The organism is Microbacterium sp. NPDC080220, from assembly GCF_040686395.1.
GTDB classification, from domain to species: domain Bacteria; phylum Actinomycetota; class Actinomycetes; order Actinomycetales; family Microbacteriaceae; genus Microbacterium; species Microbacterium gawkjiense.
The window spans coordinates 1-218,901 of sequence record NZ_JBFBOP010000006.1 but is presented as its reverse complement, the minus strand read 5'-3'; the positions used below and the strand labels follow the sequence as shown (position 1 = coordinate 218,901).

Genomic DNA, 218,901 nt, shown 5'->3' with positions numbered 1-218,901 from the left:
GCGCGACCAGCGGGAGCCCGTTGCCGTCGACGAGCTGGTGGATCTTCGTCGACAGGCCGCCTCGGGAGCGGCCGACCGCGTGATCAGGCGGCTCGCGCGTCGTTCCATCCGACTTGCCGGGATGCATCGGCGATCGGCAGGTCGGTTTCCTCGATCAGTCGCGTGAACTCCGTCAGGCGGGTCTCGATGAGGAACCGCATGGGGGCGACACCGACCTGCTGGGTGAAAACGCGTGTGAGATGGGCGCGGGAGACGGCCACCTCCGCGGCGAGCCTGCCGACCGTCCACGGCTCGGTCATGCGCGAGCGCAGCAGGACGACCGAGCGGCGCACGGGACGGGGCGAGCGATTGGCGGCTGCGCGAGCCGGCCGCGCACCGGGAGGACGAACCTCTCGGGCACGGCGCCGTCGTCGGCGAGCAGCGTCGGTAGGGCAATCTCGACGGCGCGGGAGAACAGAGAGATCAGTCGGGTGGTCGCGACCTCCGGTGGCGCGGTCTCGTTCACGAGGCTGATCTGGCGCCACAGCGGTTCGATGCGGTGCAGGATGTCCACGCCAGGCTGCAGCACGAGTGCCGAGCCGTCCCAGGCGTCAGGATGCACGCCCGGACGGACGCGCGTGGTGTCGGCGAGCACCCATCGCATGTGGGAGCGGAGGAAGGACTCGTCGAAGTAGAGCGTCCATAGCCGCACAGTCGGGTCTAAGCGCACTGAGCACCACATGCCGGCCCCGAGAGCCATCGCGTAGCCCGGTGTCAACTCGTGAATGCCTGTGGCTGTCTCAATGTGTGCGGCGCCCTCGAGGACGTGGACGATCTTGGCGTGCCCAAACACGGCGCGGTGGATGCGTTCGGCGCGCACGCTCTCCACCGCCGACGACGGCGGACCGGCCGGCCAATAACGTAGCCGCGGCCGGTATCGTCACGATCCCGCAGGGGTGGGACCGCATCCCGTCCGATCAATGGCGCCGTCACGCGTTCATCGACACGACCAGTTCCGTGGCCTCCGGAAGGTTGCGCCGTGGTCACGCCCGATAGCCGATGACAGTGGTCATGCCGGTTTCGGCGTGGTAGATGTTGTGGCAGTGGGCGACCCAGAGACCTGGGTTGTCAGCGTCGAAGTCGACGGTGAGGGTCTGCTTGGGCAGGATGATCGACGTGTCTTTCCGCGGGCCGCCACCTTCATGCTGGTAGGTGTGACCATGTAGATGGAATGGGTGCCACATCTCGGTGTCATTAGTGATCGTGAACCGGACTCGTTCGCCTTCGCGGATCTCGTGCGCGCCGTCGAGGGGCTGATTCATATCGAACCGTCGCCCGTCGATGCCCCAGTCGTATTCGGCCATACCTCCGGTGAGAGTGATCGCCACGGTCCGATCAGGCTGCCGTGAGGACAGCGCAACGCTGCTATCTGACGTCAGCAGCTGCGCGGTCCCGATCCGGCTGCTAGTGAGCTCCGGGATGCTCACATCGGCCGTCGGTGCTGCCGCGGCGCTGCCGGTGCGGATGACGGCGAAACCGCGATCGCGTTTGCCCTCGGCCTGAGCGATGAGGGGGAACGCGCCGTCATCCAGGGTAATGATCGCGTCGTAGCGTTCGCCCATGCCGATGAGGATGCTGTCGACTTCGACCGGTTCCACGGGGAATCCGTCGGTATGGGTGATGGTGAGCGTGTGACCGCCGATGGCGAGGCGGAACGCGGTGTCGCTGCCGACGTTGATGATCCGCAGCCGCACCTTCTCGCCGGCCCGCCCGGTGAACTGGGTCGGGTCGGCGGGGGGCTTCCCGTTGACGAGGTAGAGGGGATAGTAGACGTCGCCGGCGTCGCCGCCGAGCAGGTCGGAGGTGGCGCCCATGAGGGTGTTGCCCATCCGCATGAACATGTCGCCCATCCCGCCCATGTCGCCCATCCCGGCGGACAGCTCGTCAAGGACGTCGTCGGGGGTGGCGGTGACGCCGTCGAGCCAGTCGTCGAGGATGATGACCCACTCGTCCTCGTACCCGCCGGGCTCGGCGGGGTCCTCGACGATCAGCGCCCCGTACAGGCCACGGTCCAGCTGCACCCCGACGTGGGGGTGGAACCAGTAGGTGCCGGGATCGGGCGCGATGAACTCGTAGTCGAAACTGGCCCCGGCCTTGATGGGCTGCTGGGTGACCGGCGGGACGCCGTCCATGTCGTTGCGCAGCGCGAGCCCGTGCCAGTGCACGGAGGTGTCCGCCTCGAGCTGGTTCCGGACGGTGGCCTTCAGAGTGTCTCCGGCGCCGAGACGGATCACGGGCGCCGGAACAGACCCGAACGCCCAGGTCGGCGCGGTCGCCCCGGCTAGGTCCAGCACGGTCGGGGCGGCGGTGAGGGTCGCGGTGGTGACCTTCCCGGTGCCGCCGCGGCGCCGCTCGGCGCCTTGGACCTGGGCGCCGTCGGGCTGCACCCAGTTCGCCGCCGGCGCGCAGGATGCCAGCGCGACCGTCGCGACGGCGCCAATGCTGACGCCGAGGAACCCTCGCCGAGTTAGGAGGAAGCGGGGGCGTGGGGCGGGCGACGGGTTCATCGTTGTTTCCTTTCCGGCCGGGAGCGCGGGCCGTGGTTTTCGTCAGGGAGGCCGTCCGGGTCGGACGTCGCATGATCGGCGGAGGCTGGTGGGGCACGATTGCCGGTTGCCGTGACGGCCGAGGGCTCTGAGCGCCTGGATCCGATGGCGAGCAACGCCATTGCGTTCAGCACGATCACGGTCCCGATCCAGCCCCACAGGCCCGGGTCCTCGCGCAGGATCAGCAGCGACAGCAGGATCCCGAAGACCGGCACGAGCAGCGTCCACGCGGCGAGGAGGTCGAGCCGGGCACGTCCGATCTCGGTGAACCAGGCGACCGTGGTGGCGGCGGTGCCGACCAGTGATAGGAACAGCAGGGTGAGGATGAACCGGATGTTCCAGCCGATCGTGGGCGGCCCTTCTGTGACGGCTGCGGTGCCGGCGAGGATCGCACCTCCGATGAGCAGCTGAGCTGCCGCCACGACTCGGACGTCTGCGTGCACGATCCGGCCGATAAGGGTGCCGGCGGTGATCGCGGCGGCGGAGGTCAGTGAGAGCCACGCTCCGGTGCCGAGCCCGGAGGGAAGGACGATGATGAGTAGGCCGGTGAAGCCCAGGCCGATCGCGGCGATCGCGGCGGGGGTGGGACGCTCGCGGTAGAGCCACCACGCGGGCAGCAGGATCAGGATTGGCTGCGCGTTGGCGAGCACCGAGGCGATCCCGGTCGACAGTCCGGTCGCGGCGACGAACATCGTCGCGAATGCCAGGGCGATGTTCACCAGTCCGAGGCAGCCGATCAGTGCCCATGTCTTCGGGTCGCGGGGAAGAGGTGCCCGCTGGATGGCGGCGACGGTTGCGAGCGCGACCCCGGCGATGAGGGCTCTCAGTGCCGCGAGCCACAGCGGCGGGGCGTCTTGCAGGCCGACGGTGATCGCGACGAAGCACGACCCCCAGGCGAGCGTGACCCACAGCATCCGCAGCGGTCGGGGGTGCCCGTGCCGGCTGGCGTCCGCGAGGGGGCGGACGACGGTGTTCACGACGACTCTCGCGTGTCGGTCCCGCTGTCGCCCCCGTGGCGTCGATGATTCGAGTCGTGGGCGCCGGTGTGGTGGCGGTGGCCGAACAGGTGCATGGCGGCCATGCCGATGATCGCGACGTAGGGCAGCACTGCGACGACGTGGGGAAGGTGGTCGATGAACAGGTAGATCGCGATCCCGAGCACGGAGATCCCGATGATCAGCCACGCCGTCACAGGCATCCGTCGCCGCGGGTCGCCTTCGCCGGGATGGTCGGCGGGCGGTTGGTGGTCACCGGTCATGGTCGGGCTCCTCCGCCGGTGTGAGGAAGTCCTGGCGCATGCCGAGGCTCTCGTCGGTGAGGCGGATCGAGGTCGCGGCGTCGGGGACGGTGCCCGTCAGCGCGCGGATCGCGTCGATCGTCTCGGGCACGACGATGGCCTCGTTGTAGACCTGGTAGGCGAGGTAGGCCTCGCTGCCGTTCACGGTGACCAGGTCCTCCCACACGGCGACCTCCCACATGTCTCCCCGGGGGCGGCCGAGATCGCGCATCAGCTCGACGGTGGAGTTGAGGGCGACCAGGCCGTCGGACATCCGGATGAACGCGATGCGGGGCGCGGCGCGCAGGGCGTCCAGCACCTCGTCGCGGGTCGCCTCCCGGGTGAGTTGCAGCGTCCAGTAGTGGCTGTGGGTCTGCGTGTGGGCGCCTTTGGCGGCGATGGTGACGACATCGAGTCCGGGGAGCACGGTCTGTGCGTCGGGGCCCTGATGAGAGGGGATGGTCGGTTCTGGGACCATCGTGTTCATGATCCCGCCGAGGTGCGATTCCCACGGGTCGGTGGCGCGGCGGATGAGCACCCCGCGGGCGCGCAGCAGGAGTCCGGCCGCATCCAGCGCGCCGAGGATCCGCACGATGCTGGTGGTGTTGCAGGAGACCACCCGGGTGCTGTCCCTGCCGATGGCGCTGGCGTAGTTGGCTTGGGCGACGAAGGAGTGGCCGGTGGTGGAGTGGGACTCGCCGCCTTGGAGCACTGCCTTGACGCCGAGGGTGCGGTAGCGCTCCAGGTTTCCCGCTGCCACATGCTTGGGGGTGGTGTCGACGACGACGTCGCACTGCGCGAGAAGGTCGTCGAGCACTCCCTGTGCGGGCACGTCGGCGCCCCGCATGGCCTGCTGCGCCTCGATGGTGGAGGCGAACACGGGCAGGCGGTTCGCTGCGGACTTGATCCGCCAGTCGGTGGCGATGTCCGCGACGCCGACCAGGTCCATGTCCGACTGCAGCAGGACCGCGTCGGCGACGCGCTTGCCGATGACGCCGTAGCCGTTGACGCCGACTCGAATGGTGTTCATGTGCGTGCCTTTCTGATGAGGGATGGGAGCCGCGGCGGTCATCGCCGTCGCCGCGTGGTCCAGAGCAGGTAGCCGCCGAGTGCGGTGACCACGCTCGCGCCGGCGCCGATCATGACGCCTTCCCGCGAGCGCCATCTCGTGTTCCCGCTGACGAGTTCGCCGATGCCGTTGATCAGGGCGGCGGTGATCATGCCGGCGATCAGGCGATTGCCGATCCGTTCAGCCCGTCCCACGAGCGGTTCCAGTTCGGCCGCGCGCAGGTGCACCTCGAGGCCGCCGTTCTCCAGCACCCGCCGGAGCTGCTTGAGTGTTCCGGGCAGCTCGAGCAGCAGTGCTCCGGCATCCGCGGATGCCTGTGCCCAGCGTTTCGCCAGGGCGGGGAGGGAGAACTGTCGCTGCACGATCCGCTCCGAGAAGGGGGTGAGCGCCTGCAGCATCTCGAACTCGGGGTCGAGCCGTGCCGCCAGTGCCTCGCCCATCATCAGGACCTTGAACAGCAGAGCGGTCTGCTGCGGCAGCTGGAGGTGGTGGTGTCGCAGCAGGGCGAGCAGGTCTCCGAGCAGGTGGCTGAGGTTAATGTCGGACAGGGGGCGTCCGAGATACCGCGACACGAAGACGTCCAGGGAGCGGCCGAGCTCGCCGCGGTCGGAGGTGTTCTTGGTGATCGAGAGCGCGAGCAGGGCGGTGGCGAGCGCGCTGGAGTCTCCGCGGGTGAAGGCGAGCAGCACGTCGGAGAGCTGCTCGGTGACCTCTTCGTCGAGTTGGCCGACCATGCCGAAGTCGATGAGGGCGATGGATCCGTCGGTTTGGATGAACAGGTTGCCCGGGTGCGGGTCGGCGTGGAAGAAGCGGTTCTCGAACACCATGGTGAGGATGAGGTCCGCGCCTCGCCTGGCCAGCTGGTTCCGGTCGATGCCGGCCGCGTCCAGGGCGGGCAGGTCGTCGACTCGGATGCCGTGCATCCGTTCCAGGGTCAGCACGCGTGACGTGGTCGTCTCCCAGAACACCTGAGGGACGGCGACGTCGGGTGAGTCGGCGAAGTCGGCGGCGAACCGCTCCGCGTTCCGGCCCTCCTGCAGATAGTCGAGCTCGGCGCGCAGCGTGCGGGAGAACTCCTCGACGATGCCCGGCAGGTTGTACTGGCGGGCGGCATCCCACCGCTTGTCGGCGCGCTCGGCGAGATTCTGCAGGATCTCCAGGTCTTCGTGGATCTGGGCGACCGCGCCGGGTCGGCGGACCTTCACGACGACCTGGGTGCCGTCGTGAAGGGTCGCGGCGTATGCCTGCCCGATCGACGCGGCGGCCAGCGGTTGCGGGTCGAACTGTGCGAAGAGCTGTTCGGGGTCCGCGCCGAGCTCCTCGCGGATCACCGCCTTCATCGGCTCCCAGGCCTCGGGCGGCGCGGCGTCCTGAAGCTTGACCAACTCGGCGAGGTAAGCGGCGGGCAGCAGGTCGTTGCGGGTGGACAGCAGCTGGCCGAGTTTGATGAAGGTCGGTCCGAGCTCCTCGAGGGCGAGTCGGAGGTGTTCCGGACTGGTGTAGGGCTCGTCCCGGCGCGCATGCCCGAGAACGCCTTTGTTGAAGGGAATCCACTTCTCCAGCCCGAGCAGCCCGAGGCCGAGCCCGAGTCCGTGGTGCTCGAGGATGGTGGCGATGCGCCGATACCGGCTCCGATGCGTGCTCATCAGTCGAGGCCTCCTTCGCGGTTGGTCGCGTCGCGGGCCGAGGTGCCCGGGCCGATCGCGAACGTCTTGGTCTGTCCGGCCGAGAGCGGCACGGCGACCGCGCCGACGCGCACGTGGATCGCGGGTGCTGAGCCGGCGTGCACGCGAAGCTCCAGGCTGCGGTCACGGAGCATCACGTCGACGAGGTGGCCGCGGTATCGGATCTGGAACCCGACCCGGGTGAGGTTCGGCGGCAGTCGGGGGGCGAAGACGAGCTCGTCGTCACCGAGGGCCATGCCGGCGAAGGAGCGGACGGGCAGGTCGATGGTGCCGGCCATCGCGCCGAGGTGGATCCCTTCGCGGGTGGTGCCGCCCTGGGAGTCGTCGAGATCGGCGATCAGCGCCTCGCGGAACGCGATCCAGGAGCGGGACGGGTCGATGCCGGCCAGGACGGAGGCGTTCACGACTCGGCTGAGCGTCGACCCGTTGGCGGTGCGGGCGAGGTAGTACTCGACCGTGCGGGTCAGGTCCTGCTCGGAGAACGGGTAGCCGAGCGTGGCGAGTTGCGCCCGGAGCCCGTCGTGACCGAGCAGGTAGACCAGCATGACGACGTCGGGCTGCTTGGCGAGCTTGTACCGGTTGGTGCTGTCGTTCTCGGACTCGAGGATGAGATCGAGCCGGCCGATGTTCCCGTACTCCTCGCGGTAGTGGTCCCAGTCCAGCTCCTGCAGGCTCTCGTAGCCGTCGAACTGGGTGAGGATGCCGTCGCGGTGGAACCCCACCGCCAGTCGTGTGCTGAGCCGGGCCCATCCCGCGATCTCCTCGTCGGTGACGCGGAGCCGGTCGCGGAGGCCCTCGCCGCGGTGCCCGTGGAGCAGGGCGAGTGTCCGGGCCGCTCGCGTGGCGACCCACGAGGCGAGGACGTTGGTGTACGTGTTGTCGCGCAGGCCGCTGCCGGGAGCGTCCGGGGCGCCGTCGTGGAACTCGTCGGGTCCCATCACCCCGGCGATGTGGAAGCGGTCGGTGGCAGTGTCGTGCTCGGCGAGCGAGGCGAACAGGCGGGTGACCTCGATGATGAGCTCGCCGCCGCGTTCGGCGAGCCAGTCGAGGTCGCCGGTGGCCTGGTAGTGCTGCCAGGCGTTGTAGGCGATGGCGAGGCCGACGTGGCGTTGACGGTGGGAGTTGTCCGGCATCCACCGACCGGAGCGCGGGTTGTAGAGCGCCTCGGGCGTCTCCTCGCGACCGTCGCTGCCGCTCTGCCAGGGGAAGAGGGCTCCGCGGAGTCCGGCGGCGGTCGCCGCGGCGCGGGCGGCGTCCAGTCGCCGCCAGCGGTAGTCGATCAGCGCCCGGCTGATCTCGGGCGTGCGCAGAGCGATCACGGGCAGGACGAACACCTCGTCCCAGAAGACGTGCCCCCGATACCCCTCGCCGTGCAGGCCGCGGGCGGGCACCCCGGCGTCGAGCTCGACGGTGTGCGGCGAGAGGGTCTGGAGCAGGTGGAAGACGTGCAGGTTCAGGATGAGTCGGCTGTGCGTGTCGGCGTCCAGGGTGACCGCGAAGCGTTCCCAGAGTCGCCGCCACGCACCCGCGTGGCGTTCCCGCAGCGCCTCGACGTCGCCACCGCGTTCGGTGAGCAGGGTCAGGGCGGCACCACCCGGCTCGCTGATGGCCCGATCGTGGGAGGTGTAGATCGCGGCCGTCTTGGTGAGGGTGACCGGTCGACCCTGCTCCAGAGGGATGCGCAGCTCTCGGGTGGGCTGCAATGGCGTGTCGATGCGGTGATCGGTCGCGCTGTCGGTTCCGGTGAGGGTCGTGCGGACGGCGGTGGCGATGTGGACCCGGCTCTGTCGGGTCCGCACCTCGCAGAGGGTGGTGTCGCCGACGTGGCGGAACGTCGGCTGCGTGAGGTGGGTGGCGTCCGATCCGAGGTACGCGGCCACGTTGCTGTTGCGCACGCCGGCGTCGATCCCGGCGCGAAGGGTGACCGTGCCGCTCCAGTCGGGGGCGGTGAGCGTGGTTTCCAGCACGGCAAGGTGAGGTTCGTCCAGGGAGGTGAACGTCGTCTGCACGAAGTCGAGTCGATCCCCGTTCGGAGCGGTGAGGACCGCGCGGCGGACGACCAGGCCGCGGCGCAGGTCGAGCTCGCGTCGTTCGCTGTGCGTCACGACCTGGCCGGTGGACAGCCACGGCCCGTCTCCGATGCGGAGGTCCACCGGAAGCCAGTTGGGCGTGTTGACGAGATGCTCCTCCTCGAGCTCGCGCCCGTGGATGGTGCTCGCCAGTCGGTTGTACACGCCGGCGAGGTAGGTGCCGGGATAGTGGATGCCGTCGTCGTGGTGCTCGGGCCGGGCGCCACGGGTGGCCAGGTAGCCGTTCCCCAGCGCGGTGAGCGCCTCCCGGTGCCCTTCGTGCGCGGGGTCGAAGCCGTCGTAGACCAGCTGCCACGGATCCGTGGTGGAGACGCCCAGGTCGAGCTCGGCGACATCGGCCAGGACGAGGTCGGCGCCCACGGCCTCGAGCTGCTCCCGCGCTCCGGCGCGGTCGATGCCGACGACGAAGCCGAAGCCTCCGCGCCTCGCGGCCGCTACGCCGGCGACCGAGTCCTCGACGACCGCGGTGCGGGCCGCGGCGACACCCAGTCGCCGGGCCGCCTCGACGAACATGGCGGGATCCGGCTTGCCTTTCAGGTGATGCGTGAGCGCGATCCGGCCGTCCACCACGGTGTCGAAGCAGCCGGCCAGTCCTGCGGCGGCGAGCATCTGCTGCGCGTTCCGGCTCGCGGTGACCAGCCCGACCGGCACGGCCGCGTCCCGCAGGCGATGCAGCAGCGCCGCGGTGCCCGGATAGACGCGCAGCCCACGGGTGCCCAGCTCCGCCAGGAACAGCTCGTTCTTGCGCGCCGCGAGCCCCGCGATCGTCCACGCCGTTGGTGGGTCGTCGGGATCTCCGGCGTCCAGGGCGATCCCACGGGTCGTCAGGTACGCCGATACCCCGTCCTCGCGGGTTCGCCCGTCCACATAGCGGCGGTAGTCGGCGGCCGGGTCGAAGGTCGTCTCGGGGTCGTCCACCTGCACACGCGGGTCTCGCAGCACCTCGTCGAACAGCTGCTTCCACGCGGCGGCATGGATCGCGGCGGTGTTCGTGACCACGCCGTCCATGTCGAACAGCACCGCGTCGTAGACGGCATCGAGGTGGTGAGTCCCGTGCTCTGCCGACCGCGGAGTCATCGCGGCGCCTCGCGTCCGGTCATGAGGCGCCGCCGGGCGTCGACGCCGGGGCGAGGCTGCTCGCCTCTGCCGGGGCCGCGGGGGCCTGCTGGGCGGGCAGCCGGAGCCGCTTGAGCAGGAGCGCGTTGACGGCGACGATCACGCTGGAGCCAGACATGCTGATGGCGGCGATCTCGGGGGTGAGCATGATCCCGAACGCGGGGTAGAACACGCCGGCGGCGATGGGGAGGGCGGCGGCGTTGTAGCCGATGGCCCAGCCGAGGTTCTGCCGCATCTTCCGCAGCGTGCCCTTCCCGATCTTCAGCGCGATCGCGACATCGAGCGGGTCGGAGCGCATCAGGACGACGTCTGCGGTCTCGATGGCGACGTCGGTGCCGGCGCCGATCGCGATGCCGAGGTCCGCCTGGGCGAGGGCGGGGGCGTCGTTGACGCCGTCGCCGACCATCGCGACCTTCTTGCCGGATGCCTGGAGCTCGGCGATCTTGGCGGACTTGTCCTCGGGGAGCACGTCGGCGATCACGGTGTCGATGCCCAGCAGCGAGGCGATGCGCTCGGCGGTGGGCTTGTTGTCGCCGGTGAGCATCGCCACCTCGATGCCCTGCTCGTGGAGTGCGTCGATCGCGGCTTTCGCGGTGTCGCGGGGGGCGTCGGCGAGGGCGATCACGCCGGCGATCTGCCCGTCGACGGCGAACATGATCGCGGTGCGGCCGCCGTCTGCGAGGGCCTGCTGCTGCGAGACGACCGGGCCGGTGTCGATGCCCTGCGCTGCCATCAGCCGGGCGTTGCCGAGCACCACCTGCCTTCCGTCGACGGTGGCGATTGCGCCCTGCCCGGTGACGTTGCGGAACGCGGACGCGGTGCGACGCGGGATGTTCCGACTCTCGGCGTAGGTGACGATCGCCTTGGCCAGCGGGTGCTCCGACTCCCGCTCGAGCGCCGCGGCGAGGGCGAGTAGCTCGAGGTCGTCCATGCCGATGGGGATGTAGTCGGTGACCTCGGGCTCGCCCTTGGTGAGAGTGCCGGTCTTGTCCAGCACGACGGTGTCGATGTGCGCGGCGGTCTCGATGCCGGTGGCGTTCTTGAACAGGACACCACGCTTGGCGCCCAGGCCGGTGCCGACCATGATCGCGGTCGGGGTGGCGAGCCCGAGGGCGTCGGGGCAGGTGATGACGACGACGGTGATCGCGAACAGGATCGCCATCGGCACATCCGCCCCGGCGAGGAACCACACCAGGAAGGTCAGAGTGCCTCCGACGAGGGCGAGCAGGACGAGCCAGAACGCGGCCCGGTCGGCGAGACGCTGCCCAGGGGCCTTGGAGTTCTGCGCCTCCTGCACCAGCTTCACGATCTGCGCCAGCGCCGTGTCGGCGCCAACCTTCGTGGCGCGCACCCGGAGGGTGCCGACGGTATTCACGGTCGCGCCGATCACCTCCGAGCCGGGCGCCTTCTCGACCGGCATGGACTCGCCAGTGACCATCGACTCGTCGATCTCGGACTCGCCGTCCTCGACGACGCCGTCGGTGGGGACCTTCGCGCCGGGGCGGATGAGCATGAGGTCCCCGGGTACCACCTCGGAGGTGGGGATTTCGACCTCCTCGCCGTCGCGGAGGACGACCGCGCGGGCGGGAGCGAGCTCCAGCAGCCGTCGGATGGCGTCGTTCGCACCTCCCCGGGCGCGCATCTCGACCCAGTGGCCGAGGAGCACGAAGGTGGCCAGCACGGTCGCCGCCTCGTAGAAGACCTCGCCGCCGCCGGTGAGGGTGATGATCAGGCTGTAGATCCAGCCGGCGCCGACGCCGACCGCGACCAGCACCATCATGTCGAGGGTGCGGGCCCGCAGGGCTCGGTAGGCGCCGTCGAAGAAGATCCAGGCCGAGTAGAAGATCACCGGCAGCGACACGATCAGCATGAACACGTCGTCGCGCAGCCCGAACGGGGCCGGCACCTCGAAGCCGAGCACCTCCCGGCCGATCGGGGACCACAAGGTGATCGGGATCGACAGGATCAACGCGACCAGGAACCGGTTGCGCATGTCCCGGATCATCGCGTCCATCGACATGCCGCCGTGATGCCCGCCGTGGCCCATCACATCCTGCGCGCTGCGGCCGGCCGGCTGAGCCCCGTGATCGTGCCCACCCTCGGTGGCCGGAGCGTGACCGGCATGCTCACCGGCGTCCACTGCGGAGTGGTCAGCGTGGTCCGCTGCCGGGTGCGGGTGTTCGTGCCCCGCCGGGGTGTCATGACCGGTGGAGACCGCGCGTCCCTCGTGCTCGGCGTGCTCCTGATAGCCGTCGTGCGCGTCATGCTCGGCGTGGGCATCGTGCTCGGCGTGGTCGTGGTGGTCGGCGTGCTCGTGGGGTTCGTGGGCGGGGTCGCAGATGTGGTCCGGGACGGACTGCCCGGCGCAGTGGTAGCCGCATTCGATCACCCACTGCTGCAGGTGCGCGACCGAGGTGGTCTGCGGGTCGTAGGTGACGGTCGCGGTCTGGGAGACCGGGTTCGCGTCGACGGACAGGACGCCCGGCTGGCGGGCGAGGTGGGCTTCGGTGACGTTCTTGGAGGTCGCGCGGATCATGCCGCTGACCTGCAGGGTCACGGTCTTGGTGTCGGTCATCGGATTTCCTTCGCGGTGGAGGGGCGGTTCGGGTCGGTGTCGGGGTGGGGCCAGCGCCAGTCGGCGACGGCGGGGATGTCGGTGCCGTGCTCGCGGGTGTGGGCGCGGGCGCGCAGGCGGGCGTCGACGAGTTCCTGCCGCAGCTGCGCGTGGGTCGCGGCAAGGCCCGGGACGTGGTCGAGGACGTCGATCGCGAGCCGGTATCGGTCGAGGTCGTTGAGCATGACCATGTCGAACGGGGTCGTGGTGGTGCCCTTCTCCACGAACCCGTGGACGTGCAGGTTCTGGTGCCCGGCGCGCTTGTAGGTGAGACGGTGGATCAGCCACGGGTAGCCGTGGTAGGCGAAGATCACCGGCTTGTCGGGGGTGAAGATCGCGTCGAACTCCCGGTCCGGCAGGCCGTGCGGGTGCTGGTCCTCGGATTGCAGACGGGTCAGGTCGACCACGTTCACGACCCGCACGGACAGGTCAGGGATGTGCTCGCGCAGCAACGCGGCCGCGGCGAGCACCTCGAGGGTGGGCACGTCGCCGGCGGCGGCGAGCACCACGTCCGGCTCGGCGCCCTCGGTCTCGGTGCCGGCCCAGGGCAGGATGCCCAGGCCCCGGGTGCAGTGCTCGATCGCCTCGTCCATGGTGAGCCACTGCGGGGCGGGCTGCTTTCCGGCGACGACGACGTTGATGTAGCCGGTGGAGCGCAGGCAGTGGTCGTAGGTGGACAGCAGCGTGTTCGCGTCGAACGGGAGGTAGACGCGGACGATGTCGGGGCTCTTGTTCAGGGCGAGGTCGATGAACCCGGGGTCCTGGTGGCTGAACCCGTTGTGGTCCTGCCGCCAGACGTGGCTGGAGAGCAGGTAGTTGAAGCTCGGCACCGGTTCCCGCCAGGGCACCTCGCTGGCGGCTTCGAGCCATTTGGCGTGCTGGTTGAACATCGAGTCGACGATGTGCGTGAACGCCTCGTAGCAGTTGAACAGGCCGTGCCGGCCGGTGAGGACGTACCCTTCGAGCCAGCCCTGGCACTGGTGCTCGCTGAGCACCTCCATCACCCGCCCGGTCGGCGCCAGATGCTCGTCCACCGGCAGCACGGTCGCGTTCCACTGCTTGCCGGTGGCCTCGAACACGGGCGGGGCGAGCCGGTTGGAGGCGGTCTCGTCGGGGCCGAAGATGCGGAAGTTGTCCGGGTTGCGCCGGATCACGTCGGCGAGCCATTCGCCGAGCATCCGGGTCGCCTCCGCCGTTCCCGTGCCTCGCGCCTCGGGGTCGACCGGGTGGGCGTGGTCGCGGAAGTCGCCCAGGCGCAGCGGGACGGTCAGCTGCCCGCCGTTCGCGACCGGGTTAGCGCTCATCCGCCGCGCTCCGGCCGGGGCGGCGGCGACCGTGGCGGGGAACGGGGCGCCGTCGGCGTCGAAGAGCTCGTCGGGCCGGTAGGAGGCCAGCCAGTCCTGGAGGAGCTGCAGGTGCTCGGGGGTGTCGCGGACCTCGGCGAGCGGCACCTGGTGGGACCGCCAGGTGCCCTCCACGGGGAGCCCGTCGATCACCGGCGGGCAGGTCCAGCCTTTCGGGCTGCGCAGCACGATCGCTGGCCACGCCGGCCGGCCTTCCAGCGTGCCGGCCGCCGCGGCGGTCTTGATGTCCGCGATCCGGTCCAGCACCTCGTCCAGCACGCCGGCGAACCGGGCGTGGGACTCCCGCGGGTCCTCGCCGTCGAAGCCGACGGTGACCACGAACGGCTCGTGGCCGTAGCCGCGCAGCAGCGCGACCAGCTCGTCCTCGGGGATGCGGGACAGCACCGTCGGGTTGGCGATCTTGTACCCGTTCAGGTGCAGGATCGGTAGCACCACCCCGTCCGCGGCTGGGTTGAGGAACTTGTTGCCGTGCCACGCGGTCGCCAGCGGCCCGGTCTCGGCCTCCCCGTCGCCGATCACGCACGCGACCAGCAGGTCCGGGTTGTCGAACGCGGCGCCATAGGCGTGGACGAGGGAATAGCCGAGCTCGCCGCCCTCGTTGATCGACCCGGGCGTGTCCGGGGACGCGTGCGAGGGGATGCCGCCGGGGAAGGAGAACTGCCGGAACAGCGCCTTGAGCCCCTCCTCGGTGCGGTCGATCCGCGGGTACAGCTCCGTGTAGGTGCCGTCCAGGTAGGCGTTGGCCACCATGCCCGGCCCGCCGTGCCCCGGCCCGGTCACGTACAGGGTGTTCAGATCCCGGTCGGTGATCGCCCGGTTGAGGTGGGCGTACAGGAAGTTCAGGCCCGGGGTGGTGCCCCAGTGCCCCAGTAGTCGAGGCTTGATGTGCTCCGCGGTGAGCGGGTCGCGCAGCAGCGGGTTGTCGAGCAGGTAGATCTGCCCGATGCTCAGGTAGTTCGCCGCCCGCCACCACGCATCCACCTCCTCCAGTCGTTCCGGGGTGACGGCGGTGGTGCGGTATGCCCAGCGGGCCGGTGCGGTGCTCATGGTCGGTCTCCTCGAGGTTCGCGGCCGAGACCGCCGAATGTGGTCATGACGATAGTGGTCATTGTGCGGTCCCCGCCGGGAGGACGACGGTGGTCTCGGTGCCGTGGATCCAGACGATGCCGCGGTCGTCGACGAGCACGACCGCCCCATCTGCGTTCCCGAGCGCCTGGACGGTGCCCGTGGCGGCACCGACGCTGTCCCAGGATCCGGTGCCGGTGAGTCGCCAGAGGGTGCCGTCGGTGTCGACGCCGACCAGCCCGCCCGTGGAGTCCGCCTCCACCAGGTAGAGCGGCGGCGCATCCGCGACGAGGTCGAAGGTGGCGCCCGCATCCCGGCTCTCCTGCAGGCCCTGCCGCGTCGCGGCGTAGAGGGTGCCGTCGGTGGTGACGGTCAGGTCGGCGGCGGGGAGCTCGGCGCCGTCGATCCAGGTGGTCCCGCCGTCAGTGCTGGTGCGGATGGTGATCGAGCTGGACCCGATCCCGTGGATCGCACCGTCTCCGGCGGTGAGGACGTGGAAGTCCTCCTGCCCGGTGAACGCGACCGGCTCCCAGGTGGTCCCGGCGTCGGTGCTTCGGATGAGTCCCAGGTTGTGCTCGCCGAGCTCCGCCGGGGTGTTCGGTCCCGGGTGCCCGGAGGCGTAGAGGACGTCGCCGTCGGCGGTCAGGCCCATCGCGTCGAAGTCCGCGCCTCCCAGGGGGCCGGAGAGGTCGCCGGTGTCGGTGAGGGTGTAGAGGCCTGCGTGGGCGCCCAGCAGCACGGTGCTCCCGCCGAGGTCGACGATGCCGTGCACATGACCGAGACCGGTATCCGGGGCGGGTGCCGAGGTGGCGGTCGGCGTGGAGGCGCAGCCGGTCAGCAGCAGGCCCGCAGCAGCGGCGACGGCAGCGGCCGTGATCGTGGTGGCGTTGCTGCTCATGCGATCGCCTGGATGAAGAGAATGGTCGCCGCGGACAGGATGATCAGGGCGAGGATGATGCCCACGAAGCACGCGGCCAGAGTCCGGGAAGTCATGACGGGCCTTTCGACGGGTCGACGCTGTCGGTCAGGACGGATGCGCCGGGCGGATCGCCGGGCCTCGGGCGGGGCCAGGTCCGGGGTGGTCGGCCCCGCCCGAGGGGTTCGGGTCAGAGGGTGGCGAGGATGTCCTGCATGGTGGTGATCTCGGCGGTCTGTCCGTCGATGATCTGCTGGGCGAGCGCGGCCACGTCCGGGTTCTCCCCGTTGTCCAGCACCATCTGGGCCATCGTGACGGCGCCCTGGTGGTGGCCGATCATGCCCTCGAGGAACAGCCGGGTCGCCTCGACCCCGGTGGCGGCGTCCAGGGCGGCCATGTCGTCGTCGGACATCATCCCGTCGCCGTGGTCCATGCCGCCCATCCCGCCCATGTCGGACATGGAGTCGTCGTAGGCGATTCCCCAGTCCTCGAGCCAGCCCTTCATGGTCTGGATCTCGGGGCCTTGGGCGGCTTTGATCTGCTCGGCGAGGGTCACGACCCGCTCGTCGATGCCGTCCTCGGCCAGAATCTGATCGGCCATCTCGATGGCCTGTTCGTGGTGCGGGATCATCATCGTGACGAACATCTCGTCAGCGGAGTTGAACGATGCCTGCCCGGAGGGGGCGGGGGTGCTGCTGGTCATGCCGCCGGGGCCGTGGTCCATCCCGGGCATGGATCCGTCGGTGGGGGCGCAGCCGGCGAGCACGAGCGCAGCGGCGAGCGCGCCGGTGCTCAGCGCGAGAATGCGGATGCGCACGGGTGGGTGTCCTTGTCTAGTCGGTCGAATGGTGAGTCGATTCCCGTGCCGCATGCGGGCACGGCGCAGCATCTCCCGGCACAGCGGTGACGGGAGGGCGGGGAATCAGGTTCGACTGATCGACAGGACGATGAGGGAAGGTGGTCGGGGGTGCGGTAACGCGGTGAGCACATTCCGCCCGTGCAGGCGCAGCAGGGCGAGGGCGGTGCGCAGGCGGGCCAGCAGCGCCGGGGCGAGCAGCACGATGGTGGCGGCCAACAGCGCCAGCACGCACGCCATCATCAGCATCGAATGGTCCGGCATTCCGCCCGAGCCGTCGCAGTCGCCCTCACAGTGCCCGCCCGAAGCCTCGGGGCCTGTCCCGATGGTGTCCTCGAGCATGCTCCCGGTCGCGACGGTGCCGCCCAGGTCAGAGGCAGGCGCGGCATGGGCGGCTTCGGAGGCCGCTGCGGGGGTGTCGGCGCGCCCGCTGGTGAGCCTGCCGGTGAGGGTGTGCATGGCCAGCAGGCCGGCGATCAGCAGGAGCGCGGTCGCGAAGGTCAGCAGCAGCCGGTGCAGCCCGGATGGGGCGTGCACCAGGGTTCGGATGTGGTTCACCGCCGACCTCCTTCCCGCGTCCAGCGTACCCTGGTGTGCCTGGATCCCCACCGGCGCCGATCGGGCGCACGGCGGTCCTGCCCAGGCTGGTCGCCCGACCGATGCCTGGCCAGGGGCGATGGTCCCGGATGGGGACCGGTGCGCGGCAGCCGGCTCATCGGCGGCCCGTTCCGGCGCGGTGGGCCTTCTCCATCAGAGCCAGCAGCCCGAGGGTGTCGTCCTTGATCTGGGTGCGACCGACGACGGCCCAGTTGCGGGCGAGGTGATCGCGGAGGTAGTCGAGGATGTGCTCGAGGGGGACGGTGTGCCAGGAGCGGGACAGATTGGGGCGGGCGGTGTTGCCGAACGCGACCGTGCGGATCAGGTGGCCCTCCGGGGCGAGGACCTGCCCGGCCGTCAGCAGCTCCTGGACGAGCGCGGGCGCGTCGGCGGGGGTGCAGCAGCCGAACCGGGCGAACGCGGCCTCCAGCACCGCGGGGTCGCGCATCGCGGGGTTCAGCTTCGGGGCGCCCTCCTTGACCTCGCCGACGATCATGTCCGGCGCCCCGGGGCGGGCGCCGAGGGCCGGGTCGGGGTCGTCGCCGCGGATGTGGTGCAGTCGGATCGCGAGGATGTCCAGGTCGGTGACGGTGCGCGGCCCGTCCGGACCGGTCGCGTCCAGCACCGGGTACTCGGCGACGGTGAAGTACCCGTTCACCCGCAGGTAGGCCTGCACCAGCCCGACCGCTGTATCCATCCCGCGCCCCCTTTCCCTGCCGTCGTGGGTCAGGCGGCGTTGGCGTAGCGGGCGGGGTCGGCGTCAAACAGCGGCCCGCACTCGGGGCAGCAGAACCAGTACCGGGTGCCTTCGTAGTCGCGGAACAGGCCGCGCTTCTCGGCCCATGCCGGGTCGACCTGGTTGCCGGGCATGACCGGGCAGGTGACGAGGTTGGTGGCTCCGGCCGGGGGCTCGTGGTGATGATGCTCGTGGGACCCGTGATCGTGCGCGGCGGCGTCGTGGCCGGTGTGGTCGCGGTCGTGCGTCATGGCGGTCTCCTTGCGTGGGTGTCAGGCGTGGACGGGGGTGGTGTCGCGGCGGGGCGTCGGGACGGTGGGCGTCGGGGCGGGCAGGTGGCGGAAGCGGCGCAGTCGGAGGCTGTTGGTGACCACGAACACGCTGCTGAACGCCATCGCGGCGGCGGCAAGGATGGGGTTGAGCAGGGCGAGCATCGCGACCGGGATCGCGGCGACGTTGTACGCGAACGCCCAGAACAGGTTGCCCTTGATGGTGCCCAGGGTGCGGCGGGCGAGCCGGATCGCGTCCGGGACCAGGAGCAGGTCGCCGGAGACGATGGTCAGGTCCGCGGCGGTGATGGCCGCGTCGGTGCCGGTGCCCATCGCGATGCCGAGGTCCGCTTGGGCGAGGGCGGCGGCGTCGTTCACGCCGTCGCCCACCATCGCGACCACCCGGCCGGATGCCTGCAGCTCCCGGATGGTGTCGAGCTTGCCCTGCGGGGTGACTCCGGCGCGGACGTCGTCGATGCCGGCGTCGTCGGCGATGGTGCGGGCGGCGCCGGGGTTGTCGCCGGTGAGCAGGATCGGGGTCAGCCCGAGTTGCCGCAGCCGGGCGATCGCCTCACTGCTGGTGGGCTTGATGGTGTCGGCGACGCTGATCGCGCCGCGCGCCTGCCCGTCCCACGCCACCACGGTCACGGTCGCGCCCGCGGCCTCGTCGGCCGCGATCGTCCCGGCGAGATCGTCGGGGATCGCGATCGCCCATTGCCCGGTGATCCAGGTGGCGCGGCCGGCGGCGACCATGCGGCCGTCGACGATGCCCTGCACGCCCTGCCCTGACTCGGCGGCGAACGACTCCACCGCATCCACCGGGCCATCCGCGGCGGCGGTGATCGCGCGGCCGATGGGGTGCTCAGAGCCGTGCTCGAGCGCCGCGGCGACCCGGATCAGCTCGGCTCGGTCGGCGCCGGGTGCGGGGTGGACGCCGGTGACGGTCATGGTGCCGGCCGTGATGGTGCCGGTCTTGTCGAGGACGACGGTGTCGATGCGGCGGGTCTGCTCCAGCACCTGGGGTCCGCGGATGAGGATGCCCAGCTGGGCGCCGCGGCCGGTGCCGACCAGCAGAGCGGTCGGCGTCGCCAGCCCCAGCGCGCACGGGCAGGCGATGATCAGGGTGGTCACCGCGGCGGTGAAGGCGACCTCCAAGGGCGCCCCCGCGATCAGCCACCCGGCGAACGCGGCCAGGGCGAGGACAATGACGATGGGGACGAAGACGGCCGACACCCGGTCGGCGAGGCGCTGCACCTGGGCCTTGCCGGTCTGCGCCTCCTCGACCAGCCGCGCCATCCGGGCCAGCTCGGTGTCGGCGCCGACGCGGGTGATCTGCACGAGCAGGCGCCCGCCGGTGTTCACAGTCGCGCCGATCACGCGGGAGCCGGGGGCGACTTCGACCGGCACGGACTCGCCGGTCAGCATCGACTCGTCCACCGCGGACATTCCCTCGGTGACGAGGCCGTCGGCGGGGATCTTCTCACCCGGCCGCACGACCACGACGTCACCCGGAACGAGCTGTGCGACGGGGACGCGCTGCTCAGTGCCTTCGCGGAGGATCACTGCGTCCTTGGCGCCGAGCTCCAGCAGGGCGCGCAGGGCCTCGCCGGACTGCCGCTTGGCACGAACCTCGAGGTAGCGGCCGAGGAGGATGAACACGGTCACCAGCGCGGCGACCTCCAGGTACACCTCGTGGCCACCGGCCTGCGGGGTGCCGACGAAGGTGACGCTCATCCGCATTCCCGGCATCCCCGCACCGCCGAAGAACAGCGCGTACAGCGACCAGCCGAACGCGGCCAGCACCCCGACGCTGATCAGAGTGTCCATCGTCGCCGCCCCGTGCCGGGCATTGATCGCCGCGGCGCGGTGGAACGGCCACGCCCCCCACACCACCACCGGCGCGGCCAGGGTGAGCGTGAGCCACTGCCAGTAGGTGAACTGCAGGGCGGGGATCATCGACAGCACCGCGACCGGCACCGCCAGCACCGCCGAGACGATCAGCCGCTGCCGCAGCGACGCCAGCTCATCGTCCCGCGGGATGGTCTGCTCAGCCGTGTCGGGCACAGGCGGGGCTGGGAGGCTCGCTCCGTACCCCGCCTGCTCGACCGCCGCGATCAGCTCCTCCACCGGCACCGGGGCCTCCGAGTGCACGCGGGCCTTCTCGGTGGCGAAGTTGACCGTCGCCTTCACCCCGGGCAGCTTGTTCAGCTTCCGCTCGACCCGCGTCGCGCACGACGCGCAGGTCATCCCGGTGATGTCGAGATCGACGTCCAGCGTGCTCATGAGGCTGCGGCGAGGCTGTACCCGGCCTCCTCGACCGCCTCCCGCACTCGCTCCGCGTCCACCGGGGCGGTGCTGGACACGGTCACCGTGGACACGCCGCCGGCGTGCAGGTCGACCTCGACGCCGGAGACCCCGTCGATCGCGGAGACCTCCTCGGTGACACTGCGCACGCAGTGCGAGCACGTCATCCCCTCCACCAGGAATTGCGCCGACACCTCGCCCGATGCCGGTTGCGCCGTCGCGGAGGCGGTGGTGTTGGCCGTGGCGGCGTGGGAGGTGGGGGCGCAACAGGCGCAGCCACCGCCGTTCGTCGCCTGCAGGCCGAGGTCCTGGAATCCTTGTCCGGTCATGTTGTGCTCCTTTCGTGAGCGTGTCGATGCGTGTGGTGTGAACGTTCTAGGAGCGGACCAGCCGCGCGATCGCGGCGTTCGCCTCGCGGAGCTTCTCCTCCGCGACCGGGCCGCCCTGCGCGGTCGCCTGCGCGACGCAATGCCCGAGATGGTCCTCCAGCAGCGTCAGCGCGACCGACTCCAGCGCCTTCGTCGCCGCCGAGACCTGGGTCAGGATGTCGATGCAGTACACGTCCTCGTCGACCATCCGCGCGATCCCGCGCACCTGCCCCTCCGCCCGACGCAACCGCGCCAGCAGCGCCTGCTTGTCATCCACGTATCCGTGTGCCATCTCAGCCACCTCCGACGTCGATCGTATACCCTCTAGCGGTATAAGGTACTTCGTGAAGAGGATATTCCCGGAGCGGGCAGAGCGAAAGGGCGAACGTGACCAACTGGTACGTCATCACCGGCGGGCCCAGCTCGGGCAAGACCACCACCGTGAACCTGCTGCGGGACCGCGGCTACACCACCACCATCGAGCATGCCCGGCACTATCTCGACCTGCAGCGCATCGCCGGCCGCACCGTCGAGGAGGTCCGGGCGAAGCAGCGGCAGTTCCAGCGCGGCGTCCTGGACATGCAGCTCGCGGAGGAAGCTGCCCTCGACCCGGACGCCACCGTGTTCCTCGACCGGGCCGTCCCCGACTCCCTCGCCTACTACCGCTTCCTCGATCTCGAGCCCGACCCCGCCCTGCTCACCGCGCTCGAGCACGTCGACTACCGCACGACGTTCATCCTCGACCTGCTGCCCCTGGCCGCGGACTACGCCCGCACCGAGGACACCGCCGCCCAGCAGCGCATCCACGAACTGCTGACCCAGGTGTACGAAGCGCTGCCCTTGCCGGTCGTGCGGGTTCCGGTCCTCAGCGCCGAGGAGCGGGTGCAGTTCATCCTGGACCGGCTCTGACCGCTCTCGCCCGATCGGGATGTCCTGTGCAACGCTTGGGGCCCAGGGCACATCTCACCGGCACAGGTCCAGGCGAGAACGGACTACAGCATGCGCTCTCACCTCGACGAGGCGTCTCTCGCGCTGGATGAGGCCGGCTACTCGCTCGTCACCACGACGCCGCGCCCGGGCGGGCAGGCCCGGCCGCTGTGGGAGACCCTCCGTCCGGACGTTGTGATGGGCATGGCGCCGTTCACTCGAGAACAGCTCGCCGAGATCCGTGGCAGCGGTGTGCAGCAGATCATTCCGCCAGTACCCGCAGGCGAGGATGGCGCTGTCGGGGATCTCGGATTCGCGGACGGGCCACGCCTGCAGGTCAACCACCTCCTCGAGCGAGGATGTCGACAGCTCGCCTTCGCAGCGTCCCCTGATCCCCGCGTCGCGGACCTCGTCGCACAGCGGCGCGAACTCGCGCGGAAGATACTGTCGAACCAGGCCGGCTCCGGGTTCGTTGCTGATGCCACCTTCAGCGAGATGAACGCGCTGGAACTGCTGCGCGAATGGATAGACCAAGGCGTCGACGGCGTGGTGGCCTACAACGACGACATCGCCGCACTCCTCCTGGGCGCCGCGCTCCGGTCAGACATCGCCGTTCCCGAACAGCTGGCGATCGTCGTCCACGACGACACCCCGCTCGCGCGTCTCCTCGTCCCCGCACTATCGACAGTGCGCGTCGACAATGCGGGCCTCGGCCGATTCCTCGCCGAACTTGCTCTGAGCGCCGCGACCGGATCCGCTCCGCCGCACGCCGGCCCAGAGACCGACGCGCACCTCGTCGTACGCGAGACCACCTAGAGATACTCAAGAGGGATAGCAGGACTATCGGCCTCGCCCCCGCGCGGCGTTCGACTGTGCATCCCGTTCCGGGTACTGCCCGGCAGCGGTGCCTCGTCGTGAACCTGGATCCCTAGACGCGCAGTGCCGGCAAGTGGGGGCCGTGGGTGCGGGCCGAAGCGGCCGTAGCGGATACTACGTTGCTCTCACGAGGTCTCGAGCCAACCTCCGCGCCTCGTGCAGAGTCCAGGTGGCGTCCTCACGCGAAACTCGTTCGAACCACCCGTGCGCCGCATCGTTGCGATAGGTCAGGATTCTCTCGATCGTGCGAAGTTACCCCACCGCGATGAGGTAATAGTGCCGCGTGGCGTGGCGTGGCGCGGCGTGGCGTGGCGTGGCGTGGCCGGCTCGTCGTTCGCGACGTAGGCGCGGTCACCGTGTGATCCTTCGAGAAGTCTCCTACCTCCACTCGAAAGGCATCATCACGATGACCGCTCCTCATATTGTCGACCCTGCGAGCGTGCTCGCTGAAGCCTTGACCGACGCGTCGCCTGATCTGATGCGCTCCCTGTTGCAGACGATGATCAACGCGTTGCTGTCCGCGGATGCGGACGCGGTCGTCGGTGCGGAATGGGGCAAACCCTCACCCGACCGGCTCGCGCAGTGCACGGGTACCGCCACGGAGGTGACGACATCGACCGGAGTCTGACCCGGTGTGCCGGACACCAAGGGTGAGGTGATGGGTCGGGCTCCGACGTCCTCTCGTGGAGTGCTCGTTCTGCTGCGGCTGGGGGGTCAGTTGTAGGTATAGAAGCCCTCGCCGGTGGCGACGCCGAGCTTGCCGTGGTCGATGTACTCGCTCTTGAGCCAGGCCGCGAGCGTCTGATCCTTCTCTCCGCCGTGGGCGAGGATGTTGTACGGCGTAGTCAGGCCGATGATGTCGGTGATCTGGAAGGGGCCCATCGGCGCTCCCGTGCCGATCCGCCACACGTTGTCGATGTCCTTTGGTTCGGCGTATCCGCCCGCGGCGAGTGTGAACCCGGCGTTGAGGAACGGCACCAGCAGCGAGTTGAGCACATAGCCGGACTTCTCCTTGTGCACGGGAATCGGAACCATGCCGATGTCGCCTGCGAAGGCCACGACCTCGTCGAAGACGGCCGGATCGGTGTCGGCGGTGCCCATCACCTCGGCGGTATTGAACTTCCAGATCCGGTTCGCGAAGTGCAGCGCGAGGAACTTGGCGGGGCGTCCGGTGGAGTCTTTGAGGTCGCTGGGCAGGAGTGTCGACGAGTTGGTCGCGAAGATGGTCTTCTCAGGTGCGAGCTGGCCGAGCTTGCGGTAGGTGTCCTGCTTGATGGACAGCACCTCGGGGATCGCCTCGATGACCAGATCCGCGTCCGCGACCGCCTCGGCGAGGTCGGAGGAGAAGCGGACGCGGCTCAGCGCCTCGTCGGCCTTTCCCTCGGACGCTCCTGCGACTCCGTCCTCCTTGTAGGCGGTGACGAGAGCATCGAAACGCGCCTTGGCTGCCGCGATCACGTCGTCGCTGATGTCATACGCGACGACCTGGAAGCCGCTGAAGGCGGTCTGAAATGCGATCTGGCTACCGAGGACCCCTGTCCCCAGGACGGTCACATGTGTGATGTTGCTCATTGTTCTGTCTCCTTCATTTCTTCTCGCGCGGCCGATTGGGCCGCCGGGGTGTGTTGCAGCGCGCCGGTCACGATGTGGGTGACCTGACGTCTGAGGTCGTCGATCGCGTCAGCCTCGGGGATGCCGGAAGCCGTCATCCGGGCGATCGCGAGGTGAGTGACGGCGAACAGCGCCGACCCTGCGACCCGTGCCTCCCCGTCGCTGAGGGTCGGCGCGGCACGGCGCAACGTGTCAGACAGCGATGCCTCGAGCGCGAGGATCAAAGCCATGCCCTCGGCCCGGAACTTCGCCTCATGAGGGCCGAACAGCAGCTCGCGCTGGTACGCAGCACTGTTCTCCGGCTCTCGGGCAGCGGCGGCGACGAGCGGGCGCAGGCGAGTGAATACCGCATCGGCAGGATCCGCCATCAACGCCGCACGCGCGGCGCCGTCAGCTATCGACGACCGGAGTGCCTCGTTGTAGACCATGAGCAGCAACTCACTCTTCGTCGCGGCGTAGCGGAAGAGTGTGCCCGCCGCGACTCCGGCCGCCGCGGACACCTCCTGCGTCGTCACCGCGGAGAATCCCCGCGCGCGCAAGAAATCAGACGCGACGCGAAAGATCCGCTCCCGCTTGAGTCGCATGTTCTGCTCGCGGCGGGGTTCCATCTCCCCGACGCCCGAAGCTCGTCCAAGCTCTGAAGGCTGGCACAACCCGTTCACATGAATGAGCGTACTCAGTTTTTTTCAGACGGCAAGGAGGCCCCGCGCAGATGGTCGGCGAGACGTTTCGTCGTTAACGTGCACAGAGCTGTGCAAATTGCGTATGCTTGCGAGGTGCGGATGAGCTGGCGGATTTTCAGGAGGGACGTCACCCGACTGATCCGTGTCCGGAAGACATGGATCATCGTGATCGGCGTGCTGATCACTCCGGCGTTGTACGCGTGGTTCAACATCAACGCGTTCTGGGACCCGTACGCGAACACCGAGAACATCGACGTCGCGGTGGCCAATCTCGATGAGGGTGCATCCTCGGACCTCACCGGCTCGCTGAACGTGGGTGATCAGGTCCGCAAGCAGCTTGAGGAGAATGATCAGCTCGGCTGGGTCTTCATGGGCGAGCAGGAGGCCATGGAGGAGGTCAAGCGCGGCGACGTGTACGCGGCCATCGTCATCCCTGCAGACTTCAGTGAGGATCTCCTCAGCATCACCAGCGGAGAGTTCACCCAGCCGGCGCTGCAGTACTACGTCAACGAGAAGGCCAGCGCGATCGCGCCGAAGATCACTGACGTCGGCGCGTCCCAGCTCGATCGGCAGATCACGGCTGCCTTCACCGAACAAGTCGCCGAGGCCGCGACAGACGCGGTGCGGGACGCGGGGGACGACGCAGAGTCGCAGTTGCTGACGACGAAAGACAACGCGCTGAACGCCTTCGACAGCACTTCGCAGTCGCTGGCATCGGCGCGGGACAGCATCACTGACCTCCAGAATCGGATCGCCGCTTCCCGAGTGACGCTGTCCGATGCCCGCGACACGCTCACGGATGTCGATTCGACGCTGGCGGACGTTCAGAAGGCCGCCGGGGAAGCACAGTCGATCATCGCCGAAGCACAGGACCAGGTGATCGAGTTCGCCGATGCCGCGACGGCCGCGTACCTCACAGGCACGTCGCTGTTCGCGGAGGCCTCTGCCTCCGCGAACTCCTCGGTCAGTCAGGTGACGGAAGCTCTGACTTCTGCACGGCAACGGGTGGACACGGCGATCGGCGACGTCGAGACCGTCCTCGAGGCGAACGAGGCCGCGATCGCACAGGTGCAGGCTTTGCTCGATGACGCCGACCTGGATCCTGACACGGCGCAGCGTCTGTCCGGGGTGATCGAGGCACTGCAGGAGCGGAACGCTGCAGATCAGCAACTCGTCGCGGACCTGTCGCAGTTGAGCAACGGCACTTCAGACGCCGTCGAGGGGCTGCAGGCGGCTTCGGATGCCCTCGACGAGGCGGCCCAGGGTACACAGACTGCGGCATCTGATCTGCGGACGGTGCTGACCGAGAACCTTTCGGCGCTGAACAGTGCGATGGCGCGGCTGTCCTCGAGTGCGGGAGAATTTTCGGCCGCGGTTGCCTCGCAGAGACAGGTCCTCACTCAGGTCGGGGATGTGCTGCGCAGCGCGGATTCGCAGCTGGCATCCACCTCGACGGCGCTCGACAGTTTCGATGCCGACATCACGAGCATCGAGTCGAATCTGCAGGCGGCTCGTACCGATATCGAAGCGGTCGCCGCGGCGGCGGAGTGGGGTGCCCTCGGCACGATCACCGGACTGAACCCGGACGACATCGCCCGTTTCATCGCATCGCCGGTCGCTGTCGAGGAGCAGACGATGTTCCCGGTGTCCTCCTACGGGTCTGCGATGGCGGCGCTGTTCACGAACCTGTCCCTCTGGATCGGCGCGTTCGTGCTGATGGTGATCTTCAAGATCGAGGTCGATACGGAAGGCGTCGAGGGAGTCACGGTCCGAGAGGCCTACCTGGGACGCTTCGGCCTGTTCGCGCTGCTCGCCGTCGGGCAGGCGCTGGTGGTGTCGATCGGCAACCTCATCATCGGCGTGCAGACCGTGAGCGCCGTCGCCTTCGTGGGGACCGCTGTGCTGATCGCCTTGGCGTACGTGAGCATCATCTACGCGCTCTGTGTCGGTTTCGGGCACGTCGGGAGAGGTCTGTGCATCCTGCTCGTAGTCATGCAGATCCCGGGCGCGTCGGGGTTGTACCCGATCGAGCTGATGCCCGACTTCTTCCGCGCGATCTATCCGCTGCTGCCGTTCTCTTACGGCATCGACGCAATGCGGGAGACGATCGCGGGGTTCTACGGCGGCCACTACTGGCGGTTCCTCGGGACACTCGCCGTCTTCGTCGCCATCGCATTCCTCTTCGGACTGGTCCTGCGGCGCAGGCTCGCCAGCTTCCACATTCTGTTCAACCGCGAGGTGGCCGCGACCGACCTGCTGATCGGTGAGAACGTCCAGGTCGCCGGTTCGGGCTACCGGCTGAGAGAGATCATCCGCGCGCTCTCGAATCGCCGTGCATACCGGGTCGAGCTCACCCGCCGAGCGCACCCGTTCACTCACCGTTACCCCGTGCTGCTGCGGGCGACGCTGATCGTCGGACTGGCGGGACTTGCACTGGTCTCCGCGGTAGCTCTGACATTCGCGGACGCCAAGGCGCTGCTGCTGGGTATCGGAACCCTCTGGTGCCTTCTGATCATCGGATTCCTTGTCGCCATCGAGTACATCAGATGGAGCTTCGCGCAAGCCGGAGAGATCGCCGGGCTTGATGACGCCGACCTGCGTCAGGCGGTCCTCGCCGGGGGCGCGGATTCGCACGCCGCCGTCGCCTCCACGGAGTCGCGCACGGCACGCCAGTCCGTTCCCGGCGCACAGCATTTGCTCGCGGAGGACCTCAGCTCCGGTGATTCTCTCGACGAGAGTCACTCCGCTGACGTCGCTGCCACTGGTGATGCGGATGAGCACATCAGTGACGACGCGGATGATGTCGTGGCGAAGTGGTTCCAGGATGCGCCCGAAGCCGACGCGTCGCTCGAGGCTGACGACTCCGCCCAGCGGGACGTCGACACGCCCGAGACGACGAAGAAGGCGGCGAGCCGGGTCGAGCCCGCCGAAGCGGAGGAGAGCGAAGGCGTAGTTCAGCAGGAGGACGACCGCGCTGCGGGGAAGGGGGAGCAGTCGTGAGGGTCATCCTGCGGCTGGTCGCGCGAGACGTGCGTCACGCGACACGGAATGTGATGGCGTGCATCGTCATCTTCGGCCTCGTCGTCATCCCGTCACTGTTCACCTGGTTCAACGTGATCGCCAGCTGGGATCCTTTCGCGAACACCAGGAACTTGAAGGTCGCCGTCGCCAGCACCGACACCGGCTACGAAAGCGATCTGGTTCCCCTCCGGATCGACGTCGGCGAACAGGTCTTGTCCGCGCTGCGCGCCAACGATGACCTCGACTGGGTCGTCACGACGGAAGACGACGCAATCGACGGCACCAAGTCGGGTGCCTACTACGCCGCGATCGTGCTTCCGCCGTCCTTCAGTAGCGACATGATGACCTTCTACGTCGACGGTGCGGAGCACACCGACATCGCGCTCTATACCAACGAGAAGAAGAACGCCCTCGCTCCGAAGATCACCGGCCAGGGCGCCGACGGCGTGTCTGCGCAGATCTCCGAGACGTTCACCCAAACCCTCAGCGAGATCGCGCTCGGGCTGCTCTCCTCCCTCTCCGACTACCTCACCGACGACGACACCCAGGCTGCGCTCGCCCGGCTCCAGGCGCGTGTGTCCGGTCTGTCGACGCAACTGCGTGCCGGTGCGCAGACCGCCGACATGTTCTCCGCCCTCTTCGACTCCAGCATCCCCCTGGTGAACAGCGCCTCCCAACTCGTCGACGCCGCAGGAGGTGCGTTCAACGACGCCGCCGGCGCTGCCGGCAGCGGGCGCGATGCGGTCGACTCCGTCGCCTCCGCCCTGCGTAACGCCACGGGGGGAGTCTCCGACGCACTGTCTGCGACCACCAAGAGCTACAACGCGGTGGGCGATCGCATCGACGACCTCTACGCGGACATCGATCGTCTCAATGGCGACCGCGTGACGGTGCTCACCGACATCGCGGCACGAGTCCAAGATCAGATCGACCGATACAACACCATCCGCGACACCCTCGACACTGAGGTCCGGCCCACGCTCCCCGCAGCCGCGGAAGGCGCCCTCGACACCGTCATCGCCGTTCTCGATGACGCGATCGCCCGACAGCAGGCCGTCCACGATCGCCTCGCGGAAGCTGCAACGGACGTTCAGGGGGACAACGCTTCCGCTCAGGACTCCCACCAGGAGATCCTCGTCGCGATCGCCGAAGCGAAGACTGCTGTACAGAAAGCGCAGAGCGCGTACACCGACGATCTGAAGCCGCAACTGGATCTCCTGTCGTCGACGCTCTCGCGCCTCGACTCGGACGTCTCAGTCGTGCGTAGTGACCTCGCCGGCGTATCCGCCAGCTTGTCCGGTTCAGCGGACTCCGTGCTGACGGCCATCGATCGCGGCAAGACCGTCGCCAGCGGGATATCCACCTCACTGGACGAACTGGCCGACCGATTCGGCGACCTCGATCGGGCGCTCGGAACCGCAGCTGACACCGGTGATCTCAGCGAGCTCCGCGACATCATCGGAGGCGACCCCGGCGTTCTCGCCGCCTCACTGGCAGAACCCGTCCGGGTCGACCGCACGGCGGTATTCCCCGTCGCCGGCTTCGGCGCTGCCATGGCGCCCCTCTACACCATCCTCGCGCTCTGGGTCGGAGCGTTGCTGATGACAGTCACCATCCGGGTCGACGTCAACCACAACACGCTTCCTGGCGCCCCAGCACTCACGACGACCCAGAAGTACCTCGGACGATATGGCATCTTCGGACTCGTCGGCCTCGCCCAGAGCACACTCCTCACCCTCGGGCTCATCCTGTTCGTCCGCATCGAGCCAGCACACCCACTGCTCATGGTCCTCGCCGGATGGCTGACTTCCCTCGTCTTCACCCTCATCGTCTACACCGCGGTCGTCACGTTCGGCAATGCCGGAAAGGCGCTGTGCGTGCTCCTCCTCGTCATCCAGATCTCCGGATCCGGCGGCGCGTACCCTCTCCAGCTGCTGCCGGATTGGTTCCAGAGCATCAGCCCGTTCTTGCCAGCCACCTATGCGATCCAGGCCATGCGGTCGGCGATTGCCGGCGTCTACGCGGCGGACTTCTGGATCTCGCTTCTCCTCCTCGCCCTCTTCATCGTCCCGGCCTTGCTGCTCGGCCTGGTGCTGCGGCGGCCCCTGATCGCATACAACCGGGGCATGTCGGAGGCGCTTGAATCAACCAAGCTCATGTGAGTGTCCGCGAGAGGTGATCATGTCCACGCAAGAGTCTCCCGCCCGGCCGGACTCGGTTCCTACCCGCGAGCGCAGAAGTGACGCCACAACCAACCACAACGCACTTCTGCACGCTGCGCAGGCCGTGCTCGCAGAGAATCCACAGGCATCCCTCGACACCATCGCGCAAGCAGCCGGCCTGTCGCGACGGGCTCTCTACGGCCACTTCCCCGACCGGGAGACCCTGCTGAAAGAGGTCATCGCGCTCGGCGCTGAGCGGTTCAATGCGATCGCCGACGTCATCGACGACACCGACCCGCGCGTCGCTCTGGCCCGCCTCGCCGTGCGCCTTTGGCGCGAAGCTTCAGCAGTGCGCGCCGCCGCCAATATCGCCCTTAGTGAAGCCCATGTCGCAGAGACAGTCCGTTCGCTCGCGCCCCTTCGACGACGTATCCGCGAGCTCACAGATACCGGCACGGCAGCGGGGGCCTTCCGAAGAGACGTCTCGCCCGAAGTCCTCGCCATGCTCATCGAAGAGACAGCCCGAGCCACTCTGCGCCAGACTCGCCTGGACGCGGAGAGTGGTCCGTCAGCCATCGCGCGAGTCGTGCTCAGCATCGTGGGCCTGTCGTGGACCGAGCAGGCCGAGCTCATCGAGTCGAACCCCGACATCGTGGCCCAAGCATGATCGGAACCGACCGACGTGATCGTTGTGAAGGCGAGCCGGACAGCCGACGGCCTCGAGAAGTGTCAAGCGCGCGATGACTCTGCCATGGTCATCGGGTCGGTCCGCTCCATCGAGGAGATGTCGCATCATCCGCCGCGCGTCGCCCCCCGTAAGCTCTTTCGGTGGGAATCGGAGAGTGGGTCGCGCCCCGGCGCCTGGGACGTGACTTCCGCTGGCTCCTGGCGTCGTCGTGGACGAGCAACATCGGCGATGGGATCGCGCTCGCGGCATCCCCTCTGCTGATCGCCTCGATGACGGATTCGCCGGTGCTCGTGGCATCCGGCGCCGTCATGCAGTTCCTTCCGTGGCTGCTCTTCGGCCTCCACGCGGGAGCGATCGCCGACCGGGTCGACCGTCGCGTGCTGATCATGTGCGCCAACGGCGTCCGGGCTCTCGTCCTCGTGGCGCTGTGTGCGTTCTTGATCACGGGCACGGCGAGCATCTGGATTGTGCTCGCGGTGGCCTTCGTCTACGGGTGCGCCGAGGTGTTCGTCGACACCACGAGCAGCACGCTCCTGCCGATGATGATCACGAAGAAGGACCTGGGCATCGGCAACGCACGGCTCCAGGCCGGCTTCCTGGTCGCGAACCAGTTCGGCGGACCGCCGCTGGGCGCCTTCCTCTTCGCGCTCGGCTCGTTCTGGCCGTTCGCCGTGCAGGCGATCTGCGTTGCGCTCGCCGTCGTGCTCATCTCGCGCATCGCCCGCACCCGAGTCCCCGCCCGTGAGAGCGACGGAGGGCGCCCCGCCGTCCACACCGACATCGTCGAGGGGATCCGGTGGCTGTGGCGGAACCCTCCGGTGCGCACCCTCGTCATCATCATCCTCACGTTCAACATCACGTGGGCAGCCCCCTGGGGCGTGCTCGTGCTGTACGCGACCGAGCATCTTCAGATGGGGCCGGTCGGATACGGTGCGCTCACGACCGCGTCGGCCATCGGGGGCCTGCTGTCCACCGTCAGCTTCGGCTGGCTCGAGCGCCGGTTCTCGTTCGCGACCCTCATGCGCGTCTGTCTCAGCGCCGAGGTCGCGATGCACCTCGCCTTCGCCCTGACGACGTCGGGCGCCGTCGCCTTCGTCATCATGATCGCCTTCGGCGCGTACGCCTTCGTCTGGGGGACGATCTCCACGACGGTCCGCCAACGACTCGTCCCGCACGAGCTCCAGGGCCGGATCGCGTCGGTCAACATTGTGGGCGTCTTCGGCGGGCTCGTCATCGGTCAGGCGATCGGCGGGGTGATCGCCCAGTTCTGGGGGCTGACGGCGCCGTGGTGGTTCGCCTTCGCGGGTGCGGCGGTGACCCTGGTGCTCGTCTGGCGCCCCATCAGCCACATCGCTGCGGCGCGTGTCGATGACGGGACGGATGCCGCGGGCTGAGGCGCTGGGCGACCCGCGGCATCCGGTCGATCACAGGTCGGCGACCCGGATGAGCACCTTGCCGACGGTCGCGGCCTCGACCGCGTCGTGGGCGGCTGCGGTCTCCGTGAGCGGGAACCACGTCAGCGGCAGGCCCGCCTCCTCGCCGACGGGCAGGGCGCCGTCCTCGAGGGCGCGCGTGATGTCGGCGACGGCGGCATCGAGCGCGGGTTCGCCGACCGTGTAGAGCAGGACGCCCTGGACCCGGATGTTTTTCGCGAAGGTGGGCCGGATCGGCATGCTGAACGTGTCGCCGTTGTCGTCGGCGTAGAACGCGATGACGGCGTGCCCGGCGGCGATCTCGGCGTCGAGAGCGGCGTTGGTCGCCAGCGACACCTCGACGATCTGGTCGACGCCCTCGGGGGCGATGTCCCGCACCCGCGCCGCCACGTCCTCCCGCGTGTAGTCGATGACGTGGTGCGCGCCGGCCGCGCGCGCGAGCTGCGCCTTCGCATCGGAGCTCACCGTGGTGAGGACGGTCGCACCCGCCCAGCGGGCGAGCTGGATCGCGGCGTGGGCGACGGCGCCGGCGCCGCCCTGCACGAGAACGGTGCGTCCGGCGAGCGCGCCGGGCGACAGCCGAGCGGGTCCGTCCTCGTGCACCGTCAGTGCGCGGTGCGCGGTCACGGCCGGCACGCCGAGACTGGCCGCGGTGGCGAAGTCGACGCCCTCCGGAAGGCGGACGGCGCGGGATGCCGGGACGACCGTGTACTCCTGCGCGGTGCCCGTGGGGCGCTGGTGCTGCGCGAGGTGCACCCACACGCGGTCGCCGACCGCGAGGTCGTCGACTCCCTCGCCGAGGGCGTCGACGACGCCGGCACCGTCCTGATTCGGGACGGTCTCGGCGAAGGTCGCTCGCTGGGTGCCTCCGGAGCGGGACTTCCAGTCGGTCGGGTTCACCCCCGAGACAGCGACGCGGACCCGCACCTCACCGGGCCCGGGGTCGGCAACCTCGCGGTCGACGAGGGACAGGACGTCGGATGCGCCCGGGGAGCTGTAGACGATCGCCTTCATACCGGGCGCAACCCCTCGTGACCCCCGCGCATTCCGACACCGGCCGTTTGCCAGGCGCCGTGTGCGAGGCTCGAGGGGCGGCACGAGTTTCGTGTCGCCTGCAGGAAGGGGGCCTCGTGCCCACCTGGCTCGAACACCTCTGTCACGCTCTCATCGGCCGGACGCGATCGCACGACGATCTCCCGGATCTCCGCGTGCTCCCCACGTCCCGCGTGGACCTCGCCCGCACCCACTACCTCGTCGACGACCCCGAGCGGCGCACCCGCGACGACCGCCTGTACATCCTCCGCATCGGGCAGCGCGGCCGTCGCGGCGTCGACGTCGCCGTCCACTCGAACGGGCGCGTCGTCGGCTTCCTCCCCGACGCCTCCGCGGCGAAGCTCGCCGAGCCGCTCCTGCGCCTCGGCGGTGCCGCGATCGTGAACGGCGCCGGCCCCCGTCCGGGGACGACGAGGCTGCGGGTCGACCTCCCGACGCCGGAAGCGATGCGCTCCTTCGCTCCGGTGGGCGGACCCACGGCGTACTGATCACCGTTCGCTGAGGTCCTCTGACAGGCTTTCCCTGTGATCGAGACTCTTCTCGGCCTGGTGGTCGCGCTCCTGGTCGTCGCGTCGACGACGGTGATCGGCCGGTGGGCGGGTATCGCCGCGCCGATCCTGATGGTCGCCGTGGGCGTCGGCGGCAGCTTCCTCCCGATGTTCGACGACTTCGTCCTCGACCCGGAGTGGATCCTGCTCGGCATCCTGCCCCCGCTGCTGTACTCGGCAGCGGTCTCGATGCCGGCGATGCACTTCCGGCGCGAGTTCGGCGCCATCGCCGGGCTGTCGGTCTTCCTCGTCATCGGCACCGCCCTCGCCCTGGGCCTCTTCTTCATGATCGCGATCCCCGATCTCGGTTTCGCGTGGGGAGTCGCCCTCGGCGCCATTGTGAGCCCCACCGACGCCGTCGCGACCTCGATCATCAAACGCACGCCCGTGTCCAAGCGGGTCGTCGCGATCCTCGAGGGAGAGAGCCTGCTCAACGACGCGACGGCGCTCGTGCTGCTGCGCACCGCGGTCGCCGCGGCCGCGGCATCCTTCTCCTTCTGGGGTGCCGTCGGCACGTTCGCCTACGCCGTCGTCGTCGCGGTCCTGATCGGCGCGGTGCTCGGCTGGCTCAACCTGACGGTGCGCAAGCGCGCGACCGATCCGACCGTCAACACGGTCCTCTCATTCACCGTGCCGTTCCTCGCTGCCGTCCCGGCGGAACTCCTCGGCGCCTCGGGCCTCGTCGCCGCCGTCGTCGCCGGCATCATCACCGGAGTGGGCGGTCCGCGCGTCTTCTCGGCGCGTAATCGGCTGTCCGACGCGCAGAACTGGCGCACAGTCGAGCTGATCCTCGAGGGGTTCGTGTTCCTCTTCATGGGTCTGCAGCTGACCTCGATCCTCACCGACGTCGAGGAGGCGCACGAGGGCATCGCGCCCGCTCTCCTCATCGCGGCCGGCGCGTGGCTCCTGACGGTGATCGTGCGGGCCGCGTACGTGGCACCGTTGCTCGCGCTGCTGTCGATGAGCGCGCGTCGCGTCCGCCGCCTCCAGCCCCGCCTCGAGACGATCGCGCAGCGCCTCGAGACCGAGGAGGGCGAGGCGCAGCTCGTCGATGCGTTCGCCCGCCGCGGCCGGCGCGTCTCGCGGGGAACCGTGCGCCGCTTCGGTCCGCGCGTGACGCGCGGACTCGCCGACATCCGCTACTTCCAGAAGGCGCCGCTCGGATGGCGCGAGGGCACCCTCGTCGTCTGGGCGGGGATGCGGGGCGCCATCACGCTCGCTGCGGCGCAGACGCTCCCCGAGGACACCCCGCTGCGCTCCGTGCTCGTCCTCATCGCCTTCGCCGTCGCCGTCGTCTCCCTCGTCGGGCAGGGCGCCTCGGTCGCGCCGCTCGTCGACGCGCTCACCCCCGCTGGTTCGGCCGACGAGTCGCGCGAGCGCGAGAAGGAGGAGCGGCGGCACATCCTCGAGCTCCTCCGCGAGCGCGCGGCCGACGTCCCCGCTCCGGACCGCTCGGCCGACCTCGACCGTTCCCGGGCGTTCCAGGTCGAGAGCGACTACCGCCTCGCCGTGATCGACGTCCAGCGCCGCGCGCTGCTCGACGCCCGCGACACCGGCACCTTCGATGCCGACGTGCTCGCGCACGAACTCGCGGTGATCGACGCCGCCCAGATCGCGATCGAGTTGCGCACCGGCCGCGAGTGAGGTCCGTCAGCGACCCAGCGCGCGGGCGATGTCCTCGACGTCGCGCTCGTCGTTGAAGACGTGCAGCGCGACGCGCGCGTTGCCGGCGCGGCTCGACGCGACGATCCCCGCGGCGCGCAGCCGGCCGATGTCCGCACCGCTCTCGTCCCGCCAGGTCACGATCGGCGTCGCCCGCGCCGGAGTCGGCAGGTCGAGCCGCTCCCGCAGCGCGGCCGCGAGGCCCGTCACCTCCTCGCTCAGCGCCCGCGGGTCCGCTCCTGCGAAGAGGGCGAGTGCCGGCTCGGCCCCCGTGAACGCCTGCCACGCGGGCGAGACGTCGAACCGTCGAGCGGATGCCGCCAGGGTCGCGTCCGTGCCGTAGCACGACGCCCACGGGTCCGCGCCCGCGTACCAGCCCGCCTGGCGCGGACCGATCGTCGCGGCGAAGTCCTCGCGGAGCGCGAGGAACGCGACGCCGCGGGGCGCGCACAGCCACTTGTAGGCGTGGCAGACCAGCGCATCGAAGGCGCCGGCGGCCACCGGCATCCAGCCGACGGCCTGCGTCGCGTCGCAGTGCGTGCGCGCCCCGTGGCGCCGCGCCGCCGCGACGATCGCGTCGGCGTCGGCGACGGCACCCGTCGCGGACTGCACGATCGAGAACGCCACGAGGGTCGTCGCCGCGTCGACCGCGTCGGCGAGCGCGTCGAGCGGCGCCGTCCGCACGGTGATGCCCCGACCGGCGTGGACGAAGGGGAGGACGAGCGACGAGAACTCGCCCTGGGGGCACAGGACGACGGCGCCGTCGGGCAGGGAGGCCGCGAGGAGGCTCACCATCGCCGAGGTCTGCGCGCCGAGCGCGACGGCGGCCGGGTCCACCCCGACCAGTCGCGCGAACGATGCGCGGCACCGCTCGGCGCTCGCGGCGTACCGGATCGGGTCGGGCCACGCGTCGAGGTCGGCGCGCACCGCGTCGCGGCTGGCGAGGGGCGGGATGCCGGCGGTGCAGGCCGCGACGTATCCTCGCGCGTCGGGGAACGCGTCGCGGACGTCGGCGGGGGAGAGGGCCATGACTCCATCGTCGCGATCCGCGATCGAGTGCACCATGGCAGGTATTGCATCGAGTGCATGACATGGCGTTATATGTCTGGATGCCGCAACCCGTTCCCGACCTCTCCGTCGCCGAGCTCCGCATCGTCAAGGCGGTGGGCGACACGGGATCCGTGACCGCCGCCGCGACGGCGCTCGGGTACAGCCAGCCCGCCGTGAGTCAGCAGATCCGCCGCCTCGAGACGCGGCTGGGGATGGCGGTCGTGGAGCGGGTGGGACGGCGGATGCGGCTCACCGAGGCCGGGCGCATCCTCGCCCGCCACGCCACGTCGATCACGACGGCGCTCGGCGCGGTGGCCGGGGAGCTCGCCGACCTCGGCGGCGGCCGGATCGGCACGGTGCGGCTCGTCGGGTTCCCCTCCGCTTCGCCGACGATCCTCCCGCGCCTCATGCGCCGGCTCGCCGCATCCGACCCGGGTCTCTCGCTGACGTACGTCGAGGCGGAACCGCCCGAGGCGGTCGCCGCCGTCCGCGCCGACCGGGCCGACATCGCGTTGACCTTCAGCCACCCGGGCGACGGCACCGACGCGCACGGCGACAGCATCCGGGGGCTCGACGCCCGCCGCATCGGCGCCGAGGACCTCCTCCTCGTGCTGCCCGACGGGCACGCCCGCAGCACCGAGGACGTCGTCGACCTCAGGGCGCTCGCCGACGACGATTGGATCGCGGGATGCCCGCGGTGCCGCAGCCACCTGCTGGACTCCTGCGAACGCGCGGGATTCGCGCCCCGCATCCGTTTCGAGACCGACAACGTCGCCGCCGTCGAGCAGCTGGTCGCGCAGGGTGTGGGCGTCGCGACGCTGCCGCGGCTCGCGGTGGCGTCCTTCCCCCTCGTCGCCGGCGTGATCACCCGCCCGCTGGCGTCGAGGGACCGGCGCGAGCTCCACGCCGTCTCGGCGCGCGGGGCGGCGGGCGTCCCGGCCGTCGCGACCGTGCTGTCGCACCTCGCCGCCGCGGTCGGCGACATGACGGCACCCGGTCCGGAGGTCCCCGCGGCGAAGTAGGGTGAGCCCCATGCAGCAGCGACCTCTCGCCTCCACCGGCAGTTCCGTCTCCGCCATCGGCCTCGGCACGTGGCAGCTCGGTGCCGACTGGGGGGACGTCTCCGAAGCCGATGCGCTCGACGTCCTCGCCGTCTCCGTCGAGGCCGGCGTCACCCTGTTCGACACCGCCGACGTCTACGGCGACGGTCGCAGCGAGACCCTCATCGGCCGCTTCCTGGCGTCGCACCCGGGCCACGGCGTGACCGTGGCGACCAAGATGGGGCGGCGCCTCGCGCAGGAACCCGAGAACTACACCCCCGAGAACTTCCGCGCGTGGACCGACCGGTCACGGCGCAACCTCGGCGTCGACACGCTCGATCTCGTGCAGCTGCACTGCCCGCCGTCGGCGGTGATAGACGCCGACGAGACGTACGACGCCCTCGACGCCCTCGTCGACAGCGGTGCGATCGCCGCGTACGGCGTCTCGGTCGAGACCTGCGCACAGGCCCTCTCCGCGATCTCGCGGCCCGGGGTGACCAACGTGCAGATCATCTTCAACCCGTTCCGGCTGAAGCCGCTCGACGAAGTGCTGCCGGCCGCCGAGGCCGCCGGCGTCGCGATCTTCGCCCGGGTGCCGCTCGCCTCCGGCCTCCTCAGCGGGCGCTACACCGCATCGACCTCGTTCGCGGCGAACGACCACCGCACCTTCAACCGGCACGGCGAGGCGTTCGACCGCGGTGAGACGTTCTCGGGCGTCGACTTCGAGACGGGTCTCGTCGCGGTGGACGAGCTCAGCGCGGCGCTGCCCGACGGCGTGTCGCTGCCGGCGGCATCCCTCGCCTGGATCGCGTCCCGTCCAGGCGTCACCTCCGTCATCCCGGGCGCGCGCACGACGGCGCAGGCGAGAAGCAACGCCGACGCCGGCGCGATCGACCCCGCCGTCCTCGACACGTTCGCGGCCGCCGTCGTCGACGTGTACGACCGCCGGCTTCGCGCGGACATCCACCCGCAGTGGTGATCGGGGTGGGGATGCCGCGCGCCGCCGTGCGCGCGACATCGCTACCGTGAGGGCATGATCGTCGAGGCCTCCGGGGTGCTGTTCCGCTGGGAGTCGCGGAGGGACGACTGGTACTTCGTCCCCCTCCCGGCGGAGGTGAGTGCGGACATCCGCGAGGTACCGCGACCCGGGCGGGGATTCGGATCCGTCCCGGTGGGCGCGACGGTCGGGTCGTCGTCCTGGCGCACCTCGATCTTCCCCGACGCGGCGCGCGGGGTGTACGTCCTGCCGCTCAAGCGCTCGGTCCGCGAGCGCGAGGGGATCTCCGAGGGGGACACGGTCTCCGTCCGTCTCGACGTCCAGGACGGCTGAGCCGTGTCCGTGCCCTGGGCCGCACTCACGGATCCCGTCGCGATCGCCGCGGTCGTCCTCGCCTACGTCTGGCTGGCCGTCGCCTCGGTCGTCCTCGCGGTCATCGACGTCCGCACGCACCGGTTGCCCAACGCGTGGGTGCTCCCCGGCTACCCCGTGCTCGGCGGGCTGCTGCTCGTCGCGTGCCTCGCGGGAGCCCCGTGGTCGTCCCTCCTGCGCGCCGCCGTCGGAGGCGCCGCGCTGTTCGTCTTCTACCTCCTGCTGCGCGCGGCAGGAGGCGGGATGGGCGGGGGAGACGTGAAACTCGCCGGCGTCCTCGGTATGGCGCTCGGGTGGGTGGGGTGGTCCGCGCTCGCCGTCGGCGCTGTGGCCGGGTTCGTCTTCGGCGGCGTGTACGGCGCGCTGCTGCTCGCGACCCGACGCGCCTCCCGGCGCACCGCGGTCGCCTTCGGACCGTGGATGCTGCTGGGCGCCTGGACCGGGATCCTCCTCGGCGGCGACGTGGCGGACCGTCTCAGCCTGTGACGTCGCGGGCGGTGCGTGCCAGATCCGCCTCGACGACGCAAGGGGAGCGGGGTCGGCTCGCCCGCCTCGCTACCGTGAGGACATGGCCCATCGCACGAAGACCCCGCTCGTCCCGCGCCTGATCGCCCGCGCGCTGTCATGGCGGCTCGTGCGGGCCTACCTCCGCTACAGCGAGCGGCGCGGCCCCCTCCTGGCCGACAGCGTGACCTATCGCACGCTCTTCAGCGTGTTCGCCGGCGTTCTGCTCGGCTTCTCCGTCGCCGCGCTCTGGCTGTCGGGCAACCCGCAGGCCTGGCAGAGTCTCATCGACGCGGTCGACGGCGTGATCCCCGGTCTCGTGGGCGAGGGCGGCGTCATCGACACGAAGGACCTCGGTCAACCGATCGCGTTCTCGCTCACCGGCGTGTTCTCCCTCGTGGGTCTCGTCCTCGCGGCGATCGGTGCGATCGGGTCGCTGCGCACCTCGCTGCGGGTGATCGCCGACAAGGTCCACGACGACACCCTGTTCATCATCGTCCTCGGTCGCAACCTCGTCCTGGCCGTCGTCATCGGGGTCGGGCTCGCCGCCGCGGCGGTCGCGACCGTCCTCGGGACGGCGGGCGTCGGTCTGGTTGCCGACGTCGTCGGGGTCTCCGCCGACAGCCCGGTGACGGTCGGCCTGAGTGCCGCGGTCGGCATCCTCGTCACCTTCGTCCTCGACACGGCGGTCGTCGCGCTCCTGTTCCGCACGCTCTCGGGCGTCCGCGCCCCGGCGCGGGCGCTGTGGACCGGGGCTCTGCTGGGCGGCTTCGGCCTGACCGTGCTGCAGCAACTGTCGAGCCTGTTCGTCGGGGGCGCCGGCTCCAACCCGCTGCTCGCCACCTTCGCCTCGCTCATCGCGCTGCTGCTGTGGATCAACCTGTCGTGCCAGGTCATCCTCATCGCCTCGGCGTACATCGTGGCGGCCACGCTCGAGAGCGGGGACCGCGTCCGCCGCGTGCACGGCGCCACGACGCTGATCGAGCGCCGCGTGCAGACCGCCGAGGACCAGGTGAAGGCGGCCGCTGACGAGCTGCAGGCGGCCCGGGACGCCCTCGCGGCCGAACGGGCGAAGGACTGACACCCCCGCTCCTTCGTCACCGGTGTGTGAACTCTGGCGCATCCACTCGATGCGCACCGTCCGGGTGTGTACCGTCGTACCGTGAAGAACCCGCGACTTCAGCCGACCCACCCGATCGCCCTCGCGCCCGTGCAGTCGCCCGAGCCCACCGTCGACGGGTTCGTGACGCAGTACCTGCGCAATCTCAACAACGGCCGCGGCGTGGCCCTGTCGACCTCGACGGCCAACGATCGCTACTTCGCGCTCGCCGCCACCGTGCGCGACTACCTCATGGCGCGGTGGCTCGAGGACGTGCGTCGGCAGCGGTCGACCCAGGCCAAGGGCGTCGCCTACCTCTCGGCGGAATACCTGCTCGGTCGGCAGCTCGACAACAACCTCCTGGCGACGGGACTCACCGACATCGCGGCCGAGGCCCTCGTCGCCTGCGGCCTCGACCTGGAGGACGTCCGCGCGCTCGAGGTCGAGCCGGGTCTCGGCAACGGCGGCCTCGGCCGCCTCGCGGCCTGCTTCATCGACTCGCTCGCGACGCTCGGCGTGCCGAGCATCGGTTACGGCATCCGGTACGAGTACGGCATCTTCCGTCAGACCTTCGTCGACGGACAGCAGGTTGAGCAGGCCGACTCGTGGCTCGCGCTCGGCTCGCCGTGGGAGTTCCCCCACCCCGAAGCGGCGCAGACCATCTCGTTCGGCGGCCACACCGAGCAGTACGACGACGAGGGCGTCACGCGCACGCGTTGGGTGCCGTCGTGGAACGTCCTCGCCGTGCCGTACAACTACATGGTCCCGGGCTACCACAACGGCCGCGTCAACACGCTGCGCCTGTGGAGCGCACAGGCCACCCAGGGTTTCGACCTGCGCGTCTTCAACGCCGGCGACTACCAGGAGGCCGTGCGCGCGCAGACCTACGCCGAGAACATCTCGAAGGTGCTCTACCCCGAGGACTCCACCCCGCAGGGCAAGGAGCTGCGCCTGCAGCAGCAGTACTTCTTCGTCGCGGCATCCATCAGCGATTTCGTGAACCTCATCCTGCCGAGCGACTTCGATCTCGCGAAGCTGCCGGACCGGGTCATCTTCCAGCTCAACGACACCCACCCCGTCATCGGTGTCCCCGAGTTGATGCGCGTCCTCGTTGACGAGAAGAAGCTCGAATGGGATGCCGCCTGGCAGATCACCCGGCAGTGCTTCGCCTACACCTGCCACACCCTGCTGCCCGAGGCGCTCGAGGTGTGGCCCGCAGACCTGCTCGGCAGGCTCCTGCCGCGCCACCTCGAGATCATCTACCGGATCAACGACGAGTTCCTCGACGAGGTCCGCGAGCGCTTCGGCGACGACGAGGAACGGATCCGGCGGATGTCGATCATCTCGCCCGACGGTGCGGTGCGGATGGCCTACCTCGCCACTGTCGCCGGCTCCAAGGTCAACGGTGTCGCCGAGCTGCACTCGCAGCTGCTGCGCGAGAAGGTGCTGCCGGACTTCGACGAGTTCTTCCCCGGCAAGTTCACGAACGTCACGAACGGGGTCACGCCGCGCCGGTTCATCCGTCTCGCCAACCCCGGACTGTCGCGCCTCATCACCGACACGATCGGACCGGGCTGGCTCACCGACCTCGACCGGCTGCGCGAGCTCGAGGACTACGCCGACGACACCGCCTTCCACGCCGCGTTCCGCGCGGTGAAGGCGTCCAACAAGCGCGCGCTCGCCCGCACCCTCGCCGACCGCGACGGGTTCGCCGTGGCCGACGACCATCTGCTCGACGTCATGGTGAAGCGCCTGCACGAGTACAAGCGCCAGACGCTCAAGCTCCTCCACATCATCACGGAGTACGACGCCATCGCCTCGGGCCGCGTCACACCCGACCAGGTCACCCCCCGCACCTTCGTGTTCGGCGCCAAGGCCGCTCCCGGCTACGCGATGGCCAAGCGCATCATCCACCTCATCAACGCCGTCGGCAGCGTCGTCAACTCCGACCCGCGGGTCGAGGGGCGCCTCGCGGTCCTGTTCCCGCCCAACTACAACGTCACCCTCGCCGAGCGGGTCGTCCCGGCGGCGGACCTCTCCGAGCAGATCTCGCTCGCCGGCAAGGAGGCCTCCGGCACGGGCAACATGAAGTTCGCCCTCAACGGTGCGCTGACCATCGGCACCGACGACGGCGCGAACGTCGAGATCCGCGAGCTCGTGGGCGACGAGAACTTCTTCCTGTTCGGGATGTCCGAGCCCGAGGTCGCCGACCTGCAGACGCGCGGGTACCACCCCATCGACTTCGTGCGCGCCGACGAGAACCTCTCGCGGGCGCTGGACCTCGTCTCCTCGGGCGCGTTCTCGGGCGGAGACGGATCGGTGTTCGAGCCGGTGGTGTCGAACCTGATCCACCACGACCCGTTCATGGCGCTCGCGGACTACACGGACTACATCGCGGCGCAGAAGCGCGTCGATGCGCTCTACGCCGATCAGGATGCCTGGACCCGCGCCGCGATCCTCAACGTGGCGCGCTGCGGGTTCTTCTCCTCCGACCGGTCGATGCGCGACTACATCGACCGCATCTGGCACACGCCGCCCCTCGTCTGACGGCCGCGGATAGCACCGCGGTGACCGGCTGACAAGTCGCGGCGGAGCCGTCGGGGCGCCGGGTTAGAGTCGGTGTCGGAGGTACATCATGGCAATCGCACGACTTCACGGCGGCCCGCTCGACGGCCAGGTCATCCCGCTCGAGGAGGACACGGATCGGCTGATCCTGCCCTACAGCGAAACGCAGATCACCTACGAGCGCGCGGGTGCCGACGAGAACACCGGGGAGGGAGACGGACCCACGTCCGCCGACTTCCGCTTCGTCGCCGCGCAGGACGACATCGATCCGTCCGCCGACGAGCGCGACGACCGTTCGACCCTTGACGACTGAGCCGGAGCACTCGCTCGAGATCGAGCGCACGTACGACGTCGACGCCGGGACGCCGCTGCCCGATTGGGCTCGGCTTCCCGGCGTCGCCGGTGTCGGCGCACCCGAACCGCGAGAGCTCGACGCGCACTACCTCGACACGGCCGACGGCGCGCTGGGACGGGCGCGCGTCGCGCTCCGGCGCCGCAGCGGCGGACCCGACGAGGGCTGGCACATCAAGCGCGTGACGCCGGAAGGCAAGGCGGAGTCGCGCTGGCCGCTGGATGCCGCGGGCTCCGATGCCATCGTGGTGCCCGCGGCGATCGAGGATGTCCTCGCCCCTGTCGCATCGCCCCCGTTCGCGCCGCTCGCGCGCATCCGCAACGCCCGCACCGCGTATGCGCTCCTCGATGCGGAGGGGAATCTCCTCGCGGAGTTCGTCGACGACAGGGTCACGGCCACCGACGTCCGCCGGGGTGTCGAGACGTCCTGGCGCGAGTGGGAGCTCGAGCTCGGTCCGGCCGCGCCGACGGATGCCGCGGCCCGCGATGCGCTCTTCGCCGCGGCGGACGAGCTCGTCCGCGCCGTCGGGGGAGAGGTGTCGGGGTCGGGCTCCAAGCTCGAGCGCGCCCTCGGTCTCTGACCCCCAGGCCACAACGCGCTGACGCCGCCCCCGGCTTCGTTCGGGGCGGCGTCAGTCGTGATCGTCAGGTTACTGAAGACCCATTCGTTCCGATAGGTCTTCCCTGCCTGATCAGAGGTTGATCATGTGGCCGGCGAGGCCGTGGAAGGCCTCCTGCAGGCCCTCCGACAGCGTCGGGTGCGTGTGCACGTTCCGCGCGGCCTCGAGGGCGGTGAGGTCCCACTTCTGCGCGAGCGTCAGCTCGGGCAGGAGCTCCGACACGTCGGGGCCGATGAGGTGGCCGCCGAGCAGTTCGAGGTGCTCGGCATCCGCGATCAGCTTCACGAACCCGACCGGCTCGCCCAGGCCGTTGGCCTTGCCGTTGGCCGAGAAGGGGAACTTCGCGACCTTGACGTCGTAGCCGGCGTCGCGCGCCTGCTGCTCCGTGAGGCCGAATGAGGCCACCTGCGGCGAGCAGAACGTCGCACGCGGCATGTTGCGGTAGTCCCCGAGCGTCTGCGTCTCCGCCTTGCCGATCGTCTCGGCGGCGACGACGCCCTGCGCCTCGGCGACGTGCGCGAGCTGCAGCTTGGCGGTCACGTCGCCGATGGCGTAGACGCCGTCGACGTTCGTGCGCATGTAGTCGTCGATCTCGATGGCACCGCGGTCGGTGAGCTTGACACCGGTGTTCTCGAGTCCGAAGCCCTCGACGCGCGGGGCGAACCCGATCGACATGAGGACCTTGTCCGCCTCGATCTGCCCCTTCGCGCCGTCGGAGTTCGCGGAGTACGACACGGTGACCTTGTCGCCCGAGTCGACGACGGACTCGACCTTGGTCGAGGTGAGGATCTCGATGCCGTACTTCTTGTACTGCCGCTGGATCTCCTTCGAGACCTCGACGTCCTCGTTGGGGAGAGCGCGGTCGAGGAACTCGATGATGGTGACCTTGACGCCGTAGTTGCTCATCACGAAGGCGAACTCCATGCCAATCGCGCCGGCACCGACGATGACGATCGAGTTCGGCAGGTCGCGCGTGAGGATCTGCTCCTCGTAGGTGACGACGTTCTCGCTGAGGGTGACACCCGGCAGCAGACGCACGGTCGAGCCGGTCGAGATGATCACGTTGTCGGCCGTGACGGTCTCCTTCGAGCCGTCCTCCTTCGTGACCTCGATGGACTTCGCGTCGATGAACGAGCCGCGACCCTGGTACTCGGTCACCTTGTTCTTCTTCATGAGGAAGTGGATGCCCTTGACGTGGGTCTCGGCGACCTTGCGGCTGCGGTCCCATGCGGTGCCGAAGTCGAAGTTCACGTCACCGCTGATGCCGAAGAGGTCGGCCTTGTGGGTGAAGGTGTGCGCGAGGTCCGCGTTCTTCAGGAGCGCCTTGGAGGGGATGCACCCGACGTTGAGGCAGACACCGCCCCAGTACTTCTCTTCGATGATGGCGGTGGACAGTCCGAGCTGTGCGGAGCGGACGGCCGCGACATAGCCGCCGGGGCCGGCACCGAGGATGACGACGTCGTAGTGAGGCATGCGTCCAGCCTAGTCCGCTGCCGGTGGCCTCACTCCTTCGTCTCGCCCCGTCGACCGCGGACGATCGCGACCGCGATCACGACGCCGACGGCGAGGAAGATGATGCCTCCGCCCACCGCGTAGGGGACCGCGTTGAACCCTTCCGACGACCCTTCCGCCTGCTCGCCGGCCGATTCGCCGCACTCCTCGACCGCCGCGACCTTCCCGTCCTCACCCACCGAGAACGTGAACTGATCCGAGAGAGGATGCCCGTCGCTCGAGACGATCCGCCACTGGACGAGGACCGCCCCCTCGACCGGTCCGTCGACCGCCTGGGTGACGACGTTGTCCGCGACCTCGGGATCCCCGGCGGCCAGCGAACGGCACGATTCGTCGTAGACCGCCACGACCGTCGCACCCGACTCCGTCGAGGGCGTCGCACTGAACGTCAGCGAGATCTCCTCCGGGGTGGTTCCGAGGACGGCGTCGGCGGCCGGATCGGAGCTGAGCAACTCGTCGTGGGCCGCGGCGGGGGAGGCGGGAGCGAGCAGCAGCGCGGCGGCGACCGCTGCGGCGATCGCGCCACCGCGACGGCGCATGCGGGGGTTCGTGGACGTCGACATGGTGGCGACGCTAATCGAACGCATGCCGCCGCTCCCCGGCCCTGTCGTCTGCGCCACGGGCCCGCTACCATGTCGCCTCGGCGTGGACCCGGCCACCGTGAGCGGGAGCGATCGGTTACTGTGGGAGAAGGAGGACATCGTGGACGAGAATCAGCGACCGGGCGGCGACATCCATCGGGGTGCCGAGACGTCGGCGCACCCGCGTCTTGTGGATTCGACGCAGACGTTCGGGCACGACTCGGACCTCTCCTTCGTGCCCTTCGGCACCGAGTTGACGGCCGCCGAGGTCGAGGCGATCAACGCCCTCCCGGCGCGTGCCGCGCTCCTCATCGTCCGGTCTGGGCCGACGGCGGGCGCGCGGTACCTGCTCGACACCGACGTGACGACCGTGGGCCGCCACCCCGAGGCCGACATCTTCTTCGACGATGTGACCGTCTCCCGGCGTCACGCGGAAATCACCCGCACGGGCGCCACGTTCGAGTTGATCGACCAGCGCTCGCTCAACGGCACCTACGTCAACGGCGAGCGTGTCGACCGCGCGACCCTCACCGACGGGGCCGAGGTGCGCGTCGGCAAGTTCCGCCTCAACTTCTTCGTCGCTCCGGCAGAGCGGGCGATCGGCGCGTGAGCCCGGCCGCCGCCACCCGGGGACGAGCTGCGTCCTCGGGGTCCTTGAGCATCGGCCAGGTCCTCGCCCGTTTGAGCCCGGAGTTCCCCGCCCTCACCGCGAGCAAGCTCCGCTTCCTCGAGGTGCAGGGGATCGTCACGCCCGTCCGCACCGAGTCCGGGTACCGCAAGTTCTCCGCCGCCGACGTGGAGCGGCTGCGCACGGCCCTCAGCATGCAGCGTGATTTCGGCATCCCGTTGGCGCGGATCCGCGAGTACCTCGAGGAACACGGCGACGACGTGGCGCCCGTCCCGCCGGCATCCATCGTCCAGACCTCGCGTCGCTACCGTCGTGACGAGCTCCTCAGCACCGCCGGCGCCTCGGCGACGCTGCTGAACGAAGCGGTGTCCGCCGGTCTCATCGCGCCCTCCGACTCGTTCGACGAGCGTGCGCTCGGCGTGCTCCGTTCCCTCGTCGCGCTCGACGCGCACGGGATCCAGCCCCGCCACATCCGCACCATCCGGCAGAGCGCCGAGCGCGAGGTGTCGCTCATCGAGAGCGCCATCGCCCCGCTGCTGCGCCGCGCGGATGCCGGTTCCCGAGCGAAGGCCAACGAGATCGCGCCCGAACTGGCCCGTCGACTCGAAGAGATCCGACAGGTGTTCGTCGCCGCAGCGCTCGATCGTCTGACCCCGTGACCGTCCGCGACACGCCGGACGCGGCGAGTCGGATGTCGTTGCCGGAGGCACCTCGGTCCTCTAGCGTGGAATCACCGATCACCCGCAGGAGGCCCCGATGACCGCGCACGATGCGCTGGGCGAGCAGAAGTTCTCGACCGAACTCCTGTTCACCGACGGCCTCCCCGAGATGGACGACGAAGTCGGTTACCGCGGAGCCCAGGCGGCACGGGCTGCCGGCATCACCTACCGGCAGCTCGACTACTGGGCCCGTACCGAGCTCGTCGAGCCCACGGTCCGCGGCGCGAGCGGTTCGGGGTCGCAGCGGCTCTACGGGTTCCGCGACATCCTCGTTCTGAAGCTCGTGAAGCGGCTCCTCGACACGGGGATCTCGCTCCAGCAGATCCGCATCGCCGTCGATCAGCTGCGCGCGGCGGGTATCCGCGATCTTGCGGGGACGACTCTCATGAGCGACGGTGCGTCGGTGTACCTCTGCACCTCCAACGACGAGGTCATCGACCTCGTCAGCCGCGGGCAGGGCGTCTTCGGCATCGCCGTCGGCAAGGTCCTCCGCGAGGTCGAGACCACCCTGGTCGACTTCGAGGCCCAGCAGCCGGAACAGGTCGACGAGCTGGCTGCTCGTCGGGCCGCGCGCTCCGCCTGACGCACGCCGCATTCCCGCACGCGCGGAGGATGCTCTCGCGCGCCCGGGTGCCGGACGGTCAGGCGGGGGAGGCGGCGCCCGAGACGGGGATGCGACCCGTGCGGACGATCCGGTCGAGCAGCGAATCGAAGTCGGCGGCGAGTTCCTGCGCGGAGTCGCCGGGCCAGATGTGCAGCGGCTTCGCCGCACCCTGCGCCTGCTGCAGGGAGGTGCGCTCGGGGAGCTGGGGGGTCAGCACGAGCGGCCCGAACATGTCGCGCAGTTCCTTGATGCGGAACTGGTGCTCGATGGACTGCGGACGGACGCGGTTGACGACGATGCCGAGGGGCTGCAGGCGGGGGGACAGGCCGCGGCGGATCTCCTCGATTGCGCGGAGCGCACGGTCCGCTGCCGCGACGGAGAAGAGACCCGGCTCGGTCACGACGACGACGCGGTCGGATGCCGCCCACGCGGTGCGCGTGAGGGCGTTCAGCGATGGCGCGCAGTCGATGAGCACCAGGTCGTAGTCGGCCTCGATGGTCGCGAGGGCCTCCTCGAGCTTCCACACGTCGCGGACGCTCGGGTGCGGACCGTCGAAGTTGATCGCGGAGGGGCTGCCGATCATGACGTCGATCGTGCCGGGGTGCACCTTCGCCCAGCCGCTCGAGGTGATGGCCTGACGGACCACCTTCTCCTTGGGGTTGGCGAGGACGTCGGCGACGTTGAGCCGACCCGCCACCTGGATGTCCATGCCCGTCGACACGTCGGACTGCGGGTCCAGGTCGACGACAAGGGTCCGCACCCCGCGCGCGAACGCCGCGGAGGCGAGGCCCAGGGTCACGGTCGTCTTGCCGACGCCACCTTTGAGGGAGCTGACGGAGAGTACGTGCACAAGCGACCACGTTACCGTCCCCTAGGCTGTGAGGGTACTCAGCCCGTACCTCGGCGGCCCCGACGGAGTGGCCCCGCACCCAGTGAGGTGAAGAGCATGTTTCGCAAGATTCTGGTCGCCAATCGCGGAGAGATCGCCATCCGCGCATTCCGCGCCGCGTATGAGCTCGGGGCGCGGACGGTCGCCGTCTTCCCGTATGAAGACCGCTACTCGCTGCACCGGCTGAAAGCCGACGAGGCGTACCAGATCGGCGAGGTGGGCCACCCCGTCCGCGCGTACCTCGACGTCGACGAGATCATCCGCGTCGCGCTCGAGAGCGGCGCCGATGCGATCTACCCGGGCTACGGATTCCTGTCGGAGAATCCCGAGCTGTCCGCGAAGGCCGCCGACCATGGGATCGCCTTCATCGGTCCGTCCTCGACGGTGCTCGAGATGGCCGGCAACAAGGTCACCGCCAAGCAGCACGCGATCGCCGCGGGTGTGCCGGTGCTGCGTTCGACGGAGGCGTCGGACGACATCGACGCGCTGGTCGCGCAGGCATCCGATATCGGCTTCCCGATCTTCGTGAAGGCCGTCGCCGGCGGCGGCGGTCGCGGGATGCGGCGGGTCGAGCACCCCGACGCCCTCCCGCCCGCGCTGTCGGAGGCGATGCGCGAGGCGGGCAGCGCATTCGGGGATCCGCGTGTCTTCCTCGAGCAGGCCGTGCAGCGGCCGCGTCACGTCGAGGTGCAGATCCTCGCAGATGCGGCGGGGAACACGGTCCACCTGTTCGAGCGCGACTGCTCGGTGCAGCGTCGCCACCAGAAGGTGGTCGAGATCGCACCCGCGCCGGGCCTCTCGGACGAGATCCGCCGCGACCTCTACGCGTACGCCGTCGCGTTCGCGAAGTCCATCTCGTACGTGAACGCGGGAACCGTCGAGTTCCTCCTCGAGACCGCCGGTCCCCGCGCGGGCGAGGTCGTCTTCATCGAGATGAACCCCCGCATCCAGGTCGAGCACACCGTCACCGAAGAGGTCACCGACGTCGACCTCGTGCAGTCGCAGATGCGCATCGCCGCGGGCGCGACCCTCGAGGACCTGGGCCTGCGCCAGGAGCAGATCCACCTGCGCGGCGCCGCCCTGCAGTGCCGCATCACGACGGAGGATCCCGCGCACGGCTTCCGCCCCGACACCGGCAAGATCACGACCTACCGCTCGCCGGGCGGTGCCGGCATCCGTCTGGACGGCGGGACGACCGCGGCCGGCTCGCAGATCAGCCCGCACTTCGACTCCATGCTGGCCAAGCTGACGTGCCGGGGGCGCGACTTCGAGGCCGCGGTCGTCCGCTCCCGTCGCGCGCTGGCGGAGTTCCGCATCCGCGGTGTGTCGACGAACATCCCGTTCCTGCAGCGGGTGCTCGACGACCCGGCCTTCGCCGCCGGCGACCTGAGCACGGCGTTCATCGACGAGCGGCCCGAGCTCGTGCAGGGTCGTGAGTCGAAGGACCGTGGCTCCAAGATCGTGTCCTGGCTCGCGGACGTGACGGTCAACCGTCCGAACGGTGACAGCCCCGTCCACACGGACCCCGCCGCGAAGCTGCCGGTCGTCGACCTGAATGCAGCCCCTGCCCCCGGGTCGCGGCAGCGTCTGCTCGAGCTCGGCCCGAAGGGCTTCGCCGAGGCGCTCCGCGCGCAGGACGGACTCGCCGTCACGGAGACGACTTTCCGCGACGCGCACCAGTCCCTGCTCGCGACCCGCGTGCGCACGAAGGACCTCGTCCGCGTCGCCCCGCACGTCGCCCGGCTCACTCCGCAGCTGCTGTCGGTCGAGGCGTGGGGAGGTGCGACCTACGACGTCGCCCTCCGCTTCCTCGGCGAGGACCCGTGGGAGCGTCTCGACGCCCTCCGCTCCGCCCTGCCGAACGTCGCGATCCAGATGCTCCTGCGCGGTCGCAACACGGTCGGCTACACGCCGTACCCGACGAAGGTCACGGATGCGTTCGTCGCGGAGGCCGCGGCATCCGGTGTCGACATCTTCCGCATCTTCGACGCGCTCAACGACGTCAGCCAGATGCGGCCCGCGATCGAGGCGGTCCTCGCCACCGACACCGCCGTCGCCGAGGCGGCGATCTGCTACACCGGCAACCTGCTCGACCCCGCCGAGGACCTGTACACGCTCGACTACTACCTGCGCCTCGCGGAGCAGGTCGTGGACGCCGGCGCCCACATCCTCGCGATCAAGGACATGGCGGGGCTGCTGCGTCCGGCTGCCGCGGCGCGGCTCGTGTCGGCCCTGCGGGAGCGCTTCGACCTGCCGGTCCACGTGCACACCCACGACACGGCCGGCGGTCAGCTGGCGACACTCCTCGCGGCCAGTGCGGCCGGAGCGGATGCCGTCGACGCGGCCGCCGCGCCGATGTCGGGCACGACGAGCCAGCCCTCGCTGTCGGCGCTGGTCGCCGCGCTGGCGGACACGGAGCGCGACACCGGACTCGACCTGCAGGCGGTCTCGGACCTCGAGCCGTACTGGGAGGCGGTCCGCAACCTCTACGCACCGTTCGAGTCGGGTCTGCCCGGCCCCACCGGGCGCGTCTACCACCACGAGATCCCCGGCGGCCAGCTCTCGAACCTGCGTCAGCAGGCGATCGCCCTCGGGCTGTCGGAGGACTTCGAGCTCATCGAGGACATGTACGCCGCGGCCAACCGGATCCTCGGCCGGGTCCCGAAGGTCACGCCCTCGTCGAAGGTCGTGGGCGACCTCGCCCTGCACCTCGCGGCCGTGAAGGCCGACCCGGCTGACTTCGAAGCGAACCCGGAGAAGTACGACGTGCCGGACTCGGTCGTCGGCTTCATGGCCGGCGAGCTCGGCGACCTGCCCGGCGGCTGGCCGGAGCCCTTCCGGTCGAAGGTGCTCGCGGGACGCTCCGTGAAGGTGGGCGTGACCGACATCTCCGCAGAGGATGCCGCGGCTCTCGACGCGGACTCGGCGACGCGACGCGAGAAGCTCAACCGGCTGCTCTTCCCCGCTCCGACGAAGGCGTTCCATGAGGTCCGTGACACGTTCGGCGACCTCAGCGTCCTCGACACCATCGATTACCTGTACGGGATGAAGCCGGGCCAGGAGCATGTGGTCGAGATCGAGCGGGGCGTGCAGCTCTACGTCGGTCTTGAGGCGATCGGCGAGGTCGATGACAAGGGGATGCGGACGGTCATGGCGACCCTGAACGGTCAGCTGCGCCCGGTCACCGTCCGCGATCGCTCGGTCGCCGTCGAGGCCCGCCAGGCCGAGAAGGCCGACACGTCGAAGCCGGGTCAGGTCGCCGCACCGTTCTCGGGTGTCGTCACCGTGAAGGCCGACGAGGGCGCGAAGGTGCGCGCGGGGGAGCCCGTGGCATCCATCGAGGCGATGAAGATGGAGGCGGCCATCACCGCCCCCATCGACGGCGTCGTCGAGCGCATCGTCATCGCCCCCACCGCGCAGGTGGAGGCGGGTGACCTTTTGCTCGTCGTCCGTCCCGCGGACTAACCTGGTGCGTCGGGCTTTGCGAGGCCCCAGATCCACCAGGAGTGACCCCCGTGATGCGTGAGCGCGACAACGAGATGTCCGAGGGCGTCGACAACGGTGTGCTGGAGCGCACCGACAACCTCGAGACGACCGGCATCGGCATCGTCGACGGGACGACGGCCCAGATCGACCTGACGCTCCCGGCGCTCGCGGACGATGACGACGACTACGTCGACGACGACGACATCGCCCCGGTCGGGAATGACGAGGCCGAGCGGACCTCGGACGACGGCCACGACGAGGCATCCGTCGTCTCCGCATCGCGGCCCGAGGACGAGTCTCCTGCCCCGACAGCCGACACCCAGGACGACATCGTCGACGCGGAGGTCGTCCCGGCGACGGTCCCGCCGGCGACGGGGGTGACTCGGCGTGCGATCCACCATTCCGCGGGAGCCGACAAGCACGCCCTCGAGCGTGTGCGCGGGGTCCGCGTCGACGAGGAACCCCTGCAGTCCCGCCGTCTCGACCAGCTCTCGGCCGACCGCGAGAGCCCGGACCTGCTCACCGCCGATCGGCTCATCGACCGGTCCCGCGTCGCCGCGCCCGAGCCCGAAGGCGCCTGGCAGCGTCTCGTCTACGCCGCGAGCTTCCGTCGGGTCCTCCTCGCGGAGAGCCCGAAGGTCCGCGCACGCAAGGAGCTCGACCGCCGCATCGCCGCGCCGCTCACCGGCGGAGCGAAGTTCGTACCCGTGCTCTCGCGCAAGGGCGGCGTCGGGAAGACGAGTGTGACCACCCTGCTCGGGATGGCCCTCGCCGACGCGCGCGAGGACCGCATCATCGCCGTCGACGCGAACCCCGACCGCGGCACCCTCGCCGAGCGGATCGAGCGCACGAGCGGCAAGACCGTGCGCGACCTCGTCCGTGCGCGCGCCGACGTGAACGGGTTCAACGACCTCTCCGGGATCGTCGCGCGGGACGAGACGCGCCTCGACATCCTGGCCTCCGATGCCGACCCGCACCTGTCCGAGGCGTTCAGCGACCGCGATTACCACGACGTCGCCGCCATCGCCGCCCACTACTACTCGATCGTCCTCACCGACAGCGGCACCGGCATCGTGCACTCCGTCATGGACGCGACCCTCGAGCTCGCCGACCAGATCCTCATCGTCGCCGGACGCAGCGTCGACGAGGCCAAGCTGGCCTCCGAGACGCTGTCGTGGCTCGAGACGAACGGGTACGGCGAGCTCGCCCGCAACGCGGTGGTCGTGCTCAACACCTCCCGGCCGGGGGCGAGCCTCATCAAGCCGAGCGAGCTCGAATCCCACTTCCGCAGCCGCGTGCGCGCGGTCGTGACCATTCCGTACGACGCGCACATCGCGACCGGCGGTCCGATCTCGTTCCGCGAGCTGGCCGGCGCGACGCGCCTCGCCGCCCGCGAGCTGGCGGCCGTCGTCGTCGAGGGGCTGCGCGCGGCGGGAACGGTGCGCTGATGGCGGTCCGTCCCATCCGCCTGTTCGGCGACCCCGTCCTGCGGTCGGTCTGCGCACCCATCGACGACATCGACGAGGGCATCGTCAGTCTGGTGTCGGACTTGGTCGACTCCGTGGCCGAGCCGGGTCGTGCCGGCGTCGCGGCGCCGCAGATCGGTGTCGGCGTCCGCGCGTTCAGCTACAACGTCGACGGTGTCATCGGGTACATCCTGAACCCCACCCTCGAGGTCGCGGGCGATCCGGTGCCGACGGGGGAGGGATGCCTCTCGGTCCCCGGTCTCTGGCACGACGCCCTCCGTCACCCCTGGGCGCGCGTAACCGGCATCGACCTGCACGGTGACGAGCTCGTCATCGAGGGGGAGGGGCTGCTCGCACAGGCGCTGCAGCACGAATGCGACCACCTCGACGGGATGCTGTACCTCGACCGCCTGCCGAAGGACGTCCGGCGCCACGCGATGCGAGAAGTGCGCGAGTCCGACTGGTTCTGACCAGTGCATGTCGAAGGGCCCCGGATCGCCGGGGCCCTTCGACATGTGAGGGGGTGCGGGTCAGTTCCCGAGGGAGATGTTCGTGGTGGACACGTTCGCCTGGTACAGCTCCTCGATGTCGCCGGCGAAGTCCGAGAGGATCACGTTCCGCTTGATGCTCATCTTCGGCGTCAGGTGACCGGATGCCTCGGTCCACTCGGTGTCGAGGATCACGAACTTGCGGATCGACTCCGCGCGCGAGACCGCCTTGTTGGCCCGGTCTACCGCGGACTGCACCTCGGCGAGCACCTTCGGATGCGCGATCACCTGCGACATGGGCATGTCGGCGGCGAGTCCGTTGTTGGACATCCAGGTCGGCAGCATCTCGCGGTCGAGCGTGACGAGGGCGCCGATGAACGGCTTCTGGTCGCCCACGACGACCACCTGCCCGACGATGGGGTTCGCGCGGATGGGGTCCTCGAGGACGGCGGGGGCGACGTTCTTACCGCCGGCCGTCACGATGATCTCCTTCTTGCGCCCCGTGATGGTGAGGTAGCCCTCGGAGTCGAAGGTCCCGATGTCGCCCGTGCGGAACCAGCCGTCGTGGAAGGCCTCCGCGGTCGCCTCGGGGTTGCGCCAGTACTCCTTGAAGACGTTGATGCCGCGGACCTCGATCTCGCCGTCCTCGCCCAGCCGGACGCCGACGCCGGGGAGCGCGGGGCCCACCGTGCCGATCTTGGACTTCGTGGCGAGGTTCACGGTCGCCGGCGCGGTGGTCTCGGTGAGCCCGTAGCCTTCGAGGATCTGCACGCCGAGGCTGTGGAAGAAGTGACCGAGGCGCGGCCCGAGCGGCGCCGATCCCGAGACGGCGTGCGTCACACGCCCGCCCATCGCGGTGCGCAGCTTGCTGTAGACGAGGCGGTCGAAGAGCGCGAACTTGATCTTCATCCCGAGCGGGATCTTCTCGCCGTCCTGCAGGCGGCGGGAGTGCTCGACGGCGACGGCGGCCGCGGCCCGGAAGATCTTGCCCTTGCCGCCGGCCTCCGCCTTCTGCTCGGCCGAGTTGTAGACCTTCTCGAACACGCGTGGCACCGCGAGCAGGTACGTCGGCTTGAACGAGCCGAGTCCGGCGAGCAGCTTCGTCGTGTCGGGCTCGTGGCCCGTCTTCACCCCGGCGTGGATGTTGAGGATCGAGATGAACCGTGCGAACACGTGCGCGAGGGGGAGGAAGAGGAGGGTCGCGGCCCCGGGCTGCTCGACGACCTCGTGGAGCGCCTTGGCGGAGTTGCGGGAGAGCTCGACGAAGTTCTTGTGGGTGAGGACGCAGCCCTTGGGCCGGCCGGTCGACCCCGACGTGTAGATGAGGGTCGCGATGTCGTCGGCGTTGGCCAGCGAACGGCGGCGCTCGATCTCGTCGTCGGTGATCTCGGTGCCCCGTGCGCGCAGGCTGTCGAGGTCCCCGGTGCCCATCGTCCACACCTCGCGCACGAGCGGGACCTCCGAGCGGATCTCGGCGACACGCTCGGCGTGGGTCGCGTTCTCGACCACCATCGCGACGGCGCCCGAGTCGGCGAGGATCCAGTTGATCTGCGACGCGGAGCTGGTCTCGTAGACCGGCACCATGACGGCTCCTGCGAAGAAGAGCGCGAAGTCGACGAGGGTCCAGTCGTAGGTCGTCCGTGCAAGGAAGGCGACCTTGTCGCCGGGCTGGATGCCGCTGGCCGCGAATCCCTTCGCGAGCGCGATCACCTCGCGGTGGAACTCCGCTGCGGTGACGTCTCGCCATCCGTCCCCGTCCGGGACGGCGAACAGGGCCAGCGACGGCGTCGCCCTCACCCGTTGGACGAGGATGTCCGAGGTGTTCGAGGTCGGGTCGGCGGGCACGACGGCGGGGACGTCGAATTGTACGGCGCTCATGGGGCGGCAACTCCTTCGGTACCGGGTGGCGTCAGGTGCGACCGAGTCTAGGCCATCGTGAGCCTCGATCCCACGGCCGCGGCGGCCCGTCGCACCCCGTTAGACTCACGGATGCCGTGCGCCCGCACGCGCGGAGGGGAGTGGTGTGCTCAACGTCGGCATCGACATCGGTGGGACCAAGATCGCTGGAGGCATCGTCGACCCGGACGGCACGATCGTCGACCGGCGCCGTGTCCCCACCCCCGCCGATCCCCACGCGCTGGCGGACGCCGTCGCCGCCATGGTGGACGACCTCGTCACCGACCGGGTGGTGCACGCCGTGGGCGTGGCCGCGGCCGGCTTCATCGATGCGAGCCGGTCCGTCATCCTGCACGCCCCGAACATCGACTGGACCGACGAGCCGCTCCGCGACGAGCTGGAGCGACGCATCGGACGTCCCGTCACCCTCGAGAACGATGCCAACGCCGCCGGGTGGGGTGAGTTCCGCTTCGGTGCCGGTCGGGACGTCCGCGACATGGTGATGGTCACCCTGGGCACGGGCGTGGGCGGCGCGGCGATCATCGACGGCGAGCTGCTCGTCGGCGGCAACGGCATCGGCGGCGAGCTCGGCCACATCCGCTTCGAGCGCGGCGGCCGCCCCTGCGGCTGCGGTCAGAACGGATGCCTCGAGCAGTACGCGTCGGGGCGTGCCCTGCAGCGCGAAGCGGCGGACATCGCCGCATCCGGCGCCCTCGGCGCGGGCCTCGCCGCCGCGCGGACCGCCGACGGGATCGTGCCGGCAGCGGCCATGGCGCGACTCATCGCGGACGGCGACGCCGGCGCCCTCGAGGCGGTCCACCGCGTCGCGACGGCCCTCGGTGAGGCGTGCGGCGGCTTCCAGGCCGTCCTCGACCCGGCCCTGTTCGTCATCGGCGGCGGTGTCGCCGACCTGGGGGAGCGGCTCCTCCACCCGGTGCGCGAGGCCTACGCGACGGCGCTGCCGGGCTACGGCGAGCGGCCGGTCGCATCCTTCGCTATCGCCACCCTCGGCAACGACGCCGGCCTGATCGGCGTCGCCGACCTCGCAGGAGGCCGGGTCTGAGATGGTCTACTGGGTCCTGAAGTACCTCATCATCGGACCGATCGTGAAGGCGATCTTCCGTCCGTGGATCGTGGGTCGGAGCAACATCCCGGCGACCGGGGCCGCCATCATCGCCAGCAACCACCTGTCGGTCAGCGACTCGATCTTCCTGCCGCTGATGATCGACAGGCCGATGTCCTTCCTCGCCAAGAGCGACTACTTCACGGGCAAGGGGCTGAAGGGCTGGGCCACCCGCGTCTTCATGCAGGGCACCGGCCAGATCCCGATCGACCGCACGGGCGGCAAGGCCTCCGAGGCATCCCTGAACACCGGACTCCAGGTGCTCGGTCGCGGCGACCTGCTCGGGATCTACCCCGAGGGCACCCGCAGCCCCGACGGCAAGCTGTACCGCGGTCGGACGGGCCTCGCGCGGATGGCGCTGACGGCGCGCGTCCCGGTGATCCCGGTCGTCATGATCGGCACCGACGACGTCATGCCGATCGGCCGGTCGATCCCGCGGGTCGGGCGGGTCGGCATGGTCATCGGCGAGCCCCTCGACTTCAGCCGCTTCCACGGCATGGAGTCCGACCGCTTCGTCCTGCGCTCGGTGACCGACGAGATCATGGTGGCCCTTCAGCGCATGGGGGAGCAGGAGTACGAGGACGTCTACGCCTCCACCGTGAAGCACCGGCGCCCGGCATCCGCTTCCTGAGCTCTCGCTGCGCCGTCGCGGCCCCCGTCATACGGCCGGGGGCGCCGTCCGCCGCCGCTAGAATTGGCGGATGCCCACTCCTCTCGACCACTGGCGCTCGCTCCCGATCAAGCAGCAGCCGTTGTGGCCCGACGCGGATGCGGTCGCCGCCGTCTCCGCCGAGATCGCGACCCTTCCGCCCCTCGTCTTCGCCGGCGAGGTCGACAACCTCCGCGCCCGCCTGGCGAACGCCGCCGCGGGCCAGGCTTTCCTGCTGCAGGGCGGCGACTGCGCCGAGACCTTCGCGGGTGCCACGGCGCAGCAGATCCGCAACCGCATCAAGACGGTCCTGCAGATGGCGGTCGTCCTCACCTACGGCGCATCGATGCCGGTCGTGAAGATGGGGCGCATGGCGGGTCAGTTCGCCAAGCCGCGCTCGAGCGACACCGAGACGCGCGGCGACGTCACCCTGCCCGCGTACCGCGGCGACATCGTCAACGGCTACGACTTCACCGAGGCCTCGCGCACCGCCGACCCGCACCGGCTCCTGAAGGGGTACCACACCGCGGCGTCGACTCTGAATCTCATCCGCGCCTTCACGCAGGGCGGGTTCGCGGACCTCCGCGAGGTGCACAGCTGGAATCAGGGCTTCGCGAAGAACCCCGCGAATCAGCGTTACGAGCGTCTCGCGGGCGAGATCGACCGGGCCATCAAGTTCATGGAGGCCGCGGGGGCGAACTTCGACGAGCTGCGCGGCGTGGAGTTCTACACCGGTCACGAGGGTCTGCTCATGGACTACGAGCACCCGATGACGCGCATCGACTCGCGCACGGACACGCCGTACAACACGTCGGCGCACTTCCTGTGGATCGGGGAGCGTACCCGCGACCTCGACGGCGCCCACGTCGACTACTTCTCGAAGATCCGCAACCCCATCGGCGTCAAGCTCGGACCGAGCACGTCGCCCGAGACCGCCTTGGCCCTCATCGACAAGCTCGACCCCGAGCGCGAGCCGGGGCGGCTCACCTTCATCACGCGGATGGGCGCCGGCAAGATCCGCGACGCCCTCCCGCCGCTGCTGGAGGCGGTGAAGGATGCCGGTGCCACGCCGCTCTGGGTGACCGACCCGATGCACGGCAACGGGATCACGACGCCGACCGGCTACAAGACGCGTCGCTTCGACGACGTCGTCGACGAGGTCCGCGGCTTCTTCGAGGCGCATCGCGCGGTCGGTACGTTCCCGGGCGGCATCCACGTCGAGCTCACGGGCGATGACGTGACCGAGTGCCTGGGCGGTTCCGAGATGATCGACGAGGCGACCCTCGCGACGCGTTACGAGTCGCTGTGCGACCCGCGCCTGAACCACATGCAGTCGCTCGAGCTCGCCTTCCTCGTCGCCGAGGAGCTCGGCAACCGCTGACGAGGCGACACGAGGGCCCGGCCGTGATCGACCGCCGGGCCCTCGTCGTTGGCGAAGAACGGGTGCCGGGGATCAGCCGAAGGGCTGGAATTGCGGTGTGAGGCTGACGGTCGTCCCGGGGCGCTGCAGCGTCCCGCCGTCCGGCGTCATGGCCTGCACCCGGTAGACGTCCCAGTAGCGTCCGCCGAGCGGGAGTTCGAGGTCCTCGATGTTCGGGTTGACCTTGAAGCCGGCCGACTGCAACCGGTCGACGGCGGTGCGCACCGTCTCGCCGACGACGTTGGGCACCTCGACGGGGCGCGGGCCGTCGGAGACGACCAGCGTCAGCTTCTCGCCCTGCTGCCAGGAGCCGCCGCCGGGTCGATCGGCGACGCGGATGACGAGGTCGTCGGCGACGTCGTTGCTGTACTCGCGGGTCTCCTCGACCTCCATCCCCACGTCCCGGAGGGTCTTCGCGGCCTCGTCCGCCGGCGTTCCGGCGACGTCGGGGAGCGGGCCGAGCGAGACGCGGAGTTCCGCCGTCGAGCCCTGAAGGACCGAGCAGCCCTCGGTGCATTCGACCGGATCCGGCGTTCCCGCCTGAGTGACGTAGACGCGAACGACCCGGTCGGCGGCGAAGCTCGTGAAGTAGTTCTTGGTCTCGGCGACCGTGATGTTGTTCTCCGCCAGGAGCGACTCGGCCTCGGCGCGCGCCCGATCCTGCAGGGCCGGCAACTCGGCGGTGGCGGGACCGGCGGAGATCTGCACCGTCACCGGGGAGTCGCGGTCGACGAACTCGCCGGTGCCGGGGTCCGTCCCGATCGCCTTCCCGGCGGGGACCTCCAGGCTGTGGACGTCACTGCGGCGGGCGACGAGGGTGTTCTCGGCCAGCAGGTCCTCGGCGTCGTCGAAACTCATCCCGACCACCGTCGGGACGGCGACGAGTGAACCGGGACCGCTGCCGAACCACCATCCGGCCAGGCCGGCACCGGCGGCCAGCACGAGGACCACGGCGAGCAGCCAACCGCCCTTGACCGCGTTGCGGTGCGTGCGTCGCCGCAGGCGGGTGGCGTTGTCGACCTCCGTCGTGACGCTCGGTGCCGTGAACGTGCCGGGCATGACGCGGGTCACCTCGTCGGAGTCGAGCGAGTCGTCGACGACGACCTTCGTCCCGGTGGGGGTGGAGCGCACCACCTGCGGGAACACGCCCAGCTGCTTCTCGATCTCGCGCAGGCGGTCGAGCATCTCGCGCGCGTCGTTCGGACGGTCCTCGGGCGAGCGCTCGGTGGCCCACAGCACGAGCTCATCGAGCTGCTCCGGCACGGCGGGGTTCTTCACGCTCGGGCGCGGAACCGAGTGGGTCGCGTGCTGGTAGGCGATCTGCATCGGCTGCTCGCCCTTGTAGGGCTGTTCGCCCGCGAGCATCTCGTAAAGCATGATGCCGAGCGCGTAGATGTCGCTGCGGGCGTCCGCCGTCCCCCGCGTCACCAGCTCGGGCGCCAAGTAGGCGATCGTCCCGAGCAGCATCTGTCCGGTGGCGGTATTCGCACTCGACGCGCGGGCAAGGCCGAAATCGCCGATCTTGATCCGGCCGTCCTCGGCGAGCAGGACGTTCTCGGGTTTCACGTCGCGGTGCACGATCCCCGCGCGGTGCGCCGCCGAGAGACCCGACAGGATCGCATCCATGATCGTGATCGTCTGAGGAAGCGTGAGGCGCCCCTGCTCGCGCAGCAGCTCGCGCAGCGTGATCCCGGGGAGGTACTCCATGACGAGATAGGCCATCTCGCCGTCCTGGCCCTGATCGAAGACGTTGACGACGTGGGGGTCGGCGAGCCGCGCGGCCGACCGTGCTTCCTGGATGAAGCGGTTTTGGAAGACGGTGTCGTCGGAGAGGTGGCCGTGCATCACCTTGAGCGCGACGCGCCGCTCGAGCCTCAGGTCCGTCGCGACGTACACGGTGGCCATGCCGCCTCGGGCGATGCGCCCGCGGACCCGGTACCGGCTGTCGACCAGGCGGCCGATCAGCGGGTCGGTCTGCGGGGTGGCGTTCACGTCAGAAGTCTACGGAGCGGACCCTGCGAGCCCGGGTAACGCCTCACCCCCGGAGCCGGTCGGCCGACGAAATCACCCGTACGTCTCGAGCCAGCGGTACGCCTGCGCCTCCCAGGGTCCGTACCGTTCGGGGTAGGCGGAGATCTGCACGGCCTGGGCCGCGTCGCCGAAGGCCATGTCCTCCCACCCCTCGATGTCGAGCAGGCCGCGGGTCCGGTCGCCGTTGGGGTCCGCGGAGCCGCCGTAGAACGCCGCCGCGGACCGTCGCGGGTCGCGGATCTCGGCCACCGAGCCCCAGCCCGCGCTCGGGCGCTGCTGGAAGAGGCCGACCGAATCGCGGTCGCCGCCGTCGAGGTTGCGGATCCAGGACTCCACCATCGCCGTGGCCAGGGCGATCGCGATGCCGTCGCGCGAGACGCCGCGCTCGCGTCCGACCGCGATGATCGTCTTGACGTTGGCGATCTGCTCGGCGTCCAGGGCGACGGAAGCCGCGCCACTCGAGGCGGGGGAGGGCGCCGCGGCGGTCGGGATGCGGAGCTTCTGTCCCGGATAGATGATCGAGCCCTCGTCCAGGCCGTTGGCGGCGAGCAGGCGCCCGAGGCTGACACCGCTGCGCTGCGCGATCGCCCAGAGCGTCTCGCCCGCGGACACCTCGTGCACGGGGCCGGCCTTCTCGGGTCGGGGTGCGCTGGGGCGGGAGGCGGCGGCAGGAGTGGCGGCCACCGACCTGATCGTCAGCTTCTGCCCCGGGTGGATCATCGTCGACGATCCCAGTCCGTTGGCCCGAGCGAGGGCGGCGACGCCCATGCCGTGGCGGGTGGCGATGGACCAGAGGGTGTCGCCCCGCTTCACCGTGTAGGTGGATGCCGGAGCCGCCGCTGCCGGTGTGCGCCCGGCACCCCGCCCCGAGCTCTTCGGACCGAGACGGAGGACGTCACCGGGTCGGATGATCGACCGCCAGCCCAGGCCGTTCCAGGCCAGGACGTCGGCGGTGCGCACGCCGTTCGCCGCGGCGATGGCGCTGACCGTGTCGCCCCGGGCGACGACGTGGGTCTTCACGGCCTTCCGCGCCGCCGGGCTGCCGACGACGGTGGCCGCGGTGGCGGACTCGGTCGCGGATCTGGCCGTGACGGGTTCCGGGGTGTTCCGCCGGGGCTCCTCGGCCTGTGCCGCGTCCATCGGCAGGAGCGACATCGCGAGTGCTATCGAGCCGATGACGGCAGGGGTGCGCTTGTCGCGCAGGGCGGTGGACAGGAGGTCGTTACGGCGCACAGGTGTTCCTTCGTTCGGTCCCAGCTCGTCGATCCCCCCGCAGAACCGTGTCACGGCCGTGTTGCTGGTGTCAATGGATGAGGCGCATGTGACTGGTGTGATGAACGCCGCGTCGGCGCGGATGCGATAGTGGAGGGGTGAGTTCTGACGCGACCGTGTCCACTGATTGGCTGAGTCTTCCCGAGCTGGTCGAGCTGACCGGCGAACCCCTCGGACGCGTGCGCCGGATGCTCGACGAGCACCAGCTGATCGCGTCGCGGCGATTCGGGGCGCCCCGGGTCCCCTCCGTCTTCCTCGTGGACGGAGCGCCGATCTCCGCCCTCCGGGGGACGATCATCGTCCTGCAGGACGCGGGGTTCTCGGACGACGAGGCGATCGACTGGCTGCTGGCGCCCGAGGACTCGATCGGCGTCGCACCGATCGATGCCCTCCGGCAGGGGCGCAAGAGCGAGGTCCGTCGCGTCGCGCAGTCCTTGGCCTGACCCCTCGCGGGGTCTGACGCCGGGGCGGTCGTCGCTCAGGCGGTGCGAACGGTCGCCGCGCGCGCCAGGTCGCGGAGTTCGCTGACGGCTGCGTGACCCAGGCGTGCGCCGCGGAAGGCACGGTCGGCCTCGGCTGCCCATCCCGCGATCCGATCCTCGACGCGCGCGAGCGCACCGGTGTCGACGATCGTCTGCTGCAGGTGCGACACCTGTTCGGGCGTCAGGTCCCGGTCGCCGATCAGCTCGTCGAAGACGGCGAGGGCCCCCGGTGCCAGGGCGGCCCGGGTGTAGGCGACGAGGAGCGTCCGTTTGCCTTCGCGCAGGTCGTCTCCCACGGGCTTACCCGTGACGGTCGTGTCGCCGAAGACGCCGAGCACGTCGTCCCGCAACTGGAAGGCGAGGCCGACGGGGTGACCGAACGCGGCGAGGGCGGCGTACTGGTCGTCGTCCGCGCCTGCGAGCACCGCGCCGAGCTGGAGAGGATGCTGCACGCTGTAGCGCGCGGACTTCAGCGACGCCACGCGCAGGGCGCGGTCGGGGTGCGTGTCGACGGGCGCGACGACGTGGACCGACTCCTCGGCGATGTCGAGGAACTGACCGACGGTGACCTCCCGGCGCATGCGGGCGAACTCGGCGCGCGCGCGGGCGGCGGCGCTCGGTTCGGCGGCCAGCAGGCCCTCTTCGAGGAGGTCGTCGCTCCACGCCACCAGGAGGTCGCCCAGGAGGATGGCCGCCGACGTGCCGAAGCCCGCCGCGTCGCCCGCCCAGCGGCCTGCGCGGTGCGCCGCCTCCCACGCGCGGTGGGCGGCGGGGCGCCCTCGGCGGGTGTCGGAACGGTCGATGACGTCGTCGTGCACGAGGGCGGCGGCGTGGAAGACCTCCAATGCCGCGGATGCCGCGGTCACGACCTCCGGCACGTGGCCGGGCGCGGGCGCCTCGGCCGTGGCCACCGCGCGCCATCCGGCGAGGCAGAAGCGGGCGCGGAAGCCCTTCCCGCCGGTGGCGGCGGCGGCGCCGGAATCCACGAACGACCGGGCCTCCTCGCCGAAATCCGCGACCGCATCGCGCTGCGCCTGCAGGAACCTCTCGACTCGCTGGGAAACGGCCACGATCGGGTCGGGGGAAGAGGACACGGGCCTAGCCTAGTGATCGCGCGCACGCGTACACTTGATGGACCGACCCGAGGGGGATGCATGCCACTGTCAGAGCAGGAGCAGCGTCTGCTGGACGAGATGGAACGCCATCTCATGCGCAACGACGCCGATGTTGTCAGCGCGGACCGGGGCGCGGCCCCCCTCAGCTATCGCAACATCGTCTACGGGTCCGTCATCGTCCTCCTCGGCATCGCCGGGCTCGTCGTCGGCGTGGCCACATCCCTCGTCGTCATCGGCGTCATCGCCTTTGTCGTGATGGTGGGCGGTGTCGTCCTCGCCTTCACCCCGGCTAAGGGTGCCGCTGCAGCCCGGGCCGCGACGGGGTCGCGCAAGCCGCGCGCCGCGAAGGCGCCGGCATCCGCCTCCTTCATGGATCGCATGAACGACCGGTGGGATCGACGCAACGACGATCGATGATCTGAGTTCCTCCACACCCCTCCACTTCTGAAGCACCGACCTCCGGGTCGGTGCTTTTTTTGTGCCCTCGCAGGGAGCGCGGGCGGGGCCCGCCCGGCGTGGCCGACCCCGATGAGCGCAGACGAGAGCGCATCGGGGCGGGAATCTGTCGCGGAGTGGAGGAAAGTGGAGTAAAGTGGCGTCATCCTGGAGCGGGCCGGACGAAGGGGGTGACCGAGCGATGTTGTTGGGCACCCACACCCCGAAGCTGGACGACAAAGGTCGGGTCATCCTGCCGGCGAAGTTTCGCGACGACCTCGGCCCCGGCGTCGTGATCACCCGCGGCCAGGAGCGCTGCCTTTACGTCTTCAGCTCGGCGGAGTTCGAGCGGGTGTACGAGCGCATCCGCGAAGCCCCCTTGACCAACAAGCAGGCGCGCGACTTCCAGCGCATGTTCCTCTCCGGCGCGAGTGCGGAGAAGCCCGATTCGCAGAACCGGATCACGATCCCGCCGCACCTTCGGACCTACGCGGCTCTGGAGCGCGAACTGGTCGTGACGGGTGTCGGCGCGCACGCCGAGATCTGGAACGCCGATGCCTGGAACGCCTACGCGGACAGCAACGAAGACACGTACTCGGACATGGAGCAGGAGGTGATCCCGGGACTCTTCTGATCCTCGACCGCGACTCCCAGCCGCTCGCCCTGACGCACTTCCCCGGCGCCAGGTCGGAGCGGATGGGGATCGGGGCCGAGGGCCTCTGCAGAACCGAACGCACCATGGCCTACGACGACATCCACACCCCCGTCCTCCTCGACCGCTGCGTCGAGCTGCTCGCACCCGCGCTCCAGCGCGACGGCGCCGTCGTCGTCGACGCCACCGAGGGCATGGGCGGCCACTCCGAAGCGCTCCTCGAGCGCTTCCCCCAGGTGCGGCTGATCGGCCTCGACCGCGACACCGACGCCCTTCGGATCGCGGGGGAGCGGCTCGCCCGGTTCGGGGACCGCGTGACCCTCGTCCACACCGTGTACGACGACATCGCCGACGCGGTGCGCAGCGCCGGAGCGACGAAGGTCGACGGCATCCTGTTCGACCTGGGGGTGTCCTCCCTCCAGCTCGACGAGGCGGACCGCGGGTTCGCGTACGCGAAGGATGCCCCGCTCGACATGCGGATGGACCAGACCGCCTCGACCACGGCGGCCGACATCGTCGCCACCTACGGTGAGGGCGACCTCCGCCGGATCTTCGAGCGGTACGGCGAGGAGAAGCTCGCCGGCCGGTACGCCCGAGCCATCATCGCCGCGCGCGAGGAGGCGCCCATCGACCGGTCCGCCCGCCTCGTCGAGATCCTCATCGCCGCGACGCCGGTGGCCGTGCAGCGCGAGCGCAGCGGTCACCCCGCCAAGCGTGTGTTCCAGGCGCTGCGCATCGAGGTCAACGGCGAGCTCGCGGTGCTCGAACGCGCCCTGCCCGAGGCCCTCGGCATCCTGCCCGTCGGCGGTCGCATCGTCGTCATGTCGTACCAGTCCCTCGAGGACCGCCTCGTCAAGCGGGTGTTCGCCGAGGCGACGCGGTCCACGGCGCCGGCGGGCCTCCCGATCGAACCACCCGAGCACGCCCCCCGCTTCCGCCTCCTCACCAAGGGCGCCGAAGTGGCATCAGACGAAGAGAAGTCCCGCAACCCGCGCGCCACACCGGTGCGTCTGCGTGCGGCAGAGCGAGTGAGGGAGGCGTCATGACCGTTCCGGCCCTGGCCACCACTGCCATCGACAGCGCAGGCGATGAGGTCGTCCTCGGTTCGGCGGCACCGGTCCTCCGTCCGCTGGGTCGCCCCGGCGTCGGCATCGCGCCGCAGCCGCGACGCCGTCCGCGGCTCGTGTTCGGCCTCGTCGCGGTCGCCGGCGCCCTCGCCATCGCCGGTGTGCAGATGGGGCTGTCGATCGTCACGACGCAGGGCGCCTACGAGGTCAAGGACCTCACGGCGCAGCAGCGGGACGCGAACTACCAGAAGCAGATCCTCGAGGAGGAGATCGCGGGGCTCAGCTCGCCGCAGTTCCTCGCCGCCAACGCCGCCGCCCTCGGCCTCGTCGCCGGCGGCGAGCCCAACTACCTGCGCCTGAGCGACGGCGCGACCCTCGGTCCGCAGAAGGGCGCGTCGGATGCCTCCTCGATCGAGGCGCTGTCGCGGGCGGCGGTCTCCAACGCCCTCGTTGCGGATGTCCCGCTCGTGACGGACCCCGAGGCGAGCCTGGACTCGGGTGTGTCCATCGACGAGGACCTGCTGGCCAATACGCCGACACCCCCCTCGATCACCGACGGACTGCCGACCCCCAGCACACACTGAGAACATGACGACACGAGCAACCCGAGGCCCGCGCCGTCGCACCGTCGTCGCCCTCGCCGTCGTCCTGGTGGTCCTGGTCTCCTTCGTCGTCCGCCTGGTCGACATCCAGATCGTCAACGCGAGCCAGCACGTCGGCGACGCCTTCAGCAAGGGGATGCGGGTCACCTCGAAGCTCGAGGGAGCGCGGGGAACGATCGTCGACACGAACGGCACCCCGCTCGCGACGAGCCTGCTGCGCTATCACGTCGTCGTGAACCCGAAGCTCGCCGAGAAGGGGATGTCCCTCCGGGACGAGAACGGCTCGCTCGTCAAGGACGAGAACGACAAGACGGTGCTGGTGACGTGGCCCGAGATCGCCGCGCAGATCGCCGAGGTGACGGGTCAGGATGCCGCCGAGGTCCAGGCGATCGCCGACGACGCGTTCGCGAAGGACCCGGCCGACCAGTTCGAGTACGTGAAGAAGTTCGTCTCGACGGCGGAGTTCCGCAAGCTCGCCGATCTGCAGATCCCCTTCATCTCGTTCGAACCGATCGCCTCCCGCTCGTACCCGAACGGCGCGGTCGCGGGCAACATCCTCGGTTTCGTCGGTTCCGACGGCAAGCCCCTCGAAGGCGTCGAGTCGCTGCAGAACTCCTGCCTCGCACCCACCGACGGCAGCATCCGCTATCAGAAGGGCGCCGACGGGGTGGTCATCCCCGGAACGGCGGTCGAGCAGCCCGCGAAGAACGGCGGCACCCTCGCCCTCACGATCGACGCCGACCTGCAGTGGTACATGCAGCAGCTCATCGCCGAGGAGACCTCGCGCTACCAGGCGGACTGGGGCGGGATCATCGTGATGGAGGTCGCGACGGGCAAGATCCGCGCGCTCGCGGAGACCCCCACGGTCGACCCGAACGATCCCGGCGCCAGCGAGCCTGAGGACCGCGGATCGCGGCTGCTCCGGTTCTCCTTCGAGCCGGGTTCCACCTTCAAGCCGGTCACTGCGGCGACGGCGATCGAGCAGGCCGGCGTGACGCCGGAATCGACGGTCAGGGTGCCCGACCGGATGGTGTTCGACAACGGCGCGGTCGTCAACGACTCCGAGAACCACGCGACCGAGAACCTGACGCTCAACGGCGGTCTGGTCACCTCGTCGAACGTCGCGATGTCGCAGTTCGGCGGCATGGTCGACCCGCAGACGCGGTACGAGTACCTGACCAAGTTCGGCGCCGGTCAGCCGACCGGTCTGGACTGGTCGGGTGAGCCGAAGACGACGATCGCCCCCGCGGACACGTGGGACAACCAGACGAATTACGCGACCACCTTCGGGCAGGCCTTCACCGTCACCGCCGTCCAGGTCGCCAGCGCGTACCAGACGTTCGCCAACCACGGTCTGCGGATGCCGGCATCGCTCGTCGAGTCCTGCACGAAGCCCGACGGCACCGTCGTCGAGCCGAAGCTCGCCGCCCCTGAGCAGGTCATCAAGAAGGAGACCGCCGACGAGGTCTCGCTCATGCTCGAGAACGTCTTCGCGCAGGGGACGCTCGCCGACGACATCGCCCTCCCCGGCTACCGGATGGGCGGCAAGACCGGCACGGCGCAGATCTCCGACGGCAAGGGCGGATACAAGCCGAACCTGTACTTCACGTCCCTCGTCGGCTTCGCTCCCGCCGAGGATCCGAAGTATGTTGTCCTGACGGTCTTCGACGAGCCCAAGAAGCAGCGGATGTCGTCGGCCAACCGCTCGGTGTTCAAGAAGGCGATGGCGCAGGTGCTCACGCACTACCGCGTCATGCCGTCGGGCTCGGAGACCCCCCTCCTGCCCGTCACAGGCTGAACCCGAGCGCACGAGGAGACACCCCAGCATGATCCGGATGACGCTCGCCGAGGTGACGCACGCCGTCGGCGGCACCCTTCAGCTCCACGGCACCGACACCCCGGAGACCGTCGTCTCGGGCACGGTCGACACCGATTCCCGCGAGATGGGGCCCGGCTCCGTCTTCGTCGCCAAGCCCGGCGACGCGACCGACGGCCACCTGTTCGTCGACGCCGCCGTCACGGCGGGGGCGTCCCTCGCGATCGTGCAGCGCCCCGTCGGCGCGCCGGTCTCGCAGATCGTGGTGCCCGACGCCGTCGCCGCCCTCGGCGCCCTCGCCCGTGAGGTGGTCGCCCGCGTCCGCGCGCACGGAGGCCTGCAGGTGGTGGGGATCACCGGGTCGAACGGCAAGACGACGACGAAGAACCTGCTCGCCCGCATCCTGCAGGACGAAGCCCCCACCGTCGCCCCCCGGGCGTCGTTCAACAACGAGGTCGGCGCTCCGGTGACGATGCTGCGCGTCACGGAAGACACCCGCTTCCTGGTGAGCGAGCTCGGGGCGTCCCGTCCCGGCCGCATCGCCGAACTGGCCGGCCTCATCACGCCCGACATCGGTGCCGTCCTCATGGTGGGCCTCGCCCACGCCGGCGGGTTCGGCGGTGTCGAGGCGACGCAGAAGGCGAAGACCGAACTCGTCCAGGCGCTCCGTCCCGGCGGCACGGCCGTCCTCAACGCCGACGACGCCCGCGTCGCGGCGATGGCCGCCGTCGCCGAGGAGCGCGCCGTCGCCGTCCGCTGGTTCGGGCGGGGCCCGTCGGCCGACGTGCGCGCCGAGGACGTCGACGTCACGGCATCCGGCACGACCGCGACGATCCTCGTCGACGGTCGGCGCCTGCCGCTGCACCTGCGGGTGCTGGGTGAGCACCACGTCATGAACGCGCTGGCCGCCATCACCGTCGCCCAACTGCTGGGGGTGGATCCCGCCGATGCCATCGAACGGATCGGCACGGTCGAGATCGCCGAGCGCTGGCGGATGCAGCCGCTCGGGAGCGAGCGCGTGCGTGTCATCAACGACGCCTACAACGCCAGCCCGGACTCCATGGCCGCAGCCCTCCGTACCGTCGCGCAGATCACCGCACCCGGGCAGCGCAAGGTCGCCGTCCTCGGGGCAATGACCGAACTCGGTGAGCAGGCGGGGGAGGAGCACGACCGCATCGGACTCCAGGCCGTCCGCCTCCGCTACGAGCGCATCGTCGTGGTCGGTTCCGCCGCCCGGCGCCTGTACCTCGCCGCCATCAGCGAAGGCTCCTGGGACGGTGAGGCCGTGTTCTTCGAGACCGCCGATGAGGCCTACGACTACCTGATGACCGAGCTCCGCGACGGCGACCGGGTTCTCGTGAAGTCCTCGAACGCGGCGGGGCTCAGGTTCCTGGGCGATCGTCTGGGAGAATCGTTCTCGTGAGATCCCTGCTGGCCGCTGCGACGATCTCGCTGGCATTCACCCTGTTCCTCACGCCCTTGTTCATCCGGGTCTTCCGGAAGATCGGGTGGGGCCAGGTCATCCGCACGCCGGAGGACATCAACAACCCGAGCCACCACACCAAGCGCGGGACGCCCACGATGGGCGGCATCGTCTTCATCGTGGGGACGATGGTGGGCTTCTTCGTCGGCAGCTACACGGGGGGCACGGAACCCACCGTGTCCGGCCTGCTCGTCCTCTGGATGATGGTGGGTCTCGGCATCATCGGCTTCATCGACGACTACATGAAGGTCCGGTCGCAGCGCAGCCTCGGGCTCTCGGGCTGGCGCAAGATCGTCGGACAGGTGGCCGTCGCCGTCCCGTTCGGCGTGATGGCATTGAACTTCCCGAACCAGTACGGCGAGACCCCGGGCTCCGCCTACATCTCCTTCTTCCGCGACATCCCGACGCTCTCCTTCATGGCGCTCGGGGCGGTCGCCGGATGGATCCTCTACCTCCTGTGGATCTCGTTCATGTCGGTGGCCTGGTCCAACGCGTCGAACCTCACCGACGGCCTCGACGGTCTGGCGACCGGTGCGGGGATCTTCACCGTCTCGGCGTACAGCTTGGTCACGTTCTGGCAGCTGCAGCAGCGCTGCCACTCCGCCGCGCTCGCCACCGAGTACACCGCCGCCTGCTACGACACCCGCGACCCGATGGGCCTGACGATCGTCGCGGCATCCTTCGTCGGAGCCCTTGTCGGCTTCCTCTGGTGGAACGCGCCCAAGGCGAAGCTGTTCATGGGTGACACGGGCTCGATGGCGATCGGCGGCGTGATCGTCGCGATGGCCGTCCTCAGCCGCACCGAGATCCTCTCGGTCATCCTCGCGGGCGTCTTCATCATCGCCCCGGCCTCGGTGATCCTGCAGCGGTATTACTTCAAGGCGACCGGTGGCAAACGCCTCTTCCTCATGAGCCCGTTCCACCACCATCTCGAGATGCGCGGGTGGCCCGAGATCACGATCGTCGTCCGGATGTGGGTCATCGCCGGCATTTTCGCGATCTTCGGTGTCGCCCTCTTCTACGTCGGCTGGCTGGCCGCCGTATGACCGCCGACCTCCGCCGGCTGACGAGCTGGCACGCCGACTGGTCGGGGCTCCGGGTCGTCGTCCTCGGGTTGTCGATGACGGGATTCTCCGTCGCCGACACGCTCGCCGAGCTCGGCGCCGACGTCCTGGTGGTGACCGAGGACGCCGCCGAGGAGTACGCCCGACTGGTTCCCGTCATCGGGGCGCGGATGTGGGAGGGCCCGCTCGACACCGTCCCCGAGGAGCTCACGGCGCACCGTCCCGACGTCGTCGTGGCCTCGCCCGGATTCCCGCCGCACCACCCCGTCGTCACGTGGGCCCGTGAGGCGGGTGTCGCCGTCTGGGGCGACATCGAGCTCGCCTGGCGCGTCCGCGACAAGGTGCTGCGCGCCGACGGGTCGCCCGCGGACTGGGTGCTCATCACGGGGACGAACGGCAAGACCACCACGACGCAACTGACGGCCACGATGCTGGTCGCCGGCGGCCTGCGGGCAGCGCCGTGCGGCAACATCGGAGTCCCGGTGCTCGACGCGGTGCGCGACCCGGCCGGGTTCGACGTGCTCGTCATCGAGGTCTCGAGCCACCAGCTCTGGTACCTCGGCCTCCAGGACGGCGACGACCGCGTCTCGCCGTACGCCAGCGTCTGCCTGAACCTCGCCGCCGACCATCTCGAATGGCACGGTTCCTTCGACGCGTACCGCGACGCGAAGGCCGTCGTCTACCAGCTCACCCGGGTCGCCTGCGTTTACAACAAGAGCGACGTTGCGACCCGCGAGATGGTCGAGGACGCGGAGGTGATCGAAGGATGCCGCGCCATCGGCTTCGATCTCGGCGTCCCGGGGCCGAGCGATCTCGGCGTCGTGGACGGCATCCTCGTCGACCGTGCGTTCCTCGAGGAGCGGCGCACCAACGCGCTCGAGCTCACGACCGTGGCCGAGCTGGCCGACGCAGGGCTCGCCGCTCCGCACGTCGTTGCGAACATCCTCGCTGCCGCCGCGCTCGCCCGGTCCCTCGACGTCCCGCCCGCGGCGATCCGCGACGCGCTCCGTGGTTTCCGCCTCGATCCGCACCGCATCGAGGTCGTGGGTGTCGTCGACGGCGTCACCTGGATCGACGACTCCAAGGCCACCAACCCGCACGCCGCGGCATCCTCCCTCCAGGCGTACCCCGGCGCGGTCTGGGTCCTCGGCGGACTGCTGAAGGGCGTCGACATCGACGACCTCGTCGCCGCGCGCGGTCCCGGGGTGAAGGCCGCGATCGTCATCGGCGTCGAACGGTCCACGATCGTCGCGGCATTCGCGCGACACGCGCCGGCGGTGCCGCTGTTCGAGGTCGACCACGCTCAGACTGAGGACGTCATGACCGAGGTCGTCGCGTTGGCGTCGGACGTCGCGCAGGACGGAGACGTGGTCCTCCTCGCTCCGGCTGCGGCATCGTTCGACCAGTTCGCCTCGTACTCGGATCGCGGCCGGCGCTTCGCCGACGCGGTGAACGCACGGATGGGAAAGGACGCCGGTGACGACCACGACCGACCGTCCGGCCCCGTCGGATCCGGCTGACCGCGGCTCCTCCGCCTTCACGGCGCGCGTCGCGCTGGGCCGCGTCTTCACACCGGTCCCGAGCGAGTTCCTGCTCATCGCCTCGACGGCGTTGATCCTCACGATCTTCGGCCTCGTCATGGTGCTGTCGGCAACGATGGCCACGTCCGACGCCGGCGGCCCGTTCCAGACCGTCATGCGACAGGCGCTGTTCGCGATCCTCGGCGTTCCGCTGATGTTCGTCTTCAGCCGGTTGCCGGTGACCTTCTGGAAGCGGATCTCATGGATCGCGCTGGGTGCTGCCCTGGCCTTCCAGCTCCTCGTCTTCACACCCCTCGGCTACGAGTTCGACGGCAACCGCAACTGGATCTCCATCGCGGGTGTCCAGGCGCAGCCGTCGGAGTTCCTGAAGCTCGCCTTCGCGCTGTGGCTCGGTTACGTCCTGTACCGCAAGCACACGCTGCTCGGACTCTGGCGCCACGTGTTCATCCCCGTGGTGCCTGTCGGTGCCATCGTCATCGGGTCGGTCGTCGCCGGTAAAGACCTCGGTACCGCGATGATCCTCGTACTCATCCTGCTCGGTGCCTTGTTCTTCTCGGGGGTGAAGCTCCGGGTGTTCATCATCCCCGTGGTCATCGCCGTCGCGGCGGTCGCCGTGCTGGCGCTCACGAGTGCGAACCGCATGGCGCGCATCACGAGCTTCCTCGACCCGAACTGCATCGACGACTACTACGGCGGCTGTTACCAGCCTCTCCACGGGATCTGGGGTCTCGCCAGCGGCGGTGTCTTCGGTCTCGGCCTCGGCAACTCGCGGGAGAAGTACGCGTGGCTGCCCGCGGCATCCCACGACTACATCTTCGCGATCGTGGGCGAGGAACTCGGCCTCATCGGGTGCATCGTGGTGCTCGCGCTGTTCACGCTGTTCGCGGTCGGCGCCTTCCACGTCATCCGCAAGACCCACGACCCCTTCATCCGCATCGCGGCGGGCGGCATCACCGTCTGGATCGTCGGTCAGGCGCTCATCAACATCGGCGTCGTGCTGCGGGTGTTCCCGGTGCTGGGTGTGCCGCTGCCGTTCATGTCGCAGGGCGGCACGTCGCTCGTCTCGGTGCTGATGGCGTGCGGGGTGCTCCTCGCCTTCGCGCGGACGCTGCCCACCTCGGCGCCGGGCACCGCTCCGTCCCGCCGGTAGGCTCGATCCGGTGACCACGTACCTCCTGGCCGGTGGTGGCACCGCGGGCCACGTCAATCCGCTGCTCGCCGTCGCCGACACCCTGATGGCTCGTGACCCGGGCGCGACCGTCCTCGTCCTCGGCACCCGTGAGGGCCTCGAAGCCCGACTGGTGCCGCAGCGGGGATACGAGCTGCTGTTCGTCGACAAGGTCCCCTTCCCGCGTCGACCGGATGCCGCGGCGCTCCGCTTCCCGGCACGGTTCGCCCGCGCCGTGCGCCAGGTCCGGCACCACATCCGCGATCGCGCCGTCGACGTCGTCGTCGGCTTCGGCGGGTACGCCTCGGCGCCCGCCTACGTCGCCGCCCGCCGCACCCACGTCCCCGTGGTCGTCCACGAGGCGAACGCCAAGCCGGGGCTCGCCAACGTGCTCGGCGCGCGGGGGGCCGCGGCATCCGGTGTCGCCTTCGAGGGAACGCCGCTGCGCGGTGCCGAGGTCGTCGGGATGCCGCTGCGCCCCGAGATCGTGAACCTCGACCGCGCCGCGCTGCGCGAGGAGGCGGCTGCGGCCTTCGGGATGGATGCCGACCGGCCCGTCCTCCTCGTCTTCGGCGGATCGCTCGGGGCGGTGCGGCTGAATCGCGCCTTCGCCGATGCGTGGCAGGACGTCGTCGCGGCGGGGTGGCAGATCCTGCACGCCGCGGGGGAGCGCAACGACATCGCCGACCCCGACGACCCGTCCTACCGGATCGTGCCCTACATCGATCGCATGGACCTCGCGTTCGCCCTCGCCGACGCCGTCGTCTCGCGGTCGGGGGCGGCGACCGTGAGCGAGCTCAGCGCGCTCGGGATCCCGGCCGTCTACGTCCCCTACGCGGTCGGCAACGGCGAGCAGGCCCTCAACGCCGCTTCCGCGGTCGCGGCGGGGGCAGCGGTGCTGATCCCCGATGCCGAGCTGACCGGGGAGCGCATCCGTTCGACCGTCGTGCCGCTCCTGTCCGATGCGGCGTCGCTCGAGCGCATGCGCGCCGCCGCGGCGCAGGTCGGCACCCGTTCGGGGAGTGAGAACGTCGTCGGACTGATCGACCGCGCGCTCGCCCGCTGAGCAGCCCGGCACAGCGCGCCGCGGCGTCCCCGCCGCCCACCCCGACCTAGACTTGTCGGGCCATGATTCGCCCCGATCTCACGCTCCCCATCCCCGCGGACATCACCGCCGCCCACTTCATCGGGATCGGCGGTTCCGGGATGTCGGGGCTCGCCGGCATGTTCCTCGATCGCGGCATCCGCGTGTCGGGTTCCGACCGCTCCGACAGCGCGGCCATGCAGGCGCTCGCGGCGCGCGGCGCGGAGGTGCACGTCGGCCACGACGCGGCGAATCTCCCCGACGACGTGGATGCGGTCGTGTTCACGGGCGCCATCTGGCCCGAGAACCCGGAGTACCTGCGTGCGCAGGAGCGGGGCGTGCCCGTGCTGCACCGCTCGCAGGCGCTGCACTGGCTGGTCGGCGGTCGTCGACTGGTGAGCGTCGCCGGCGCGCACGGCAAGACCACCTCGACCGGGATGATCGTCACGGGCCTCCGCGCGATCGGCGCCGATCCGACGTTCGTCAACGGCGGCGTCATCGCCTCCCTCGGCGTCTCGAGCGGCACCGGGTCCGACGACCTGTTCGTCATCGAGGCCGACGAGTCCGACGGCTCGTTCCTCCTCTACGACACCGCGGTCGCCCTCATCACGAACGTCGATCCCGACCACCTCGACCACTGGGGGTCGCGCGAGGCCTTCTACGAGGGTTTCGTCCGATTCGCGGATGCCGCATCCCAGGCCGTCGTCATCTCCTCCGACGACCCCGGCGCCCGCGAGGTCGCCGCGTCGCTGTCGCACCGCACCGTGGTCACCTTCGGCACGGCCGCCGAGGCGGACGTCCGCGTGAGCGACATCGTCACCGAGGGCCCGGTCTCCTTCACCCTCCACCACGACGGACGCTCGGCGTCGGGCGCCCTGAGTGTCCCCGGGGCGCACAACGCGGTCAACGCGGCCGGCGCGGTCGCCGTCCTCCTCACCCTCGGATACGAGCTCGAGCCGGCGCTGCGCGCGGTCGAGCAGTTCGGCGGCACCATCCGCCGGTTCGAGCTGCACGGCGTCCGCGCGGGCGTGTCGGTCTACGACGACTACGCGCACCACCCGACCGAGGTCGACGCCGCCCTCGCGGCGGCGCGCACCGTCGTCGGGGAGGGACGCATCATCGCCGTCCACCAGCCTCACACCTACTCCCGCACGCAGGCCATGTACCGCGAGTTCGCGGAGGTCCTCGAGTCCCGCGCCGACCACACGGTCGTCCTTGACGTCTACGGCGCCCGCGAGGATCCCGTCCCCGGGGTGACCGGCGCGCTTGTCAGCGGTGCCTTCGCCGACCAGGACCGGGTGCGCTTCGTGGCGGACTGGCAGCAGGCGGCCGAGTACACGGCATCCATCGCCCGTCCCGGCGACTACGTCATCACCCTCGGCTGCGGTGACGTGTACCGCATCATCCCGCAGGTCCTCGACGCCCTCGGGCAGGACTGACCGTGCGGCGGCCGTCCCCCCTGCCGACGACGCCGCCGGCACGTCGATCCGCCCCGACGGCGGCTCCGCAGTCGGAGCCCGTCCCGCGGCCTCGGGCGGAACAGCCCGTGCACGATCCCGAACCGGCGCCGGAGCAGGTCACCGAGGTCATCGAGCCCTCGCGGCCGGGCCGCCTCGTCCCGTTCGCTCAGCCGGTGGCCGAGGTCGACGACGTGGAGCCCGGCGAACGGACTCCGGATGCCGAGGGCGACCGCCCGCTCGGTCTGCGCGACGTCTGGGCGGCGGCCCGCGCCCGCCGGCGTGCCCTCCGCCGCGAGGTCCGACGGTTCACCGTCCGTCAGCGGCGGCGTCGCTACGCGTGGCTGGCGTCGCTCGCCGCCGTCGTGCTCGTCGGGCTCGGGGCCGTGGCGACCGCCTACAGCCCGTTGTTCGCCGTCTCGAAGATCACCGTCCTGGGCACCGATCGGCTCGATCGCGGCGCCGTCGAGCAGGCGCTCGCGGGGGAGAAGGGCACCCCTCTCGCGCTCGTCGACTCCAGCGCGGTCAAGGCCGCGCTGGTCGGGTTCCCGCTCGTCGAGAGCTACTCGATCGAAGCGCGTCCGCCGCAGGAGCTCGTCGTGCGGATCATCGAACGCACCCCCGTGGGGGTGGTGTCGACGCGCGGCGCATTCTCGCTCGTCGATGCGGCCGGCGTCGTCCTCTCCACCAGCGAGAACGCGCCCGAGGGGTACCCGGTGATCGAGGCGACCGGCGGGGCCGGGTCGCGCGCGTTCCGCGCCGTGGGGGCCGTCTACCGCTCGCTCCCGGCCGACCTGCGCACGCAGGTGACGGCGATGGCGGCGACGACGCCCGACGATGTCACCCTCACGATCGAGGGGGCGGAGGTCGTGTGGGGGAGCTCTGACGACCCCGTCGAGAAGGCTCGCGTCCTGCAGGCCGCGATGACCGCGAAGCCGCCGTCCGAGGTCGACGAGTACGACATCTCGTCGCCGGACGCGGTCGTCATCCGCTGACGCGGAATCAGATCGCGCGACACGCCCACGACGCTGCGGCTGAGCGCCGCTGCGCCGCCTACCTTCGGAATCGGGAATTGCATACTCGGCAATTCTTTAAACCTCTGGTTGAGGTTGAAGGTTTGCACTCGAGGTTCAGGACGATACGGAGGCCGGCGTGAGCCAGAACCAGAACTACCTTGCTGTGATCAAGGTCGTTGGCGTGGGTGGTGGCGGTGTCAACGCCGTCAACCGCATGATCGAGCTCGGCCTTCGCGGCGTCGAGTTCATCGCCGTCAACACGGACGCCCAGGCGCTGCTGATGAGCGACGCCGACATCAAGCTCGACGTGGGCCGCGAGCTCACGCGCGGTCTCGGCGCGGGCGCCGACCCCGAGGTCGGCCGTCGTGCCGCCGAGGACCACGCCGAGGAGATCGAGGAGGCCCTCGCGGGCGCCGACATGGTCTTCGTCACGGCCGGCGAGGGCGGCGGTACGGGTACCGGTGGCGCCCCGGTCGTCGCGCGGATCGCGAAGTCGATCGGCGCCCTCACCATCGGTGTCGTGACCAAGCCCTTCTCCTTCGAGGGCCGTCGTCGCCAGACGCAGGCCGAGGCGGGCGTCTCGAAGCTCAAGGAAGAGGTCGACACCCTCATCGTGGTGCCGAACGACCGCCTGCTCGAGATCAGCGACCGCGGCATCTCGATGATCGAGGCCTTCGCCACGGCCGACCAGGTGCTGCTCGCCGGTGTGCAGGGCATCACCGACCTCATCACGACGCCCGGTCTCATCAACCTCGACTTCGCCGACGTCAAGTCGGTCATGCAGGGCGCGGGCTCCGCGCTCATGGGCATCGGCTCGGCCCGCGGCGCCGACCGTGCGATCAAGGCCGCCGAACTGGCCGTCGAGTCGCCGCTGCTCGAGGCGTCGATCGAGGGCGCGCACGGCGTGCTGCTGTCGATCCAGGGTGGTTCGAACCTCGGCATCTTCGAGATCAACGACGCCGCGCAGCTCGTCAAGGAGGCCGCGCACCCCGAGGCCAACATCATCTTCGGTACCGTCATCGACGACACCCTGGGCGACGAGGTCCGGGTCACGGTCATCGCGGCCGGCTTCGACGGCGGCGAGCCCCAGGTGAAGGTCGAGCCGATCACGGCCAGCCGCCCGGCATCCGCTCCCGTGCTGCCGCCGCTGCCCGCCGACACGGTCGCGCGCGACCTCGCCGCGGCGGAGAACAGCGGACGCGAGTCGGTGTCGGTGTCGGCGCCCGCGTCGTCGTCGAGCGACTACGACTCGGCCTTCGGCGATGACGACCTCGACATCCCCGACTTCCTGAAGTAACGCCGTCGTGGATCTTCGTTCGCGGCTCGCCGACATCGACGCGCGCATCTCGGATGCCGCTCGGTCGGCGGGCCGCGATCCCGCGACGATCACGCGGATCGTCGTCACGAAGTTCCACCCCGTCGAGCTCGTGCAGGGTCTCGCCGCCCTCGGCGTCATCGACGTCGGCGAGAACCGGCAGCAGGAACTCAGCGCCAAACGCGCCGACTACGACGGCCCGGCGCTGCGCTGGCACTTCATCGGCCAGGCGCAGACGAACAAGGCGAAAGCGGTGCGTCGGGATGCCGACGCGGTGCACTCCCTCGACCGCGCGCGGCTCGCCGACGCGCTCCACGGCGCCCGCGCCGAAGGCGACGAGAGCGTGCTCGACGTCCTCATCCAGGTCAACCTCACCGACGACCCCGGTCGCGGGGGCGTCCAGCCGTCGGGTGTCGAGGAGCTCGCCGAGCACGTCGCCGCATTCTGCCCCTCGCTGCGGTTGCGGGGCGTGATGGCCGTCGCCCCGCTCGACGAGGACCCCGCCGCGGCCTTCGCCCGGCTCGCGGATCACGCCGCACGGCTGCGCCGTGTGGTGCCGGATGCCGACTGGATCTCCGCCGGAATGACCGGCGACTTCGCCGAGGCGATCGCCGCGGGTGCGACACACCTGCGCATCGGTTCGGCAATCACAGGCCCGAGGCCCCTGCACGGTTAGCCTCATCACAGACGAGCAATACGGAGGATGCGATGTCGAACCCGCTCAAGAAGACCATGGTGTACCTGGGCCTCGCCGACGAGGAAGAGGTCTACGAGGAGCCGGCTCCCCGCCGCGAGAGCCGGGAGAAGCAGGTCGAGAACAAGACCGCCCCGGTGACGCCCATCCACCGTCCAGCCGTCGTGCGCCAGCCCGCTCCGGCCACCGTGAGCGAGATCGTCACGGTGCACCCGAAGCAGTACCGCGACGCGCAGATGATCGCCGAGAACTTCCGCGACGGCATCCCCATCATCATCAACCTCTCGCAGATGAGCGATGCGGACGCCCGCCGCCTCATCGACTTCGCGAGCGGACTCTCGCTGGGTCTGTACGGCCGTATCGAGCGCGTGACGAGCAAGGTCTTCCTGCTCTCGCCCGAGAACGTCGCGGTATCTGGCGAGGGGGCGATCGCCCAGGGCGACGCCGACTCCGCCCCCTTCACGCACTGACGTCGTGTCGGCCATCGGCCTCATCGCCGGGATCCTCAACGCGCTCCTGCTCATCTACGTGCTGTTCCTCCTGGCACGTCTGGTGTTGGAGTACATCCCGATGTTCAACCGGGAGTGGCGTCCGCGCGGCGGCTGGCTCGTCTTCGCTGAGGTCGTGTTCACCGTGACCGACCCGCCGCTGAAGTTCTTCCGCCGCTTCATCCCGCCGCTGCGCATCGGTCCCATCGCGCTCGATCTCGCCTTCCCGATCACGATGCTGTGCTGCTTCGTGCTCCTGTCCGTCACGCAGGTGCTGAGCCGCGTGTGAGGTCGTCGCCGTCGCACCCACGACAGCCGCGGACTATGCTGTCGGGGTACGGCTCGCGCCTCGCGGGTCTTCTTTGACCGGCCCGCTTCCTGAGCCCCGAAAGAGGAAAGACACATGCCTTTGACTCCCGAAGACGTCGTCACCAAGCAGTTCCAGCATGTTCGTTTCAAGGAGGGTTTCGACCCGGACGAGGTCGATGACTTCCTCGACGAGATCGTCGTCGAGTGGCGCAAGACGATCGCCGAGAACGAGGAGCTGAAGGCGAAGCTCGCCGCGTACGAGTCCGGCGAGACCCCCGCTCCGGAGGCCGCCGCCCCCGCCGCCGAGGAAGAGGTCGTCGAGGAGGCCCCGGCTCCGGCCGAGCCCGTCGCCGAGACCCCCGCGGCCGGAGCGACCGCTCCTGCGGCCGCGTCCGCCGGCATCATCGAGTTGGCGCAGCGCCTGCACGACGAGCACGTCGCCGAGGGCAAGGCGCAGAAGGAGAAGCTCATCTCCGAGGCGCAGGCCGAGGCCGACGCCATCCTCAACGAGGCCCGCACCAAGGCCAAGGACGAGCTCACCCGCCTCGAGAGCGAGCGCGGCACCCTCGAGGGTCGCATCAGCGAGCTGCGTCAGTTCGAGCGCGACTACCGCGTCCAGCTGCGCGGCTTCATCGAGGAGAAGCTGCGCGATCTCGACGTCGCCGGCACCTCGGGCTCGACGCCCATCCCCGCCTCCTGACCGCTCGCACGTTGTCGAGCCGAACATCCGCGTCGCGGACGACACTGCGCGCCGCAGCGGCCGGCACCACCATCGCGATCCTCGCGGTGCTGGTGCTGGCCGCTGACCAGTTCACGAAGTTCCTCGCTCTCGAGAACCTGCCCGAGCGGCAGGCCGTCCCGGTGCTCGGGGACTTCCTCCAGCTCTATCTGACCTTCAACCCCGGCGCGGCGTTCTCGCTCGGGGAGGGCGTCACCTGGGTCTTCACCCTCGTGCTCGCCGCCGCTGCCGTCACGATCATCGTCCTCGCCGTGACCCGCGTGCGGTCGCGGGCGTGGGCCATCGTCCTCGGGCTGCTGCTCGGCGGCATCCTCGGCAACCTGGGTGACCGACTGTTCCGCGCACCCGGGTTCCTCGTCGGGCACGTCGTCGACTTCATCCACACGCCGTGGCTCTGGTTGGGCTTCCCGTCGGCCATCTACAACGTCGCCGACTCTTTCATCGTCACGATGATGCTCGCCGTCGCGATCCTGGTCCTGCTCGGCGTCCGTTTCGACGGGTCGCGGGAGAAGGATGCCGCGGCGACGGCGGACGACGAGGCGCAGCCGGCATCCGCCGATCCCCATGCCCAGCCGTAGCCTCCCCGTCCCGGACGGCCTCGACGGCACCCGGGTCGACGCCGCGCTGGCCAAGCTGCTCGGCTTCTCACGCACGTTCGCGGCCGAGGTCGCCGAGGGTGGGGGAGTCGAACTCGACGGGCGCACCGTCGGCAAGTCCGAGAAGCTCGTCGCCGGGGGCTGGTTGCAGGTCGACTGGGAGGACAAGCGGGGTCCCGAGATCGTCCCCATCGCGGTACCCGACCTCGGCATCGTCCACGACGACGACGAGATCGTCGTCGTCGACAAGCCCGCCGGTGTCGCCGCGCACCCCTCGCTGGGATGGGAGGGTCCGACGGTCGTCGGCGCCCTCGCCGCCGCGGGGTTCCGCATTGCCACCTCCGGCGCTCCCGAGCGTCAGGGCGTCGTGCACCGCCTCGACGTGGGCACGAGCGGCCTGATGGTGGTCGCGAAGACCGAGCGCTCCTACACCGCGCTGAAGCGGGCGTTCAAGGAACGCGAGGTCGACAAGATCTACCACACGGTCGTGCAGGGCCACCCCGACCCGCTGGTGGGGACCATCGACGCGCCCATCGGCCGTCACCCCAGCCACTCGTGGAAGTTCGCGGTCACGCCCGACGGCAAGGACTCGGTGACGCACTACGAGACGCTCGAGGCATTCCCCCGTGCCTCGCTGCTCGAGGTGCACCTCGAGACCGGGCGCACGCACCAGATCCGCGTCCACATGGCCGCCCACCGGCATCCGTGCGTCGGCGATCCCCTCTACGGAGGCGACCCGACGCTCGCCCAGCGCCTGGGGCTGACGCGGCAGTGGCTCCACGCCCACGAACTGTCATTCGCGCACCCCGCGACGGGGGAGTGGTCGACCTTCCGCTCGGAGTACCCGGCGGACCTCGCTCACGCCCTGGAAATGCTGCGCGACCACGCGTGAGCCGACTCGGCGGAAGGGGGTGCGAACGTCGGCGGCCCGCGGCATCCTGCTGTCATGACCGTCGACGTCCGCCCCGCCACCTCTTTCGACGACGTCGCGACGATGGTGGGACCGAAGCGTCCCGACGCCAACGTCTGCTGGTGCCTCACCTACCGGCTTCCGGGTCCCGAGCATCGGCCGCTCTCCGGTCCGGCACGCGGCGCGCGGGTGCGGGACCTCGAGGCGGAGGGGCCGCCCCGGGGCGTCGCGGGAAGGGTATCTCCCACGCCCTGCTGGCGGGCGTGGTGGAGTTCGCGAGGTCGCAGGGTGCGCCGGCGATCGGGGGGTACCCCGTCGACGACAGGGGCGAGAAGGTCGACCTCACGATGGCCTACGTCGGCACCCGAAGCCTGTTCGAACGGGCTGACGGTCAGCGGCCGCCGGCGAAGCTCGCGGGGTCGTCCTCGGCGATCGCGAGCGCGATCTTCCGGACGTGGGTCTGATCGACGTCGACCAGCTCGCCGAGCCCGAACCACCCGACGTCGGTGAGTTCTCCGTCGGCGGGATGCGGCTCGCCCGAGACCCAGTCGCAGCGGAAGACGAGGTCGAGGTAGTCGACCTGATCGCCGTTGGCGTACTCGATGCGGGGGATCTGCTGCACGGCGGCCAGGCGCGTCGCGCGGACGACGATCCCCGCCTCCTCGCGACACTCCCGGACCGCCGCATCGGCGGGCTCCTCGCCGGGGTCGACGATGCCGGAGACGGGCTGCCACGAGCCGTTGTCCGCCCGCCGTCCGATGAGCACCTTCTCGTCGCGGAAGACGATCGCGGTGACGCCGACGAGGGGGAGGGGAGCGGTGCCGATCTTCTCGCGGAGGGCGAGGACGAACTCGGGAGTGGCCATGCCGACCAGCCTAGGTCCCGTGTCGGACCCGGAACGTAGACTCGATCCGTGGCATCCGATTCCTTCGTCCATCTGCACGTGCACAGCGAATACTCGATGCTCGACGGGGCCGCCAAGATCGGCGCGATGACGCAGGCGGCAGCCGAGTACGGGATGCCGGCGATCGCCGTCACCGACCACGGCAACACGTTCGCGGCCTTCGAGTTCTACCGTGCCGCCCAGTCCGCCGGCGTCAAGCCGATCATCGGTCTCGAGGCCTACGTCACCCCGGGCACCCACCGCAGCGACAAGTCCCGCGTCGCCTGGGGCTCGCCCGACCAGAAGAGCGACGACGTCTCGGGTTCCGGTGCCTACACCCACATGACGATGTGGAGCCAGAGCACGGAGGGGATGCACAACCTCTTCCGGCTCAGTTCGCTCTCGAGCATCGAGGGCTACTACTTCAAGCCGCGCATGGACCGCGAGCTGCTGCAGACCTACGGCAAGGGACTGATCGCCACGACCGGCTGCCCGTCGGGGGAGGTGCAGACCCGCCTGCGTCTCGGGCAGTACGAGGCGGCGCGCGCCGCGGCCGCAGAGTTCCAGGACATCTTCGGCAAGGAGAACTACTTCGCCGAGATCATGGACCACGGGCTGTCGATCGAGCGTCGTGTCATGACCGACCTCATCCGGCTCTCGAAGGACCTCGGCATCCCGCTCGTCGCGACCAACGACTCGCACTACACGCATCAGCACGAGGCCGACGCGCACGCCGCCCTCCTCTGCGTGCAGTCCGGCTCGACCCTCGACGACCCGAACCGTTTCAAGTTCGACGGCGACGGGTACTACATCAAGACGGCCCAGGAGATGCGGCAGCTCTTCCGCGACCACCCCGAGGCCTGCGACAACACGCTCCTCATCGCCGAGCGCTGCGAGGTCGAGTTCAACACCTCCGCCAACTACATGCCGCGCTTCCCGGTGCCCGAGGGCGAGACCGAGGACAGCTGGCTGATCAAGGAGGTCGAGGCCGGCCTCCACTACCGGTACCCCGACGGCATCCCCGACCGGGTGCGCAAGCAGGCGGAGTACGAGACCGGCATCATCCTCCAGATGGGTTTCCCGGGGTACTTCCTCGTCGTCGCCGACTTCATCAACTGGGCCAAGGACAACGGCATCCGCGTCGGTCCCGGCCGCGGTTCCGGTGCCGGTTCGATGGTCGCGTACGCCATGCGCATCACCGACCTCGACCCGCTCGAGCACGGTCTGATCTTCGAGCGGTTCCTCAACCCCGACCGCGTCTCGATGCCCGACTTCGACGTCGACTTCGACGACCGTCGCCGTGGCGAGGTCATCGACTACGTGACCGAGAAGTACGGCTCTGAGCGCGTCGCACAGATCGTCACGTACGGCACGATCAAGTCGAAGCAGGCGCTGAAGGATGCCGGTCGTGTCCTCGGCTTCCCCTTCTCCATGGGGGAGCGGCTCACCAAGGCCATGCCGCCGCCCGTCATGGGCAAGGACATGGAGCTCGGCGGCATGTTCGACCCGCAGCATCCGCGGTACAAGGAGGCGAGCGAGTTCCGCTCGCTCATCGACACCGATCCCGAGGCGAAGACCGTCTTCGACCGCGCGATCGGCCTCGAGGGTCTCAAGCGGCAGTGGGGTGTCCACGCCGCCGGTGTCATCATGTCGAGCGAACCGCTGATCGACATCATCCCGATCATGCGCCGCGAGCAGGACGGCCAGATCGTCACGCAGTTCGACTACCCGTCGTGCGAGACCCTCGGGCTCATCAAGATGGACTTCCTGGGGCTCCGCAACCTCACGATCATCTCGGACGCCCTCGACAACATCCGCAGCAACCGCGGCGAGGAACTCGACCTCGAGCACCTCGAACTCGACGACCGCGCCGCGTACGACCTGCTCAGCCGCGGCGACACGCTCGGCGTCTTCCAGCTCGACGGCGGCCCGATGCGCTCGCTCCTGCGCCTCATGAAGCCCGACAACTTCGAGGACATCTCGGCCGTCATCGCGCTGTACCGACCGGGTCCGATGGGCGCGAACTCGCACACCAACTACGCACTCCGCAAGAACGGCGTGCAGCCGATCACGCCGATCCATCCCGAGCTCGAAGAGCCGCTGCGCGAGATCCTCGACACGACCTACGGCCTGATCATCTATCAGGAGCAGGTCATGGCGATCGCGCAGAAGGTGGCCGGCTTCTCGCTCGGTCAGGCGGACATCCTGCGCCGCGCGATGGGCAAGAAGAAGAAGTCCGAGCTCGACAAGCAGTACGAGGGCTTCTCGGGCGGCATGAAGGAACGCGGCTTCGGTGAGGCAGCGATCAAGGCCCTCTGGGACATCCTGCTGCCGTTCTCCGACTACGCCTTCAACAAAGCCCACTCCGCGGCGTACGGCCTCGTCTCCTACTGGACCGCGTACCTGAAGGCCCACTATCCCGCCGAGTACATGGCCGCGCTCCTCACGAGCGTCGGCGACTCGAAGGACAAGATGGCGGTGTACCTCAACGAGTGCCGCCGCATGGGCATCCGCGTCCTCCCGCCCGACGTGGGGGAGTCGATCCGCTACTTCGCGGCCGTCGGTGAGGACATCCGCTTCGGTCTGGGCGCCGTCCGCAACGTCGGCAGCAACGTCGTCGACGGCATCGTCGCGGCGCGGGCCGACGGTCCCTACACGAGCTTCCACGACTTCCTCGCAAAGGTCCCCGCCCACGTCGCCAACAAACGCACGGTGGAGTCTCTCATCAAGGCCGGCGCGTTCGACTCGCTCGGCTCGACCCGGCGCGCGCTCATGGAGATCCACGAGGACGCCACCGAGCAGGCCGTGCTCGACAAACGGCGCGAGGCCAATGGCGAGGTCGGCTTCGACTTCGACAGCCTGTGGGGCGACGACGAGCCGCAGCAGGTCGCCCGCGTCCCGGAGCGTCCCGAGTGGACCAAAAAGGACAAGCTCGCCTTCGAACGCGAGATGCTCGGGCTCTACGTGTCGGACCACCCGCTCGCCGGGCTCGAGATCCCGCTCGCCAAACACGCGTCGACCGCGATCCACGACCTGCTCGTCTCCGAGGACATCTCCGACGGCGACATCGTCACGATCGCGGGCCTGGTCACCAGCGTGCAGCACCGCGTCGCGAAGCAGAGCGGCAATCCGTACGGCATGATCACCGTCGAGGACTTCGACGGCGAGGTGACCGTCATGTTCATGGGCAAGACGTACACCGAGTTCCAGTCGATGCTGCAGGCCGACTCGATCCTCGTCGTGCGCGGACGCGTCTCGCAGCGCGACGACGGGCGCAACCTCCACGGGCAGTCCGCGTTCGTCCCCGACCTCGGATCGGTGGATGCCGCCGGCCCGCTCGTCCTCCTGCTCCCCGAGCACCGGGCGACCGAGACGACGATCGGTCAGCTCGCCGCCGTCCTCGACCGGCATCCGGGCAGCACCGAGGTGACCCTGAAGCTCCACCGCGGCGGCGTCGCGAAGGTCTTCGAGGTGCCCGCGCAGGTGGGCGTGACGGTCGACCTCTACGGCGAGTTGAAGGGTCTGCTGGGACCCCAGTGTCTGGGCTGAGTCGTCCACAGCCCGCGGGGTAGGATCGCAGGCGGCGCCCCCCCGGCGCTGTGCGGAAGGAGCATCGTGACCGACCAGAAGCCGACCCCCGAAACGCCCGACGAGACGGGGGGCACCGTCGAGGACCTCGACATCACCGTCGTCCGGGAGCCCGAGACCGCGGTGTACGACGCGTCCCGCGTCGACAGTGAGACCGAGGCGTACGACTTCGAGAGGGATGCGGCGTCCTCCGCGCCGGCCGCAGCCGACGCGCCGGCAGCCGAGGCATCCGCCCCCGTGGACGACGCCCCGGCGGCCGCCGAGGCCCCTGCGTCCCACGTCGAGGCCGCCCCTGCCGCTGTCGACCACGCTCCCGAGGCGGGCCACGTCCCGCCGCAGTACGGGATCGGCCCGTTCTCGCTGCGCGAGGTGTCGCTGCTGGGCGTCTGGGCGCTCGCCTTCCTCTTCTCGTTCTTCCCGCTCTACAGCGACGGCCCGTACACGCAGCTCCTCGGCAGCGGGAACGTCTGGGGCTCGGGCATCGACTGGATCCTCGCCATCGGCGTGCCGACGGTCGCGGTGTTCCTCATCGTCCTGCGTCGCTTCTCGCCCACCGGCATCCGCCGGGTCGGTTCCCTGGGTATCGACCAGTTCGCCTCCGTCGCTTTCTCGGTCTCGGCGGTGCTCTGGCTCAGCTGGCTCTGGATCAACATCGCCCGCGGCGCCGCGACGGGTGTCTGGCTGAGCAGCTGGGTCGTCTGGGTCGAGGTCATCCTGATGGCGGCGGGTGTCGCCCTCACGGTCATCGCCCCCTTCATCCCGCCGTTCCACGAGGACTTCCTGCACCGCAGCGAGACGGTCTCGCACCGCGTCGCCCGCGGTGCCCGCCCGGTCGTCGCCCGTCCGATCTCGGATGCCCGCTTCACGATGGCGGCGCCGTCGGTCGACCCCGACCCGGCACCGCTCGGCGACCCGATCGATGACGACGAGCCGGCACCGGCTCCGGCCTCGGCGCAGCAGGCGTTCTGGGCGCTCGCACCCGTCGAACGGGACGTCGTCGACGAGAACGGCGCGCCCCTGTTCCGCATCGGCCCGACCGCCTGGGCCCTCGTCATCGAGGACCGCGGCGACTCGTTCGTCGTGCGCCACGAGGACGGTCGGATCGGCTACCTCACCGACGTCTCGGGCGTCACCCGGGGCTGACGCGCCGGTACCCTGGAGGGATGCTTCGCACGATCGACCTCCGGGGTCGCGCCGTCACTCCGGCTGACCTCCTCGCTGCCGTCCCCCGGGCCACCGCTGCCCGCGACGAGGCGCTGGCGACGGCGGCCGCCGTCGTCGCGGACGTCGCGGAGCGGGGGGAGGCGTCGCTGCGCGAACAGGCCGCCCGCTTCGACGGCGTGGAAGGTCACGACGTCCGCGTCCCGGCCGCGCACCTCGAGGAGGCGCTCGACGCCCTCGACCCGGCGATCCGTCGGGCGCTCGAGAACGCGATCGACCGGGTCCGGCGCGCCTCAGCCGCGCAGGTCCCGGCATCCGTCGTGACGGACATTGGCCCCGGTGCCCGCGTGGAGCAGCACTGGCGACCCGTGCGGCGGGCCGGTGTCTACGTCCCCGGCGGCAAGGCGGTCTACCCGTCGAGCGTCGTGATGAACGTCGTCCCCGCGCAGGTGGCCGGCGTCGCACAGGTCGCCCTCGCCTCGCCGCCGCAGCGCGACCACGGCGGCCGGGTCCACCCCGTCATCCTCGCCGCGGCTCGCCTCCTCGGCATCACCGAGGTGTACGCGATGGGCGGCGCGGGGGCGATCGGCGCCTACGCCCACGGTGTCCCGGCCCTCGGTCTCGACCCGGTCGACGTCATCTCGGGCCCCGGCAACAACTTCGTCGCGCTGGCGAAGCGCGTCGTGGCCGGCATGGTCGGCACCGATTCCGAAGCGGGCGCGACCGAGATCCTCATCGTCGCGGACGAGTCAGCGGACGCCCGGCTGGTGGCCGCCGACCTCGTGAGCCAGGCCGAGCACGACGAGCAGGCGGCGGCCGTCCTCGTCACCGACTCTGCGGCGCTCGCGGAGGCGGTCGTGGTCCAGGTCGAGAAGCGCGCAGCCGCGACGCACCACGCCGCCCGCGTCGCGCAGGCGTTGTCGGGGCCGCAGTCCGCCGTCGTGCTCGTCGACGACATCGCCACGGCGACGGCGTTCAGCAACGCCTACGCTCCCGAGCACCTCGAGCTGCACCTGCGCGACCCGCGCCCTGAGGAGTACGTCAACGCCGGTGCCGTGTTCGTCGGCGCGTGGACCCCGGTGAGCCTCGGCGACTACCTCGCCGGCAGCAATCACGTGCTGCCCACGGGAGGTCAGGCGCGCTATGCGTCGGGACTGTCGGCATCCACCTTCCTGCGTCCGCAGCAGGTGATCGTGTACGACCGTGACGCACTGAAGGCGGTCCACGACGACATCGTCACGCTCGCGAACGCCGAGGTGCTGCCCGCGCACGGTGAAGCCGTCACGGCGCGCTTCGACGCGTAGGCTGGATGCCGCCATGCACTGCCCGTTCTGCCGTCACTCCGATTCCCGCGTCATCGACTCCCGCACGAGCGACGACGGGCTCAGCATCCGTCGCCGTCGTCAGTGCCCCGAGTGCGGCGGTCGGTTCTCGACGATCGAGACGGCGAGCCTGAACGTCATCAAGCGGTCCGGCGTGATCGAGTCGTTCAGTCGCGAGAAGGTCATGTCGGGCGTCCGCAAGGCGTGTCAGGGCCGTCCCGTCACCGAGGCGGATCTCGCGATGCTGGCCCAGGCCGTCGAGGAGGCGGTCCGTCAGACCGGTGTCTCGCAGATCGACACGAACGAGATCGGACTCGCGATCCTCGGACCCCTGCGCGAGCTCGACGAGATCGCCTACCTGCGGTTCGCGAGCGTCTACCAGGCGTTCGAGACCCTCGACGACTTCGATGAGGCGATCGCGCTGCTGCGGGCGGATCACGCGCAGCGGGCCCAGCGCGAAGAGGTCTGATCACGGGGGTGCGCCCCTCGCCCTAGGCTGGGAGCCGATGTACCGACTCCTCTTCGACCTCGTCCTCCGCCGCCTGGACCCCGAGACGGCCCACCATTTCGGGATGGTCGTCATCCGTGTCGCCGCGGTGCCGCCGTTCTCGTGGATCGCCCGCGCCCTCACCCGCCCGGCCCCGCAGCTGCGCACCGAGGCCCTCGGTCTCGTCTTCGACTCGCCCTTCGGCGTCGCCGCCGGCTTCGACAAGAACGCCGTCGGAGCGCTCGGCCTGCACGCGCTGGGATTCGGCCACATCGAGGTGGGCACGGTCACCGCGATCCCGCAGGACGGCAACCCGAAGCCGCGGCTGTTCCGGCTGCCCGCCGATCGTGCGCTGATCAACCGCATGGGGTTCAACAACGAGGGCGCGGCCGTCGTGGCGGGCCGCCTCGCGCGCATGCGCCGTCGCACGAACCGTCCGGTGCTCGGCGCGAACATCGGCAAGTCGCGCGTCGTGGACGTCGCCGACGCGACGGCCGATTACGTCGCCAGCACGCGCCTCGTCGCCCCGGTCGCCGACTACCTCGTCGTGAACGTGTCGTCCCCGAACACGCCCGGGCTCCGCGGCCTGCAGGCCGTCGAGACGCTCCGTCCGCTGCTGTCGGCGGTGAAGGATGCCGCCGGCGGTACCCCGCTCCTCGTGAAGATCGCCCCCGACCTCACCGACGACGAGATCGACGGCATCTCGGCCCTCGCCGTCGACACGGGGCTGGCGGGGATCGTCGCGACCAACACGACGATCGCCCGGACGGGCCTCACGACGGATGCCGGACGTGTCGAGGCCATGGGCGCCGGCGGGCTCTCCGGCGCGCCGTTGCGCGAGCGTTCGCTCGAGGTGCTCCGCCGGGTCCGTGCCGCCGTCCCCGCCGACTTCTGCGTCATCGCCGCCGGGGGAGTGGAGACCGCGGCCGACGTCCGCGAGCGGCTCGCGGCCGGTGCCGACCTGGTGCAGGGCTACAGCGCGTTCGTGTACCGCGGCCCCCTCTGGGCGCGCGAGATCAACCGCGGCCTGGTGCGCTGAGCTTCGGCATCCGCCCCGCACGAGAACGGGCCCGCACCTCTCGGTGCGGGCCCGTTGCGGATCTCGGACTCAGCTCGGGTACTCGCCGCGCTTGACCTGGGGCTTGGGCAGACGCATGAACCGCATCTGCACCGAGCGCATCGCCGCGTACCAGCCGAGGCCCTTCTCGCGGCGGTCGCCCCACTTCGCGGCGGCGAGCTTCTTGACCTTGCGCGAGAGCATGATCATGTCGGCGACGACGAAGAGGAGGTAGGCCCAGAGGCCGATGTAGGCGTAGAAGACGACGGCGGTGTTCGGGACCAGGGCGAAGAGGATGACGATCACCAGCAGCGGCATGACGAGCTCGCCGAAGTGCCAGCCGGCATCCGTGTAGTCGCGGGCGAACCGCCGCTGCGGCCCGCGGTCGCGGGGCGTGAGGTAACGCTCGTCGCCGTTGGCCATGCCGATCCGGGCCTTTTCGCGCTGGGCGGCGAGCTCGGCCTTGGCGCGGGCGCGCGCCTCCTTCGTGTTCGCGACGAGGGGCCGCTTGCGCGCCGCTTCCTGCTCGGCGCGCGTGGGCGTCGGGCGGTTCTTCCCCGCGCCGGTGGGGGCGTCGGGGGCGGTGTCGGCGGGGGGCGGTGTCTTTGCCACGGGGCGGTTCCTCGGAATCGGCGAAAAAGGCGTGCGACATAAGATTACCCGCATGACTTCCGACACCACCCGGTCCGCTGCGGTGCGCGAAGCGGCCCTCACCCAGGTGCCCGCCGCCCTCGCCGACCTGGGCTCGCTCGTCCGCATCCCCTCGATCGCGTTCCCCGGGTTCGACCGGGCCGAGGTGCAGCGCAGCGCCGAGGCCGTGAAGACGCTCGTCGAGGGCCTCGGCATCTTCGAACGCGTCGAGATCGCGACCGCCGTCGTCCCCGAGACGGGGGAGGAGGGGATGCCGGCGGTGCTGGCGACGCGCCCCGCCCGCAACGATCGCCCGACGATCCTCCTCTACGCCCACCACGACGTGCAGCCCGTCGGGGACGAGTCCCTGTGGGAGTCGCCGCCCTTCGAGCCGACTCTGCGCGACGGCCGGATCTACGGTCGCGGCGCGGCCGACGACAAGGCCGGCATCATGGCCCACATCGGGGCGTTGCGCGCGCTCGTCGACGCCGTGGGCACGGACTTCGACCTCGGCGTCAACCTCTTCTTCGAGGGGGAGGAGGAGGCCGGGTCGGCATCCTTCTCCCAGTTCCTCAGCGACAACGCGGATGCGCTCCGCGCCGACGTGATCGTCGTCGCCGATTCCGGCAACTGGGATTCCGAGACGCCCGCCCTGACGGTGTCGCTGCGCGGCAATGCCCGCTTCACCCTCGACATCGAGACGCTCGAGCACGCTTCCCACTCGGGCATGTTCGGTGGCGCCGTGCCTGACGCGATGCTCGCGGCGGTCACCCTTCTCGCGACCCTCTGGGACGAGGACGGTGCCGTCGCCGTCGCCGGACTGGAATCCCGGGTTGCCGCCACCCCGCCGTACTCGGAGGAGACCCTCCGCAGCGAGGCGGGCCTTCCCGAGGGGGTGTCGCCGATCGGGCGCGACGAGATCCTCAGCCGCATCTGGAACAAGCCGTCGATCACGATCACCGGCATCGACGCCCCGAGCGTCCGGAACGCGTCCAACACGCTGACACCGAAGGTCTCGGTCGTGATCAGCACCCGGGTCGCCCCGGGGCAGGCCGCCGCCGACGCGTTCGCCGCGATCGAGGCGCACCTCCGCAGCCATGCGCCGTTCGGGGCGCGGCTGACCTTCCGCGACGTCGATTTCGGCGACCCGTTCCTCGTCGACACGTCCGGCCCCGCCGTCGAAGCGGCGCGCGCCGCCCTCGAGAGCGGGTACGGCCGCACTCCGGTCGACATCGGCGTGGGAGGGTCGATCCCCTTCATCGCCGACCTCGTGCGGGAGTTCCCGGGGGCCGAGATCCTCGTGACCGGTGTCGAGGACCCGCACGCCCGGGCCCACAGCCCCAACGAGTCGCTGCACGTCGAGACGTTCCGCAACGCCCTGGTGACCGAGGCGCTGCTGCTCGCCTCGCTCGACGCCTCCGACTGAACGGCGGCACGATCACCCGCGTCGCCGGGCCGAGAGGCGCACCGGGACGTAGAATCGAGAGAACACGCCGCCCCCGTTCCTCAAGAGCACTGGCGGCCCGACCATGGGGAGAGTCATGACCGACATCGCCACGCAGTCCACCGAGACCGTTCCCGCCCACGGCGTCGCCCTCACCGAGGCCGCTGCCGAGAAGGTGAAGAGCCTGCTGTCGCAGGAGAACCGTGACGACCTCCGGCTCCGCGTCGCCGTCCAGCCGGGCGGTTGCTCGGGTCTGATCTATCAGCTGTACTTCGACGAGCGCTATCTCGACGGCGACAAGACGGTCGACTTCGACGGCGTCGAGGTCATCGTCGACGACATGTCGGTGCCCTACCTCGACGGCGCGAAGATCGATTTCAAGGACACGATCTCAGAGCAGGGCTTCACGATCGACAACCCCAACGCCGCCGGCAGCTGCGCCTGCGGCGACAGCTTCCACTGATCCATCCCGGGTCGCCTCCATCGGTCCCGGCATCCTGAGCGGATGGCCGGAACTTTGTAAGAGGTTGCCCTAGACTGGCATGAGTCTGACCTTCATGTCCCCGAAAGGTGCACCGTGCGCGTCAACCGCCGACTCCGTTGGGTAGCTCTCCCGCTCACGATCGCCTCCGCGGTCGCGCTGGCGGGCTGCAGCCCCACGACAGCGAACGGCTTCCTCCCCGGCTTCGATGAGGAGGGCGGCCAGGCGACGAACCGCACGTCGATGATCGCCGGCCTCTGGACCACGTCGTGGATCGTCGTCCTCGCCGTCGGCGTCATCACCTGGGCCCTCATGGGCTGGGCCGCGATCGCCTACCGGCGCCGCAAGGGCCAGTCAGGGCTGCCGGTGCAGCTGCGCTACAACATGCCGATCGAGATGTTCTTCACGATCGCGCCGGTCATCCTGGTGCTCGGCTTCTTCGCGTTCACCGCCCGCGACCAGACGATCATCGAGAAACAGCACGAGACCCCCGATGTCTGCATCACCGCGATCGGCAAGCAATGGGCCTGGGACTTCCAGTACAACGGCTCCGACTGCAACGACACCGAAGAGTCCGTCTGGACCATGGGTGTCCAGGCGCAGACCGACGCCCAGGGCAACATCACCAACGAGCTCCCCGAGCTGGTGCTGCCGGTCGACAAGAAGGTGACGCTGCAGCTCGAGTCGCGCGACGTCATCCACTCGTTCTGGATCGTGGACTTCCTCTACAAGAAGGACATGATCCCGGGCCGTGACAACTACTGGTCGTTCGTCCCCACCAAGGAGGGCGAGTACGTCGGCAAGTGCGCCGAGCTCTGCGGCCAGTACCACTCGATGATGCTCTTCAACGTGAAGGTCGTCTCCGAGTCCGAATACCAGTCGTACATCGCGTCGCTCGAGGCCAAGGGCCAGACCGGCGACATCGATGACGTCCTTGACCGTCAGCAGAACGCACCGGGCACCGGCGCACCTGCCGCCGAGGGAGAGAACAACTGATGGCCACCATCACGCCTCCGGCACAGACCCTTCCCCCTCGCCAGGCGGCGCTGCTGAGCCGCTCGCGCGTCGAGCACAAGGGCAACATCGTGGTGAAGTGGATCACCTCCACCGACCACAAGACCATCGGGTACATGTACCTGATCGCGTCGGTCCTGTTCTTCATGCTCGGCGGCGTGATGGCGCTGATCATCCGCGCCGAGCTCTTCGAGCCGGGCATGCAGGTGGTGCCGACGAAGGAGCAGTACAACCAGCTGTTCACGATGCACGGCACGATTATGCTGCTCATGTTCGCGACGCCGCTGTTCGCCGGTTTCGCCAACGTGCTGCTGCCGCTGCAGATCGGAGCGCCCGACGTCGCGTTCCCGCGTCTGAACGCCTTCGCCTTCTGGCTCTTCACGTTCGGGTCGACCATCGCCGTCGCCGGCTTCCTCACCCCGCAGGGTGCCGCCGCGTTCGGGTGGTTCGCTTACCAGCCGCTGGCGAGCGAGAGCTTCAGCCCGGGTGCCGGTGGTGACCTCTGGATGCTGGGCCTCGGCATGAGCGGTTTCGGCACGATCCTCGGTGGTGTCAACTTCATCACCACGATCATGACGATGCGTGCGCCCGGTATGACGATGTGGCGCATGTCGATCTTCAGCTGGAACACGCTGGTCACCAGCATCCTGATCCTGATGGCCTTCCCGGTTCTGGCGGCGGCGATCTTCGCTGCGGCGGCCGACCGCATCCTCGGCGCCCACATCTACGACCCGGCCAACGGTGGCGTCCTCCTCTGGCAGCACCTGTTCTGGTTCTTCGGGCACCCCGAGGTGTACATCATCGCGCTGCCGTTCTTCGGCATCGTGTCGGAGATCTTCCCGGTCTTCAGTCGCAAGCCGATCTTCGGCTACAAGACGCTCGTCTACGCGACGATCGCGATCGCCGCGCTGTCGGTCTCGGTCTGGGCTCACCACATGTACGTCACGGGTGCCGTCCTGCTGCCGTTCTTCGCGCTCATGACGATGCTCATCGCGGTCCCGACGGGTGTGAAGATCTTCAACTGGATCGGCACGATGTGGCGTGGATCCATCACCTTCGAAACGCCGATGGTGTTCGCCCTGGGCTTCCTCGTATCGTTCGTCTTCGGTGGTCTGACCGGCGTCATCCTGTCCTCGCCGCCGCTGGACTTCGCCGTCTCCGACTCGTACTTCGTCGTGGCGCACTTCCACTACGTCGTCTTCGGAACCGTCGTCTTCGCGATGTTCGCGGGCTTCTACTTCTGGTGGCCCAAATGGACGGGCAAGATGCTGAACGAGCGTCTGGGTCTCGTGCACTTCTGGCTGCTGTTCATCGGCTTCCACATGACGTTCCTCATCCAGCACTGGCTGGGCGCGGACGGCATGCCGCGACGCTACGCCGACTACGCCATGCAGGACGGCTGGACCTGGCAGAACCAGGTGTCGACGATCGGCTCCATGATCCTCGCCGCCTCGATGGTGCCGTTCCTCCTGAACGTCTGGATCACGGCTCGCACCGCGCCGCGCGTCACGGTCAACGACCCGTGGGGCTACGGCGGTTCGCTCGAGTGGGCGACCAGCTGCCCGCCGCCGCGCCACAACTTCACGTCGATCCCGCGTATCCGCAGCGAGCGGCCCGCATTCGACCTGAACCACCCCGAAGCCGGCATCCCCGTCGGTGTGGGTCCTGCCAAGGACGCGCCCGACGCCCCGGTGGTCGATCTGACGAACGGTGAGGTCAAGTAAGTGAAGACGAACGTCAACCTCTGGTGGATCCTGACCGCGTTCTTCGGCCTCGTCGCCGTCGTCTACGTGGTGTGGAACATCATCGCCCACCCGCAGCTTCCGGTCTTCAACCGGATCGAGTGGGTCGGGTCCGTGGCACTCGTCTTCGTGATGGCCATGGCTGCGATGATCGCGTTCTACACGAGCCGCGTCGAGAAGGCCCAGGGCGGCGTCCTCCCCGAGGACTCCCTCACGGCCGACATCGACGACGGCGACCCCGAGATGGGCGAGTTCTCGCCGTGGTCGTGGTGGCCGCTCGTGCTCGCCGGCTCGGCGGCCGTGGCCTTCATCGGTCTCGCCGTCGGTGAGTTCATGATCCCGATCGGTTTCGCCATCTTCGTCGTCGCCATCGTCGGCTGGGTCTACGAGTACTACCGGGGCTACTTCGCCCGCTGAGTCTCCATGCGCATCCATGCGGGCGTCTTCTCCGACGTCGGAGGCTACCGGGACGTCAACCAGGACGCCGCTTTCGCCTCGCCGTTTGCCGCAGCTGTGGCGGACGGCGTCGGCGGTGGTCCCTCCGGTGATCTCGCGTCGGCCGCGATCATCCACAAGCTGATCACGCTGCGCGGCGCTCTTCCCAGCGCCGAAGACCTCATCGGCCGGGTCAAGGCCGCCAACTGGGACATCGGTGCTCACATCCGCCGCGACGCCGCCCTCGCGGGTATGGCGAGCACACTGACCGGCGTCTGGCTCACGGGGGACGGCGGACTCGTCGTCGCCCACACGGGGGACTCCCGCGCCTATCTCCTGCGGGACCGTGAGCTGGCACGGCAGACGCGTGACGACTCTTTCGTGCAGGCGTTGGTCGACCGCGGACTCATCCGTCCCGAGGATGCCTGGACGCATCCGCGCCGCAACATCATCACGGCCTCGCTGGGCGGCAACGAGGAGGACGTGATCAGGGTCGAGACGCGCGACGTGCGCATCGGCGACCGCTGGTTCCTCTGCAGCGACGGCGTCACCGACTACGTCCCCGAGGATGCCCTCGCCGAGATCGTGGGTGGCGTCGCCGATCCCGTCGCGGCGTCGCGGATGATCGTCGAGCTCGCGCTGCAGGCGGCCTCACGCGACAACGTCACCGCGGTCGTGTGCGACGTGATCGACGGCGTGCCCGACATCGCCGCCGTCCCCGTCATCGCTGGCGCGGCAGCTTCCCGGTGGACCGAGGTCATCGAGGCCGGTCTGGCGAGCGCCTGAACGCTCCCACAGGGGCGCTCAGGAGTCGGATCGGACCGGCATGACGAGCGGATCGAAGATACGGGGGAGTGAGCCGGATGCGGCGTCCACCGGCATCCCTTCCCGTGCCCAGTACTCGTAGCCGCCGATCATCTCGCGGACGCTGTAGCCGAGCTGCGCGAACTCCACGGCGCCACGGGCGCCGCCGTTGCAGCCGGGACTCCAGCAGTACACGACGACGGGGGTGTCCGCGGGAATCTCTTGCGGCGCGCGGGCCGCGATCTCGCGGTGGGGCATGTGCAGCGCGCCTCGTGCGTGTCCCTGGTCCCAGGCCTCCTGGTTGCGCACATCGACGAGGACGAAGTGCTCGCCGGCCTTCTGCGCCGCGTAGACGTCGCTGGGGTCCGTTTCGTGGTGGAGCTTCGTCCGGAAGTAGGTGAGTGCGTCGACGGGGGAGGTGGTCATGTCTCGACGCTACGGGAACAGAGAAGCGGCGGGGCCTGACCTTTCGGTCAGACCCCGCCGCAATCCTGCCAGAGAGGATCAGCTCTTCGCGCCGTCGTCCTTCTTCCGCGGAGCGTCGTCGACCACGATGATGTTCGACGGGCGGTTCGCGGTCTCCGGGTTGTGACCGTCGTCGATCGGGTGCAGCGGCGCGTCGGGGACACCGGCGCGCTCGTGGGCACCGCGGATCTCCTCCTGCTCCTCGTGCTCGATGTGCTCGAGTGCGTGGTGCTGGTGGGCGATCGCGGCATCCAGCTCGGTCTGCGTGACCGGCGACAGACGGTCCTCGAAGAACCAGCGCGACAGCGAGGCGCGGACGTTCTGGTGCCACGGGATCCGGCCGTTGTCGTTCGGACGGACGACCAGGGGCTCGTGCACCTCGAAGTCGATCAGCTTCACGCGCTCGTACGCGTCGACGGGCTGGTGGACCTCGATGTACTCGCCGCCGGGAAGGCGGACGATGCGACCCGACTCGTACCCGTGCAGGGCGATCTCGCGGTCCTTCTTCTGGAGCGCGATCGCGATCCGCTTCGTCACGAAGTAGCCGACGATCGGGCCGATGAACAGCAGCGCCTGGAGGGAGTGGATGACCCCCTCCATCGTCAGCGAGAAGTGCGTGGCGATGATGTCCGAGGAGGCGGCGGCCCACAGAACGGCGTAGAAGATGACGCCGGCGACGCCGATGGCCGTGCGGGTCGGCGCGTGACGGGGACGCTGCGCGATGTGGTGCTCGCGCTTGTCACCCGTGACCCACGCCTCGATGAAGGGGTACACCGCGACGAGCACGATGAACAGGCCCAGCACCGCGACCGGCAGCAGGATGCCGAACGAGAAGGTGCGGTCGAACAGGACGAGGTCCAGGTTCGAGGGCGCGAGACGGAGCGCGCCGTCCGCGAAGCCGATGTACCAGTCGGGCTGGGTGCCGGCCGAGACGGGGGACGGGTCGTACGGGCCGTAGTTCCAGATCGGGTTGATCGTGAACATCGAGGCGATGAGGACGAGCACACCGAACGTGATGAACAGGAAGCCGCCCATCTTCGACATGTAGATCGGGACCATCGGGTAGCCCACGACGTTGTCGTTCGTGCGGCCGGGGCCGGCGAACTGCGTGTGCTTGTTGATGATCATCAGCATGAGGTGCGCGGCGATGAGCGCGATGAGGATCAGCGGCAGCAGCAGGATGTGCAGCGTGTACAGACGACCGACGATCGCCATGCCCGGGAACTCGCCGCCGAAGAGCAGATACGAGGTCCAGGTGCCGATCAGCGGCAGACCCTTGATCATGCCGTCGATGATGCGGAGGCCGTTGCCCGAGAGCAGGTCGTCGGGGAGCGAGTAACCGGTGAAGCCGAGTGCCATGGCGAGGATGAACAGGACGAACCCGATCACCCAGTTGAGCTCACGCGGCTTGCGGAACGCGCCGGTGAAGAACACGCGCAGCATGTGCACGCCGATCGCGGCGATGAACAGCAGCGCCGCCCAGTGGTGAAGCTGCCGCACGAGGAGACCGCCACGGAGGTCGAACGAAATGTTCAGCGTCGACTCGAGGGCAGCCGACATCTCGATGCCACGCAGCGGTACGTATGCGCCGTTGTAGTGCGTGGGCGCCATCGACGCCTCGAAGAAGAACGTCAGGAACGAGCCCGACAGGAAGACGACGACGAAGCTCCAGAGGGCGATCTCACCGAGCATGAACGACCAGTGGTCGGGGAAGATCTTGCGCCCGATCTCCTTGACGAGACCGGAGATGCTCGTTCGCTCGTCGAGGTAGTTGGCCGTGGCGCCGATGAAGCGGCCGCCGAGCGGCTTCTCCGCCGGCTTGGCCACCGCTGTGGTAGACGAGGATTCAGTCACGGTGCTCAACGACGCTCCCAGAAACTCGGCCCGACGGGCTCTTCGAAGTCGCTCTTGGCGATGAGATATCCGTCTGCGTCGACCGTGATGGGCAGCTGGGGGAGCGGGCGGGCGGCGGGTCCGAAGATGACCTCGGCGCCGCGCGACACGTCGAACTGCGACTGGTGGCAGGGGCAGAGCAGATGGTGGGTCTGCTGCTCGTACAGCGCGACGGGGCATCCGACGTGCGTGCAGACCTTCGAGTACGCCACGATCCCGTCGTAGGACCAGTCGAGGCGGTTGTACTCGGCGGGCAGCTGCTCGGGGAGCAGCCGCATGAGGAGGACGATGGCCTTGGCCTTCTCCTCGAGGTATCCATCCAGGTGGTCGACGTCCTTGAGGGACTCCGGGATGACGTGCACGGCGGAGCCGAGCGCGACGTCGGCGGCGCGGATGGGGAGGCCGGACGGGTCGTGCGCCAGGCGCTCACCCTCCTTCCACATCGTGTGCTTCAGCAGCGCGACGGGGTCACCGGCGAGCGGGTTCTCCTCGGATGCGTGGGGAGCGAGGCCGCGGAACAGCGTCACACCCGGGACGATCGAGGCGACCAGGGCGGCGATGAGACCACCGCGGATGGCGGTGCGACGGCCGAAGCCGGATTCCTCGTTGGCCTCGCGGAAGACGTCGACGGCCGCTTCGCGGGTGGACTCTTTGCCGCGGGTCGGGTGGCGCTGCTCGATGTGCTCCTTGTCGGGCATGATCGCCTTCGACCAGTGGATCGCAGCGATGCCGATGGTGAGGAGGGCGAACCCGATCCCGAGTCCGATGAACAGGTTGTTCGCGCGGATGTCGCCGAAGGCGCCGCTCTCGATCGGGAACAGCATGTACGCGGCCACCGCCCAGAGGCTGGCGGCGAGCGAGATGTAGAACAGCGTGTAGACGGTGCGGACCGCGCGGGCCATCGCCGCCGGGTCCTTATCGGTCATCCGCTCGCGGTGCGGCGGCAGACCCGGATTCTGCACGGGGTCGGCGACCGCGACGACGAGACCCGACGAAGGCTGAGGAGCCTTCTCGAGCGCCTGCGGCTCTTCCTCGTGTGACATTGTGCTCCTCGTCCGTGAAATTCTGTGCGTCAGTGGTGGGTCAGTTGGACTTCGCGGTGATCCACACCGAGATGCCGATCAGCGTGCCGATGCCGAAGATCCAGATGAACAGGCCTTCGGAGACCGGTCCGAGCGAACCGAGCGTGAACCCACCGACGGGTTCGCTCTTCTGCAGGTACATCAGGGACGAGATGATGTCGCGCTTCTCGTCGGGCGTGATGGTCATGTCGTTGAAGACGGGCATGTTCTGCGGGCCCGTGACCATCGCCGCGTAGATGTGCAGCGGGCTGGTCTCGGTGAGCGCGGGAGCGTACTTGCCCTCGGTCAGAGCACCACCGGCGGCGGCGACGTTGTGGCACATCGCGCAGTTGATGCGGAAGAGCTCGGCGCCCTGGGTCAGGTTGCCCTCGCCGTCGAGGGTGCGCTCGTCGGGGTAGGTGGGTCCGGGGGCGACGGACTGCACCCAGGCGGCCATCGCCTTGATCTGGTCCTCGGTGAACTGCGGCGACTTCTTCGGTGCCTGCGGACCCTGGTTCTGCAGGGGCATACGGCCGGTCGCGACCTGGAACTCGACGGACAGCTCCCCGACGCCGTAGAGCGAGGGGCCGTCGGGCGTGCCTTGGAGGTTGAGGCCGTGGCAGGTCGCGCAGTTCGCCTGGAACAGCTTCTTGCCGTCCTCGACGGTGAGCGTGGACGTCTCGGTCGACGTCGTCGACGCCATGGCGGCGGACGCACCGGCGTAGATGCCACCCGTGAGCAGCAGGCCGACGCCGATCAGAGCGGCGGCCGCCCACTTGCTGCGACGGCCCGTCTGCCGACGCGGGGTCTTGGATGCCATTGAGGAACTCAGCTCCGCTCTGTGTTACCGGATGAAGTAGATGACGGCGAAGAGGATGATCCACACGACGTCGACGAAGTGCCAGTAGTACGACACGACGATCGCGGAGGTCATCTCCTTGCGGCCGAAGTTCTTGACGGCGAAGGCGCGCCCGATGATAAGCAGGAAGGCGATGAGGCCACCCGTCACGTGCAGGGCGTGGAAGCCGGTCGTCAGGTAGAAGGCCGACGCGTAGGAGTCGGCGCTGATGGGCATGCCCTCGGCGATCAGGGTGGCGTACTCCCACACCTGACCCGAGACGAAGACCGCACCCATGATGAAGGTCACGTAGAACCACTCGACCATGCCCCACTGGCGGAAGTTCCAGAGGGATCCGCGACGGTAGGGCTGGAAGCGCTCGGCCGCGAAGACACCGGCCTGCGCCGTGAACGACGACAGCACCAGGATGAGGGTGTTCACCGCGGCGAACGGGATGTTCAGCAGGTCGGTGCGGGCAGCCCACAGCTCCGGCGAGGTGTTGCGGATCGTGAAGTAGATGGCGAAGAGGCCGGCGAAGAACATGACCTCGCTGCCGAGCCACACGATCGTGCCGACGGCCACCGGGTCCGGTCGTTTCACCGAACGCAGTGCCTGGTTGTATTTCGCGGGAGTGGTCGTCACGCTCCCCATTATGGCCGATGTTGGGGGAGGGTTTCGCATTCCTGAAGGTACTCGTCCCTTTCTCCGGCATCGGATCGCGTGATGCACGGGCCGCGAGTCGGCTGACAGAGTGCTGAGTAGGATCGGGAGGCATGGCGGACATGTACTCCTGGCCCGAAATCCTCACCTCGGTGCTCTCCGGTCAGGACCTCAGCGTGTCCGAGTCGACCTGGGCGATGCGCCAGGTGATGCAGGGTGCGGCGACCCCGTCGCAGCTCGCGGCGTTCCTCGTCGCGCTGCGCGCCAAGGGTGAGACCGTCGACGAGGTCGTCGGCTTCCGCGACGCCATCCTCGAAGCGGCCGTTCCCCTCCCGGTGCCGGCCGGGGTGCTCGACATCGTCGGCACGGGCGGCGATCGTTACGGGACCGTGAACGTCTCGACGACCGCATCGGTGGTCGTGGCGGCCACCGGCATCCCCGTCGTCAAGCACGGCAACCGCGCCGCGAGCTCGAAGTCGGGATCGTCCGACGTGCTGGCGGCCCTCGGCGTCGACTTGACGAGTTCGCCCGAACGGGTCGCCGCGGTGCTCGACGAGGTGGGGATCACGTTCGCGTTCGCGTCCGCGTTCCACCCCGGGTTCCGCCACGCCGGTCCCACGCGCGCCGAGCTCGGCATCCCGACCGTCTTCAACTTCCTCGGACCGCTCTGCAATCCGGCGCGTGCCGAGGCCAACGCGGTGGGGGTCGCGCACCTGGACCGTGTGCCGCTCATCACCGGCGTCTTCCGGACGCGCGGTGCGACGGCGCTCGTCTTCCGCGGCGACGACGGCATGGACGAACTCACCACCACCGGGCACAGCCGGGTGTGGGAGATCAGCCGGGGCGACGTCCGCGAGCACGACCTCGATCCGCGTGACCTCGGGATCCCGCGGGCGGAGATCTCCGACCTCGTCGGGGGCGACGCCCCGCACAACGCCGAGGTGGTCCGTCGCGTGCTGCAGGGCGAGTCCGGTCCGGTGCGCGACATCGTGCTGCTCAACGCCGCCGCCGGGATCGTCTCGTACCGGCTGTTCCGGGATGCGGGTGAGCTCCAACGGCCCTTCGTGGAGCGCCTCGCCGAGGCCCACGCCGAGGCGGCGGCGGCGGTCGACTCGGGTGCGGCCGCAGCCAAGCTCGACGCGTGGGTCGCGGCATCCGGGCGCTGAGGCCGACATGGACCCGGTCGAGGCGCTGACGGAGATCGCGGAGCTCCTCGAGCGCGATCGCGCCTCGCGGTACAAGTCGAAGGCGTTCCGCGCCGCCGCGAAGACCCTGGCGGAGTTGAGCGCGGACGAGCGGACCGACCTCCGTGGGATCCGTGCTCGGAAGGGCATCGGCGACTCCACCTTCGCCGTGATCAGCGAGGCGGTCTCGGGCCGCGTCCCCACGTATCTGGCGGATCTCCGGGAGCGCGTGGCGCCGCCACAGGCATCCGCTCTGCGGTCGCAGCTGCGCGGAGACCTGCACGCGCACTCCGAATGGTCGGACGGGCTGACGTCCATCGACCTCATGGTGGAGGCGGCCAGGGCGCTCGGCCACGAGTACCTCGCGCTCACGGACCACTCGCCGCGGCTGCGCGTCGCGCGGGGCCTGTCCGCGGAGCGGCTCCGCGAGCAACTGGCGCTCCTCCCGGGGTTCTGCGACGACGACTTCACCCTCCTCAGCGGCATCGAGGTCGACATCCTCGACGACGGCTCGCTCGACCAGGAGGACGGGCTGCTCCGATCCCTCGACATCGTCGTCGCGTCGGCGCATTCGGCGCTGCGAATGGAGCGCGGTCCGATGACGCGGCGGCTGGTGGCCGCGGCATCCGATCCGCGTGTCGACGTGCTGGGTCACGTGACGGGGCGGCTCGTCTCGGGATCACGCGGCACGCGTCCGCCGTCCGTGTTCGACCCAAGGGCGGTCTTCGAGGCCTGCGCCGCGCACGGGACCGCCGTGGAGATCAATTCCCGGCCCGAGCGCGAGGACCCGCCGGACGATCTGCTCGCCCTCGCGATCGAGGTGGGATGCCTGTTCTCGATCGACTCGGATGCGCACGCGCCCGGTCAGCTGTCGCTGCTCGATCACGGCGCGGTCCGCGCCGAACGCGCCGGTGTGCCCCCGGAGCGCATCATCACGACGTGGCCGCTGGCGCGGCTGCGGGAGTGGAAGGCGTCGCGCTGAGTCAGGCCCGCGCGGACAGCGCCGCCGCGGCGCGCGTGGCGGAGGATCCGAGCGACCACGCCCCCGCGAGCTGTGCGACGGCCGCCTCGTCGGGCGCGGTGATGCGGGTGTCGACCGCGGGGAGGTCGAGGGTGCGGACGACCTCGACGACGCGGGTTGCGACGTCGAGGTAGTCGGCTGCGGCGAGGATCTTGTTCCGCACGCCGGCGCTCATCCCCTCGCCGGCTTCGGCTGCCCGTCGGATGCCGGCGAGGTCGCCGTGGGCGGCGAGGAGCGTCGCGGCCGTCTTCTCGCCGACCCCCGCGACTCCGGGGAGGCCGTCGGACGCATCGCCGCGCATCGCGGCGAAGTCGGCGTACTGCGTCGGGAGGATGCCGTACTTGCTGACGATGACGGCATCCGTCAGTTCTTCGAGCTTGCTCATGCCGCGCCCGGTGTAGATGACACGGACGCCGCGGGCGTCGTCGACGAGTTGGAACAGGTCGCGGTCGCCCGTGATGACGTCGACGGGGATATCGCTGGTCGAGGCGAGCGTGCCGATGACGTCGTCGGCCTCGTGCTCGGGTGCGCCGATGATCGGGATGCCGAGGGTGCCGAGCGCCTCACGGATCACCGGCACCTGGATCTCGAGGGGATCGGGGACCTCCTCGACGTCCGGCGCGGACTGCATCTCCTGCGCGACGCGGTGGGCCTTGTACGACGGGATCAGGTCGACGCGCCACTGCGGACGCCAGTCGTCGTCCCAGCAGGCGACGAGGTGCGTCGGCTCGTAGGTGCTGACGAGCTTGGCGATCATGTCGAGGAATCCGCGCGCGGCGTTGACGGGGCGACCATCAGGCGCCTTCACCGTGTCGGGCACGCCGTAGAAGGCGCGGAAGTAGAGGCTGGCGGAGTCGAGCAGCATGAGGCGTCCGGTCACGCGCTCATCCTCGCATTCAGCAGCCGGGATCGCCGGGGTCTTCGTCGCAGGTCTGCGCGACGAGGGCCGTGTCGACGTCCACGACGCGGATGACGGTCGCGGGTGTGTCGATCTCGAGAATCCCGGGGACGGCGAACCAGCCGCCGCCGGCGTCGGCTTCGGCGACGTAGCGGATCGTCGCGCGGGCCTCGTATTCACCGGGATCGGCGTAGCTGTGGCTGGTGTCGGTGGCGGTGAACTGCGGAACGTCGAGGTCTTGCCAGGACGTCCCGGGGGTCGTCGTCTCGCGGGTGGCGCCGTCGCCGTAGTCGAAGAGGAAGGACACCGGTGTGAATCGGACGGTCACGGGGACGTCGAAGATCTCGCCGTCGACGGTGTGCTCCGTAGCGCCGACGACGAAGTTCGTGGGCATGCCGACCACCCCGAACCCGTCCGGCTCGCCCACGACGCCCGGCGGCGCCGGTGCGAACTGCGCCACGTCGTCGATCGTGGCGGTCGTCGGGTCGGGCGCGGCGGGCGCCGGCGCCGGGTCGGCGGGCTCCTGATCGGCCTGCTCGGCGCCCGGAAGGGGCGCGCTGCCCGGCGCCGTGATCGGAGCCGAGCAGGCGAGATCGAAGGCGCAGTCCTGCAGCCACTGTTCGCGTGTGCGGCCCCCGGGGTAGAACGCGTTCGGGTCGCGCGGCGCGGGCGGGGCGAGGATCGGGGCGCTGCCCCTGCCGCCGTTGTTGTTGGTGTTGCGCGAGGGGGCGCGGGGTGTGTTGGCTTCCGTGCGGGTGGCTTCGATCGATACCGAGGAGCCCCGATTGGTTGCCGAACAGCTTCCGCCGGACCAGCGATCGGAACTGCCACACCCGCCAGCCGCGGAAGCGGGGGAGGTCGCGCCGAAGATAGCGGCGACGACCAACATGAGGCAGATTGCTACTCGCCGCATTTACTGCCGTCCACACCATCGCCGATCGATGCCAGCTTGGACTCTCCGTCGGGAGTCCGCTCGACGGTTGCTGTCTCAGCTCGGAGATCTGGTCGATCCTCCTGGACGAGGCTGTTGCCGTCGGCGTCTTTGAGTTCAACCGCCGACACATCTAGGCAAATCGCCAAGCGCGTCTCAGTGGACTCATGGTCGAGCGGGGTGATGCTGACGATCTTGGTCGCGCCGGAAACCACGGCTCCGTCCGCATGAAGCTGGGAGAAGGACTTCCGGTCGATGTCGTTCAATTCCCCAGTTGTTATAGCGAAGAGCGGCTCGAAGGTCGCGGGGTCGCTGAGGTCGACCTGGTTCAGGGCGTCGACGTACGCGCGGTAGGTCGCTTCGGCGGCGGCGAACGCCTCTTCTTCCGACGCGAACCCGGTCGGCGTGGGGGAGGGCGTCGGGGCGGAGGCGGGAGCGCACGCGGTGAGAGCGGCGGCGAGCGCGGTCGCCGCGAGCAGCGCTGCAGAACGTCGAGCGGTCATGCGACCCACGGTAGTGACCATGCGCTCGCACCCGGTCGGTTCTCCACAGCGCGTAGGCTCGCTGACGTCATCCACGGGGTGGGGAGGGGAACATGTCGTTCGGAGCCGCGGCATCCGCTCATCGAGGGCGTCGACCCGCGCCGGACTCGCTCTGCCCCTGCGGCCGACGGGCGTTCGGCTCGTGCTGCGGGCCCGTTCTCGCCGGCGTTCCCGCCGAGACGCCCGAGGACCTCATGCGGTCGCGGTACACCGCGTTCGCCCTGGGCGACGCCCGGCATCTGGCCGACACCTGGTTCCCCGCGACGCGTCCGGACGAGGTGTCGGTGGATGCCGCGACCACCTGGCTCGGGCTGGAGGTCCTGGGTTCCGAGACGGCCGCCGACGGCCGATCCGGGCGGGTGAGCTTCCGAGCGCGATGGTCCGACGGCGACACCCGGGATTCGGGCGTCCTCGAGGAGGACAGCCGGTTCGTGCGGCGCGCGGGGCGCTGGTACTACGCGGACGCTCTCTGATACCCTGGAGTGTCACACGCGTGGCCCTTGTGCCGCGCCCGCGTGACATCGCACGAACCAACCACCCTGCCGCGATCGGCTGCCGCACGTCCTCGTGCGGACTGGCTCCGTGGCCCGAACACAACACCATCCAAGGACAACCCCCTACATGACTAACGCAACGACCGCCCCGGCCACCAAGCAGGTCGCCATCAACGACATCGGATCTGCTGAGGACTTCCTGGCCGCGGTCGAGAAGACCCTGAAGTTCTTCAACGACGGAGACCTCATCGAAGGCACCGTCGTGAAGATCGACCGCGACGAGGTCCTCCTCGACGTCGGCTACAAGACCGAGGGCGTCATCCCCTCGCGTGAGCTCTCGATCAAGCACGACGTCGACCCCAACGAGGTCGTCAACGTCGGCGACCAGGTCGAGGCCCTCGTCCTCCAGAAGGAGGACAAGGAAGGCCGCCTGATCCTCTCCAAGAAGCGCGCGCAGTACGAGCGTGCCTGGGGAGACGTCGAGAAGATCAAGGAGAACGACGGTGTCGTTACCGGCTCCGTCATCGAGGTCGTCAAGGGTGGTCTCATCGTCGACATCGGCCTCCGCGGCTTCCTCCCGGCGTCGCTCATCGAGCTGCGTCGCGTCCGCGACCTGACGCCGTACCTCGGCCAGGAGATCGAGGCCAAGATCCTCGAGCTCGACAAGAACCGCAACAACGTCGTTCTCTCGCGCCGCGCCCTGCTCGAGCAGACGCAGTCCGAGTCGCGTTCGAACTTCCTCAACAACCTCCACAAGGGTCAGGTCCGCAAGGGCACCGTCTCGTCGATCGTCAACTTCGGTGCGTTCGTCGACCTCGGTGGCGTCGACGGTCTCGTCCACGTCTCGGAGCTCTCGTGGAAGCACATCGAGCACGCATCCGAGGTCGTCGAGGTCGGCCAGGAGGTCACCGTCGAGATCCTCGAGGTCGACCTCGACCGCGAGCGCGTCTCCCTGTCGCTGAAGGCGACGCAGGAGGACCCGTGGCAGGTCTTCGCCCGCACCCACGCGATCGGTCAGGTCGCGCCGGGCAAGGTCACCAAGCTCGTTCCGTTCGGTGCGTTCGTCCGCGTCGCCGACGGCATCGAAGGCCTCGTGCACATCTCCGAGCTGTCGGGCAAGCACGTCGAGCTCGCCGAGCAGGTCGTCTCCGTCGGTGAAGAGGTCTTCGTCAAGATCATCGACATCGACCTCGAGCGTCGCCGCATCTCGCTGTCGCTGAAGCAGGCCAACGAGTCGGTCGACCCCAACGGCACCGAGTTCGACCCGGCCCTGTACGGCATGGTCACCGAGTACGACGAGAACGGCGAGTACAAGTACCCCGAGGGCTTCGACCCCGAGACCAACCAGTGGAAGGAAGGCTTCGACGAGGCCCGCCTCGCCTGGGAGGCCGAGTACGCCGCTGCTCAGGGTCGCTGGGAGGCTCACAAGGCCGCCGTCGCCAAGGCTCTCGAGGCCGAGGCCGCCGCTCCCGCCGACTCGGGTTCGTCGTCCTTCTCGTCCGAGGTCTCGAGCGGTGCCGGCACCCTCGCCGACGACGAGGCGCTGGCTGCTCTCCGCGAGAAGCTGTCCGGTCGCTGATCGACACCACCACGACCGAGGGGTCGGAGCCTTGTGCTCCGGCCCCTCGGCCGTTTCCGGGCGTCTGACGCCGGGGCATCCGGGCCGGTAACGTTCTCCTGTGGCACATGCGGATCAGGACGCGGCTTCCGCCGACCGCGCGCCCGCGCCTTCGCCCGCCCCCGGCGAACGCCCCAACCGGGCGTCGCGCCCGCGCGTGCCGCTGACGGAGCTGCGCGACCGCGTCGTCGCGAACAACCAGATCCTCCTCACCGCGATCGTCGCCGGCATCTTCCTGTCGGGTTTCCCCGGCGGGTGGCTGGCGCAGGCCTCCTCGTTCGCGGCCGGCGTCGTGCTCGTCGTCGTCGCTGCCCTCGCGAGCCTCGCGGTGCCGTGGTCCCGCATACACCCGTCGTGGGTCGCGATCGTCCCCGTGGTGGACATCGTCGCGATCGGACTGATGCGCACCTCCGACGTCCCGGGGATCGCTCTGCTGTGGGCGTTCCCCACGATGTGGCTGTCGAGCCTCGGGCGGATCTGGCTGATCGTGGGCTGCGTCGGATCGATCAGCGCCTACTGGATCGCGCTCGCCCTCGCGCCGTCGTTCGAGTTCACCTGGGGCATCATCGTCCTCCCGGCCGTGGTCATCGCGATCGGTGTCTCCACCTACAACGGCACCCGTCGTTTCCAGGCGCAACGCACCCTCCTCGACAAGCAGAACGTCCGTCTGGCGGCGGCGCTGCGCCACGCCAGCAGGCAGGAGCAGCTGCTCACCGAGGTCCTGGACACCGTCGACTTCGGCGTCCTCCGCATCGGTACCGACGGCGAGATCACGTTCGTCAACGACGCTCTCGGCAAGTTCCAGCAGCGCATCCCGAGTTTCGGGCGCATCGACGCCACCCAGACCATCTACGCCGCCGACGGCGAGACCCCCCTCGCGCCGGACGAGCGGCCGCTCGCCCGCATCCTCCGGGGCGACACCTTCAGTGACCTCGTGGTCTGGTTCCCCGTCTCCGAGTCCCGACGGGCCGCGATCAGCCTGACCGCGCGGCGGATGAAGGATGCCGACGGCCGCCCTGCCGGCATCGTGCTCGTTGCGCGCGACGTGAGCGAGGAGCGCACCGCCCTCAAGGCGCGCGACAGTCTGGTCGCGTCGGTCTCCCACGAACTGCGGACGCCGCTGACCTCGATCATCGGGTACCTCGAGCTCGTCCTCGACCACGACGACCTGCCTCCGGAGATCGCCCGACAGGTCGACGTCGCCTACCGCAACAGCGAGCGCCTCCTCGGGATCGTGTCGGGGATCCTCGCCGCCTCGACGGCGTCGCGGATGTCGGTCGAGGTCACCCTGTCGCCGCAGGAGACCGACCTCGCCGACGTCGTGGGGGCGGCGGCATCCGATCTCGGACCGGTGGCCCGCGACCGGGCGATCCGGATCGACGCGAGCGACCTCGTGCCGACCCCGGCGTTCATCGACGCGGCGCGCATCCGGCAGGTCGCCGACAACCTGCTCAGCAACGCGATCAAGTTCAACCGCGACGGCGGCACGATCACGGTGGGCTCCTCGACCGACGGCCGGCACTCCTGGTTCCTCGTCCGCGACACCGGGATCGGGCTGTCGGCCGAGGACCAGGAGCGGGTCTTCGAGCGGTTCTTCCGGGCGGAGAGCGGTGTGCCGGGAACCGGGCTCGGCCTCGCCATCAGTCGCGAGATCGTGCGGGCGCACGGCGGCGACATCACGGTGACGTCGACCCCGGGTCTCGGGACGACGTTCATGGTCCGCCTGCCCGCGACGGCGGAGATGGCGAGCGACGGCGCACTGCGCTCCGCGGCCGGGGACGGCAAGTGATGACCCTCGATCTCTTCTCGGTGACCGTCATGACGGCGATCGTCGCGCTGACGGCCGCGGGGATCTTCGTCGTCGAGACGCTGCGACGCCGGGACACGGGCGCCGGGCGCCTCTGGGCCGTCGCATATCTCTGCGGCACCGCCACGACGTTCGCCTACATCTCGTGGGCGTCCGGCATCGGCGGCGCCGTGGCCATCGCGATCGGCAACGCCTCCTTCGCGCTCACGCCGGCCTTCATCTGGCTGGGGAACCGCCGCTTCAACGATCGACCCATCGCGCGGCCCGCCGTCATCGTGGCGGTCCTGACCGTCGCGACGTTCGTCGCGACGGTGGTGCGGGTCCCCGTGGACGGCAGCTGGGGCGGGTGGACGGTCATGGTGGTCACCATCGTCGGCCTCTTCGCGGTCGGAGGCATCGAGGCGTTGCGACGGCCCATGGGGCGCGTCGGCAACGCGCGACTGTTCGCCATCGTCCTCCTGGCGGCGGCGGTCTACTACGCCGCACGCCTCGTCGCCTTCGTGTGGAACGGACCGGAGGGCGACTTCTTCACGACCTGGTTCGGATCGGTGTCCGCGAACATCGCGACCGTCGTGCTCACAATGGTCGCCGTCGTCGTGACGTCGATCCTGCGATCGACCAAGAGCGCGACGCATCGCTTCGAGTGGCTGAGCGAGAACGGGGTGGCCGCCGACGGGGTGATGCTCTCGGGAACCTACCGCGACGCCCTCCGCGACGTCGCCGAGCGGGCGAGCTGGCGACAGGATCTGCTGAGCGTCGTCGTCGTGGGGGTGGACGGGATGGAGGAGATGGCGGCGGCCTTCGGAACGGATGCCACGGACGAGCTCGCGGCGCAATGGCGGCGGTCCGTGCGTCGACACGCCCCGGCATCCGCCTTCGTGGGGGAGGACGGCGACGCGACGATGTCGGTCTGCGTCGTCTCCGGGACGGCCGCCGAGGCGCGTCGCCAGGCCGCGGCCATCTACCGGGGCTGCATCGACGACCTCGCCGGCAATCCCACGGGGCTGCTCCCGATCGTCGGCGTCGGTGTCGCGCTGACGGAGACGGTCGGATACGACCCCGAGGTCCTGCTGAACGCCGCGCGTGCCGCGGCGCAGCGCGCGTCGCGCAGCCTCGAGGCATCCGTTCTCTTCGGCGGGATCGAGGACGGCGGCACCGCTCGGGCGTGACGGCGCCGTGGCATCCTCGGAGGGTGACACTCATCGCATTGACCGGCGGCATCGCGTCGGGGAAGTCCACGATCGCGCGTCGACTCGCCGAGCACGGGGCGGTGATCGTCGATGCGGACGCGATCGTCCGCGAGGTGCAGCAGCCGGGGTCGCCGGTGCTCGCGGAGATCGCCGCGGCGTTCGGCAACGACGTCCTGACGGGCACCGGCGAGCTCGACCGACCGCTTCTCGCCTCACGCGTCTTCGGTGACGAGGATGCCGTGCGCCGCCTCAACGCGATCGTCCACCCCGCCGTGCGGGTCGAATCCGCGGCGCGCTTCGCGGCCGCGCAGGCCGCGGATCCGAGCGCGGTCGTCGTCTACGACGTCCCCCTGCTGCTCGAGGCGCGCGCGGAGGACCCCTGGGAGCTCGTCGTGGTGGCTTACGCGCCCGTCGAGCTGCGGCGGGAGCGGCTCGTCTCCCTGCGGGGGATGAGCCCCGCCGATGCGGACGCGCGCATCGCGTCGCAGGTCGACGATGAGCGCCGCCTCGCGATCGCCGACGTCGTCATCGACACGTCGGGGTCGATGGCGCAGACGCTGTCGCAGGTCGACGCCCTCTGGGAGCGCGTCGCCGGCTGACATCCACGCCGACGGCGAACGCCGGAGCCGGTGTCGGAGGCCGCGCCTACGCTGGAATCATGCAGACCACGCGCTCCGTCCGCCCTTTCGAGGTCGTCAGCGAGTACCAGCCCAGCGGCGACCAACCGCAGGCGATCGCCGACCTCGCCGCCCGCATCAACGCGGGTGAGACCGACGTCGTCCTGCTCGGCGCGACGGGTACGGGCAAGTCGGCGACGACGGCCTGGCTGATCGAGCAGGTGCAGCGTCCGACGCTCGTGCTCGCGCACAACAAGACGCTCGCGGCGCAGCTCGCCAACGAGTTCCGCGACCTCATGCCGAATAACGCGGTCGAGTACTTCGTCAGCTATTACGACTACTACCAGCCTGAGGCGTACGTCCCGCAGACGGACACCTTCATCGAGAAGGACTCCTCGATCAACGCCGAGGTGGAGCGGCTGCGCCACTCGACGACCAACTCGCTGCTGAGTCGGCGCGACGTCGTCGTGGTGTCCACGGTGTCGTGCATCTACGGCCTCGGCGCGCCCGAGGAGTACCTCCGCGCGATGGTCGCCCTGCAGGTGGGGGAGCGGTACGACCGCGACGCTCTCATCCGCAAGTTCATCGCGATGCAGTACAACCGCAACGACGTCGACTTCTCGCGCGGCAACTTCCGCGTCCGCGGCGACACGATCGAGATCATCCCGGTGTACGAGGAGTACGCCGTGCGCATCGAGCTCTTCGGCGACGAGATCGAAGCGCTGTACATGCTGCATCCGCTCACCGGCGATGTGGTGCAGAAGCTCGAGAGCGTGCCGATCTTCCCGGCATCCCACTACGTCGCGGGCACCGAAACCGTCCAGCGCGCGATCGGCACCATCGAGCACGAGCTCGAGGAGCGGCTGAAGGAGTTCGAGTCGCAGGGCAAGCTGCTCGAAGCCCAGCGCCTGCGCATGCGCACGACGTTCGATCTCGAGATGCTGCAGCAGCTCGGCTTCTGCTCCGGCATCGAGAACTACTCGCGTCACCTCGACGGACGGATGCCGGGCGAGGCGCCGCACACCCTCCTCGACTTCTTCCCCGACGACTTCCTGCTCGTCATCGACGAGTCCCACGTGACGGTCCCGCAGATCGGTGCGATGTACGAGGGGGATGCCTCCCGCAAGCGCACCCTCGTCGACCACGGGTTCCGGCTGCCGAGCGCGATGGACAACCGGCCGTTGCGCTTCGATGAGTTCAAGCAGCGGATCGGGCAGACCGTGTACCTGTCGGCGACCCCCGGGCGGTACGAGATGGGAATCGCCGACGGCGTCGTCGAGCAGATCATCCGTCCGACGGGTCTCATCGACCCGGAGATCATCGTGAAGCCCTCGAAGGGTCAGATCGACGATCTGCTGGAGGAGATCCGGCTGCGCGTCGAGCGTGACGAGCGCGTCCTCGTCACGACGTTGACCAAGAAGATGGCGGAGGAGTTGACCGACTTCCTCGGTGAGCACGGCGTGCGCGTGCGCTACCTGCACTCCGACGTCGACACGCTGCGTCGCGTCGAGCTGCTGACCGAGCTGCGGCAGGGCGTGTACGACGTCCTCGTGGGCATCAACCTGCTGCGCGAGGGCCTCGACCTGCCCGAGGTGTCGCTCGTCGCGATCCTGGATGCCGACAAAGAGGGCTTCCTGCGGTCGGGGACGTCCCTCATCCAGACGATCGGTCGCGCGGCGCGCAACGTATCGGGCCAGGTGCACATGTACGCCGACAAGATCACGGACTCGATGGCGGCAGCCATCGAGGAGACCGAACGTCGACGCGAGAAGCAGATCGCGTACAACCTCGAGAACGGAATCGATCCGCAGCCGCTGCGCAAGAAGATCGCGGACATCACCGATGCGCTCGCCCGTGAGGCGAGCGACACGCGGGACATGATGGACGGTCGCGGCAAGGGCAAGACGAAGTCCGGCAAGGGCAAGAGTCCGACCCCGCAGCTGCGGCGTGAGGGCATCGCGGCTGAGGGTGCGAACCAGCTCGAGGCGACGATCGAGGATCTCACGCGCCAGATGCTGGCGGCGGCGGACGAGCTCAAGTTCGAGCTCGCGGGGCGCCTGCGCGACGAGGTGCAGGACCTGAAGAAGGAGCTGCGCGCCATGGAACGCGCCGGGCACGCCTGAGCGTGCTCAGGGGCAGTGCATGAGGGGGCGTTCCCCCGAGCGGTCGAAGGTGTGCGCCGACATCGGCTGACCGCACAGGGGACACGCGCGTTCGGTCCGGACCGGTTCGGGCTCGGTCTCGTAGGGACCGACCGAGGCCGGGCCCGCGTAGCGGATGAGGCGGCTGTTCCACCAGCGGTAGAACCCGCCCGCCGCGCGGATCCGTTCCCGGAGCGGTGGTCGTGACTCCCGTTCTGCGTCCATAATGATTAGTGTACTAACTATTAGGGTGAGGAGGATCGATGGATGAAGACGACATGCTGAAGCTCGAGAGTCAGCTGTGCTTCGCCATCGTCACGGCGGCCCGGAACGTCGTCTCGATCTACCGGCCGGTCCTCGAGCCCCTCGGTCTGACGCACCCGCAGTACCTCGTGATGCTCGCCCTGTGGGAGCGGGCGCCGCAGTCCCTCTCCGAGCTGGCGACCGCCCTCGCGGTCGAGCCCGCCAGCCTGTCGCCGACCATCAAGCGTCTCGAGGCGCAGGGCCGCGTCGTCCGGCGCCGGCGCGCGGCGGACGAACGCGTCCTCGACATCGCGTTGACCGACGAGGGAGCGGCCCTGCGCGAGCAGGCGCTGGACGTGCCGAGGCAGATCATGGCGCGCGTCGGACTCGACATCGCCGACGTTGAGCGGTTGAGGGACGGTCTGCAACCCTTCGCCGGACGCCGGCCGACCACCGCGGACTGATCGCCGGGAGCGAAGCACGGAGCCCGTGTCGGTGGCCCAACCTAGGATTGACCGGTGCCCATCGTCCCCGTTCCCCACGCCTCCAAACTCAGTGTCCGCGGCGCGCGCGTCCACAACCTGAAGAACGTCGACCTCGAGATCCCGCGGGACTCGCTCGTCGTGTTCACCGGCCTGTCCGGGTCGGGGAAGTCGAGCCTCGCGTTCGACACGATCTTCGCCGAGGGTCAGCGCCGGTACATCGAGTCGCTCAGCTCGTACGCACGCCAGTTCCTCGGACAGGTCGACCGTCCCGACGTCGACTTCATCGAGGGCCTCAGCCCTGCGGTGTCGATCGATCAGAAGTCGACGAACCGCAACCCGCGCTCGACGGTGGGCACCATCACCGAGATCAATGACTACATGCGTCTGCTGTGGGCGCGCGTCGGCATCCCGCACTGCCCCGAGTGCGGCGAGCGCATCCAGCGGCAGACGGTGCAGCAGATCGCCGACCAGCTCATGGAGCTCCCCGAGCGCACGCGGTACCAGATCGTCGCCCCCGTCGTGTCGCAGAAGAAGGGCGAGTTCGTCGACCTTTTCAAGGAGCTGTCGGCGAAGGGCTACGCCCGCGCGATCGTCGACGGCGAGACGGTCCAGCTCGCCGAGGCGCCGACCCTCAAGAAGAGCTACAAGCACGACATCGCCGTGGTCGTCGACCGTCTGGTGGCGAGCCCCGACATCCTGAGCCGCGTCACCGACTCGGTCGAGACGGCCCTGGGTCTCGCAGGCGGCATCCTGCAGGTCAACTTCGTCGACGAAGAGGGCGACGACGCCTGGCAGAGCTACAGCGAGAAGCTGGCCTGTCCCAACGGGCACGCGCTGACCCTGACCGAGATCGAGCCGCGGACGTTCTCCTTCAACGCGCCGTTCGGCGCCTGCCCGGCCTGCTCGGGTCTGGGCACCCGTATGTCGGTCGACACCGAGCTGCTGCTGGGCGACGAGGAGCTCTCCATCGCCGAGGGTGTCATCGTCCCGTGGACGACGCAGGGCAAGGGGCTGTTCCAGTACTACGAGCGACTGCTCGTGGGACTCGCGGACGACCTCGGGTTCTCGCTCGACACACCCTGGAAGGACCTTCCGGCCGACGTGCAGGACGCGGTGCTGAGCGGCGAGAACTACAAGGTCACCGTCAAGTGGAAGAACCGCTACGGCCGCGAGATGCGGTATGCGTCGGGCTTCGAGGGCGTCATCCCGTACATCGAGCGCCAGTTCACGCAGGCCGAGACCGACACGCAGCGTCAGCGCTGGGCCGAGTTCCTCCGCGAGGTGCCCTGCCCCGTCTGCAACGGCGATCGCCTGAAGCCCGAGGTGCTGTCGGTCCTCGTCCACGGGCACTCGATCGCGGATGCCTCACGGCTCAGCCTCGGCGAGGCGCAGCAGTTCTTCGCGCAGCTCTCGCTGACCGACCGCGAGGCGACCATCGCGGCCGCGGTCCTGCGCGAGATCCGGGCCCGCCTCGACTTCCTCATTCAGGTCGGCCTCAACTACCTCAGCCTCAGCCGTGCGGCGGGGTCGCTCTCGGGCGGCGAGGCGCAGCGCATCCGTCTTGCGACGCAGATCGGCTCGGGGCTCACGGGCGTGCTGTACGTCCTCGACGAGCCCTCCATCGGACTCCACCAGCGCGACAACCGCCGGCTCATCGAGACCCTCGTGCGTCTGAAGAGCCTCGGCAACACGCTGGTCGTCGTCGAGCACGACGAGGAGACCATCCACGCCGCCGACTGGATCGTCGACATCGGTCCGCGCGCGGGCGTCGAGGGGGGCAACGTCGTCCACTCGGGACCGGTCGAGCAGCTCCTGACGGACCAGGAGTCGATCACCGGCGCCTACCTGAGCGGACGACGCGCCATCCGGATGCCGAAGAAGCGTCGGAAGATCGACAGGGGGCGCCAGCTGCGCGTCGTCGGGGCGCGGGAGAACAACCTGCAGAACGTCACCGTCGACTTCCCGCTCGGCGTGCTCACCGCCGTCACCGGCGTGAGCGGTTCCGGTAAGTCGTCGCTCGTGAACGGCATCCTCTACGAAGTCCTCGCGACCAAGCTCAACGGTGCGCGTCGCGTCGCCGGCAAGCACACCCGGGTCACCGGACTCGAGCACCTCGACAAGGTCGTCCACGTCGATCAGGCCCCCATCGGTCGCACGCCCCGGTCGAACCCGGCCACCTACACGGGGGTCTTCGACCGCATCCGCTCGCTGTTCGCCGAGACGACCGAGGCGAAGGCGCGCGGCTACCAGCCGGGTCGCTTCAGCTTCAACGTCAAGGGCGGTCGGTGCGAGGCATGCTCGGGTGACGGCACGATCAAGATCGAGATGAACTTCCTGCCCGACGTGTACGTCGACTGCGAGGTCTGCCACGGCCAGCGCTACAACCGCGACACCCTCGCGGTGCACTACAAGGGCAAGAACATCGCCGAGGTCCTCGACATGCCGATCTCGGAGGCGGCCGACTTCTTCGAGCCGATCCAGGCGATCCACCGGTACCTGAAGACCCTCGTCGACGTGGGGCTCGGCTACGTCCGGCTGGGGCAGTCGGCCACGACGCTCTCCGGCGGCGAGGCGCAGCGCGTGAAGCTCGCCACCGAACTCCAGCGTCGCTCCAACGGGCGCACCATCTATGTGCTCGACGAGCCGACGACGGGTCTGCACTTCGAAGACGTGCAGCGCCTGCTCGAGGTCCTGAACAGCCTCGTCGACAAGGGCAACTCGGTGCTCGTCATCGAGCACAACCTCGACGTGATCAAGTCCGCCGACTGGGTGATCGACCTCGGCCCCGAGGGGGGCTCGGGCGGCGGCACGATCGTGGCGACGGGGACCCCGGAGCAGGTCGCGACCGTACCCGAGAGCCACACCGGGCAGTTCCTCGCCGAGATCCTGGAAGTGGCTCCCGCGCGCAAGGCGGGCTGACGTGGCATCCGCTCTGCCGTACAAGCCAAAGCCGGGGGAGATCCCCACCGACCCCGGCGTCTACCGGTTCCTGGATGCCGACGGTCGGATCCTCTACGTCGGCAAGGCCAAGAACCTCCGCGCCCGGTTGTCCAACTACTTCGCGCCGCTCCACACGCTCCACGAGCGCACACGGCGCATGGTGACGACGGCCGCGAAGGTCGAGTGGACCGTCGTGAAGACCGACATCGACTCGCTCCAGCTCGAGTACACCTGGATCCAGGAGTACTCGCCGCCGTTCAACGTCCGGTACAAGGACGACAAGTCCTATCCGTACATGGCGGTAACGCTCGCCGACGAGGCGCCGCGGGTCATCGTGACCCGCAACCGCCGCATCCGCGGGGCCAAGTACTTCGGCCCGTACCCGAAGGTCTGGGCGGTCCACGACACGATCGATCAGCTCATCAAGGTGTTCCCGATCCGCACCTGCAGCGACTCGTCGTACAAGAAGGCGATGGCCTCGGGGCGGCCGTGCTTCCCCGGGCAGATCGGCCGGTGCGGCGGTCCCTGCTCGATGAAGGTCACGATCGAGGAGCACCGCGCCATCGTCGACGACTTCGTCTCGTTCATGTCCGGGAGCGACAAGCGGTTCACGAAGCGGCTCGAAGCGCGGATGCGCGAAGCGGCGGCCGCGATGGACTACGAGGCCGCGGCGTCGTACCGCGACAAGCTGCAGGCGCTCGACGCCGTCCTCAACCGCAGCGCGCTCGTGCTGAGCGAGGACACGGACGCCGACCTGTTCGGCGTGGCCGAGGACGAGCTGTCCGCGGCCGTCCAGCACTTCGTCGTCCGCGGCGGACGTGTGCGCGGCGTCCGCGCGACGACGATCGACAAGGAGCTCGACATCTCCGGGCCCGACCTCGTGGATCAGATCCTGCAGCGCGCCTACGGGGCCGCCTCTGCCGAGGACATCCCGCGCCAGGTCCTCGTGCCGACCCTTCCCGACGACTCGGCCGAGCTCGAGCAGTGGCTGCAGTCGCGGCGCGGCAAGAAGGTGACGGTGCAGATCGCGCAGCGCGGTCAGAAGGCCGACCTCATGCGGACGGCGACGCTCAACGCCCAGCAGGCGCTCATGCTGCACAAGACGCGGCGGACGAGCGACTACACGGCGCGCACCAAGGCGCTGACGGACCTGCAGGAGGCGCTCGGGATGACCGAGGCCCCGCTGCGCATCGAGTGCTTCGACATCTCGCACCTCGGCGGCACGGGGGTCGTCGCGTCGATGGTCGTGTTCGAGGACGGTCTGCCGCGCAAGGACCAGTACCGGTCGTTCTCCGTCGTCGAGACCACCGACGACACCGACTCGATGTATCAGGTGCTCACCCGACGGCTCGCGCACATCGACCGCGACGAGGCCGAGCAGGAGAAGATCGACCCGATGGCGGACGGTGAGGTGGATGCCACGCGCAAGCGCCCGCGCTTCGCCTATCGGCCTCAGCTGCTGCTCGTCGACGGCGGCCAGCCGCAGGTGCAGGCCGCGGCGCGTGCCCTGCGCGACGCCGGCCACGAGGAGATCGCCCTGTGCGGGATTGCGAAGCGTCTCGAGGAGGTGTGGCTGCCCGACGACGACTTCCCGGTGATCCTGCCGCGCTCCTCCGAGGCGCTCTACCTGCTGCAGCGGCTCCGCGACGAGGCGCACCGCTTCGCGATCACCCACCAGCGCAAGAAGCGCGGCCGGGACATCACGACGGTGCTGGCGGAGGTGCCCGGTCTCGGCGCGACGCGGATCAAAGCGCTCCTGCGTCACTTCGGATCGGTGAGCCGCCTGAAGCAGGCGACACCCGAGGAGATCCAGGAGCTGCCCGGGATCGGCCCGCGGCTCGCGGCCACGATCCACGCGCACCTGGCGGCCGGGTCGGATGCCGTGCCCTCGGGTGGTTAGGCTGAGATGACACGCGTGGAAGGCGGGGTACGGATGGACGGCCAGACGGCGGGCGAGGTCCTGATCGTCACGGGCATGTCCGGAGCCGGGCGCACGACCGCGGCGAACGCCCTCGAGGACCTCGACTGGTACGTCGTCGACAACCTGCCGCCCCAGATGCTGTCGCATCTGCTGGATCTCACGGCACTCGCAGCCGATGCGCTTCCGCGTGTCGCCGCGGTGGTCGACGTCCGCGGGCGCCAGCTCTTCGGCGAGCTGCCGTCCGTGACCCATTCGCTCCGCGACGGCCGTCAGTTGCGGGTGCTGTTCCTCGACGCCTCCGACGAGGTGCTCGTCCGCCGGTTCGAAGCCGTCCGTCGGCCCCACCCGCTGCAGGGGGAGGGGACGATCCTCGACGGCATCCGCCGTGAGCGCGAGCGCGTCGCTGCCATCCGTGAGGCCGCCGATGTCATCGTCGACACCAGCGCCCTCAACATCCATCAGCTGGCGAACCGCATCGTCGACCTGTTCAGCGCGGACGGCGACGCACGGCACACCGTCACCGTCATGAGCTTCGGCTTCAAGTACGGGTTGCCGCCGGACGTCGACCTCGTCGCGGACATGCGCTTCCTCCCCAACCCGTACTGGGAGCCCTCGCTGCGCGCCCTCACGGGGGAGGACGAGGCGGTCCGCGAGTTCGTGCTCGGTCAGGAGGGCGCACGCGAGTTCATCGACGCGTATGCGGCGGCCCTCCACCCCGTGCTCCAGGGGTATCAGCGCGAGAACAAACGTCACTCCGTGATCGCCATCGGATGCACCGGGGGCAAGCACCGCTCCGTCGTGACGTCGTTCGAGCTCGCCGAGCGTCTGGGCGCCGAACCGGGCGTGGCCGTACGGGTCACGCACCGGGACCTGGGTCGCGAATGACCGGTGCGCGAGTAAGCTGATCCTTTGTCCCCCTCGCCCCCACCGAAGGATCGCCGTGCCGCTGACTGCTGACGTGAAGACGGAACTCACCTCGGTGCGTGATCCGCGGCCGACGGCCCGCGTCGCAGAACTCACCACGATCCTGCGCTTCTCGGGCGGACTCCACTCGATCGCCGGCCGGGTGGCCGTCGAGGCGGAGGTCGAGACCGACATCCTGGCCCGACGTGTGGCCCGCGACCTCGTCGAGATCTACGGCGTCCGGCCCGAACTCGCGCACGTGCAGTCCTCCGGCGGACGGACGGCGAACCTCGTCGCGGTGCGCGTCATCGAGGGCGGCGAGACCCTGGCCCGCCAGACGGGTCTGCTCGACAACCGTCGGCGACCGGTCCGCGGACTCCCGAACAAGCTGACCACCGGCGCACGCCCCGACCTCGCGGCCGTGTGGCGTGGCGCCTTCCTCGCGACCGGCACCCTGTCCGATCCGGGCCGTTCGGCGGCGCTCGAGGTCGCCTGCCCCTCGGGCGAGGCGGCCATGGCGCTCGTCGGTGCGGCGCACCGTCTCGGGATCGCCGCCAAGGCGCGCGAGGTCCGCGGCGTGCCGCGCGTCGTCATCCGCGACGGCGAGGCGATCCGCGCGACCCTCCTCATGATGGGTGCGCAGAAGACCGCCGCCGCGTGGGAGGAGATGCGGCAGCGCCGTGAGGTCCGCGCCGGCGTGAACCGCCTGGTCAACTTCGACGACGCCAACCTCCGTCGTTCCGCGCAGGCGGCGGTCGCCGCCTGCGCCCGTGTCGAGCGTGCGCTCGAGATCCTCGGCGACACCGTCCCGCCGCACCTGAAGCAGGCCGGCGACCTCCGCCTCGCGCACCGCGACGCGAGCCTCGACGAGCTCGGCCACCACGCCGATCCGCCGCTGACGAAGGATGCCGTGGCGGGCCGCATCCGCCGTCTCCTGGCGATGGCCGACAAGAAGGCCGCGCAGGACGGCATCCCCGACACCGAGTCCGCCGTCCCCGCCGGTCTCGAGGACTGACGGGATACATCCCCTCTTCACGGGAAGCAACCGGGTGTCCGGCGGGTTGGCCCTCAATAGGATGAATCCGACCGGCCGCGCCGTGCGCGCGGCACCGACAGAAGGAAGAGGACATGGCGAAGTACACGCTGCCTGAGCTCCCGTACGACTACTCCGCGCTCGAGCCGAGCATCAGCGGCAAGATCATGGAGCTTCACCACTCGAAGCACCACCAGGCGTACGTCACCGGAGCGAACACCGCCCTCGAGCAGCTCGCGGAGGCGCGGGAGACCGGCAACCTCGCGAACGTCAACAAGCTCGAGAAGGACCTCGCGTTCAACCTCGGCGGACACGTCAACCACTCCATCTTCTGGACCAACCTGGCCCCCGCCTCGCAGGGCGGCGGCGGCGAGCCCGAGGGCGAGCTGCGCGCGGCGATCGACGAGTTCTTCGGCGGCTTCGACAAGTTCCAGGCGCACTTCACGGCCGCTGCCACCGGCATCCAGGGCTCCGGGTGGGCCGTCCTCAGCTGGGACCCGATCGGCCAGCAGCTGATCATCCAGCAGCTGTTCGACCAGCAGTCGAACACGGCGCAGGGAACCATCCCGATCTTCCAGCTCGACATGTGGGAGCACGCCTTCTACCTCGACTACCTCAACGTCAAGGCCGACTACGTCAAGGCGGCCTGGAACATCGCCAACTGGCAGAACGTCGCGCAGCGTCTCGACGCCGCCCGTGACAAGACGGCGGGCCTGCTCTAGTAGTAGGGTCGTTCACAGGTGAGGATGCCGGGCTCCTCCCGGCAACGGGGGCGAAGCCCCGGCATCCTCTCTCTTTTCCAGCACATCGCGAGTCGACCCCGTTCGAGGGGCGTACGCGACGAAAAACGGGAGACAACGTGTCTGTCAAGATCGGCATCAACGGCTTCGGCCGAATCGGACGCAACTTCCTCCGCGCGGCTCTCGCGCAGGGAGCTGACCTGGAGATCGTGGCGGTGAACGACCTCACCGACAACAAGAGCCTCGCTCACCTCCTGAAGTACGACTCCGTCGGCGGTCGCCTGGACGCCGAGGTCTCGTACACCGAGGACTCCATCACAGTCAACGGCAAGACCATCAAGGTCTTCGAAGAGCGCGACCCCGCCAACCTCCCCTGGGGCGAGCTGGGCGTCGACATCGTCATCGAGTCGACCGGCCGCTTCACCAAGGCTGCGGACGCCAAGAAGCACATCGACGGCGGTGCGAAGAAGGTCATCATCTCGGCACCGGGCACCGACGTCGACGGCACCTTCGTCATGGGTGTCAACGACGGCACCTACGACTCCGAGACGATGCACGTCATCTCGAACGCGTCCTGCACCACGAACTGCCTCGCCCCGATCGCCAAGGTCTTCAACGACAACTTCGGCATCGAGCGCGGCTTCATGATGACGGCCCACGCCTACACGGCCGACCAGAACCTGCAGGACGGCCCCCACGGCGACCTGCACCGTGCGCGCGCTGCGGCGATCAACATCGTCCCCGCCGCCACCGGCGCCGCCAAGGCCATCGGCCTCGTGCTGCCCGAGCTCAACGGCAAGCTGAGCGGCTCGTCGTACCGCGTTCCGGTCCCCACCGGCTCGATCGTCGACCTCACGGTCGTCACCCCGACCGAGGGCCTGACCGCCGAGGTCATCAACGCCGCCTTCGAGAAGGCCGCTGCCGAGGGCGAGCTCGTCGGGTACCTGAAGTACAACACCGACGCGATCGTTTCGAGCGACATCCAGCTCGACCCGCACTCCTCGGTCTTCGACGCCGGCCAGACCAACGTGTCGGGCAACCTCGTGAAGATCTCGTCCTGGTACGACAACGAGTGGGGCTACTCGAACCGCCTCGTCGACCTCACCGAGCTCGTCGCCAGCAAGCTCTGACGATGGCTCTGCGCACCCTCGATTCGCTGGGTTCGCTCGCAGGCAAGCGCGTCATCGTCCGTGTCGACTTCAACGTCCCCCTGAAGGACGGCGTCATCACGGACGATGGCCGCGTGCGTGCGGCTCTGCCGACGCTGTCGGCGCTGGTCGAGCAGGGAGCTCGCGTCATCGCGGTCTCCCATCTCGGCCGGCCCGACGGCGCCCCGGATGCGAAGTACAGCCTCGCCCCCGTCGCCACGCGGCTGTCGGAGCTCCTCGGCACGGACGTCGCCTTCGCGACCGACACGGTCGGCGACTCCGCTCGCGGCACCGTGGCGGGCCTCGAGGACGGGCAGGTCGCCGTCCTCGAGAACCTCCGCTTCAACGCGGGGGAGACCGCGAAGGACGACGCGACCCGTCGCGCGTTCGCCGAGCAGCTCGCGTCGTTCGGTGACGCCCTCGTCTCGGACGGGTTCGGTGTCGTGCACCGCAAGCAGGCGTCGGTCTACGACCTCGCCGAGCTGCTGCCCTCCGCTGCCGGCCTCCTCATCGAGAAGGAGGTCGACGTCCTCGACCGCCTGACCGAGCGTCCGGAGCGTCCGTACGCGGTCGTCCTGGGCGGCTCGAAGGTCAGCGACAAGCTGGGCGTGATCGAGCACCTCCTGCCCCGCGTAGACAAGATCCTCGTGGGTGGCGGGATGCTGTTCACCTTCCTCGCGGCACAGGGGCACAAGGTCGGCAAGAGTCTCCTCGAGGTCGATCAGCTCGAGACGGTCCGCGGATACATGGAGACGGCGCGCGAGCGCGGGGTGGAGCTCGTGCTCCCCGTCGACGCCGTGATGGCCGCCGGTTTCGCCGCCGACGCCGATCACGTCGTGGCATCTGCCGATGCGCTGGAGGACACCCCCTTCGGTGCAGACGGCATGGGCCTCGACATCGGACCGAAGACGGCGGAGCTGTTCGCCGACGCGATCCGCGGCGCGAAGACCGTGTTCTGGAACGGCCCGATGGGCGTGTTCGAGATGGCGGCGTTCGCCGAAGGGACCAAGACGGTCGCCCAGGCGCTGACCGAGGTCGACGGCCTGTCGGTCGTCGGCGGCGGCGACTCCGCGGCCGCCGTCCGTCAGCTCGGATTCGACGACGACCAGTTCGGCCACATCTCCACCGGTGGTGGGGCCAGCCTCGAATTCCTCGAGGGCAAGAAGCTGCCCGGATTGGAGATCCTCGGATGGGAAGCGTGACCCGCAAGCCCCTCATCGCCGGCAACTGGAAGATGAACCTCGACCACCTGCAGGCGGTCGCGTTCGTCCAGAAGCTGCACTGGACGCTGAAGGATGCCGCGCACGAGACCGACTCGGTCGAGGTCGCGGTGTTCCCGCCGTTCACCGACATCCGCACGGTGCAGACGCTCATCGACGCCGACAAGATCCCGTTCGCCCTCGGTGCGCAGGACGTGTCGACGAAGGACTCGGGCGCCTACACGGGTGAGGTCTCCGGAGCGTTCCTGAAGAAGCTCGACGTCGACTACGTGATCATCGGTCACTCCGAGCGACGCGAGTACCACGGCGAGACCGATGAGGTCGTCGCGGCGAAGGTCCAGGCCGCGCTGCGTCACGGGCTCGTGCCGGTGATCTGCGTGGGCGAGACGCTCGAGCAGCGCGAGGAGTCCGGCCCGACCGCCGTGTCGGTCGCTCAGCTCCGCGCCGCGCTCGAGGGTGTGCCCTCGGACGCGGACGTCGTGGTCGCCTACGAGCCGGTCTGGGCGATCGGGACCGGACAGGTCGCGTCGCCCGAGCAGGCGCAGGAAGTGTGCGCCGCGCTGCGTACGGTGCTCTCCGAGAGCCTCGGGGATGCCGCGGCCGAGCGCACGCGCATCCTCTACGGCGGATCGGTGAAGTCCGGCAACATCGCGAGCTTCATGCGTGAACCCGATGTCGACGGCGCCCTCGTCGGAGGAGCGAGCCTCCTCGCCGACGAGTTCGCCGCCATCATCCGCTACCAGAAGCACGTCGGCGTGTGATCCTGAGCGGTGCGGCGCCTCGCGGCGTCGCACCGCTCAGCCGGTATACTCGTGCGAGCGCTGAGCGACTCGGCGACCCGAAAGGCTTTCAACGACTGTGGACATCCTCCAGCTTGTGCTGCAGGTGCTGCTGGGACTCACCAGCCTCCTGCTCACTCTCCTGATCCTCCTGCACAAGGGGCGCGGCGGCGGCCTCTCCGACATGTTCGGCGGCGGCATGAGTTCGGCGATGGGGTCCTCGGGCCTCGCCGAGCGCAACCTCAACCGCTTCACGGTCGTGCTCGCACTCGTCTGGTTCGTCGCGATCGTCGCGCTGGGCCTCATCACGAAGTTCCAGAGCATCTGATGGCGACCGGGGGCAACGCGATCCGGGGCACCCGCGTCGGTGCCGGACCGATGGGGGAGCAGGACCACGGTCACCACGCCGACCGTGTGGCCGTCTCATACTGGGACGCACTCGGTAACGAGACGGTGCGCTACTTCGCGGCCGGCATCTCGGAGGAGGAGATCCCCGAGACGATCGACTCGCCGCACTCGGGCCTTCCGGCCGGTCGCGACAAGGCGAACCCGCCCGCGCTGGCCAAGACCGAGCCCTACAAGACGCACCTCGCGTACGTGAAGGAGCGTCGCACGGACGAGGAGGCGGAGTCGATCCTGGACGACGCCCTCAAGCAGCTTCGGGAGCGCCGCGGTCAGGACTGATCGCTGCCTTTCACACCGATACGACCCCGGGTTCGCTCAGAACTCGGGGTCGATCAGTTCTTCGGGCACGCCGTGCGCGGCGGCCTCGTCGACGAAGAACACCGTCTGCTTGCGCCCCTTCGCCCCGGCGGCGGGGACGGAGTGGTAGCTCGCGCCGGCGAGCGCCAAGCCCAGCGCGGACGCTTTGTCGGTGCCGGGGAGGACCAACCACACGCGCCGGGACGAGTTGATCACCGGACGGGTCAGGGTGATCCGCTCGGACGGCGGCACGGGGGAGTGTCGCACCGCGAGGACGGCGTGTTCGGTGTCGGAGATCTCGCTGCGATCCGGGAACAGTGATGCGATGTGCCCGTCGGGTCCGACGCCCAGGAACGCCAGGGTGAACCGTGGCCAGGGCAGGTCCTCGGCGGCGAACGAGGCCAGCTCCGCCGCGTAGTCGGCGGCCGCTTCGTCATGGCTGCGCCCGGCGTCGGAGGCGGCGATGGGGTGGATGTTCGCCGCCGGGACGTCGATGTGGTCGAGGAACGCGGCGCGTGCCGCCGTCTCGTTCCGCTCCGGATCGTCTGCCGGGATGAAACGCTCGTCCCCCCACCAGAAGTGGACCTTCGACCAGTCCACCTCCCGCCGGCGATCGCTCTCGCCCGCCGCGTGCAGCACGGCCGTTCCGGCGGTGCCCCCGGTCAGCAGGATGTGCGTCGTCTTTCCCTCGGCGGCGCGTGCGGAGACCCGCTGAAAGAAGCGCTTCGCGACCCCTCGGGCCAACGTCTGCGCGTCAGGACGGACGACGACACGCTTCTCCGCGCGGAACTCCGACATGCGACTCCTACCTCGTGGGAGGGTCGAGGAGCTCCCACCCTTCGGTGATGACTCGACCATACAAGAGGTCGGGATCGAGACGGCGCAGTTCCTCCGCGAGGCACTCGCGCAGGGATCGCCGCGGCAGCACGATGTCGTGCGTCGGCTGGCCGGGCTGAGTGAGGGTCGCGTCCGTGGCGCTCGAGCGTTCGAGGACGATGTCACCGGAGTCCCGCGAGAGCGTGACAGAGCGGATGCCGTGGGCCCACTCGTGCTCGTCCGTGTAGTGCCATTCGACCGGCACATCGAGCTTCATCCGCAGCCACGCGGCCAGCAGCCCGGTGGAGGGCGAGCTGCCCGCACCGACGACCGTCACGGCCGTGACGGACTCGTACGGCGGCTGGTCGAGGACGGCGGCGAGCTGCTCGCGCCAGTGGGTGAGCCTCGTCCACGCCAGATCCGTGTCACCGGGCGCGTAGACGGAGCCGAGCTGCGCGAGCCGGTCCTTGGCGAACGGCTTCGTCGAGGCATCCGTGATCCGCCGCTGCGCCATGCGACCGATCGCGGAGTGCGCGGGGTCGGTGGGCGGGTCGTCGGGCCACCAGGCGACGACGGGAGCGTCGGGGAGCAGGAGGCCGTTGACGAGGCTCTCCTGGTTGCCGGCCGCCGCACCCCGGGCGCGGAGGACGACCACCTCGCTGGCACCGGCGTCGCCGCCGACGCGGATCTGCGCGTCGAGCCCGGTCGGGGCGTCGGGTTGGACGACCAGGACGATGACGCGCATCGGGTGCTCGCGCGAGGCGGCGTTCGCGGCGTCGATGGCCTCCTCGTCGAAGCCCCCCGTGGAGACGATGACGAGGGTCAGCACGCGCCCGAGGGCGACGGCGCCGCCCTCCTCGCGCACGCTCACGAGCTTCTTCGCGATCGTGGACACCGTGGTGTCGGGCAGGTCGACGATCATGGGCGCCTCCAGACGCGGCCGTCGCGGGCCAGGAGCTCATCGGCGGACGGGGGACCCCAGGATCCGGGGGAGTACTGCTCGAGCGGCTCGTCCTGCTCTGCCCAGTGCTGCTCGACGGGGTCGAGGATGCGCCAGGACAGCTCGACCTCCTCGTGACGGGGGAACAGCGGCGGGTCGCCCAGGAGGACGTCGAGGATGAGGCGTTCGTAGGCCTCGGGGCTCGACTCGGTGAACGCGTGGCCGTAGCCGAAGTCCATCGTGACGTCGCGCACCTCGTTGCCCGCGCCGGGAACCTTCGATCCGAAGCGGAGGGTCACGCCCTCGTCGGGCTGGATGCGGATGACGAGTGCGTTCTGCCCGAGCTGCAGCGCCTGCGAGCGCAGGAACAGCAGCGGCGGCGTGTGCTTGAAGACCACGGCGATCTCCGTGACCCGGCGGCCGAGGCGCTTGCCCGTGCGCAGGTAGAACGGCACACCGTTCCAGCGTCGGGTGGCGATCTCGAGCTTGATGGCGGCGTAGGTCTCGGTCCGCGACTGCGGGTCCATACCGTCCTCGTCGAGGAAGCCGGTGACCTCTTCGCCGCCCTGCCAGCCGCCTGCGTATTGCCCGCGCGCCGTGGCGGTGGACAGGTCGTGAGGGAGCTTGACCGCGGCGAGGACCTTCTCCTTCTCGGCGCGCAGGTGCTCCGCGTCGAGCGAGATGGGCTCCTCCATCGCGGTCAGCGCGAGCAGCTGCAGAAGGTGGTTCTGGATGACGTCGCGCGCCGCGCCGATGCCGTCGTAGTACCCCGCGCGACCGCCGACGCCGATGTCCTCGGCCATCGTGATCTGCACGTGGTCGACGTAGTTCGCGTTCCAGAGCGGCTCGTACAGCTCGTTCGCGAAGCGCAGCGCCAGGATGTTCTGGACCGTCTCCTTGCCGAGGTAGTGGTCGATCCGGAAGATGGCGTCGGCCGGGAAGGCGACCTCGAGGGCTTCGTTCAGCTCGCGGGCGGTCTGCAGATCGCTGCCGAACGGCTTCTCGATGACGACGCGTCGCCAGGTGTCCCCGTCCGCCGTCTCGTCGACGAGGCCGGAGTCGCGCAGCTGACGCGCGACGACCGGGAAGTCCTTCGGCGGGATCGAGAGGTAGTACGCGTGGTTTCCCATGGTGCCGCGCTCGCTGTCGAGTCGCTCCACGGTCTCGCGGAGCCGGGCGAAGGACGCCGCGTCGTCGAACTCGCCCTGCACGAAGCGGATGCCCTGCAGGAGCTGGTTCCACGTCTCGTCGCGGAAGGGCGTGCGCGCATGCTGCCGCACCGCGTCGTGGACGACCTTCGCGAAGTCCTGGTCCTCCCAGTCGCGTCGGGCGAAACCGACCAACGCGAACCCCGGGGGGAGCAGGCCCCGGTTCGCGAGGTCGTACACGGCGGGCATGAGCTTCTTGCGCGACAGGTCGCCCGTCACGCCGAAGATCACGAGCGCGCTGGGTCCCGCGATGCGGTTGAGGCGCCGATCATCCGGATCGCGGAGGGGGTTGTTCCCCCGCGAGATCTTCGCAGCCATCGGTCAGCGTGCGCTGTCGAGGGCCGTGCGCACCGTGCCCTGCAGGTCGTGCCACGAGACGATGAACTTCTCGACCCCCTCGTCCTCGAGGACCTGGGTGACATCCACCAGATCGATGCCCGCCTCGGCGAGCTGGTCGAAGACACGGTGGGCGTCCTCGTACGACCCGGTCACGGTGTCGCCGGTGATCTTCCCGTGATCGAAGGTCGCCTCGAGCGTCTTCTCGGGCATCGTGTTGACGGTGCCGGGAGCGACGAGCTCGGTGACGTAGAGGGTGTCGGGGAGCGCCGGGTCCTTGACGCCCGTCGACGCCCACAGCGGGCGCTGGACGTTCGCGCCCGCCGCGATGAGCTCGAGGGCGGACGGCTCGGCGAACCGCTTCTCGAAGAGCTCGTAGGCGAGTCGGGCGTTGGCGATCCCGGCCTTGCCCTTGAGGGATGTCGCCGCGTCCGTGCCGATGGCCTGGAGACGCTTGTCGACCTCGGTGTCCACGCGCGAGACGAAGAACGACGCCACGGAGTGGATGCTGGCGATGTCGTGCCCGTTCTCCTTCGCCCGGCGTACGCCCTCGAGGTAGGCGTCGATGACCGCCGCGTACCGCTCGAGGCTGAAGATCAGGGTGACGTTGACCGAGATGCCCTCTGCCAGGACGGCGCTGATCGCCGGGAGACCGGCGAGCGTTGCGGGGATCTTGATGAGCGTGTTCGGCCGGTCGACCTTCGCCCACAGTTCCTTCGCCTGCGCCACCGTCGCGTCGGTGTCGTGAGCGAGGTCGGGGGAGACCTCGATCGAGACCCGGCCGTCGACGCCGTTCGTGCGGTCGAAGACCGGACGGAAGATGTCGGCCGCGTCGCGGACGTCGGTGGTCGTGATCTCGAAGATCGCGGTGTCGACGTCGGCGCCCTGGGCCGCGAGGGCCTGAAGCGGCGCGTCGTACGAGTCGTCCTCCGTGTTGCCGATGGCGGCCTGGAAGATCGACGGGTTGGTGGTGACGCCGACGACGTCACGCGTCTCGATCAGCTGCGCCAGGTTGCCGGTGTCGATCCGCGATCGCGACAGGTCGTCGAGCCAGATGCTGACGCCGGCGCCGGACAGGTCCTCGGTGGGGGTGCTCATGCGTTCTCCTTGACGGTTGCGCGGGCCGCTTCGACGACCGCATCGGCGGTGACGCCGAACTTCTCGAACAGGGTCTTGTAGTCGGCGGAGGCGCCGAAGTGGTCGATGCCGGCGGTGCGTCCGCTGTCGCCGACGACGCCGCGCCACAGGCCGGTCGCGCCGGCCTCGACCGAGACACGCGCCTTGACGGATGCCGGGAGCACGGATTCGCGGTAGGCGGCATCCTGCTCCGCGAACCACTCGAGGCTCGGAGCCGACACGACGCGCGCGCCGATCCCTTCGGCGGCGAGCGTCTCGCGGGCGGCGACGGCCAGCTGGACCTCGGAGCCGGTCGCGATGAGGATCACGTCGGGCTCGCCCTCGGGCGCCTCGAGCAGGGTGTACGCACCCTTCGCGACTCCCTCGGTCGTGGCGAAACCGTTCTCGCCGCGCGGGAAGACCGCGATGTTCTGACGCGTCAGCGCGATGCCGGTCGGACCGCCCTGGCGGCGCAGGATCTCGAGCCACGCCGCAGCGGTCTCGTTGGCGTCGGCGGGACGGACGACCGTGAAGTTCGGGATGAGCCGCAGGGTCGCCAGCTGCTCGATCGGCTGGTGCGTCGGGCCGTCCTCACCGAGGGCGACCGAGTCGTGGGTCCAGACGAACACCGAGGGGATGTCCATGAGGGCGGCGAGGCGCACGGCGGGACGCATGTAGTCGCTGAAGATTAGGAACGTACCGCCGAAGGGGCGGGTCGGACCGTGCAGCTTGATGCCGTTGACGATGGCGCCCATCGCGTGCTCGCGGATGCCGAAGTGCAGCACGCGCCCGTACGGGTCGCCCGACCACTCGTGCGTCGACCACTCGGCCGGGATGAAGCTCTTGGCGTCCTTGATCGTCGTGAGGTTGGACTCCGCGAGGTCCGCGGAGCCGCCCCACAGCTCGGGCAGCTCGGCGGCGAGGGCGTTGATGACGAGTCCGGATGCGGCGCGCGTGGAGACGTCCTTGCCGGGCTCGAACACGGGGAGCGCGTCCTCGATACCCTCGGGCAGTGTGGCCGCCTCGAGGCGGTCGAGCAGCGCCTTGCGCTCGGGGTTCGCGGCGGCCCAGGCGTCGAAGGACTCCTGCCAGGCGGCACGGTCGGCGGCACCGCGCTCGGCGAGGGCGCGCGTGTGCGCGATCACGTCGTCGGCGACGGCGAAGTTCTCCTCGGGGTCGAAGCCGAGCACCTTCTTCGTCGCGGCGAGTTCGTCCGCGCCGAGCGCGGAACCGTGGATCTTGCCGGTGTTCTGCTTGCCCGGGGCGGGCCATCCGATGATCGTCTTGAGGATGATGAGCGAGGGCTTCGACGTCTCGGCCTTGGCCGCCTCGATCGCGTCGTAGAGGGCGGCGACGTCCTCGACGTACTCACCCGTCTTCTTCCAGTCGACCGTCTGGACCTGCCAGCCATACGCCTCGTAGCGCTTCTGCACGTCTTCGGTGAAGGCGACGTTCGTGTCGTCCTCGATCGAGATCTGGTTGGAGTCGTAGATCGCGATGAGGTTGCCGAGCTGCTGGTGACCGGCGAGCGAACCGGCCTCGGCCGTCACACCCTCCTGCAGGTCGCCGTCTCCGGCGATGACGAACACGTGGTGGTCGAAGGGTGACGTGCCGGCCTCCGCCTCGGGGTCGAAGAGACCGCGCTCGTAGCGGGCGGCGTACGCGAAGCCGACCGCCGAGGCCAGGCCCTGACCCAGCGGGCCGGTCGTGATCTCGACGCCCTTGGTGTGTCCGTACTCGGGGTGTCCCGGGGTCAGCGAGCCCCACGTGCGCAGCGCCTTGAGGTCGTCGAGCTCGAGCCCGAAGCCGCCGAGGTACAGCTGGACGTACTGCGTCAGCGAGGAGTGGCCCGCGGAGAGGATGAAGCGGTCGCGTCCGAGCCAGTGGGTGTCGGTCGGGTCGTGGCGCAGCACCCGCTGGTACAGCAGGTACGCGGCCGGGGCGAGGCTCATGGCCGTTCCGGGGTGGCCGTTACCGACCTTCTCGACGGCGTCCGCCGCCAGCACGCGCGCGGTGTCCACCGCGCGCCGATCGATCTCGTCCCAAACCAGCTCTGACACCTGAAAAGCCTTTCGTCGGTGAGTCCGCGCGGGCGTCCGCTTCTCAGGGAGGAGGAGGGGACGCCTGACGCCGGGATTTTCAGCATATCCATCCGAGCCCCTCGACGAGGCCGGGTCGACGCTGTGTGACGTGCGCTGTGAGCGAAGCCGGGGAGCGGGCGCGGAGGGACCCCCTCCGGGGGATGGCGTAGACTCGACCGGACGATCTACACGGCAGGGGCGATGGCACTCACGGACACCGGCGCGCGCGTATCCGCGCCCGCTCGACAGTCGTTCGGCCGCACCGTCCGCGCGTACGTCCAGTTGACGAAGCCGCGCGTCCTGGAGCTGCTGCTGGTCACGACCATCCCGGTCATGTTCCTCGCGGCGGACGGACTGCCCGATCTCTGGCTGATCCTGGCGACCGTCGTCGGCGGTGCCATGAGTGCCGGGTCGGCGGCATCCTTCAACATGTATCTGGACCGCGACATCGACGCGCACATGAAGCGGACCGAGAACCGTCCGCTCGTGACGGGCGAGGTCACGCCGCGCGGCGCGCTCGTCTTCTCGTGGACGCTCGCCGTCGTCTCGACCGTTTGGCTCTGGGTCTTCACGAACTGGGTCGCGGCGGCCCTCAGCGCCGGCGCGATCTTCTTCTACGTCGTGATCTACACGATCCTGCTCAAGCGTCGCACCGAGCAGAACATCGTGTGGGGCGGGATCGCCGGATGCTTCCCGGTCATCATCGGCTGGTCGGCCGTCACCGAGTCGCTCACGTGGACCCCGTTCATCCTCTTCCTCCTGGTGTTCCTCTGGACGCCGCCGCACTACTGGCCGCTCTCGATGAAGTACAAGGGCGACTACGCCGAGGTGGACGTCCCGATGCTGGGCGCGACGCGCAACGGCACGCAGGTGGGACTCCAGGTCATCCTCTACGCGTGGGCGACGGTGGCGAGCTCGCTCCTGTTGATCCCCGTCGCGCCGATGGGCCTCGTCTACACCGCGTCGGCTCTCGTGCTGGGCGGCTGGTTCATCTACGAGTCCCACGTGCTCTACGCGCGCGCCGTCCGCGGCGAGAAGGTCCGTCCGATGCGCGTGTTCCACGCGTCGATCACGTACCTCACCCTGCTGTTCGTCGCGATCGCGATCGACCCGCTGCTGCCCTTCTGACGCAGCGGGCCGACCGAGGCGATCAGCGTCCGGCGCCGTCGAGCACGGGCTGCGACGTCGTGTCGGACGCGTCCTGGGCTGCGGCGGACGCCGGAGCGTCCTCCGTCGCTGCTGCATCCTGCGCCGTCGCGGGCTCATCGTCGACGCGCCCGTCGTCCGCGGCCCGCTGTGCGCGCGGGGCGACGGCGAGGGCGCGGAGTGCTCCGAGCGTGAAGGCGAGCAGCAGGCCGATGGCGCCGACGCCCACGAGGATCGCGCCGAGGACCGCCCAGATCTGGCCGACGTAGACGTCCACTCCGGTCGCGGTGCCGGCGGTCAGGGCCGTCTCCATCTTCGCGAGCTTGTCCATGAGGACGACGCCGCCGGCGGCTCCGGATGCGAGCGAGCCGGCCACGAGCAGCCAGAACGGGATGCTGCGGGTCAGGCGGGGGCGGGTGTTCATCGATTCTCCTCCGGGTCGAGGTCGCCCGCTCTCGGGCGACCCGGGCCACTGTTCCCGGCCCACCCTGACGGAACCGATGCGCCGCCTATGAGGTTTCGGTGTGCGCCGGCGCCTTCAGCCGCAGGACGACGACGGTCATCGCCGCGGCGGTGAGGGCGGCGAGCACCATGTGCACGCCGACGGCGAGCTCGGGCAGGCCGTTGCGCGCCTGGTAGAGGCCGACGAGGATCTGCACGGCTTCGGCGGCCAGCAGGATGCCCACCCACGTCCGGGTCGAGAGCCCCCGGCGCCACGCCACCACGGCGAGGGTCACCGTGAGCGCGAGCAGCGCGTATCCGGGCCACGCGTGCACGTGCTCGAGGATCTCGGCGTTGAATCCGTTGCGGCCGGCGGCGGCGTCACCGGAGTGCGGACCCGCTCCGGTCGTGAGCACCCCGAACGCGATGGTCAGGGCCAGGACGCCGGTGGTGAGGTGCGTCAGCCGCGCGTACCAGGCGGGGACGACGCGCACGCGGGCGCCGCCGGGCTCGTCGAGGCGGACGAGGAACGCCGCGCAGACGCAGACCAGGATGAGCGACACGACGTAGTGGAACCCCACGATGAACGGGTTGAGGCCCGTGAGGACGGTGATGCCGCCGACGATCGCCTGGGCGACGACGCCGCCGAGCACGATGAGCGCCAGGACGAAGAGATCGCGGCGGGTGCGACGCATCCGCCACACGAGGACGACGACGGCGAGGGCGAGGATGCCGACGAGGCCCGTCAGCGTGCGGTTGCCGAACTCGATCACGCCGTGGATGCCCATCTCGGGGGTCGCGACGAGGGAGTCGGCGGTGCAGGTCGGCCAGGTCGGGCAGCCGAGACCCGAGCCGGTCAGACGCACGGCGCCGCCGGTCCCGATGATGAGGGTCTCGGCGAGGAACGACAGCCACGCGACCACGCGCAGCAGGCGCGGGACCCGGGTCGCGGGCGGGGCGGTCGGTGTCGACGCGGTGATCAGCATGGGGTCGCCTCCGGGCGAGGGCCGGCACGCCGCGGGGGATGGCCGTGCCTGTAGAATGAAGCTGTCGGCGAGCGCGATCCCCATCGCAGCCCGCACAACGATTCTAGGCGCGGTCTCGCGTCATCAGAGCGGCCAGCAGCGGCATCCCCCTCGTGCACTCCTCTCGCGGGAGGGAATGCCGGAACGGATGACACCGTTGCCGCCCGTGAGGAGGAAAGTCATGTCGGATGTGCTCATCGACCGTCCCGAGCTCGAAGGGCTGGGGGTGTACGAATTCGGCTGGCACGACGCCGATGCCGCCGGTGCCGTCGCCCAGCGGGGTATCAACGAGGACGTGGTCCGCGGGATCTCCTCGCTGAAGAACGAGCCGGAGTGGATGCTGAAGACCCGTCTGAAGGGGTATCAGCTGTTCGGGCGCAAGCCCATGCCGACGTGGGGTGCCGATCTGTCCGGCATCGACTTCGACAACATCAAGTACTTCGTGCGCTCCACCGAGAAGCAGGCGCAGACGTGGGAGGACCTCCCCGAGGAGATCCGCAACACGTACGAGAAGCTCGGCATCCCCGAGGCGGAGCGTCAGCGCCTCGTCGCCGGTGTCGCGGCGCAGTACGAGTCCGAGGTCGTCTACCACCAGATCCGCGAGGACCTGGAGCAGCAGGGTGTCATCTTCATGGACACCGACACGGCGCTGCGCGAGCACCCCGAGTTCTTCGAGGAGTACTTCGGCACCGTCATCCCCGCCGGCGACAACAAGTTCGCTGCGCTGAACACCGCCGTCTGGTCGGGCGGCTCGTTCGTCTACGTCCCGAAGGGCGTGCACGTCGAGATTCCGCTGCAGGCCTATTTCCGCATCAACACCGAGAACATGGGCCAGTTCGAGCGGACCCTGATCATCGCGGACGAGGACAGCTACGTCCACTACATCGAGGGCTGCACGGCGCCGATCTACAAGAGCGACTCGCTGCACTCGGCCGTCGTCGAGATCATCGTGAAGAAGAACGCCCGCGTGCGCTACACGACGATCCAGAACTGGTCGAACAACGTCTACAACCTCGTCACCAAGCGCGCCGTCGCCCACGAGGGCGCGACCATGGAGTGGGTCGACGGCAACATCGGCTCGAAGGTGACGATGAAGTACCCCTCGATCTACCTGATGGGTGAGCACGCCAAGGGCGAGACGCTGTCGGTCGCCTTCGCCGGTCCCGGTCAGCACCAGGATGCCGGCGCGAAGATGATCCACATGGCGCCGCACACGCAGTCCTCGATCGTCTCGAAGTCGATCGCCCGCGGTGGCGGTCGTGCCGGGTACCGGGGAGAGGTCCGGGTGGACGCGAACGCGCACCACTCCGCCAACACCGTCCGGTGCGACGCGCTGCTGGTCGACACGATCTCGCGGTCCGACACCTACCCGGCCATCGACATCCGCGTCGACGACGTCCAGCTCGGCCACGAGGCGACCGTCTCGAAGGTCAGCGAGGAGCAGCTGTTCTACCTCATGAGCCGCGGCATGCCCGAGGACGAGGCGATGGCGATGATCGTGCGCGGCTTCATCGAGCCGATCGCCCGCGAACTGCCCATGGAGTACGCCCTCGAGCTGAACAAGCTCATCGAGATGGGCATGGAAGGATCCGTCGGCTGATGACGACAGCGACTCAGGCCCCCGCATCCGATGCGAAGGGCCACATCGACCCTGCGGCGACCCTGACGGAGACCACCGTCCCCGTCCAGACCCGGTCGGAGCGGCCGTGGTCGTTCGACCCGGCCGACTTCGGTACGCCCACCGGCCGCGAGGTCAACTGGAAGCACACGCCGCTCGACCGCGTCGCGCCGCTGCTGGCGGACGAGGAGGCCCCGCACGACGTGATCGGCGTCGAGGTGTCCGGTCCGGATGCGGTGGAGCACCGTCGTCTGCAGAAGGACGAGGCCCCCCGTGGCGAGGTCTTCCGTCCCGAGGACGTGGTGAGCGCGATCGCGTGGTCGCAGGAGCCGGAGGCCCCGCTCATCCGCATCCCGGCGAACGCCGAGCTCGACGAGCCCGTCATCGTGACCCTCACCGGTCGCGGCGGCGTCGCTCACGCGCACGTCGTCATCGAGGCGCAGGCGAACTCGCGCGGGACGGTCGTGCTCCGTCACGAGGGATCCGCGGCTCAGGCGCAGAACGTCGAGATCATCGTGCGCGACGGCGCGGCCCTGACGGTCGTCTCGGTGCAGCGCTGGGACGACGACGCCGTGCACCTCGCGGCGCATCAGGCCCGCGTCGACCGCGACGCGTCGCTGACGCACATCGTCGTGAGCCTCGGCGGCGGTCTCGTCCGCGTCAACCCGTCGGTCGAGCTCGCCGGTGCCGGCGCGCAGGGACGCCTCTACGGGCTGTCCTTCGCCGACGCCGGTCAGCACCTCGAGAGCCAGGTCTACCTGCACCACAAGGGCGCCCACACGAACGGTGACGTGCTCTACAAGAGTGCGCTGCAGGGTGCGTCGGCCCGCACGGTCTGGATCGGCGACGTCCTCATCGGACCGGATGCCGTGGGCACCGACTCCTACGAGGCGAACCGCAACCTCGTCCTCACCGACGGTGCGCGCGCCGACTCCATCCCGAACCTCGAGATCGAAACGGGTGACATCGTCGGCGCCGGGCACGCCAGTGCGACAGGACGCTTCGACGACGAGCAGCTGTTCTACCTGCAGGCCCGCGGGATCGACGAGGAGCAGGCCCGACGCCTGGTCGTCCTCGGCTTCCTCGCCGAAATCGTGCAGAAGATCGGCATCCCCTCGCTCGAGGACGAGTTCATCGCCGCGATCGAGGCGGAGCTGGCCGGCGGGAGCGACGCATGACCGCCCAGAAGGTGCTGCAGCTGAGCGACCTGACGCAGGACACGGCCGTGCGCATCGAGGTCGACGGTGTCGCTATCGCTGTCGTGCTGGACGGTCAGGGCGAGGTGCACGCCATCGGCGACACCTGCACGCACGGCGACATCTCCCTGGCCGACGGTTTCGTCGAAGGCGACTCGCTCGAATGCTGGGCGCACGGGTCGGCGTTCTCGCTGCGCACCGGACGCCCCCTGAACCTGCCGGCCTACGAGCCGGTGCCCGTCTACGAGGTCACGATCGACGGGGACGACATCCTCATCGACCCCGCCGTGACCAAAGCCGTGAACTGAAGAAAGAAGCTGACATGTCTGTCCTCGAGATCCGCGACCTCCACGTGACGGTCGAGACGGAAGCCGGCGAGACCCCGATCCTGAACGGCGTGACCCTCACCGTCCGCACGGGCGAGACCCACGCCATCATGGGCCCCAACGGTTCCGGCAAGTCGACCCTCGCCTACACGATCGCGGGCCACCCCAAGTACACCGTCACCGGCGGCACGATCACGCTCGACGGCGAGGACGTCCTCGCGATGTCGGTCGACGAGCGCGCCCGCGCCGGCCTGTTCCTCGCGATGCAGTACCCGGTCGAGATCCCCGGCGTGACGGTGACCAACTTCCTGCGCACCGCGAAGACGGCCGTCGACGGCGAGGCGCCGTCGATCCGTTCGTGGACCAAGGACGTCAAGCAGGCGATGCAGAACCTGCGGATGGATCCGAAGTTCGCCGCGCGCAACGTGAACGAGGGGTTCTCCGGCGGTGAGAAGAAGCGTCACGAGATCCTCCAGCTCGAGCTCCTCAAGCCGAAGCTCGCCGTGCTCGACGAGACCGACTCGGGCCTCGACGTCGACGCGCTGAAGATCGTGTCCGAGGGTGTGAACCGTGCCAAGGAGCAGACCGACATGGGTGTGCTCCTGATCACGCACTACACCCGCATCCTCCGCTACATCCAGCCCGACTTCGTCCACGTGCTCGTGAACGGCCGCGTGGCGGAAGAGGGCGGCCCCGAGCTCGCCGCGCGCCTCGAGGAAGAGGGGTACGACCGTTTCCTCGCCCCCGTCGCGGGCGAGCAGGCCTAGGATCGTCGCATGACCGAGACGCTCGCACCCGAGAAGTACGACGAGGTCACCGAGGCCCTCAAGGACGTCATGGACCCCGAACTCGGGGTCAACGTCGTCGACCTGGGGCTCATTTACGACCTCGGGTGGGATGACGAGAACGACGCCCTCGTCATCCATATGACCCTGACCTCCGCCGGCTGCCCGCTGACGGACGTGCTCGAGGAGCAGACCGGACAGGCGCTGGACGGCGTCGTCGACCGCTTTCGGATCAACTGGGTGTGGATGCCGCCGTGGGGCCCCGAGCGGATCACTGATGACGGCCGCGACATGATGCGCGCGCTCGGCTTCTCGATCTGACCGAATCCGCGAGAGGGGCGGTGCGACCACGTCGCACCGCCCCTTTCCGGTGCCGGAGTCAGTTCTCCGAGCGGCCCAGACGCCAGTAGCCCATGAAGGCGACCGCGCGTCGGTCGACGCCGACCTCGCTGACGAGGTGACGACGGAGTGCCTTGATGGCGGAGGCCTCACCCGCGAGCCACGCGTAGAGGGGGGCGCTCTTCAGCGCGGCGCCGCCCTTCGCCGTGCGGGGGACCTCCCAGAGGATGTCGTGGTCGACGTCGATCTCCTCGACCTCGGCCCCGATCCCGCCGGGGGCGAGGCGACCGGCGACATCGGCCACCGCGGAGATCAGGTGCTCGTGGCGACGGTCCTCCCCGCCGCGTGCCTCGATGATCAGCTCGAAGCCCGGGTGCGAGGGCACGTAGGCGACGTCGCTCGGGTGCGGGAGCTCGAGGACGACGACACCGCGCGCGTCCGCAGGGAGCTGCTCCAGGATCCGCGCGATCGCGGGGGCCGCCGTCTCGTCGCCGGCGAGCAGGATGGCGTCGGTCCGGGCCGGCGGCACGAAGTCGATGCCATAGCTGACGCCGGTGTGCTCGGTGGTCGGGGCCAGGATCAGGACCTCGTCGCCCGCCTTGGCGTCGGCGATCCACGCGGACGCCGGGCCCATCACGTCGTGCGCGACCATGTCGATGTCGACCTCGCCGGCGGAGCTCCGCACCGCACGCGTCGTGTAGGTCCGCATGACGGGACGCGTCTCCTCGGGCATGGCGCGCCAGCGGTCGTACCAGTCGGCATCCGTCGGCATCGCCGCCAGCGAGGCGGTCGGCGTCGGGAACATGATCTTGACCCGCTGGTCGAATCCGGGGTCGCCGTATGCGCCGAGCGCCTCGTCGCGGAACGTGAAGCGTCGGAAGCTGGGCGTGAGGTCGGTGACCGCCGCGACGGGGGCGCGGAAGAAGTTCATCGTGCTCAGGGACATGGGGGGGGGTCTCGGCTTTCGTGCGGTCAGACGCCGGTGGGGACGTGATGGCGGCCGATGGGGAGGACCATCGGGCGGCCGGTGAGCGGATCGGGGATGACGCGGCTGTCCATGCCGAAGACGTCCTTGACGGTCTCGGCGGTCAGGATCTCGCCCGGGTCTCCGGCGGCGTACAGGCGCCCGCCGGCCATCGCGACGAGGTGGTCGGCGTAACGGGCCGCGAGGTTCAGGTCGTGGAGGACCATGACGATGGTCGTCCCCCGACGGCGGTTGAGGTCGGTGAGGAGGTCGAGGACGTCGACCTGGTGGCTGACGTCGAGGAAGGTCGTCGGCTCGTCGAGGAGCAGGACGTCCGTCTGCTGTGCGAGGGCCATCGCGATCCAGACCCGCTGGCGCTGGCCGCCGGACAGCTCGTCGACGGGGCGATCCGCCAGCGCGGCGGTGTCGGTGGCGTCGAGGGCCGCGGCCACGGCCTCGTCGTCGGCACGGCTCCAGCGGGAGAGCGGACCGTGGTGGGGCGTGCGCCCGCGGCCGACGAGGTCCGAGACGGCGATGCCCTCGGGGGCGATCGGGGACTGGGGGAGGAGGCCGAGTTCGCGCGCCACCTGCTTCGTCGGCAGCTTGTGGATGTCCTTGCCGTCCAGCAGCACCTGCCCCGCGCGGGGGGCCAGCAGTCGCGCCATCGACTTGAGCAGGGTCGACTTGCCGCACGCGTTGGCGCCGACGATCGCCGTGATCCGCCCGGGCGGGACGACGAGGTCGAGGTCGTCGACGATGAGGCGGTCGCCGTAGGCCAGCTTCAGGCCGGAGGCGTGGAGGGTGCGTTCCGCGGTCATAGGGAGCCTCCCGAGCGGCTGCTGCGGATGAGAAGGAAGATCAGGTAGGGCGCGCCGAGGACACCGGTCACGACGCCCACGGGCAGACGCATCCCGAGCAGGTACTGCCCGGTGAGGTCCGCGATCAGCACCAGGAAGGAGCCGAACAGGCCCGCGACCAGGACGGGCGAGCCGACGGGGCCCAGCATCCGCGCGGCGATGGGGCCCGACAGGAAGGCGACGAAGGAGATGGGGCCGACGGCCGCCGTCGCGAAGGCGAGCAGCACGACCGCTGCGACGATGAGGAGGATGCGCCGCCGCTCGACGGGAACGCCGAGGGCGGCCGCCGCCTCGTCGCCCAGCCGCATGAGCTCCAGGTCGCGGGTCAACCACAGCAGGACGGGGACGACGATGACCATCGCCCCTGCCAGCGGGACGACCTCGTTCCACGATGCGCTGTTGAGGCTGCCGGTGATCCACCGCATCGCGGCCTGCAGGTCCCACTCGGCCGCGCGCGAGAGCACATAGGCGATGACGCTGTTGAAGATCGCGGCGACACCGATGCCGATGAGGATGAAGCGCGCCCCGGCGCCGCCGTCCTTGAACGCGAGGAGGTAGATGGTCAGCGCGGTGCCCACCGCGGCGACGGTCGCGAGCACCGAGACGGCGGTCCCCGAGAGCGAGAGAAAGACGATGCCCACGACGGCCGCCGCGCTCGCGCCCGCGTTGATCCCGATGATGTCGGGGCTGGCCAGCGGGTTGCGCAGCAGGGTCTGGAAGACGGCACCGCCCATGCCGAAGCACAGTCCCGTCAGCAGGGCGACGGTCGATCGCGGCAATCGCAGCTCGCCGACCGTGAAGGACGCACCCGGCACCGTCTGCCCGGTCATCACCGCCCACACCTCGGCGGGCGTGTAGAAGGTCTGTCCGACCATCAGCGAGACGAGATACGTCGCCAGGACGGCGACGAGGAGTCCGCCGGTGACGAGGATGCGGCGGCGCGCACGACGTGCCCGCCCCGACGTGACGGCGGCCAGGGTGGTCGGCGCGGGGGTGAGGGCGGTCACAGGGCACGCATCTTCTGTCGGCGGACGATGGCGATGAAGAACGGAGCACCGATCAAGGCGGTGACGACGCCGACCTCGACCTCCTGAGGCCGCGCGATGACGCGTCCGACGACGTCGGCGACGGTGAGCAGACCTGCGCCGACGAGGGCCGAGACGGGGAGCAGCCAGCGGTGGTCGGGGCCGACGAGCAGGCGGCAGACGTGGGGCACGATGAGTCCCACGAACCCGATGGGTCCGGCGACCGCGGTGGCCGCGCCGCAGAGGATCACCGCGCCGAGGGCCGACAGCAGTCGCGCCGTCCGGACCTTCTGGCCGAGGCCGGTCGCGAGGTCGTCGCCGAGGGCGAGGGCGTTCAACGCCGTCGCCGAGGCGACGCAGATGACCATGCCGACGGCGAGGAACGGGAGGACGAGGAGGATGTTCTGCGTCGTTGCGCCGCCCACGCCGCCGATCTGCCAGAACCGGAAGACGCTCATGACGTCGATCCGGGGGAGCAGGATCGCGCTGATGAGCGAGGTGAAGGCGACGGCGGTCGCGGCACCCGCGAGGGCGAGCTTGAGGGGGCTCGCGCCGCCGCGGCCGAGCGACCCGATGGTGTAGACGAAGAGTGCCGCGAGCGCGGCGCCCAGCATCGCGAGCCAGATGTAGCCCAGGGCGCTCGTCACGCCGAAGAAGGCGAGCCCGGTCACGACGGCGAGCGACGCGCCGCCGTTGATGCCGAGGATCTGGGGGTCGGCCAAGGGATTGCGGGTGACGCCCTGCATGACGGCACCGGCTACCGCGAGGGAGGCTCCGACCAGGAGGGCGAGGATGGTGCGGGGCACCCGGCGCGCGACGGCAGCGGCATCCGTCGTCGTCAGATCACCCGTCAGACCGGCGATGATCTGCGATGCGTCGACCGTCCGGTTGCCGAAGGTGACCGACAGCACGCAGATGACCGCCACTGCGACCGCGAGGACCAGCACCCACAGCACCCGCCGCCGCCCCGACCGGCGTCGGAGGGACGCGGTCGAGGCGGCGGCGGGCGCGGGTGCGAGAGCGGTCATCGTGAGAGCGGCGAACCGTTCCGGATCAGTCGGAGACCTTGGCGGCCGCTTCGCCGATGAGGTCGACGTAGTCGGCCGTCAGCGAGTTCGGGATCGACAGCGGGCTCGGGTTGGCGGCGGCGGAAAGCGGCGCGTTGGCGAGCGGGAGGATGACCACGGAACCGTCGGCGACCGCAGGGATCCGCGACAGCAGCGGGTCGGCCTGCATCGTCGCCAGCGTCGTGTCGTCGCCGTAGGTCACCAGGACGTCGAGGTCGCTGAAGCGCTCGATCTCCTCGGTGCTGTTGGTGATCCAGAACTGATCGGTGTCCTTGGACTGCTCGACGACCGTGGACGCGGGCTCCATACCGAGGTCCTGCAGGAACAGCTGGCGCGGGTCCTGCTCGGAGTAGAAGCCGATCTCCGCGAGGTTGGTCGCGTCGAACGAGCTGAACATGACGGTCTTGTCCGCGATGTCGGGCTGTCCCGCGGTGAGGTCGCCGAGCTGGGTGGTGAGGTCGTCGACGAGGGTCTCGGCCTCGTCCTTCAGGCCCAGCGCGGTGCCGTTGATGACGGTGAGCTCCTGCCAGGTGGTGCCCCAGGCGACGTCGGGGTAGGCGACGACCGGCGCGATCTTGCTGAGGGTCTCGTACTCCTCCTTCGTCATGCCGGAGTACGCAGCGAGGATGACGTCGGGCGCCGTGTCGGCGATCGCCTCGTAATCGAAGCCGTCGGCCTCGTCGAAGAGCACGGGGGTCTCGGCGCCCATCTCCTCGAGCTTGTCCTCGACCCAGGGGAGGATGCCGTCGCCGTCGTCGTCGCCCCAGGTGACGGCGGGCATGCCGACCGGCACGACACCGAGCGCGAGCGCCGCCTCCTGATTGGCCCAGGACACCGTCGCGACCCGCTCGGGCTTGCTCTCGATCGTCGTCGTGCCGAACGCGTGCGTGATCGTGACGGGGAACGCGTCGCCCGCGGGGGCGGTGTCCGAAGACGTGGTCCCGGCGGGGGCGGCGGCCGTGGTGGCGCAGCCGGTGAGGAGGAGGGCGGATGCTGCGGCGAGGGCGAACGCAGTGCGGATGCGAGGCACGGAGGTCTCCTGGGAAGTTGATTAGGGTCGCCTAACCTTACAACGAACCCGGGGCGGGCGGAAACCGAGGAACCCATCCGGGACCGGCCTGATCGTCCTCGATCCGCGCCGTATACTGGGGGTTTGGCCACTCGGCCGCCTCCCCAGGAAGAACGGACGTCTGCTGTGCTCGCCGTGCACGATCTCGAGATCCGCGTCGGTGCGCGCACCCTCATGTCCGATGTCTCCTTCCGCGTCTCGCCGGGCGACAAGATCGGTCTCGTCGGGCGCAACGGCGCCGGCAAGACGACCCTGACCAAGGTGCTCGCCGGCGACCTGCTGCCCGCGGACGGCAAGGTCGACCGCAGCGGCGAGCTCGGGTACCTCCCGCAGGATCCGCGGTCGGGCGACCCCGAGATGCTCGCCCGCACCCGCATCCTCGACGCCCGGGGACTCGGCTCCCTCGTCATCGGCATGCGCGAGACGGCCGAACAGATGGCATCGACGGATGCCGCCGTCGCCGACCGCGCCATGCGGAAGTACGCCTCGCTCACGGAGCGCTTCGAGGCGCTCGGGGGATACGCGGCCGAGGCGGAGGCGGCGTCGATCGCCCACAACCTCTCCCTGCCCGACCGGATCCTCGATCAGCCGTTGAAGACGCTGTCGGGTGGACAGCGGCGACGCATCGAGCTCGCCCGCATCCTCTTCTCCGACGCGCAGACGATGATCCTCGACGAGCCGACGAACCACCTCGACGCCGACAGCGTCGTGTGGCTGCGGGAGTTCCTGAAGGGGTACAAGGGCGGGCTGATCGTGATCAGCCACGACATCGACCTGGTCGGTGAGACGGTCAACCGGGTGTTCTACCTCGACGCCATGCGTCAGGTCATCGACGTCTACAACATGAACTGGAAGAACTACCTGCGTCAGCGTGCGGCGGACGAGGAGCGGCGCCGCAAGGAGCGCGCGAACGCCGAGAAGAAGGCGACGGCACTGCAGCAGCAGGCTGCGCGCTTCGGCGCGAAGGCCAGCAAGGCCGCCGCCGCTCACCAGATGGTGGCCCGCGCCGAGAAGCTGCTCGCCGGTCTCGACGACGTCCGTCAGGACGACCGGGTCGCGAAGCTGCGGTTCCCGAAGCCCGCGCCCTGCGGCAAGACGCCGCTCATGGCGAAGAACCTGTCGAAGTCCTACGGCTCGCTCGAGATCTTCGCGGGCGTCGACCTCGCCATCGACCGCGGGTCCCGCGTCGTCGTCCTCGGGCTCAACGGCGCCGGCAAGACGACGCTGCTGCGCATCCTCGCGGGCGTCGACAAGGCGGACACCGGGATCATCGAGCCCGGTCACGGGCTGAAGATCGGGTACTACGCGCAGGAGCACGAGAACCTCGACGTCAGCCGCTCGGTCCTCGACAACATGATGTCGGCCGCGCCGGACATCACCGCCACCGAGGCGCGCAAGGTGCTGGGGTCCTTCCTGTTCACCGGCGACGACGTGCTGAAGCCGGCCGGGGTGCTCTCCGGCGGCGAGAAGACGCGCCTGTCCCTCGCGACGCTCGTCGTCTCGTCGGCCAACATGCTGCTGCTCGACGAGCCCACGAACAACCTCGACCCGGCCTCCCGTGAGGAGATCCTCGGGGCGCTCGCGCACTACGAGGGCGCGGTCGTGCTTGTCTCGCACGACGAGGGCGCCGTGGAGGCCCTGAACCCCGAGCGTGTGCTGATCCTGCCCGACGGGGTCGAGGACATCTGGGGTCGCGACTACATCGACCTCATCACCCTGGCCTGACGGACACGCGCCGGCGGCGCTCAGCGGGCGTCGAGGAGCTCGTCCTCGGCCTCCATGTCGCGGTCGCGTCGTCGCTGCGGCCGGGTGGGCCGCGTGCGCCCGCCGTCCTCCTCGTCCTCCCGTCGGTGTCGGATCTCGGTCCGGATCATGTACCAGATGAAGGCGAAACCCATGATGGCGAAGAGGATCCACTGGATCGCGTACGAGAGGTACGGCCCGGGGTCGGCCGACGGATCCTCCAGCTGCTGCGGGCGTTCCGCCGGCGCGGGGGTCTCCTCGGTCATCAGGACGTAGGCGGAGTCGATCAGGTCGCCTGCCTGGCCCGTCATCTGCGCGATGAGGGTGAGATCGATCGTGGCGACCTGCCCCTCGGGGGCGGAGCGGCCCTCGCGCACCGGCGGCTCGCCGGGCTGCAGACGGCCGACGACGGAGACCTCGCCCCTCGGTGGCGCCGGGACGCGGTCGGGCTCCGGCTGGTCGTCGCCGGGCGGGACCCAGCCCCGATCGATCACGACGACGCGACCGTCGTCCGTCCGGAACGGCACGAGCACCTCGAACGCGCTCGTGCCGCCGTGAGGCCGGTTGCGCACGAGCAGCGTCTGCTCCGTGAGGTACTCACCGCGGATCTCGACGGGACGCCACTCGTCGCTCGCGACGAGGTCCTGCCCGGCGGGGATGAGGTCGCGCAGGGCGACGGGCTCGCGCGAATAGTTGTCGGCGACGAGTGCGAGCTCGGCATCCCGTTCCGCGTTGCGCGAGAACTGCCAGTTGGACAGGAACGCGCAGGCGATCGCGAACACGATCGCCATGGCGACGTATCCGCTCCAGCGCAGCGCCGTGTCGCGGTTCACGAGGCGGGTGCGGTGTCGAGCGCGAGGACCTCGACGGGGAAGCTCCGCGACGCGAGGTAGTCGCGGAGGAACCCGACGTGGTCGGGGCAGGCGGTCCACACCTTGCGCCGGTCGGCCGAGTGGATGCGGGGATTCCGCCACACGACCTGCCACTGCGCGTCGGCGTGGCATCCCGCGCGCGAGCACTGCGGGGTGGTCATCGCTCCTCCCGGGGCCGGGTCTCTTGGATCCTGATCACGTTCTCGTCCGGTTTCGGCGGGGGAGCGGATGCCGTCGGTGCCGCGTCGATCTCGCGCGACGGACGTTCGGCCACGACGACCTCGTCGCCGTTGCCGACGTTGGCCACGACCACGGCGAGGTAGGGCAGGACTGCAGCGCCGGCCGCGAAGATCCAGGTCTGCCAGCCGTAGGGGGTGACGGTGACCATCAGGATGAAGCAGACCACGCGGACGGTCATCATGATGACGTAGCGACGGGTGCGCGAGCGTGCGTCGACCTCCGGCGCCGTGGCGAGCGAGGTCGCGGACGGTGTCGAGTCGTGCTTGGTGCGGCGGGACGTGGGAGGGCTCCTAGGAAATCTGGCCCATGGACGGGATCGAGGCGGCGATCGCGATGGCCGCGATCACCCAGATGAGGATCAGCAGCAGCCAGAAGCCCGTGCCGATCCAGCCGATGATGGTCCCGGCGACGGCCATACCGCGGCCGTTCTCACCGGAGGTCTTGAGCTGCTTGAGCGACATGTGGCCCGTGATGACACCGGCGATCGAACCGATGAGGGGGATGAACGTCACTCCGGCGATCGAGGCGACGAGCGAGATGATCGCGAGGACGTTGTTGGGCCGGGGCGGGGCGTAGCCGTAGGCGGGCTGTCCGTAGGGCTGCTGCCCGTAGGCGGGCTGGGCGTACGGCTGCTGGCCGTAGGTCGGCTGCGCGTAGGGCTGCGGCGTGCCGGTCTGCTGCTCGCCGTAGGCGGGCTGTCCCTGCGCGGAGGGCGGCGCGTACGGCGGGGCGGGCGGGTACGCGGCGCCCGCGGCGGGCGGGGCCGGCGGCACGTCGGAGGGCTGCGGCGGGGTGTTCGTGGCGTCGGTCACGTCCGTCTCCTTCAGGCGAGGTGACCCCCAGCCTACCCGCCGTGCGCGCCGCTAGGCTGGTGCGGTTCACCCGGCTCGGAGCAAGGAGAAACATGTCCCACGAGCGCGTCGTCCTCGTCACCGGAGGCAACCGCGGCATCGGCCGCGCGATCGCCGAGCGATTCGTCTCGGAGGGCTACACGGTCGCCGTCACCGCTCGATCGGGCGAGGGTCCCGAGGGGACGCTGACGGTGCGGGCCGACGTCACCGACGCCGCCTCCCTCGATGCCGCGTACACCGAGGTCGAGCAGCAGCTCGGCCCCGTCGGGGTGGTCGTCGCGAACGCCGGGATCACGAAGGACACGCTGCTGCTGCGTATGACGGAGGAGGACTTCGACTCGGTCGTCTCGACGAACCTCGGCGGCGCCTTCCGCGTCGTCAAGCGCGCCGCCAAGGGGATGCTGCGGGCCAAGTGGGGCCGCGTCATCCTCATCTCCTCGGTCGTCGGCCTCTACGGCTCGGCCGGGCAGATCAACTACTCGTCCTCCAAGAGCGCGCTCGTCGGCTTCGCCCGCTCGCTGACCCGCGAGCTCGGGTCACGGGGGATCACGGCCAACGTCGTCGCTCCGGGTTTCATCGAGACCGACATGACCGCAGCCCTTCCCGAGGACACGCAGGCGGAGTACAAGAAGAACATCCCCGCGGCGCGTTTCGGCGCCGCCGACGAGGTCGCCGCCGCCGTCGTCTGGCTCGCCTCCGACGACGCCGCCTACATCTCGGGCGCCGTCATCCCGGTCGACGGCGGCCTCGGCATGGGCCACTGACGGGTATCAGCGCACCGCTTCGATGATCCGCCGCGCCAACTCGTCCGGCGCGGAGAACTGGGGCCAGTGACCGGTCCCCAGCCGGACCACCTCGGCTTCCGCGATCGCGGCGAATTCCGCGGCGAAAGCGCCCCAGGCCGTCACCGCCTCGCGGAACGCCGCCTCGTCCAGGGACCCCATGAGGAGGGTGACGGGGACGCGGTGACGGTCGGTGCCCTCGAGCACCAGCGGATCGGTCGGGACGTGCCCGGGAACGGATGCCGTGAGCGGCGCCGTCCGCCGACGGGTCGCGTCGTCGAGGTCATCGACGTCCTCGGCATCGAAGAACTCCCAGCCGGGGAACGGGACGACGCCGTCGACGAGGGGGAACTCCGAGATGTCGGCGCCCGGAGGCGGAGGCGTCGTGTCGACGAACACCACCCGCGTCACCCGGTCGGCGCGGCGTTCGGCGGCGCCCCACGCGACGTTGCCGCCGCCGCTGTGACCGACGAGCACGACCGGACCGTCGATGCGGTCGATCTCGTCGACGACCGCGTCGACCCAGTCCGCGAGACGGACCTCGGATGCCGGGGCGCCCACGCCCGGCATCGTGAGCGGATGCGGGGAGTGGCCCGCGTCGCGCAGTGCGGGGACGACGTCGTCCCATGACGCGGCCGTCAACCAGAGTCCGGGGATGAGGATGATGTCCATGGCGGCGACGCTACCCGCGGTCGCCGACATCCGGCGGTACCCCGGTATCGGATCAGGGGAGGAGGGGGATGAGGGCGGCGAGATCGACCGGACCGACGACGAGGTCGGCACGACGGCGGACGGCGGGTTTCGCGTTGAACGCGACACCCAGGCCGGCGGCATCCATCATCAGGAGGTCGTTCGCCCCGTCACCGACCGCGATGGTCGCCGACGGCGCAACCCCGTAGGTCTGCGCCCACTCCCGCAGGGCTTCGGCCTTGCCGGCCGCATCGACGATCGGACCGTCGACGACGCCGGTGAGCGCGCCGCCCGAGACCGCCAGCCGGTTGGCTCGCCACACGTCGACGCCGAGCGAGGGGGCGACGGTGTCGAGGATCTCGTGGAAGCCCCCCGACACGACGGCCGCGACGCCGCCCCGGTCGTGGATCGCCGCGATCAGCTCGTGTACGCCCGGCGTCGGCTCGACGCGCGACAGCACCCGTGCGAAGGAAGCGATCGGGACGCCGGTCAACTCCTGCACCCGGGAGCGCAGACTCGTCGCGAAATCGACCTCACCGCGCATCGCCGCCTCGGTCGCGGCGGCGACCTCCGCACCGCGGCCGGCCTCATCGGCGATGAGCTCGATGACCTCGTTGCGGATGATGGTGGAATCGGCGTCGAACACGACAAGGAATCGGGCGTCAGGCACCCGACCACGCTAGCGGCTCCATCGCCGGACCCCGCGCTCAGGAGGTGATGCGGATGTTCTTCCCCACGACGGTGAGTCCGCTGTCGGTGACGGTGAACCCGCGCGACAGATCGAGCTCGCGGTCGACGCCCACGGTGGCCCCGGGTTCGATCACGACGTTCTTGTCGAGGATCGCGCGGTGCACACGTGCGCCGGCACCGACGCTCACATGGTCGAAGAGGACGGAGTCGGTGATGGTCGCGCCGCCGCCCGAGAGCGTCCACGGACCCAGCACGCTCCGCTCGAGATGCGTGCCCGAGAGCACACAGCCCAGCGACACGATCGAGTCGATCGCGTTCCCGATGCGCCCCATCCCGTCGCGGACGAACTTCGCCGGCGGCGAGTTCACCGACTGCGAACGGATCGGCCAGTCCATGTTGTACAGGTTGAAGACCGGCAGCGCGGAGATGAGGTCCATGTGCGCGTCGAAGAACGAGTCGATCGTCCCCACGTCGCGCCAGTAGTCGCGGTCGCGGTCGGTGGAGCCGGGCACGTCGTTGCGCTTGAAGTCGTAGACTGCGGCCTCGCCCCGGGAGACGAAGTAGGGGATGATGTCGCCGCCCATGTCGTGGTTCGAGGTCGGCAGCTCTCCGTCGGCCTCGACGGCCTCGATCAGCGCGTCGGTGTCGAAGACGTAGTTGCCCATCGAGGCGAGCACCTCGCCGGGGCTGTCGGGCAGCCCGGTGGGGTTCTGCGGCTTCTCGAGGAAGTCCCGGATCGTGACGCCGTCGGCGGGGTCCACGTCGATCACGCCGAACTGGTTGGCCAGCCCGATGGGCTGACGGATGCCGGCCACCGAGGCGCGCGCGCCCGAGGCGATGTGCGCCTCGATCATCTGCTGGAAGTCCATGCGGTACACGTGATCGGCGCCGATGACCGCGACGATGTCGGGCTTCTCGTCGTGGATCAGGTTGAGGGACTGGAGGATCGCGTCGGCCGACCCCGAGAACCATCGTTTGCCGAGCCGCTGCTGTGCGGGCACGGAGGTGACGTAGGCCCCGAGCAGAGCCGACATGCGCCACGTCTGCGACACGTGACGGTCGAGGCTGTGCGACTTGTACTGCGTCAGGACGACGATCTGGCGGAGCTCGGAGTTGATGAGGTTCGAGATCGCGAAGTCGATCAATCGGTACTGCCCGCCGAAGGGGACGGCGGGTTTCGCGCGGTCCTGGGTGAGCGGCATGAGTCGCTTGCCCTCGCCACCGGCGAGGACGATACCGAGGACCTTCGGGGATGCTGGCATGTGCTCACACTATGTGTCTTTCCGAGGGTCCGACTAGGACTGTGACGCCGTGTCCCGGTGCCCTAGAGTTCGGTCCATGCGCGTCGACATCGTCACGAAGGAATACCCGCCCGAGATCTACGGCGGAGCCGGTGTCCATGTGACCGAATTGGTGAAGGCGCTCCGCTCCCGCATGGAGGTCCAGGTCCGTGCCTTCGGCGCCGAGCGCGACGAGGCCGACACCACGTCCTATGCCGTCCCCGTCGGCCTGTCGGCGGCGAACCCCGCGCTGCAGACCCTCGGGACCGACCTCGAGATCGTGGGCGACGTCGCGGGCGCGGACGTCGTGCACAGCCACACCTGGTACGCCAACTACGCCGGGTTCCTCGCCTCGATGCTGCACGGTGTGCCGCACGTCGTGACCGCGCACTCCCTCGAGCCGCTGCGTCCGTGGAAGGCCGAGCAGCTCGGCGGCGGCTACGCGCTCTCGAGCTACGTCGAGAAGACCGCCTACGAGAACGCCGCCGCGGTGGTCGCCGTCAGCGACGGGATGCGGCGCGACATCCTCCGGAGCTATCCGGCCCTCGACCCCGCCAAGGTGCGGGTCATCTACAACGGCATCGACGTCGACGCCTGGCAGCCCCGGGAGGACCCGGAGCTCCTGTCGCGGTGGGGCATCGACCCGACCCGGCCGTCGGTCGTCTTCGTGGGGCGCATCACCCGCCAGAAGGGTCTGCCGTACTTCCTGCGCGCCGCCGAGCTCTTGCCCCCCGAGGTGCAGCTCATCCTGTGCGCCGGGGCCCCGGACACGCCGGAGATCATGGCCGAGGTCCAGGGCCTCGTCCAGCAGCTCCAGCGGACCCGCGAGGGTGTCGTCTGGATCGAGGAGTTCCTGCCGCGTCCCGATCTCTGTGCGATCCTCACCTCGGCGACGACCTTCGTCTGCCCGTCGATCTATGAGCCGCTCGGCATCGTCAACCTCGAAGCCATGGCGTGCGGCGCGGCCGTCGTCGGCACCGCGACCGGCGGCATCCCCGAGGTCGTCATCGACGGCGAGACCGGTCGCCTCGTCGAGATCGAACAGGCCGAGGACGGGACGGGGACGCCGGTCGATCCGGAAAAGTTCGTCGCCGACCTCGCCGCGACGCTCACGGAGGTCGTCTCCGATCCGGAGAAGGCACGCGCCTACGGCAGAGCCGGTCGCGAGCGGGCGGCATCCGCTTTCAGCTGGGAGGCGATCGCCGACGAGACGGCCGCCCTGTACCGGGAGGTCGTGGCGGCCGCTCGGTAGCCCCGCGAGGCTCGATAGGCTGGGGCCATGCCTCAGGTGCTCGAACTCGCCGACGTCGTCGTCCGCCGCAACGCCCGCAACATCGTCGACGGGATCGACTGGACGGTCGAGTCCGACCAGCGCTGGGTGGTGCTCGGCCCCAACGGCGCCGGCAAGACGACGGTGCTGCAGCTCGCGGCGACACTCGTCCACCCCACCTCCGGCGCCGTCACCGTCCTCGACGAGCGGCTCGGACGCACCGACGTCTTCGACCTGCGCCCGCGGATCGGCTTCGCGTCGTCGGCGATGGCCAAGCGCGTGCCCCAGGACGAGACGGTGCTCGACGTCGTCCTCACGGCGGCCTACTCGGTCCTGGGCCGGTGGCGCGAGGACTACGAGGCGATCGATGAGCGCCGTGCGCGTCGCGTGCTGGGGGAGTGGGGTCTTGCGGACCTCGCCGACCGCACCTTCGGGACGCTCTCCGACGGTGAGCAGAAGCGGGTGCAGATCGCCCGTGCCGTCATGACCGACCCCGAGCTGCTGCTGCTGGACGAGCCGACCGCCAGCCTCGACCTCGGCGCCCGCGAGGAGCTGCTGTCCCTCCTCGGCGGGTACGCCCGGGAGGAGTCGACGCCGGCCATGATCATGGTCACCCACCACGTCGAGGAGATCCCCGTCGGCTTCACGCACGTTCTCCTGCTGCGCGAGGGAGCCGCGGTCGCGCAGGGGCCGATCGCCGAGACCCTGACGGCGGAGAACCTCACCGCCACCTTCGGTCTGCCCATCACGCTGACGGCCGAGGACGGCCGGTTCGCCGCGCGCGCGGCATCCTGATAGAATCTTGCGTTGGCGCGCTCGCGCCGCAGACTTCCACCCGCATCTGGCAAAATCCAGGGCACTTCGTGAGGAACCCAATGAAGACTGACATCCACCCCGAGTACCGCGCCGTCGTGTTCCGCGACCTCGGCTCCGGCGAGACCTTCCTGACCCGTTCGACGGTCTCGAGCGACAAGACGATCGAGCTGGACGGCGAGACCTACCCCGTCATCGACGTCGAGATCTCGTCCGCCTCGCACCCGTTCTACACGGGCAAGCAGCGCATCATGGACTCGGCCGGCCGCGTCGAGAAGTTCAACCAGCGCTTCAAGAACTTCGGCAGCAAGTAAGCAGCCGTCACCGAAGGCCCCGCTCCGGCGGGGCCTTCGTCGTACCCGCTACGCGTGGTGCGCGGGTAAGTCGTGACGAGATGGCCGGCTTCCTGTGCCCTTATGCTCGATCCGCGGATCTGGTTGCACACCGAACGGAGAGCGGACTTGGCAAATGATGACTCAGGTGACGCGAGACTAGCGCTCGAAGCCATCGCCGGCGAAGATCTGCTCGCTCCAACTCCTGGGGATGCGCAGCTAGCTTTGGTGCGCACTGTACTGGCCGCGGTGGGCGTACTTCCGGCTGTTGGGCCGATCGCCGCCAGCTTGCTCGAAGTGGTCGACACGCCGACCGGGAGACAGCACGCCCGCGCCATCAGGACGCTGGCACGGCTGGTTCAGGAACTGCAATCGGTCGTGACCTCCAACGACTGGCGACGAGCAATGGATTCTGAGGAATTCGACTCTGCAGTGGTCCGTGCATGGTCAGCGGCGCATGAGGCTCAGGTCGAAGCCAAACGTGAGCTGATCTGGCTCGCCTTGATCAACGGTTGGGTCCGCACTGGGGGAGATCCTGAGCGCGACAGATTTCTCCGTATCGTCGCCAAATACGACGTCGAACACTTCCAGGCCCTGGAGCGACTAAAGGCTCTCGCGCCAGAGCCCAAATCGTGGCCAAGCGTTGAGGGAGAGATGCTGCCTGCGATCGGCGGCGATCAAGCCGATGCTCATGCCTACGTCCAAGAATTCGACGCTGATGGGCTGGTCCGGATATACGATCAGCCACGCCTGCGGGAGGAGCATGGTGGTCGATTGCCTCTATCGGTCATGACGGACCGGATCGCGCTATGGACCGAGCGTGCTGATCGCCTCCTGGGTTTCGTCAAGCACCCTGGTGCGGAGAAGTTGATCGACTGACACGCTCCGGCGGGGCCTTCGTCGTTTCCGCCGAGGGTCAGCGGATCGGCCAGCTGCCGTCGAGGGCGTCCTCAGGGTCGAGCCGGCCGATGCTGATGAAGTACTGCGTGAGGCTTTCGGCCTGAGCCCTGGCCCACGACACCTGCTGGGTGTGGAGCTCGGTCGAACCGAGTTCGAGCCCGAACCGGGCGGCGATCGCCTGTGCGACGCGCCCCGCGGCGACGGCATCCGCCGCCGCATCGTGCGCACCCTCGAGGGGGACGGCGTAGTGCGCGGCGACGACCTCGAGGGTGCGCTTGCCACGGCGGTAGCGGTCGTAGGTCTTGTCGACGACGAGCGGGTCGACGACGGGCGACGGGTTCGCGATGGGCTCGACGCCGAGTCGCATCCCTTCGTACTTGAGCATCGAGAAGTCGAACGGGGCGTTGTAGGCCACGACGGGGATGCCGCGAACGAAGAGGGCGCGCAATGCGGCGGTCACCTCGGCCACGACCTCCGCTGCGGCACGCCCCGCGGCGCGCGCGTGCGCCGTCGTGATCCCGTGGACGGCGGTCGCGCCCGCGGGGATCTCGATCCCCGGATCTGCGAGCCAGCTCTGCGCCGAGACCACACGTCCCTGGGCGTCCAGCACGCCGACGTGGGCGGTCACGATGCGGTCCTCGCAGACGTCGACGCCCGTCGTCTCGAGGTCGAAGACACCGAGCGTCCCGTCCGCCGGTACGTCGGAGACCTCCGCGGCCGGCAGAACGATGTCGGGCGCGAGCGCGTCGTCGTCCCACGCACAGTCGTCCCAGAGGGGAACGGACTGCCAACTCACCACACTCCGAGCGTAGGACGGACCGCCGACATGCCTCGGGCGGCGCGCCGCGCTCGTAGACTCGTCGGGTGACCGCCGCGAACCCGTACGCCGAGCGACTCGACGCCATCCCCGTCGCGCGGCACGACGTGACCGTCGCGGGGACCCGGACGGCCTACTGGACCTACGGACCGGGTGACGCGGCCACGACGATCCTCGCCGTCCACGGATTCCGGGGGGAGCACCACGGCCTCGAGCCGGTCGTCGCCTTCCTCGACGACGTACGCGTCGTCTCACCCGACCTCCCGGGGTTCGGCGAGACCCCCGCCCTGCCCGGCCGGCACGATCTGGTCGGCTACGCCGACTGGCTCACGGCCTTCGCCGCCGCGGCGGCGCCGGGAGCCGTCGTCCTGGGGCACTCGTTCGGATCGATCGTCTCGGCGGCCGCCGTGGCCCGCGGGCTCCCGACGCCGCGGCTCATCCTCGTGAACCCCATCGGCGCACCGGCGCTCGAGGGACCCCGCGGCATCCTCACCCGTCTCGCGATCTTCTACTACCGGGCCGGGGCACGCCTGCCGCGCCGCCTGGGCGACGCGCTCCTGCGGAACCCGCTCATCGTGCGGGTCATGAGCATCGCGATGGCCAAGACGCGCGACAAGGACCTCCGCGCCTTCATCCACGACCAGCACGACACCTACTTCTCGCGATTCGCCGATCGAGACACCCTGCACGAGGCGTTCGTCACCTCGGTGTCGAACGACGTCCGGGCCGCAGCCCCCGACATCGCGGTGCCGACGCTGCTCATCGCCGCGGAGAACGACGACATCACGCCGCTGTCGGCGCAGTACGCGCTGCAGAAGCTGTTCCCGCACGCGGAGCTCGTCGTGATCCCCGGTGTGGGGCACCTGATCCACTACGAGACGCCGCAGGCCGCGGCATCCGCCGTCACGCGCTTTCTTCGGCCTTCCGGCGGCGATACGCCATGACGTTCATGCGGTTGCCGCAGTTGCCGGTGTCGCAGTAGCGCTTCGAGCCGTTCTTCGAATAGTCGATGTAGACGGCCTCGCAGTCGTCGGCCGAGCACACCCGTACGCGGTCAAACTCGTCCGAGCGGATGACGTCGACGAACGCCATCGCGACCTCGACGGTGATGCGCGTCGCGAGCGGCGCCGCGTCATCGGTCGCGTGGATGTGCCAGTCGTAGGAGTCGTGGATGACGAGCTGGGGGAGCGCCTTCCCCTCGCGCAGCATCGCGTTGACGATGGGCACCGCCGCCACCCGGTCGCCGGCCCACAGCATCCGCAGTCGCGTGCGTGCGGCCCGCAGTTCGGACAGTTCGACGTCGTCCCGGCGGATCACACCGCTGTAGGGGAACTCCTGCAGGAACGCGCTCAGGTCGTCCAGGGTTGCCAGTCTGTCGACGCCCTCGCCGTCGATCTCGGGCAGGGAGTTCACAAGCGCCGTCGCGGCGCGCAGCGAGATCTCGGTGTCATGGATGAACATGGTCTTGACTCCTGACGCGGGGGATCACTACTGTCACCAGTGTAATGACGCTTAGGTCATGACTCACGGACCGCACCCCCGAGGACGATCGATGACGCACACCGCGCCCGTCCGGCTCGCCGCCGGCCCCGCCCCCGTCGTGCGGCGCACGCCCTCGAGCGGACTGCTGCTGGCGGTCACGAGCGCGCTGACGTTCTCGATCAGCGGCCCGATCGCCAAGCCGCTCCTCGAGGGCGGCTGGTCGCTCGCGGCCGTGCTGGCGATCCGGATGGGTGTCGCGGGCCTCGTCCTCTCGCCCGCGCTCGTTCGCACGCTCCGCCGCCGCCCGGACTTCCTGCGGGTGCACTGGCTCTCGCTCGTCGCCTTCGGGCTCATCCCGGTGGTGGGATGCCAGGTCTTCTACTTCTCGGCCCTGCAGCGGATGCCGGTGGGCGTCGCCCTGCTCATCCAGTACCTCGCGCCGGTCATGCTCGTCCTCTTCGTCTGGGCGAGGACGCGCCGCGCGCCGTCGCGCACCGTCCTCATCGGGTCGGTCGTCGCCATGGCCGGCCTCGTCCTCGTCGTCGACATCGCCGGTGCGCGCTTCGACCTGCTCGGCACGGCGTTCGCCCTCCTGGCGGCGGTGTGCGCGTGCGTGTACTTCGTCATGAGTGAGCGCACCGGGGACGACCTGCCGCCGCTCGCCCTGGCGGCCGGAGGGTTGCTCGTCGGAACGGTGACGATCCTGGCCCTGGCGGGTGTCGGCATCCTGCCACTCACCGTGTCGGGCGCGCCGGTCGAGCTCCTCGGGATGAGTGCTGCGCCGCTGGTCCCGCTGCTCTTGGTGGGATTGTGCACGGCCCTGGGGTACGCGTTCGGCGTCATGGCGGTCCCGAGGATCGGGTCGCGGCTGGCCTCGTTCGTCGGGCTGTCCGAGGTGCTGTTCGCGCTGAGCTTCGCGTGGCTGCTGCTGGGGGAGGCGCCTGCGCCGGTCCAGTTCGTGGGTGGCGCGCTCATCCTGGTGGGCGTGGTCCTCGTCCGTGTCGAGGAACGCGCGCCCGCCGATGTCAGTTCCCCCGCCGAGCCGCTGCCAGGAGAGGTCGGACCCGGTATCCGATGACCTCGCCCATGGCGAGGGAGGTCTCAGTGCGCTCGACGCCGTCGATCGCGAGGATGCGCGCGTCGATGTCGAACAGGTGCTGAGTGTCGCGGGCCGCGACCCGCACGAGCAGGTCGACGGGGCCGCTCAGTCCGTGGCACTGGACCACTTCGGGGATCTCCTGCAGCTCGTCGGTGATCCGCGGTAGGTCCGCCTGGCGCACCTGGACGTGCAGGATCGCGTCGATCGCATACCCCAGTGCGGCGGGCGACATCGCCCGCTCGAACGAGAGGAAGACCCCCGATCGCTCGAGCTTGGCCATGCGAGCCTGGACGGTGTTGCGGGAGAGCCCGAGTCGCTCGGCGAGCGCGACCACGGTGGCACGGTGGTCCTCGGCGAGGGCGTTCAGCAGCTCGAGATCCACGTGGTCGAGGGCGCTCATAGTGCCACACCATAGCAGGGGGTCGCGGCGCCGCTTACGCATCCTGCTCAATGTTGCGCGTGATGCTTGAGCGAGGTGCGATGTCGGCATACTCTCACAGCATCCGGCGACGAAGCCGGTGTTCTGCGCCGGTCACCCGTCCACAAGACGCGTGTCCGCGATCAGAGAGGGACGATGATGACCGACACTCTGACCCCCGCCGCGTCGGTGGCGAGCGACACCGAGGACGTGGCCCGCCTTCTCGACCACGAGGGCCGCCGCGTCCGCGACGAGCGGCTCGACCCGTGGGCCGCCGACGTCGACGCCGCGATGCTCCGCCAGGTCTACCGCGACATGTTCCTGACCCGCCGCCTCGATGCCGAAGGGGTCGCGCTGCAGCGCCAGGGCCACTTGGGCCTCTGGGCGCCGGCGCAGGGTCAGGAGGCCGTGCAGGTCGGCACCGCCTGGGCCTGCCACGACGACGACTTCCTCTTTCCCAGCTACCGCGAGATCGGCATCGAGGTCGTCCGCGGCGTGAAGCCCCGCGACTTCGTCATGGTGTGGCACGGCGCCGAGCACGCCAGCTGGGACCCCGCCGACGTCCACGTCGCGAACCCGCAGATCATCATCGGCGCGCAGAGCCTCCACGCCGTCGGGTACGCCATGGGCGTCCAGCGCGACGGCGGCGACCAGGTCGCGGTCGCCTACTTCGGCGACGGCGCGACGAGCCAGGGCGACGTCAACGAGGCGATGGTCTTCGGCTCGGCCTTCGGGGTGCCCGTCGTGTTCGTCTGCTCCAACAACCAGTGGGCGATCTCCGAACCCGTCGGACTGCAGTCGCGGACACGGATCGCCGGCCGCGCGCCGGGCTTCGGCATCCCGAGCCTGCGCGTCGACGGCAACGACGTCCTCGCGTGCATCGCGGCGATGCGCTGGGCGGCCGACCACGCCCGGAGCGGCCGCGGTCCCGCGTACCTCGAGGCCGTCACCTACCGCGTCGGACCGCACACCACCTCGGACGACCCCACCCGCTACCGCGACGCGGACGAGGTGGCGTACTGGCGGGCGCGCGACCCCCTCGCCCGGGTCGAGGCGTACCTGCGGTCCCTCGGTGCGTTGGACGACGCCTTCGCCGAGGCGTTGACGGCGGATGCCGACCGCTTCACGGCGGCGATGCGCAGCGCCGTCGTGGGGGCCGCCGCCCCCGAGCCGCTGCGTGTGTTCGACCACGTGTACGCGGAGCCTCACAGCGGGCTCGACGAGCAGCGCGCCGGATTCGCCGCGTACCTCGACGGCTTCGCTGAAGGAGGGTCGCGATGACCGAGCTCACGATGGGCAAGGCCCTGAACGCCGCGATGCGGCGCGCCCTGACCGACGACGACCGCGTGCTCGTGATGGGGGAGGACATCGGCCGCCTCGGTGGCGTGTTCCGCATCACCGACGGTCTGCAGGCCGAGTTCGGACCCCGCCGTGTGGTCGACACCCCGCTCGCGGAGTCCGGCATCGTGGGGACCGCCGTCGGCCTCGCCTTCCGGGGCTTCCGGCCGATCGTCGAGATCCAGTTCGACGGGTTCGTCTACCCCGCCTTCGACCAGATCGTCAGTCAGGTCGCGAAGCTGCACTACCGCACGCAGGGACGCGTGAAGATGCCGATCACGATCCGCATCCCCTGGGCCGGTGGCGTGGGGGCCGCCGAGCACCACTCCGAATCGCCCGAGGCGTACTTCGTCCACACCGCGGGTCTGCGCGTGGTGGCCGTGTCGAACCCGCAGGACGCGTACACGATGCTCCGTCAGGCGATCGCGAGCGACGACCCGGTCGTCTTCTTCGAGCCGAAACGGCTGTACCACTCCAAGGGCGAGGTCGATCTCGACGGCGACATCGCCGACGTGCCGCCCCTCGGCCTCGCGCGCGTCGTCCGGGAGGGCACCGACGTGACGATCGTCACGTACGGCTCGCAGGTGACGACGGCGATGGATGCCGCGCTCGCCGCCGAGGATGAGGGACTCTCGCTCGAGGTGATCGACCTGCGGTCGCTGTCCCCGGTCGACTACGGGACCGTGGCGGCCTCCGTCCGGCGCACGGGTCGCGTCGTGGTCACGCACGAGGCGTCCCGTGAAGCCGGTGTCGCCGCCGAGGTGATCGCGAGCATCACCGAGAAGTGCTTCCACTACCTCGAAGCGCCGCCGCTGAGGGTGACCGGGCACGACGTGCCGTACCCGCCGGCGAAGCTCGAGCAGCACCATCTGCCCGACCTCGATCGGATCCTCGACGCCGTCGACCGCGTCATGGGTCGCGCCGGGATGCCGGAGGTGACCGCGTGATCACAGACTTCCGCCTTCCCGACCTGGGGGAGGGCCTCGTCGAGGCCGAGATCGTGCAGTGGCACGTCGCCGCGGGTGACGAGGTCACGCTGAACCAGACGATCGCCGAGGTCGAGACGGCCAAGGCCGTCGTCGAACTCCCGTCCCCGTTCGCCGGCACCGTCTCGGCGATCCGTCACGCCGAGGGCGACGTCGTCCCCGTCGGCGAGGTGCTCATCTCGTTCGACGTCGAAGGATCGGATGCCCCGGTCCCCGAGACCGCGGAGAAGCGCGAGCCCAACCTGGTCGGCTACGGGGCGGCGCCCCGCAGCACCGCCCGCCCGCAGCGGCGGGCTCGGGCGGGGGCGGCGGGCGACGCCGTCGATCTGGCCGTCCGCGAGGCCGCGCCGCACGACGCGATCGCGCCGAGCGCCCCCGAGCGCGAGCCGCGCGAGCGCCCCCGGTCCACGCCGCCGGTGCGCAAGCTGGCCCGCGACCTCGGGGTCGACCTCGACCTCGTGGCCGCGAGCGGGGTGGACGGTCTCATCACCCGCGACGACGTCGAGGCCTACGCCGCCCGCACGGCCCCGGCGACCCCCGAGGCTCCGCGCGGGCCCGTGCCGCCGACCGCGGCACCCGTCGCCGGCGCGGCCGGCGACGAGCGCATCCCGATCCGCGGGGTGCGAAAGCACACGGCCGACGCGATGGTGCGCTCCGCGTTCACCGCCCCGCACGCGGCGACCTTCCTCACCGTCGACGTGACGGCATCCGTCGCCTTCGTGGCGGGTCTGCGGGCCGACGCCCGCTACGCGGCGCACCGGGTCGGGATCATGGCGGTCGCCGCGAAGGCGGTCTGCCTCGCGCTGCGCCGCACGCCGGAGTTGAACGCGACGTGGGACGACGCGGCGGGCGAGATCGTCCGCTTCGCGAAGGTCAACCTCGGCATCGCCGCGGCGACCGAGCGCGGACTCGTCGTTCCGTCGGTGAAGGATGCCGGCGGGATGCCGCTCCTCGAGCTCTCCGACGCGATCCGCGCCCTCGCCGAGACGGCACGGGCGGGCAAGGCCACTCCGGCGGACCTGTCGGGCGGCACCTTCTCGATCACCAACTACGGGGTGTTCGGAGTCGACGCCGGCACACCCATCCTCGTGCCGGGGGAGGCCGGCATCCTCGGTCTCGGAGCGGTCCAGCGCCGGCCCTGGGAGCACGAGGGCGGCGTCGCGCTGCGCGACGTCATGACGCTGAGCCTGTCGTTCGACCACCGGCTGGTCGACGGCGCCGAGGCGGCTCGGTTCCTCACCGACGTGGGCGACGTCCTGCGGGACCCGGCCCGGGCGATGGTGTTCGCATGAGCCTGTCGATGTCGGGATACGGACTCAGCGAGGAACAGGTCGAGCTCGCGGGTCTCGTGCGCTCGTTCGCCGACGAGGTGGTCGCGCCGGTGTCGTACGAGGCGGATCGCACGAAGACCCTGCCGATGGACGTCGTCGCCCAGATGGGCGACATGGGACTGTTCGGCCTCCCGTTCCCCGAGGAGGTCGGCGGGCAGGGCGGCGACTACGTCACGCTCGGACTCGCGATCGAGGCGCTCGCGCGCGTCGATCAGTCCATCGCCATCACGCTGGAGGCCGGTGTCAGCCTCGGGGCGATGCCGATCTTCCGCTTCGGGACCGACGCGCAGCGCGAGGAGCACCTGCCCGACCTGCTGGCGGGTCGTGCGCTCGCCGGGTTCGGTCTGACCGAGCCGGAGGCGGGATCGGATGCCGGGGCCACCCGCACGACCGCGCGTCTCGACGACGGCGAGTGGGTGATCGACGGGGCCAAGCAGTTCATCACCAACTCGGGCACCGCGATCACGCGCTTCGTCACCGTCACCGCCGTCACGGGTGAGCCGGGTTCCGCGACGCGGGAGATCTCGACGATCATCGTCCCGAGCGGCACCCCGGGGTTCACGGTCGGCCCGGCGTACGACAAGGTCGGCTGGCATGCGAGCGACACGCATCCGCTCGTCTTCACGGGCGCGCGCGTCCCGGAGGGGAACCTCCTGGGGGAGCGCGGCCGCGGTTTCGCGAACTTCCTGCACATCCTCGACGAGGGCCGGATCGCGATTGCGGCGCTCGCCACCGGTGCCGCGGAGGGATGCCTCGAGGCGGCCGTCGACCACGCGAAGAGCCGTGTCGTGTTCGGGGAGTCGCTGGGCAGCAGGCAGGCGATCCAGTTCATGCTGGCCCGCATGCAGCAGCGCGTGCACGTGTCGCGGCTGGCCTGGCTGCACGCCGCGCGTCTGCGCGACGCGGGGCTGCCGTTCAAGACCGAGGCCGCCATCGCCAAGCTCACCTCGAGCGACGCCGCGATGGACAACGCACGCGATGCGACGCAGATCTTCGGCGGCAACGGGTTCATGAACGAGTACCCCGTCGCCCGGCACTTCCGCGACTCGAAGATCCTCGAAGTGGGGGAGGGGACGACCGAGGTGCAGCTGCTCCTGATCGCCCGATCGCTCGGGCTTGCCTGATCGTCAGACGGGGACGGCGGAGGTCTCGAGCAGGATGAGACCCTCGGGCTCGACGCGGAAGCTGTGAGCCGACCCGTTGAGGATCTTGTGGCCTCGGCCGGGGTGCACGCCGTCGGTCACGTGCTCCATGACGGCGCGGATGAGAGCGCCGTGGGCGACGACGATGAGGTCGGGGGCGTGCGGATCGTTCTCGCGCCGGGCGCGCTCGACGACCTCCTGTAGTGCGGCGAGCGCGCGGACCACCACGGCGTCGCGGGATTCGGCGCCTGGCACGACGGCCGTGTCCCAAGGTCCCCAGCGCTCGGCGAACTCCACGTCGGTGACGCCCTCGGCCTCGCCGTACGAGCGCTCCCGCAGCCCGATGTGGGTGGTCGGTTCCGGCAGGCCGAGCTCCGCGGCGATGATGCGGGCGGTCTCGTGCGCCCGGGACAGGTCGCTCGAGACCACGACGGTCGCGCTCGCGCGCGTCACGCGTTCGGCGAGATCGTGGGCGGCGGCGCGCGCCTGGATCCGGCCGGTGTCGTTGAGGGGGATGTCCGTCGAGCCCTGGATGCGGCGGGCGCGGTTCCAGTCGGTCTCGCCGTGGCGTACGAGGGTGAGGATCGTCACCCGTCGAGCCTACGTGCGACGCAGTGTCAGGGTGCTGTGAGCGACTGGGCGAGGGCCGTCAGCACCTCGGAGGAGCCGGCGTCGATCTTGACCGTCGCCCGCGCGTCGCCGCGCGTCTGTCCCCGGTTGACGATGACGACGGGGAGCTTGCGGCGCCGCGCCATGTCGAGCAGCCGGATGCCGGAGTTCACGACGAGCGACGAGCCGGCGATCAGCAGGGCGCTGCTGGCGCGCACGAGCTGCTCGGCCTCGCGGAACTTCTCCAGCGGGATGTATTCGCCGAAGAAGACGACCTCGGGCTTCAGCATCCCGCCGCACACCGAGCAGTCCGGGACGACGAAGCCGTCGCTGCGCCCGGGCAGGACGTCGCCGTCGGGACCGAGCTCGACACTGTCGGGCACGGTGATCCACGGGTTGTCGCGTTCGATGCGCTCGGCGAGGTCGCGCCGGTCGAAGACCTGACCGCAGTGCAGGCAGCTCACCCGCCGCATCGTGCCGTGCAGCTCGACGACCCGGCGGCTGCCGGCGCGCAGGTGGAGCCCGTCGACGTTCTGCGTGATGACGCCGGTCGCGACCCCGGACCGCTCGAGGTCGGCGAGCGCGCGGTGCCCGTCGTTGGGGGCGGCGGCGGCGAATGTGCGCCAGCCGAGGTGACTGCCCACCCAGTACCGCCGCCGGGAGGCGTCGTCGGCGAGGAACTCCTGCGCCGTCATGGGGGTGCGGACGGGGGCGCCCTTGCCGCGGTAATCGGGGATGCCCGAATCGGTCGAGACCCCGGCGCCGGTGAGGACGGCGACGCGGCGCCCGGCGAGCGCGTCGACCGCGCGTTCCACGGCGGCGCTCGTCGCGGCATCCAGGTCCAGCACGCTCATGGCCCTCCTCGGTTTCCGAGCCTACGCCGTCGCGGTTTCGCGCAGATCACGTCGCGGCGCCCGTGACAGCATGGGCGTATGACGACGACCCGGATCGACGATCCCGCCGATCCGCGCCTGTCGGACTACCGCGACCTCACCGACACGGCGCTGCGGCGCGTCGCCGAACCCGCCGGGGGCCTCTACATCGCCGAATCGGCGAAGGTCATCTCCCGTGCGGTCGCGGCGGGGCACCGTCCCCGCTCCCTGCTCGTGCAGGAGAAGTGGCTCGACGACGCGCTCCCGCTCGCCGGCGACGCCCCCGTCTACGTCGTGCCGGACACCGTCGCCGAGCAGGTCACGGGCTTCGCCGTCCACCGGGGTGCGCTCGCCGCCATGCATCGCCCCGCCCTCCCGGATCCCGCCGCGCTCCTCGAGGGTGCGCGCACGGTCGTGGTCCTCGAGGACATCGTCGACCACACGAACGTGGGGGCCGCGTTCCGCGCCGCCGCCGCCCTCGGCGCGGACGCCGTGCTCGTCAGTCCGCGCTGCGGCGATCCGCTGTATCGCCGGAGCGTGCGGGTGAGCATGGGCACCGTCTTCCAGGTGCCGTGGACGCGGTTGCCGGAATGGCATGCCGCGTCGCCGCTGTTCGCGGCCGCCGGCATCCATCTGGCGGCTCTCGCGCTCGCCGAGGAGGCGGTGCCACTGGACGCGTTCGCCGCCGCGCGACCGGAGCGGCTCGCCGTGCTCATGGGGTCGGAGGGCGAGGGGCTCTCGGCCGCCGCCCTCGCCGCCGCCGACACGATCGTCACGATCCCGATGGCGGGCGGGGTCGACTCCCTCAACGTCGCGTCGGCCGCCGCGGTCGCGCTCTGGGCGTTGCGCTGAGTCGGATCAGCCCTGCGGTGCGTCGGTCGAGAACGGCAGCGCTTCGGGGCGCTTGGCGGTGACGTTGTCGCCCGAGGACTGGTGCCGCAGGCGCCGCAGGACCCAGGGCACGAAGTGCTCCCGCGCCCACACGAGGTCGTTCGCGCGCGCGGCGCGCCAGGTGGTGGGCGGCAGCGCCTCGGGAGCCATCGGCTGCAGGTCATTCGGCACGTTCAGGGCGCGCAGCACCATCCGTGCGACCTCGTGGTGCCCGAGCGCGTTGTAGTGCAACCGGTCGTCGTCGAAGAAGCGCATGTCCTGCACCGACTTCAGCGCCCACTGATCGGCGACGATGCAGTCGTACCGGTCCGCGATGGCGCGGATGTTCTCGTTGTAGATCGCCACGCGCCCGCGGATGCCGCGGAAGACCGGGGTGAAGCCGGTGTCGACGGCCGTGAACACGAGCAGCGTCGCGCCCTGCGACGACAACCGGGCGACGGCGTCCTCGAAGAGTTCGGCGACCGCATCCGGATCACCCTGCGGGCGGATGACGTCGTTGCCGCCGGCGGAGAGCGTGATGAGGTCGGGCTTCAGCGCGAGCGCGGGTTCGACCTGCCCGTCCACGATCTGGCGGATGAGTTTGCCGCGGATCGCGAGGTTCGCGTAGGCGAAGTCCTCCACCTGGGACGAGAGCACGGCAGCGACGCGGTCGGCCCAGCCGCGGTGCTCACCCGGGCGGTCGGGGTAGGGGTCGCCGATCCCCTCGGTGAACGAGTCACCGATCGACACCATCCGTCGCCACGGGTGGGCGGTCGAGTTGGGGACGTAGGGCGAACGGTTCTCTTCGGGCCCGGGGTCGATGTCGCGCATGGCACCTCCGCCTCGAGGCTACCCGTCCGTGCGCGGCGACCCGGGGCGCCCGGTGTCGGACCGGACGATTAGGGTGGATCGACGTGACGAGCGAGACGATGAACGAAGAGGGGGCGGCTTCGCAGGAGCCCCACTTCGGGAGTTTCGCCGCCGAGCACCTCTCGCCCGCATTCCCGCAGCGTGCCCCGTGGGGAACGGCCCAGAACCTGCGTGCCTGGCAGGCCGAGGCCCTCGAGCAGTACTTCGAGGCCGAGGGGCCCGACGGCATCGGACGGGGACCCCGCGACTTCCTCGCCGCCGCCACCCCCGGCGCCGGCAAGACGACCTTCGCGCTCCGGCTCGCGAGCGAGCTGCTGCGACGCGGGGTGATCGACCGCATCATCGTGGTGGCACCGACCGAGCACCTGAAGACGCAGTGGGCGGATGCCGCGGCCCGCGTCTCGATCCGGCTCGACCCGCGGTTCAGCAACAAGCACTACTCGCCGGCGCGGCACTACCACGGCGTCGCCGTCACCTACGCGCAGGTCGCGGTGAAGGCCGCCGTGCACGAGCGTCTCGTCCTCGACTCGCGCGCTCTCGTCATCCTCGACGAGGTCCACCACGGCGGCGACGCCCTCAGCTGGGGCGACGCGCTGCGCGAGGCCTACGGGCGGGCGACCCGACGGCTGCTGCTGTCGGGCACGCCGTTCCGCAGCGACACGGCGCCGATCCCGTTCGTCGAGTACCACCCGAACGACAAGGGCATCCGCATCTCGCGGACCGACTACAACTACGGCTACGGCCGTGCGCTCGCCGACGGCGTCGTCCGTCCGGTGCTCTTCCACGTGTACGCGGGCCAGATGAAGTGGCGCACCAAGGCCGGTGACGAGTACGAGGCGCACCTCGGTCAGGACAACACGAAGGACATCAACGCGCAGGCGTGGCGGACGGCGCTGAACCCCGAGGGCGAGTGGATCTCCGCCGTGCTGCGCTCTGCGGACCGCCGATTGAGCGAGGTCCGCCAGGACGTCCCGGATGCCGGGGGCCTCGTCATCGCGACCGACCAGACGGCCGCCCGTGCGTACGCCGCGATCCTCCGCGACATCACGGGGGAGCCGACGACGGTCGTCCTCTCCGACGACAAGGCCGCGTCGGGGCGGATCGAGACCTTCTCGCAGTCCACGACGCGGTGGATGGTCGCGGTGCGGATGGTGTCGGAGGGGGTCGACGTCCCCCGTCTCGCCGTCGGCGTCTACGCGACGAGCGCCTCGACCCCGCTCTTCTTCGCTCAGGCCATCGGACGCTTCGTGCGGGCCCGGCGCCGCGGCGAAGCGGCATCCGTCTTCCTCCCCAACGTGCCGCAGCTGCTCGCCCTCGCGAACGAGATGGAACGCGAGCGCGACCACGCCCTCGACCGCGAGGAATCGGACGACGACGGTCTCGAAGACTCGCTCCTGGAGGAGGCCGAGCGCGAGGACAAGGCGTCGGACTCGCTGCTCGAGGAGGGCAGCTACCAGGCTCTCGGCTCGACCGCGCACTTCGACCGGGTGCTTTACGACGGCAAGGAGTTCGGGCAGCTGGCCGTCCCGGGCACACTCGAGGAGGAGGAGTTCCTCGGCATCCCGGGCCTGCTGGAGCCCGAGCACGTGCACGAACTCCTCATGCAGCGGCAGTCGCGGCAGTCGCGCCACCGTCACGCCCGCGAAGCACGGGAGAAGGCGCACGGCGAGGCGACGGGCGAGCCGGAGAACACCCTGCCGCCGGCGTTGCACCGTACCCTCCGTGAGCAGCGACAGCTGCTCAACAGCCTCGTCGGGCTCTACGCGCGGCAGAGCGGCGAACCCCATGGCGCCGTGCACGCCGAACTGCGTCGCGTGTGCGGGGGACCCGAGGTCGCGCGAGCGACCGTCGCGCAGCTGCAGGCGCGCATCGACGTCCTCCGACGGCGCGTGCACTCCTGACCCCTTCGGATCCCCGAAATGCTGGCAGTTCCGGCTTCGGCGCAGTCCCGGCCGGCCGTGGTGGCTACCGTGAAGGGGACATGAGCACGACGAACACGACCCCCCTTCCCGACGCCACCCCGGGGGATCGGCGACGCTGGGCCTCCTATCTCGCCGACGAACGCGCCGAGGCCCGCGTGTACCGCGAACTCGCCGCACGGAAGTCCGGGGAGGAGCGCGACATCCTCACGGCGCTCGCCGACGCGGAGGGGCGCCACGAAGCGCACTGGCTGGAACTGCTGGGAGGCGAGCCGCAGCGGCTGCCGAGGGCGTCGGTGCGCACACGGATGCTGGCCGCGATGGCGCGCCGCTTCGGCTCGATCTTCGTCCTCGCGCTCGCGCAGAACGCCGAGAACCGCTCCCCGTACGACGACGACCCGCACGCCACCCCCGCCATGCGAGCCGACGAGAAGATCCACGGCGAGGTCGTGCGCGGCCTGGCCGCGCGCGGTCGGATGCGCCTGTCGGGCACCTTCCGCGCCGCCGTCTTCGGGGCCAACGACGGACTGGTGTCCAACCTCGCCCTCGTCATGGGCATCGGCGCGACCGGGGTCGCGCCGCAGTTCGTGCTCTTCAGCGGCATCGCGGGCCTCCTCGCGGGCGCCCTTTCGATGGCGGCCGGCGAGTTCGTCTCGGTCCGGTCGCAGCGCGAACTGATCGAGGCGACGCATCCCAACAACGACACCGATCACGTCCTGCCCGACCTCGACCTGGACGCCAACGAACTCGCCCTGGTGTACCGGACGCGCGGGCTCGACGAGGACGACGCGCTGGCCCGGGCACGGAAGGTCATCGCGACCGCCCAGGCGAGCGACCGCGCCGTGCCCTACCGGCGCGCCGCGGAGCCGCCCGCCGACCTCGAATCCGTCGGCTCGGCGTTCGGCGCCGCGGCATCCAGCTTCGCGTTCTTCGCGTCGGGCGCCGTCATCCCGGTCCTGCCGTGGATCTTCGGCCTCTCGGGGCTCTCCGCCGTCGTCCTCGCCCTCGCGCTGGTCGGACTCGCGCTGCTGCTCACCGGCGCCACCGTCGGGCTGCTCTCGGGCGCCCCGCCCCTGCGCCGCGGCCTCCGCCAGCTCGCTATCGGCTTCGGTGCGGCGGCGATCACCTACCTGCTGGGTCTGCTCTTCGGCGTCTCCGCGGCGTAGTCGCCCCGATTATCGGGAGCGGTCAGAACGTGCTACTGTCGATCCTCGGTTGCGAAACCGAAATCCCCGAGGAAACGACGGGAGAAAACTCTGCGCGGGTGGCGGAATAGGTAGACGCGCTAGCTTGAGGTGCTAGTGCCCGAATAGGGCGTGGGGGTTCAAGTCCCCCCTCGCGCACAGAGTCGAAATGGGTCCCGAAAGGGGCCCATTTCTCGTTTCCGGCCTCCCCGGCGCCGTCCTGCCGACCGGGTAGCGTGGGCGGCATGTCCGCTCCCGACGATCTGCCCGAGGTCGCCCGCGTCGCGCGCGACCTGATCCGGTTCGACACGACGAACTACGGCGAAGGGCGCGCGAACGGCGAACGGGAGGCCGCCGAGTACGTCGGCGCGTACCTCGAGTCTCTCGGCCTCACCCCGGAGTTCTACGAGCCGATCCCGCGCCGCACGAACGTCACCGCGCGGGTGCCGGGGCGAAACCCCGACAAGCCCGCTCTCGTCCTCCACGGCCACCTCGACGTCGTCCCCGCCGTGGCCGAGGACTGGAGCGTCGACCCCTTCGAAGGTGTCGTCAAGGACGGGATGCTGTGGGGTCGCGGCGCCGTCGACATGAAGGACATGGACGCCATGATCCTCACCTCGGTCGGCGACCTCCTGCGGGCGGGGGAGCAGCCCGAGCGCGACCTGATCCTGACCTTCTTCGCCGACGAGGAGAACGGCGGCGTCGAAGGCTCCCAGTTGGTGGTCCGGGACCGGGCCGAGTGGCTCGCCGGCGCATCCGAGGCGATCAGCGAGGTCGGCGGATACTCGATCGCCGTCGGCAACGAACGCGCGTACCTGCTGCAGGTCGGCGAGAAGGCGCTCGTCTGGATCCGGCTGCACGCGACCGGCCTCGCCGGGCACGGCAGCCGTCACCACCCCGACAACGCCGTCACGCGCCTCGCCGAGGCCGTCGCCGCTCTCGGCCGGACGGGATGGCCGATCGAACTCACCTCGACGACGCGCCAGCTCGTGGGCTCGCTCGCCGAGCTGTCGGGCACCCTGGCCGACGACCCCGACACCGTCGCCGACACGGCGGGCGCGGCATCCGCGTTCCTGCGCTCCACCTTCCGGACGACCACGAACCCGACCGGTCTCACCGCCGGTTACAAGCACAACGTGATCCCGGATGCCGCGATCGCCGCGATCGACATCCGCACCCTCCCCGGGCGCGAGGACGAGGTGCTCGCACAGGTGCAGCGGATCGTCGGCGACGACATCCGCATCGAGGTCGTGCACCGCGACATCGGACTCGAGGTGCCGTTCGCCGGGGACCTTGTCGACGCGATGGTCGGCGCCTTGGGCAGGCACGATCCGGGCGTACCGGTCATCCCGTACCTTATGGGGGGAGGGACCGACAACAAGGCCCTCGCCGAGCTCGGCATCGCCGGGTTCGGGTTCGCACCGCTGCGACTGCCCGCCGATCTCGATTTCACGGGGATGTTCCACGGTGTCGACGAGCGTGTCCCGATCGACGCGCTGGTGTTCGGGCAGCGTGTGCTCACCGATCTGATCCGCTCGTACTGAAAGGCCCCGCATGTCGATCCTCGAGGCCATCATCCTGGGCATCGTCCAGGGTCTGACCGAGTTCCTCCCGATCTCCTCGAGTGCGCACCTGCGCATCGTGGGGGAGTTCCTGCCCTCGGCCGAGGACCCGGGTGCGACGTTCACCGCCATCACGCAGATCGGCACCGAGCTCGCCGTCCTCGTGTACTTCTGGACCCGCATCGTGCGCATCATCGTCGCGTGGGCGAAGTCCCTCACGGGGCGTGTCCCGCGCAACGACCCGGACGCGCGGATGGGGTGGATCGTCATCATCGGCACGATCCCGATCGGCGTGCTCGGCTTCCTCTTCCAGGACGTGATCCGCGAGACGTTCCGCAACCTCTGGCTCGTCGCGATCGTCCTCATCGTGTTCGGCCTGATCCTCGGTGTCGCTGACGCCCTCGGGAAGCGCGACCGCACCGAGAAGGACCTGACGATGGGTCACGGACTGACCCTCGGCTTCGCCCAGGCGCTCGCCCTCATCCCCGGCGTCTCGCGCTCGGGTGCCACGACGACCGCCGGCCTGGCGCTCGGGTACACCCGTCCGGCCGCGGCGGAGGTCGCGTTCCTGCTGGCGGTGCCGGCCGTGTTCGGCAGCGGCCTCTACGAGCTGCTGCAGGCGATCCGCGAGCCCGGGCAGTCGCCGTTCACCCTGGGTGAGACCGCGGTCGCGACGGTCGTCTCGTTCGGCGTGGGTCTCGCGGTCATCGCCTACCTCATGCGATACCTCAAGCGCGGCAGCTTCCTGCCGTTCGTCCTCTACCGGGTCGTGCTGGGCGTCGTCCTGCTGATCCTGCTCGCCACCGGGGTGCTGCAGGCCTACTGAGCCCGCTCAGCGGCGCGGGTCGTCCTTCGGCCCGCGCGGCCCGTCGCCGCGGCGGCGCAGGTAGCGCTCGAACTCCTGCGCGATGGCGTCGCCCGACGCCTCGGGGGAGTCCCATGCGTCACGGGTCGTCTCGAGCTGGCGGATGTACTCCGTCATCTCCTCGTCGTCGGCCGCGGCGGCGTCGATCGACGCCTCCCACGCGAGCGCGTCCGCCGGCAACGTGCCGCGCGTGATGGTCGCGCCGGTGATCTCCTCGAGCTTGTCGAGGAGCGCGAGGGTGGCCTTGGGCGACGGCGTGTGTCCGCCGACGTAGTGGGGGATGCTCGCCCACAGACCGGCCGAGGGGATGCCGGCGGCCTCGCCGGCTGCGGCGAGCGCCGACAGGATGCCGACCGGACCTTCGTAGGTCGAGCGCTCGAGCCCGAGAGCCGAGCGCAACTCCTCGTTCTCGGATCCTGCGAACACCGAGATCGGGCGGGTGTGCGGGACGTCGCTCATCATCGATCCGAGGGCCACGATGCCGGTGATGTCCTCGCGCAGGGCGGCGTCGACGAACTCCGCCGCGAACGCCTGCCAGGCGCGGGCCGGCTCCGTCCCCGTCAGCAGCCAGAGGTCGGGGCCGTCCTCGCGCGGCGTCACGGGGCGCCAGAGGGTGGCGTCGGGCCAGACCAGGCGACGGGCACCGTCGGCATCCATCTGCATCTGCGGACGCGTGTACTGGTAGTCGAAGTACAGCTCCGGGTCGACGCCGAACGCCCTCTCGAACGTCCCGGACGAGCGCAGCTGTGCGACCGCGGCGGTGGCGGCCTCTCCGGCGTCGTTCCAGCCGTCGACGGCGATCACGAGCACCCGCTGTCCCAGTCCCTGCACGGACGTCCTCTCTGTCGGTACCCCCACGATACGCCGCCCGCCACCGGGCGGGCGGAAGCCCTCGCATAGCATTGACCGGTGACTTCCCCCCTTCCCGCCGCGGTCCTCTGGGACATGGACGGCACCCTCGTCGACACCGAGCCGTATTGGATGGCCGCCGAGACCCCGCTCGTCGAGCGCTTCGGCGGCACCTGGACGCACGAGGACGGTCTCGCCATGGTGGGCATGGGCCTCGAGGACGCGGCGCGCGTCCTGCAGGGCGCCGGTGTGCGCCTCGAGGTCGACGAGATCGTCGCCCACCTGACCGACGAGGTCATGCGCCGCCTGCGCGAGGACGGCGTGCCCTTCCGTCCCGGTGCTCGGGAGCTGCTCCGCGAGCTCCGCGAGCAGGGCGTGCCGACGGCCCTCGTCACCATGTCCATGAGTCGTATGGCGAGGGTCATCACCGAGCTCATCGACTTCGACGCGTTCGATCTCGTCATCGGCGGCGATGACGTCACCCACGCCAAGCCGCATCCTGCTCCGTACCTGCAGGCCTGTGCCGCGCTCGGGGTGGATCCCGCCGACACGGTCGCCTTCGAGGATTCGCTCACCGGCACCGCCTCCGCCATCGCCGCGGGCACGGTGACGGTCGGCATCCCGCACATGGTCCCGCTCGACGGGGTGGGGGCGCACGAGTTGTGGCCCACGCTCGACGGCCGGACCGTCGCCGACGTCGCCGACGTGCTCGCCCGCGTGCGCCAGGAGGTGGACGCGTGAGCGCCGACCTGCGGCCGAGCGGCCCGTTCCGGTTGGGTGACCGCGTCCAGCTCACCGGACCCAAGGGGCGCATGCACACCGTCACCCTGCGGGAGGGCGGCGAGCTCCACACGCACCACGGCGTGCTGCGCCACGAGGCGATCATCGGTCAGCCCGACGGCTCGGTCGTCGTGAACAGCGGCGGCCACGAGTACCTGGCGCTCCGTCCGCTGCTGCGCGACTTCGTCATGTCGATGCCGCGGGGCGCGGCGATCGTCTACCCGAAGGATGCCGCGCAGATCCTCGCCTCCGCCGACATCTTCCCCGGGGCGACCGTCGTCGAGGCCGGCGTCGGCTCGGGCGCGCTGTCGCTGTGGCTGCTCCGCGCGATCGGGCCCTCCGGTCGCCTGCTGTCGTTCGAGCGCCGCGAGGAGTTCTCCGAGGTCGCCGAGGCCAACGTCGAAACCTTCCTCGGGCACTACCCCGACTCGTGGCGGGTGGTCGTCGGCGACCTCGCCGAGCAACTGCCGCAGGCGACCGAGCCGGGGAGCGTCGACCGCGTCGTGCTCGACATGCTGGCGCCGTGGGAGTGCATCGACGTCGTGGCCGAGGCGCTCACCCCGGGCGGCGTCGTGCTCTGCTACATCGCGACGGCGACCCAGCTCAGCCGGGTTGCCGAGTACATCCGGCATTCGGGCCTGTTCACCGAGCCCGAGGCGACCGAGACGATGGTGCGGGGGTGGCACGTCGAGGGTCTCGCCGTGCGTCCGGACCACCGCATGGTCGCGCACACCGGGTTCCTCCTCACCGCCCGTCGCCTGGCCCCCGGTGCGATGCCGCCCGATGTGCGCAAGCGCGCGCTGAAGAAGCCGTCGTACGCCGACGAGGACGTCGAGGCATGGACCCCCGGCGCCGTGGGCGACCGCGAGATCACGGACAAGAACCTCCGCAAGCGGGTGCGCGACGCCCAGCGCGCCGTCGAGGGCGCCCGGCAGGCTGCCGAGGACCGCTCCGGCGAGACCGTAGACTGATCCAATGCGTCAGATCCCCGCTGCCGTGGCCGTGCTCGGCCTGACCGCCCTGGCCCTCGTCGGGTGCGCCCCCACCGGTCCGGCAGACGCCGGCTGCGAGCGCGTCACCGCGCCCGCCTCGTCCCTCGACCTCGTCGATGTGACGGATGCCGAGGCGGCACCGGCGGCCACCACCACCGACCCGGTCTACGTCACGAAGACCTCGTTCACCGACATCGCGACCGGCTCGGGCACCCCGATCACGACGAGCGAGCAGGACGTCCAGCTGGGGATCACGCTCCTCGACGGCGCGACAGGTCAGACGGTACTGTCCGCGCCCACCCGCCTCGTCCAGGTGAGCGTCCTCGAGCAGACGTTCCCGACGATCGAGAAGATCCTCGACTGCGCCCGCCCGGGCTCGCGGATCGTCTCGGCCATCCCGGCGAAGGACCTGAACCCCGACCTCGTGAGCCAGATCGGCCTGAGCGAGGAGCAGGCGGCCGTGGTCGTCATCGACGTGAACACGGTCTTCCTCCCGGCGGCGAACGGCGTGCCGCAGTACGTCGACGGCAGCAACATCCCCACCGTCGTCCTCGCCCCCGACGGCACCCCGGGCATCATCGTCCCCGACGCGGTCGCGCCGAAGGACCTGATCATCAAGACGCTCAAGAAGGGCGACGGCGAGAAGCTCACCGCCGACTCGACGCCGCGCGTCAACTACACCGGTGTGCTCTGGAACACCGGAGAGGTGTTCGATTCCACGTGGGAGAAGGGCTCCCCGGCGACGCTGTCGCTGGACAGCGTCGTCCCCGGCTTCCAGAAGGCGCTGGAGGGTCAGACCGTGGGGTCGCAGGTGCTCGCGGTCATCCCTCCCGACCAGGCCTACGGCGACACGGCCTCGGGTTCCGTCCCCGCGAACTCGACGCTCGTCTTCGTGATCGACATCCTCGGGATCGACACGAGCGACGACGCCACCACGGCGACACAGTGAGCCCGCGCGGGGCCGGCGACCGGTCCCGCGCCTAGGATTGCCGTGTGCCCACCGATCCGATCCGCAGCGCGCCCGAGGAACGGCTCGTCAACCTCGTCGTCGCGTTGCTCGCGACGGAGCAAGGGCTGACGAAGGACACGATCCTCGCGTCCGTCTCGGGCTACCGCGAGCAAGGGGCGGCGGGTGCGTCGAAGGACGCGCTCGAGAAGATGTTCGAACGCGACAAGGACAGCCTGCGCTCGCTCGGCGTTCCGATCGAGACGATCGGTGACTACGCCGACCCCGACGACCTCCGCGAGGCGCGGTACCGGATCCCGACGGCCGAGTACTCCCTGCCGGTCGACATCGACTTCACCCCGGCCGAGATCGCGGTGCTCAACCTGGCCAGCGGCGTCTGGGGCGAGAGCTCCATGTCGGCGTCGGCGCGCAGCGGTCTGCGCAAGATCCAGGCGCTCGGCATCGAGGTCGACGCCCCCATCATCGGCTACGCCCCGCGCATCAGCCTGCGCGAGCCGTCCTTCTCACCGCTGCAGCGCGCGATCGAGCAGGGGCGGGTCGTCGAGTTCGACTACGTCAAGGGCGGATCGGATGCCGCGCACCGCCGCCGTGTGCAGCCGTGGGCGCTCGTCGAGTACGAGGGTCGGTGGCACGTGTACGGCTTCGATCTGCTGCAGGACGCCGAGCGCACCTTCCTGCTGACCCGCATCTCCTCGGACGTCGTCGTCACCCGGACCTCGTTCGATCTCTCGCTGCGCGAGGGCGCGGGCGACAAGGCGATCGCCGGGCTCGAGGCGGTCGCCCGTCGTCAGCGCGCGCTCGTCCAGGTCGAGCCGGGGACCGAGGCCGCGGTGCGCTTGAACCGTCGCGCGGTCGCCGCCGACGACACCGGATGCCGGGTGCCCTACGTCGACGCGCAGATCTTCGCCGACGAGCTCGCGTCGTACGGGCCCGAGGTCCGGGTGATCGAGCCGGTCGAGCTGGCCGACCTCGTCGTCGCGCGCCTCCGCCGCGCCCGCGACCTGCACGCGGAGGCCGCCGGATGAGCGCGCAACCGTTGGTCGCGACCGACCGCGCCTCCCTGATCCTTCAGCTCGTGCCGTACCTGATCTCGAAGGGCGAGGTCACCGTCGAGGACGCCGCACGGGACTTCGATGTCGCGCCCGACGAGATGCGCTCGATGGTCGAGAAGCTGACCGTCATCGGCCTGCCGGGCGACGGCGGCTTCTGGCAGATGGCGAACGACCTCTTCGACATCGACTGGGATCTGCTCGACGAGCAGGACACCATCTCGATCACGAACGCCGTCGGGCTCGAGCGCACGCCGCGGCTGACCGCCCGCGAGGCGGCCGCCCTGCTGGCGGGCCTGCAGCTCGCGGCGAGCCTTCCGGGAGTGGGGGACAGCGGCGTCGTCCAGGGGCTCCTCGCCAAGCTCGCCGCCGGCGCGTCGAGTGCTCCGGCTGAGGTGATCGTCGCCACCCCCGTCGTCGACGACGTCCGCACCACGGTCGCGGCGGCCGTCCAGCAGGGCGTCGCCGTCTCGTTCGAGTACCGGGCTCCGGATGCGCCGGTGACCACCCGCACGGTCGACCCCGTCAAGGTCCACATCGCCGACGGCCAGTGGTACCTGCAGGGCTGGTGCCACCTGCGGCAGGCCGTGCGCACGTTCCACCTCGACCGGGTCTCCGAGGTCGTCCTCACCGACATCCCGAGCACGCACGGCGCGGACCCGCTGCCGGGCCTGTTCGAACCGACCGAGTCCGATGTGATCGTCGAGCTCCGCTGCCGCAAGGACGTCGTTCCGCTGCTCGGCGAGTTCGCGGCGCGCGCCGTCGTGCGGGGCAAGGGCGATGTCCGGTCGGTCCGTCTGCGGGTCGGTGACGAGCGCAGCCTGAAGCGACTGGCCGCGCGTCTCGGGGGCGACGTCGAGGTCGTCTCGCCCGACACCGCGCGGGAAGCGGCGCGGGCGTGGGCCGAGGCGGGGCTCGCGCAGTACACCTGAGGACCGGCCGCTTCCGGGCGGTTAGACTGGAACGACTTCAACCCCGAGGAGCTTTCATGGGCGGTCTGCAGGGCTGGCATCTTCTCATCGTCTTGGCGGTGATCCTTCTTCTGTTCGGTGCGGCCAAACTGCCGGCGCTGGCGAAGAGCGTCGGTCAGTCGGCGCGTGTCTTCAAGGGCGAGATGAAGGCGATGAAGGAGGAGGACGGGCCGGCTGAGACGCCGAACCACCAGGCTCCTCCGGCGCCGTCCTCGGTCACCCCGCTGACGCCGCCGCCCGCGCAGGGTCCACCGCAGGGCCCCGCATCCTGATTCAGTGACGACCACCGAACGGGACGCCGCGCGAGACGACGCCCCTTACCGGGACAAGCGGATGTCGCTCGGCGACCATCTGCGAGAGTTCCGCAAACGGCTGCTGATCGCTGCCGCGGCGCTCGTCGTGGGGATGATCGTCTCCTTCATCCTGACGGACGGCATCATCTGGGCGATGACGGAGCCCATCCGCATCGTCGCCGAGCGTCGAGGTGACGAGGATGCCGTCACCCTCATGTTCGCAACGGTGACATCCGCCTTCGACCTCCGCATCCGCATCTCCTTCGCCGTCGGCCTGCTCATCTCTGCGCCTGTCTGGCTGTGGCAGATCTGGGCCTTCCTGATGCCCGGGCTGACGCGGAAGGAGATCCGTTACACGATCGGGTTCGTCGCTGCCGCCGTGCCGCTGTTCTTCGCAGGCACCTTCACGGGCTGGCTGATCCTTCCGCACCTCGTCGAGCTGATGGCCGGCTTCACGCCCGTCGGCGCGTCCAACTTCTACGACGCGAAGTACTACTACGACTTCGTGTTCAAACTCCTCCTCGTCGTGGGCGTCGCCTACGTGACCCCGGTGTTCCTCGTCGCCTTGAACCTCGCCGGCGTCATGACCGGCCGCGAGATCATCAAGGGCTGGCGCGTGGCGATCGTCATCGCGACGGTGTTCGCCGGAGCCGCCACCCCCGCAGCCGACGTCGTCAGCATGCTCATCCTCGCGGGCATCCTGACGGTGCTCTTCTTCGCCGCCGCCGGACTCTCGATGCTCTTCGATCGCCGCAAACGCAAGCGCGACGAGGCGCTCCTCGGTCCGGTCGCATGACGGACCCCTCGGCACGCTACGCCCGCGCGCAGTCGGAGCGCCGGCATCCGATCTCCGCATCCTTCGCGTCCCTGCAGCGGTTCGACCTCGACCCGTTCCAGATCGAGGGCTGTCACGCGCTCGAAGAGGGGAGGAGCGTGCTCGTCGCCGCCCCGACGGGTGCAGGCAAGACGATCGTCGGCGAGTTCGCCATCCACCTCGCGATGCGGGAACCGGGCGACAAGGCCTTCTACACGACGCCGATGAAGGCGCTGTCGAACCAGAAGTTCCGCGAGCTGCAGGAGGTCTACGGCGAGGGCGAGGTCGGCTTGCTCACCGGCGACACGAACATCAACGGGAACGCGCGCGTCGTGGTCATGACCACCGAAGTGCTCCGGAACATGCTCTACGCCGACTCGCCGGCCCTGCGCGGACTCCGCTACGTCGTGATGGACGAGGTGCACTACCTCGCCGACCGATTCCGCGGACCGGTGTGGGAGGAGGTCATCCTCCATCTGCCGCCCGCTGTGCGCCTCGTCTCCCTGTCGGCGACGGTCTCGAACGCCGAGGAATTCGGCGACTGGCTCGACACGGTCCGCGGCGACACCGCCGTGATCGTCTCCGAGACCCGTCCCGTTCCGCTCGAGCAGCACGTCCTCGTGCGCGGCGACCTCCTGCCGCTGTTCGACGACCGCGCCGGCGTCGCCACCGCACAGGTGAACCAGGAGCTCACCCGCATCCGCTCACCCAAGGGTGCCCTTTACGAGAACAATCGCCGCGCCATGGAGTACCGCTCACGCGGCGACCAGGAGAGGCGCCGCCCGCACCGGGGCGGTAAGCGTCCCGTACGACCGTCGACGGCGATGCGGATCGAGCGGATGGACCGTCCGCAGGTCGTCGAGCTGCTGGGTCGCTCCAACCTGCTGCCCGCCATCTTCTTCATCTTCAGTCGGGTCGGATGCGACGCCGCGGTGCAGCAGGTCCGGCGCGCGGGTGTGCGGCTGACCGACACCGCGGAGCGCGACGAGATCCGCTGGATCATCGACGAGCGGATGCGGGCGCTCCAAGACGAGGACCTCGGCGTCCTCGGTTACTGGGAGTGGCGCGACAACCTCGAGCGGGGGATCGCGTCCCACCACGCGGGTCTGCTGCCCGCGTTCAAGGAGGTCGTCGAGGAGCTGTTCCAGCGCAAACTCGTGAAGGTGGTCTTCGCGACCGAGACCCTGGCGCTCGGGATCAACATGCCCGCCCGGACCGTCGTGCTCGAGAAGCTCGAGAAGTTCAACGGCGAGGCGCGGGTCGCGATCACGTCGGGCGAGTACACACAGCTCACCGGGCGGGCGGGCCGGCGCGGCATCGACGTCGAGGGGCACGCGGTCGTCCAGTGGACCGAGTCGCTCGACCCGCAGGCGGTGGCGGCGCTCGCGTCGCGCCGCACGTACCCGCTCAACTCGAGCTTCCGGCCGACGTACAACATGGCGGTCAACCTGATCGACCAGTTCGGCCGGCCGCGCGCGAGAGAGATCCTCGAGTCCTCGTTCGCGCAGTTCCAGGCAGACCGCGCCGTCGTGGGCCTCGCCCGGCAGGTGAAGGAGGCCGAGGCGTCCCTCGCGGGCTACGAGAAGTCGATGACGTGCGACCGCGGCGATTTCGCCGAGTACTCCGGTATCCGGCGCGACCTCAGTGACGCCGAGAAGCTCAATCGCGCCGATCGGACGGCGCCCGCCCGCATCCGTCAGCAGCGCCAGAACGAGATCCAGTCGCTGCGCCGCCGGATGCAGCGGCACCCCTGCCACGGCTGCCACGATCGCGAGAACCACGCCCGCTGGGCCGAGCGGTACTGGAAGCTGCGTCGGCGCACCGATCGCACGCGCCGCGACATCGAGACCCGCACCGGCACCGTCGCGCGGATCTTCGACCGCATCATCGACGTGCTGGCCGAGCTGGACTACGTCGCCTTCGACGACGACGGCGCGGCCACGCTGACGGCGGCGGGGCGCACGATGCGCCGTATCTACGGCGAACGCGATCTGCTGGTCGCGGAGTCCCTGCGCCGCGGGCTGTGGCGCGAGCTCGACCCCGCCGGCCTCGCCGCCCTCGCCTGCTGCCTCGTCTACGAGCCGCGCCGCGACGAGGCGGGGGAGTACCGCCTGCCGCGCGGACCGTTCCGCGAGGCCCTCACGAAGACGCAGGACCTCTGGAGCCGACTCGACGATCTCGAACAGGCCCACCACCTACCGGGCACCGAGGCGATCGCGACGGGCCTCGCGCAGGCCATGAACTCCTGGGCACGCGGAGCGTCGCTCGACGTCGTCCTCACCGAGGCGGACATGGCGGCCGGCGACTTCGTCCGGTGGACGAAGCAGACGATCGACCTGCTCGACCAGCTGTCGATCGTGGCGGATGCCGATGTCGCGACGACCGCGCGGAAGGCCCTCGACGCCGTGCGACGGGGCATCGTCGCCTACAGCTCGGTGTGACGCCTGGCCGGGTGCGGCCCGGCTGACAACACGATCGCCCTCCCGCACGGCCTGCGGCCGAACGTGAGGGCGATGGAGGGGATGACGGGAATCGAACCCGCGTAATCAGTTTGGAAGACTGAGGCTCTACCATTGAGCTACATCCCCGTCGGCGCCGCGATGAGCGCCTCGACGAGTGTACCCGACATGGTCGGCTAGACTGACCAACGGCCGTTTTTCGGCGCTCGCCAGCGTGCGCGCCCGGGGCGTAGCTCAGCTTGGTAGAGCGCCCGCTTTGGGAGCGGGAGGCCGCAGGTTCAAATCCTGTCGCCCCGACCAACGGCCCCACGAACCCAGATCACCGAACGGACGCGCGCGTGCGCGGCCGGACAAGGAGAACGACAGGCATGGTCACCAGCACCGTCGAGCAGCTCACCCCCACCCGGGTGAAGCTCCACATCACGGTCACCCCGGAGGAGCTCAAGCCGAGCATCTCCCACGCGTACGAGCACATCGCGCAGGACGTCCAGATCCCCGGCTTCCGCAAGGGCAAGGTCCCCGCGCCGATCATCGACCAGCGCATCGGGCGCGAGGCCGTCCTCGAGCACGCCGTCAGCGAGGGGCTCGACGCGTTCTACCGCGAGGCCGTCACGGCCAACGAGGTGCGCATCGTCGGCCGCCCGGCCGCCGAGATCGTCGAGTGGCCGAGCACGAAGGACTTCTCCGGCGACCTCAAGGTCGAGGTCGAGGTGGACGTCCGCCCCGAGTTCGAGCTGCCCTCCTACGACGACATCACGATCGAGGTCGACGCCGTCGAGACCGACGAGGCCGCCGTCAACGCCGAGCTCGACAAGCTCCGCAGCCGCTTCGGCACGCTCGTGACCGTCGACCGTCCCGCCAAGGCCGGCGACTTCGTCGAGCTCGACCTCGTCGCCACGATCGACGGCGCCGAGATCGACCGCGCCGAGGGCGTGTCCTACGAAGTCGGCTCGGGCGAGCTGCTCGAGGGCATCGACGAGGCCGTCGAGTCGCTCACCGCCGGTGAGGACACCACGTTCCGCTCGAAGCTCGTCGGCGGCGACCACGCCGGTGAAGAGGCCGAGGTCGCCGTGACGGTCAAGGCCGTCAAGGAGCGCGAGCTCCCCGAGGCCGACGACGACTTCGCGCAGGTCGCCTCCGAGTTCGACACGATCGCCGAGCTCCGCGAGAGCCTCGTCGAGCGTGTCTCGGAGCAGGCCGTCTTCACGCAGGGCTCGGCCGCGCGCGACAAGCTCGTCGAGGCCCTCATCGAGAAGGCCGACATCCCCGTCCCCGCCAAGCTGGTCGAGGACGAGGTCCACGCCCACCTCGAGGGCGAGGGTCGCCTGGAGGACGACGTGCACCGCGCCGAGGTCACCGAGGCGAGCGAGAAGCAGTTCCGCACGCAGATGATCCTCGACAAGATCGCCGAGAAGCACGAGGTGCAGGTCTCCCAGGAGGAGCTCACCCAGTACCTCATCCAGTCGTCGGCGCAGTACGGCATGTCGCCGCAGGACTTCGTCAACGCGCTGCAGGAGGGCAACCAGATCCCGCTCATGGTCGGTGAGGTCGCCCGCAACAAGGCCCTGGCGATCGCGCTCGGCAAGGTGAACGTCGTCGACACCAACGGCAAGAAGGTCGACCTGGCCGGCTTCGCCGCCGAGGACGAGGACGCCGCTGAGGAGGCAGCCGACGAGAAGCCGGCCGCCGAGAAGGCGCCTGCCACGAAGGCTCCGGCGAAGAAGGCTCCGGCCAAGAAGACCGCCGCCGACAAGGCGGATGCCGCCGACGAGGCAGCCGAGGAGAAGCCGGCCGCCAAGAAGGCTCCGGCCCGCAAGCCGGCCGCCAAGAAGGCCGACGCGGACGCCGCCGAGGCGCCCGCCAAGAAGGCTCCCGCCAAGCGCGCTACCAAGAAGGCCGCCGACGCGGAGTGATCGTTTCGAAGGGCGGCGGGTGCCTCACGGCCCCGCCGCCCTTCGGCGTCTCCGGGCAACGTCCGCGGGCCGCGCGCGGCTGGATGCCCGCCCCGGTATGCCCACGGCGAACACGGGCGAGGCGCTCGGGACGCGCCACTAGATTCGAAGCACGAACACGAATCCAGGAGAGCATCCATGGCTGAACCCCTTATGGCGACCAGTGTCTTCGACCGGCTGCTGAAGGACCGAATCATCTGGCTCGGTTCCGAGGTGCGCGACGAGAACGCGAACGAGATCTGCGCCAAGATCCTGCTGCTCGCGGCCGAGGATTCCGAGAAGGACATCTACCTCTACATCAACTCGCCCGGTGGCTCGATCACCGCCGGCATGGCGATCTACGACACGATGCAGTTCGTGCCGAACGACATCGTCACCGTCGGCATCGGCATGGCCGCCTCGATGGGTCAGCTCCTGCTGACCAGCGGCACGAAGGGCAAGCGCTACATCACGCCCAACGCCCGTGTGCTGCTGCACCAGCCCCACGGTGGCTTCGGCGGTACGGCCAGCGACATCCAGACCCAGGCCCAGCTGATCATCTCGATGAAGAACCGTCTCGCGGAGATCACGTCCGCGCAGACCGGCAAGTCCGTCGAGCAGATCAACGCCGACGGCGACCGCGACCGCTGGTTCACGGCCGAGGAAGCCCTCGAGTACGGCTTCGTCGACCACATCCGCGAACACGCCGCCGACGTCGCCGGCGGTGGCGGGACCGAGAACTGATCGCCCGGAGGACGAAGAGAATGCACACCCCCACTTTCGGTCGCCCGCAGGGCGTCGCCATGCCCTCGAGCCGCTACATCCTGCCGCAGTTCGAAGAGCGCACCGCGTACGGCTACAAGCGCCAGGACCCGTACAACAAGCTGTTCGAGGACCGCGTCATCTTCCTGGGCGTCCAGGTCGACGACGCGTCCGCGGACGACGTGATGGCGCAGCTGCTGGTTCTCGAGTCGATGGACCCCGACCGCGACATCATCATGTACATCAACTCGCCCGGTGGCTCGTTCACGGCCATGACGGCGATCTACGACACGATGCAGTACATCTCGCCCCAGGTGTCTACGGTCGTCCTCGGACAGGCGGCCTCGGCGGCATCCGTCCTGCTGGCCGCGGGTGCCACCGGCAAGCGTCTCGCGTTGCCGAACGCCCGCATCCTCATGCACCAGCCGGCCGTCGGCGAGGCCGGTCACGGGCAGGCGTCGGACATCGAGATCCAGGCGGCGGAGATCCTCCGCATGCGCACCTGGCTCGAGGAGACGATGGCCCGTCACACCAACCGCACCGTCGAGCAGGTCAACAAGGACATCGACCGCGACAAGATCCTCTCGGCCCAGGAGGCGCTCGAGTACGGCATCGTCGACCAGGTCCTGACCTCGCGCAAGCGCACCCCCGCCGCCATCACCGCGTGATGCCGGCACCCGACGCCCCGCCGATCCGTCGGCGGGGCGTCGTCGTCCACACTCGCGTCGCAATCCACCCCGTGCCCGGATCTGCGATTAGGCTCATCTCCACCGGCACGAGATCCTGAGGGGGACACCATGGCACGCATCGGTGAGAGCGCCGACCTGTTCAAGTGTTCCTTCTGCGGCAAGAGCCAGAAGCAGGTCCAGCAGCTGATCGCCGGCCCCGGCGTCTACATCTGCGACGAGTGCGTCGAGCTCTGCAACGAGATCATCGAAGAGCGCATGGCCGAGTCCGGCGACGGCGAAGTCAAGGACTTCGACCTCCCCAAGCCGCGCGAGATCTTCAGCTTCCTCGAGGAGTACGTCGTCGGTCAGGACTCCGCCAAGCGCGCCCTCGCCGTCGCCGTCTACAACCACTACAAGCGCGTCCGCGCCCGCAGCACGATCCAGTCCGCCGAGCAGCGCGCCGACGAGGTCGAGATCGCCAAGAGCAACATCCTGCTGCTGGGACCGACCGGATGCGGCAAGACGTACCTCGCGCAGACGCTCGCCAAGCGGCTGAACGTCCCCTTCGCGGTGGCGGATGCGACAGCCCTCACCGAGGCCGGCTACGTCGGCGAGGACGTCGAGAACATCCTCCTCAAGCTGCTGCAGGCCGCCGACTTCGACGTCAAGCGCGCCGAGACGGGCATCATCTACATCGACGAGGTCGACAAGATCGCCCGCAAGGCCGAGAACCCGTCGATCACCCGTGACGTCTCGGGTGAGGGTGTCCAGCAGGCACTGCTGAAGATCCTCGAGGGCACCGTCGCCTCGGTGCCGCCGCAGGGCGGTCGCAAGCACCCGCACCAGGAGTTCATCCAGATCGACACGACGAACGTCCTGTTCATCGTGGCGGGCGCCTTCGCGGGGCTCGAGGACATCATCTCGTCGCGTGTCGGCAAGCACGGCGTCGGCTTCGGCGCTCCGCTGCAGGACAAGGAGCAGGAGCTGGACGTCTTCCGCGACGTCCTCCCCGAGGACCTGCACAAGTTCGGCCTCATCCCCGAGTTCATCGGCCGCCTGCCCGTCGTCACGACGGTGTCGCCTCTCGACCAGACCGCGCTCATCGAGATCCTCACCGGCCCCAAGAACGCGTTCGTCAAGCAGTACCAGCGGATGTTCGAGCTGGACGGTGTCGAGCTCGAGTTCGAGGACGACGCGCTCCGCGCCGTCGCCGATCTCGCCGTCGCCCGCAAGACCGGCGCCCGCGGTCTCCGTGCCATCCTCGAAGACGTCCTCGGTCCGATCATGTTCGAGATCCCCTCCGCGGAGGACGTCGACAAGGTCGTCGTCACCCGCGCCGCCGTCCAGGACGGCGCGCCCCCCACCCTGGTGCTGCGTCAGAAGCGCAAGAGCGCCTGACGCGCGCCGATGTCGTAGGTCGGGGGTAGCGTCCCCGTCATGGGACGCATCCTGTACGACACCGCCACGACGGCCAACGGATTCATCGCCGACGAGGAGAACTCCCTCGCTTGGCTGTTCGCCGTCGAGAACGGCGAGACCCCGGACGACGCTCTCCTGCCGTCCGGGGCGACCGTGCTCGTCGAGGGATCGACGACCTACGAATGGGTGCTGGCGGAGTCCGACATCCTCGCCCACCCCGAGCGGTGGACGCAGTTCCACGGCGAGCGTCCGACGTTCGTGTTCACGACGCGGGAGCTGCCGCGACCCGCGGGCGCCGACATCCGCTTCGTCAGGGGACCGGTGGCATCCGTCCTTCCCGACATCCGTGAGGCCGCCGGCGACGGCGACGTCTGGATCGTCGGCGGGGGAGACCTCGCCGGTCAGTTCCTCGACGTCGGCGCGCTCGACGAGGTCGCCGTGTCGGTCGCGCCCGTCTTCCTCACCGGCGGCGCACCGCTGTTGCCGCGCCGACTCGAGTCCGACCGCCTGCGGCTCGTGTCGGCCGAGGCGGTCGGACAGTTCGCGCGACTCGTCTACCGCGTCGGCTCGGCGGCGGACTGAGCCCGGTCAGCCCGTGAGACCGCGGCGCTCGAGCAGCGGCTCGATCCGCGCGTCGCGACCGCGGAAGTCGCGGTAGGCCTCGAGCGGGTCCTTCGACCCGCCCACACCGAGCAGGCGATCGCGGAACCGGTCGCCGTTCGCACGGGTGAGGCCGCCGTTCTCGCGGAACCATTCGACCGTGTCAGCGTCGAGGACCTCGCTCCAGATGTAGGAGTAGTAGCCCGCGCTGTACCCGCCAGAGAAGACGTGGGCGAAGTAGGTCGACGAGTAGCGGGTCGGGACAGCGGGATTGTCGAGTCCGATGTCTGCGAGAGCGGTCGCCTCGAAGGAGTCGACGTCGATCTCGGATGCCGTGTCCTCGACATCGAGGCTGTGCCACGCCTGATCGATCCACGACGCGGCCAGGTACTCGCTGGTCGCGAAGCCCTGGTTGAAGGCCTCCGATTCGCGCAGCTTCGCGACGACCTCCGCCGGGAGCGGCTCATCGGTGTCGATGTGGCGGGCGTACGAGGCCAGGATCTCGGGCCAGAAGATCCACATCTCGTTGACCTGGCTCGGGAACTCGACGAAGTCTCGGAAGACCGCCGTGCCGGCGAAGTGCGGGTAGGTCACCGTCGCGAACAGTCCGTGCAGCGCGTGACCGAATTCGTGGAAGAGCGTCGTGACCTCGTCGAGGGTCAGCAGCGTGGGGCTGCCGGGCGCGGGCTGCGGCACGTTGAGGTTGTTCACGACGATCGGCGCCGTGCCGCGCAGGGCGGACTGCGAGAGGATCGAGTTCATCCACGCCCCGCCGCGCTTCGAGTCGCGGGTGTACAGGTCGAGGATGTACAGCCCGAGGTGCGAGCCGTCCTCGTTCCGGACCTCGAACACGCGCGCGCCGGGGTGGTAGGCGGGCAGATCGGGGCGCTCGGTGAAGGTGATGCCGTACAGGTCGGTAGCCGCGCGGAACACGCCGTCGACGAGCACGCGTTCGGCCTCGAACCAGGGCCGCAGCGCGGTGCGGTCGAGGTCGTACCGTGCGGCGCGGACCCGCTCGGTGTAGAACGCCCAGTCGTGCGCGGCGAGGTCGAATCCACCGCCGTCGCGGTTGATGATCTCCTGCAGTGCCGCCTGCTCCTGGCGGGCGTTCTCCGCCGCCGGCACCGCGAGGCGGCGCAGCAGCGCGTGCACCGCCTCGGGCGAACCGGCCGTCTCATCGGCGGTGACGTACGCCGCGTGCGAGTCGTACCCGAGCACCCGGGCGCGCTCCGCGCGCAGCCGGACGATCTCGGTGAGGACCGCGCGGTTGTCGTTCTCGTTGCCGCGTCGCCCTCGCGAGCGGGAGGCGGTCATCAGCTTCTCGCGACTCGCGCGGGACGTGAGCGAGGAGAGGTAGGGATGCCCCGTGAACAGCGTCAGCGTGACGACGAACTTCCCGTCGAGGCCGCGATCGGCGGCGTTGCGTGCCGCAGCCGACAGTTCGCCGTCGGTGAGGCCGTCGAGTTCCGCGGCGTCGTCGAACACGACGGCGAGGTCGTTGGTGTCGGCGAGGAGGTTCTTCTCGAAGGTCGTCGTCAGGACGGAGAGCTGCTGGTTGAGCTCTGTGAGGACGGTCTTGTCGGCCTCGTCGAGTCCCGCGCCCGCGTTCGTCATCTCGCGGTGGGTGCGCTCCACGAGGTAGCGGTCCTCTCCGGTGAGGCCGAGGTCGTCGAGCTGCGCGTGGACCGCGGCGACCCGCGCGTACAGGCGGGCGTCGAGGGTGACGGCGTCCTGGTGCGCGGCCATGAGCGGCGCGAGCTGCTCGTCGATCTCCTGGATCTCGGCCGTCGCGTCGGCGGAGCTGACGGTGTAGAAGGTGCGTGCGACGCGTCCCAGCAGCTCGCCGGAGCGCTCGAGGGCGACGAGCGTGTTCTCGAACGTGGGCGCCTCCGTCGAGGCCGCGATGGCCTCGATCTCGGCGCGGTGGGCCGCGAACGCCTGCTCGAAAGCGGGTAAGTAGTGCTCGGGGCGGATGCGGGGGTAATCCGGCAGATCGAACGGGAGAGGGGAGGGCGAGAGGAGCGGGTTGGCAGCGGCATCCGTCATCGTCCCAGCGTACGTCGCGGTCGGAAACCGCAACGCGCAAAGCAACCGTTGCAAAGAAAAACTTGCAAAGCAACCAATGCAAAGGTACCTTTGCATCATGACCGAACAGCGACAGGTGCGCGAAGACCGCAAATTGGATGCCGGGGCCCTCCGTGCCCTCGCGCATCCGCTGCGTGTGCAGCTCTTCGACATCCTGTCGCAGTACGGCCCCCAGACGGCGAGTTCGCTCGCCGAGCGCACGGGGGAGTCCTCGGGGGCGACGAGCTACCACCTGCGGGCGCTGGCCAAACAGGACCTCATCCGCGAGATCCCCGACCGCGGTTCGGCGCGGGAGCGGTGGTGGGAGCGTGCGGACAAGTCCGTCTCCTTCGACAGCCCCGAGGCCCTCGCGTCGCCGGCCATCCGGTCGGCCACGCAGCTCATCATGAACGAGTTCCTCGGTCGCCGGCACCAGCAGTTGATGCGTCACGTCAGCGAGGGCATCGCGTCGCCCGACAAGGAGGACGACGCCGCGATGATCTCCACCGCGAACATCCACCTCACGCGCGATGACGCCATGGCGCTCATCGAGCGTCTGTCCGCCGTCGTCGACGAGGCCGTCGCCGGTGCCCGCGGGCGCGAAGAAGAGCCCGACCGACTGCCGTTCACCATCCGGGTGGACGTGTTCCAGCTTCCCGAGGACGGAAATGGACGATGACCACGATCACCATTCCTGCGCTGGACGTCGCCGCGCGTCCGACCCGGCTCGAGGCGGCACTGCTCGCGGCGTCGGCCTCGGTGCAGCGCGCCGTGGCCGCACGGATGATGCGCCGCGCCGAGCAGGCACTGACGCAGTCAGCCGCCGACGAGCACGTCGAGCGCACCCGCGCCGACGTCGCCGCGCACCTCGCGCGTCACCCGCGCGGCTGAGCCTGCGTCAGGCCATTCCGTCGTCGTCGAGATGACCGACGACGATCTCGCCCTCGCGGTCCACACGCACGATGACCCCTGTCTCGAGCTCCGCGACCGGGCGTCCCTCGAGCCAGGTCAGCGTCCATCGTGGGCGGGGCTGGCCGAGCGGATCCTGGTCGATCGTAGCGTCCACGGCCGCGATCTGCTCTCGCAGGATCTCCGGCACGGCGGACGGCGGCTGGTCGCCGCTGGTCCAACGGGTTCCGAGCTGCATGTCAGGCCTCCTGCGGGGTGAGGACGATGTCGCCGACCGACACCGTGTCGCCGGTCGCGTACGAGACCTGCGCGATGCGTCCGACGGCGGCCAGGTCGCCCTCGGCCGAGCGGATGGCGTCGAGTGCGGCATCCGGTCCCGTGATGGTCAGCGACGCGACCGGCGTCTTCTGCGAGGCCTTCGCCTCGGTCTTCGCGCGGCGCACGCTGATGAGCGCTTCGCCCACCGTCCGCAGCACGGCCGGGTCACCCTCGATGCCGAGCGGTTCGGGCCACGAGGCGGTGTGCACCGACCCCTCCTCGAACCACGACCAGGCCTCCTCCGCGGCGAACGAGAGCACCGGCGCGAGCAGACGCAGGAGCGTCGACAGGGCCATGCGGAGCGCGAGCGCTGCCGACGCCTGACCGGCGTCGGCCTGGTTGTACGCACGCTCCTTGACGAGCTCGAGGTAGTCGTCGCAGAAGGTCCAGAAGAACGCCTCGGTGACTTCCAGCGCGCGGGCGTGGTCGAAGGCGTCGAACGCCTTCGTCGCGTCGCGCACCACCTGATCGAGGGTCGCGAGCATCGACGCGTCGAGCGCGTGCGTGATGCGGGCGTCCTCGGGGACCGGGAACGACAGGACGAACTTCGCCGCGTTCAGGACCTTGATCGCCAGGCGGCGGCCGATCTTGACCTGCGTCGGGTTCTGCGGGTCGAAGGCGGCGTCGGCGCCGAGACGGCTCGAGGCCGCCCAGTAGCGCACAGCATCCGTGCCGTGGGCGTCGAGGATGTCGGCGGGCGTCACCACGTTGCCCTTGGACTTCGACATCTTCTTGCGGTCGGGGTCGACGATGAAGCCGGAGATGGCGGCATCCGTCCACGGCGCCCGGCCGTCCTCGAGCACCGAACGCACCATGGTCGAGAAGAGCCACGTGCGGATGATGTCCTGGCCCTGCGGGCGCACGTCGAACGGGGCGACGAGGTTCCACAGCTCCTCATCGCGCTGCCATCCGCCGGCGAGCTGCGGGGTCAGCGACGAGGTCGCCCAGGTGTCGAAGATGTCGCGCTCGGCGTCGAAGCCGCCGGGCACGCCGCGCTGGTCCTCGGTGTAGCCGTCGGGCACGTCGGTGGTGGGGTCGACGGGCAGGCGCGACGCGTCGGGCGTCAGGACGCGGTCGTAGTCCCGCTCGCCGTTCTCGTCGAGGCCGTACCAGACCGGGATCGGCACACCGAAGAAGCGCTGACGCGACACGAGCCAGTCGCCGGTGAGACCGTTCGTCCAGTTCTCGTAGCGCACCCGCATGAAGTCGGGGTGCCAGCCCATGCTGCGCCCCATCTCGATGAGCTTCTCGCGCAGGTCGGCGTCGCGCGCCCCATTGCGGAGGTACCACTGACGGGTCGAGACGATCTCGAGGGGGCGGTCGCCCTTCTCGTAGAACTTCACGGGGTGCGTGAACGGCTTCGACACCTCGAGCAGCTCACCGGACTCCTCCAGCAGCTCGACGATGCGCTTCTTGGCGCTGAACACCGTCTTACCGGCGAGTTCCGCGTAGGCCGCCTTCGCGGCATCCGTCACGAGCACGTCGGGAGCCTCGTCGATGATCCGACCGTCGCGGCCGAGGATCGTGCGGTTGGGCAGGTCGAGCTCGCGCCACCAGATGATGTCGGTCACGTCGCCGAAGGTGCAGATCATGGCGATGCCCGTGCCCTTGTCCTTCACCGCGAGGGGGTGGGGGAGGACCGGCACCTCGACGTCGAACAGCGGGGTGCGCACGGTGGAGCCGAAGTACGGCTGGTAGCGCTCGTCGTCGGGGTTCGCCACGAGTGCCACGCACGCGGGGAGCAGCTCGGGCCGCGTCGTCTCGATGTGGATGTCGCCCGAACCGTCGATCTTGTGGAAGGCGACGCGGTGGTACGAGGCCTGCTGGTCCCGGTCCTCGAGTTCGGCCTGCGCGATGGCGGAGCGGAAGTCGATGTCCCAGAGGGTGGGCGCCATCGCCTGGTAGGCCTCGCCGCGCTCGAGGTTGCGGAGGAAGGCGAGCTGGCTCGTGCGGATCGTGTCGTCCGAGATGGTGCGGTAGGTCTGCGTCCAGTCCACCGACAGGCCGAGCTTGCGGAACAGGTCCTCGAACTGCTTCTCGTCCTCGATCGTCAGCTCCTCGCAGAGCTCGATGAAGTTCCGTCGGCTGATCGGCACCTGGTCGGCCGGCTTCAGGCTCTTCGCGTCACCGCGGAACGGCGGCGTGAAGTCCGGATCGTAGGGGAGCGACGTGTCGCAGCGCACGCCGTAGTAGTTCTGCACGCGACGCTCGGTCGGCAGACCGTTGTCGTCCCAGCCCATCGGGTAGAACACCGTCTTGCCGCGCATGCGCTCGTAGCGCACCTTCACGTCGGTGTGGGTGTAGCTGAACACGTGACCGATGTGGAGCGAGCCCGATGCCGTCGGGGGAGGCGTGTCGATCGAGAAGACGCCCGCGCGTCCCTTCGCCTTGGCCGCGTCGCGGTCGAACAGGTAGGTGCCGGCGTCGGACCACGCGGCATCCCACTTCTGCTCGAGGCCTTCCAGGGCGGGCTTGTCGGGAATGTGCGCATTCGTCATGGTGGGGCTCCTCGAGCGATATGTGCGGCACTGTGTGAGCGTGCCTGAGTGTGGGTGCCGAGCCAGTCTACCGCCGGGGCGTCCGCCGGACGGGTGACGCTTCGCGAGGAGACGGAGGTTATCGAGGAGCGGATGCCGGGATCCGCCCCTCGGGACGCGCCATCTCCTCGCGAACCTCCGCACAGCGGCGCACCGCACGCGCCGCGGCCGGCGTCAGCGGGTCAGAACGCGGCCTCGATCGTCTCGTTGCCGTCGATGATCTCGCGCACCGGGTCGCTCGTGAACGCGTCGATGAGCGCCGCGGTGGAGGCGGCATCCGCGTCCTCCTCGGGGACGACCAGCTGCAGGGCGAAGCGGTCGTCGAGCTCGGTAAGCAGCCCGTCGTCCTGCGGGGTGAGGCCGAGGGCGGCGATGTGGGACGGCCACTGGAAGACCAGGTCGGCCTCGTCGTACGCCGTGTTGAGCTGGTTGATCTGGAGCTCGAGGAACCGCAGGTCCTTCGGGTTCTCGGCGATGTCGTCCACGGTCGCCTCGTACGGGTCGACGCCCTCGGCGAGGGTGATGATCTTCGCGTCGGCGAGCATCTTCAGCGCACGGCCGGTGTTGGAGGCGTCGTTCGGAATGGCGACGGTCGCCCCCTGGGGCAGGTCGGCGATGTCGTCGATCGTCTTCGAGTAGAACGCGATCGTGAAGTTGTAGATCGGCTGGACCGCTGTCAGCGACGCGTCATTCGCGGCGTTGAACTCCTGCATGTAGGGCTCGTGCTGCGAGAAGTTCGCGTCGATGTCGCCGGCGGCGAGCATCTTGTTGATCGTGACGTAGTCGGCGACCTCGACGAGCTCGATGGTGTAGCCGTCCTCGATCTCGTCGGCGGCGCCCTCGACGATGTCGGTCATGGGGGAGGTGACGGCGCCGACCCGCAGCGTCTGCACCTGCTCATCGCCCGGTGCGGCGGGTGAGGCGCAGCCGGCCAGGAGGGCGACGGCGGCGGCCGTGAGGGCGGCGGCGAGGGTGAGGCGGCGAGGGGACATGGTGCTCCTTGTGGGATGGGGGTGGATGCCGGTGGTGGCGGACGCTCAGCGATGGTCGAGGCGGACCGAGATCCGCTGCCCGACCGCTTGGATCACGAGGACGATGGCGAGGATGATGAGGATCGTGAAGTACATGAGCGCGTCGTCGTACTCCTGGTAGCCGTACCGCAGCGCGAAGTCTCCGATCCCGCCGCCGCCGACCACGCCGAGGACGGTCGAGTAGGACAGCAGGCTGATGCTCGCCGAGGTCAGCGCGTACACGAGACCCGGCAGCGCCTCGGGCAGGAGGAACCGCCAGACCGTCTGCGGGACGGTCGCGCCGAGGGTCTGCGCGACGCGGGGGATGCCGGGGCTCACCTCGCGGAGGATCTGTTCGACCAGCCGGCCGTACACGGCGACGGCGACGACGCACAGCGAGAATGTCGCCGCGGGCGTGCCGAAGGTGGTGCCGTAGATCGCCCGGGTCGCCGGCACGAGGAACACGACGAGCAGCAGGAACGGGAACGAGCGGATGACGTTGATCAGGAAGTTTGTGACGGTCCACACGACCCGCTGCGGGCGGATGCCCCCGGGGCGGGTGAGGTAGACGGCGGCCCCGAGCGGCATCCCGAACACCACGGCGGCCGCGAGCGAGACGCCGAGCATGTAGCCGGTCTCGCCGAGGGCCGCGATGAGGTCGTCGCCGCGCTCGGCCAGCGACGCTCCGAGCGAGGCGAGGACGTCCTCGGGGTCGTTCATGCGCCGAGCTCCCGTCGCGCGCGATCGAGGTACGTCTCGCGCTCGCCGCGTGCGGTCGGGGAGACCGCGAGGATCTCGACGAGCCGGCCGTCGTCGAACAGGGCGACGCGGTCGCAGATCGAGCGGACGACGTCCAGGTCGTGGGTGACGATCACGACGGTCGTCCCGAAGCGGTCGCGGGCGTCGCGCAGAAGATCGAGCACCTCGCCGGCGGTCGCCGCGTCGAGCGCCGACGTGGGCTCGTCGCAGAGCAGCAGCCGGGGGCGCGTCACGAGGGCGCGGGCGATGCCGACGCGCTGGCGCTGACCACCGCTCAGCTGGGCGGGATACGCCTCGGCCCGGTGGTCGAGCCCGACGAAGCGCAGCGCATCATCGACGGCCTGGGCTGATCGCTCGCTCCGGGGACGGAGGGCGAGCGGGACGTCGACGTTCTGCCGCACGGTGCGATTCGCGAGGAGATGAACGCCCTGGAAGACGACGCCGATCTCGCGCCGCAGGCTGCGGAGCCCCGTTCGACCTAGCCGTCCGACATCCTGGCCGAGCACGCTGACCGTGCCGGCGGTGGCGGCGACCTCACCCGTCAGCACCGAGAGGAGGGTGCTCTTCCCGGCCCCGCTCTCGCCGATGACGCCGAGGATCTCGCGGTCCGCCACGGTCAGGTCCACGTCCGCGAGACCGCGGACGCCTCCGGGGTACTCCACACCTGCGCGAGCGAGCTCGACAGGGGGCGCAGGCAGCACGAACGGACCTCAGAACGTTGTTGGATGAAGTCCAACTATAGTTCTGCCATGAGCACCAGGTACCGGACCGAGGCGATCAACGACGACGGCGGGACCGGTGTCAGCCGGGTCGTCGGCGGCCTGGAGGTCGCGGTCTCGAACCCGCTGAGCCCCGATGCGGACCTGTCGCGCAGCAATCCCGAGCAGTTGCTCGCCCTGGCTTGGGCCACCTGCCTCGACGCCACCCTGCAGGCGATCGTGAAGGCCGCGCACCGGACGCGGGTCCGTGTCGAGGTCGAGCTCCACGACTCCCCGGAGCGCGGCGGCTACGAGTTCCACGTCACCGCTTTCGTCTCCGCCGAGGGACGCACCCTCGCCGAGACAGAGGAACTCGTCGCTGCCGCCCACGATCGATGCCCGATCTCGCGGCTCCTGCAGGGAGCGGCGACCGTCGGCATCCGTGCGGAGGACTGGGCCTCCTAGCGGTCCACGGCGAAACCGAGGTGCGGCATGTCGACGCCTCGGTAGCGCGTGACGAAACGACGGCGCACGGTCATGCCGAGGCGGATGGCGACGTTCATCGACGCGATGTTCGTGTCGCGGACCTTCGCCCAGACGGTGGCGGCGTCGAGGTGGCGGAAGGCCCAGTCGCGTGACGCCGCGGCGGCCTCGGTCGCGTATCCCCGATGCCAGTGCGCCCGCTGGAAGAGATACCCGACTTCCAGGACCTCGACGTCCTCGATCCGCTGGCGGGTGATCCCGCACTGGCCGATCATCCCGCCCGGCTCGGCGGCGAGCTCGACCGCCCAGAGCCCGAACCCGTCCTCCTCGTAACGTCGCAGGTTGCGATCGAGCCACGCCCGGCACTCGGCCTCGGCGAAGGCCCCTTCGTAGGCGGTCATCGCAACCGGGTCGGTGAGGATCGTCCGGAGCGCCGGCAGATCGTCTTCGCCCATGTCTCGGAGAACCAACCGGGCAGTACGCAGCCTCATTCGCCGGTCCGGACGTCGATCCCGAGGGATGCCGCGAGCGCGAGTGCGTGCGAGGTCGTCTGGTCTGAAGTCATGGTGACGCCGCGCAGCATTCGGACATCCGTGAACGACAACGCCTCCGCGCCGCGCAGGTCGACGTCGCTCGCCTGCCACTCGCGGATGTCCATCTCGTCCACCGACGTCTCCCCGAACCGCATCCGCTCGACGCGGGCCCCCGGGAGGTCGAGGGTGCCGATGCGGCATCCGCTCACCTCGACGTCGCGCAGGGTCGCGCCCCCACCCGTCAGGTAGTCGACCCGCACGCCGTCGAGGACGAGCCCGTCGCACCGCGCTCGCGAGAGGTCGAGCGTGCCGATCCGGCCGCCGCGCACCACGACCGTCCGCCACGTCGCGTCGCGGGCGATCAGTTCGGCGGCCGACACCCCGTCCACGACGACGTCCGCCAGGATCGCGCCGGTCAGATCGAGGGAGTGAACGGATGCCGGGGCCACGACGCTCTCGCTGATGCGGCTGTGCGCGGCATCCGTCGTTCCGGGGTCGAGGTCGATGCGCGCCTCGGAGAACGCGCCCGACCGGCGCAGCGTCGCGGGTTCGAGCGCGCGGGGCAGATCGGGATCGGGGATGCGGGGCGGCTCGGGACGGGTGCGGGGGCGGGCCATGACGCCAGGCTATGCCGACGGTATGATTGTGGACATCAGCACCGATCCGGCCATCACCGGGGAGCTCTCGGAAGAACAGCGGCCCGCCGCCCAGTAGAACCGAGCGGGGCAGGCCCGTCATCGCCGCAGGTGAGTGGGTGCCCCCGGATCCGGGTGGCATCAAGCGGGGTGGTACCGCGGTCTCCGGATCGTCCTCGCAGGAGCAGACCTGCAGGAGTGACATGACCTACCCCCGACCTTCCGCCTTCGGCCCGGCCGCCGACGCGCCCGCGGCCGTCGTCCCGAGCCCGCGCTTCCCCGACCTCGAGCGCGAGGTCCTCGCGTTCTGGGAGCAGGACGACACGTTCCGCGCCTCGATCGCGCAGCGCGACGGCGCCGACGAGTGGGTGTTCTACGACGGTCCGCCGTTCGCCAACGGCCTGCCGCACTACGGGCACCTCCTCACCGGCTACGCGAAGGACCTCTTCCCGCGCTTCCAGACCATGCGCGGCAAGAAGGTCGACCGGGTCTTCGGGTGGGACACGCACGGCCTCCCCGCCGAGCTCGAGGCGATGAAGCAGCTCGGGATCACGGAGAAGAGCGAGATCGAGGACATGGGGATCGCCGCCTTCAACGCGAAGGCGCGCTCCTCCGTGCTCGAGTACACGCAGGAGTGGGAGAACTACGTCACCCGGCAGGCCCGCTGGGTCGACTTCGAGCGCGGCTACAAGACGCTCGACACCGGGTACATGGAGTCGGTGCTGTGGGCCTTCAAGGAGCTCTACGACAAGGACCTCGCCTACGAGGGCCACCGCGTGCTGCCGTACTGCTGGCGCGACGAGACGCCGCTGTCCAACCACGAGCTGCGCATGGACGACGACGTCTACAAGATGCGCCAGGACCCGTCGGTGACGGTGACCTTCCCGCTCGTCGGCGCGAAGGCCGAGGCCCTGGGCCTCACCGCCGTCCGTGCGCTCGCCTGGACGACGACGCCGTGGACCCTGCCGACCAACCTCGCGCTCGCCGTCGGACCCGACATCGAGTACGTGGTCCTGCCGGGCGGTCCCGCCGGCGCCGCCGACATCCACGAGGACGCCCTCGAGGGGCAGTCCCACCGCTACCTGCTCGCCGCCGACCTGCTCGCGAACTACGCGAAGGACCTGGGATACGCCTCCGCCGAGGAGGCGCGCGCCGCCGTCGACCAGACGGTCCGCGGAGCGGAGCTCGCCGACGTCGCGTACGACCGCCTGTTCGACTACTACGCCGACGAAGAGACGTGGGGCACGCAGAACGCCTGGCGCATCCTCGTCGACGACTACGTCACCACGACCGACGGCACCGGCATCGTCCACCAGGCCCCGGCCTACGGTGAGGACGACCAGCGTGTGACGGGGGCCGCCGGCATCCCGCTCATCATGAGCCTCGACGACGGCGGACGCTTCCTGCCGCAGGTGACCGACGTCGCCGGCGAGCTGTGGATGGACGCCAACCGTCCCCTCATCCGCCTGCTGAAGGCCGAGGGGCGCCTCTTGCGCGAGGCGTCGTACGAGCACTCGTACCCGCACTGCTGGCGCTGCCGGAACCCCCTCATCTACAAGGCCGTCTCGAGCTGGTTCGTGCGGGTCACCTCGATCAAGGACCGCCTCGTCGAACTCAACGAGCAGATCACGTGGGCGCCCGAGAACGTCAAACACGGGCAGTTCGGCAAGTGGCTCGAGGGCGCGCGCGACTGGTCGATCAGCCGCAACCGGTTCTGGGGCTCGCCGATCCCGGTGTGGAAGAGCGACGACCCCGAGTACCCGCGCGTCGATGTCTACGGTTCGCTCGAGGACCTCGAGCGCGACTTCGGTCGCCTGCCGGTGAACGAGGCCGGCGAGGTGGACCTCCACCGCCCGTTCATCGACGACCTGACCCGGCCGAACCCCGACGACCCGACCGGGCAGTCCACGATGCGCCGCATCGAGGACGTGTTCGACGTGTGGTTCGACTCCGGCTCGATGCCGTACGCGCAGGTGCACTATCCGTTCGAGAACCGCGAGTGGTTCGACGAGCACGCCCCCGCCGACTTCATCGTCGAGTACATCGGGCAGACCCGCGGCTGGTTCTACGTCATGCACGTGCTGTCGGGCGCGCTGTTCGATCGTCCCGCGTTCTCGGGCGTCGCCTGCCACGGCATCGTCCTCGGCAGCGACGGGCAGAAGATGTCGAAGTCCCTGCGCAATTACCCGGACGTCAGCGAGGTCTTCGACCGCGACGGCTCCGACGCGATGCGCTGGTTCCTGATGAGCTCGTCCGTCTTGCGCGGCGGCAACCTCGTCGTCACCGAGGAGGGCATCCGCTCGGGCGTGCGCGAGTTCCTCCTGCCGCTGTGGAACGCCTGGTACTTCTTCTCGACGTACGCGAACGCGGCCGGCGGACCCGACGGCGAGGGGTACGAGGCCGTCTGGCGCACGGACTCCACGAACGTCCTCGACCGTCACATCCTGGCGCTCACCGGCGACCTCGTCCGCGACGTCGCCGCCGACCTCGAGGCGCTCGACTCGACGATGGCCGCCGCCAAGCTCCGCGAGTTCGCCGAGGCGCTCACCAACTGGTACATCCGCCGCTCCCGCGACCGGTTCTGGGTCGGGGTGGATGCCGCCGACCCGAGCACGACCGAGGCGTTCGACACGCTCTACACGGTGCTCGAGACGCTCACCCGCGTTGCAGCGCCCCTCATTCCGCTCGTCGCCGAGCGCGTTTGGCAGGGACTCACCGGGGGTCGCAGCGTGCACCTCGAGGACTGGCCCGACGCCGAGCGGTTCGCCGCGGCATCCGACATCCGCGAAGCCATGGACACCGTCCGCGAGGTCTCGTCGGTCGCCAACGCGCTGCGCAAGAAGGAGGGCAAGCGCGTGCGTCTGCCCCTCGCGTCGCTGACGGTCGCCGTGACGGGCGCCGACGGACTCGCGCAGTTCGAGGACATCGTCCGCGACGAGCTCAACGTCAAGGCCGTCGAGGTCGTCGAGCTCACCGACGGCCTGGCCGAGCAGTACGGCATCAGCCAGCGTCTCGCCGTCAACGCGCGCGCCGCGGGGCCGCGCCTGGGCAAGCAGGTGCAGCACGTCATCAAGGGCGCCAAGGCGGGCCTGTGGAGCGAGGAGGGCGGCGTGGTCGTCGTCGACGGCATCGCGCTCGAGCCGGGGGAGTACGACCTCACGCTCGAGGCGGGCGGCGTCGCCGAGGGCACCGCGATCGCGCTCCTGCCGCGCGGCGGCTTCGTCCTCCTCGACACGACGACGACGCCCGAGCTCGAGGCCGAAGGCCTCGCGCGCGACGTCATCCGCGCCGTGCAGGACGCCCGCAAGGCGGCCGGGTTCGAGGTGAGCGACCGCATCGCGCTGCAGCTCACCTTCGCCGACCGTGCCGACGCCGAAGCCGTCGCCGCGGCATTCGACGTCGCCGACGTCGCGGGCGAGACGCTGTCGGTCGCCGACCTCGTCGCGACCGCCGACGGCGACACGCTGCGCGGCGAGGCCCTGCGCTCGAGCCCCGAGTACACGGCATCCGTCCCCGCCGGCACGTACGCGAACGCCGGCGACCTCACCATCGGCGTCCGCCGGATCGGAGCGACCTCATGAGCGACCGGACCCGAGCGGATGCCGTGTACGCGGCGCTCCTGCAGCGGCAGGGCGAGCGGTGGGTCGAGCCCCGCGTCGAGCGCACCCGTCGTGCCCTCGAGCTCCTCGGCGATCCGCAGCGGACCTACCGCGTCATCCACGTGACGGGCACGAACGGCAAGACGTCGACGAGCCGCATCGCGGAATCGATCGTGCGCGCCCACGGCCTGCGCACGGGGCTGTTCACCAGCCCCCACCTCGAGCGGTTCACGGAGCGGATCATGATCGACGGCGAGCCGATCGCCGACGCCGCGGTCGCCGACGCGTGGGACGAGATCGCCCCGATCGTCGCGCTGGTGGACGAGGAGCTCGACGGCAAGGGCGAGCCTCCGCTCACCTTCTTCGAGCTGCTCACCGTGCTCGCCTTCGTCTCGTTCGCCGACGCCCCCGTGGACGTCGCCGTGATCGAGGTGGGGATGGGCGGTGCGTGGGACTCGACGAACACGGCCGACGGCGACGTCGCGGTCTTCGCCCCCATCGACATCGACCACGCCGACAAGCTCGGCGACACGATCGCCGAGATCGCGACGGTGAAGGCCGGGATCATCAAGCCGAACGCGGCTGCCGTCTCGGCGGCGCAGCAACCCGCCGCCCTCAGCGTCCTGACGACGGCCGCGCGGGCTCAGGACGCGTCCCTGGCCGTCGAGGGCGAGCAGTTCGGCCTGCTCGACCAGAAGCTCGCGGTCGGCGGTCAGCTGCTCACGGTCCGCGGACTCGCCGCGACCTACGAGGAGCTGTATCTGCCCCTTTACGGCGCACACCAGGGGCGCAACGCCGCCCTCGCGATCGCCGCGGTCGAGTCGCTCATCGGCGGTGGCACGCAGCCGATCGCCCCCGATGTGCTGGCCGACGGACTCGGCGCCGCCACCTCGCCGGGGCGCCTGCAGCTCGTGGGAGTCGCGCCCACCGTGCTCGTGGACAGCGCCCACAATCCGCATGGCGCGCAATCGCTCGTCGCAGCGCTCGGCGAGTCGTTCGACTTCGACGAGTGGGGCCTCGTTCTCGGCGCCTTCGCCGACAAGGACGTCGCCGGCATCGTCGGCACGCTCGCGCCCGCCGTCGCGCACGTGTTCGCCACGGCGCCCGAGTCCGACCGGGCGGAGGAACCGGATGCCGTCGCCGACCTCGTCGAGCAGACCGAGACACCCGTGACGGTCCACCGCGACCTCGCCGATGCCGCCGAGGCCGCGCGTGCGTGGGCCGCGGCATCCGACCGCCGGGCCGTCGTCATCGCCGGCAGCGTCGTGCTCGCCGGCGAAGCCGTCGTGCTCGCCGAGGCGGAGGACTGGAAGTCGGGGTACGAGGCGTGAGCGGGCCGCGCGTGCGCCGCCGGCGCGGCGCCCGGGAATCGCTCCTCTCGGTCATCCTCGGGTTCGAGTCGATCGTCGCGTTCCTGGCCGGTCTCGCGGTCTACGGCCTGCGCGCGCTGCCCGAGGGCATCGAGCCGTGGTGGGGGATCGTCGGCGGCGTCGTCCTCGGCCTCCTGATGATCGCCCTCGCAGGGGTCACCCGGTACCGCTGGGCGGTCATCGCCGGCGGCGCGCTGCAGGTCGTCATCGCGCTCGGGGCGATCCTCGTGCCCGCGCTCCTCATCGCGGCGGCCGTTTTCGGCGCGTTGTACGTCTATGGCACCATCAAGGGCGGCGCGCTCGATGCGCGCAACGCCTCACTCGCCGCCGAGGCGGAGAAGAACGGAGACTGACATGGCCACCGAACAGACCCTCGTCCTGGTGAAGCCCGACGGGGTCGCCCGCGGACTCACCGGCGCGATCCTCGCCCGCATCGAGGCGAAGGGGTACTCGCTCGTCGACATCCGCCTCGTCGAGCCCGACCGTGAGCGTCTCGAGCAGCACTACGCCGAGCACGCCGGCAAGCCCTTCTACGAGCCGCTGCTCGAGTTCATGATGTCGGGGCCCTCGGTCGCCGTCCGCCTCGCCGGCAACCGCGTCATCGAGGGGTTCCGCTCCCTGGCCGGCACCACCGACCCGACCACGGCGGCACCGGGCACCATCCGCGGCGACTTCGGCCGAGACTGGGGCCTCGCCGTCCAGCAGAATCTCGTCCACGGCAGCGACAGCGTCGAGTCCGCGAACCGCGAGCTCGCCATCTGGTTCGACTGACCCGGATCCACGAGAGCGCCCGTCCCGTCATCGGGGCGGGCGCTTCGTCGTGTCAGCGGGTGAACTCCGAGATCCAGTCCAGCTGCACCTGCGCGATCACCCCGATGATGGCGAAGGCGACGATCGCCATGAGCGGCGTCCACGCCATCAGGGCGTCCGCGCGACGGCGCGCGCTAGCGGAGGCCGGCAGCGCGCCGACCCCCACCAGATGCACGGCGACGGCGAAGAACGTCGGGATCGTCACCGACCACGTGACCATGCACCAGGGGCAGAGGGTCGCGAGCACGAAGACGCTCTGCGAGATGAGCCAGAGGACGAAGGCGAAGGCGGCGGTGACGCCGAGCCCGAACAGGACCCAGAACCATCGCGCGAAGCGCGCGCCGGCCAGCAGCGCCGCACCGACCACGATCGGCGCGACCCAGCCCGTCAGGCCGAGGATCGGGTTCGGGAATCCGAACACCGACCCCTGCGCCGATTCGAGGTTCTTGCCGCACTGGACGAGCAGGCTGATGTCGCAGGATGCCGCCGACCCGGGATTCTGGAGGAGATGGAAGCGCTCGGTGGTCAGCTGGAAGGCGGCGAACCAGCCCACGACGCCGGCGAAGATGAGCCACAGGGCGAAGACGGTCGGGCGGGAGGTGCGGCTCGGGGAGGGCATGCGGGCGATTATCGCACCGCGCGTGGTCCGCTCTCTGAGGCGCCGCCCGTGCATATCCGAGGGCGTCGGTCACGGCTCCGGCTCGGGAAGTGGGATAATGGGGTCGACGTCCCCGCGGCCGCGCCGCCAGGATGTCACCAGAAGACTTCGGGCGAGCAACGCCCGCGCAGCATCACCCCGCCGCGAGTGCGGGGATCGGCTGCAGACCAGATGAGTTCGCGGCACACCTCCGAGACCGGAGCGGAGCCGCCCGATTTTCGCCGGACGGCACGCGGAGCCGTCGGCTGGGAGTAAGCCAGAGATGGCAGATGAGACGAACGACACGACAGCATCCGATGCGACCGAGGGCGTTCTGACGCCTCACGACGCCGACGGCGGGACCGAGACCGGTCAGCCCGTCGAGGCGGAGTCGCAGCCCGCCGAGCCGACCGAGGACGCGCCCGCGGACGCGGCCGTCGAGGTCGAGGCCCCCGCCGAGGTGGCTCCGGCCGCGGAGGCGCCCGCCGAAGAGGCGCCCGGGACCGAGGCGCCCGCGGAGGAGGAGCCCGTGACCGAGACGCCCGCGGCGGAAGCGCCGGCGGCACCGGAAGAGCCCGCCGCCCCCGCGATCCCCACCGCCGTGAGCCTCGGTCTGCTCCCGGAGCAGTTCGTCTCCGCGGTGTCGACCGCGCTGCACTTCTACGCTCCCGAGGTCGCCCCGCTCCCGGCCCTGTCGCGCGACGATCGTGACGACCGCGACGACGCCGGAGCCGAGGCATCCGGGGGATCGCGTCGCCGCAACCGCCGGCGCGGCGGCGGCAACACGTCCGAACAGAACGACGAGCCGGCGGCGCCGCGTCGTCGCGTCGTCGAGGTCATCACCGAGCCGCAGCGCATCAAGGGCTCGACGCGCCTCGAGGCCAAGAAGCAGCGTCGCCGCGACGGACGCGAGGCGGGCCGTCGGCGCGCCGTCGTCACCGAGGCGGAGTTCCTCGCGCGCCGCGAGTCGGTCGACCGCGACATGATCGTCCGCTCGCGCGGTGGCCGCATCCAGATCGCTGTGCTCGAGGACAACGTCCTCGTCGAGCACTACGTCGCGCGCAACCAGGACGCCTCCCTCATCGGCAACGTCTATCTCGGCCGCGTGCAGAACGTGCTCCCCAGCATGGAGGCGGCCTTCGTCGACATCGGTCGCGGTCGCAACGCCGTGCTGTACTCGGGCGAGGTGGACTGGGATGCCGTCGAGACCGGCAACCAGCCGCGCCGGATCGAACTCGCCCTCAAGTCCGGCGACCGCGTCCTCGTGCAGGTCACCAAGGACCCCGTCGGCCACAAGGGTGCGCGACTGACCAGCCAGATCTCGCTCCCCGGCCGCTACCTCGTGTACGTGCCCGGCGGCGCGATGAACGGCATCTCGCGCAAGCTCCCCGACACCGAGCGCGCCCGCCTCAAGAAGATCCTCAAGGAGGTCCTCCCGGAGTCCTCGGGCGTCATCGTGCGCACCGCGGCGGAGGGAGCCACCGAGGAGCAGCTCACCCGCGACGTGCAGCGCCTCACCTCGCAGTGGGAGCACATCAGCACGCAGGCTCAGACGGGCCAGGCGCCCGCGCTCCTGCACTCCGAGCCCGACCTGCTCGTCAAGATCGTCCGCGACGTCTTCAACGAGGACTTCCGCAAGATGCTCATCCAGGGAGATGAGGCGTACCAGACGATCACGTCCTACCTCACCGGCGTCGCCCCCGACCTGCTCGAGCGCATCGAGAAGTACGAGGGGGAGCAGGACCCGTTCGACGTGTTCCGCGTGACGGAGCAGATCGAGAAGGCGCTCGACCGCAAGGTGTGGCTGCCCTCCGGCGGATCGCTCGTCATCGACCGCACCGAGGCCATGACGGTCGTCGACGTCAACACCGGCAAATTCGTCGGCACGGGCGGCAACCTCGAGGAGACCGTCACCAAGAACAACCTCGAGGCCGCGGAGGAGATCGTCCGCCAGCTGCGGCTGCGCGACATCGGCGGCATCATCGTCGTCGACTTCATCGATATGGTGCTCGAGTCCAACCGCGACCTCGTCCTGCGCCGCCTCGTCGAGTGCCTGAGCCGCGACCGGACGAAGCACCAGGTCGCCGAGGTCACCTCGCTCGGCCTCGTGCAGATGACCCGCAAGAAGATCGGCCTCGGGCTGCTCGAGACCTTCAGTGAGGCGTGCGAGGTGTGCGCCGGTCGCGGCGTCATCGTGCACCACGACCCGGTCGTCAAGCACCGCGCCTCGTCGGGCGGGGGCAACGGCAACGGCAACAACCGGCGCCCGCGTCAGAACGGCGGCTCCGCGCCGGCGCAGAACGGCGCCGCCGCCGCACCGGCACCCGGCGGCACGCACGTGATCACCGAGGGTGTGAAGTCCGCGCTCGCGCAGATCGCGGCATCCACCATCCAGCCGCACGAGGAGCCCGCCGCCGTCGTCGCGGAGGAGCCCGTCGCCGAGCGTCCCGAGCGGCCCAAGCGCCCGCGCCGCAAGAAGGCGGAGCCCGCCAAGACCGACGCCGACCGCCTGCTCGACTCGGTGCTCGAGGCGCTGCCCGAGCCGAAGGCGCCCGGTCAGGGGCGCGCGCGTCGTCGCGTGACGACCGCCGCGCTGACCGGCACGCCCGTCCAGACCCCGACCGAGGACTGAACGCGCACGTCACCGTCCGCGGCGCTCGCGGGCGGTGACGCGCAGTCCCGAGGCGATCAGCCGACGGACGAGGTCGTGCGCACTCACGCGCTCCGCACCGCCCGCCACGAGGCGGTCGATCGCGTCCTCGGGGACGTCGTAGTGGTCGCGGTCGAAGGCGCGGGGCGGGATGCCGTGGGTCGCCGCAAAGGCGTGGAGCTCGTCGAGGTCGTTGTCCGAGACCATGTGGGCCCAGAGCCTGCCGTGCGCCGGCCACATCGCGGAGTCGACGAGGATGGCCATCCGCCGATCATATGACCGCACCGCGCGAGGGGGACCGGCCGCGGCGCGCCGGGCCGCGCTTTTGCCCTCACTGCGGCGATCGGGTATTCTGGCTCCTTGGTGCGTCACGTGTCGCAGGCAGTTGCGACGCAGAGCCTGGCTTCCGCACCACGACTTCCAGTCTCATCAGACAATCGGAGCCGAGCGCTCCACAGAAGAAACAAGGTGTGAAGTGGTTTACGCAGTTGTGCGCGCCGGTGGCCGTCAGGAGAAGGTCCAGGTCGGCACCATCGTCGTCCTCGATCGTCAGGCGGCGAAGGTCGGCGACAAGATCGAGCTCCCCGCCGTCCTGTTCGTCGACGGCGACGCCGTGACGACCGACGCCGACAAGCTCGCGAAGGTCAAGGTCACCGCCGAGGTCCTCGGCGAGGAGCGCGGCCCGAAGATCGTCATCCAGAAGTTCAAGAACAAGACCGGCTACAAGAAGCGCCAGGGCCACCGCCAGGACCTCACGCGCGTCAAGATCACCGGCATCAAGTAAGAAGCCGAGAGGACACGAGAGATGGCACACAAAAAGGGCGCAAGCTCCACCCGTAACGGTCGTGACTCCAACGCACAGCGCCTCGGCGTGAAGCGTTTCGGCGGCCAGCAGGTCCTCGCCGGCGAGATCATCGTCCGTCAGCGCGGCACCCACTTCCACCCGGGCGCCGGTGTCGGCCGCGGTGGCGACGACACGCTGTTCGCGCTGGCCGCGGGCGCGGTCGAGTTCGGCACGAAGGGCGGCCGCAAGGTCGTCAACATCGTGTCGGTCGCCGAGTAATCGGACGCAATCCTTCACGAGGGGCGGGCTACGGCCCGCCCCTCGTCTTTTCCCCTGATAGGAGACATCGCATGGTGACGTTCGTCGACCGCGTGACGCTGCATCTGCGCGCGGGCAAGGGCGGCAACGGCTGCGTCTCTGTCAAACGCGAGAAGTTCAAGCCGCTCGCCGGCCCCGATGGCGGCAACGGCGGGCACGGCGGTGACATCGTCCTCGTCTCCGACCCGCAGGTGACGACGCTCCTGTCGTACCACCACTCGCCGCACCGCTCGGCCGGCAACGGCGGGTTCGGCATGGGTGACCACCGCTCCGGCGCGAACGGCGAGCCCCTCGAGCTCACCGTCCCCGTCGGCACGGTCGTCAAAGACGACAACGGTGAAACCCTCATCGACATGGCGACCCCCGGCATCCGCTTCGTGGTCGCGCCGGGCGGGCAGGGCGGTCTCGGCAACGCGGCGCTCGCGAACCCCAAGCGCAAGGCCCCCGGCTTCGCGCTGCTCGGCACGCCCGGCTGGGAGGGGGATGTCCACCTCGAGCTGAAGACGGTCGCCGACGTCGCCCTCGTGGGCTTCCCGTCCGCCGGCAAGTCGAGCCTGATCGCGGCGATCTCCGCCGCGCGGCCCAAGATCGCCGACTACCCGTTCACGACGCTCCACCCGAACCTCGGGGTCGTCCAGGCCGGCGATGCGCGGTACACCGTCGCCGACGTGCCCGGCCTCATCGAGGGTGCCAGTGAGGGCAAGGGTCTGGGACTCGAGTTCCTGCGTCACGTCGAACGCTGCACGGCGCTCGTGCACGTCCTCGACTGCGCGACGCTCGAGCCCGGTCGCGATCCTCTCAGCGACCTCGACGTGATCCTCGCCGAGCTCGGGGCCTACCCCGTGCCCGAGGGCCAGGTGCCCCTGCTGGAGCGTCCGCAGCTCGTCGCACTCAACAAGCTCGACGTCCCCGAGGCGAAGGACCTCGCCGACCTCGTCCGGCCCGAGCTCGAAGCGCGCGGCTTCCGCGTGTTCGACATCTCGACCGTCAGCCGCGACGGTCTGCGTCAGCTGACCTTCGCGCTCGGCGAGATCGTCGAGGAGCACCGCGCGGCCCTCGCTGCCGCGCCCGCGCCGGAGCGCGTCGTGATCCGCCCGAAGGGATCGACGAAGGACTTCGAGATCCGCGTCGAGGGCGGCACGTACGGCAACATCTACCGCATCCTCGGCGACAAGCCGGTGCGGTGGGTGCAGCAGACCGACTTCCAGAACGAGGAGGCCGTCGGATTCCTGGCGGACCGCCTCGAGAAGCTGGGCGTCGAGGACGGCCTCTTCAAGGCCGGCGCGCAGGCCGGGTCGACGGTCGTGATCGGCCCCGGTGACGGCATCGTGTTCGACTGGCACCCGTCCCTCGGGTCCGCGGCCGAGCTCATGACCGCGCCGCGCGGCACCGACCCTCGACTCGATCTGAACCCGCGTCGGACGACGTCCCAGCGCCGTGACCGCTATCACGAGCGGATGGATGCGAAGGCCGAGGCCCGCGCCGAGCTCGAGTCCGAGCGCCTCGCGGCCCGCGGGGAGGACGAGGACGCGTCGTGACGCTGCAGGACCGCGCGGGCCTCGCCGGCGCACGCCGTGTCGTGGTGAAGGTCGGGTCGTCCTCGATCAGCGGTGAGAACGCCGGCAAGATCGGACCGATCGTCGATGCCCTCGCCGAGGCGCACGCGCGCGGCACCGAGGTCGTGCTGGTCTCCTCCGGCGCCATCGCCACCGGCATGCCGTTCCTGCTCCTCGACGCGCGTCCGAGCGACCTCGCCACGCAGCAGGCGGCCGCCGCGGTGGGGCAGAACGTCCTCATCTACCGCTACCAGGAGGCGCTGCGCCCGTTCGAGATCGTCGCGGGTCAGGTCCTGCTGACGGCGGGCGACCTCGAGAACCCGACGCACCGCTCGAACGCGCGACGCGCGATGGAGCGATTGCTGGGTCTGCGGATCCTGCCGATCGTCAACGAGAACGACACCGTCGCGACCCACGAGATCCGCTTCGGCGACAACGACCGGCTCGCCGCCCTCGTCGCCCAGCTGATCGGGGCCGACGCACTCGTGCTGCTGAGCGACATCGAGACGCTCTACACCCGCCCGCCCGACGAGCCCGGCGCCGTCCCCATCACGCGCGTCGACTTCGGTGACGACCTCGCCGGGTACCAGTTCGGCTCCGTCGTCGTGAACAGCGTCGGAACCGGGGGAGCGGCCACGAAGGTGTCGGCGGCCCGGCTCGCGTCCGCTGCGGGGATCGCGGTGCTCGTCACGAGCGCCGATCTCGTGCACGCGGCGCTCCGCGGCGACGAGGTGGGCACGTGGTTCGCGCCGAACCCGCATCCCGCCGCGCCGTCGATCACCGGGTCCGTGCGGGTTCCCGAGGCCTGACACGGGGGGAGCGGCGGCATCCGTCCGCTCTAGACTTGGCGGATGACGATCACCGCGACCACCCCCCAGGAGCGCATGCACGCGGCGCGCACCGCGTCCCGGTCCCTGGGTCTGTTGACGGATGCCGCCAAGGCCGACCTCCTGCGCTCGATCGCCGCCGCGATCGAGGCGAACATCGCGCCCATCGTCGCCGCCAACGCCGAGGACCTCGCGCGCGGCCGCGCCGACGGCCTCTCGACCGGCCTGCTCGACCGGTTGACGCTCGACGATCAGCGGGTGCGCGCCCTCGCTGCCGCCGTGCGCGACGTCGCCGAGCTCCCTGACCCCGTCGGTCGCGTGCTCGATGAGCGCGTCCTGCCCAATGGATTGCACCTGCAGAAGGTGTCCGTCCCGTTCGGGGTGATCGGCTCGATCTACGAGGCCCGCCCCAACGTGACCGTCGACATCGCCGCCCTCGCGCTGCGGTCGGGCAACGCCGTGGTCCTTCGCGGCGGGAGCGCTGCGCAGTCCTCGAACGCGGCCCTCATCGCCGTCATGCGCGGCGCCCTCGCCGAGGCCGGCGTCGACCCCGAGGCCATCCAGACCGTCGACGACTTCGGTCGGGACGGCGCGCGGGCGCTCATGCGCGCCCGCGGACTCGTCGACGTCCTCGTCCCGCGCGGCAGCGCGCAGCTGATCGAGACGGTCGTCACGGAGTCGTCGGTGCCGGTCATCGAGACCGGTGCGGGCGTCGTGCACATCGTCCTCGACGAATCGGCTCCGCTCGAGTGGGCGACCGACATCGCCGTCAACGCGAAGGTGCAGCGCCCCAGCGTATGCAACGCCGTCGAGACTCTGCTGGTGCATCGGGGCGCCGCCGAGCGCCTCGTGCCGCCCGTGGTGGCCGCTCTGCAGGCCCAGGGGGTCACCGTCCACGGCGACGACGCCTCCGCGGCCCTGGCGGCTGATGTGGTCCCCGCGACGGAGGCCGACTGGGCGACCGAGCACATGAGCCTCGACATCTCGGTGCGTGTCGTCGACGACCTCGACGAGGCCCTCGCGCACATCCGGCGCTACTCGACACAGCACACCGAGTCGATCATCACGGCCGACGACGCGGCCGCGGAGCGGTTCCTCGCCGAGGTGGATGCCGCGGTCGTCATGGTCAACGCGTCGACCCGTTTCACCGACGGCGGCGAGTTCGGCTTCGGCGCTGAGGTGGGCATCTCGACGCAGAAGCTCCACGCGCGGGGCCCCATGGGCCTTCCGGAGCTGACGACCACCAAGTGGCTGGCGCGGGGCGCCGGGCAGATCCGCTCCTGACCACCTAAACTGTTCCTGCACCCGACCCCTCGAACGGAGCCCGAATGAATCTCGCGACGACCATCGTTTCCGCTGCGGCGGAGGCCGAGCACCAGGGCGGCAACGTCATGGCCACGACCTTCGTCTACGGTGTGGTGGCCCTCGTGCTGTTCCTGCTGCTCGCGCTCGTGTCGGTGTCGTACCGCAACGTGGCCAACCGCCACGCGCACAAGGCCGAGGCGTACGCCGCGAAGAACCCCGTGCAGCAGGCGGGCCACGGCCACCACTGAGGCCGTGTCCATGGCAACCACGCGCGCACCGCGTATCGGTGTGATGGGCGGCACGTTCGACCCGATCCATCACGGCCACCTCGTGGCGGCGAGCGAGGTCGCTCAGTCGTTCGATCTCGACGAGGTCATCTTCGTCCCGACCGGTCAGCCGTGGCAGAAGTCGGGCGTCTCCTCGGCGGAGCACCGGTATCTGATGACCGTCATCGCGACGGCATCCAACCCGATGTTCACCGTGAGCCGCGTCGACGTCGACCGGACCGGGGCGACCTACACGATCGACACCCTGCGGGACCTCAAGGCGCAGCGGCCCGACGCCGACCTCTTCTTCATCACCGGGGCCGACGCCATCGCGCAGATCCTCGGATGGCGCGACGTCGCCGAGCTGTGGGAGCTCGCGCACTTCGTGGCGGTGTCGCGTCCGGGGCACACGCTCAGCGTCGACGGGCTGCCAGCTGAGGACGTCAGTAAGCTCGAGATCCCCGCCCTGTCGATCTCCTCCACCGACTGCCGCGCTCGCGTGAGCCGTGGACACCCCGTCTGGTACCTCGTCCCGGATGGCGTCGTCCAATACATCGCGAAGCATCACCTGTATCGGAGCAAGGCATGAGCACACCTGACCAGCCGAGCACTCCGCCGCTCACCCGGCGCCAACTGCGCGAGCTGCGCAACACGGCATCCACGCCCATCATCACCCCCGAGCAGGCGCAGGCGGATGCCGAGATGTCGGATGCCGCCGCGGAGGAAGCGGCCGAGGCGGCCGCCGCCCACGAAGCCGAGGTCGCGCCCGAGCGGACGCCGATCGCGCTCGACGATCTCTCCGACCTCGACCCGGACGCGCGTCCCGTCACGCGGCGACAGGCGCGTCTGCTGGAGAAGCTGCGCACCGGTACCGTCGAGGTGATCCCGACCGACACCGGCGACGTCCCCACCTCGGAGACCGAGGCCGACGCCGGAGATGAGGCGCCCGAGGATGCTCCCGACGTCGTCGACGCTGAGGACATCGAACACCTCCAGGAGCCTGCAGCGGCGGACGAGCCTGCTGTCGATGAGCCCGCGGACGAGATCGAGGCCGAGCCGCTGCACGGAGCCGTCGACGAGGACGCGCACGGAGCCGTCGACGAGGACGCGCACGATGTCGACGACGAGGAGCCCGCGGCCCACGGCGACGAGTCCGCGGAGCACGAGAATCTCGCCGAGGAGGAGCGCGCACAGGACGACGCGCCCGCAGAGGCGGATGCCGACGAACCGGCCGACGCCGCCGCCGCCGAACCCGCGGAGCGCAAGGAGACGGAGGCGCACGACGAGGAGCAGGAGCCGGCGCGCGTCGTCGCGCCCGATCTCGGCGCGCAGCTGCTCGAGGACGGGGCGGCGCACGTCGAACTGCCGCCGTCGTTCGACCACCTGCTGACCCGGGGAGGGAGCGGGTCCGCCTCCGCGCCGAACGCCCTCATCCTGTCGCAGACGTCCGACACCGGCTCGCTGTCAGTCCCGATCCTCGGTACCGGTGAGTTGATCATCACGGGCAGCTATCAGCTGCCCGACACGTTCGGCTCGACCGGTGGAGCCCCCGGGGTCTCGGACGGGAAGGATGCCGACGCCGCCCTCATGGACGGGGAACTCCCGCCGGCGTCGTCGCCCACCCCGATCGCCGCGTCGGCCGCGATCAGTACGATCAAGAGTGCGGATGACATCATCCGCCCCCCGGCGCCCGAAAAGGGCAGCCGCCTCATGATGACACTCGCGATCTGCGCCGGAGCCCTCGGGCTCGCCATCGCGACAGTGCTCGTCCTCATCCTTGTGAACGGAAGTTTCTGATGGTCGCTGCAGAGCACACGCACGAACTCGTCCAGGTGGCCGCCGCCGCCGCCGACAGCAAGGGCGGCACGGATCTCGTCGCCTTCGACGTCTCCGGTCCGCTCCCGCTCATCGACGCGTTCCTCCTCGTGACGGGAAACAGCGAGCGCAATGTTGCCGCCATCGCCGACGAGGTCGAGGACAAGATGCTCGAGGCCGGGCAGAAGCGTCTGCGCCGCGAAGGGCGCGACGAGTCGCGTTGGGTGCTGCTGGACTTCGGCGACCTCGTCGTCCACGTCTTCCACGAGGAGGAGCGGGTCTTCTACGGGCTCGAGCGCCTGTGGAAGGACTGCCCGGTCATCCCCGTGACGATCGCGGAGCCCACTCCGAGCGAGTGACGATGTCGCCTCGTGTTCAGAGCACTCCTCGGCGTGTAGTAAGCTGAATGAGTTGCCGCGAGCGGCGACCAAGGGCCTGTGGCGCAGCTGGTAGCGCACCTGCATGGCATGCAGGGGGTCAGGGGTTCGAGTCCCCTCAGGTCCACCAAAACTCCCGGTAAAGCACCGAAACTTCACTCCCCGATCAGGGGGTTTGAATGTTTGGTAGTCGAGTACTGGACACTTCGCCGAGTAGCCGCAGGGCGCTTTCGAGCTCCTAGAGCTATCTGCAAGGTACGCGGCAATCCCCGCGCACTTTCGCTGTATGGACAGCGGTGGCACCTCACAGTCGGGACTCGGCAACTACGTCTCGTTGGCTGAGCTTGCCGCCGAGTCGAAGGTCTCCGTTCAGACGATCTACGACCTGCGGAGTAGGGGGTGCGGGCCGCAGGGATTCCGTGTCGGCACCCAGTTGAGGTTTCGCAAAAGCGAGGTAGACGCCTGGGTCGAGCGCACGGAACAGGCTGACGAGCAGCGCCACGCGGGCGGTGCAGCATGAACGGCGGACGGCCACGCACCCTGATCGGCTCCTACGGGACCATCAGCGTCACCAGGCGCGGCACCTCCTACGTGGGCCTTGCGCGCATCTGCGACGCCGACGGGCGCCTGCGCAGACTCACCGGTGCTGCTCGCACCGAATCGGCGGCTCGAGCCCGTTTGAAGGAGCGTCTCCTCGACAGGCCCGGGTTTGGAGCCGGCGGTCTCCTCGACCTCAGTAGCTCCTTCCGAGACCTCGCTGACCTGTGGCTCGAGGATCTGGAGCTGCGCGAGTTGTCGGACGGGACGAAGAAGAACTATCGCGACGATCTCCGGCTCCGAGTGAGGCCGCAGTTCGAGCACTTCTCGGTCGGTGAGATCACTGCGGGTCGCGTGGAGTGGTCGGGAAGCCCCTTGACATGTGGTTCGTGGGTGCGTTCGCTGTCTCGCGGAGTGCCGGCGTTGTCGTGGCCCTGCCAGAGAAGCATCGAGCAACACATCGGATCGGAGTGGACCTCAAGGCAGTGGTGTACGAGGGGTCCCGTCAGGTCAGCACGAAGGACGTCCCGGACGCGAAGATCGAGCGCCCTACCGATGTGCTGGTCAGGGTGACGACGACCAACATCTGCGGCTCCGATCTGCACATGTACGAGGGACGGACCTCCTTCGAGGTAGGCCGGACCTTCGGTCACGAGAACATGGGGGAGGTCATCGAGGTCGGTAGTGGTGTGGAGAAGGTCAGGGTCGGAGACCGGGTTGTGCTCCCGTGCAACATCTCGTGCGGATTCTGTAAGAACTGCGAACGCGGCCTGACCAACTACTGCATCACCACCCAGCCCGACCCATCATTCGCCGGTGCGGCCTACGGCTTCGCCGACATGGGTCCCTACGGCGGTGGCCAAGCGGAACTGCTCCGTGTGCCTTTCGGTGACCACAACGCGCTGCGCCTGGGCGAGGATGCGGAGGAGAAGGAGAACGATTACGTCATGCTCTCCGACATCTTCCCCACCGGCTACCACGCCACAGAGATGGCCGGCGTGGTCCCGGGCGACAGCGTTGTCATCGCCGGGGCGGGTCCGGTCGGGCTGATGGCCGCCCTGTCCGCGATGATCAAGGGCGCCGCGAAGGTGATGGTGGTCGATCGTCACCCTGACCGGCTCGCGTTGGCCGAGCAGATCGGCGCGATCGCCATCGATGACTCCAAGGTCGATCCGGTGCAAGCTGTGCTCGACGAGACGATGGGGCTGGGAGCTGACCGGGGTTGCGAATGCGTGGGTTACCAGGCCCACGATCCTCAAGGCAACGAGGACATCGCCGCTACGATGAACATGCTCATCAACGCGGTGCGTTTCACCGGGAAATCGGCACCGTCGGCGTGTTCGTCCCCCAGGACCCCGGAGCCAAGGACGACCTCGCCAAGCAGGGCAAGGCGGCCATCGACTTCGGAACGCATTGGTTCAAGGGTCAGACCTTGGGGAGCGGTCAGGCCCCGGTCAAGCGGTACAACCGCCAGCTGCGGGACTTGATCGCCGCCGGCAAGGCGACTCCTTCGTGGATCGTCTCCCACGAGATCTCGCTGGACCAGGCTGCCGATGCCTACAAGAACTTCGACGCCCGGTCGAAGGGTTGGACCAAGGTTCTCATCAAGCCCGGGATGTCGACCGAGAAGAAGGCGAACTGATATGGCCGAGACGTTGCAGGGCAGGAGAGTCGCCATTCTCGCCGCCGACGGGGTCGAGCGAGTCGAGCTCGAGAAGCCCCGCGAGGCGCTGGAGCAGGCTGGTGCACAGACCGAGGTTCTGTCGATCCACGACGGTGAGAGTCAGGCCCGTGAGAACGATCTGGATGCAGCAGGCACGTTCACCGTCGACGGGTTGGTCGCGGGTGCCTCTGTCGCCCACTATGACGCCCTGCTTCTCCCGGGCGGCACGGTGAACCCCGACCAACTCCGGGTTGACCCCGACGCGGTCTCCTTCGTCCGCGAGTTCGTCGAAAGCGGCAAGCCCGTTGCGGCGATCTGTCACGGACCGTGGACGCTGATCGAGGCGGGTGTGGTCGAAGGTCGCACCTTGACGTCGTTCCCGAGCATCCGCACAGACCTGCGCAACGCCGGTGCTGACGTCGTCGACCAGGACGTTGTGGTGGACGGGAACCTGATCACCAGCCGCTCGCCCGATGACCTGCCTGCGTTCTGCGACACGATCGTGGCGAGATTTGCGAGCAGTCCAACCCAGGGAGAGGTGACGTCATGAGCGTGACGAAGGGACTGCTTGTCAGGCTGCAGGCCCTGCCCGGCAAGGAAGACGAGGTCCAGGAATTCCTCGGCATCGGGCGAGGACTCGTCGAGGAGGAGCCGGCCACCATCGGGTGGTTCGCGATCCGTCTCGGCCCGTCCTCCTTCGGGATCTTCGACGTGTTCCCCGATGACGCCGGCCGCGACGCGCACCTGTCTGGCGCGGTTGCGACCGCTCTCGGCGAGCAGACCGGCAAACTGTTCAGCGAGCCGACGATCGAGAAGTTGGACGTCCTGGGCTCCAAACTCCCCGCCTGACACCACAGACCGGGAGTACTGGCCCACGAAGGGCTCGGGTCGCTGCGCGCGGTGACTTCGGGCTTACTCAGCCCGCTGACGTCGTGGCAGCGGCCCTTTTCTTGCGGCCTATCGCTAGTCACCAACAGATCGGGGAACCGCGATGACAGGAACTGACGACGGCGTTGCCACGACGCGTTCACCCGACGTAGCAGTGATCGGGGGCGGGATCGTCGGGCTGTCAACGGCGTACGCGCTGCGGGAGCAGGGCGTGCCGGTGCGCTTGTACGAGGCTGGTCTTCCCGGGATGGGTCAGTCCGCGGGCGAGGCGCGGATCTTCCGGCATGCCCACGACGACCCGCGACTCGTCGCTTTCGCGCGCGAAAGCCGCGGCGTATGGGATGAGTGGGCCGAACACTTCGACGTCGAGCTGGTCTCGTCAGACGGTGTCCTGGCGATCGGAGACAGCGCCCTGGCGCGGCTGCGGGTGCTCGACCAGGTCGGCGGCGTGGAAGCGCACGAGATCGACGCGGTCGAGGTCGCCCAGCGGATGCCGCTGCTCGCTGGGTACTCGGGGCCAGCGGTGCTCGACGAGTCGGGCGGTGCGATCCGTACCCGAGCCGCGATCACAGGACTCACGGGAGCCCTCGCAGGTGCGGTCACCACCGGTGAGGTCATCTCCATCGATCCCCGCGCCGACGGGACGGTCGAGGTGCGCAGCGTCACCGACCGGGCTGTCTACTCCAAAGTGGTCGTGTGCGCCGGCCGCGAAACCGCCCGCCTGGCACGCAGCGTCGGCCTGTCGCTGCCGGTTCGCCTCGCCGCACATGTCCGGCTGACCTTCGACGTGAAAGCCGCCGCCCCGGCACGAGTCGCTTGCCTGCAGGACAGCAGCGGCGTCTTCGGCGAAGTCGGCGTCTACGCGACGCCGCTACCGGGCAACAGCAGCTACTCGGTCGGACTCAGCGACACCGTCGGCGTCCGCGACGACGGAACTTTCATCGACCCGGCGGCGATTCGATCGCTGGACGAACGCGCACGCGAATACGTGACACGGGCGCTGCCCGGTCTCCACCCAGATCCGCGCGACTTCCTTCACTGCTGGGTGACCGACCTCCCGTGGAGTGAGGACGGCGTGGCCGTGTGGGAGGCAGGCTCTGTTCTTTTCGTGGCCGGTCACAATTTGTTCAAGCAGGCACCTGCGCTGGGTCGCGCTCTTGCCCGGGCTGCGACCGGCGGCGGTCTCCGCGCCGAGCTCACGCCCGGAGCGCGCCTCGGCGAGGCCCAGAGGTAGGGCATGTCTGACAATTGCCGGGTCCAGGCGATGACGGCGTTGAGGATGACAGCGGCCCGGTAGGTGATCGCGAGTTTGTCGTAGCGGGTGGC

208 protein-coding genes, 4 tRNA genes and 6 pseudogenes are annotated in these 218,901 nt (G+C 69.8%); 139 read left to right on the top strand and 79 right to left on the bottom strand.

Features of this window, described 5'->3' with window-relative positions:
- The 19 genes and pseudogenes from AB0P29_RS11310 to AB0P29_RS11220 form a co-directional block, all read right to left on the bottom strand.
- Positions 1 to 94: pseudogene (locus tag AB0P29_RS11310) on the bottom strand (IS5/IS1182 family transposase); the annotation flags it as partial.
- Positions 84 to 299, bottom strand: coding sequence for a helix-turn-helix domain-containing protein (locus AB0P29_RS11305; RefSeq protein WP_232711325.1), 216 nt, complete (start codon positions 297 to 299; stop codon positions 84 to 86). The pseudogene AB0P29_RS11310 and the gene AB0P29_RS11305, both read right to left, overlap by 11 nt.
- On the bottom strand, positions 296 to 859 hold the full coding sequence (locus tag AB0P29_RS11300; protein ID WP_363379831.1) for a hypothetical protein: 564 nt from the start codon (positions 857 to 859) through the stop codon (positions 296 to 298). Before AB0P29_RS11300 ends, AB0P29_RS11305 begins: the two co-directional genes overlap by 4 nt.
- 163 nt (positions 860 to 1,022) lie before the next feature.
- Positions 1,023 to 2,546, bottom strand: a complete 1,524-nt coding sequence (locus tag AB0P29_RS11295; protein ID WP_311283487.1) for a multicopper oxidase family protein — start codon at positions 2,544 to 2,546, stop codon at positions 1,023 to 1,025.
- Positions 2,543 to 3,562, bottom strand: a complete 1,020-nt coding sequence (locus tag AB0P29_RS11290) for a DMT family transporter (protein ID WP_363379830.1) — start codon at positions 3,560 to 3,562, stop codon at positions 2,543 to 2,545. Before AB0P29_RS11290 ends, AB0P29_RS11295 begins: the two co-directional genes overlap by 4 nt.
- On the bottom strand, positions 3,559 to 3,843 hold the full coding sequence (locus AB0P29_RS11285) for a DUF2933 domain-containing protein (protein WP_033107642.1): 285 nt from the start codon (positions 3,841 to 3,843) through the stop codon (positions 3,559 to 3,561). The genes AB0P29_RS11290 and AB0P29_RS11285 overlap by 4 nt, the downstream gene beginning before the upstream one ends.
- Complete coding sequence (locus AB0P29_RS11280) at positions 3,833 to 4,891, bottom strand: type II glyceraldehyde-3-phosphate dehydrogenase (protein WP_363379828.1); 1,059 nt, start codon at positions 4,889 to 4,891, stop codon at positions 3,833 to 3,835. Before AB0P29_RS11280 ends, AB0P29_RS11285 begins: the two co-directional genes overlap by 11 nt.
- A 38-nt stretch (positions 4,892 to 4,929) precedes the next feature.
- Positions 4,930 to 6,576, bottom strand: a complete 1,647-nt coding sequence (locus AB0P29_RS11275; RefSeq protein ID WP_363379827.1) for an AarF/ABC1/UbiB kinase family protein — start codon at positions 6,574 to 6,576, stop codon at positions 4,930 to 4,932.
- Positions 6,576 to 9,782, bottom strand: a complete 3,207-nt coding sequence (locus tag AB0P29_RS11270; RefSeq protein ID WP_363379825.1) for an HAD-IA family hydrolase — start codon at positions 9,780 to 9,782, stop codon at positions 6,576 to 6,578. The genes AB0P29_RS11275 and AB0P29_RS11270 overlap by 1 nt, the downstream gene beginning before the upstream one ends.
- Before the next feature lie 19 nt (positions 9,783 to 9,801).
- The gene (locus AB0P29_RS11265; RefSeq protein WP_363379824.1) at positions 9,802 to 12,396 is read right to left on the bottom strand and encodes a heavy metal translocating P-type ATPase; all 2,595 of its coding nucleotides are present in this window, start codon (positions 12,394 to 12,396) and stop codon (positions 9,802 to 9,804) included.
- Positions 12,393 to 14,846: a phosphoketolase family protein gene (locus tag AB0P29_RS11260; protein WP_363379822.1), complete on the bottom strand. Its 2,454-nt coding sequence runs from the start codon at positions 14,844 to 14,846 to the stop codon at positions 12,393 to 12,395. Before AB0P29_RS11260 ends, AB0P29_RS11265 begins: the two co-directional genes overlap by 4 nt.
- A 58-nt stretch (positions 14,847 to 14,904) precedes the next feature.
- Entirely contained in the window at positions 14,905 to 15,762 is an 858-nt protein-coding gene (locus AB0P29_RS11255) for a F510_1955 family glycosylhydrolase (RefSeq protein WP_363379820.1), read from the bottom strand.
- A 208-nt stretch (positions 15,763 to 15,970) separates the two neighbouring features.
- Positions 15,971 to 16,597, bottom strand: a complete 627-nt coding sequence (locus AB0P29_RS11250) for a DUF305 domain-containing protein (protein WP_363379818.1) — start codon at positions 16,595 to 16,597, stop codon at positions 15,971 to 15,973.
- Between the two features lie 105 nt (positions 16,598 to 16,702).
- On the bottom strand, positions 16,703 to 17,194 hold the full coding sequence (locus AB0P29_RS11245) for a DUF6153 family protein (RefSeq protein ID WP_311283496.1): 492 nt from the start codon (positions 17,192 to 17,194) through the stop codon (positions 16,703 to 16,705).
- 154 nt (positions 17,195 to 17,348) lie between these two features.
- Positions 17,349 to 17,930, bottom strand: a complete 582-nt coding sequence (locus AB0P29_RS11240) for a hypothetical protein (RefSeq protein ID WP_042378563.1) — start codon at positions 17,928 to 17,930, stop codon at positions 17,349 to 17,351.
- A gap of 29 nt (positions 17,931 to 17,959) precedes the next feature.
- Positions 17,960 to 18,220: a YHS domain-containing protein gene (locus tag AB0P29_RS11235; RefSeq protein ID WP_042378564.1), complete on the bottom strand. Its 261-nt coding sequence runs from the start codon at positions 18,218 to 18,220 to the stop codon at positions 17,960 to 17,962.
- Positions 18,221 to 18,241: 21 nt separating this feature from the next.
- On the bottom strand, positions 18,242 to 20,521 hold the full coding sequence (locus AB0P29_RS11230) for a heavy metal translocating P-type ATPase (protein ID WP_363379816.1): 2,280 nt from the start codon (positions 20,519 to 20,521) through the stop codon (positions 18,242 to 18,244).
- Complete coding sequence (locus AB0P29_RS11225) at positions 20,518 to 20,871, bottom strand: heavy-metal-associated domain-containing protein (RefSeq protein ID WP_021010665.1); 354 nt, start codon at positions 20,869 to 20,871, stop codon at positions 20,518 to 20,520. The genes AB0P29_RS11230 and AB0P29_RS11225 overlap by 4 nt, the downstream gene beginning before the upstream one ends.
- A 46-nt stretch (positions 20,872 to 20,917) precedes the next feature.
- On the bottom strand, positions 20,918 to 21,202 hold the full coding sequence (locus AB0P29_RS11220) for a metal-sensitive transcriptional regulator (protein WP_033107649.1): 285 nt from the start codon (positions 21,200 to 21,202) through the stop codon (positions 20,918 to 20,920).
- A 95-nt stretch (positions 21,203 to 21,297) separates the two neighbouring features.
- Here AB0P29_RS11220 and AB0P29_RS11215 point away from each other — a divergent pair, with 95 nt between their 5' ends.
- From AB0P29_RS11215 to AB0P29_RS11205, 3 genes and pseudogenes are all read left to right on the top strand, one after another.
- The gene (locus tag AB0P29_RS11215; RefSeq protein WP_363379814.1) at positions 21,298 to 21,819 is read left to right on the top strand and encodes an ATP-binding protein; all 522 of its coding nucleotides are present in this window, start codon (positions 21,298 to 21,300) and stop codon (positions 21,817 to 21,819) included.
- A 90-nt stretch (positions 21,820 to 21,909) separates the two neighbouring features.
- Positions 21,910 to 22,653 (top strand): substrate-binding domain-containing protein, encoded by a 744-nt coding sequence (locus tag AB0P29_RS11210; RefSeq protein WP_363379813.1) that lies wholly within the window; start codon positions 21,910 to 21,912, stop codon positions 22,651 to 22,653.
- A gap of 466 nt (positions 22,654 to 23,119) precedes the next feature.
- A pseudogene (locus AB0P29_RS11205) lies at positions 23,120 to 23,281 on the top strand (IS256 family transposase); the annotation flags it as partial.
- Between the two features lie 146 nt (positions 23,282 to 23,427).
- Here the strand turns inward: AB0P29_RS11205 and AB0P29_RS11200 are convergent.
- Both AB0P29_RS11200 and AB0P29_RS11195 read right to left on the bottom strand, forming a co-directional pair.
- Entirely contained in the window at positions 23,428 to 24,285 is an 858-nt protein-coding gene (locus AB0P29_RS11200; protein ID WP_363379811.1) for a 3-hydroxyacyl-CoA dehydrogenase, read from the bottom strand.
- Positions 24,282 to 24,932 (bottom strand): TetR family transcriptional regulator, encoded by a 651-nt coding sequence (locus tag AB0P29_RS11195; RefSeq protein ID WP_363379809.1) that lies wholly within the window; start codon positions 24,930 to 24,932, stop codon positions 24,282 to 24,284. The genes AB0P29_RS11200 and AB0P29_RS11195 overlap by 4 nt, the downstream gene beginning before the upstream one ends.
- Before the next feature lie 174 nt (positions 24,933 to 25,106).
- Here AB0P29_RS11195 and AB0P29_RS11190 point away from each other — a divergent pair, with 174 nt between their 5' ends.
- The 4 genes from AB0P29_RS11190 to AB0P29_RS11175 all read left to right on the top strand — a co-directional run bounded on the left by AB0P29_RS11190 (position 25,107) and on the right by AB0P29_RS11175 (position 32,272).
- Positions 25,107 to 28,007, top strand: a complete 2,901-nt coding sequence (locus tag AB0P29_RS11190) for a YhgE/Pip domain-containing protein (protein WP_363379807.1) — start codon at positions 25,107 to 25,109, stop codon at positions 28,005 to 28,007.
- On the top strand, positions 28,004 to 30,190 hold the full coding sequence (locus AB0P29_RS11185) for a YhgE/Pip domain-containing protein (protein WP_363379805.1): 2,187 nt from the start codon (positions 28,004 to 28,006) through the stop codon (positions 30,188 to 30,190). Before AB0P29_RS11190 ends, AB0P29_RS11185 begins: the two co-directional genes overlap by 4 nt.
- Before the next feature lie 19 nt (positions 30,191 to 30,209).
- A complete protein-coding gene (locus AB0P29_RS11180) occupies positions 30,210 to 30,857 on the top strand; it encodes a TetR family transcriptional regulator (protein WP_311283501.1) in 648 nt (215 codons plus the stop codon).
- Positions 30,858 to 31,018: 161 nt separating this feature from the next.
- The gene (locus tag AB0P29_RS11175; RefSeq protein ID WP_363379804.1) at positions 31,019 to 32,272 is read left to right on the top strand and encodes an MFS transporter; all 1,254 of its coding nucleotides are present in this window, start codon (positions 31,019 to 31,021) and stop codon (positions 32,270 to 32,272) included.
- 30 nt (positions 32,273 to 32,302) lie between these two features.
- On the opposite strand, the gene AB0P29_RS11170 is transcribed toward AB0P29_RS11175, so the two are convergent.
- The gene (locus AB0P29_RS11170; protein ID WP_359919186.1) at positions 32,303 to 33,325 is read right to left on the bottom strand and encodes an NADPH:quinone reductase; all 1,023 of its coding nucleotides are present in this window, start codon (positions 33,323 to 33,325) and stop codon (positions 32,303 to 32,305) included.
- 194 nt (positions 33,326 to 33,519) lie between these two features.
- Here AB0P29_RS11170 and AB0P29_RS11165 point away from each other — a divergent pair, with 194 nt between their 5' ends.
- Both AB0P29_RS11165 and AB0P29_RS11160 read left to right on the top strand, forming a co-directional pair.
- Positions 33,520 to 33,852 (top strand): hypothetical protein, encoded by a 333-nt coding sequence (locus AB0P29_RS11165; RefSeq protein WP_311861760.1) that lies wholly within the window; start codon positions 33,520 to 33,522, stop codon positions 33,850 to 33,852.
- A gap of 36 nt (positions 33,853 to 33,888) precedes the next feature.
- Positions 33,889 to 35,556, top strand: coding sequence for a sodium:proton antiporter (locus AB0P29_RS11160; RefSeq protein ID WP_363379802.1), 1,668 nt, complete (start codon positions 33,889 to 33,891; stop codon positions 35,554 to 35,556).
- Positions 35,557 to 35,562: 6 nt separating this feature from the next.
- Here the strand turns inward: AB0P29_RS11160 and AB0P29_RS11155 are convergent, their stop codons facing one another.
- Positions 35,563 to 36,603 carry an aminotransferase class V-fold PLP-dependent enzyme gene (locus tag AB0P29_RS11155; protein WP_363379800.1) on the bottom strand — a complete coding sequence of 347 codons (1,041 nt, stop codon included), beginning with the start codon at positions 36,601 to 36,603 and terminating at the stop codon, positions 35,563 to 35,565.
- A 62-nt stretch (positions 36,604 to 36,665) separates the two neighbouring features.
- Here AB0P29_RS11155 and AB0P29_RS11150 point away from each other — a divergent pair, with 62 nt between their 5' ends.
- The 8 genes from AB0P29_RS11150 to AB0P29_RS11115 all read left to right on the top strand — a co-directional run bounded on the left by AB0P29_RS11150 (position 36,666) and on the right by AB0P29_RS11115 (position 44,133).
- Positions 36,666 to 37,646: a LysR family transcriptional regulator gene (locus AB0P29_RS11150; RefSeq protein WP_363379798.1), complete on the top strand. Its 981-nt coding sequence runs from the start codon at positions 36,666 to 36,668 to the stop codon at positions 37,644 to 37,646.
- A gap of 10 nt (positions 37,647 to 37,656) precedes the next feature.
- Complete coding sequence (locus AB0P29_RS11145; RefSeq protein WP_363379797.1) at positions 37,657 to 38,643, top strand: aldo/keto reductase; 987 nt, start codon at positions 37,657 to 37,659, stop codon at positions 38,641 to 38,643.
- A gap of 54 nt (positions 38,644 to 38,697) precedes the next feature.
- Positions 38,698 to 38,994 (top strand): DUF1905 domain-containing protein, encoded by a 297-nt coding sequence (locus AB0P29_RS11140; RefSeq protein ID WP_064002369.1) that lies wholly within the window; start codon positions 38,698 to 38,700, stop codon positions 38,992 to 38,994.
- A gap of 3 nt (positions 38,995 to 38,997) precedes the next feature.
- Complete coding sequence (locus AB0P29_RS11135; RefSeq protein WP_363379795.1) at positions 38,998 to 39,519, top strand: A24 family peptidase; 522 nt, start codon at positions 38,998 to 39,000, stop codon at positions 39,517 to 39,519.
- 82 nt (positions 39,520 to 39,601) lie between these two features.
- Positions 39,602 to 40,618: a YihY/virulence factor BrkB family protein gene (locus tag AB0P29_RS11130; RefSeq protein WP_363379793.1), complete on the top strand. Its 1,017-nt coding sequence runs from the start codon at positions 39,602 to 39,604 to the stop codon at positions 40,616 to 40,618.
- An 81-nt stretch (positions 40,619 to 40,699) separates the two neighbouring features.
- The gene (locus AB0P29_RS11125) at positions 40,700 to 43,183 is read left to right on the top strand and encodes a glycogen/starch/alpha-glucan phosphorylase (protein WP_363379791.1); all 2,484 of its coding nucleotides are present in this window, start codon (positions 40,700 to 40,702) and stop codon (positions 43,181 to 43,183) included.
- Positions 43,184 to 43,271: 88 nt separating this feature from the next.
- On the top strand, positions 43,272 to 43,514 hold the full coding sequence (locus AB0P29_RS11120; RefSeq protein WP_253034339.1) for a response regulator: 243 nt from the start codon (positions 43,272 to 43,274) through the stop codon (positions 43,512 to 43,514).
- Positions 43,504 to 44,133, top strand: a complete 630-nt coding sequence (locus AB0P29_RS11115) for a CYTH domain-containing protein (RefSeq protein WP_253034338.1) — start codon at positions 43,504 to 43,506, stop codon at positions 44,131 to 44,133. Before AB0P29_RS11120 ends, AB0P29_RS11115 begins: the two co-directional genes overlap by 11 nt.
- A 111-nt stretch (positions 44,134 to 44,244) precedes the next feature.
- Here AB0P29_RS11115 and lpdA read toward each other — a convergent pair whose 3' ends face one another.
- On the bottom strand, positions 44,245 to 45,645 hold the full coding sequence (gene lpdA, locus AB0P29_RS11110; protein ID WP_253034337.1) for a dihydrolipoyl dehydrogenase: 1,401 nt from the start codon (positions 45,643 to 45,645) through the stop codon (positions 44,245 to 44,247).
- A 29-nt stretch (positions 45,646 to 45,674) separates the two neighbouring features.
- Complete coding sequence (locus tag AB0P29_RS11105) at positions 45,675 to 46,247, bottom strand: copper resistance CopC family protein (RefSeq protein ID WP_363379789.1); 573 nt, start codon at positions 46,245 to 46,247, stop codon at positions 45,675 to 45,677.
- 139 nt (positions 46,248 to 46,386) lie between these two features.
- On the opposite strand from AB0P29_RS11105, the gene AB0P29_RS11100 reads away from it, so the two are divergent.
- The 3 genes from AB0P29_RS11100 (at position 46,387) to AB0P29_RS11090 (ending at position 48,195) form a co-directional block, all read left to right on the top strand.
- Positions 46,387 to 46,875, top strand: a complete 489-nt coding sequence (locus tag AB0P29_RS11100; RefSeq protein WP_253034336.1) for an FHA domain-containing protein — start codon at positions 46,387 to 46,389, stop codon at positions 46,873 to 46,875.
- 44 nt (positions 46,876 to 46,919) lie between these two features.
- The gene (locus AB0P29_RS11095; RefSeq protein WP_064002361.1) at positions 46,920 to 47,552 is read left to right on the top strand and encodes a MerR family transcriptional regulator; all 633 of its coding nucleotides are present in this window, start codon (positions 46,920 to 46,922) and stop codon (positions 47,550 to 47,552) included.
- Between the two features lie 97 nt (positions 47,553 to 47,649).
- Positions 47,650 to 48,195: a MerR family transcriptional regulator gene (locus AB0P29_RS11090; protein WP_064002360.1), complete on the top strand. Its 546-nt coding sequence runs from the start codon at positions 47,650 to 47,652 to the stop codon at positions 48,193 to 48,195.
- Positions 48,196 to 48,253: 58 nt separating this feature from the next.
- On the opposite strand, the gene AB0P29_RS11085 is transcribed toward AB0P29_RS11090, so the two are convergent.
- On the bottom strand, positions 48,254 to 49,066 hold the full coding sequence (locus AB0P29_RS11085) for a ParA family protein (protein WP_064002359.1): 813 nt from the start codon (positions 49,064 to 49,066) through the stop codon (positions 48,254 to 48,256).
- A gap of 96 nt (positions 49,067 to 49,162) precedes the next feature.
- Between AB0P29_RS11085 and AB0P29_RS11080 the strand changes: the two genes are divergently transcribed.
- From AB0P29_RS11080 to AB0P29_RS11070, 3 genes are read left to right on the top strand one after another with little or no spacing between them, the layout of a single operon-like run.
- Entirely contained in the window at positions 49,163 to 52,570 is a 3,408-nt protein-coding gene (locus AB0P29_RS11080; protein ID WP_363379787.1) for a pyruvate carboxylase, read from the top strand.
- 53 nt (positions 52,571 to 52,623) lie between these two features.
- Complete coding sequence (locus AB0P29_RS11075; protein WP_363379836.1) at positions 52,624 to 54,039, top strand: MinD/ParA family protein; 1,416 nt, start codon at positions 52,624 to 52,626, stop codon at positions 54,037 to 54,039.
- Positions 54,039 to 54,527 (top strand): peptide deformylase, encoded by a 489-nt coding sequence (locus AB0P29_RS11070; RefSeq protein WP_363379785.1) that lies wholly within the window; start codon positions 54,039 to 54,041, stop codon positions 54,525 to 54,527. Before AB0P29_RS11075 ends, AB0P29_RS11070 begins: the two co-directional genes overlap by 1 nt.
- Positions 54,528 to 54,587: 60 nt before the next feature.
- On the opposite strand, the gene AB0P29_RS11065 is transcribed toward AB0P29_RS11070, so the two are convergent.
- Positions 54,588 to 56,423 (bottom strand): AMP-dependent synthetase/ligase, encoded by a 1,836-nt coding sequence (locus AB0P29_RS11065; protein WP_363379784.1) that lies wholly within the window; start codon positions 56,421 to 56,423, stop codon positions 54,588 to 54,590.
- Between the two features lie 145 nt (positions 56,424 to 56,568).
- Between AB0P29_RS11065 and AB0P29_RS11060 the strand changes: the two genes are divergently transcribed.
- The 3 genes from AB0P29_RS11060 (at position 56,569) to AB0P29_RS11050 (ending at position 59,594) form a co-directional block, all read left to right on the top strand.
- The gene (locus AB0P29_RS11060; protein ID WP_363379783.1) at positions 56,569 to 57,504 is read left to right on the top strand and encodes an ROK family glucokinase; all 936 of its coding nucleotides are present in this window, start codon (positions 56,569 to 56,571) and stop codon (positions 57,502 to 57,504) included.
- A gap of 1 nt (position 57,505) precedes the next feature.
- The gene (locus AB0P29_RS11055) at positions 57,506 to 58,195 is read left to right on the top strand and encodes a lysophospholipid acyltransferase family protein (RefSeq protein ID WP_064002354.1); all 690 of its coding nucleotides are present in this window, start codon (positions 57,506 to 57,508) and stop codon (positions 58,193 to 58,195) included.
- Positions 58,196 to 58,265: 70 nt separating this feature from the next.
- Positions 58,266 to 59,594, top strand: a complete 1,329-nt coding sequence (locus AB0P29_RS11050) for a class II 3-deoxy-7-phosphoheptulonate synthase (protein WP_363379781.1) — start codon at positions 58,266 to 58,268, stop codon at positions 59,592 to 59,594.
- Between the two features lie 72 nt (positions 59,595 to 59,666).
- Here the strand turns inward: AB0P29_RS11050 and pknB are convergent, their stop codons facing one another.
- Positions 59,667 to 61,625, bottom strand: a complete 1,959-nt coding sequence (gene pknB / locus AB0P29_RS11045) for a Stk1 family PASTA domain-containing Ser/Thr kinase (RefSeq protein WP_363379779.1) — start codon at positions 61,623 to 61,625, stop codon at positions 59,667 to 59,669.
- A gap of 72 nt (positions 61,626 to 61,697) precedes the next feature.
- Entirely contained in the window at positions 61,698 to 62,897 is a 1,200-nt protein-coding gene (locus AB0P29_RS11040; RefSeq protein WP_363379777.1) for a LysM peptidoglycan-binding domain-containing protein, read from the bottom strand.
- 155 nt (positions 62,898 to 63,052) lie between these two features.
- Here AB0P29_RS11040 and AB0P29_RS11035 point away from each other — a divergent pair, with 155 nt between their 5' ends.
- Complete coding sequence (locus AB0P29_RS11035) at positions 63,053 to 63,379, top strand: Rv2175c family DNA-binding protein (protein WP_217531338.1); 327 nt, start codon at positions 63,053 to 63,055, stop codon at positions 63,377 to 63,379.
- A gap of 35 nt (positions 63,380 to 63,414) precedes the next feature.
- On the opposite strand, the gene AB0P29_RS11030 is transcribed toward AB0P29_RS11035, so the two are convergent.
- Positions 63,415 to 64,512, bottom strand: coding sequence for a polyprenyl synthetase family protein (locus AB0P29_RS11030; RefSeq protein WP_359919216.1), 1,098 nt, complete (start codon positions 64,510 to 64,512; stop codon positions 63,415 to 63,417).
- Between the two features lie 60 nt (positions 64,513 to 64,572).
- Here AB0P29_RS11030 and AB0P29_RS11025 point away from each other — a divergent pair, with 60 nt between their 5' ends.
- The 20 genes and pseudogenes from AB0P29_RS11025 (at position 64,573) to AB0P29_RS10930 (ending at position 83,433) form a co-directional block, all read left to right on the top strand.
- The gene (locus AB0P29_RS11025; protein WP_217531274.1) at positions 64,573 to 64,950 is read left to right on the top strand and encodes a DUF3040 domain-containing protein; all 378 of its coding nucleotides are present in this window, start codon (positions 64,573 to 64,575) and stop codon (positions 64,948 to 64,950) included.
- A 220-nt stretch (positions 64,951 to 65,170) separates the two neighbouring features.
- Positions 65,171 to 65,602, top strand: a complete 432-nt coding sequence (gene mraZ / locus AB0P29_RS11020) for a division/cell wall cluster transcriptional repressor MraZ (RefSeq protein ID WP_064002348.1) — start codon at positions 65,171 to 65,173, stop codon at positions 65,600 to 65,602.
- 104 nt (positions 65,603 to 65,706) lie between these two features.
- A complete protein-coding gene (gene rsmH / locus AB0P29_RS11015) occupies positions 65,707 to 66,666 on the top strand; it encodes a 16S rRNA (cytosine(1402)-N(4))-methyltransferase RsmH (protein WP_359919218.1) in 960 nt (319 codons plus the stop codon).
- Positions 66,663 to 67,271, top strand: coding sequence for a hypothetical protein (locus AB0P29_RS11010; RefSeq protein WP_359919220.1), 609 nt, complete (start codon positions 66,663 to 66,665; stop codon positions 67,269 to 67,271). Before rsmH ends, AB0P29_RS11010 begins: the two co-directional genes overlap by 4 nt.
- 4 nt (positions 67,272 to 67,275) lie before the next feature.
- Positions 67,276 to 69,087, top strand: coding sequence for a penicillin-binding protein 2 (locus AB0P29_RS11005; RefSeq protein WP_363379774.1), 1,812 nt, complete (start codon positions 67,276 to 67,278; stop codon positions 69,085 to 69,087).
- 28 nt (positions 69,088 to 69,115) lie between these two features.
- Positions 69,116 to 70,528, top strand: coding sequence for a UDP-N-acetylmuramoyl-tripeptide--D-alanyl-D-alanine ligase (gene murF, locus AB0P29_RS11000; protein ID WP_253034501.1), 1,413 nt, complete (start codon positions 69,116 to 69,118; stop codon positions 70,526 to 70,528).
- A complete protein-coding gene (gene mraY, locus AB0P29_RS10995) occupies positions 70,525 to 71,634 on the top strand; it encodes a phospho-N-acetylmuramoyl-pentapeptide-transferase (RefSeq protein WP_064002343.1) in 1,110 nt (369 codons plus the stop codon). Before murF ends, mraY begins: the two co-directional genes overlap by 4 nt.
- Entirely contained in the window at positions 71,631 to 73,172 is a 1,542-nt protein-coding gene (gene murD, locus AB0P29_RS10990) for a UDP-N-acetylmuramoyl-L-alanine--D-glutamate ligase (protein WP_363379771.1), read from the top strand. Before mraY ends, murD begins: the two co-directional genes overlap by 4 nt.
- Positions 73,129 to 74,343, top strand: coding sequence for a putative lipid II flippase FtsW (gene ftsW, locus AB0P29_RS10985; protein WP_363379769.1), 1,215 nt, complete (start codon positions 73,129 to 73,131; stop codon positions 74,341 to 74,343). Before murD ends, ftsW begins: the two co-directional genes overlap by 44 nt.
- A gap of 10 nt (positions 74,344 to 74,353) precedes the next feature.
- On the top strand, positions 74,354 to 75,427 hold the full coding sequence (locus tag AB0P29_RS10980) for a UDP-N-acetylglucosamine--N-acetylmuramyl-(pentapeptide) pyrophosphoryl-undecaprenol N-acetylglucosamine transferase (protein WP_363379767.1): 1,074 nt from the start codon (positions 74,354 to 74,356) through the stop codon (positions 75,425 to 75,427).
- A 62-nt stretch (positions 75,428 to 75,489) separates the two neighbouring features.
- The gene (gene murC, locus AB0P29_RS10975; protein ID WP_363379766.1) at positions 75,490 to 76,884 is read left to right on the top strand and encodes a UDP-N-acetylmuramate--L-alanine ligase; all 1,395 of its coding nucleotides are present in this window, start codon (positions 75,490 to 75,492) and stop codon (positions 76,882 to 76,884) included.
- Between the two features lie 107 nt (positions 76,885 to 76,991).
- On the top strand, positions 76,992 to 77,897 hold the full coding sequence (locus AB0P29_RS10970) for an FtsQ-type POTRA domain-containing protein (RefSeq protein ID WP_363379764.1): 906 nt from the start codon (positions 76,992 to 76,994) through the stop codon (positions 77,895 to 77,897).
- Between the two features lie 157 nt (positions 77,898 to 78,054).
- Positions 78,055 to 79,215: a cell division protein FtsZ gene (gene ftsZ / locus AB0P29_RS10965; RefSeq protein WP_064002337.1), complete on the top strand. Its 1,161-nt coding sequence runs from the start codon at positions 78,055 to 78,057 to the stop codon at positions 79,213 to 79,215.
- 7 nt (positions 79,216 to 79,222) lie between these two features.
- On the top strand, positions 79,223 to 79,909 hold the full coding sequence (locus AB0P29_RS10960; RefSeq protein WP_363379763.1) for a YggS family pyridoxal phosphate-dependent enzyme: 687 nt from the start codon (positions 79,223 to 79,225) through the stop codon (positions 79,907 to 79,909).
- Between the two features lie 32 nt (positions 79,910 to 79,941).
- Positions 79,942 to 80,397 carry a cell division protein SepF gene (locus AB0P29_RS10955; protein ID WP_064002335.1) on the top strand — a complete coding sequence of 152 codons (456 nt, stop codon included), beginning with the start codon at positions 79,942 to 79,944 and terminating at the stop codon, positions 80,395 to 80,397.
- 4 nt (positions 80,398 to 80,401) lie between these two features.
- Positions 80,402 to 80,704 (top strand): YggT family protein, encoded by a 303-nt coding sequence (locus AB0P29_RS10950; RefSeq protein WP_359919230.1) that lies wholly within the window; start codon positions 80,402 to 80,404, stop codon positions 80,702 to 80,704.
- A gap of 114 nt (positions 80,705 to 80,818) precedes the next feature.
- Positions 80,819 to 81,424 carry a DivIVA domain-containing protein gene (locus tag AB0P29_RS10945; RefSeq protein WP_217531286.1) on the top strand — a complete coding sequence of 202 codons (606 nt, stop codon included), beginning with the start codon at positions 80,819 to 80,821 and terminating at the stop codon, positions 81,422 to 81,424.
- Between the two features lie 11 nt (positions 81,425 to 81,435).
- Positions 81,436 to 82,041, top strand: coding sequence for a signal peptidase II (lspA, locus tag AB0P29_RS10940; RefSeq protein WP_217531287.1), 606 nt, complete (start codon positions 81,436 to 81,438; stop codon positions 82,039 to 82,041).
- On the top strand, positions 82,028 to 82,951 hold the full coding sequence (locus AB0P29_RS10935; protein ID WP_363379760.1) for an RluA family pseudouridine synthase: 924 nt from the start codon (positions 82,028 to 82,030) through the stop codon (positions 82,949 to 82,951). The genes lspA and AB0P29_RS10935 overlap by 14 nt, the downstream gene beginning before the upstream one ends.
- A gap of 54 nt (positions 82,952 to 83,005) precedes the next feature.
- Positions 83,006 to 83,433 (top strand): annotated as a pseudogene (locus AB0P29_RS10930) (hypothetical protein).
- Here AB0P29_RS10930 and AB0P29_RS10925 read toward each other — a convergent pair.
- Positions 83,361 to 83,834 (bottom strand): NUDIX domain-containing protein, encoded by a 474-nt coding sequence (locus tag AB0P29_RS10925; protein WP_217531290.1) that lies wholly within the window; start codon positions 83,832 to 83,834, stop codon positions 83,361 to 83,363. The pseudogene AB0P29_RS10930 and the gene AB0P29_RS10925 sit on opposite strands and share 73 nt — an antisense overlap.
- Positions 83,835 to 83,882: 48 nt before the next feature.
- On the opposite strand from AB0P29_RS10925, the gene dnaE reads away from it, so the two are divergent.
- The 5 genes from dnaE to AB0P29_RS10900 all read left to right on the top strand — a co-directional run bounded on the left by dnaE (position 83,883) and on the right by AB0P29_RS10900 (position 91,449).
- On the top strand, positions 83,883 to 87,401 hold the full coding sequence (gene dnaE / locus AB0P29_RS10920; protein WP_363379758.1) for a DNA polymerase III subunit alpha: 3,519 nt from the start codon (positions 83,883 to 83,885) through the stop codon (positions 87,399 to 87,401).
- 66 nt (positions 87,402 to 87,467) lie between these two features.
- Positions 87,468 to 88,583, top strand: coding sequence for a hypothetical protein (locus tag AB0P29_RS10915; protein ID WP_363379756.1), 1,116 nt, complete (start codon positions 87,468 to 87,470; stop codon positions 88,581 to 88,583).
- A gap of 20 nt (positions 88,584 to 88,603) precedes the next feature.
- The gene (gene hisD / locus AB0P29_RS10910; protein WP_311283540.1) at positions 88,604 to 89,905 is read left to right on the top strand and encodes a histidinol dehydrogenase; all 1,302 of its coding nucleotides are present in this window, start codon (positions 88,604 to 88,606) and stop codon (positions 89,903 to 89,905) included.
- Between the two features lie 13 nt (positions 89,906 to 89,918).
- Complete coding sequence (gene nrdR, locus AB0P29_RS10905) at positions 89,919 to 90,392, top strand: transcriptional regulator NrdR (protein WP_064002325.1); 474 nt, start codon at positions 89,919 to 89,921, stop codon at positions 90,390 to 90,392.
- A 37-nt stretch (positions 90,393 to 90,429) separates the two neighbouring features.
- The gene (locus tag AB0P29_RS10900) at positions 90,430 to 91,449 is read left to right on the top strand and encodes a quinone-dependent dihydroorotate dehydrogenase (protein ID WP_363379754.1); all 1,020 of its coding nucleotides are present in this window, start codon (positions 90,430 to 90,432) and stop codon (positions 91,447 to 91,449) included.
- A 69-nt stretch (positions 91,450 to 91,518) separates the two neighbouring features.
- Here AB0P29_RS10900 and AB0P29_RS10895 read toward each other — a convergent pair whose 3' ends face one another.
- The gene (locus AB0P29_RS10895; RefSeq protein WP_217531295.1) at positions 91,519 to 92,079 is read right to left on the bottom strand and encodes a DUF3043 domain-containing protein; all 561 of its coding nucleotides are present in this window, start codon (positions 92,077 to 92,079) and stop codon (positions 91,519 to 91,521) included.
- A 52-nt stretch (positions 92,080 to 92,131) separates the two neighbouring features.
- Here AB0P29_RS10895 and AB0P29_RS10890 point away from each other — a divergent pair, with 52 nt between their 5' ends.
- The 6 genes from AB0P29_RS10890 (at position 92,132) to AB0P29_RS10865 (ending at position 97,999) form a co-directional block, all read left to right on the top strand.
- On the top strand, positions 92,132 to 93,523 hold the full coding sequence (locus AB0P29_RS10890) for a dipeptidase (protein WP_363379752.1): 1,392 nt from the start codon (positions 92,132 to 92,134) through the stop codon (positions 93,521 to 93,523).
- Between the two features lie 115 nt (positions 93,524 to 93,638).
- Positions 93,639 to 94,004: an iron-sulfur cluster insertion protein ErpA gene (erpA, locus tag AB0P29_RS10885; RefSeq protein WP_064002321.1), complete on the top strand. Its 366-nt coding sequence runs from the start codon at positions 93,639 to 93,641 to the stop codon at positions 94,002 to 94,004.
- Positions 94,005 to 94,118: 114 nt separating this feature from the next.
- A complete protein-coding gene (gene coxB, locus AB0P29_RS10880; RefSeq protein ID WP_217531297.1) occupies positions 94,119 to 95,018 on the top strand; it encodes a cytochrome c oxidase subunit II in 900 nt (299 codons plus the stop codon).
- Entirely contained in the window at positions 95,018 to 96,760 is a 1,743-nt protein-coding gene (gene ctaD / locus AB0P29_RS10875) for a cytochrome c oxidase subunit I (protein ID WP_311283543.1), read from the top strand. Before coxB ends, ctaD begins: the two co-directional genes overlap by 1 nt.
- Positions 96,761 to 97,195 carry a cytochrome c oxidase subunit 4 gene (locus tag AB0P29_RS10870; protein ID WP_359919248.1) on the top strand — a complete coding sequence of 145 codons (435 nt, stop codon included), beginning with the start codon at positions 96,761 to 96,763 and terminating at the stop codon, positions 97,193 to 97,195.
- 6 nt (positions 97,196 to 97,201) lie between these two features.
- Positions 97,202 to 97,999: a protein phosphatase 2C domain-containing protein gene (locus AB0P29_RS10865; protein ID WP_217531300.1), complete on the top strand. Its 798-nt coding sequence runs from the start codon at positions 97,202 to 97,204 to the stop codon at positions 97,997 to 97,999.
- Between the two features lie 18 nt (positions 98,000 to 98,017).
- On the opposite strand, the gene AB0P29_RS10860 is transcribed toward AB0P29_RS10865, so the two are convergent.
- The 5 genes from AB0P29_RS10860 to AB0P29_RS10840 all read right to left on the bottom strand — a co-directional run bounded on the left by AB0P29_RS10860 (position 98,018) and on the right by AB0P29_RS10840 (position 102,925).
- Positions 98,018 to 98,443 carry a rhodanese-like domain-containing protein gene (locus AB0P29_RS10860; RefSeq protein ID WP_217531301.1) on the bottom strand — a complete coding sequence of 142 codons (426 nt, stop codon included), beginning with the start codon at positions 98,441 to 98,443 and terminating at the stop codon, positions 98,018 to 98,020.
- A gap of 78 nt (positions 98,444 to 98,521) precedes the next feature.
- Positions 98,522 to 100,309, bottom strand: a complete 1,788-nt coding sequence (locus AB0P29_RS10855; RefSeq protein ID WP_217531339.1) for a cytochrome bc complex cytochrome b subunit — start codon at positions 100,307 to 100,309, stop codon at positions 98,522 to 98,524.
- Between the two features lie 32 nt (positions 100,310 to 100,341).
- Positions 100,342 to 101,418 carry a ubiquinol-cytochrome c reductase iron-sulfur subunit gene (locus AB0P29_RS10850; protein ID WP_253034486.1) on the bottom strand — a complete coding sequence of 359 codons (1,077 nt, stop codon included), beginning with the start codon at positions 101,416 to 101,418 and terminating at the stop codon, positions 100,342 to 100,344.
- A gap of 40 nt (positions 101,419 to 101,458) precedes the next feature.
- Entirely contained in the window at positions 101,459 to 102,256 is a 798-nt protein-coding gene (locus AB0P29_RS10845; RefSeq protein WP_253034485.1) for a cytochrome c, read from the bottom strand.
- A 24-nt stretch (positions 102,257 to 102,280) separates the two neighbouring features.
- On the bottom strand, positions 102,281 to 102,925 hold the full coding sequence (locus tag AB0P29_RS10840) for a heme-copper oxidase subunit III (RefSeq protein WP_217531304.1): 645 nt from the start codon (positions 102,923 to 102,925) through the stop codon (positions 102,281 to 102,283).
- Positions 102,926 to 103,047: 122 nt separating this feature from the next.
- Between AB0P29_RS10840 and trpD the strand changes: the two genes are divergently transcribed.
- Entirely contained in the window at positions 103,048 to 104,100 is a 1,053-nt protein-coding gene (gene trpD, locus AB0P29_RS10835; protein WP_363379749.1) for an anthranilate phosphoribosyltransferase, read from the top strand.
- Positions 104,101 to 104,107: 7 nt separating this feature from the next.
- On the top strand, positions 104,108 to 105,100 hold the full coding sequence (locus AB0P29_RS10830; protein ID WP_363379748.1) for a PHP domain-containing protein: 993 nt from the start codon (positions 104,108 to 104,110) through the stop codon (positions 105,098 to 105,100).
- A gap of 1 nt (position 105,101) precedes the next feature.
- Here AB0P29_RS10830 and AB0P29_RS10825 read toward each other — a convergent pair whose 3' ends face one another.
- Genes AB0P29_RS10825 through AB0P29_RS10815 form a run of 3 tightly spaced genes read right to left on the bottom strand, consistent with a single transcriptional unit; the run spans position 105,102 to position 107,471 of the window.
- Complete coding sequence (locus tag AB0P29_RS10825; RefSeq protein WP_363379746.1) at positions 105,102 to 106,019, bottom strand: 5'-3' exonuclease; 918 nt, start codon at positions 106,017 to 106,019, stop codon at positions 105,102 to 105,104.
- A gap of 16 nt (positions 106,020 to 106,035) precedes the next feature.
- Positions 106,036 to 106,926, bottom strand: coding sequence for a hypothetical protein (locus tag AB0P29_RS10820; protein ID WP_363379745.1), 891 nt, complete (start codon positions 106,924 to 106,926; stop codon positions 106,036 to 106,038).
- Positions 106,927 to 106,937: 11 nt separating this feature from the next.
- Positions 106,938 to 107,471: a hypothetical protein gene (locus tag AB0P29_RS10815; protein WP_363379743.1), complete on the bottom strand. Its 534-nt coding sequence runs from the start codon at positions 107,469 to 107,471 to the stop codon at positions 106,938 to 106,940.
- Positions 107,472 to 107,563: 92 nt separating this feature from the next.
- Here AB0P29_RS10815 and AB0P29_RS10810 point away from each other — a divergent pair, with 92 nt between their 5' ends.
- The 6 genes from AB0P29_RS10810 to uvrB all read left to right on the top strand — a co-directional run bounded on the left by AB0P29_RS10810 (position 107,564) and on the right by uvrB (position 115,359).
- The gene (locus AB0P29_RS10810) at positions 107,564 to 107,983 is read left to right on the top strand and encodes a YchJ family metal-binding protein (RefSeq protein ID WP_363379741.1); all 420 of its coding nucleotides are present in this window, start codon (positions 107,564 to 107,566) and stop codon (positions 107,981 to 107,983) included.
- Positions 107,984 to 108,131: 148 nt separating this feature from the next.
- Complete coding sequence (rpsA, locus tag AB0P29_RS10805) at positions 108,132 to 109,583, top strand: 30S ribosomal protein S1 (protein WP_064002307.1); 1,452 nt, start codon at positions 108,132 to 108,134, stop codon at positions 109,581 to 109,583.
- Positions 109,584 to 109,683: 100 nt separating this feature from the next.
- Positions 109,684 to 111,411, top strand: coding sequence for an ATP-binding protein (locus AB0P29_RS10800; RefSeq protein WP_363379740.1), 1,728 nt, complete (start codon positions 109,684 to 109,686; stop codon positions 111,409 to 111,411).
- Positions 111,411 to 112,598, top strand: a complete 1,188-nt coding sequence (locus tag AB0P29_RS10795; RefSeq protein WP_363379738.1) for a diguanylate cyclase — start codon at positions 111,411 to 111,413, stop codon at positions 112,596 to 112,598. Before AB0P29_RS10800 ends, AB0P29_RS10795 begins: the two co-directional genes overlap by 1 nt.
- 23 nt (positions 112,599 to 112,621) lie before the next feature.
- The gene (gene coaE, locus AB0P29_RS10790) at positions 112,622 to 113,218 is read left to right on the top strand and encodes a dephospho-CoA kinase (RefSeq protein WP_363379737.1); all 597 of its coding nucleotides are present in this window, start codon (positions 112,622 to 112,624) and stop codon (positions 113,216 to 113,218) included.
- 59 nt (positions 113,219 to 113,277) lie between these two features.
- Positions 113,278 to 115,359 carry an excinuclease ABC subunit UvrB gene (gene uvrB / locus AB0P29_RS10785; protein ID WP_311283559.1) on the top strand — a complete coding sequence of 694 codons (2,082 nt, stop codon included), beginning with the start codon at positions 113,278 to 113,280 and terminating at the stop codon, positions 115,357 to 115,359.
- Positions 115,360 to 115,365: 6 nt separating this feature from the next.
- On the opposite strand, the gene AB0P29_RS10780 is transcribed toward uvrB, so the two are convergent.
- The gene (locus tag AB0P29_RS10780) at positions 115,366 to 115,602 is read right to left on the bottom strand and encodes a hypothetical protein (protein WP_311283560.1); all 237 of its coding nucleotides are present in this window, start codon (positions 115,600 to 115,602) and stop codon (positions 115,366 to 115,368) included.
- A gap of 38 nt (positions 115,603 to 115,640) precedes the next feature.
- On the opposite strand from AB0P29_RS10780, the gene AB0P29_RS10775 reads away from it, so the two are divergent.
- The 11 genes from AB0P29_RS10775 (at position 115,641) to AB0P29_RS10725 (ending at position 127,473) form a co-directional block, all read left to right on the top strand.
- Entirely contained in the window at positions 115,641 to 116,084 is a 444-nt protein-coding gene (locus AB0P29_RS10775; RefSeq protein WP_363379734.1) for a MarR family transcriptional regulator, read from the top strand.
- Positions 116,085 to 116,138: 54 nt separating this feature from the next.
- A complete protein-coding gene (gene uvrA, locus AB0P29_RS10770) occupies positions 116,139 to 119,024 on the top strand; it encodes an excinuclease ABC subunit UvrA (protein WP_311283562.1) in 2,886 nt (961 codons plus the stop codon).
- A gap of 1 nt (position 119,025) precedes the next feature.
- Complete coding sequence (uvrC, locus tag AB0P29_RS10765; RefSeq protein WP_363379732.1) at positions 119,026 to 120,945, top strand: excinuclease ABC subunit UvrC; 1,920 nt, start codon at positions 119,026 to 119,028, stop codon at positions 120,943 to 120,945.
- A 33-nt stretch (positions 120,946 to 120,978) separates the two neighbouring features.
- Positions 120,979 to 121,851, top strand: coding sequence for an RNase adapter RapZ (rapZ, locus tag AB0P29_RS10760; protein ID WP_217531341.1), 873 nt, complete (start codon positions 120,979 to 120,981; stop codon positions 121,849 to 121,851).
- Between the two features lie 55 nt (positions 121,852 to 121,906).
- Entirely contained in the window at positions 121,907 to 122,884 is a 978-nt protein-coding gene (gene whiA / locus AB0P29_RS10755) for a DNA-binding protein WhiA (RefSeq protein ID WP_363379731.1), read from the top strand.
- A gap of 113 nt (positions 122,885 to 122,997) precedes the next feature.
- Positions 122,998 to 123,624 carry a Fe-Mn family superoxide dismutase gene (locus tag AB0P29_RS10750; protein WP_064002297.1) on the top strand — a complete coding sequence of 209 codons (627 nt, stop codon included), beginning with the start codon at positions 122,998 to 123,000 and terminating at the stop codon, positions 123,622 to 123,624.
- A gap of 137 nt (positions 123,625 to 123,761) precedes the next feature.
- Positions 123,762 to 124,772, top strand: coding sequence for a type I glyceraldehyde-3-phosphate dehydrogenase (gene gap / locus AB0P29_RS10745; RefSeq protein WP_064002296.1), 1,011 nt, complete (start codon positions 123,762 to 123,764; stop codon positions 124,770 to 124,772).
- Between the two features lie 2 nt (positions 124,773 to 124,774).
- Complete coding sequence (locus AB0P29_RS10740; RefSeq protein WP_363379729.1) at positions 124,775 to 125,992, top strand: phosphoglycerate kinase; 1,218 nt, start codon at positions 124,775 to 124,777, stop codon at positions 125,990 to 125,992.
- A complete protein-coding gene (gene tpiA, locus AB0P29_RS10735; protein WP_217531320.1) occupies positions 125,980 to 126,771 on the top strand; it encodes a triose-phosphate isomerase in 792 nt (263 codons plus the stop codon). Before AB0P29_RS10740 ends, tpiA begins: the two co-directional genes overlap by 13 nt.
- A 97-nt stretch (positions 126,772 to 126,868) precedes the next feature.
- Positions 126,869 to 127,117, top strand: a complete 249-nt coding sequence (gene secG / locus AB0P29_RS10730; RefSeq protein ID WP_064002293.1) for a preprotein translocase subunit SecG — start codon at positions 126,869 to 126,871, stop codon at positions 127,115 to 127,117.
- The gene (locus AB0P29_RS10725; RefSeq protein WP_064002292.1) at positions 127,117 to 127,473 is read left to right on the top strand and encodes an RNA polymerase-binding protein RbpA; all 357 of its coding nucleotides are present in this window, start codon (positions 127,117 to 127,119) and stop codon (positions 127,471 to 127,473) included. Before secG ends, AB0P29_RS10725 begins: the two co-directional genes overlap by 1 nt.
- A 36-nt stretch (positions 127,474 to 127,509) precedes the next feature.
- On the opposite strand, the gene pgl is transcribed toward AB0P29_RS10725, so the two are convergent.
- The 5 genes from pgl to tkt are packed head-to-tail and all read right to left on the bottom strand — an operon-like array spanning position 127,510 to position 133,967.
- Positions 127,510 to 128,289, bottom strand: a complete 780-nt coding sequence (pgl, locus tag AB0P29_RS10720; RefSeq protein WP_363379727.1) for a 6-phosphogluconolactonase — start codon at positions 128,287 to 128,289, stop codon at positions 127,510 to 127,512.
- Between the two features lie 7 nt (positions 128,290 to 128,296).
- Positions 128,297 to 129,229, bottom strand: a complete 933-nt coding sequence (locus tag AB0P29_RS10715) for a glucose-6-phosphate dehydrogenase assembly protein OpcA (RefSeq protein ID WP_217531322.1) — start codon at positions 129,227 to 129,229, stop codon at positions 128,297 to 128,299.
- Positions 129,226 to 130,773 carry a glucose-6-phosphate dehydrogenase gene (gene zwf, locus AB0P29_RS10710; RefSeq protein ID WP_363379726.1) on the bottom strand — a complete coding sequence of 516 codons (1,548 nt, stop codon included), beginning with the start codon at positions 130,771 to 130,773 and terminating at the stop codon, positions 129,226 to 129,228. The genes AB0P29_RS10715 and zwf overlap by 4 nt, the downstream gene beginning before the upstream one ends.
- Before the next feature lie 3 nt (positions 130,774 to 130,776).
- Positions 130,777 to 131,889, bottom strand: a complete 1,113-nt coding sequence (tal, locus tag AB0P29_RS10705; protein ID WP_363379725.1) for a transaldolase — start codon at positions 131,887 to 131,889, stop codon at positions 130,777 to 130,779.
- A complete protein-coding gene (gene tkt / locus AB0P29_RS10700) occupies positions 131,886 to 133,967 on the bottom strand; it encodes a transketolase (RefSeq protein ID WP_363379724.1) in 2,082 nt (693 codons plus the stop codon). Before tkt ends, tal begins: the two co-directional genes overlap by 4 nt.
- A 222-nt stretch (positions 133,968 to 134,189) precedes the next feature.
- Between tkt and AB0P29_RS10695 the strand changes: the two genes are divergently transcribed.
- On the top strand, positions 134,190 to 135,116 hold the full coding sequence (locus tag AB0P29_RS10695; protein ID WP_359919275.1) for a heme o synthase: 927 nt from the start codon (positions 134,190 to 134,192) through the stop codon (positions 135,114 to 135,116).
- 22 nt (positions 135,117 to 135,138) lie between these two features.
- Here AB0P29_RS10695 and AB0P29_RS10690 read toward each other — a convergent pair whose 3' ends face one another.
- Complete coding sequence (locus AB0P29_RS10690; protein ID WP_363379723.1) at positions 135,139 to 135,558, bottom strand: dinucleotide-utilizing enzyme; 420 nt, start codon at positions 135,556 to 135,558, stop codon at positions 135,139 to 135,141.
- A gap of 85 nt (positions 135,559 to 135,643) precedes the next feature.
- Entirely contained in the window at positions 135,644 to 136,561 is a 918-nt protein-coding gene (locus AB0P29_RS10685) for a COX15/CtaA family protein (RefSeq protein WP_363379722.1), read from the bottom strand.
- Between the two features lie 220 nt (positions 136,562 to 136,781).
- Here AB0P29_RS10685 and sufB point away from each other — a divergent pair, with 220 nt between their 5' ends.
- From sufB to AB0P29_RS10660, 5 genes are read left to right on the top strand one after another with little or no spacing between them, the layout of a single operon-like run.
- A complete protein-coding gene (sufB, locus tag AB0P29_RS10680; protein ID WP_064002283.1) occupies positions 136,782 to 138,200 on the top strand; it encodes a Fe-S cluster assembly protein SufB in 1,419 nt (472 codons plus the stop codon).
- Complete coding sequence (sufD, locus tag AB0P29_RS10675) at positions 138,200 to 139,396, top strand: Fe-S cluster assembly protein SufD (RefSeq protein WP_363379721.1); 1,197 nt, start codon at positions 138,200 to 138,202, stop codon at positions 139,394 to 139,396. Before sufB ends, sufD begins: the two co-directional genes overlap by 1 nt.
- Entirely contained in the window at positions 139,393 to 139,722 is a 330-nt protein-coding gene (locus AB0P29_RS10670) for a non-heme iron oxygenase ferredoxin subunit (protein WP_363379720.1), read from the top strand. Before sufD ends, AB0P29_RS10670 begins: the two co-directional genes overlap by 4 nt.
- A 14-nt stretch (positions 139,723 to 139,736) precedes the next feature.
- A complete protein-coding gene (sufC, locus tag AB0P29_RS10665) occupies positions 139,737 to 140,507 on the top strand; it encodes a Fe-S cluster assembly ATPase SufC (RefSeq protein ID WP_253034464.1) in 771 nt (256 codons plus the stop codon).
- Between the two features lie 9 nt (positions 140,508 to 140,516).
- Positions 140,517 to 140,846: a metal-sulfur cluster assembly factor gene (locus AB0P29_RS10660; RefSeq protein WP_064002279.1), complete on the top strand. Its 330-nt coding sequence runs from the start codon at positions 140,517 to 140,519 to the stop codon at positions 140,844 to 140,846.
- 58 nt (positions 140,847 to 140,904) lie between these two features.
- On the opposite strand, the gene AB0P29_RS10655 is transcribed toward AB0P29_RS10660, so the two are convergent.
- The 5 genes from AB0P29_RS10655 to AB0P29_RS10635 are packed head-to-tail and all read right to left on the bottom strand — an operon-like array spanning position 140,905 to position 145,807.
- Complete coding sequence (locus AB0P29_RS10655) at positions 140,905 to 141,810, bottom strand: siderophore-interacting protein (protein WP_363379718.1); 906 nt, start codon at positions 141,808 to 141,810, stop codon at positions 140,905 to 140,907.
- 26 nt (positions 141,811 to 141,836) lie between these two features.
- Positions 141,837 to 142,646, bottom strand: a complete 810-nt coding sequence (locus AB0P29_RS10650) for an ABC transporter ATP-binding protein (protein WP_363379717.1) — start codon at positions 142,644 to 142,646, stop codon at positions 141,837 to 141,839.
- Positions 142,643 to 143,692: an iron chelate uptake ABC transporter family permease subunit gene (locus tag AB0P29_RS10645; protein ID WP_363379716.1), complete on the bottom strand. Its 1,050-nt coding sequence runs from the start codon at positions 143,690 to 143,692 to the stop codon at positions 142,643 to 142,645. Before AB0P29_RS10645 ends, AB0P29_RS10650 begins: the two co-directional genes overlap by 4 nt.
- Positions 143,689 to 144,738, bottom strand: coding sequence for an iron ABC transporter permease (locus AB0P29_RS10640; RefSeq protein WP_363379714.1), 1,050 nt, complete (start codon positions 144,736 to 144,738; stop codon positions 143,689 to 143,691). Before AB0P29_RS10640 ends, AB0P29_RS10645 begins: the two co-directional genes overlap by 4 nt.
- 25 nt (positions 144,739 to 144,763) lie before the next feature.
- Positions 144,764 to 145,807: an iron-siderophore ABC transporter substrate-binding protein gene (locus AB0P29_RS10635; protein ID WP_363379712.1), complete on the bottom strand. Its 1,044-nt coding sequence runs from the start codon at positions 145,805 to 145,807 to the stop codon at positions 144,764 to 144,766.
- Positions 145,808 to 145,972: 165 nt separating this feature from the next.
- Here AB0P29_RS10635 and AB0P29_RS10630 point away from each other — a divergent pair, with 165 nt between their 5' ends.
- Complete coding sequence (locus tag AB0P29_RS10630; RefSeq protein WP_363379835.1) at positions 145,973 to 147,571, top strand: ABC-F family ATP-binding cassette domain-containing protein; 1,599 nt, start codon at positions 145,973 to 145,975, stop codon at positions 147,569 to 147,571.
- 20 nt (positions 147,572 to 147,591) lie between these two features.
- Here AB0P29_RS10630 and AB0P29_RS10625 read toward each other — a convergent pair whose 3' ends face one another.
- From AB0P29_RS10625 to AB0P29_RS10610, 4 genes and pseudogenes are all read right to left on the bottom strand, one after another.
- Positions 147,592 to 148,422 (bottom strand): SURF1 family protein, encoded by an 831-nt coding sequence (locus AB0P29_RS10625; protein ID WP_363379711.1) that lies wholly within the window; start codon positions 148,420 to 148,422, stop codon positions 147,592 to 147,594.
- Positions 148,419 to 148,622 (bottom strand): hypothetical protein, encoded by a 204-nt coding sequence (locus tag AB0P29_RS10620; protein WP_363379710.1) that lies wholly within the window; start codon positions 148,620 to 148,622, stop codon positions 148,419 to 148,421. The genes AB0P29_RS10625 and AB0P29_RS10620 overlap by 4 nt, the downstream gene beginning before the upstream one ends.
- Positions 148,619 to 148,930: pseudogene (locus AB0P29_RS10615) on the bottom strand (DUF3099 domain-containing protein); the annotation flags it as partial. The pseudogene AB0P29_RS10615 and the gene AB0P29_RS10620, both read right to left, overlap by 4 nt.
- 61 nt (positions 148,931 to 148,991) lie before the next feature.
- Positions 148,992 to 149,513 (bottom strand): DUF4190 domain-containing protein, encoded by a 522-nt coding sequence (locus tag AB0P29_RS10610; RefSeq protein ID WP_217531532.1) that lies wholly within the window; start codon positions 149,511 to 149,513, stop codon positions 148,992 to 148,994.
- A gap of 92 nt (positions 149,514 to 149,605) precedes the next feature.
- On the opposite strand from AB0P29_RS10610, the gene fabG reads away from it, so the two are divergent.
- Positions 149,606 to 150,316 carry a 3-oxoacyl-ACP reductase FabG gene (fabG, locus tag AB0P29_RS10605; protein WP_064002268.1) on the top strand — a complete coding sequence of 237 codons (711 nt, stop codon included), beginning with the start codon at positions 149,606 to 149,608 and terminating at the stop codon, positions 150,314 to 150,316.
- A 6-nt stretch (positions 150,317 to 150,322) separates the two neighbouring features.
- Here the strand turns inward: fabG and AB0P29_RS10600 are convergent, their stop codons facing one another.
- The 3 genes from AB0P29_RS10600 to glgC are packed head-to-tail and all read right to left on the bottom strand — an operon-like array spanning position 150,323 to position 152,976.
- Positions 150,323 to 151,006, bottom strand: a complete 684-nt coding sequence (locus tag AB0P29_RS10600; RefSeq protein ID WP_363379709.1) for an alpha/beta hydrolase — start codon at positions 151,004 to 151,006, stop codon at positions 150,323 to 150,325.
- 52 nt (positions 151,007 to 151,058) lie between these two features.
- Positions 151,059 to 151,694 (bottom strand): phosphoserine phosphatase SerB, encoded by a 636-nt coding sequence (gene serB / locus AB0P29_RS10595; protein ID WP_363379708.1) that lies wholly within the window; start codon positions 151,692 to 151,694, stop codon positions 151,059 to 151,061.
- 37 nt (positions 151,695 to 151,731) lie between these two features.
- Positions 151,732 to 152,976 (bottom strand): glucose-1-phosphate adenylyltransferase, encoded by a 1,245-nt coding sequence (gene glgC / locus AB0P29_RS10590; RefSeq protein WP_217531530.1) that lies wholly within the window; start codon positions 152,974 to 152,976, stop codon positions 151,732 to 151,734.
- Between the two features lie 76 nt (positions 152,977 to 153,052).
- Here glgC and glgA point away from each other — a divergent pair, with 76 nt between their 5' ends.
- The 4 genes from glgA (at position 153,053) to AB0P29_RS10570 (ending at position 156,288) form a co-directional block, all read left to right on the top strand.
- Positions 153,053 to 154,246 carry a glycogen synthase gene (gene glgA / locus AB0P29_RS10585; protein WP_363379707.1) on the top strand — a complete coding sequence of 398 codons (1,194 nt, stop codon included), beginning with the start codon at positions 153,053 to 153,055 and terminating at the stop codon, positions 154,244 to 154,246.
- 27 nt (positions 154,247 to 154,273) lie between these two features.
- A complete protein-coding gene (locus AB0P29_RS10580) occupies positions 154,274 to 155,059 on the top strand; it encodes an ABC transporter ATP-binding protein (protein WP_064002264.1) in 786 nt (261 codons plus the stop codon).
- 80 nt (positions 155,060 to 155,139) lie between these two features.
- Positions 155,140 to 155,391 carry a type B 50S ribosomal protein L31 gene (locus AB0P29_RS10575; RefSeq protein WP_018186539.1) on the top strand — a complete coding sequence of 84 codons (252 nt, stop codon included), beginning with the start codon at positions 155,140 to 155,142 and terminating at the stop codon, positions 155,389 to 155,391.
- A 147-nt stretch (positions 155,392 to 155,538) separates the two neighbouring features.
- Positions 155,539 to 156,288, top strand: a complete 750-nt coding sequence (locus AB0P29_RS10570; RefSeq protein WP_363379706.1) for a hypothetical protein — start codon at positions 155,539 to 155,541, stop codon at positions 156,286 to 156,288.
- 37 nt (positions 156,289 to 156,325) lie between these two features.
- Here the strand turns inward: AB0P29_RS10570 and AB0P29_RS10565 are convergent, their stop codons facing one another.
- Positions 156,326 to 157,108, bottom strand: a complete 783-nt coding sequence (locus AB0P29_RS10565) for an exonuclease domain-containing protein (protein ID WP_311283587.1) — start codon at positions 157,106 to 157,108, stop codon at positions 156,326 to 156,328.
- A gap of 65 nt (positions 157,109 to 157,173) precedes the next feature.
- Here AB0P29_RS10565 and AB0P29_RS10560 point away from each other — a divergent pair, with 65 nt between their 5' ends.
- Positions 157,174 to 158,070 (top strand): alpha/beta hydrolase, encoded by an 897-nt coding sequence (locus AB0P29_RS10560; RefSeq protein ID WP_363379705.1) that lies wholly within the window; start codon positions 157,174 to 157,176, stop codon positions 158,068 to 158,070.
- Here the strand turns inward: AB0P29_RS10560 and AB0P29_RS10555 are convergent.
- Positions 158,030 to 158,587 carry a CGNR zinc finger domain-containing protein gene (locus AB0P29_RS10555; RefSeq protein ID WP_064002260.1) on the bottom strand — a complete coding sequence of 186 codons (558 nt, stop codon included), beginning with the start codon at positions 158,585 to 158,587 and terminating at the stop codon, positions 158,030 to 158,032. The genes AB0P29_RS10560 and AB0P29_RS10555 overlap by 41 nt on opposite strands.
- A 91-nt stretch (positions 158,588 to 158,678) precedes the next feature.
- On the opposite strand from AB0P29_RS10555, the gene AB0P29_RS10550 reads away from it, so the two are divergent.
- Positions 158,679 to 159,686 (top strand): DMT family transporter, encoded by a 1,008-nt coding sequence (locus AB0P29_RS10550; protein WP_311283589.1) that lies wholly within the window; start codon positions 158,679 to 158,681, stop codon positions 159,684 to 159,686.
- On the opposite strand, the gene AB0P29_RS10545 is transcribed toward AB0P29_RS10550, so the two are convergent.
- On the bottom strand, positions 159,634 to 160,107 hold the full coding sequence (locus tag AB0P29_RS10545; RefSeq protein WP_253036082.1) for an Lrp/AsnC family transcriptional regulator: 474 nt from the start codon (positions 160,105 to 160,107) through the stop codon (positions 159,634 to 159,636). The two genes, AB0P29_RS10550 and AB0P29_RS10545, sit on opposite strands and share 53 nt — an antisense overlap.
- A gap of 177 nt (positions 160,108 to 160,284) precedes the next feature.
- Here AB0P29_RS10545 and pdhA point away from each other — a divergent pair, with 177 nt between their 5' ends.
- The 4 genes from pdhA to AB0P29_RS10525 are packed head-to-tail and all read left to right on the top strand — an operon-like array spanning position 160,285 to position 164,904.
- The gene (gene pdhA, locus AB0P29_RS10540; RefSeq protein WP_363379704.1) at positions 160,285 to 161,406 is read left to right on the top strand and encodes a pyruvate dehydrogenase (acetyl-transferring) E1 component subunit alpha; all 1,122 of its coding nucleotides are present in this window, start codon (positions 160,285 to 160,287) and stop codon (positions 161,404 to 161,406) included.
- On the top strand, positions 161,403 to 162,410 hold the full coding sequence (locus AB0P29_RS10535; protein ID WP_363379703.1) for an alpha-ketoacid dehydrogenase subunit beta: 1,008 nt from the start codon (positions 161,403 to 161,405) through the stop codon (positions 162,408 to 162,410). Before pdhA ends, AB0P29_RS10535 begins: the two co-directional genes overlap by 4 nt.
- The gene (locus AB0P29_RS10530; RefSeq protein ID WP_363379702.1) at positions 162,407 to 163,741 is read left to right on the top strand and encodes a dihydrolipoamide acetyltransferase family protein; all 1,335 of its coding nucleotides are present in this window, start codon (positions 162,407 to 162,409) and stop codon (positions 163,739 to 163,741) included. Before AB0P29_RS10535 ends, AB0P29_RS10530 begins: the two co-directional genes overlap by 4 nt.
- 8 nt (positions 163,742 to 163,749) lie before the next feature.
- Positions 163,750 to 164,904, top strand: a complete 1,155-nt coding sequence (locus AB0P29_RS10525) for an acyl-CoA dehydrogenase family protein (RefSeq protein ID WP_363379834.1) — start codon at positions 163,750 to 163,752, stop codon at positions 164,902 to 164,904.
- 3 nt (positions 164,905 to 164,907) lie between these two features.
- On the opposite strand, the gene AB0P29_RS10520 is transcribed toward AB0P29_RS10525, so the two are convergent.
- Together AB0P29_RS10520 and AB0P29_RS10515 are read right to left on the bottom strand one after the other, a co-directional pair.
- Positions 164,908 to 165,513: a histidine phosphatase family protein gene (locus AB0P29_RS10520; RefSeq protein ID WP_363379701.1), complete on the bottom strand. Its 606-nt coding sequence runs from the start codon at positions 165,511 to 165,513 to the stop codon at positions 164,908 to 164,910.
- Between the two features lie 26 nt (positions 165,514 to 165,539).
- Entirely contained in the window at positions 165,540 to 166,385 is an 846-nt protein-coding gene (locus AB0P29_RS10515) for a Sir2 family NAD-dependent protein deacetylase (protein WP_363379700.1), read from the bottom strand.
- A gap of 78 nt (positions 166,386 to 166,463) precedes the next feature.
- Between AB0P29_RS10515 and AB0P29_RS10510 the strand changes: the two genes are divergently transcribed.
- Entirely contained in the window at positions 166,464 to 167,255 is a 792-nt protein-coding gene (locus AB0P29_RS10510; protein ID WP_363379699.1) for a TrmH family RNA methyltransferase, read from the top strand.
- A 6-nt stretch (positions 167,256 to 167,261) separates the two neighbouring features.
- Here AB0P29_RS10510 and AB0P29_RS10505 read toward each other — a convergent pair whose 3' ends face one another.
- Complete coding sequence (locus tag AB0P29_RS10505; RefSeq protein ID WP_363379697.1) at positions 167,262 to 168,104, bottom strand: SGNH/GDSL hydrolase family protein; 843 nt, start codon at positions 168,102 to 168,104, stop codon at positions 167,262 to 167,264.
- A 98-nt stretch (positions 168,105 to 168,202) separates the two neighbouring features.
- Here AB0P29_RS10505 and AB0P29_RS10500 point away from each other — a divergent pair, with 98 nt between their 5' ends.
- The 5 genes from AB0P29_RS10500 to AB0P29_RS10480 all read left to right on the top strand — a co-directional run bounded on the left by AB0P29_RS10500 (position 168,203) and on the right by AB0P29_RS10480 (position 173,634).
- Positions 168,203 to 170,044, top strand: coding sequence for a DEAD/DEAH box helicase (locus tag AB0P29_RS10500; protein WP_363379833.1), 1,842 nt, complete (start codon positions 168,203 to 168,205; stop codon positions 170,042 to 170,044).
- A gap of 80 nt (positions 170,045 to 170,124) precedes the next feature.
- Complete coding sequence (locus AB0P29_RS10495; protein WP_363379696.1) at positions 170,125 to 171,228, top strand: VIT1/CCC1 family protein; 1,104 nt, start codon at positions 170,125 to 170,127, stop codon at positions 171,226 to 171,228.
- Between the two features lie 92 nt (positions 171,229 to 171,320).
- Positions 171,321 to 171,405 (top strand) — tRNA-Leu (locus tag AB0P29_RS10490).
- An 86-nt stretch (positions 171,406 to 171,491) separates the two neighbouring features.
- A complete protein-coding gene (locus AB0P29_RS10485; protein WP_363379695.1) occupies positions 171,492 to 172,790 on the top strand; it encodes a M20/M25/M40 family metallo-hydrolase in 1,299 nt (432 codons plus the stop codon).
- A 10-nt stretch (positions 172,791 to 172,800) separates the two neighbouring features.
- Positions 172,801 to 173,634: an undecaprenyl-diphosphate phosphatase gene (locus AB0P29_RS10480; RefSeq protein ID WP_363379694.1), complete on the top strand. Its 834-nt coding sequence runs from the start codon at positions 172,801 to 172,803 to the stop codon at positions 173,632 to 173,634.
- 6 nt (positions 173,635 to 173,640) lie between these two features.
- On the opposite strand, the gene AB0P29_RS10475 is transcribed toward AB0P29_RS10480, so the two are convergent.
- Complete coding sequence (locus tag AB0P29_RS10475; protein WP_253034911.1) at positions 173,641 to 174,504, bottom strand: PAC2 family protein; 864 nt, start codon at positions 174,502 to 174,504, stop codon at positions 173,641 to 173,643.
- Positions 174,505 to 174,582: 78 nt separating this feature from the next.
- Here AB0P29_RS10475 and AB0P29_RS10470 point away from each other — a divergent pair, with 78 nt between their 5' ends.
- The 8 genes from AB0P29_RS10470 to AB0P29_RS10435 all read left to right on the top strand — a co-directional run bounded on the left by AB0P29_RS10470 (position 174,583) and on the right by AB0P29_RS10435 (position 182,829).
- Entirely contained in the window at positions 174,583 to 175,263 is a 681-nt protein-coding gene (locus tag AB0P29_RS10470; protein WP_064002246.1) for an HAD family phosphatase, read from the top strand.
- The gene (locus AB0P29_RS10465; RefSeq protein WP_253034909.1) at positions 175,260 to 176,273 is read left to right on the top strand and encodes a tRNA (adenine-N1)-methyltransferase; all 1,014 of its coding nucleotides are present in this window, start codon (positions 175,260 to 175,262) and stop codon (positions 176,271 to 176,273) included. Before AB0P29_RS10470 ends, AB0P29_RS10465 begins: the two co-directional genes overlap by 4 nt.
- A 4-nt stretch (positions 176,274 to 176,277) precedes the next feature.
- On the top strand, positions 176,278 to 177,243 hold the full coding sequence (locus AB0P29_RS10460) for an FKBP-type peptidyl-prolyl cis-trans isomerase (protein ID WP_363379693.1): 966 nt from the start codon (positions 176,278 to 176,280) through the stop codon (positions 177,241 to 177,243).
- A gap of 44 nt (positions 177,244 to 177,287) precedes the next feature.
- On the top strand, positions 177,288 to 178,286 hold the full coding sequence (locus tag AB0P29_RS10455; protein WP_363379691.1) for a WYL domain-containing protein: 999 nt from the start codon (positions 177,288 to 177,290) through the stop codon (positions 178,284 to 178,286).
- Positions 178,283 to 179,242, top strand: a complete 960-nt coding sequence (locus AB0P29_RS10450) for a WYL domain-containing protein (RefSeq protein ID WP_363379690.1) — start codon at positions 178,283 to 178,285, stop codon at positions 179,240 to 179,242. The genes AB0P29_RS10455 and AB0P29_RS10450 overlap by 4 nt, the downstream gene beginning before the upstream one ends.
- Before the next feature lie 56 nt (positions 179,243 to 179,298).
- A complete protein-coding gene (gene tatA, locus AB0P29_RS10445) occupies positions 179,299 to 179,553 on the top strand; it encodes a Sec-independent protein translocase subunit TatA (protein WP_217531510.1) in 255 nt (84 codons plus the stop codon).
- 61 nt (positions 179,554 to 179,614) lie between these two features.
- Complete coding sequence (gene tatC / locus AB0P29_RS10440; protein WP_217531542.1) at positions 179,615 to 180,370, top strand: twin-arginine translocase subunit TatC; 756 nt, start codon at positions 179,615 to 179,617, stop codon at positions 180,368 to 180,370.
- Positions 180,367 to 182,829 carry a DEAD/DEAH box helicase gene (locus AB0P29_RS10435; protein ID WP_363379689.1) on the top strand — a complete coding sequence of 821 codons (2,463 nt, stop codon included), beginning with the start codon at positions 180,367 to 180,369 and terminating at the stop codon, positions 182,827 to 182,829. Before tatC ends, AB0P29_RS10435 begins: the two co-directional genes overlap by 4 nt.
- Before the next feature lie 73 nt (positions 182,830 to 182,902).
- Here AB0P29_RS10435 and AB0P29_RS10430 read toward each other — a convergent pair.
- A tRNA-Gly gene (locus tag AB0P29_RS10430) sits at positions 182,903 to 182,976 on the bottom strand.
- A gap of 94 nt (positions 182,977 to 183,070) precedes the next feature.
- Between AB0P29_RS10430 and AB0P29_RS10425 the strand changes: the two genes are divergently transcribed.
- From AB0P29_RS10425 to AB0P29_RS10400, 6 genes and pseudogenes are all read left to right on the top strand, one after another.
- Positions 183,071 to 183,147 (top strand) — tRNA-Pro (locus tag AB0P29_RS10425).
- A gap of 68 nt (positions 183,148 to 183,215) precedes the next feature.
- Complete coding sequence (gene tig / locus AB0P29_RS10420) at positions 183,216 to 184,760, top strand: trigger factor (RefSeq protein ID WP_363379687.1); 1,545 nt, start codon at positions 183,216 to 183,218, stop codon at positions 184,758 to 184,760.
- A gap of 171 nt (positions 184,761 to 184,931) precedes the next feature.
- A pseudogene (locus tag AB0P29_RS10415) lies at positions 184,932 to 185,522 on the top strand (ATP-dependent Clp protease proteolytic subunit); the annotation flags it as partial.
- 20 nt (positions 185,523 to 185,542) lie between these two features.
- Positions 185,543 to 186,208, top strand: a complete 666-nt coding sequence (locus tag AB0P29_RS10410; protein ID WP_064002237.1) for an ATP-dependent Clp protease proteolytic subunit — start codon at positions 185,543 to 185,545, stop codon at positions 186,206 to 186,208.
- Between the two features lie 129 nt (positions 186,209 to 186,337).
- Positions 186,338 to 187,606, top strand: a complete 1,269-nt coding sequence (gene clpX, locus AB0P29_RS10405; protein WP_064002236.1) for an ATP-dependent Clp protease ATP-binding subunit ClpX — start codon at positions 186,338 to 186,340, stop codon at positions 187,604 to 187,606.
- Positions 187,607 to 187,645: 39 nt separating this feature from the next.
- Positions 187,646 to 188,209, top strand: coding sequence for a dihydrofolate reductase family protein (locus AB0P29_RS10400; RefSeq protein ID WP_363379686.1), 564 nt, complete (start codon positions 187,646 to 187,648; stop codon positions 188,207 to 188,209).
- 6 nt (positions 188,210 to 188,215) lie between these two features.
- On the opposite strand, the gene AB0P29_RS10395 is transcribed toward AB0P29_RS10400, so the two are convergent.
- Positions 188,216 to 190,273, bottom strand: coding sequence for a M3 family metallopeptidase (locus AB0P29_RS10395; protein ID WP_363379685.1), 2,058 nt, complete (start codon positions 190,271 to 190,273; stop codon positions 188,216 to 188,218).
- A gap of 97 nt (positions 190,274 to 190,370) precedes the next feature.
- Here AB0P29_RS10395 and AB0P29_RS10390 point away from each other — a divergent pair, with 97 nt between their 5' ends.
- Positions 190,371 to 190,970, top strand: coding sequence for a helix-turn-helix domain-containing protein (locus tag AB0P29_RS10390; RefSeq protein WP_363379684.1), 600 nt, complete (start codon positions 190,371 to 190,373; stop codon positions 190,968 to 190,970).
- On the top strand, positions 190,967 to 191,182 hold the full coding sequence (locus AB0P29_RS10385; RefSeq protein WP_311283611.1) for a hypothetical protein: 216 nt from the start codon (positions 190,967 to 190,969) through the stop codon (positions 191,180 to 191,182). The genes AB0P29_RS10390 and AB0P29_RS10385 overlap by 4 nt, the downstream gene beginning before the upstream one ends.
- A gap of 7 nt (positions 191,183 to 191,189) precedes the next feature.
- On the opposite strand, the gene AB0P29_RS10380 is transcribed toward AB0P29_RS10385, so the two are convergent.
- The 5 genes from AB0P29_RS10380 to AB0P29_RS10360 all read right to left on the bottom strand — a co-directional run bounded on the left by AB0P29_RS10380 (position 191,190) and on the right by AB0P29_RS10360 (position 196,525).
- Positions 191,190 to 191,438 (bottom strand): hypothetical protein, encoded by a 249-nt coding sequence (locus AB0P29_RS10380; protein WP_363379682.1) that lies wholly within the window; start codon positions 191,436 to 191,438, stop codon positions 191,190 to 191,192.
- A gap of 1 nt (position 191,439) precedes the next feature.
- Entirely contained in the window at positions 191,440 to 194,016 is a 2,577-nt protein-coding gene (valS, locus tag AB0P29_RS10375; protein WP_363379681.1) for a valine--tRNA ligase, read from the bottom strand.
- Positions 194,017 to 194,237: 221 nt separating this feature from the next.
- Positions 194,238 to 195,047 carry a MetQ/NlpA family ABC transporter substrate-binding protein gene (locus tag AB0P29_RS10370; RefSeq protein WP_363379680.1) on the bottom strand — a complete coding sequence of 270 codons (810 nt, stop codon included), beginning with the start codon at positions 195,045 to 195,047 and terminating at the stop codon, positions 194,238 to 194,240.
- Positions 195,048 to 195,092: 45 nt separating this feature from the next.
- Positions 195,093 to 195,785, bottom strand: coding sequence for a methionine ABC transporter permease (locus tag AB0P29_RS10365; protein WP_363379679.1), 693 nt, complete (start codon positions 195,783 to 195,785; stop codon positions 195,093 to 195,095).
- Positions 195,782 to 196,525 carry an ATP-binding cassette domain-containing protein gene (locus AB0P29_RS10360; protein WP_363379678.1) on the bottom strand — a complete coding sequence of 248 codons (744 nt, stop codon included), beginning with the start codon at positions 196,523 to 196,525 and terminating at the stop codon, positions 195,782 to 195,784. The genes AB0P29_RS10365 and AB0P29_RS10360 overlap by 4 nt, the downstream gene beginning before the upstream one ends.
- Before the next feature lie 48 nt (positions 196,526 to 196,573).
- Here AB0P29_RS10360 and AB0P29_RS10355 point away from each other — a divergent pair, with 48 nt between their 5' ends.
- Positions 196,574 to 196,987, top strand: coding sequence for an OsmC family protein (locus AB0P29_RS10355; protein ID WP_363379677.1), 414 nt, complete (start codon positions 196,574 to 196,576; stop codon positions 196,985 to 196,987).
- On the opposite strand, the gene AB0P29_RS10350 is transcribed toward AB0P29_RS10355, so the two are convergent.
- Both AB0P29_RS10350 and AB0P29_RS10345 read right to left on the bottom strand, forming a co-directional pair.
- Positions 196,984 to 197,496, bottom strand: a complete 513-nt coding sequence (locus tag AB0P29_RS10350; RefSeq protein ID WP_363379676.1) for a GNAT family N-acetyltransferase — start codon at positions 197,494 to 197,496, stop codon at positions 196,984 to 196,986. The two genes, AB0P29_RS10355 and AB0P29_RS10350, sit on opposite strands and share 4 nt — an antisense overlap.
- Positions 197,493 to 198,155, bottom strand: a complete 663-nt coding sequence (locus AB0P29_RS10345) for a hypothetical protein (protein ID WP_363379675.1) — start codon at positions 198,153 to 198,155, stop codon at positions 197,493 to 197,495. The genes AB0P29_RS10350 and AB0P29_RS10345 overlap by 4 nt, the downstream gene beginning before the upstream one ends.
- 221 nt (positions 198,156 to 198,376) lie before the next feature.
- Here AB0P29_RS10345 and ileS point away from each other — a divergent pair, with 221 nt between their 5' ends.
- From ileS to ndk, 4 genes are read left to right on the top strand one after another with little or no spacing between them, the layout of a single operon-like run.
- Positions 198,377 to 201,754: an isoleucine--tRNA ligase gene (ileS, locus tag AB0P29_RS10340; RefSeq protein ID WP_363379674.1), complete on the top strand. Its 3,378-nt coding sequence runs from the start codon at positions 198,377 to 198,379 to the stop codon at positions 201,752 to 201,754.
- Positions 201,751 to 203,103, top strand: coding sequence for a folylpolyglutamate synthase/dihydrofolate synthase family protein (locus tag AB0P29_RS10335; protein WP_363379673.1), 1,353 nt, complete (start codon positions 201,751 to 201,753; stop codon positions 203,101 to 203,103). Before ileS ends, AB0P29_RS10335 begins: the two co-directional genes overlap by 4 nt.
- Positions 203,100 to 203,495, top strand: coding sequence for a DUF4233 domain-containing protein (locus tag AB0P29_RS10330; RefSeq protein WP_311283623.1), 396 nt, complete (start codon positions 203,100 to 203,102; stop codon positions 203,493 to 203,495). Before AB0P29_RS10335 ends, AB0P29_RS10330 begins: the two co-directional genes overlap by 4 nt.
- A 1-nt stretch (position 203,496) precedes the next feature.
- Positions 203,497 to 203,913 carry a nucleoside-diphosphate kinase gene (gene ndk / locus AB0P29_RS10325; RefSeq protein ID WP_311283624.1) on the top strand — a complete coding sequence of 139 codons (417 nt, stop codon included), beginning with the start codon at positions 203,497 to 203,499 and terminating at the stop codon, positions 203,911 to 203,913.
- A 52-nt stretch (positions 203,914 to 203,965) separates the two neighbouring features.
- Here ndk and AB0P29_RS10320 read toward each other — a convergent pair whose 3' ends face one another.
- Positions 203,966 to 204,571: a vitamin K epoxide reductase family protein gene (locus AB0P29_RS10320; RefSeq protein WP_363379671.1), complete on the bottom strand. Its 606-nt coding sequence runs from the start codon at positions 204,569 to 204,571 to the stop codon at positions 203,966 to 203,968.
- 301 nt (positions 204,572 to 204,872) lie between these two features.
- Here AB0P29_RS10320 and AB0P29_RS10315 point away from each other — a divergent pair, with 301 nt between their 5' ends.
- On the top strand, positions 204,873 to 207,221 hold the full coding sequence (locus AB0P29_RS10315; protein WP_363379670.1) for an Rne/Rng family ribonuclease: 2,349 nt from the start codon (positions 204,873 to 204,875) through the stop codon (positions 207,219 to 207,221).
- 9 nt (positions 207,222 to 207,230) lie between these two features.
- Here the strand turns inward: AB0P29_RS10315 and AB0P29_RS10310 are convergent, their stop codons facing one another.
- Positions 207,231 to 207,503 carry a DUF4031 domain-containing protein gene (locus AB0P29_RS10310; protein WP_217531489.1) on the bottom strand — a complete coding sequence of 91 codons (273 nt, stop codon included), beginning with the start codon at positions 207,501 to 207,503 and terminating at the stop codon, positions 207,231 to 207,233.
- Between the two features lie 211 nt (positions 207,504 to 207,714).
- On the opposite strand from AB0P29_RS10310, the gene rplU reads away from it, so the two are divergent.
- The 16 genes from rplU to AB0P29_RS10230 all read left to right on the top strand — a co-directional run bounded on the left by rplU (position 207,715) and on the right by AB0P29_RS10230 (position 218,809).
- A complete protein-coding gene (gene rplU / locus AB0P29_RS10305; protein WP_064002215.1) occupies positions 207,715 to 208,023 on the top strand; it encodes a 50S ribosomal protein L21 in 309 nt (102 codons plus the stop codon).
- A 21-nt stretch (positions 208,024 to 208,044) separates the two neighbouring features.
- Entirely contained in the window at positions 208,045 to 208,302 is a 258-nt protein-coding gene (gene rpmA, locus AB0P29_RS10300; RefSeq protein ID WP_064002214.1) for a 50S ribosomal protein L27, read from the top strand.
- Positions 208,303 to 208,373: 71 nt separating this feature from the next.
- Entirely contained in the window at positions 208,374 to 209,879 is a 1,506-nt protein-coding gene (gene obgE, locus AB0P29_RS10295; protein ID WP_064002213.1) for a GTPase ObgE, read from the top strand.
- The gene (proB, locus tag AB0P29_RS10290) at positions 209,876 to 210,706 is read left to right on the top strand and encodes a glutamate 5-kinase (protein ID WP_064002212.1); all 831 of its coding nucleotides are present in this window, start codon (positions 209,876 to 209,878) and stop codon (positions 210,704 to 210,706) included. The genes obgE and proB overlap by 4 nt, the downstream gene beginning before the upstream one ends.
- A 42-nt stretch (positions 210,707 to 210,748) precedes the next feature.
- Positions 210,749 to 212,008, top strand: a complete 1,260-nt coding sequence (locus AB0P29_RS10285) for a glutamate-5-semialdehyde dehydrogenase (protein ID WP_363379668.1) — start codon at positions 210,749 to 210,751, stop codon at positions 212,006 to 212,008.
- 44 nt (positions 212,009 to 212,052) lie between these two features.
- The gene (locus tag AB0P29_RS10280; protein WP_253034889.1) at positions 212,053 to 212,277 is read left to right on the top strand and encodes a hypothetical protein; all 225 of its coding nucleotides are present in this window, start codon (positions 212,053 to 212,055) and stop codon (positions 212,275 to 212,277) included.
- 10 nt (positions 212,278 to 212,287) lie between these two features.
- The gene (gene nadD / locus AB0P29_RS10275; RefSeq protein WP_064002209.1) at positions 212,288 to 212,884 is read left to right on the top strand and encodes a nicotinate-nucleotide adenylyltransferase; all 597 of its coding nucleotides are present in this window, start codon (positions 212,288 to 212,290) and stop codon (positions 212,882 to 212,884) included.
- Positions 212,881 to 214,092 (top strand): hypothetical protein, encoded by a 1,212-nt coding sequence (locus AB0P29_RS10270; RefSeq protein ID WP_363379666.1) that lies wholly within the window; start codon positions 212,881 to 212,883, stop codon positions 214,090 to 214,092. Before nadD ends, AB0P29_RS10270 begins: the two co-directional genes overlap by 4 nt.
- Positions 214,092 to 214,469, top strand: a complete 378-nt coding sequence (rsfS, locus tag AB0P29_RS10265; RefSeq protein WP_311283630.1) for a ribosome silencing factor — start codon at positions 214,092 to 214,094, stop codon at positions 214,467 to 214,469. Before AB0P29_RS10270 ends, rsfS begins: the two co-directional genes overlap by 1 nt.
- Before the next feature lie 72 nt (positions 214,470 to 214,541).
- Positions 214,542 to 214,617 (top strand) — tRNA-Ala (locus AB0P29_RS10260).
- A gap of 156 nt (positions 214,618 to 214,773) precedes the next feature.
- A complete protein-coding gene (locus AB0P29_RS10255; protein ID WP_363379664.1) occupies positions 214,774 to 215,007 on the top strand; it encodes a helix-turn-helix domain-containing protein in 234 nt (77 codons plus the stop codon).
- Positions 215,008 to 215,494: 487 nt separating this feature from the next.
- Entirely contained in the window at positions 215,495 to 216,511 is a 1,017-nt protein-coding gene (locus tag AB0P29_RS10250; protein WP_363379663.1) for an alcohol dehydrogenase catalytic domain-containing protein, read from the top strand.
- Positions 216,508 to 216,666 (top strand): hypothetical protein, encoded by a 159-nt coding sequence (locus AB0P29_RS10245; protein ID WP_363379662.1) that lies wholly within the window; start codon positions 216,508 to 216,510, stop codon positions 216,664 to 216,666. Before AB0P29_RS10250 ends, AB0P29_RS10245 begins: the two co-directional genes overlap by 4 nt.
- A gap of 1 nt (position 216,667) precedes the next feature.
- On the top strand, positions 216,668 to 217,237 hold the full coding sequence (locus AB0P29_RS10240) for a type 1 glutamine amidotransferase domain-containing protein (protein WP_363379661.1): 570 nt from the start codon (positions 216,668 to 216,670) through the stop codon (positions 217,235 to 217,237).
- The gene (locus AB0P29_RS10235; protein WP_363379660.1) at positions 217,234 to 217,536 is read left to right on the top strand and encodes an antibiotic biosynthesis monooxygenase; all 303 of its coding nucleotides are present in this window, start codon (positions 217,234 to 217,236) and stop codon (positions 217,534 to 217,536) included. The genes AB0P29_RS10240 and AB0P29_RS10235 overlap by 4 nt, the downstream gene beginning before the upstream one ends.
- Before the next feature lie 142 nt (positions 217,537 to 217,678).
- Positions 217,679 to 218,809 (top strand): FAD-dependent oxidoreductase, encoded by a 1,131-nt coding sequence (locus tag AB0P29_RS10230; protein ID WP_363379659.1) that lies wholly within the window; start codon positions 217,679 to 217,681, stop codon positions 218,807 to 218,809.
- Here the strand turns inward: AB0P29_RS10230 and AB0P29_RS10225 are convergent.
- A pseudogene (locus tag AB0P29_RS10225) lies at positions 218,809 to 218,901 on the bottom strand (IS5/IS1182 family transposase); the annotation flags it as partial. The gene AB0P29_RS10230 and the pseudogene AB0P29_RS10225 sit on opposite strands and share 1 nt — an antisense overlap.

Excerpts from the sequence above, each read along its gene's own strand:
- AB0P29_RS10505 (WP_363379697.1), bottom strand. The coding sequence starts at position 168,104 with ATGCGCGACATCGACCCCGGGCCCGAAGAGAACCGTTCGCCCTACGTC.
- tal (WP_363379725.1), bottom strand. The coding sequence starts at position 131,889 with ATGAGCACCCCCACCGAGGACCTGTCCGGCGCCGGCGTCAGCATCTGG.
- AB0P29_RS11285 (WP_033107642.1), bottom strand. The coding sequence starts at position 3,843 with ATGACCGGTGACCACCAACCGCCCGCCGACCATCCCGGCGAAGGCGAC.
- AB0P29_RS11010 (WP_359919220.1), top strand. The coding sequence starts at position 66,663 with ATGACCGTTCCGGCCCTGGCCACCACTGCCATCGACAGCGCAGGCGAT.
- AB0P29_RS11195 (WP_363379809.1), bottom strand. The coding sequence starts at position 24,932 with ATGGAACCCCGCCGCGAGCAGAACATGCGACTCAAGCGGGAGCGGATC.
- AB0P29_RS10640 (WP_363379714.1), bottom strand. The coding sequence starts at position 144,738 with ATGACCGCTCTCGCACCCGCGCCCGCCGCCGCCTCGACCGCGTCCCTC.
- AB0P29_RS10255 (WP_363379664.1), top strand. The coding sequence starts at position 214,774 with ATGGACAGCGGTGGCACCTCACAGTCGGGACTCGGCAACTACGTCTCG.
- tig (WP_363379687.1), top strand. The coding sequence starts at position 183,216 with ATGGTCACCAGCACCGTCGAGCAGCTCACCCCCACCCGGGTGAAGCTC.
- obgE (WP_064002213.1), top strand. The coding sequence starts at position 208,374 with ATGGTGACGTTCGTCGACCGCGTGACGCTGCATCTGCGCGCGGGCAAG.
- AB0P29_RS10740 (WP_363379729.1), top strand. The coding sequence starts at position 124,775 with ATGGCTCTGCGCACCCTCGATTCGCTGGGTTCGCTCGCAGGCAAGCGC.
- lpdA (WP_253034337.1), bottom strand. The coding sequence starts at position 45,645 with ATGCCTCACTACGACGTCGTCATCCTCGGTGCCGGCCCCGGCGGCTAT.
- rpmA (WP_064002214.1), top strand. The coding sequence starts at position 208,045 with ATGGCACACAAAAAGGGCGCAAGCTCCACCCGTAACGGTCGTGACTCC.
- AB0P29_RS10235 (WP_363379660.1), top strand. The coding sequence starts at position 217,234 with ATGAGCGTGACGAAGGGACTGCTTGTCAGGCTGCAGGCCCTGCCCGGC.
- AB0P29_RS11305 (WP_232711325.1), bottom strand. The coding sequence starts at position 299 with ATGACCGAGCCGTGGACGGTCGGCAGGCTCGCCGCGGAGGTGGCCGTC.
- AB0P29_RS10750 (WP_064002297.1), top strand. The coding sequence starts at position 122,998 with ATGGCGAAGTACACGCTGCCTGAGCTCCCGTACGACTACTCCGCGCTC.
- AB0P29_RS10370 (WP_363379680.1), bottom strand. The coding sequence starts at position 195,047 with ATGTCCCCTCGCCGCCTCACCCTCGCCGCCGCCCTCACGGCCGCCGCC.
- AB0P29_RS10310 (WP_217531489.1), bottom strand. The coding sequence starts at position 207,503 with ATGGCCATCCTCGTCGACTCCGCGATGTGGCCGGCGCACGGCAGGCTC.
- AB0P29_RS10385 (WP_311283611.1), top strand. The coding sequence starts at position 190,967 with ATGACCACGATCACCATTCCTGCGCTGGACGTCGCCGCGCGTCCGACC.
- AB0P29_RS10435 (WP_363379689.1), top strand. The coding sequence starts at position 180,367 with ATGACGGACCCCTCGGCACGCTACGCCCGCGCGCAGTCGGAGCGCCGG.
- AB0P29_RS10550 (WP_311283589.1), top strand. The coding sequence starts at position 158,679 with ATGACGCACACCGCGCCCGTCCGGCTCGCCGCCGGCCCCGCCCCCGTC.
- ileS (WP_363379674.1), top strand. The coding sequence starts at position 198,377 with ATGACCTACCCCCGACCTTCCGCCTTCGGCCCGGCCGCCGACGCGCCC.
- AB0P29_RS10650 (WP_363379717.1), bottom strand. The coding sequence starts at position 142,646 with ATGACCGCGGAACGCACCCTCCACGCCTCCGGCCTGAAGCTGGCCTAC.
- sufC (WP_253034464.1), top strand. The coding sequence starts at position 139,737 with ATGTCTGTCCTCGAGATCCGCGACCTCCACGTGACGGTCGAGACGGAA.
- AB0P29_RS10285 (WP_363379668.1), top strand. The coding sequence starts at position 210,749 with ATGACGATCACCGCGACCACCCCCCAGGAGCGCATGCACGCGGCGCGC.
- tatC (WP_217531542.1), top strand. The coding sequence starts at position 179,615 with ATGTCGCTCGGCGACCATCTGCGAGAGTTCCGCAAACGGCTGCTGATC.
- AB0P29_RS11105 (WP_363379789.1), bottom strand. The coding sequence starts at position 46,247 with ATGTCGACGTCCACGAACCCCCGCATGCGCCGTCGCGGTGGCGCGATC.
- AB0P29_RS10495 (WP_363379696.1), top strand. The coding sequence starts at position 170,125 with ATGAGCACGACGAACACGACCCCCCTTCCCGACGCCACCCCGGGGGAT.
- erpA (WP_064002321.1), top strand. The coding sequence starts at position 93,639 with ATGACCGACATCGCCACGCAGTCCACCGAGACCGTTCCCGCCCACGGC.
- AB0P29_RS11050 (WP_363379781.1), top strand. The coding sequence starts at position 58,266 with ATGCCCACTCCTCTCGACCACTGGCGCTCGCTCCCGATCAAGCAGCAG.
- AB0P29_RS10410 (WP_064002237.1), top strand. The coding sequence starts at position 185,543 with ATGCACACCCCCACTTTCGGTCGCCCGCAGGGCGTCGCCATGCCCTCG.
- AB0P29_RS11070 (WP_363379785.1), top strand. The coding sequence starts at position 54,039 with ATGGCGGTCCGTCCCATCCGCCTGTTCGGCGACCCCGTCCTGCGGTCG.
- AB0P29_RS10280 (WP_253034889.1), top strand. The coding sequence starts at position 212,053 with ATGAATCTCGCGACGACCATCGTTTCCGCTGCGGCGGAGGCCGAGCAC.
- AB0P29_RS11265 (WP_363379824.1), bottom strand. The coding sequence starts at position 12,396 with ATGACCGACACCAAGACCGTGACCCTGCAGGTCAGCGGCATGATCCGC.
- AB0P29_RS10670 (WP_363379720.1), top strand. The coding sequence starts at position 139,393 with ATGACCGCCCAGAAGGTGCTGCAGCTGAGCGACCTGACGCAGGACACG.
- clpX (WP_064002236.1), top strand. The coding sequence starts at position 186,338 with ATGGCACGCATCGGTGAGAGCGCCGACCTGTTCAAGTGTTCCTTCTGC.
- AB0P29_RS10600 (WP_363379709.1), bottom strand. The coding sequence starts at position 151,006 with ATGGACATCATCCTCATCCCCGGACTCTGGTTGACGGCCGCGTCATGG.
- pgl (WP_363379727.1), bottom strand. The coding sequence starts at position 128,289 with ATGTCGGAGTTCCGCGCGGAGAAGCGTGTCGTCGTCCGTCCTGACGCG.
- AB0P29_RS10460 (WP_363379693.1), top strand. The coding sequence starts at position 176,278 with ATGCGTCAGATCCCCGCTGCCGTGGCCGTGCTCGGCCTGACCGCCCTG.
- AB0P29_RS10575 (WP_018186539.1), top strand. The coding sequence starts at position 155,140 with ATGAAGACTGACATCCACCCCGAGTACCGCGCCGTCGTGTTCCGCGAC.
- AB0P29_RS10535 (WP_363379703.1), top strand. The coding sequence starts at position 161,403 with ATGACCGAGCTCACGATGGGCAAGGCCCTGAACGCCGCGATGCGGCGC.
- AB0P29_RS11150 (WP_363379798.1), top strand. The coding sequence starts at position 36,666 with ATGGCGTTATATGTCTGGATGCCGCAACCCGTTCCCGACCTCTCCGTC.
- pdhA (WP_363379704.1), top strand. The coding sequence starts at position 160,285 with ATGACCGACACTCTGACCCCCGCCGCGTCGGTGGCGAGCGACACCGAG.
- AB0P29_RS10395 (WP_363379685.1), bottom strand. The coding sequence starts at position 190,273 with ATGACGGATGCCGCTGCCAACCCGCTCCTCTCGCCCTCCCCTCTCCCG.
- AB0P29_RS11090 (WP_064002360.1), top strand. The coding sequence starts at position 47,650 with ATGACCGCGCACGATGCGCTGGGCGAGCAGAAGTTCTCGACCGAACTC.
- AB0P29_RS11280 (WP_363379828.1), bottom strand. The coding sequence starts at position 4,891 with ATGAACACCATTCGAGTCGGCGTCAACGGCTACGGCGTCATCGGCAAG.
- valS (WP_363379681.1), bottom strand. The coding sequence starts at position 194,016 with ATGACGAATGCGCACATTCCCGACAAGCCCGCCCTGGAAGGCCTCGAG.
- AB0P29_RS10230 (WP_363379659.1), top strand. The coding sequence starts at position 217,679 with ATGACAGGAACTGACGACGGCGTTGCCACGACGCGTTCACCCGACGTA.
- AB0P29_RS10515 (WP_363379700.1), bottom strand. The coding sequence starts at position 166,385 with ATGAGCGTGCTGGACCTGGATGCCGCGACGAGCGCCGCCGTGGAACGC.
- AB0P29_RS11255 (WP_363379820.1), bottom strand. The coding sequence starts at position 15,762 with ATGAGCAGCAACGCCACCACGATCACGGCCGCTGCCGTCGCCGCTGCT.
- trpD (WP_363379749.1), top strand. The coding sequence starts at position 103,048 with ATGGCGGACATGTACTCCTGGCCCGAAATCCTCACCTCGGTGCTCTCC.
- AB0P29_RS11145 (WP_363379797.1), top strand. The coding sequence starts at position 37,657 with ATGCAGCAGCGACCTCTCGCCTCCACCGGCAGTTCCGTCTCCGCCATC.
- AB0P29_RS10780 (WP_311283560.1), bottom strand. The coding sequence starts at position 115,602 with ATGGACGCAGAACGGGAGTCACGACCACCGCTCCGGGAACGGATCCGC.
- AB0P29_RS11190 (WP_363379807.1), top strand. The coding sequence starts at position 25,107 with ATGAGCTGGCGGATTTTCAGGAGGGACGTCACCCGACTGATCCGTGTC.
- AB0P29_RS10775 (WP_363379734.1), top strand. The coding sequence starts at position 115,641 with ATGGATGAAGACGACATGCTGAAGCTCGAGAGTCAGCTGTGCTTCGCC.
- AB0P29_RS10715 (WP_217531322.1), bottom strand. The coding sequence starts at position 129,229 with ATGATCGTCGACCTGCCCGACACCACGGTGTCCACGATCGCGAAGAAG.
- AB0P29_RS10850 (WP_253034486.1), bottom strand. The coding sequence starts at position 101,418 with ATGTCACACGAGGAAGAGCCGCAGGCGCTCGAGAAGGCTCCTCAGCCT.
- AB0P29_RS10955 (WP_064002335.1), top strand. The coding sequence starts at position 79,942 with ATGTCGAACCCGCTCAAGAAGACCATGGTGTACCTGGGCCTCGCCGAC.
- zwf (WP_363379726.1), bottom strand. The coding sequence starts at position 130,773 with ATGGCTGCGAAGATCTCGCGGGGGAACAACCCCCTCCGCGATCCGGAT.
- AB0P29_RS10555 (WP_064002260.1), bottom strand. The coding sequence starts at position 158,587 with ATGTTCATCCATGACACCGAGATCTCGCTGCGCGCCGCGACGGCGCTT.
- AB0P29_RS11180 (WP_311283501.1), top strand. The coding sequence starts at position 30,210 with ATGTCCACGCAAGAGTCTCCCGCCCGGCCGGACTCGGTTCCTACCCGC.
- nadD (WP_064002209.1), top strand. The coding sequence starts at position 212,288 with ATGGCAACCACGCGCGCACCGCGTATCGGTGTGATGGGCGGCACGTTC.
- AB0P29_RS11295 (WP_311283487.1), bottom strand. The coding sequence starts at position 2,546 with ATGAACCCGTCGCCCGCCCCACGCCCCCGCTTCCTCCTAACTCGGCGA.
- AB0P29_RS11005 (WP_363379774.1), top strand. The coding sequence starts at position 67,276 with ATGACGACACGAGCAACCCGAGGCCCGCGCCGTCGCACCGTCGTCGCC.
- AB0P29_RS10450 (WP_363379690.1), top strand. The coding sequence starts at position 178,283 with ATGAGCGCGCAACCGTTGGTCGCGACCGACCGCGCCTCCCTGATCCTT.
- AB0P29_RS10810 (WP_363379741.1), top strand. The coding sequence starts at position 107,564 with ATGTCGTTCGGAGCCGCGGCATCCGCTCATCGAGGGCGTCGACCCGCG.
- AB0P29_RS11200 (WP_363379811.1), bottom strand. The coding sequence starts at position 24,285 with ATGAGCAACATCACACATGTGACCGTCCTGGGGACAGGGGTCCTCGGT.
- AB0P29_RS10525 (WP_363379834.1), top strand. The coding sequence starts at position 163,750 with ATGTCGGGATACGGACTCAGCGAGGAACAGGTCGAGCTCGCGGGTCTC.
- sufB (WP_064002283.1), top strand. The coding sequence starts at position 136,782 with ATGTCGGATGTGCTCATCGACCGTCCCGAGCTCGAAGGGCTGGGGGTG.
- AB0P29_RS10390 (WP_363379684.1), top strand. The coding sequence starts at position 190,371 with ATGACCGAACAGCGACAGGTGCGCGAAGACCGCAAATTGGATGCCGGG.
- AB0P29_RS10580 (WP_064002264.1), top strand. The coding sequence starts at position 154,274 with ATGCCTCAGGTGCTCGAACTCGCCGACGTCGTCGTCCGCCGCAACGCC.
- rapZ (WP_217531341.1), top strand. The coding sequence starts at position 120,979 with ATGGACGGCCAGACGGCGGGCGAGGTCCTGATCGTCACGGGCATGTCC.
- AB0P29_RS10480 (WP_363379694.1), top strand. The coding sequence starts at position 172,801 with ATGTCGATCCTCGAGGCCATCATCCTGGGCATCGTCCAGGGTCTGACC.
- AB0P29_RS10545 (WP_253036082.1), bottom strand. The coding sequence starts at position 160,107 with ATGAGCGCCCTCGACCACGTGGATCTCGAGCTGCTGAACGCCCTCGCC.
- AB0P29_RS10865 (WP_217531300.1), top strand. The coding sequence starts at position 97,202 with ATGCGCATCCATGCGGGCGTCTTCTCCGACGTCGGAGGCTACCGGGAC.
- glgA (WP_363379707.1), top strand. The coding sequence starts at position 153,053 with ATGCGCGTCGACATCGTCACGAAGGAATACCCGCCCGAGATCTACGGC.
- AB0P29_RS10240 (WP_363379661.1), top strand. The coding sequence starts at position 216,668 with ATGGCCGAGACGTTGCAGGGCAGGAGAGTCGCCATTCTCGCCGCCGAC.
- rsfS (WP_311283630.1), top strand. The coding sequence starts at position 214,092 with ATGGTCGCTGCAGAGCACACGCACGAACTCGTCCAGGTGGCCGCCGCC.
- AB0P29_RS10485 (WP_363379695.1), top strand. The coding sequence starts at position 171,492 with ATGTCCGCTCCCGACGATCTGCCCGAGGTCGCCCGCGTCGCGCGCGAC.
- AB0P29_RS10660 (WP_064002279.1), top strand. The coding sequence starts at position 140,517 with ATGACCGAGACGCTCGCACCCGAGAAGTACGACGAGGTCACCGAGGCC.
- hisD (WP_311283540.1), top strand. The coding sequence starts at position 88,604 with ATGCTTCGCACGATCGACCTCCGGGGTCGCGCCGTCACTCCGGCTGAC.
- murC (WP_363379766.1), top strand. The coding sequence starts at position 75,490 with ATGATTCGCCCCGATCTCACGCTCCCCATCCCCGCGGACATCACCGCC.
- AB0P29_RS11220 (WP_033107649.1), bottom strand. The coding sequence starts at position 21,202 with ATGGCACACGGATACGTGGATGACAAGCAGGCGCTGCTGGCGCGGTTG.
- nrdR (WP_064002325.1), top strand. The coding sequence starts at position 89,919 with ATGCACTGCCCGTTCTGCCGTCACTCCGATTCCCGCGTCATCGACTCC.
- AB0P29_RS10820 (WP_363379745.1), bottom strand. The coding sequence starts at position 106,926 with ATGTTGGTCGTCGCCGCTATCTTCGGCGCGACCTCCCCCGCTTCCGCG.
- AB0P29_RS10365 (WP_363379679.1), bottom strand. The coding sequence starts at position 195,785 with ATGAACGACCCCGAGGACGTCCTCGCCTCGCTCGGAGCGTCGCTGGCC.
- AB0P29_RS10620 (WP_363379710.1), bottom strand. The coding sequence starts at position 148,622 with ATGACCACCCCGCAGTGCTCGCGCGCGGGATGCCACGCCGACGCGCAG.
- AB0P29_RS10890 (WP_363379752.1), top strand. The coding sequence starts at position 92,132 with ATGACTTCCGACACCACCCGGTCCGCTGCGGTGCGCGAAGCGGCCCTC.
- AB0P29_RS10690 (WP_363379723.1), bottom strand. The coding sequence starts at position 135,558 with ATGAACACCCGCCCCCGCCTGACCCGCAGCATCCCGTTCTGGCTGCTC.
- AB0P29_RS11065 (WP_363379784.1), bottom strand. The coding sequence starts at position 56,423 with ATGAGCGCCGTACAATTCGACGTCCCCGCCGTCGTGCCCGCCGACCCG.
- AB0P29_RS11170 (WP_359919186.1), bottom strand. The coding sequence starts at position 33,325 with ATGAAGGCGATCGTCTACAGCTCCCCGGGCGCATCCGACGTCCTGTCC.
- AB0P29_RS10815 (WP_363379743.1), bottom strand. The coding sequence starts at position 107,471 with ATGACCGCTCGACGTTCTGCAGCGCTGCTCGCGGCGACCGCGCTCGCC.
- AB0P29_RS10900 (WP_363379754.1), top strand. The coding sequence starts at position 90,430 with ATGTACCGACTCCTCTTCGACCTCGTCCTCCGCCGCCTGGACCCCGAG.
- ndk (WP_311283624.1), top strand. The coding sequence starts at position 203,497 with ATGGCCACCGAACAGACCCTCGTCCTGGTGAAGCCCGACGGGGTCGCC.
- glgC (WP_217531530.1), bottom strand. The coding sequence starts at position 152,976 with ATGCCAGCATCCCCGAAGGTCCTCGGTATCGTCCTCGCCGGTGGCGAG.
- AB0P29_RS11210 (WP_363379813.1), top strand. The coding sequence starts at position 21,910 with ATGCGCTCTCACCTCGACGAGGCGTCTCTCGCGCTGGATGAGGCCGGC.
- AB0P29_RS10725 (WP_064002292.1), top strand. The coding sequence starts at position 127,117 with ATGGCGACCGGGGGCAACGCGATCCGGGGCACCCGCGTCGGTGCCGGA.
- AB0P29_RS10355 (WP_363379677.1), top strand. The coding sequence starts at position 196,574 with ATGAGCACCAGGTACCGGACCGAGGCGATCAACGACGACGGCGGGACC.
- AB0P29_RS11155 (WP_363379800.1), bottom strand. The coding sequence starts at position 36,603 with ATGGCCCTCTCCCCCGCCGACGTCCGCGACGCGTTCCCCGACGCGCGA.
- tpiA (WP_217531320.1), top strand. The coding sequence starts at position 125,980 with ATGGGAAGCGTGACCCGCAAGCCCCTCATCGCCGGCAACTGGAAGATG.
- AB0P29_RS10925 (WP_217531290.1), bottom strand. The coding sequence starts at position 83,834 with ATGGCCACTCCCGAGTTCGTCCTCGCCCTCCGCGAGAAGATCGGCACC.
- AB0P29_RS11270 (WP_363379825.1), bottom strand. The coding sequence starts at position 9,782 with ATGACTCCGCGGTCGGCAGAGCACGGGACTCACCACCTCGATGCCGTC.
- AB0P29_RS10320 (WP_363379671.1), bottom strand. The coding sequence starts at position 204,571 with ATGCCCTCCCCGAGCCGCACCTCCCGCCCGACCGTCTTCGCCCTGTGG.
- murF (WP_253034501.1), top strand. The coding sequence starts at position 69,116 with ATGATCCGGATGACGCTCGCCGAGGTGACGCACGCCGTCGGCGGCACC.
- AB0P29_RS10345 (WP_363379675.1), bottom strand. The coding sequence starts at position 198,155 with ATGGCCCGCCCCCGCACCCGTCCCGAGCCGCCCCGCATCCCCGATCCC.
- AB0P29_RS10270 (WP_363379666.1), top strand. The coding sequence starts at position 212,881 with ATGAGCACACCTGACCAGCCGAGCACTCCGCCGCTCACCCGGCGCCAA.
- rpsA (WP_064002307.1), top strand. The coding sequence starts at position 108,132 with ATGACTAACGCAACGACCGCCCCGGCCACCAAGCAGGTCGCCATCAAC.
- AB0P29_RS10315 (WP_363379670.1), top strand. The coding sequence starts at position 204,873 with ATGGCAGATGAGACGAACGACACGACAGCATCCGATGCGACCGAGGGC.
- AB0P29_RS11055 (WP_064002354.1), top strand. The coding sequence starts at position 57,506 with ATGGTCTACTGGGTCCTGAAGTACCTCATCATCGGACCGATCGTGAAG.
- AB0P29_RS11140 (WP_064002369.1), top strand. The coding sequence starts at position 38,698 with ATGATCGTCGAGGCCTCCGGGGTGCTGTTCCGCTGGGAGTCGCGGAGG.
- AB0P29_RS11080 (WP_363379787.1), top strand. The coding sequence starts at position 49,163 with ATGTTTCGCAAGATTCTGGTCGCCAATCGCGGAGAGATCGCCATCCGC.
- AB0P29_RS10400 (WP_363379686.1), top strand. The coding sequence starts at position 187,646 with ATGGGACGCATCCTGTACGACACCGCCACGACGGCCAACGGATTCATC.
- mraZ (WP_064002348.1), top strand. The coding sequence starts at position 65,171 with ATGTTGTTGGGCACCCACACCCCGAAGCTGGACGACAAAGGTCGGGTC.
- rsmH (WP_359919218.1), top strand. The coding sequence starts at position 65,707 with ATGGCCTACGACGACATCCACACCCCCGTCCTCCTCGACCGCTGCGTC.
- AB0P29_RS11225 (WP_021010665.1), bottom strand. The coding sequence starts at position 20,871 with ATGACCGGACAAGGATTCCAGGACCTCGGCCTGCAGGCGACGAACGGC.
- AB0P29_RS10695 (WP_359919275.1), top strand. The coding sequence starts at position 134,190 with ATGGCACTCACGGACACCGGCGCGCGCGTATCCGCGCCCGCTCGACAG.
- uvrB (WP_311283559.1), top strand. The coding sequence starts at position 113,278 with ATGCAGACCACGCGCTCCGTCCGCCCTTTCGAGGTCGTCAGCGAGTAC.
- murD (WP_363379771.1), top strand. The coding sequence starts at position 71,631 with ATGACCGCCGACCTCCGCCGGCTGACGAGCTGGCACGCCGACTGGTCG.
- AB0P29_RS11075 (WP_363379836.1), top strand. The coding sequence starts at position 52,624 with ATGCGTGAGCGCGACAACGAGATGTCCGAGGGCGTCGACAACGGTGTG.
- AB0P29_RS10335 (WP_363379673.1), top strand. The coding sequence starts at position 201,751 with ATGAGCGACCGGACCCGAGCGGATGCCGTGTACGCGGCGCTCCTGCAG.
- AB0P29_RS11230 (WP_363379816.1), bottom strand. The coding sequence starts at position 20,521 with ATGAGCACGCTGGACGTCGATCTCGACATCACCGGGATGACCTGCGCG.
- AB0P29_RS10685 (WP_363379722.1), bottom strand. The coding sequence starts at position 136,561 with ATGCTGATCACCGCGTCGACACCGACCGCCCCGCCCGCGACCCGGGTC.
- AB0P29_RS10655 (WP_363379718.1), bottom strand. The coding sequence starts at position 141,810 with ATGTCCCTGAGCACGATGAACTTCTTCCGCGCCCCCGTCGCGGCGGTC.
- AB0P29_RS11240 (WP_042378563.1), bottom strand. The coding sequence starts at position 17,930 with ATGGATACAGCGGTCGGGCTGGTGCAGGCCTACCTGCGGGTGAACGGG.
- AB0P29_RS10860 (WP_217531301.1), bottom strand. The coding sequence starts at position 98,443 with ATGACCACCTCCCCCGTCGACGCACTCACCTACTTCCGGACGAAGCTC.
- AB0P29_RS10830 (WP_363379748.1), top strand. The coding sequence starts at position 104,108 with ATGGACCCGGTCGAGGCGCTGACGGAGATCGCGGAGCTCCTCGAGCGC.
- AB0P29_RS11275 (WP_363379827.1), bottom strand. The coding sequence starts at position 6,576 with ATGAGCACGCATCGGAGCCGGTATCGGCGCATCGCCACCATCCTCGAG.
- fabG (WP_064002268.1), top strand. The coding sequence starts at position 149,606 with ATGTCCCACGAGCGCGTCGTCCTCGTCACCGGAGGCAACCGCGGCATC.
- AB0P29_RS10510 (WP_363379699.1), top strand. The coding sequence starts at position 166,464 with ATGACGACGACCCGGATCGACGATCCCGCCGATCCGCGCCTGTCGGAC.
- tatA (WP_217531510.1), top strand. The coding sequence starts at position 179,299 with ATGGGCGGTCTGCAGGGCTGGCATCTTCTCATCGTCTTGGCGGTGATC.
- AB0P29_RS11130 (WP_363379793.1), top strand. The coding sequence starts at position 39,602 with ATGGCCCATCGCACGAAGACCCCGCTCGTCCCGCGCCTGATCGCCCGC.
- AB0P29_RS10935 (WP_363379760.1), top strand. The coding sequence starts at position 82,028 with ATGCCCAGCCGTAGCCTCCCCGTCCCGGACGGCCTCGACGGCACCCGG.
- AB0P29_RS10380 (WP_363379682.1), bottom strand. The coding sequence starts at position 191,438 with ATGCAGCTCGGAACCCGTTGGACCAGCGGCGACCAGCCGCCGTCCGCC.
- AB0P29_RS10945 (WP_217531286.1), top strand. The coding sequence starts at position 80,819 with ATGCCTTTGACTCCCGAAGACGTCGTCACCAAGCAGTTCCAGCATGTT.
- AB0P29_RS11120 (WP_253034339.1), top strand. The coding sequence starts at position 43,272 with ATGGCAATCGCACGACTTCACGGCGGCCCGCTCGACGGCCAGGTCATC.
- AB0P29_RS10500 (WP_363379833.1), top strand. The coding sequence starts at position 168,203 with ATGAACGAAGAGGGGGCGGCTTCGCAGGAGCCCCACTTCGGGAGTTTC.
- AB0P29_RS10350 (WP_363379676.1), bottom strand. The coding sequence starts at position 197,496 with ATGAGGCTGCGTACTGCCCGGTTGGTTCTCCGAGACATGGGCGAAGAC.
- sufD (WP_363379721.1), top strand. The coding sequence starts at position 138,200 with ATGACGACAGCGACTCAGGCCCCCGCATCCGATGCGAAGGGCCACATC.
- ctaD (WP_311283543.1), top strand. The coding sequence starts at position 95,018 with ATGGCCACCATCACGCCTCCGGCACAGACCCTTCCCCCTCGCCAGGCG.
- AB0P29_RS11235 (WP_042378564.1), bottom strand. The coding sequence starts at position 18,220 with ATGACGCACGACCGCGACCACACCGGCCACGACGCCGCCGCGCACGAT.
- AB0P29_RS10795 (WP_363379738.1), top strand. The coding sequence starts at position 111,411 with ATGACCCTCGATCTCTTCTCGGTGACCGTCATGACGGCGATCGTCGCG.
- AB0P29_RS11260 (WP_363379822.1), bottom strand. The coding sequence starts at position 14,846 with ATGAGCACCGCACCGGCCCGCTGGGCATACCGCACCACCGCCGTCACC.
- AB0P29_RS10840 (WP_217531304.1), bottom strand. The coding sequence starts at position 102,925 with ATGGGGAGCGTGACGACCACTCCCGCGAAATACAACCAGGCACTGCGT.
- AB0P29_RS11025 (WP_217531274.1), top strand. The coding sequence starts at position 64,573 with ATGCCACTGTCAGAGCAGGAGCAGCGTCTGCTGGACGAGATGGAACGC.
- AB0P29_RS10845 (WP_253034485.1), bottom strand. The coding sequence starts at position 102,256 with ATGGCATCCAAGACCCCGCGTCGGCAGACGGGCCGTCGCAGCAAGTGG.